The 230,686-nt window shown below is 48.8% G+C and carries 210 protein-coding genes, 2 pseudogenes and 1 riboswitch (2 of these 213 cut by a window edge); of the genes and pseudogenes, 104 read left to right on the top strand and 108 right to left on the bottom strand.

The window, feature by feature from the left end:
- The 3 genes from uspE to D6M16_RS04835 form a co-directional block, all read left to right on the top strand.
- Window positions 1-363, top strand: partial view of a universal stress protein UspE gene (gene uspE, locus D6M16_RS04845; protein WP_120510816.1) — the end only. The gene continues 576 nt to the left of window position 1, outside the view; 363 of the gene's 939 nt are visible here — the last part of the coding sequence; its start codon lies off the left edge, out of view; it ends in the stop codon at window positions 361-363.
- A gap of 287 nt (window positions 364-650) precedes the next feature.
- Complete coding sequence (gene ttcA / locus D6M16_RS04840; protein WP_120510815.1) at window positions 651-1,580, top strand: tRNA 2-thiocytidine(32) synthetase TtcA; 930 nt, start codon at window positions 651-653, stop codon at window positions 1,578-1,580.
- A gap of 482 nt (window positions 1,581-2,062) precedes the next feature.
- Window positions 2,063-3,550 (top strand): carboxypeptidase M32, encoded by a 1,488-nt coding sequence (locus D6M16_RS04835; protein WP_120510814.1) that lies wholly within the window; start codon window positions 2,063-2,065, stop codon window positions 3,548-3,550.
- Window positions 3,551-3,647: 97 nt separating this feature from the next.
- Here D6M16_RS04835 and D6M16_RS04830 read toward each other — a convergent pair whose 3' ends face one another.
- From D6M16_RS04830 to D6M16_RS04810, 5 genes are all read right to left on the bottom strand, one after another.
- Window positions 3,648-4,334: an RES family NAD+ phosphorylase gene (locus D6M16_RS04830; RefSeq protein WP_120510813.1), complete on the bottom strand. Its 687-nt coding sequence runs from the start codon at window positions 4,332-4,334 to the stop codon at window positions 3,648-3,650.
- A gap of 1 nt (window position 4,335) precedes the next feature.
- Window positions 4,336-4,740, bottom strand: a complete 405-nt coding sequence (locus D6M16_RS04825; RefSeq protein WP_120510812.1) for an MbcA/ParS/Xre antitoxin family protein — start codon at window positions 4,738-4,740, stop codon at window positions 4,336-4,338.
- A 152-nt stretch (window positions 4,741-4,892) separates the two neighbouring features.
- The gene (locus D6M16_RS04820) at window positions 4,893-5,558 is read right to left on the bottom strand and encodes a DUF2987 domain-containing protein (RefSeq protein WP_120510811.1); all 666 of its coding nucleotides are present in this window, start codon (window positions 5,556-5,558) and stop codon (window positions 4,893-4,895) included.
- A gap of 6 nt (window positions 5,559-5,564) precedes the next feature.
- The gene (locus D6M16_RS04815) at window positions 5,565-6,332 is read right to left on the bottom strand and encodes a glucosaminidase domain-containing protein (RefSeq protein ID WP_240435524.1); all 768 of its coding nucleotides are present in this window, start codon (window positions 6,330-6,332) and stop codon (window positions 5,565-5,567) included.
- Window positions 6,329-7,135: a hypothetical protein gene (locus D6M16_RS04810; protein ID WP_120510810.1), complete on the bottom strand. Its 807-nt coding sequence runs from the start codon at window positions 7,133-7,135 to the stop codon at window positions 6,329-6,331. The genes D6M16_RS04815 and D6M16_RS04810 overlap by 4 nt, the downstream gene beginning before the upstream one ends.
- A 386-nt stretch (window positions 7,136-7,521) precedes the next feature.
- On the opposite strand from D6M16_RS04810, the gene potA reads away from it, so the two are divergent.
- The 5 genes from potA to D6M16_RS04785 all read left to right on the top strand — a co-directional run bounded on the left by potA (window position 7,522) and on the right by D6M16_RS04785 (window position 12,688).
- A complete protein-coding gene (gene potA, locus D6M16_RS04805; protein ID WP_120511871.1) occupies window positions 7,522-8,640 on the top strand; it encodes a spermidine/putrescine ABC transporter ATP-binding protein PotA in 1,119 nt (372 codons plus the stop codon).
- Window positions 8,624-9,481 carry a spermidine/putrescine ABC transporter permease PotB gene (potB, locus tag D6M16_RS04800; RefSeq protein WP_162940929.1) on the top strand — a complete coding sequence of 286 codons (858 nt, stop codon included), beginning with the start codon at window positions 8,624-8,626 and terminating at the stop codon, window positions 9,479-9,481. The genes potA and potB overlap by 17 nt, the downstream gene beginning before the upstream one ends.
- A gap of 2 nt (window positions 9,482-9,483) precedes the next feature.
- Window positions 9,484-10,254 carry a spermidine/putrescine ABC transporter permease PotC gene (gene potC, locus D6M16_RS04795; RefSeq protein ID WP_027252235.1) on the top strand — a complete coding sequence of 257 codons (771 nt, stop codon included), beginning with the start codon at window positions 9,484-9,486 and terminating at the stop codon, window positions 10,252-10,254.
- A 134-nt stretch (window positions 10,255-10,388) separates the two neighbouring features.
- A complete protein-coding gene (locus D6M16_RS04790) occupies window positions 10,389-11,420 on the top strand; it encodes an extracellular solute-binding protein (RefSeq protein WP_120510809.1) in 1,032 nt (343 codons plus the stop codon).
- Between the two features lie 245 nt (window positions 11,421-11,665).
- Window positions 11,666-12,688, top strand: coding sequence for an extracellular solute-binding protein (locus D6M16_RS04785; protein WP_240435576.1), 1,023 nt, complete (start codon window positions 11,666-11,668; stop codon window positions 12,686-12,688).
- A gap of 71 nt (window positions 12,689-12,759) precedes the next feature.
- On the opposite strand, the gene cobB is transcribed toward D6M16_RS04785, so the two are convergent.
- Window positions 12,760-13,479, bottom strand: coding sequence for a Sir2 family NAD+-dependent deacetylase (gene cobB / locus D6M16_RS04780; RefSeq protein WP_120510807.1), 720 nt, complete (start codon window positions 13,477-13,479; stop codon window positions 12,760-12,762).
- A gap of 382 nt (window positions 13,480-13,861) precedes the next feature.
- Between cobB and D6M16_RS04775 the strand changes: the two genes are divergently transcribed.
- Both D6M16_RS04775 and D6M16_RS04770 read left to right on the top strand, forming a co-directional pair.
- Window positions 13,862-14,398, top strand: a complete 537-nt coding sequence (locus tag D6M16_RS04775; protein WP_120510806.1) for an outer membrane beta-barrel protein — start codon at window positions 13,862-13,864, stop codon at window positions 14,396-14,398.
- A 260-nt stretch (window positions 14,399-14,658) separates the two neighbouring features.
- On the top strand, window positions 14,659-15,858 hold the full coding sequence (locus tag D6M16_RS04770) for a transglycosylase SLT domain-containing protein (RefSeq protein ID WP_120510805.1): 1,200 nt from the start codon (window positions 14,659-14,661) through the stop codon (window positions 15,856-15,858).
- A gap of 3 nt (window positions 15,859-15,861) precedes the next feature.
- Here the strand turns inward: D6M16_RS04770 and D6M16_RS04765 are convergent, their stop codons facing one another.
- Entirely contained in the window at window positions 15,862-16,179 is a 318-nt protein-coding gene (locus D6M16_RS04765) for a hypothetical protein (RefSeq protein ID WP_205576831.1), read from the bottom strand.
- Window positions 16,180-16,835: 656 nt separating this feature from the next.
- Between D6M16_RS04765 and D6M16_RS04760 the strand changes: the two genes are divergently transcribed.
- Both D6M16_RS04760 and rsgA read left to right on the top strand, forming a co-directional pair.
- Window positions 16,836-17,546 (top strand): DUF3581 domain-containing protein, encoded by a 711-nt coding sequence (locus D6M16_RS04760; RefSeq protein ID WP_120510803.1) that lies wholly within the window; start codon window positions 16,836-16,838, stop codon window positions 17,544-17,546.
- Between the two features lie 298 nt (window positions 17,547-17,844).
- Complete coding sequence (gene rsgA / locus D6M16_RS04755) at window positions 17,845-18,903, top strand: ribosome small subunit-dependent GTPase A (protein WP_120510802.1); 1,059 nt, start codon at window positions 17,845-17,847, stop codon at window positions 18,901-18,903.
- Between the two features lie 60 nt (window positions 18,904-18,963).
- Here rsgA and D6M16_RS04750 read toward each other — a convergent pair whose 3' ends face one another.
- The 3 genes from D6M16_RS04750 to D6M16_RS04740 all read right to left on the bottom strand — a co-directional run bounded on the left by D6M16_RS04750 (window position 18,964) and on the right by D6M16_RS04740 (window position 22,120).
- On the bottom strand, window positions 18,964-20,514 hold the full coding sequence (locus D6M16_RS04750) for a BCCT family transporter (RefSeq protein WP_120510801.1): 1,551 nt from the start codon (window positions 20,512-20,514) through the stop codon (window positions 18,964-18,966).
- Window positions 20,515-20,746: 232 nt separating this feature from the next.
- Complete coding sequence (locus D6M16_RS04745) at window positions 20,747-21,667, bottom strand: Gfo/Idh/MocA family protein (protein WP_120510800.1); 921 nt, start codon at window positions 21,665-21,667, stop codon at window positions 20,747-20,749.
- A 96-nt stretch (window positions 21,668-21,763) separates the two neighbouring features.
- Complete coding sequence (locus tag D6M16_RS04740) at window positions 21,764-22,120, bottom strand: helix-turn-helix domain-containing protein (RefSeq protein ID WP_027252244.1); 357 nt, start codon at window positions 22,118-22,120, stop codon at window positions 21,764-21,766.
- Between the two features lie 775 nt (window positions 22,121-22,895).
- On the opposite strand from D6M16_RS04740, the gene D6M16_RS04735 reads away from it, so the two are divergent.
- Window positions 22,896-23,357, top strand: a complete 462-nt coding sequence (locus tag D6M16_RS04735; protein ID WP_120510799.1) for a DUF411 domain-containing protein — start codon at window positions 22,896-22,898, stop codon at window positions 23,355-23,357.
- Window positions 23,358-23,429: 72 nt separating this feature from the next.
- On the opposite strand, the gene D6M16_RS04730 is transcribed toward D6M16_RS04735, so the two are convergent.
- Window positions 23,430-24,404, bottom strand: coding sequence for a hypothetical protein (locus D6M16_RS04730; RefSeq protein ID WP_120510798.1), 975 nt, complete (start codon window positions 24,402-24,404; stop codon window positions 23,430-23,432).
- A gap of 177 nt (window positions 24,405-24,581) precedes the next feature.
- Between D6M16_RS04730 and D6M16_RS04725 the strand changes: the two genes are divergently transcribed.
- Window positions 24,582-25,280 (top strand): DUF2786 domain-containing protein, encoded by a 699-nt coding sequence (locus D6M16_RS04725; RefSeq protein WP_120510797.1) that lies wholly within the window; start codon window positions 24,582-24,584, stop codon window positions 25,278-25,280.
- Between the two features lie 99 nt (window positions 25,281-25,379).
- On the opposite strand, the gene hrpA is transcribed toward D6M16_RS04725, so the two are convergent.
- Complete coding sequence (hrpA, locus tag D6M16_RS04720) at window positions 25,380-29,303, bottom strand: ATP-dependent RNA helicase HrpA (protein WP_120510796.1); 3,924 nt, start codon at window positions 29,301-29,303, stop codon at window positions 25,380-25,382.
- A gap of 198 nt (window positions 29,304-29,501) precedes the next feature.
- On the opposite strand from hrpA, the gene D6M16_RS04715 reads away from it, so the two are divergent.
- The 3 genes from D6M16_RS04715 (at window position 29,502) to D6M16_RS04705 (ending at window position 32,876) form a co-directional block, all read left to right on the top strand.
- Window positions 29,502-29,963 (top strand): tellurite resistance TerB family protein, encoded by a 462-nt coding sequence (locus D6M16_RS04715; RefSeq protein WP_120510795.1) that lies wholly within the window; start codon window positions 29,502-29,504, stop codon window positions 29,961-29,963.
- A gap of 333 nt (window positions 29,964-30,296) precedes the next feature.
- On the top strand, window positions 30,297-31,985 hold the full coding sequence (locus D6M16_RS04710; protein WP_120510794.1) for an NAD-dependent malic enzyme: 1,689 nt from the start codon (window positions 30,297-30,299) through the stop codon (window positions 31,983-31,985).
- Window positions 31,986-32,195: 210 nt separating this feature from the next.
- Entirely contained in the window at window positions 32,196-32,876 is a 681-nt protein-coding gene (locus tag D6M16_RS04705) for a SanA/YdcF family protein (protein WP_420812228.1), read from the top strand.
- A gap of 59 nt (window positions 32,877-32,935) precedes the next feature.
- Here the strand turns inward: D6M16_RS04705 and D6M16_RS04700 are convergent, their stop codons facing one another.
- The 4 genes from D6M16_RS04700 to D6M16_RS22570 all read right to left on the bottom strand — a co-directional run bounded on the left by D6M16_RS04700 (window position 32,936) and on the right by D6M16_RS22570 (window position 37,015).
- Complete coding sequence (locus tag D6M16_RS04700) at window positions 32,936-33,583, bottom strand: glutathione S-transferase family protein (RefSeq protein ID WP_120511870.1); 648 nt, start codon at window positions 33,581-33,583, stop codon at window positions 32,936-32,938.
- A 14-nt stretch (window positions 33,584-33,597) separates the two neighbouring features.
- A complete protein-coding gene (locus D6M16_RS04695; protein ID WP_120510792.1) occupies window positions 33,598-34,800 on the bottom strand; it encodes a YbfB/YjiJ family MFS transporter in 1,203 nt (400 codons plus the stop codon).
- The gene (locus D6M16_RS04690; protein WP_162940928.1) at window positions 34,790-36,658 is read right to left on the bottom strand and encodes an FAD/NAD(P)-binding protein; all 1,869 of its coding nucleotides are present in this window, start codon (window positions 36,656-36,658) and stop codon (window positions 34,790-34,792) included. The genes D6M16_RS04695 and D6M16_RS04690 overlap by 11 nt, the downstream gene beginning before the upstream one ends.
- 231 nt (window positions 36,659-36,889) lie before the next feature.
- A complete protein-coding gene (locus tag D6M16_RS22570) occupies window positions 36,890-37,015 on the bottom strand; it encodes a hypothetical protein (RefSeq protein ID WP_276131385.1) in 126 nt (41 codons plus the stop codon).
- A gap of 445 nt (window positions 37,016-37,460) precedes the next feature.
- On the opposite strand from D6M16_RS22570, the gene D6M16_RS04685 reads away from it, so the two are divergent.
- Complete coding sequence (locus D6M16_RS04685; protein WP_120510790.1) at window positions 37,461-38,831, top strand: SLC13 family permease; 1,371 nt, start codon at window positions 37,461-37,463, stop codon at window positions 38,829-38,831.
- Window positions 38,832-38,927: 96 nt separating this feature from the next.
- Here D6M16_RS04685 and D6M16_RS04680 read toward each other — a convergent pair whose 3' ends face one another.
- Window positions 38,928-39,905, bottom strand: a complete 978-nt coding sequence (locus D6M16_RS04680) for a Gfo/Idh/MocA family protein (RefSeq protein WP_120510789.1) — start codon at window positions 39,903-39,905, stop codon at window positions 38,928-38,930.
- Window positions 39,906-40,154: 249 nt separating this feature from the next.
- On the opposite strand from D6M16_RS04680, the gene D6M16_RS04675 reads away from it, so the two are divergent.
- The gene (locus D6M16_RS04675) at window positions 40,155-41,237 is read left to right on the top strand and encodes a ketoacyl-ACP synthase III (protein ID WP_205576861.1); all 1,083 of its coding nucleotides are present in this window, start codon (window positions 40,155-40,157) and stop codon (window positions 41,235-41,237) included.
- A 71-nt stretch (window positions 41,238-41,308) separates the two neighbouring features.
- Here D6M16_RS04675 and D6M16_RS04670 read toward each other — a convergent pair whose 3' ends face one another.
- The 5 genes from D6M16_RS04670 to D6M16_RS04650 all read right to left on the bottom strand — a co-directional run bounded on the left by D6M16_RS04670 (window position 41,309) and on the right by D6M16_RS04650 (window position 47,177).
- Complete coding sequence (locus D6M16_RS04670; protein WP_120510787.1) at window positions 41,309-42,571, bottom strand: DEAD/DEAH box helicase; 1,263 nt, start codon at window positions 42,569-42,571, stop codon at window positions 41,309-41,311.
- Window positions 42,572-42,676: 105 nt separating this feature from the next.
- On the bottom strand, window positions 42,677-43,591 hold the full coding sequence (nagK, locus tag D6M16_RS04665) for an N-acetylglucosamine kinase (RefSeq protein WP_120510786.1): 915 nt from the start codon (window positions 43,589-43,591) through the stop codon (window positions 42,677-42,679).
- A gap of 142 nt (window positions 43,592-43,733) precedes the next feature.
- Window positions 43,734-44,462: a tRNA-uridine aminocarboxypropyltransferase gene (locus tag D6M16_RS04660; RefSeq protein WP_120510785.1), complete on the bottom strand. Its 729-nt coding sequence runs from the start codon at window positions 44,460-44,462 to the stop codon at window positions 43,734-43,736.
- Window positions 44,463-44,542: 80 nt separating this feature from the next.
- Window positions 44,543-46,591, bottom strand: coding sequence for a methyl-accepting chemotaxis protein (locus D6M16_RS04655; protein WP_120510784.1), 2,049 nt, complete (start codon window positions 46,589-46,591; stop codon window positions 44,543-44,545).
- 232 nt (window positions 46,592-46,823) lie between these two features.
- Window positions 46,824-47,177: a DUF3802 family protein gene (locus D6M16_RS04650; RefSeq protein WP_120510783.1), complete on the bottom strand. Its 354-nt coding sequence runs from the start codon at window positions 47,175-47,177 to the stop codon at window positions 46,824-46,826.
- A gap of 292 nt (window positions 47,178-47,469) precedes the next feature.
- Here D6M16_RS04650 and D6M16_RS04645 point away from each other — a divergent pair, with 292 nt between their 5' ends.
- Window positions 47,470-47,829, top strand: coding sequence for a glutaredoxin family protein (locus tag D6M16_RS04645; RefSeq protein ID WP_120510782.1), 360 nt, complete (start codon window positions 47,470-47,472; stop codon window positions 47,827-47,829).
- 168 nt (window positions 47,830-47,997) lie between these two features.
- Window positions 47,998-49,137, top strand: coding sequence for a ParB/Srx family N-terminal domain-containing protein (locus tag D6M16_RS04640; protein ID WP_120510781.1), 1,140 nt, complete (start codon window positions 47,998-48,000; stop codon window positions 49,135-49,137).
- A 27-nt stretch (window positions 49,138-49,164) separates the two neighbouring features.
- Here the strand turns inward: D6M16_RS04640 and D6M16_RS04635 are convergent, their stop codons facing one another.
- The 7 genes from D6M16_RS04635 to D6M16_RS04605 all read right to left on the bottom strand — a co-directional run bounded on the left by D6M16_RS04635 (window position 49,165) and on the right by D6M16_RS04605 (window position 54,757).
- Entirely contained in the window at window positions 49,165-49,557 is a 393-nt protein-coding gene (locus D6M16_RS04635; RefSeq protein ID WP_120510780.1) for a TonB-dependent receptor, read from the bottom strand.
- A 180-nt stretch (window positions 49,558-49,737) separates the two neighbouring features.
- Window positions 49,738-50,508: a GNAT family N-acetyltransferase gene (locus tag D6M16_RS04630; protein ID WP_120510779.1), complete on the bottom strand. Its 771-nt coding sequence runs from the start codon at window positions 50,506-50,508 to the stop codon at window positions 49,738-49,740.
- A 54-nt stretch (window positions 50,509-50,562) separates the two neighbouring features.
- Window positions 50,563-51,201, bottom strand: coding sequence for an HAD family hydrolase (locus D6M16_RS04625; RefSeq protein ID WP_120510778.1), 639 nt, complete (start codon window positions 51,199-51,201; stop codon window positions 50,563-50,565).
- Window positions 51,202-51,243: 42 nt separating this feature from the next.
- Window positions 51,244-51,624: a SpoIIAA family protein gene (locus D6M16_RS04620; RefSeq protein WP_120510777.1), complete on the bottom strand. Its 381-nt coding sequence runs from the start codon at window positions 51,622-51,624 to the stop codon at window positions 51,244-51,246.
- Between the two features lie 189 nt (window positions 51,625-51,813).
- Entirely contained in the window at window positions 51,814-52,350 is a 537-nt protein-coding gene (locus D6M16_RS04615) for a GNAT family N-acetyltransferase (RefSeq protein WP_120510776.1), read from the bottom strand.
- Window positions 52,351-52,609: 259 nt separating this feature from the next.
- Window positions 52,610-53,059, bottom strand: coding sequence for a YaiI/YqxD family protein (locus D6M16_RS04610; protein WP_120510775.1), 450 nt, complete (start codon window positions 53,057-53,059; stop codon window positions 52,610-52,612).
- 102 nt (window positions 53,060-53,161) lie between these two features.
- The gene (locus D6M16_RS04605; RefSeq protein ID WP_120510774.1) at window positions 53,162-54,757 is read right to left on the bottom strand and encodes an ABC-F family ATPase; all 1,596 of its coding nucleotides are present in this window, start codon (window positions 54,755-54,757) and stop codon (window positions 53,162-53,164) included.
- Between the two features lie 612 nt (window positions 54,758-55,369).
- Here D6M16_RS04605 and D6M16_RS04595 point away from each other — a divergent pair.
- Window positions 55,370-56,809: a glyceraldehyde-3-phosphate dehydrogenase gene (locus D6M16_RS04595; protein ID WP_120510772.1), complete on the top strand. Its 1,440-nt coding sequence runs from the start codon at window positions 55,370-55,372 to the stop codon at window positions 56,807-56,809.
- A 355-nt stretch (window positions 56,810-57,164) separates the two neighbouring features.
- Here the strand turns inward: D6M16_RS04595 and D6M16_RS04590 are convergent, their stop codons facing one another.
- The 4 genes from D6M16_RS04590 to D6M16_RS04575 all read right to left on the bottom strand — a co-directional run bounded on the left by D6M16_RS04590 (window position 57,165) and on the right by D6M16_RS04575 (window position 63,224).
- Window positions 57,165-59,393 (bottom strand): TonB-dependent receptor, encoded by a 2,229-nt coding sequence (locus D6M16_RS04590; protein WP_120510771.1) that lies wholly within the window; start codon window positions 59,391-59,393, stop codon window positions 57,165-57,167.
- A 145-nt stretch (window positions 59,394-59,538) separates the two neighbouring features.
- Window positions 59,539-61,473 carry a Fe(3+)-hydroxamate ABC transporter permease FhuB gene (gene fhuB / locus D6M16_RS04585; RefSeq protein WP_240435574.1) on the bottom strand — a complete coding sequence of 645 codons (1,935 nt, stop codon included), beginning with the start codon at window positions 61,471-61,473 and terminating at the stop codon, window positions 59,539-59,541.
- A 68-nt stretch (window positions 61,474-61,541) separates the two neighbouring features.
- Entirely contained in the window at window positions 61,542-62,435 is an 894-nt protein-coding gene (locus D6M16_RS04580) for an iron-siderophore ABC transporter substrate-binding protein (protein ID WP_120510769.1), read from the bottom strand.
- A gap of 21 nt (window positions 62,436-62,456) precedes the next feature.
- Window positions 62,457-63,224 (bottom strand): ABC transporter ATP-binding protein, encoded by a 768-nt coding sequence (locus D6M16_RS04575; protein ID WP_120510768.1) that lies wholly within the window; start codon window positions 63,222-63,224, stop codon window positions 62,457-62,459.
- A 121-nt stretch (window positions 63,225-63,345) separates the two neighbouring features.
- Between D6M16_RS04575 and D6M16_RS22480 the strand changes: the two are divergent.
- A pseudogene (locus tag D6M16_RS22480) lies at window positions 63,346-63,505 on the top strand (MFS transporter); the annotation flags it as partial.
- A gap of 311 nt (window positions 63,506-63,816) precedes the next feature.
- On the opposite strand, the gene D6M16_RS04565 reads toward D6M16_RS22480, so the two are convergent.
- Window positions 63,817-64,536: a hypothetical protein gene (locus D6M16_RS04565; protein ID WP_120510767.1), complete on the bottom strand. Its 720-nt coding sequence runs from the start codon at window positions 64,534-64,536 to the stop codon at window positions 63,817-63,819.
- Between the two features lie 637 nt (window positions 64,537-65,173).
- Window positions 65,174-67,537 carry a phosphoenolpyruvate synthase gene (gene ppsA / locus D6M16_RS04560; protein WP_120510766.1) on the bottom strand — a complete coding sequence of 788 codons (2,364 nt, stop codon included), beginning with the start codon at window positions 67,535-67,537 and terminating at the stop codon, window positions 65,174-65,176.
- A 220-nt stretch (window positions 67,538-67,757) separates the two neighbouring features.
- Between ppsA (D6M16_RS04560) and ppsR the strand changes: the two genes are divergently transcribed.
- Entirely contained in the window at window positions 67,758-68,591 is an 834-nt protein-coding gene (gene ppsR / locus D6M16_RS04555) for a posphoenolpyruvate synthetase regulatory kinase/phosphorylase PpsR (protein ID WP_120510765.1), read from the top strand.
- A gap of 281 nt (window positions 68,592-68,872) precedes the next feature.
- Window positions 68,873-69,625: a hypothetical protein gene (locus D6M16_RS04550; protein ID WP_120510764.1), complete on the top strand. Its 753-nt coding sequence runs from the start codon at window positions 68,873-68,875 to the stop codon at window positions 69,623-69,625.
- A gap of 278 nt (window positions 69,626-69,903) precedes the next feature.
- On the opposite strand, the gene fruA is transcribed toward D6M16_RS04550, so the two are convergent.
- The 3 genes from fruA to fruB are packed head-to-tail and all read right to left on the bottom strand — an operon-like array spanning window position 69,904 to window position 73,775.
- The gene (gene fruA, locus D6M16_RS04545; RefSeq protein WP_120510763.1) at window positions 69,904-71,637 is read right to left on the bottom strand and encodes a PTS fructose transporter subunit IIBC; all 1,734 of its coding nucleotides are present in this window, start codon (window positions 71,635-71,637) and stop codon (window positions 69,904-69,906) included.
- Window positions 71,638-71,681: 44 nt separating this feature from the next.
- Window positions 71,682-72,644 carry a 1-phosphofructokinase gene (gene pfkB, locus D6M16_RS04540; protein ID WP_120510762.1) on the bottom strand — a complete coding sequence of 321 codons (963 nt, stop codon included), beginning with the start codon at window positions 72,642-72,644 and terminating at the stop codon, window positions 71,682-71,684.
- Window positions 72,645-73,775, bottom strand: coding sequence for a fused PTS fructose transporter subunit IIA/HPr protein (gene fruB / locus D6M16_RS04535; RefSeq protein WP_120510761.1), 1,131 nt, complete (start codon window positions 73,773-73,775; stop codon window positions 72,645-72,647).
- A gap of 302 nt (window positions 73,776-74,077) precedes the next feature.
- On the opposite strand from fruB, the gene cra reads away from it, so the two are divergent.
- Window positions 74,078-75,061: a catabolite repressor/activator gene (cra, locus tag D6M16_RS04530; protein WP_120510760.1), complete on the top strand. Its 984-nt coding sequence runs from the start codon at window positions 74,078-74,080 to the stop codon at window positions 75,059-75,061.
- A 53-nt stretch (window positions 75,062-75,114) separates the two neighbouring features.
- On the opposite strand, the gene D6M16_RS04525 is transcribed toward cra, so the two are convergent.
- Genes D6M16_RS04525 through D6M16_RS04515 form a run of 3 tightly spaced genes read right to left on the bottom strand, consistent with a single transcriptional unit; the run spans window position 75,115 to window position 79,344 of the window.
- Complete coding sequence (locus D6M16_RS04525) at window positions 75,115-76,278, bottom strand: lipocalin-like domain-containing protein (protein WP_162940927.1); 1,164 nt, start codon at window positions 76,276-76,278, stop codon at window positions 75,115-75,117.
- Entirely contained in the window at window positions 76,227-78,692 is a 2,466-nt protein-coding gene (locus tag D6M16_RS04520) for an ABC transporter permease (protein WP_120510758.1), read from the bottom strand. The genes D6M16_RS04525 and D6M16_RS04520 overlap by 52 nt, the downstream gene beginning before the upstream one ends.
- On the bottom strand, window positions 78,673-79,344 hold the full coding sequence (locus D6M16_RS04515) for an ABC transporter ATP-binding protein (RefSeq protein ID WP_120510757.1): 672 nt from the start codon (window positions 79,342-79,344) through the stop codon (window positions 78,673-78,675). The genes D6M16_RS04520 and D6M16_RS04515 overlap by 20 nt, the downstream gene beginning before the upstream one ends.
- A 272-nt stretch (window positions 79,345-79,616) precedes the next feature.
- Here D6M16_RS04515 and acsA point away from each other — a divergent pair, with 272 nt between their 5' ends.
- The 5 genes from acsA to D6M16_RS04490 are packed head-to-tail and all read left to right on the top strand — an operon-like array spanning window position 79,617 to window position 84,853.
- A complete protein-coding gene (acsA, locus tag D6M16_RS04510; RefSeq protein ID WP_120510756.1) occupies window positions 79,617-81,374 on the top strand; it encodes an acetate--CoA ligase in 1,758 nt (585 codons plus the stop codon).
- Window positions 81,371-82,360: a pyruvate dehydrogenase (acetyl-transferring) E1 component subunit alpha gene (gene pdhA / locus D6M16_RS22475; protein WP_120510755.1), complete on the top strand. Its 990-nt coding sequence runs from the start codon at window positions 81,371-81,373 to the stop codon at window positions 82,358-82,360. The genes acsA and pdhA overlap by 4 nt, the downstream gene beginning before the upstream one ends.
- 23 nt (window positions 82,361-82,383) lie before the next feature.
- The gene (locus D6M16_RS22470) at window positions 82,384-83,367 is read left to right on the top strand and encodes an alpha-ketoacid dehydrogenase subunit beta (protein ID WP_120510754.1); all 984 of its coding nucleotides are present in this window, start codon (window positions 82,384-82,386) and stop codon (window positions 83,365-83,367) included.
- Window positions 83,367-84,611: a dihydrolipoamide acetyltransferase family protein gene (locus tag D6M16_RS04495; RefSeq protein WP_205576830.1), complete on the top strand. Its 1,245-nt coding sequence runs from the start codon at window positions 83,367-83,369 to the stop codon at window positions 84,609-84,611. Before D6M16_RS22470 ends, D6M16_RS04495 begins: the two co-directional genes overlap by 1 nt.
- Window positions 84,608-84,853: an acyl carrier protein gene (locus tag D6M16_RS04490; RefSeq protein WP_120510753.1), complete on the top strand. Its 246-nt coding sequence runs from the start codon at window positions 84,608-84,610 to the stop codon at window positions 84,851-84,853. The genes D6M16_RS04495 and D6M16_RS04490 overlap by 4 nt, the downstream gene beginning before the upstream one ends.
- A gap of 24 nt (window positions 84,854-84,877) precedes the next feature.
- Here D6M16_RS04490 and D6M16_RS22385 read toward each other — a convergent pair whose 3' ends face one another.
- Both D6M16_RS22385 and D6M16_RS22380 read right to left on the bottom strand, forming a co-directional pair.
- Window positions 84,878-85,915 (bottom strand): HAD-IC family P-type ATPase, encoded by a 1,038-nt coding sequence (locus D6M16_RS22385; RefSeq protein WP_205576829.1) that lies wholly within the window; start codon window positions 85,913-85,915, stop codon window positions 84,878-84,880.
- Window positions 85,916-87,562, bottom strand: coding sequence for a cation-translocating P-type ATPase (locus tag D6M16_RS22380; protein WP_205576828.1), 1,647 nt, complete (start codon window positions 87,560-87,562; stop codon window positions 85,916-85,918).
- Between the two features lie 319 nt (window positions 87,563-87,881).
- On the opposite strand from D6M16_RS22380, the gene ppsA (D6M16_RS04480) reads away from it, so the two are divergent.
- On the top strand, window positions 87,882-90,314 hold the full coding sequence (gene ppsA / locus D6M16_RS04480; protein ID WP_120510752.1) for a phosphoenolpyruvate synthase: 2,433 nt from the start codon (window positions 87,882-87,884) through the stop codon (window positions 90,312-90,314).
- A gap of 35 nt (window positions 90,315-90,349) precedes the next feature.
- On the opposite strand, the gene D6M16_RS04475 is transcribed toward ppsA (D6M16_RS04480), so the two are convergent.
- The 8 genes from D6M16_RS04475 to rsuA form a co-directional block, all read right to left on the bottom strand.
- Complete coding sequence (locus D6M16_RS04475) at window positions 90,350-91,198, bottom strand: iron-sulfur cluster-binding protein (protein ID WP_120510751.1); 849 nt, start codon at window positions 91,196-91,198, stop codon at window positions 90,350-90,352.
- A complete protein-coding gene (locus D6M16_RS04470; RefSeq protein WP_240435522.1) occupies window positions 91,191-92,069 on the bottom strand; it encodes a 4Fe-4S dicluster domain-containing protein in 879 nt (292 codons plus the stop codon). The genes D6M16_RS04475 and D6M16_RS04470 overlap by 8 nt, the downstream gene beginning before the upstream one ends.
- Before the next feature lie 151 nt (window positions 92,070-92,220).
- Window positions 92,221-94,311: a formate dehydrogenase subunit alpha gene (gene fdhF, locus D6M16_RS04465; RefSeq protein WP_120511868.1), complete on the bottom strand. Its 2,091-nt coding sequence runs from the start codon at window positions 94,309-94,311 to the stop codon at window positions 92,221-92,223.
- A gap of 105 nt (window positions 94,312-94,416) precedes the next feature.
- Window positions 94,417-95,253 carry a formate/nitrite transporter family protein gene (locus D6M16_RS04460; RefSeq protein WP_120510749.1) on the bottom strand — a complete coding sequence of 279 codons (837 nt, stop codon included), beginning with the start codon at window positions 95,251-95,253 and terminating at the stop codon, window positions 94,417-94,419.
- A gap of 252 nt (window positions 95,254-95,505) precedes the next feature.
- Window positions 95,506-96,876, bottom strand: a complete 1,371-nt coding sequence (locus tag D6M16_RS04455) for an MATE family efflux transporter (RefSeq protein ID WP_120510748.1) — start codon at window positions 96,874-96,876, stop codon at window positions 95,506-95,508.
- A 200-nt stretch (window positions 96,877-97,076) separates the two neighbouring features.
- Entirely contained in the window at window positions 97,077-97,733 is a 657-nt protein-coding gene (locus D6M16_RS04450) for a DUF2913 family protein (RefSeq protein ID WP_120510747.1), read from the bottom strand.
- A gap of 38 nt (window positions 97,734-97,771) precedes the next feature.
- A complete protein-coding gene (locus D6M16_RS04445) occupies window positions 97,772-98,962 on the bottom strand; it encodes a Bcr/CflA family multidrug efflux MFS transporter (RefSeq protein WP_120510746.1) in 1,191 nt (396 codons plus the stop codon).
- A gap of 340 nt (window positions 98,963-99,302) precedes the next feature.
- Window positions 99,303-99,992, bottom strand: a complete 690-nt coding sequence (gene rsuA, locus D6M16_RS04440) for a 16S rRNA pseudouridine(516) synthase RsuA (protein ID WP_120510745.1) — start codon at window positions 99,990-99,992, stop codon at window positions 99,303-99,305.
- A 280-nt stretch (window positions 99,993-100,272) separates the two neighbouring features.
- Here rsuA and D6M16_RS04435 point away from each other — a divergent pair, with 280 nt between their 5' ends.
- Both D6M16_RS04435 and radD read left to right on the top strand, forming a co-directional pair.
- Window positions 100,273-100,767 (top strand): GNAT family N-acetyltransferase, encoded by a 495-nt coding sequence (locus D6M16_RS04435; protein ID WP_120510744.1) that lies wholly within the window; start codon window positions 100,273-100,275, stop codon window positions 100,765-100,767.
- Window positions 100,768-100,889: 122 nt separating this feature from the next.
- The gene (gene radD / locus D6M16_RS04430; RefSeq protein ID WP_120510743.1) at window positions 100,890-102,632 is read left to right on the top strand and encodes a DNA repair helicase RadD; all 1,743 of its coding nucleotides are present in this window, start codon (window positions 100,890-100,892) and stop codon (window positions 102,630-102,632) included.
- A 68-nt stretch (window positions 102,633-102,700) separates the two neighbouring features.
- Here the strand turns inward: radD and D6M16_RS04425 are convergent, their stop codons facing one another.
- A complete protein-coding gene (locus D6M16_RS04425) occupies window positions 102,701-104,857 on the bottom strand; it encodes a TonB-dependent hemoglobin/transferrin/lactoferrin family receptor (protein ID WP_120510742.1) in 2,157 nt (718 codons plus the stop codon).
- 345 nt (window positions 104,858-105,202) lie between these two features.
- Here D6M16_RS04425 and rplY point away from each other — a divergent pair, with 345 nt between their 5' ends.
- Window positions 105,203-105,481 (top strand): 50S ribosomal protein L25, encoded by a 279-nt coding sequence (gene rplY, locus D6M16_RS04420; protein WP_027252308.1) that lies wholly within the window; start codon window positions 105,203-105,205, stop codon window positions 105,479-105,481.
- Between the two features lie 81 nt (window positions 105,482-105,562).
- On the opposite strand, the gene D6M16_RS04415 is transcribed toward rplY, so the two are convergent.
- The gene (locus D6M16_RS04415) at window positions 105,563-105,814 is read right to left on the bottom strand and encodes a DUF1289 domain-containing protein (RefSeq protein WP_120510741.1); all 252 of its coding nucleotides are present in this window, start codon (window positions 105,812-105,814) and stop codon (window positions 105,563-105,565) included.
- A gap of 447 nt (window positions 105,815-106,261) precedes the next feature.
- On the opposite strand from D6M16_RS04415, the gene D6M16_RS04410 reads away from it, so the two are divergent.
- From D6M16_RS04410 to D6M16_RS04390, 5 genes are all read left to right on the top strand, one after another.
- Entirely contained in the window at window positions 106,262-107,353 is a 1,092-nt protein-coding gene (locus D6M16_RS04410) for a TRAP transporter substrate-binding protein (RefSeq protein WP_120510740.1), read from the top strand.
- A 75-nt stretch (window positions 107,354-107,428) separates the two neighbouring features.
- Window positions 107,429-107,953, top strand: a complete 525-nt coding sequence (locus D6M16_RS04405) for a TRAP transporter small permease subunit (protein ID WP_120510739.1) — start codon at window positions 107,429-107,431, stop codon at window positions 107,951-107,953.
- Between the two features lie 10 nt (window positions 107,954-107,963).
- Window positions 107,964-109,247, top strand: a complete 1,284-nt coding sequence (locus tag D6M16_RS04400; protein WP_120510738.1) for a TRAP transporter large permease — start codon at window positions 107,964-107,966, stop codon at window positions 109,245-109,247.
- Window positions 109,248-109,386: 139 nt separating this feature from the next.
- Window positions 109,387-110,781: a cache domain-containing protein gene (locus D6M16_RS04395; protein WP_120511867.1), complete on the top strand. Its 1,395-nt coding sequence runs from the start codon at window positions 109,387-109,389 to the stop codon at window positions 110,779-110,781.
- Window positions 110,750-111,391, top strand: a complete 642-nt coding sequence (locus D6M16_RS04390) for a response regulator transcription factor (RefSeq protein WP_120510737.1) — start codon at window positions 110,750-110,752, stop codon at window positions 111,389-111,391. Before D6M16_RS04395 ends, D6M16_RS04390 begins: the two co-directional genes overlap by 32 nt.
- Here the strand turns inward: D6M16_RS04390 and D6M16_RS04385 are convergent.
- Entirely contained in the window at window positions 111,388-113,766 is a 2,379-nt protein-coding gene (locus tag D6M16_RS04385) for a DNA polymerase II (protein ID WP_240435573.1), read from the bottom strand. The two genes, D6M16_RS04390 and D6M16_RS04385, sit on opposite strands and share 4 nt — an antisense overlap.
- Window positions 113,767-113,806: 40 nt before the next feature.
- Complete coding sequence (locus D6M16_RS04380; protein ID WP_120510735.1) at window positions 113,807-114,580, bottom strand: nucleotidyltransferase domain-containing protein; 774 nt, start codon at window positions 114,578-114,580, stop codon at window positions 113,807-113,809.
- Between the two features lie 208 nt (window positions 114,581-114,788).
- Here D6M16_RS04380 and D6M16_RS04375 point away from each other — a divergent pair, with 208 nt between their 5' ends.
- Window positions 114,789-115,115: an HI1450 family dsDNA-mimic protein gene (locus tag D6M16_RS04375; protein WP_120510734.1), complete on the top strand. Its 327-nt coding sequence runs from the start codon at window positions 114,789-114,791 to the stop codon at window positions 115,113-115,115.
- A gap of 58 nt (window positions 115,116-115,173) precedes the next feature.
- Here D6M16_RS04375 and emrD read toward each other — a convergent pair whose 3' ends face one another.
- The 3 genes from emrD to D6M16_RS04360 all read right to left on the bottom strand — a co-directional run bounded on the left by emrD (window position 115,174) and on the right by D6M16_RS04360 (window position 118,568).
- Window positions 115,174-116,382, bottom strand: coding sequence for a multidrug efflux MFS transporter EmrD (emrD, locus tag D6M16_RS04370; RefSeq protein ID WP_120510733.1), 1,209 nt, complete (start codon window positions 116,380-116,382; stop codon window positions 115,174-115,176).
- 357 nt (window positions 116,383-116,739) lie between these two features.
- Window positions 116,740-117,795 carry an ATP-binding protein gene (locus D6M16_RS04365; RefSeq protein ID WP_120510732.1) on the bottom strand — a complete coding sequence of 352 codons (1,056 nt, stop codon included), beginning with the start codon at window positions 117,793-117,795 and terminating at the stop codon, window positions 116,740-116,742.
- A complete protein-coding gene (locus D6M16_RS04360) occupies window positions 117,792-118,568 on the bottom strand; it encodes a response regulator (RefSeq protein WP_052729968.1) in 777 nt (258 codons plus the stop codon). The genes D6M16_RS04365 and D6M16_RS04360 overlap by 4 nt, the downstream gene beginning before the upstream one ends.
- Before the next feature lie 102 nt (window positions 118,569-118,670).
- On the opposite strand from D6M16_RS04360, the gene D6M16_RS04355 reads away from it, so the two are divergent.
- From D6M16_RS04355 to D6M16_RS04340, 4 genes are all read left to right on the top strand, one after another.
- Entirely contained in the window at window positions 118,671-119,849 is a 1,179-nt protein-coding gene (locus tag D6M16_RS04355; protein WP_234204564.1) for an efflux RND transporter periplasmic adaptor subunit, read from the top strand.
- 22 nt (window positions 119,850-119,871) lie between these two features.
- Window positions 119,872-123,006, top strand: a complete 3,135-nt coding sequence (locus D6M16_RS04350; RefSeq protein WP_120510731.1) for an efflux RND transporter permease subunit — start codon at window positions 119,872-119,874, stop codon at window positions 123,004-123,006.
- Between the two features lie 4 nt (window positions 123,007-123,010).
- Complete coding sequence (locus tag D6M16_RS04345; protein ID WP_120510730.1) at window positions 123,011-124,399, top strand: efflux transporter outer membrane subunit; 1,389 nt, start codon at window positions 123,011-123,013, stop codon at window positions 124,397-124,399.
- Window positions 124,400-124,514: 115 nt separating this feature from the next.
- Window positions 124,515-125,057: a GNAT family N-acetyltransferase gene (locus D6M16_RS04340; protein ID WP_120510729.1), complete on the top strand. Its 543-nt coding sequence runs from the start codon at window positions 124,515-124,517 to the stop codon at window positions 125,055-125,057.
- A 173-nt stretch (window positions 125,058-125,230) separates the two neighbouring features.
- Here D6M16_RS04340 and D6M16_RS04335 read toward each other — a convergent pair whose 3' ends face one another.
- From D6M16_RS04335 to D6M16_RS04325, 3 genes are all read right to left on the bottom strand, one after another.
- The gene (locus D6M16_RS04335; RefSeq protein WP_120510728.1) at window positions 125,231-125,830 is read right to left on the bottom strand and encodes a GTP cyclohydrolase II; all 600 of its coding nucleotides are present in this window, start codon (window positions 125,828-125,830) and stop codon (window positions 125,231-125,233) included.
- A 275-nt stretch (window positions 125,831-126,105) separates the two neighbouring features.
- Entirely contained in the window at window positions 126,106-127,401 is a 1,296-nt protein-coding gene (locus D6M16_RS04330) for an alpha/beta fold hydrolase (protein WP_120510727.1), read from the bottom strand.
- Window positions 127,402-127,524: 123 nt separating this feature from the next.
- Window positions 127,525-128,730 carry a patatin-like phospholipase family protein gene (locus D6M16_RS04325; protein ID WP_120510726.1) on the bottom strand — a complete coding sequence of 402 codons (1,206 nt, stop codon included), beginning with the start codon at window positions 128,728-128,730 and terminating at the stop codon, window positions 127,525-127,527.
- Between the two features lie 366 nt (window positions 128,731-129,096).
- Between D6M16_RS04325 and D6M16_RS04320 the strand changes: the two genes are divergently transcribed.
- From D6M16_RS04320 to panP, 5 genes are all read left to right on the top strand, one after another.
- Window positions 129,097-129,723 carry a hypothetical protein gene (locus D6M16_RS04320; protein ID WP_120510725.1) on the top strand — a complete coding sequence of 209 codons (627 nt, stop codon included), beginning with the start codon at window positions 129,097-129,099 and terminating at the stop codon, window positions 129,721-129,723.
- A gap of 386 nt (window positions 129,724-130,109) precedes the next feature.
- Window positions 130,110-131,591: a sodium-dependent transporter gene (locus tag D6M16_RS04315; RefSeq protein ID WP_120510724.1), complete on the top strand. Its 1,482-nt coding sequence runs from the start codon at window positions 130,110-130,112 to the stop codon at window positions 131,589-131,591.
- 2 nt (window positions 131,592-131,593) lie between these two features.
- Entirely contained in the window at window positions 131,594-131,692 is a 99-nt protein-coding gene (locus tag D6M16_RS04310; protein ID WP_120510723.1) for a MetS family NSS transporter small subunit, read from the top strand.
- Between the two features lie 239 nt (window positions 131,693-131,931).
- Window positions 131,932-132,444: a hypothetical protein gene (locus tag D6M16_RS04305; RefSeq protein ID WP_120510722.1), complete on the top strand. Its 513-nt coding sequence runs from the start codon at window positions 131,932-131,934 to the stop codon at window positions 132,442-132,444.
- Between the two features lie 125 nt (window positions 132,445-132,569).
- Window positions 132,570-134,231 (top strand): pyridoxal-dependent aspartate 1-decarboxylase PanP, encoded by a 1,662-nt coding sequence (gene panP, locus D6M16_RS04300; protein WP_120510721.1) that lies wholly within the window; start codon window positions 132,570-132,572, stop codon window positions 134,229-134,231.
- Window positions 134,232-134,303: 72 nt separating this feature from the next.
- On the opposite strand, the gene hutZ is transcribed toward panP, so the two are convergent.
- Both hutZ and hutX read right to left on the bottom strand, forming a co-directional pair.
- Complete coding sequence (hutZ, locus tag D6M16_RS04295; protein WP_120510720.1) at window positions 134,304-134,849, bottom strand: heme utilization protein HutZ; 546 nt, start codon at window positions 134,847-134,849, stop codon at window positions 134,304-134,306.
- On the bottom strand, window positions 134,849-135,331 hold the full coding sequence (hutX, locus tag D6M16_RS04290; RefSeq protein ID WP_162940982.1) for a heme utilization cystosolic carrier protein HutX: 483 nt from the start codon (window positions 135,329-135,331) through the stop codon (window positions 134,849-134,851). Before hutX ends, hutZ begins: the two co-directional genes overlap by 1 nt.
- Before the next feature lie 371 nt (window positions 135,332-135,702).
- Here hutX and D6M16_RS04285 point away from each other — a divergent pair, with 371 nt between their 5' ends.
- From D6M16_RS04285 to D6M16_RS04230, 12 genes are all read left to right on the top strand, one after another.
- On the top strand, window positions 135,703-136,539 hold the full coding sequence (locus tag D6M16_RS04285; RefSeq protein WP_120510718.1) for a heme/hemin ABC transporter substrate-binding protein: 837 nt from the start codon (window positions 135,703-135,705) through the stop codon (window positions 136,537-136,539).
- Window positions 136,540-136,573: 34 nt separating this feature from the next.
- The gene (locus D6M16_RS04280) at window positions 136,574-137,629 is read left to right on the top strand and encodes a FecCD family ABC transporter permease (protein ID WP_120511865.1); all 1,056 of its coding nucleotides are present in this window, start codon (window positions 136,574-136,576) and stop codon (window positions 137,627-137,629) included.
- A complete protein-coding gene (locus D6M16_RS04275; RefSeq protein ID WP_120510717.1) occupies window positions 137,626-138,447 on the top strand; it encodes a heme ABC transporter ATP-binding protein in 822 nt (273 codons plus the stop codon). Before D6M16_RS04280 ends, D6M16_RS04275 begins: the two co-directional genes overlap by 4 nt.
- A gap of 436 nt (window positions 138,448-138,883) precedes the next feature.
- Window positions 138,884-139,888 (top strand): substrate-binding domain-containing protein, encoded by a 1,005-nt coding sequence (locus tag D6M16_RS04270; protein WP_120510716.1) that lies wholly within the window; start codon window positions 138,884-138,886, stop codon window positions 139,886-139,888.
- Window positions 139,889-140,101: 213 nt separating this feature from the next.
- Window positions 140,102-140,201, top strand: a riboswitch (cyclic di-GMP riboswitch).
- 131 nt (window positions 140,202-140,332) lie between these two features.
- Complete coding sequence (locus tag D6M16_RS04265; RefSeq protein WP_120510715.1) at window positions 140,333-140,947, top strand: TfoX/Sxy family DNA transformation protein; 615 nt, start codon at window positions 140,333-140,335, stop codon at window positions 140,945-140,947.
- Between the two features lie 196 nt (window positions 140,948-141,143).
- Window positions 141,144-141,536 carry a hypothetical protein gene (locus tag D6M16_RS04260; protein WP_120510714.1) on the top strand — a complete coding sequence of 131 codons (393 nt, stop codon included), beginning with the start codon at window positions 141,144-141,146 and terminating at the stop codon, window positions 141,534-141,536.
- A gap of 91 nt (window positions 141,537-141,627) precedes the next feature.
- Entirely contained in the window at window positions 141,628-142,227 is a 600-nt protein-coding gene (locus D6M16_RS04255) for a carboxymuconolactone decarboxylase family protein (protein ID WP_120510713.1), read from the top strand.
- Window positions 142,228-142,254: 27 nt separating this feature from the next.
- A complete protein-coding gene (locus D6M16_RS04250) occupies window positions 142,255-144,477 on the top strand; it encodes an FAD-dependent oxidoreductase (protein WP_420812202.1) in 2,223 nt (740 codons plus the stop codon).
- A gap of 41 nt (window positions 144,478-144,518) precedes the next feature.
- Window positions 144,519-145,664 (top strand): ABC transporter substrate-binding protein, encoded by a 1,146-nt coding sequence (locus D6M16_RS04245; protein WP_240435572.1) that lies wholly within the window; start codon window positions 144,519-144,521, stop codon window positions 145,662-145,664.
- Between the two features lie 57 nt (window positions 145,665-145,721).
- Complete coding sequence (locus D6M16_RS04240; protein ID WP_120510710.1) at window positions 145,722-147,416, top strand: ABC transporter permease; 1,695 nt, start codon at window positions 145,722-145,724, stop codon at window positions 147,414-147,416.
- Window positions 147,382-148,038, top strand: a complete 657-nt coding sequence (locus tag D6M16_RS04235; RefSeq protein WP_120510709.1) for an ATP-binding cassette domain-containing protein — start codon at window positions 147,382-147,384, stop codon at window positions 148,036-148,038. The genes D6M16_RS04240 and D6M16_RS04235 overlap by 35 nt, the downstream gene beginning before the upstream one ends.
- Window positions 148,031-148,648 (top strand): CDP-alcohol phosphatidyltransferase family protein, encoded by a 618-nt coding sequence (locus tag D6M16_RS04230; RefSeq protein ID WP_120510708.1) that lies wholly within the window; start codon window positions 148,031-148,033, stop codon window positions 148,646-148,648. The genes D6M16_RS04235 and D6M16_RS04230 overlap by 8 nt, the downstream gene beginning before the upstream one ends.
- A 75-nt stretch (window positions 148,649-148,723) precedes the next feature.
- Here the strand turns inward: D6M16_RS04230 and D6M16_RS04225 are convergent, their stop codons facing one another.
- Both D6M16_RS04225 and punR read right to left on the bottom strand, forming a co-directional pair.
- On the bottom strand, window positions 148,724-149,008 hold the full coding sequence (locus D6M16_RS04225; protein WP_120510707.1) for a hypothetical protein: 285 nt from the start codon (window positions 149,006-149,008) through the stop codon (window positions 148,724-148,726).
- A gap of 170 nt (window positions 149,009-149,178) precedes the next feature.
- A complete protein-coding gene (gene punR, locus D6M16_RS04220) occupies window positions 149,179-150,081 on the bottom strand; it encodes a DNA-binding transcriptional activator PunR (protein ID WP_120510706.1) in 903 nt (300 codons plus the stop codon).
- A gap of 130 nt (window positions 150,082-150,211) precedes the next feature.
- On the opposite strand from punR, the gene punC reads away from it, so the two are divergent.
- From punC to D6M16_RS04195, 5 genes are all read left to right on the top strand, one after another.
- A complete protein-coding gene (gene punC / locus D6M16_RS04215; RefSeq protein ID WP_120510705.1) occupies window positions 150,212-151,426 on the top strand; it encodes a purine nucleoside transporter PunC in 1,215 nt (404 codons plus the stop codon).
- 195 nt (window positions 151,427-151,621) lie between these two features.
- Window positions 151,622-154,087, top strand: coding sequence for a bifunctional diguanylate cyclase/phosphodiesterase (locus D6M16_RS04210; protein WP_120510704.1), 2,466 nt, complete (start codon window positions 151,622-151,624; stop codon window positions 154,085-154,087).
- Window positions 154,088-154,167: 80 nt separating this feature from the next.
- Entirely contained in the window at window positions 154,168-154,512 is a 345-nt protein-coding gene (locus tag D6M16_RS04205; protein WP_027252341.1) for a hypothetical protein, read from the top strand.
- A gap of 256 nt (window positions 154,513-154,768) precedes the next feature.
- On the top strand, window positions 154,769-155,005 hold the full coding sequence (locus D6M16_RS04200; RefSeq protein WP_120511864.1) for an HP1242/YdcH family protein: 237 nt from the start codon (window positions 154,769-154,771) through the stop codon (window positions 155,003-155,005).
- A 236-nt stretch (window positions 155,006-155,241) separates the two neighbouring features.
- Window positions 155,242-156,474, top strand: coding sequence for an L-lactate MFS transporter (locus tag D6M16_RS04195; protein WP_120510703.1), 1,233 nt, complete (start codon window positions 155,242-155,244; stop codon window positions 156,472-156,474).
- 282 nt (window positions 156,475-156,756) lie between these two features.
- Here D6M16_RS04195 and fliJ read toward each other — a convergent pair whose 3' ends face one another.
- Genes fliJ through D6M16_RS04155 form a run of 8 tightly spaced genes read right to left on the bottom strand, consistent with a single transcriptional unit; the run spans window position 156,757 to window position 164,691 of the window.
- Window positions 156,757-157,191, bottom strand: coding sequence for a flagellar export protein FliJ (fliJ, locus tag D6M16_RS04190; RefSeq protein ID WP_120510702.1), 435 nt, complete (start codon window positions 157,189-157,191; stop codon window positions 156,757-156,759).
- Between the two features lie 17 nt (window positions 157,192-157,208).
- On the bottom strand, window positions 157,209-158,546 hold the full coding sequence (gene fliI / locus D6M16_RS04185) for a flagellar protein export ATPase FliI (protein WP_276131384.1): 1,338 nt from the start codon (window positions 158,544-158,546) through the stop codon (window positions 157,209-157,211).
- Entirely contained in the window at window positions 158,539-159,351 is an 813-nt protein-coding gene (fliH, locus tag D6M16_RS04180; protein WP_240435521.1) for a flagellar assembly protein FliH, read from the bottom strand. Before fliH ends, fliI begins: the two co-directional genes overlap by 8 nt.
- A 3-nt stretch (window positions 159,352-159,354) precedes the next feature.
- Complete coding sequence (locus D6M16_RS04175) at window positions 159,355-160,383, bottom strand: flagellar motor switch protein FliG (protein WP_120511861.1); 1,029 nt, start codon at window positions 160,381-160,383, stop codon at window positions 159,355-159,357.
- On the bottom strand, window positions 160,361-162,070 hold the full coding sequence (gene fliF, locus D6M16_RS04170) for a flagellar basal-body MS-ring/collar protein FliF (protein WP_120510701.1): 1,710 nt from the start codon (window positions 162,068-162,070) through the stop codon (window positions 160,361-160,363). Before fliF ends, D6M16_RS04175 begins: the two co-directional genes overlap by 23 nt.
- Before the next feature lie 3 nt (window positions 162,071-162,073).
- The gene (gene fliE / locus D6M16_RS04165) at window positions 162,074-162,424 is read right to left on the bottom strand and encodes a flagellar hook-basal body complex protein FliE (protein WP_120510700.1); all 351 of its coding nucleotides are present in this window, start codon (window positions 162,422-162,424) and stop codon (window positions 162,074-162,076) included.
- An 18-nt stretch (window positions 162,425-162,442) separates the two neighbouring features.
- On the bottom strand, window positions 162,443-163,807 hold the full coding sequence (locus tag D6M16_RS04160; protein WP_120510699.1) for a sigma-54-dependent transcriptional regulator: 1,365 nt from the start codon (window positions 163,805-163,807) through the stop codon (window positions 162,443-162,445).
- On the bottom strand, window positions 163,807-164,691 hold the full coding sequence (locus D6M16_RS04155) for an OmpA family protein (protein WP_162940926.1): 885 nt from the start codon (window positions 164,689-164,691) through the stop codon (window positions 163,807-163,809). Before D6M16_RS04155 ends, D6M16_RS04160 begins: the two co-directional genes overlap by 1 nt.
- A gap of 518 nt (window positions 164,692-165,209) precedes the next feature.
- On the opposite strand from D6M16_RS04155, the gene D6M16_RS04150 reads away from it, so the two are divergent.
- The 23 genes from D6M16_RS04150 to D6M16_RS22460 all read left to right on the top strand — a co-directional run bounded on the left by D6M16_RS04150 (window position 165,210) and on the right by D6M16_RS22460 (window position 186,549).
- Window positions 165,210-166,025 (top strand): FliM/FliN family flagellar motor switch protein, encoded by an 816-nt coding sequence (locus D6M16_RS04150; RefSeq protein ID WP_162940925.1) that lies wholly within the window; start codon window positions 165,210-165,212, stop codon window positions 166,023-166,025.
- 20 nt (window positions 166,026-166,045) lie between these two features.
- Window positions 166,046-166,453: a flagellar motor switch protein FliN gene (gene fliN / locus D6M16_RS04145; protein ID WP_120510697.1), complete on the top strand. Its 408-nt coding sequence runs from the start codon at window positions 166,046-166,048 to the stop codon at window positions 166,451-166,453.
- A 2-nt stretch (window positions 166,454-166,455) separates the two neighbouring features.
- Window positions 166,456-167,232: a flagellar type III secretion system pore protein FliP gene (fliP, locus tag D6M16_RS04140; protein ID WP_120511859.1), complete on the top strand. Its 777-nt coding sequence runs from the start codon at window positions 166,456-166,458 to the stop codon at window positions 167,230-167,232.
- Between the two features lie 9 nt (window positions 167,233-167,241).
- Window positions 167,242-167,511 (top strand): flagellar biosynthesis protein FliQ, encoded by a 270-nt coding sequence (fliQ, locus tag D6M16_RS04135; RefSeq protein WP_027252354.1) that lies wholly within the window; start codon window positions 167,242-167,244, stop codon window positions 167,509-167,511.
- Window positions 167,511-168,290 carry a flagellar biosynthetic protein FliR gene (gene fliR, locus D6M16_RS04130; protein ID WP_120510696.1) on the top strand — a complete coding sequence of 260 codons (780 nt, stop codon included), beginning with the start codon at window positions 167,511-167,513 and terminating at the stop codon, window positions 168,288-168,290. The genes fliQ and fliR overlap by 1 nt, the downstream gene beginning before the upstream one ends.
- On the top strand, window positions 168,287-169,414 hold the full coding sequence (gene flhB / locus D6M16_RS04125; protein WP_027252356.1) for a flagellar biosynthesis protein FlhB: 1,128 nt from the start codon (window positions 168,287-168,289) through the stop codon (window positions 169,412-169,414). The genes fliR and flhB overlap by 4 nt, the downstream gene beginning before the upstream one ends.
- Window positions 169,415-169,435: 21 nt before the next feature.
- Window positions 169,436-171,529, top strand: a complete 2,094-nt coding sequence (gene flhA / locus D6M16_RS04120; protein ID WP_120510695.1) for a flagellar biosynthesis protein FlhA — start codon at window positions 169,436-169,438, stop codon at window positions 171,527-171,529.
- Window positions 171,522-172,328, top strand: coding sequence for a hypothetical protein (locus D6M16_RS04115; protein WP_162940924.1), 807 nt, complete (start codon window positions 171,522-171,524; stop codon window positions 172,326-172,328). Before flhA ends, D6M16_RS04115 begins: the two co-directional genes overlap by 8 nt.
- Before the next feature lie 528 nt (window positions 172,329-172,856).
- The gene (gene lafA / locus D6M16_RS04110; protein WP_120510693.1) at window positions 172,857-173,738 is read left to right on the top strand and encodes a lateral flagellin LafA; all 882 of its coding nucleotides are present in this window, start codon (window positions 172,857-172,859) and stop codon (window positions 173,736-173,738) included.
- Between the two features lie 385 nt (window positions 173,739-174,123).
- Complete coding sequence (locus tag D6M16_RS04105; protein WP_120510692.1) at window positions 174,124-175,080, top strand: transposase; 957 nt, start codon at window positions 174,124-174,126, stop codon at window positions 175,078-175,080.
- Between the two features lie 552 nt (window positions 175,081-175,632).
- On the top strand, window positions 175,633-177,162 hold the full coding sequence (locus D6M16_RS04100; protein WP_120510691.1) for a M28 family metallopeptidase: 1,530 nt from the start codon (window positions 175,633-175,635) through the stop codon (window positions 177,160-177,162).
- A 416-nt stretch (window positions 177,163-177,578) separates the two neighbouring features.
- Window positions 177,579-178,919, top strand: coding sequence for a flagellar filament capping protein FliD (gene fliD, locus D6M16_RS04095; RefSeq protein WP_120510690.1), 1,341 nt, complete (start codon window positions 177,579-177,581; stop codon window positions 178,917-178,919).
- A 12-nt stretch (window positions 178,920-178,931) separates the two neighbouring features.
- Window positions 178,932-179,321, top strand: a complete 390-nt coding sequence (gene fliS, locus D6M16_RS04090; protein ID WP_120510689.1) for a flagellar export chaperone FliS — start codon at window positions 178,932-178,934, stop codon at window positions 179,319-179,321.
- Window positions 179,314-179,619 carry a hypothetical protein gene (locus D6M16_RS04085; protein ID WP_120510688.1) on the top strand — a complete coding sequence of 102 codons (306 nt, stop codon included), beginning with the start codon at window positions 179,314-179,316 and terminating at the stop codon, window positions 179,617-179,619. Before fliS ends, D6M16_RS04085 begins: the two co-directional genes overlap by 8 nt.
- Entirely contained in the window at window positions 179,619-180,716 is a 1,098-nt protein-coding gene (locus D6M16_RS22465; RefSeq protein WP_240435520.1) for a flagellar hook-length control protein FliK, read from the top strand. Before D6M16_RS04085 ends, D6M16_RS22465 begins: the two co-directional genes overlap by 1 nt.
- Window positions 180,717-180,731: 15 nt before the next feature.
- Entirely contained in the window at window positions 180,732-181,205 is a 474-nt protein-coding gene (locus D6M16_RS04075; protein ID WP_120510687.1) for a flagellar basal body-associated FliL family protein, read from the top strand.
- A gap of 7 nt (window positions 181,206-181,212) precedes the next feature.
- Window positions 181,213-181,941 (top strand): FliA/WhiG family RNA polymerase sigma factor, encoded by a 729-nt coding sequence (locus D6M16_RS04070; RefSeq protein WP_120510686.1) that lies wholly within the window; start codon window positions 181,213-181,215, stop codon window positions 181,939-181,941.
- Window positions 181,942-181,956: 15 nt separating this feature from the next.
- Complete coding sequence (gene motA, locus D6M16_RS04065) at window positions 181,957-182,814, top strand: flagellar motor stator protein MotA (RefSeq protein ID WP_027252369.1); 858 nt, start codon at window positions 181,957-181,959, stop codon at window positions 182,812-182,814.
- Entirely contained in the window at window positions 182,814-183,779 is a 966-nt protein-coding gene (locus tag D6M16_RS04060) for a flagellar motor protein MotB (protein ID WP_120510685.1), read from the top strand. The genes motA and D6M16_RS04060 overlap by 1 nt, the downstream gene beginning before the upstream one ends.
- A gap of 61 nt (window positions 183,780-183,840) precedes the next feature.
- Window positions 183,841-184,152, top strand: a complete 312-nt coding sequence (locus tag D6M16_RS04055; protein ID WP_081669253.1) for a hypothetical protein — start codon at window positions 183,841-183,843, stop codon at window positions 184,150-184,152.
- A 133-nt stretch (window positions 184,153-184,285) separates the two neighbouring features.
- Window positions 184,286-185,236, top strand: a complete 951-nt coding sequence (locus D6M16_RS04050; RefSeq protein ID WP_120510684.1) for a peptidoglycan DD-metalloendopeptidase family protein — start codon at window positions 184,286-184,288, stop codon at window positions 185,234-185,236.
- On the top strand, window positions 185,140-185,751 hold the full coding sequence (locus D6M16_RS04045) for a bactofilin family protein (RefSeq protein WP_120510683.1): 612 nt from the start codon (window positions 185,140-185,142) through the stop codon (window positions 185,749-185,751). Before D6M16_RS04050 ends, D6M16_RS04045 begins: the two co-directional genes overlap by 97 nt.
- A gap of 192 nt (window positions 185,752-185,943) precedes the next feature.
- A complete protein-coding gene (locus D6M16_RS22460) occupies window positions 185,944-186,549 on the top strand; it encodes a hypothetical protein (RefSeq protein WP_120510682.1) in 606 nt (201 codons plus the stop codon).
- 73 nt (window positions 186,550-186,622) lie between these two features.
- On the opposite strand, the gene D6M16_RS04035 is transcribed toward D6M16_RS22460, so the two are convergent.
- The 25 genes from D6M16_RS04035 to flgB form a co-directional block, all read right to left on the bottom strand.
- Window positions 186,623-186,952: a DUF4144 family protein gene (locus tag D6M16_RS04035; RefSeq protein ID WP_120510681.1), complete on the bottom strand. Its 330-nt coding sequence runs from the start codon at window positions 186,950-186,952 to the stop codon at window positions 186,623-186,625.
- Between the two features lie 307 nt (window positions 186,953-187,259).
- On the bottom strand, window positions 187,260-188,333 hold the full coding sequence (locus D6M16_RS04030) for a DUF2278 family protein (RefSeq protein ID WP_162940923.1): 1,074 nt from the start codon (window positions 188,331-188,333) through the stop codon (window positions 187,260-187,262).
- Between the two features lie 71 nt (window positions 188,334-188,404).
- A complete protein-coding gene (locus D6M16_RS04025; RefSeq protein WP_120510679.1) occupies window positions 188,405-189,532 on the bottom strand; it encodes an endonuclease/exonuclease/phosphatase family protein in 1,128 nt (375 codons plus the stop codon).
- A gap of 408 nt (window positions 189,533-189,940) precedes the next feature.
- Window positions 189,941-190,303 (bottom strand): VOC family protein, encoded by a 363-nt coding sequence (locus D6M16_RS04020; protein WP_120510678.1) that lies wholly within the window; start codon window positions 190,301-190,303, stop codon window positions 189,941-189,943.
- A 194-nt stretch (window positions 190,304-190,497) separates the two neighbouring features.
- Window positions 190,498-190,902 (bottom strand): DUF1801 domain-containing protein, encoded by a 405-nt coding sequence (locus tag D6M16_RS04015; protein WP_120510677.1) that lies wholly within the window; start codon window positions 190,900-190,902, stop codon window positions 190,498-190,500.
- 101 nt (window positions 190,903-191,003) lie between these two features.
- On the bottom strand, window positions 191,004-191,546 hold the full coding sequence (locus D6M16_RS04010) for an eCIS core domain-containing protein (protein ID WP_120510676.1): 543 nt from the start codon (window positions 191,544-191,546) through the stop codon (window positions 191,004-191,006).
- Between the two features lie 24 nt (window positions 191,547-191,570).
- A complete protein-coding gene (locus D6M16_RS04005) occupies window positions 191,571-191,930 on the bottom strand; it encodes a DUF805 domain-containing protein (protein ID WP_120510675.1) in 360 nt (119 codons plus the stop codon).
- Between the two features lie 131 nt (window positions 191,931-192,061).
- Complete coding sequence (locus tag D6M16_RS04000; protein ID WP_120510674.1) at window positions 192,062-192,541, bottom strand: GNAT family N-acetyltransferase; 480 nt, start codon at window positions 192,539-192,541, stop codon at window positions 192,062-192,064.
- A 139-nt stretch (window positions 192,542-192,680) separates the two neighbouring features.
- Window positions 192,681-193,118: a GNAT family N-acetyltransferase gene (locus D6M16_RS03995; protein WP_120510673.1), complete on the bottom strand. Its 438-nt coding sequence runs from the start codon at window positions 193,116-193,118 to the stop codon at window positions 192,681-192,683.
- A 170-nt stretch (window positions 193,119-193,288) separates the two neighbouring features.
- Window positions 193,289-193,765 (bottom strand): GNAT family N-acetyltransferase, encoded by a 477-nt coding sequence (locus D6M16_RS03990; protein ID WP_120510672.1) that lies wholly within the window; start codon window positions 193,763-193,765, stop codon window positions 193,289-193,291.
- Between the two features lie 352 nt (window positions 193,766-194,117).
- The gene (locus D6M16_RS03985) at window positions 194,118-194,387 is read right to left on the bottom strand and encodes a hypothetical protein (protein ID WP_120510671.1); all 270 of its coding nucleotides are present in this window, start codon (window positions 194,385-194,387) and stop codon (window positions 194,118-194,120) included.
- A 206-nt stretch (window positions 194,388-194,593) separates the two neighbouring features.
- A complete protein-coding gene (locus tag D6M16_RS03980; RefSeq protein WP_476704091.1) occupies window positions 194,594-195,049 on the bottom strand; it encodes a TFIIB-type zinc ribbon-containing protein in 456 nt (151 codons plus the stop codon).
- Between the two features lie 170 nt (window positions 195,050-195,219).
- Window positions 195,220-196,041, bottom strand: a complete 822-nt coding sequence (locus D6M16_RS03975; protein WP_162940922.1) for a CPBP family intramembrane glutamic endopeptidase — start codon at window positions 196,039-196,041, stop codon at window positions 195,220-195,222.
- A gap of 256 nt (window positions 196,042-196,297) precedes the next feature.
- Window positions 196,298-197,332 (bottom strand): flagellin, encoded by a 1,035-nt coding sequence (locus tag D6M16_RS03970; protein ID WP_120510669.1) that lies wholly within the window; start codon window positions 197,330-197,332, stop codon window positions 196,298-196,300.
- Between the two features lie 15 nt (window positions 197,333-197,347).
- Window positions 197,348-198,247 (bottom strand): flagellar hook-associated protein FlgL, encoded by a 900-nt coding sequence (gene flgL / locus D6M16_RS03965; RefSeq protein WP_120510668.1) that lies wholly within the window; start codon window positions 198,245-198,247, stop codon window positions 197,348-197,350.
- 9 nt (window positions 198,248-198,256) lie between these two features.
- A complete protein-coding gene (flgK, locus tag D6M16_RS03960) occupies window positions 198,257-199,630 on the bottom strand; it encodes a flagellar hook-associated protein FlgK (RefSeq protein ID WP_120510667.1) in 1,374 nt (457 codons plus the stop codon).
- The gene (locus D6M16_RS03955; protein WP_120510666.1) at window positions 199,630-200,151 is read right to left on the bottom strand and encodes a rod-binding protein; all 522 of its coding nucleotides are present in this window, start codon (window positions 200,149-200,151) and stop codon (window positions 199,630-199,632) included. The genes flgK and D6M16_RS03955 overlap by 1 nt, the downstream gene beginning before the upstream one ends.
- A gap of 9 nt (window positions 200,152-200,160) precedes the next feature.
- On the bottom strand, window positions 200,161-201,252 hold the full coding sequence (locus tag D6M16_RS03950) for a flagellar basal body P-ring protein FlgI (RefSeq protein WP_046220787.1): 1,092 nt from the start codon (window positions 201,250-201,252) through the stop codon (window positions 200,161-200,163).
- Window positions 201,253-201,281: 29 nt separating this feature from the next.
- The gene (gene flgH, locus D6M16_RS03945; protein WP_120510664.1) at window positions 201,282-201,944 is read right to left on the bottom strand and encodes a flagellar basal body L-ring protein FlgH; all 663 of its coding nucleotides are present in this window, start codon (window positions 201,942-201,944) and stop codon (window positions 201,282-201,284) included.
- 23 nt (window positions 201,945-201,967) lie between these two features.
- Window positions 201,968-202,753 carry a flagellar basal-body rod protein FlgG gene (gene flgG, locus D6M16_RS03940; protein ID WP_120510663.1) on the bottom strand — a complete coding sequence of 262 codons (786 nt, stop codon included), beginning with the start codon at window positions 202,751-202,753 and terminating at the stop codon, window positions 201,968-201,970.
- A gap of 17 nt (window positions 202,754-202,770) precedes the next feature.
- Window positions 202,771-203,502, bottom strand: a complete 732-nt coding sequence (gene flgF, locus D6M16_RS03935) for a flagellar basal-body rod protein FlgF (protein ID WP_046220750.1) — start codon at window positions 203,500-203,502, stop codon at window positions 202,771-202,773.
- A 10-nt stretch (window positions 203,503-203,512) separates the two neighbouring features.
- Window positions 203,513-204,700, bottom strand: coding sequence for a flagellar hook protein FlgE (gene flgE, locus D6M16_RS03930; RefSeq protein WP_120510662.1), 1,188 nt, complete (start codon window positions 204,698-204,700; stop codon window positions 203,513-203,515).
- 26 nt (window positions 204,701-204,726) lie between these two features.
- Window positions 204,727-205,404: a flagellar hook assembly protein FlgD gene (flgD, locus tag D6M16_RS03925; protein ID WP_120510661.1), complete on the bottom strand. Its 678-nt coding sequence runs from the start codon at window positions 205,402-205,404 to the stop codon at window positions 204,727-204,729.
- A complete protein-coding gene (gene flgC, locus D6M16_RS03920) occupies window positions 205,401-205,838 on the bottom strand; it encodes a flagellar basal body rod protein FlgC (protein WP_120510660.1) in 438 nt (145 codons plus the stop codon). The genes flgD and flgC overlap by 4 nt, the downstream gene beginning before the upstream one ends.
- Before the next feature lie 5 nt (window positions 205,839-205,843).
- Window positions 205,844-206,203, bottom strand: coding sequence for a flagellar basal body rod protein FlgB (flgB, locus tag D6M16_RS03915; RefSeq protein WP_027252394.1), 360 nt, complete (start codon window positions 206,201-206,203; stop codon window positions 205,844-205,846).
- 187 nt (window positions 206,204-206,390) lie between these two features.
- On the opposite strand from flgB, the gene flgA reads away from it, so the two are divergent.
- The 7 genes from flgA (at window position 206,391) to D6M16_RS03880 (ending at window position 211,330) form a co-directional block, all read left to right on the top strand.
- Complete coding sequence (flgA, locus tag D6M16_RS03910; RefSeq protein ID WP_162940921.1) at window positions 206,391-207,080, top strand: flagellar basal body P-ring formation chaperone FlgA; 690 nt, start codon at window positions 206,391-206,393, stop codon at window positions 207,078-207,080.
- Between the two features lie 80 nt (window positions 207,081-207,160).
- Window positions 207,161-207,442, top strand: a complete 282-nt coding sequence (flgM, locus tag D6M16_RS03905; protein WP_120510658.1) for a flagellar biosynthesis anti-sigma factor FlgM — start codon at window positions 207,161-207,163, stop codon at window positions 207,440-207,442.
- Window positions 207,443-207,450: 8 nt separating this feature from the next.
- Window positions 207,451-207,882, top strand: a complete 432-nt coding sequence (flgN, locus tag D6M16_RS03900; protein ID WP_162940920.1) for a flagellar export chaperone FlgN — start codon at window positions 207,451-207,453, stop codon at window positions 207,880-207,882.
- Window position 207,883: 1 nt separating this feature from the next.
- Window positions 207,884-208,657: a lytic transglycosylase domain-containing protein gene (locus D6M16_RS03895; protein ID WP_120510656.1), complete on the top strand. Its 774-nt coding sequence runs from the start codon at window positions 207,884-207,886 to the stop codon at window positions 208,655-208,657.
- Window positions 208,658-208,772: 115 nt separating this feature from the next.
- Complete coding sequence (locus D6M16_RS03890) at window positions 208,773-209,969, top strand: transporter substrate-binding domain-containing protein (RefSeq protein WP_240435519.1); 1,197 nt, start codon at window positions 208,773-208,775, stop codon at window positions 209,967-209,969.
- 216 nt (window positions 209,970-210,185) lie between these two features.
- On the top strand, window positions 210,186-210,848 hold the full coding sequence (locus tag D6M16_RS03885) for a Bax inhibitor-1/YccA family protein (protein WP_120510655.1): 663 nt from the start codon (window positions 210,186-210,188) through the stop codon (window positions 210,846-210,848).
- A 152-nt stretch (window positions 210,849-211,000) separates the two neighbouring features.
- The gene (locus D6M16_RS03880) at window positions 211,001-211,330 is read left to right on the top strand and encodes a TusE/DsrC/DsvC family sulfur relay protein (protein WP_120510654.1); all 330 of its coding nucleotides are present in this window, start codon (window positions 211,001-211,003) and stop codon (window positions 211,328-211,330) included.
- A gap of 26 nt (window positions 211,331-211,356) precedes the next feature.
- Here D6M16_RS03880 and yccX read toward each other — a convergent pair whose 3' ends face one another.
- Complete coding sequence (gene yccX / locus D6M16_RS03875) at window positions 211,357-211,629, bottom strand: acylphosphatase (protein WP_120510653.1); 273 nt, start codon at window positions 211,627-211,629, stop codon at window positions 211,357-211,359.
- Between the two features lie 86 nt (window positions 211,630-211,715).
- Between yccX and D6M16_RS03870 the strand changes: the two genes are divergently transcribed.
- Together D6M16_RS03870 and D6M16_RS03865 are read left to right on the top strand one after the other, a co-directional pair.
- Window positions 211,716-213,116 (top strand): methyl-accepting chemotaxis protein, encoded by a 1,401-nt coding sequence (locus tag D6M16_RS03870; RefSeq protein ID WP_120510652.1) that lies wholly within the window; start codon window positions 211,716-211,718, stop codon window positions 213,114-213,116.
- A 314-nt stretch (window positions 213,117-213,430) separates the two neighbouring features.
- Window positions 213,431-214,621 carry a class I SAM-dependent methyltransferase gene (locus tag D6M16_RS03865; RefSeq protein WP_120511857.1) on the top strand — a complete coding sequence of 397 codons (1,191 nt, stop codon included), beginning with the start codon at window positions 213,431-213,433 and terminating at the stop codon, window positions 214,619-214,621.
- Between the two features lie 300 nt (window positions 214,622-214,921).
- Here D6M16_RS03865 and cyoE read toward each other — a convergent pair whose 3' ends face one another.
- From cyoE to D6M16_RS03835, 6 genes are all read right to left on the bottom strand, one after another.
- Window positions 214,922-215,785 (bottom strand): heme o synthase, encoded by an 864-nt coding sequence (gene cyoE / locus D6M16_RS03860; RefSeq protein ID WP_120510651.1) that lies wholly within the window; start codon window positions 215,783-215,785, stop codon window positions 214,922-214,924.
- A gap of 14 nt (window positions 215,786-215,799) precedes the next feature.
- Window positions 215,800-216,111: a cytochrome o ubiquinol oxidase subunit IV gene (gene cyoD / locus D6M16_RS03855; protein WP_120510650.1), complete on the bottom strand. Its 312-nt coding sequence runs from the start codon at window positions 216,109-216,111 to the stop codon at window positions 215,800-215,802.
- Window positions 216,111-216,716, bottom strand: a complete 606-nt coding sequence (cyoC, locus tag D6M16_RS03850; protein WP_240435518.1) for a cytochrome o ubiquinol oxidase subunit III — start codon at window positions 216,714-216,716, stop codon at window positions 216,111-216,113. Before cyoC ends, cyoD begins: the two co-directional genes overlap by 1 nt.
- On the bottom strand, window positions 216,706-218,736 hold the full coding sequence (gene cyoB, locus D6M16_RS03845) for a cytochrome o ubiquinol oxidase subunit I (RefSeq protein ID WP_120510648.1): 2,031 nt from the start codon (window positions 218,734-218,736) through the stop codon (window positions 216,706-216,708). The genes cyoC and cyoB overlap by 11 nt, the downstream gene beginning before the upstream one ends.
- Window positions 218,737-218,744: 8 nt before the next feature.
- On the bottom strand, window positions 218,745-219,644 hold the full coding sequence (gene cyoA, locus D6M16_RS03840) for a ubiquinol oxidase subunit II (RefSeq protein ID WP_120510647.1): 900 nt from the start codon (window positions 219,642-219,644) through the stop codon (window positions 218,745-218,747).
- A gap of 533 nt (window positions 219,645-220,177) precedes the next feature.
- Window positions 220,178-220,936 (bottom strand): sulfite exporter TauE/SafE family protein, encoded by a 759-nt coding sequence (locus D6M16_RS03835; RefSeq protein ID WP_120510646.1) that lies wholly within the window; start codon window positions 220,934-220,936, stop codon window positions 220,178-220,180.
- Window positions 220,937-221,341: 405 nt separating this feature from the next.
- Here D6M16_RS03835 and D6M16_RS03830 point away from each other — a divergent pair.
- Together D6M16_RS03830 and D6M16_RS03825 are read left to right on the top strand one after the other, a co-directional pair.
- A pseudogene (locus tag D6M16_RS03830) lies at window positions 221,342-223,654 on the top strand (chitinase C-terminal domain-containing protein); the annotation flags it as partial.
- A gap of 468 nt (window positions 223,655-224,122) precedes the next feature.
- A complete protein-coding gene (locus tag D6M16_RS03825) occupies window positions 224,123-224,770 on the top strand; it encodes a murein L,D-transpeptidase catalytic domain family protein (protein WP_120510644.1) in 648 nt (215 codons plus the stop codon).
- A 340-nt stretch (window positions 224,771-225,110) separates the two neighbouring features.
- Here the strand turns inward: D6M16_RS03825 and ald are convergent, their stop codons facing one another.
- Both ald and D6M16_RS03815 read right to left on the bottom strand, forming a co-directional pair.
- Window positions 225,111-226,226 (bottom strand): alanine dehydrogenase, encoded by a 1,116-nt coding sequence (gene ald, locus D6M16_RS03820; protein ID WP_046219185.1) that lies wholly within the window; start codon window positions 226,224-226,226, stop codon window positions 225,111-225,113.
- A gap of 445 nt (window positions 226,227-226,671) precedes the next feature.
- Complete coding sequence (locus D6M16_RS03815) at window positions 226,672-226,938, bottom strand: hypothetical protein (protein ID WP_027252412.1); 267 nt, start codon at window positions 226,936-226,938, stop codon at window positions 226,672-226,674.
- 175 nt (window positions 226,939-227,113) lie between these two features.
- Here D6M16_RS03815 and D6M16_RS03810 point away from each other — a divergent pair, with 175 nt between their 5' ends.
- The 3 genes from D6M16_RS03810 to D6M16_RS03800 all read left to right on the top strand — a co-directional run bounded on the left by D6M16_RS03810 (window position 227,114) and on the right by D6M16_RS03800 (window position 230,573).
- Window positions 227,114-228,028, top strand: a complete 915-nt coding sequence (locus D6M16_RS03810) for a LysR substrate-binding domain-containing protein (RefSeq protein WP_120510643.1) — start codon at window positions 227,114-227,116, stop codon at window positions 228,026-228,028.
- Window positions 228,029-228,152: 124 nt separating this feature from the next.
- Window positions 228,153-229,265 (top strand): adenosine deaminase family protein, encoded by a 1,113-nt coding sequence (locus D6M16_RS03805; protein ID WP_120510642.1) that lies wholly within the window; start codon window positions 228,153-228,155, stop codon window positions 229,263-229,265.
- On the top strand, window positions 229,266-230,573 hold the full coding sequence (locus D6M16_RS03800) for an NCS2 family permease (protein ID WP_120510641.1): 1,308 nt from the start codon (window positions 229,266-229,268) through the stop codon (window positions 230,571-230,573). It abuts the gene before it with no gap.
- 88 nt (window positions 230,574-230,661) lie between these two features.
- Here the strand turns inward: D6M16_RS03800 and D6M16_RS03795 are convergent, their stop codons facing one another.
- A protein-coding gene (locus D6M16_RS03795; RefSeq protein ID WP_120510640.1) for a 2OG-Fe(II) oxygenase crosses the window boundary here: on the bottom strand, window positions 230,662-230,686 show its end. It continues 587 nt past the right edge of the window; only the last 25 of its 612 coding nucleotides appear in the window; the start codon falls outside the window, past its right edge; it ends in the stop codon at window positions 230,662-230,664.

Here is a 230,686-nt window from a genome sequence, read left to right as displayed (position 1 = left end):
AACCTGGTAAACGCCTACCCCGCCACCCCGGTTAACATTACGATTGAGTTACCTGAATTTGACCCCGCAACCTATACAGATGCGGTACGTGGACACCATCTGACATCAATGAAGGCACTCAGGCAAAAGCACGGTATTGACGCAGATAGAACCCATGTTGTCGAAGGGTTACCGGAAGACGTCATTCCAAAAGTAGCAGAAGAGTTAGATGCAGAACTCGTCATACTGGGTACTACCGGCCGGACTGGGCTTTCTGCGGTCTTCATCGGTAATACTGCTGAGCACACAATTGACAGCCTTAACTGCGACTTGCTTGCTCTCAAGCCCGACGGCTACATAAGCCCTCTGGATCCTAACCAATAAACTTGCTCTTAAAAGCACGCCTGCAATCGGAAGGCGTGCTTTTCACCGATAACCATCGTTAAAACTGCCATTTACCTGCTTAATTATCAATTAAGATGAAAATCACGCTGGAATCCGACGCTGGAATCCGTATCATACCCGCCATGAAATTTGCCAGTGAGCACAGGTAGCGACCCCTGCTTACGGTAACCTTTATCGATGATATTTGATAACGACTTATATCATCGTGCTCAATGAATTTACCGTCGATTGGCAGAGTGATTCAATCGACGCGAAAGAGAGAAGCAATGACTCAGAATCAAGAGCTTACAAAGGCACAGAAATACAACTTCGATAAGCTGCAAAAGAAACTGCGCCGAAATACGGGCCAGGCGATTGCTGACTTTAATATGATCGAAGATGGTGATCGCATTATGGTTTGCCTGTCTGGCGGTAAAGACAGCTATACCATGTTGGAAATGTTGAGCAGCCTGCAGCGCAGTGCCCCTGTCAGCTTTGAACTGATTGCAGTTAACCTTGATCAGAAGCAGCCCGGCTTCCCTGAACATATCTTGCCTGAATACCTTGAATCGCTTGGTGTTCCGTACAAGATTGTGAATGAAGATACTTATTCAATAGTAAAAGAGAAAGTGCCGGAAGGTAAAACCACCTGCTCGCTCTGCTCCCGTCTGCGTCGGGGTATTTTGTACCGTACGGCAAAAGAGCTCGGCGCGACCAAAATTGCACTGGGTCACCACCGCGATGACATGCTGGAAACACTTTTCCTGAACATGTTCTATGGCGGCAAGATGAAAGGTATGCCACCTAAGCTGGTCTCGGACAATGGCGAGCATGTGGTAATTCGTCCGCTCGCTTATTGCCGTGAAAAAGATATTGAACGTTATACCGAAATGAAAGCGTTCCCGATTATCCCGTGCAATCTTTGTGGCTCGCAGCCAAACCTTCAGCGTCAGGTTATCAAAGACATGCTGCGCGACTGGGATAAGCGCTATCCGGGCCGTATTGAGACAATGTTTACCGCAATGCAAAACGTTGTGCCCTCGCACCTGGCTGACTTTAATCTGTTTGACTTCAAGTCAATCGACAGGGAATCAGGTGCGATTAACGGTGGTGATATCGCTTTCGATAAAGAAGACTTACCTAGCTCACCAGTCTCTTCTGAAAGTGCGGTTGAATTTGATCCGGGCGAGAAATTGGATATCTTGCAAGTTAATTAACTTTGACGCCTATAAAAGCCGCAGACATTGCGGCTTTTTTAATGTACTTATTATTCTGATCGGCAGAAATACCTAGTAGACATATTGCATATCTAATGCGTCATTCAGAACAGGTGCAGGCTAAAACACTGAAAACCATCCTGAATACATCACAACATATAAAGATTTGTTAACAAAAAACCAAAAAAATCGCTAAGAACAGTCTGGTATATGGCAGTTTTATCCGTATCATACTATAGATACCTATACGTTCAGGTACTCGCAGAGAGACACAACGTTATTCCGCTAAGTAATACGTTGCACAACATGATTCTCGCTCTTAGCCAGCTATTCCTACGAATGATTTCTATCGGTTACCGAGCAGTTTCATTTTGAGTACATCTCCACACTCTGACTTTTTACACGAGAGCCTGATACTGAGTGAGGTCCAATTAAGTCTGTAGCTGTCCTGCACGCTACTAAGTCAATATAAAGGATTAAAAATGACTTACTATCAGAAACTGGAACAACACGCTAAAAAGCTTTCCAAGATTTCTCATTTATCCGCTATCTGTAGCTGGGATCAAGCTGCAAAAATGCCAGAAGGCGGAAATGCCGCGCGCTCCGAAGCAATGGCTGAACTGGCTCTTATCCATCATGAACTCGCAACGGCCCCTTCTTTGGCAGAGTGGTTTGCCAAAGCCGAAGCTGAACCTTTGTCTAAAGAACAAAAAATCAGCCTGCATGAGATGAAACGAGTCTGGCAGATGGACAATATCCTGCCGGCTGATCTGGTGGAGAAAAAATCACTCGCCGGTTCAAAGTGCGAGCATGCCTGGCGGACGCAACGCAAAGAAAATAATTGGCATGAGTTTAGTCAGAACCTTGAAGCCGTTGTGAAGCTGGCAAGAGAAGAGGCGCAGATTCGGGCTGAAGCAACGGGGTTAAGCCGTTATGACGCTATGATGGATCTGTATGAACCTGGCATGACCTGCGAGAAAATTGATTCTATATTTGGTCAGGTGAAGACATGGCTGCCGGCATTGATTCAGCAAGTCAGAGCGAAGCAAGCCAGTGATCAGGTGATTAGGCCTAAAGGCCCCTTCCCGATTGCTCAACAGAAAGCATTGAGTCTGGATATCATGAGCAAATTGGGTTTTGATTTCAGACACGGTCGATTAGACGTGAGTACGCACCCGTTTTGTGGCGGCGTGCCAACTGATGTTCGCATTACTACCCGGTATGATGAGGCTGACTTTACCAGTGCACTCATGGGGGTTATCCATGAAACTGGTCATGCCCGTTACGAGCAAGGACTTCCTGAGCAGTGGCATGGTTTACCTGTGGGTCAGGCGCGATCAATGGGTATTCACGAGTCACAAAGCCTGTTTTTTGAAATGCAGCTTTCGCGCAGTAAGCCTTTTATTGAAATCCTCGCACCATTAGCTCGCGAAGCATTTGACCGTAATAACGACAAGGCGCTGAGCACAGATAATTTATCCTTGTTCAGTACCCGGGTAGAACCTGGCTATATCCGAGTCGATGCCGATGAAGTGACCTACCCGGCACACATCATTTTACGCTACGAAATTGAGCGCGATCTGATTGAGGGTAAAATCGAAGTGGCGGATATCCCGGAGTTGTGGGACAAGAAGATGACCGAGTATCTTGGGTTATCGACCAAAGGTAACTTTACTGACGGGTGTATGCAGGATATCCACTGGACAGACGGCAGCTTTGGCTATTTCCCGTCTTACACTCTGGGTGCTATGTATGCGGCTCAGTTCATGGCAGCCATGCGACGTGAAATGAATGTGGAAAACCTCATTCGTGAGCGCAACCTTCAGCCCATCTTCAACTGGCTAGACAGACATATCTGGAAAAAAGCCAGCTTCCTTTCAACAGACAACCTGCTGAAAGAAGCCACAGGCGAAACGCTGAATCCAGATCATTTCAAAGCACACCTTGAAAGTCGCTACCTTGAGGACTAACTCCCAGGAAGACTAACAGGACAAGGTTGTAAACAATTACCACCGCCATAGGCGGTGGTTTAGGATGACAATAAAAAAGGGCCTAACGGCCCTTTTTTTACACCATGCTGATTTCCAGCACAGTATTGATAGCACTGCCATTCCATTTGTAAACATAATGATTAGACTGGCAAACCTTGCTGACCAGGTTTGGTTTATACAACGCAAAGCAATCATGGCCCTGGTGCCGTACTGAGTGATACAAAACGCCGTCTTGTTTCTCTTCCTTCATCGCTATCGCCTCGGCCTGAGAATGCGCGTAATTCGTGGGGTGGTAAAGTGCTGAATCCAGATAGGTCTTCTCTGTGAAATCAACCAAAGCTGCAGAAAACCACGCCTGTATACTTCTCATTTGGATATCCTGCGACGGCTCTTGGGTGTAACCCAGTATCCGCTCCATGTGATAACTCGTTTCCTTGATCGCAGTATTGATATCGCTTGCCGCATAATACGCACCAAAGTCTGCCGTATTAAAACGGCCCCCATCCGGGTTTACATGGGTAAATGCGGCCATCACGTAGCTACAATGAGGGATACCGACCAGCCTCTCCTCAACTGGTACTCGAGCAAACTGCCCGGTTTCTTCAGCCAAACGTGGGTTAGTCAGGGCTTCAACGGCAAAGATTGCTTCCAGCTGATCGGGTTCTGCGACATCTTCATACAGGTTAATTGGCGGATACTTCGAGGGAATTAATCGATAGCAAGACTGCTCTCTGAAGTGCTTGATAGTATATGCATTCTGCATGTCAGGACCGTCCTCCACGCCAAGCGTTCAGACGCATAGCCACTTCGTACAGATCGGCAACCTTACCCTGGCCCATCACCTCCATCGCACTTCGCCCAGCAAAAAACGGGTGTGAATTAGGCTTCTGCACCCACTGATACACACTGTCTTCGTGGGTAAATAAAATACGCAGACATTTATGGATATTCAGTATGTAGCTCATTCGCTCCAGCAAGTCTTTGGACACTTTAGCCGACTCAGGGCTGGCGCGGTATTTGTTTAATGTTGAGCGGCTTGATAAACCAAGCAGAGCCATCTGCTGATTCTGGCTGCAATGCCACCTGTCCAGAATATTGAAAACGACTGGCAGTACTTTATTGCCTGCATGCTCAATTGGCTCATTCGCCGCCACGGTACGGGTGTTCATGATTACCGCCTCAGATTGTTTATTTATGGACTTAGTTTAGCATTAAGTCTATAAATGAACAAAATACAGAGACTGTAGGTATCAAGCGACTTATCAATGTAAAACAGAAACTGGGCCGACCAACGCCGTGGTCAGCCCTAGATAGCGAGAAGTTATTGCGGGGATGATTCCAGCCAGGGCGTAATGCGAATTGCTGGTGATGGCAAGGTCAACACAGTATTTTCAGGGAGTTGCTTGACTTTCACAATCGCTTTCCCCGCTTCGATGGGGATGACGGTATCGTTAGAAACAGTGATCACACCCGTCTCCGTGTGGGCAAAGTGCATCACCACCCCACCGACCTCTGGCATAAACCAGGATGAGAACATTCCACCCAAATCATTGAGTAGTATGTCCATTTGTGGCAGCACATTAAGCAACTCTTCTTTGTTGATAGCTAACCCTAGAGGTTTGCTGACAATCACCTGCATAGACACATCACAGGTGATCCCGTCATCTATCACAAAAGTGACGTCAGGGTTCGCCTGTCTTAAGTTATTGTCGATTGGCACCACCAAAGCATTATCGGCAGGAATAACGAGTTCTTCGTAATGTTCCTCTTTCTGCATCCAGCCCTTACGGACAGTGCATGTTTCGCCCGTTTGCTGATCGATCAAATACAAGGCAATGCTCACATCGGGGTGAGATTCGGCGACATTGTGCTTGAGTTTGCTGAAAAGATTGCTGTAACGCATCTCAATATTCTGTGCGCAAACATTACCGGAAACAGCGAGCAAGCCGGAAGTAAGAAGAAGGGTTTTGAAAAATGAAGTGCTCATCAACGGTTAGCCCTGTTGCCAAAATTGTTTGTTATGACGAATCATACCCTGAATTTCGTCCACGTATTCTTGTCCACGCTCAGAGTATCGGTGCAGCCCTTCGGCAAGCTTTAACCCAGTGACAGGTTGACCAGCTTCACGCTCGTTAGCTCTGATTTCCCGAAGCTCCGCGTAAGCGCGATTCCGGTTAACATTCATAAAGTAAGCATGAACCGACTGACCAGCATCAGAGAAAACGGCGACTTCATGCTTCGCTCCTTCCCCCCTGGCACTGGGAACCAGGCCACAGCCTTGGGTGTAACACCACTGCCCGAAATAATTATGCCCTTCGACAGCAAACCGTGACGTCCCCCATCCTGACTCATTAGCCGCCTGACTCAATACCAGCTCTTCAGGGATCATGTCTACACGAAGCAGCATAGCATCCAGCCAGGAATCTGTGACAGCGTCACCCGTGAGCTCGTAATTGTAAACATCGCCAAGCTGGCGGGCTTCATTTAGGTCATGTTGACTGATAACTTGTCCGACTTTCAGCTGGGTATGAATGGCCAGTAAAAAAGAACGCTCCTGGCTGATTCTGGCATTTTCTTGCTGCACGAACGGCCGTAAGAACTTGAAAAATGATTGCTTCTTATGATTTACGTCTTCCATGACGTTAAAATCTGGCCGGGTTACCTCTTCCAGGGCCTCTGCTGCTTGCTTTTCAGGCTCAGCGCAACCCAGAAAGAACAATGTACATCCGGCAACAGCAAAATGTCTGACATTTTTTATCACGCGTTAAATACCTTGCTTTCTTCTTCTGTTTTATTGCCTTGATCGTTCCCGTCACCGTCTTTACCGACAGTTGTTACCTGCAAGGTAATGCCAAACAAATTACGATAGACAATGGCTTTCACATTAAAGAAGAAAGGAATTGTCCAGATCAGCCCGATTCCTGCGGTAGCAAAAGAGATAAAAAACAAAACCAGCACCGCCAGAAAAATGGCAGATAATGGCAATATTTTACGGAATGTCGCCACGACAGAGTACTGAATCGCTTTTAATGGGCTGACACGCTTTTCACACACCAGTGTGATTGTCATGCTGAAAGCCATGGTTAAAAACAACCCAATTAGTGGGAACAATGCATTACCAATGCCCTGCAACGATGAAGTCAGCAGCATAGTGACAACGGACACCACGGCAAAGGGAAACCCTTTTACCAAATAACGCGGCTTGGTTGGCAGACCCACCGCATGGTTCAGTGCCATCAGACTGACGCCGGCATATAAGGGAGCGCTCAACACATCCGACCAAAAATTAGCCATGAAGCCAGCTTCAACGATATCAGGGGTGATCCCTTCGCCACTGACAATGGCATCAAAGAAAACAGCCGGGTTACCCAGTTGGACTTGCAGTGCAAGCAGCAAGAGGGCAAGCTGAGCTAAGAACAGCCCTGCAATTGCTGGAAAAAAGGTCAGAAAATGCTTTGCTGTAACCTTCCAGGCTTCCTGGAGCACAGCGACAGACTGTAAGTCTGCTTTACCAGACAGCGCCTTTTCAATTGATCCGCCAACCTGAAGACTTTTATTACTCATGCAGATAGTTGATTCACATTAAATTAGAACAATGGGCCCGATTGTACGCTACCGCTTCCGCTAAACAAATCGCGTCATCGTTAAAAAATGCTTCAATGCCTCAAAAAGATGGAAATTTATCATTCAATTTAGGGTTTTGTTCAGATTTCATCTAAGCTCAGTAGTCAATTTGCAATCTGAATTCCGCATTATTAGCTTGGAAAAATTCTCAGATAATGCGATGAACTCCGTTGAAATCATTTGCAAAACTGATGAACGAAAAAGTCGCCGGAACAACATAAAAAATACTTTGAATTATACCTATGGGGGTCTATTATCCGGCTCCTGAAATTGACCAAGAAAATGCAGGCAGATATTTGCATGCACGATGTGGAGACCAGGTAGAGTTGAACACAAACATCACATCCAAAGAACCGGTTATTCAGCTCAAAGGGCTGAGCAAAAGCTTTGACGGTAAACAGATTATCGCTGGGTTAGATCTCAACGTGAATGACGGTGAGTTTTTAACCATTTTAGGCCCCTCCGGCTGTGGTAAAACCACTGTCCTTCGCCTTATCGCTGGTTTTGAAGATGCTGACCAGGGGCAGATTATTATTGCCGGTCAGGACGTGACTGCCGTACATGCAGAGCAGCGGCATGTAAATACTGTATTCCAGAGTTATGCCCTATTCCCTCACATGACGGTATTTGAAAACGTTGCTTTTGGTTTGCGCATGCAAAAAGTGCCGGAGCAAGAGATCAAACCACGTGTGATGGAAGCGTTGCAGATGGTCCAATTGGAGCAGTTCGCTCCCCGTCAGCCACATCAGTTATCCGGTGGTCAGCAACAACGTGTTGCCATCGCGCGAGCCGTGGTGAATAAGCCGAAAGTTCTGCTGTTAGATGAATCGCTTTCTGCGCTGGATTACAAGCTACGTAAGCAGATGCAGCTGGAGCTGAAACAACTGCAGCGTCGTCTGGGCATTACCTTCATCTTCGTCACGCATGATCAGGAAGAAGCACTGTCGATGTCAGATCGCATTATCGTTATGCGAGATGGACGTATTGAACAAGACGGCACGCCGCGTGAAATTTATGAAGAACCAAGCAACCTGTTTGTTGCCCGTTTCATCGGTGAAATTAATGTGTTTGACGCCACTGTGATTGAGCGCATTGACGAAAAACGTATCAAAGCCATTGTGGAAGGCCGTGAGGCAGTGATCCATTGTGATCTTGATGTTCAGCAACATGCTCCGCTTAAAGTGCTGCTTCGCCCTGAAGATATCCGTCTGGAAGAAATCAACGAAAACGAAGAAAGCTGGGGCCTGATGGGCCATGTGCGTGAGCGTACCTATAAAGGGATGACGCTGGATTCAGTTGTTGAGATCGAAACGGGCAAGTCTGTCATGGTGAGCGAATTCTTTAACGAAGATGATCCAGATGTAGACCACTCCCTGGATCAAAAAGTAGCTATCACCTGGGTTGAAAGTTGGGAAGTGGTACTGGCTGATGACGAAGAAGCTTAATCTGCAAAATATCATCATATCGGTGATTGTTGGATGGTTACTGGTTTTTGTATTCATCCCGAACCTGATGATTATCGGCACCAGTTTTCTGACTCGTGATGATGCAAATCTGATTGATTTAACGTTCACGTTGGAAAACTACGCGCGCTTGTTTGACCCCTTGTATGGTCAGGTGATGCTGCATTCGTTCTACATGGCAGGCATGGCAACGATCTTATGTCTGCTGGTGGGTTATCCGTTTGCCTACAGTATTGCGAAAATGCCGGCAAAGTGGCGTCCGTTCATGCTGTTTCTGGTAATCGTACCGTTCTGGACCAATTCACTGATCCGGACTTACGGCCTGAAGATCATGCTGGGAACCCAAGGCGTATTTAACAGCAGCCTGATGGCCATGGGGATTATTGATAAGCCCCTGCGCATTATGTACACAGAGTATGCGGTAATGATTGGCCTGGTTTATATCTTGTTGCCATTCATGGTGCTGCCTTTGTATTCCGCCATCGAAAAGCTGGATAACACTTACATTGAAGCGGCTCGGGACCTGGGCGCGAACAAAGTTCAGACGTTTATTCGTGTTATCGCACCTTTAACCATGCCAGGTGTGATTGCGGGCTGCCTTTTGGTGTTTTTGCCGGCAATGGGTATGTTCTACATCTCCGATCTGCTCGGTGGTGCCAAAAACCTGCTCATTGGTAACGTCATTAAGAGTCAGGTCCTGAACGCCCGTGACTGGCCTTTTGGTGCGGCAACAAGCATCGCGCTGACTATTTCAATGGCAATTCTGCTGTATGCCTATTACCGGGCTGGCAAGCTGCTCAACCGTAAAGTGGAGTTGGACTAACTGTGGGACGTTTTTTCAAAGTCAGTCTGATGTCGGTAGTGTACGCATTCCTGTACATTCCCATCATTATTCTTATTGTGAACTCATTCAATGCCAGTAAATTTGGCATGAAATGGGGCGGCTTTACCACCAAGTGGTATGAGCAACTGGTGAACAATGACAGCCTGATGCAGGCAGCCTGGCACTCGCTGAACATTGCCGTTTACTCTGCAACGGCAGCTGCCATTATTGGCAGCCTGACAGCCGTTGCCCTGTTCCGTTACCAGTTCAAGGGAAAAAGCTTTGTAAACGGTATGCTGTTTGTGGTCATGATGTCACCAGATATCGTGATGGCCATTTCGTTGCTGGCGCTTTTCATTCTTATGGGAGCTAAACTGGGATTCCTTACCCTGCTGTTGTCTCATATCACTTTCTGTCTCCCATTCGTTGTGGTGACAGTGTATAGCCGTTTAAAAGGCTTTGATGTGAAAATGCTGGAAGCTGCCCGTGATTTGGGTGCCAGCGAATGGGTCATACTGAAACAGATCATTCTGCCGTTAGCTAAGCCCGCCGTTTTTGCTGGTTGGTTGCTCAGTTTTACCTTGTCACTGGATGATGTCATTGTAAGTTCTTTCGTGACCGGACCTACGTATGAAATCCTGCCGCTGAAAATTTACTCTATGGTAAAAGTGGGTATTTCACCGGAAGTCAATGCGCTGGCCACTGTGATGCTAATCGTGTCACTGACACTGGTTGTGCTGTCGCAAATCATTGTGCGGGACAAGACGAAATAAGTTGCGTTTAATTTTATCTGCATGATAATCGTACCGAAACACGGCCGGGGTCACTCGGCCGTTTACGCAGGAGACAAAGGTTTGACTCCTGTTATATTAACCATCCCAGCAGGGATTTTGGAGTTATCACATCAATGAAAAAATGGTCCGCGTTTCTGGCCAGCGCCGCATGCGCCGCTACTCTGGTATCTGGTAGTGTCAATGCAGCCGATGAAGAATTAGTCTTTATGAACTGGGGTCCGTACATTTCTACGGAACTACGCGAACAGTTCACTAAAGAAACGGGCATTAAAGTCATTTATTCGACTTATGAGTCGAACGAAACCATGTATGCCAAACTGAAAGCGCATCCTGAAGGATATGATCTGGTTGTTCCTTCAACCTATTTTGTTGCCAAAATGCGCGATGAAGGCATGCTGCAGAAAATCGACAAGTCGAAACTGAGCAACTTCAAAAACCTTGATCAGACCTATCTGAATAAACCGTTCGATCCGAACAACGAATACTCTATCCCTCACGTTTTGGGTATCACTGGTCTTGCCGTGAACACTGAAATGTATGACCCGGCTGATTTCGATAGCTGGGAAGATCTGTGGGACCCGAAATATCGTGGCCAGCTGATGCTGATGGATGACACACGCGAAGTTCACCATATTGCCCTGAAGATTCTGGGTTACTCAGGTAACACCACAGATCCAAAACAAATCGCTGAAGCATACGAAAAGCTGAAAGAGCTGATGCCTAATGTACTGGTTTTCAACTCGGATAATCCTGCGGCACCTTATATGGCTGGCGAAGTCGGCTTAGGCATGCTGTGGAATGGCTCAGCGGCGGCGGCTCAGCGTGAAGGTCTGCCAATTGAGCTGGTTTGGCCAAAAGAAGGCGGTATTTACTGGGTCGATAACCTGTCGATCACCAGCAATGCGAAAAACATTGAAGCGGCTCATAAGATGATCGACTTCCTGTTACGCCCGGATGTTGCCGCGAAAATTTCAGAAGAAACCGGTTATCTGACAGGTGTTGAAGCATCAAATGCAAAATATAAGGACAACCCGACTCTGTTCCCACCTAAAGAGGAATTGGAGCGTGGTGAGTTCCAGAATGCTGTCGGTGACGCCAACATTCTTTATGAAGAAAACTTCCTCAAGCTGAAAGCAGGTCAATAAGCGCTTTCTTTAGGCAACCAAAATGATTTGGTTGCCTTTTTTCTTATCCCCTCTGCTATACTCTCCCACTGATTCTTTAATGAATTCCATACGTTAGTAATGGGTTAATATCTCATTCTGACATGTTTTGTCATCTGAAATGACACACCCTGTCCGCAAGAGAGGTGGGCATTGCTATAGCTACCAGAATGCTATGTAGGGCTTCTGAAGTTAGGAGTAACTCAATGAAAAAATGGTCTTCAATCATGGCCGGCGGTCTGTTTACCATGTCGCTGGCATCACATTCAGCACTGGCTGCAGACGAAGAGCTGTATTTCTACAACTGGTCTGAGTATATCCCAGCCAGTGTGCTGGAAGCGTTTACCAAAGAAACCGGTATCAAAGTCATCTATTCAACTTATGAGTCGAATGAGACGATGTACGCCAAGTTGAAGACCTACGGTTCAGGTTACGATCTGGTCGTGCCTTCTACATATTACGTAGCTAAAATGCGTGACGAGAATATGCTGAAGAAAATCGATAAATCTAAGCTGTCGCATTTTAAAGACCTCGACCCTAACTTTTTGAATAAGCCTTTCGACCCAAGCAATGACTACTCTATTCCATACATTTGGGGCGCTACAGGTATTGGCGTGAATACAGATCTGGTTAATGCCAAAGAGATCACTGGCTGGAGTGACTTCTGGGACAGCAAATGGCAAGGCCAACTGATGATGATGGATGATGCGCGTGAGTTCTTCCACATCGCATTACGTAAGTTGGGTTACTCAGCTAACACTGAAAATCCTGACGAAATTAAAGCCGCTTATGAAGAACTGAAAAAGCTGATGCCTAACGTGCTGGTCTTTAACTCAGACTACCCTGCTAACCCTTACATGGCCGGAGAAACCGCCTTGGGCATGTTATGGAACGGTTCTGCCTACATGGCACGCCAGGAAGGTGCCTCTATTGATATTGTCTGGCCTAAAGAAGGTGCCATTTTCTGGATGGACAGCCTGGCGATCCCAGCCGGTGCGAAAAATGTTGAGGCCGCGCATAAGATGATCGACTTTTTGCTCAAACCAGAAAACGCAGCAATAGTTGCTTTGGAAATTGGTTACCCAACCCCTGTTGCAACAGCCAAAGATAAACTGCCAAAATCATTTGTGGATGACCCGAGCATCTACCCACCACAAGCCGTAATGGATGCTGGTGAGTGGCAAAACAGTGTCGGTGATGCAGTATCACTGTATGAAGAGTATTACCAAAAGCTAAAAGCCGGCCAGTAAATACTTAAATAAGGCGTCCAACAGACGCCTTATTATTACCGACTTCAGCGACACTGAATAACGACATTGTTCTAATCTGCAGGTGTTAACAACTCTTCAACCAGCTCAGGAACAATTTTTGACGCAGGCCCATAGCGCTTTTCGTCAAATTCGCTCTCTACGATACTGGGTTCTAAGTTGAGCTCTAAAGTGTGTGCTCCGTGCATTGCCGCCTCATGTACAAAGCCAGCCGCAGGGTACACTGATCCGGATGTACCGATAGCAATGAAAAGATCGGCTTCAACCAGCGCAGAATAAATCTTATCCATTGATTGTGGCATTTCTCCGAACCAGACAACATTTGGCCTTAGTGGTGCTGGAATCTGGCAACAGTGACAACTGTCATCCAGTGAGATATCACCGCTCCACCCGATGGTCTGACCACTTTGACTGCACTGCGCTTTAAGTAGCTCACCATGCATATGAATAACATTATGGCTACCCGCTTTCTCATGTAAATTGTCTATGTTCTGTGTGATTACTGTCACCGTGCCGTCGAGTTCATTTTCCAACCGCGACAGCGCATAATGTGCAGCATTAGGTTGGACAGTCCCGCTTTCTAACTGTTGGCGACGCTGATTGTAGAAGGATTGCACCAGAACAGGATCTCTTTTGAACCCTTCCGGTGTTGCGACATCCTCAATGCGGTGGTTTTCCCACAGTCCATCCTGGTCACGAAAGGTTTTGATCCCCGACTCGGCTGATATCCCGGCCCCAGTGAGTATCACTATATTTCGATAGGGAAAATGCATCTTTCCTTGCCCTTGTTAACGTTTACCACAGTTATACCATCGACCGGACAGCAATATAACTCTTACTTTGTCAGACAATAGTCGTAAGTGTATCTCGTACGAGTATTGGTTGAAGAGTGATTGATATAAAGTCTGCCATACATAAAGTTATAGTGCATTAAATAATACCATTAATCTTGTAAATAAGAATATGAAGGATGATTCCCTTTGCACGACATGTTGTTTTGTCATCAGGCGAATCTCTGCATTTTAATATCAGAACTATTAATAAAATAGTTTATGTATCTTTGTGAAACATGATGAAAACTTTGAAGTATTTAGGCAACATTCTATAGTCTCGTCTATGCTTCTCCTGTATCACAAAAACAATGGAGTGATAGAAATGAAGCAAAAAGCATTGGCATTATTAGTAACAACACTGTTAGCTAGCCCGGCTGCACTTGCCGTAACTCTGGAACAAGGTACGCAAGAATTCGGCTTACAAGGTAGTATGGATTTTGATTATGTAGATGATTATTTATTCCTTTTGAATACCACCTACGGTTATTTCGTGAAAGATGACTGGGAAATCGGCGGTGTTTTGGATGTGAACATGAGTGACAGCACCAAAACCTTCCAGCTTGGTATGTTTACAGAATACAACTTCACAAATGACAGCAACTGGGTTCCTTACCTTGGCGCTGCTGCTCAGCTCGCTAACCTCTCGGCAGATGAAGACGATGACATTGATTTTGATATAGAAGATGTCACTGCTTTGAATATTAAAATCGCAGGTGGTGTGAAATACTTCATCAATCCGCATGTTGCCATCAGTGCCGAAGTAAACTATAACATCGCAACCGACGACATCAGCGTCACGAAAGATGGTGTTGAAGATAGCTTTACACGGTTCATTTTTGGTACCAGATTCTACTTCTGACAGCTCCTTACCATACAACGCCGCAGCAATGTGGCGTTGTAATTTCCGCACGTTACAACGTTTCCGCGTTATTGTTCGGCTTCAAGCTCACATTCTACAACTCGCCCCATCAATCGAATATTTTCAATTACCACCACACTATTTTTCAGGCACTGTATCAAAAACCAGACACGTTAAACAAATCAGTCTTGCTATACCTTAAAAAAATACAATAAAAATGTGTTGCTGGGTTCGATCAAGCTAAGGTTAGCAGGCCGATTATGAGAAACGCTTACCCGTTGTTAGTTTTATCATTCCAGTTTCTGGCAGGATGCGGATCCACGTCTGTTACCAATGACACGCACGATCAAGTCTTGCAAAAAGCATTACTACTTGCCGCGAGTAAAAGCCAGCGATGCCCCATTCCTGAAGATACCATTGATGGTCGCTATCTGGCGACAGGCTTACCTTCCGGTTATTCGCCTCCTCCCTTAACTGAGCTATCAATGACTAAAGAAGAGAGTCTCTGGCAAATACTCGCAAAAGAAAGCGCTCTGCCGATACCCAACAACCAAAGAGTACGTAACTATAAACAGTGGTATCTGAGCCGTCCATTACACCTCAAGACAGTATCAAAACGTGCTCAGCCCTTTCTTTATTACATATACCAAAATGCCCAATCTCGTGATCTGCCTATCGAGCTTGTTTTATTACCTTTCATAGAAAGTGCATTTGACCCCTATGCCTATTCACAGCAAGGTGCAGCAGGATTGTGGCAAATTACAAAACCAACAGGTAAATCATTCGGATTGCAATTTCAGCCTGGATACGATGGCAGGCTTGATATTATTGCATCGACTCAGGCTGCATTTGATTTGCTGGAGTATCTTTATCATAAGTTTAATGGCAACTGGCTACATGCGATTGCCGCCTATAATTCCGGTGAAAGCAGAGTTCGCAAGGCAATCAAAGCCAACAAAGCGCTGGGTAAACCCACTGATTTCTGGTCGTTAGCATTACCACGGGAAACAGAGCACTATGTCCCTAAACTGCTGGCATTAAGCCAGATAATCAAAGAAGAAAGTCATAGCTCTCTTCCTTTGGTATACATACCCAACAGCCCTGTATTGACATCCGTGACGATAACACAGCAAATGCCCCTTGCTCAGATTGCCAATGATGCAGGCCTGAGCGGAAAAGCACTGTATCAGCTTAACCCGGGGTACTCCTCAGGGTTAACATTAAGGCAGGAACAGAGTCAGCTACTCATACCTAAAAAACAGCTCAATTACTTTTATCAACAGCCAGAAACCTTACACTATGTCAAAAACAAATACAGTGTTCGCTATATTGAACCTGGCGATTCTTTATATCGGATAGCTACATTAAATAACACATCAATCAGTGATATAAGACAAGCTAACCAATTAGTGAATAATAAAATACATGCCGGCCAGCTATTGCTTATTCCTGTTAAATAACATTTACTCCGGCGCTCTGCCATTGACAAATTGCCAGGCTTGCTTAATTTCCCAGTCAGGCTGAGCGGCTAACTTTATCACCTCACCCATATTGATTAACAATTTTACGTCGGTCTGATTATGTGAGAGTGCCAGACCTACAATCACCCCAGCCAGTAAACAAACCGGAGCAATAAGGCTACGAATAGCCATCAGGCTTGCCAATGCCAACACCATCAGAATAGTGGCTAAATACAAATGCCCCGGCCATTGAGTAAAAAATGCAACATAAATAGCTACTACCTGAATGATTGCACCTACAGCTAAGAATACGCTTGTCATTAATTCACCACAAATGAATGTTTTTATCTTGTTTTTTATGAGTATAGCTATGTATTTCGTCACCGAATAACTATCTTAGTATCATTTTCCAATGTGAATTTTTTTCGCTTTATATCTTCATTTTCAGTCTAAGTGTTAAAACACACTATACTGATATTAAAGAAAGAACCTTTAACGTGATAACTAAAGGGTCATAACCGTAGCAAAAGGTAATCTAGAGGGAGTATTTATGCATCATGATGAGATGATCGTACCAAGCAACTGGGGTCTTATCGGTAGAACAGCAACCGTTGCTGGCTTTATATTAGCTGCAGGACTCCTGTTAATGATCCTTTAAGCTCTGATAGTTGCATATCGCACGTAACATAAAATTAGGGTACTCAGCCAGCAATACTGACAGAGTACCCATTAGCATGCAGTTTCCATACCGCTTATAATATCTGGCTCTTCTACACGCACAGATTAGTGTTTCTGCAGAGCTGTTTACAGCTCAAAGGTCTCGGATGATACCCCACTATGTGATTTGTTGCATCACTTTTATATTCGCCTCTGAAGCAATTCAGTGTTCTGCCACATTTTCAGCTGGCTAGACCATTTACTCGATTGATATCAGGTAAACTATCAGGATTACGATGATCTAAGGTAGTTCCAACTCAATGTTTTTAGATTCTTACTTCGCCGAGCATAATGGTGCTTATACATTTACCCGCGAACAAGCCAGCCATTTTGCCAAGAAAGTCGCTGGCGATTTCAACCCAATCCACGATGCCGATAGCAAACGCTTTTGCGTTCCGGGTGATCTCCTCTTTTCTGTCATGCTAGCAAAAACAGGGCTTAGCCAGAAAATGCGTGTGGAATTTGCCGGTATGATCACCGATGGCGTAGCTCTGGCTATCAACACAAAATCATCGAACGACCTGTCACTCGTCGATGAAAAAGGCAAAGAATACCTTCACGTCCTTCGCGAAGGTGAAATCACCCATAATGCCAGTCTTATTGAGACGGTTACCAAAAATTATGTGCAGTTTTCCGGAAAGAACTTCCCGCACATCATGGTGCCTTTAATGGAATCCAAGCAGGTGATGATTAACCCTGCTCGCCCGCTGGTTATCTATGAAAGTATGGAGCTGGAGTTCAGTCGGCTGGACCTTGACGCACCAACCGTTGAACTGACTGATTCCATTCTTGAATCTGACGGTAAGCGTGGCAGTGTAACGCTGGCATTCAGCTTTACAGAACACGGTGAAGTCGTAGGTGAAGGCCGTAAGCGTATGCTGATGAGCGGCCTCAAGCCATATTGCCAGAACGATATTGACGATCTGGTCGCCCGCTTTAACGCCAGAAAAGAAGCTTATCAGGCCGCATAATCCGCTAAATGTGTCTGGAAACCTCAAACCGTTTCTGGACACATTTTACTCCGCCTGCTACATTTCAGGCACTTAACACCTATTTATTACTTTGGAGGATACAAGATGATTGTTTTAACAACTCACTGGGCACAGAAACAGGCAAAGCATCAGTAAGCGAAAGAGATAACAGGACACACTCCCCCGCTTCTGCCCTTCCCTTTTCTATTGCCCGGTTCTGAATAACCGGGGACATATTGCCCCTGAATTTTACCATTTCAGAGAATGACGCCTGCGCCGCGTCAGGGGTAAACGCATCATGACAACAACGATTTCTACGCCAACGTATTCTTTACAAGAACTTGGTTGGAAACCTTATTTTCAACAACAACTGTCTCTCGACGAGTGGGATCAAATGAAACCAGCCCGGGTATGTGCTTTGCACAGAAACCGACTGGACGTTTTCTCACAGCACGGTCACTTGTCTATACCTGTACTGCCTAATATGCCTGAGCTCGCTGTCGGAGATTGGATATTACTGTCTGATAAAGACCATTTTGTCCGTCTGCTGGAGCGTTTTTCTCACTTCTGGCGAAAAGCCGCAGGCAGCAAAATTGAAGAGCAGCTCATTGCCAGCAATGTCGATACCGTTTTTATCACCTGCTCACTGAACCAGGATTTTAATCTCAGTCGTATAGAGCGATATCTGGCGCTTGCGTACCAGTCTGGCGTTGAGCCGGTTATTGTTCTGTCTAAGGCCGACTGTGTTGACGATCCTTCCCTATTCGTCGAACAGGTTCGTCACATCGATAACATGTTATTGGTTGAGTACGTGAATGGATTAGACAGAGACAGTGTCGCCAAACTGGCACCTTGGTGCAGAACCGGTAAAACAGTTGCTTTCCTGGGCTCATCAGGGGCGGGAAAATCCACCCTGGTCAATACCTTGCTTGCCACTGACACACAGCAAACCGCCAGTATCAGAGAAGATGACAGTAAAGGCAGACATACCACGACCGCAAGATCTCTGCACCTCATGCCAGATGGAGGTCTTCTGCTGGACACGCCAGGGATGCGTGAACTCCAGTTGGCCGACTGCAGTGAAGGTCTGGCAACGACTTTCGCGGATATAGAAACTCTGGCAGAGGAATGCCGGTTCGGCGACTGTGCTCATCAGTATGAGCCAGGCTGCGCCGTATTGGCTGCCATTGAATCGGGCGAACTTGAAGAGCGCAGATTGCGTAATTATCTCAAGCTGAACCGCGAAGTGAGCTTCAATACTGCCAGCATTGCAGAGAAACGGGCCAAGTCAAAACAGCTGGGCCGCATGTATCGTACGATACAAAGCACGAACCGGAAGCATAAAAACCGGGAGTAACAAGCAACGAAAACAACAACGCCCTCTAAAATGAGGGCGTTTTATCGGAGTAAAACAGGCTTACTGCTCAGTCATCAGCGAACTTTCATGTGAAGCTGCATCTGTTTCCCGGCGAAGCCTGAAGGCGGCTAGCGGACCAGTGACCAATGTGAAGATCATAAGCACTGAAACAGGTACAGCCGTAATTACAATGAAAGACTGCAGGGCATTCAGTCCCCCGTCACCAGCCAGCAGTAAAACTGCGGCAACAGCACCCATTGCGATCGCCCAGAACAAGCGATGCCCTCTACCCGGTTCATTTTTACCTGAGGTCACCATGGCAATAGCATAAGCCATAGAGTCCCCGGTTGTGACAACAAACGTTGTCGTCAGCACAAGAAATGCCGGGATGAGCCACTCACTGAAAGGCAACTGAGAAAGCGTTGCCAGCAATACGGCGGGCAAGCCCCCTTCGCTGAGTGGTTCTGAAATAACGCCTGGCTGTGTCAGTTCAAAATAAATACCTGAACCACCCAGTACCGTAAACCAGAAATGGGTCACCAGAGGCGCACCGATAGCCACTGTGATAACCAGCTCCCGAATACTGCGACCAACCGTGATCCGTGCTATGAAGATTGCCATCATAGGCGCGAAGCCAATGAACCATCCCCAAAAGAACCATGTCCACCAAGCGTTCCAATCCGGAGAGGCATTTGTCAGGCTCATTGCAGGAAAATGCTGAATATACACAGTCATCGCTTCGGCAAACTTGTCGAAGATGAAACCCGTTGGCCCCAGCAGTAACATCACCGCCAGCAGCAATACGGCAACGATGACATTAAAGCGGCTCAGCCACTGCAGTCCTTTATCCATCCCTGTCGCTGCGGATAAAGAATAAATGGTAACCACTACCGCCAGTAAACCGATCTGAGTCAGTGCCGAGTTATCCAGCCCTGCGACAACATGCAAGCTGTAACCCAACTGTGAGGCTAAAAAGCCTATCGGACCGATTGTGCCTGCGGCGACGGCAAGTATTGAGCTTGCATCAATCACCGACCCCAGCCAGTGATTTTCCAGTCGATCACCCACCAGCGGATACAACAAGGCTCTTGGTCTGAGCTTGATCCCTTTCTGATGATGCGCATACATCAGCACAATTGTTGCCAAGGTGCCCAGCACCGCCCAGGCCAGAAATCCCCAGTGTAAAAAGCTTTGGCTCAGCGCCGGGGCAACCGTTTCAGGCTGTCGCGCCGCCAGGCCATCAAAAGCTGGCGGTGTGGTAACGAAGTGGTAAATAGGTTCAGCTGCCGACCAGAATACACCGCCACCTGCAAGCAGAGTACACATGATCATGGCGGTCCAGCGAAACTGACCGATTTCAGGTCGCTTTGAATTACCGAGCTTTATTTTACCCAGAGGCGAAAGAGCCAGACACAGTGCAAGAATAAAGTTCAGTACCATCAGCCATTGCCAAAAGTAACCAAAGTTAGCGGTTGAAAGCGCAAAAAGGGATTGGATGGAAGAAGATACCCATGACAGGTCTACCAGCGCAGCAATCAGGAACAGACTGAGGAAACCAATGGTTAGAGCTGAAACCATTTTATCAGCACTATTTCGTTCGAAGGTTTGCATAAAATTCTCACCAGTTGTGTGAGGGGACGCACATTACCAGCTTGGAAACAGTAAATCTAACGCAATTGTTCAAATTAACCACAAAAAACAGCCACAGAGGCGCAAGCGGTGAATTATTGAACAGGTGCGTATGCCCGCATTGAATTTCCTTGCATTCTGAAAAAGTTTGAACTCGAATTAATTTTTCATAACCAGACCGTCTGGTCTGGTTATATTCAGGGGATCATTGAGGTTAGGGTTTAACTTTTTGGCAAATGACTTCAGCAAGATAATGGGAATTGAGGTTCCGTGTTACCAGCGAGGCGTCCATTTTCCCGGTCGCCACCACATCCAGCCAGTGAGTAATCATAGCTGTAAACCCTTTGCTATCAAGCATGGGGGTCCAGTCTGGCAGCGCCAGCGCCTGTTCACGACCTTGATTCCATTGCTTACCCGTTGCCAGAGAATCAAAATGACAGGTCAGGTTCTCATAATTGATCGTCACATGTTCCGTCGTTACACCATTGAGCCGGTTCATTGATGCCTGATAAATGGCGTCATCAAGCTGCCACTCAACGTCCAACCGCGCAAGCTTTCCCTGGTGAGACTGAGTCACAATATGCAGGTCATTTTCACTCACCTGCCCGGAAAGGTTCACGCTGTCCAACGCATGGATGAAATCATCAAAGACAAAAGTTCGGGTATCACCAGGCAGGTTCAGTCGGTGTTTTTGCCATTTCAAACCCAGTAGTTTCTTACCCTCAGTGACTGATGCGTCGCTCAGATAAGGCTTTATCAGTGGTAAATATCGGCGATTAAAACCAAGGAACAACGGGCATTGTTTTTCTTCAGCCAGTTCATAAAGCGTCTCACACTGTTCGTAATTATCGGTAAGAGGCTTATCAACGAAAACGGCAATGCCTTGATTCAGAAAAAAATGCGCTATCTCAAAGTGGGAAGCGGTCGCACTGTGGATCATCACACCGTCTACGCCCAGCGCCACCAGCTCGCGATAATCTGTCACGGCTTCCTGAATTCTGTGTGTCCGGACAAGTTGCTTAAGTATGTCTTCATTGCGGGTACAAAATACCAGCTCAAGATCCGGCCATTGAGTAAGCACGGGCAAATACGCTTTACGAGCTATGTCCCCTAAGCCAATAATGCCAATCTTCATCATTTCTCCTTGTTAAAGCCCAAATGGCCGATACAAAAAAGCCCTCGTCTGTGACAAGGGCCTGATTCGTTTATTTGCAAACAACACGTGAACTGATCAGTGAGTTGTCACGCTGTGCTCATATTCAACAACGATTTGGTTGCCACTATATCGCACATTTTTGATATTGCCATCAACTATATACGTATTTGTTAATGTGACTGTATTAGGCAGACTGCTGCCAATCTGCTCCCTCAGGGAAGGAATGGTGAGTACAGGATCAACACCCATATACTGACAGAACTGACTGACAAAACGATGTTCAAGCGGTAAATTACCACGCAGAATGTCAGAGAAAAACAGCTGACTTACTCCAAGCTTCTTGGCCATTTCAATCTGTGTCACCCGCATTTTTGCTTTGTAGCTCATCCATGTTTCATAGAGTACTTTTCTGTCTTCTTCTGTGTATTGCATACCTGTTCCTAGCGCAAAAAAATGTCAACTCAGCGCAATTAAAGCCTAAACCTTGCCAGGAAATGTCAGAAAAACGTTAGGCTTGTTCCAAATGCGAACCTCGCAAACCCGCATGAAATCTGGGCACAAGACAGATCCCTATCTTTCAGCACGTTAGAAAACTCACCATTTCTTGATTTTGGTTATGAATACGATTTGTGCTGAGGTTATAATCAAAGGCATCGACCATTATGGAATGACATTCGCCGACAGCATGCTGATCCAGTTGCTTAACCAGCCACTTTTTTTAACGAGCAGGATAATCACTTTTATCTTGTGCCTGCTGTTGCTGCCGATCAATAACGCCAGTGCAACCTTCTACTCAGGTTCCATGTCAGACCATTGTCCCACCGTTATGACAAAGATGGACTGTTGTCCCGATACCGCTGCTTCACTAGTGATCCAAACAAATCTCATCTTCTGTCAGGACAATATTGAGCACGCCAATTGCTTGCAGCATTGTCAGTCTTCCTGCCATACCACATTAATTCTTCCCGGCGCGTTACCGGTTACGTCTGTAATGATATCAACTCAAAGTGACCATCCCTATTTATCCGGGTACTGGGACGAACCGGTCTCAACGCTGTTGCGGCCTCCTATTCATCTGTAGCGCTAAACCATCTTATACCCTGCTCGGGTTACTGTTTCGATAAGCACTGCTTTTCGATTTGAACTGCTTAATTAAAGATAGCTGAGCCTGCATGCCCAGCATCACAGATGAATAAAAGGTTAAACGATGAAAAAATCACAATATCTCCTGACTGCCTCACTGTTTCTGGCTGCTCTTCCCTCTATAGCTGCCGATACGATTAAAGGAACCAATTACCAGTCTCCGTCCTGCGGGTGTTGCAAGGATTGGGTAAAGCACATGAACAGTAATGGTTTTGAGATTGAAATGAACATGGCAAAGAATCTTCATCCAATCAAACAAGCCAATGGCATACAACCTGAGTATGCGTCTTGCCATACCGCTGTCATTGATGGATATGTCTTTGAAGGCCATGTGCCTGCGCAAGATGTACAACGATTCCTGAAGGAGAAACCCGCCAATCTGAAAGGCCTGGCTGTGGCCGGTATGCCAATGGGATCGCCTGGCATGGACTATAACGATCAGAAAATGCCGTATGACGTTGTCGCCTTTGATGAAGACGGCAATACAGTCATCTGGGCCAGCCATAATCAGGTTCAGAAGCAATAAAAAGCTATGAACGTATAGCTTTACAGATACGGTAAAACATCAGGGCCAGATAGATAATCTGGCCCTTTTTTGTTAGCTCTCTGAACGCTTCTTCAGCAACTTAGCAAACCATTGCCGGTTAGGATCCTGAGTGAGCGCCCAGTGAGTGTCTTCTGCTCTCTTCTCCAGATAAACCTGCAACCCAGTAAAATAGTGGAAAGCCGTCAGTTCAGAGTCCTGGCTGAAATGCGCCAGAAATGCCTCTTCCATTTCTGCCAGCTGCGCCAATGTCGTCACGCCGTGTTGCAAAGCCCATTGCACCGCATAGGGAGACACTTCGGTGCGAAACAATATCTGGGGTTCAATATACTTGATACCCACCTCAATGCCCTGACTGAGCGAGACTGTCTGTTCAGACTCGGCTTCTTCCTGCAGTCTCTCACGCAAACTGGCCAGGCTGACGGCACGCTGAGTTTCCGAGTAACCATGGGTGGTTTTACAAAAGCGGATGGCAAACCCTAGCTGTTGACGTCCAACCAGCTCTAAGGTTTGTTCAAGATATTCCTGTGGGATCGCGTAACTTTTCGCCAACTGCTCAACCGCCTGTGAAATATTCGGGTAAACAATACCGTTATATTCAACCTGAAAAGCACTGCTTAGCTGCCCCACAGGCTGACCATCAATCGCCAGCGGCCAGCCCGGATAATTGACTCTGTCCCGTGCAATTTCAAACATCATCCAGGCGCTGTGTTTAAAGCCTTCAAATGCCTTGCCTTCCAGTTCAGAGTCTTCCAGCTCTTCTCTGGTCCATTGTGCGCCTATCTGTAAATGCTTCTGATAATGCTGGTGCAAGCGCCCTTTCACTCTGTCACGCAGTATATCCAGCCCACTGGCTTTGGTTCGGGAACAAAAGCCATAACATTCTTCGCAGCAGGGTACTTTGACCGGCGGATCATTGTCGTAGTCAGGCTCGGGGCGGAACACATATGATTCATAGTAAGGCTCACCGCAAAACCAGCAGGTATGGCGAAATTCAAATGGCACATCAATAGACTGGACAATCGTCATTACTTAGCTCGGTTTGATTTGCAAAAAGTGCGGCTCATTATGCGGTTCAACCAGAATCAGTACAAGGCAAGCGCTTCATTTCCCGATAATCGCAAAAGAATACCAACAGAGAATTTTGCCTTCCTGATAGCGAACACGCTAAAATACGTGACCGTTTTTTTAATGTGAGTGGTGTGGATGTCTGAACAAAAGCGAAAGGCACTGAAAAAAATAGCCAAATGCCTTGAGTTAGGTAACTCGGCCAACGTCAATGAAGCAGCGCAAGCCATCAAAATGGCCCATCGCCTTATGCTCAAGTACGGCCTGGAGCAAGATGACATTGAATTCATCCAAATGGGCAAAACAAAATCGGCCACCCTGTTACCTTCAGACATCAGTTCACACATTTTGAAAATCATTCGTGGGATCAACCGCCGCTTTGGTGTCGAATGTGTGCTGACCAATTACAAGGGGCTCAAACAGGCTGAGTTTATTGGCGTGGCCGAGCGTGCCATTTTCGCCGCTTTCGCCTTCGATGTCGTGTACCGCGAAATGAACCAGCAAACCGGCCAATTCCGTAATAGCTTTGCCGGCACAGGCGCCAGTACAACTGAAGTCACCCGCCGTGTTTCCTCTTTCCTCGCTGGCTGGATAGAAGGCGCGCTGGAAAAACTGCCGACGCTGAACACCGACGATGATCATGACAAACGCATGAGTAATTTCATCGACCGTGAATTTGAAAATCTGGATCGTGAAACCTTCAAAAAACAATTGCAGGAAGCCATGAAGGCAATGACGGATGATTATGAGAAAGGCATGAAAAAGGGCCGCTCTATCTCGGTTAACCGGCCTGTTGGCGGAACACGTAACGAGCCAACCAAGCTGCTGGAGCAGTGACAGAGCAAACAAACAGTACGCATGACAACAGGCGAGTGATTTACTCGCCTGTTGTTAATTGATAGTGCTTTTTAATTGACGTTTAAATGAACGGCTTCTTTAACAGGAAGCGATGGCATTTCTGACTCGTTTATCAGAGACAGGGTACGGTGTACCTAGTTGCTGAGCGAAATAACTCACACGCAATTCCTCTATCATCCAGCGGATCTCCTTGACCTGTTCAGGTATCGGCTGACCTTTAGGGATTTTATTGAGTAACTCTTTGTAGTCATTGGTGACTGACTCAACTTTCAATATATGCACCCTGTCTTTATTCGGGTCAATCGGCAGTTTTTCCATTCTGCGTTCAATTGCCTTCATGTAACGCAAAATATCCGGCAGACGTCGCCAGCTGCACTCAGTGGCAAACCCTTTAAAGATCAACCCTTCTATCTGCGCTTTGATATCAGACAAGGCAAAGGCCATACTCAAGTCGACTTTCCCTTTCAATTTCTTATTGATATTGAAAGCCGTTGTCAAAATCGCTTCTACTTGTTTGGCGATATCGACAACTGTGTCGCCCAACTCGGCCCGAACGTGCTCTTTCAACGCTTCAAACCCATCAGCATCCCAAACCAGGCCGCCCTTTTCTTCAATCAGTTTATCCACACCACATGCAATGCAGTCATCGATCAAATCCCTAACCCGCCCATACGGGTTAAAGTACAGACCCAGCTTTGATTTGTTCGGCAGATTAGCATGCAGATATTTGATCGGCGACGGCACGTTAAGCAAAATCAGACGACGCTGACCTTGCTGCATAGCTGTGCGCTGCTCTTCTTCGGTTTCAAACAGCTTGATGCCGACCGAGTCTTTGTTATCAATGATGGCCGGATAGGCTTTAACGTCAAACCCGCCACGCTTCTGCTGATAACGTTCAGGTAATGCGCCAAAGCTCCAGGTTTTCAGGCCGTCCTGCTCAATGTCATCATCGGCAACCTTAGACAGGGTCTCCTGAACTTTTTCTTTCAGACTGTCTTTCAGGGCGTACAGATCTTTGTTTTCCCGAAGTTTCCGGTTGCGGTGATCCACAGCGCGGAATGTCATCTTCAGGTGCTCTGGAACTTGATCCAGATTCCAGTCATCGCGCAGTACAGTCACACCTGTCATACGTTTGAGTTCTTTCTCCAGCGCATCCAGCAAAGGCATCGACAAGGCCTGCACCCGGGCCAGGAAAGCATCAGCATAATTAGGCGCTGGCACAAAGTTACGTCGCAACGATTTTGGCAACGACTTAATCAAAGCCACCACCAGCTCATGACGCAGCCCCGGTATCTGCCAGTCAAAACCATCCGGCTCAACCTGATTCAATACAGGTAACGGAAGATGCACCGTAACACCATCTGTGTCTTCACCCGGCTCAAACTGGTAACTCAGTTTGAGTTTTAGGCCTCCCTGATGCCAGAAGTTGGGGTAATCAAGCTCTGTGACATGACTCGCATCGCCCCGTAGCAGCATCTCACGCTCAAAATTGAGCAGATCCTTGTCTTTCCGGAAAGCCTCTTTCCACCAGGTGTCAAAATGTCGCCCGGAAACCACAGTATGTTCAACACGCTGATCGTAGAACTCATACAGGGCATCATCGTCGATCAGAATGTCACGCCGGCGGGATTTATGCTCAAGCTCTTCCACTTCCCGCAATAACTGTCGGTTTTGATGGAAGAACTTGTGTTTTGTGTCCCAATCACCTTCGACCAGTGCCGAGCGAATAAAAATTTCTCGACTGAGCACAGGATCAATCTTGCCGTAATTCACCTTACGCTTAGGTACAATCGGAATGCCGTACAGGGTGACTTTCTCAAAGGCCTGTACAGAAGCCTGCTTTTTCTCCCAGTGCGGTTCACTGTAGCTGCGTTTAATCAAATGCGGTGCCAGCGGTTCGATCCATTCAGGCTGAATCTTAGCGGCAATACGCCCCCACAGCTTGGAGGTTTCCACCAGTTCGGCCACCATGACCCACTTAGGCTGCTTCTTGAAAATACCGGAACCGGGGAAGATGTTAAATCTGGCGTTGCGCGCGCCCTGATAGTCGTTCTTCTCCTGATCTTTCTGACCAATATGCGACAGTAACCCGGCCAGCAACGAGGTATGCACTGCCTGATAATCGGCTGGTTCGTCGTTATGACGCAGCTTCAGCTCGCGCACAACCTGATGCACCTGAAAATAAATATCCTGCCACTCCCGCACGCGCAGATAGTTCAGGTAATCCGCTTTACACTGCTTACGGAATTGGTTAGCCGACAGCGTTTTTTGCTGTTCTTTCACGTACTCCCAGAGGTTCACAAAGGTCTGGAAATCCGATTCTTTGTCATAGAAACGACGGTGTTTCTCATCCGATGCCTGCTGTTTGTCTGTCGGACGCTCCCGTGGGTCCTGAATCGACAAGGCAGAGGCAATGATCATGACCTCCTGCAGCGCACCGTGTTTCGGTGCTTCCAGCACCATACGGGCCAGGCGTGGGTCAATTGGCAATTTCGCCAGCTGACGGCCAATCTCGGTCAGGCGCTTACGCGGGTCGGTCGCTGTGGCATTCATGGCGCCCAGCTCTTCAAGCAGGCGTACACCGTCCTGAATATTACGGCTGTCAGGCGGCTCAACAAACGGGAAAGCCTGGATATCACCAAGGCCAATCGCCGTCATCTGTAAAATAACCGAGGCTAAGTTAGTACGCAGAATTTCCGGATCGGTAAATTCCGGACGCGACAGAAAGTCTTCCTCTGAATACAGACGAATACAAATACCTGCCGCCACCCGGCCACAACGGCCTTTACGCTGATTGGCGCTGGCCTGGGATACAGGCTCTATCGGTAAGCGCTGCACCTTTGTGCGATAGCTGTAGCGGCTGATACGGGCCGTACCCGGGTCAATCACATATTTGATGCCCGGTACTGTCAGTGAAGTTTCAGCCACGTTGGTCGACAGCACGATGCGCCGGCCACTGTGCGACTGAAACACCCGGTTCTGTTCACTGGCTGACAGACGGGCGTACAAAGGTACAATTTCAGTGTGTTTGATATTGCGCTTATTCAGGGCATCAGCCGTATCGCGAATTTCCCGCTCTCCGTTCATGAAGATCAGAATATCGCCCATGCCTTCATCGCACAGTTCATCGACCGCGTCGAAAATGGCCTGGAGCTGATCACGATCGTTATCGTCACTGTCATCCATGATCGGACGGTAACGGACTTCAACCGGATAAGTTCGGCCAGAAACCTCGATAATCGGCGCATTGTTGAAGTGTTTTGAAAAGCGTTCCGGATCGATAGTCGCAGAGGTAATGATCACCTTAAGATCCGGGCGTTTCGGCAACAGGTTCTTCAGGTAGCCCAGAATGAAATCAATGTTCAGGCTTCGCTCGTGGGCTTCATCGATAATGATGGTGTCATACTGATTCAGATATTTATCGTTCTGAATTTCCGCCAGCAAAATCCCGTCAGTCATCAGCTTGACTTGTGTCTTGTCTGAAACCTGATCGTTAAAACGCACTTTGTAACCGACTGTTGAGCCCATCTCGCAGCCCAGCTCTTCAGCGATACGGTTCGCAACAGAACGCGCCGCCAGACGCCGTGGCTGTGTATGACCTATGGTTCCCTTAGTACCCAGCCCCAACTCCAGACAAATTTTAGGGAGCTGAGTGGTTTTACCTGAGCCGGTTTCACCGGCGACAATCACGACCTGATGCTCACTGATTGCCTTGGCAATATCGTCTTTCTTCTGACTGACAGGCAGCTGCTCAGGATAGGTAATCTGAGGACAATTGCTGCGCCGGATGTCGACCGCTTGCATCGAACGTGCGATATCCATGGCGATTTCATCGAATACCGCATGGCGAGCCTGTTCATTCTTAATCTTCGCGGCGCCCTGCACTCTTTTCTGCAGACGGAAACGATCGCGGATCAGGCAATCATTCAGCGCGGCTTTTAATGTTTTTTCATTATTGCGAACTTCGGTCCGCTCAGATGGAGACTTGGTAGACTGAGTCAAGTGATTTCCTGCTTGTATCAGTTAGTTGTTCAGGCTGAATGCAAATCATCAAAAGACCTGAACAAACTCATCATAAAACTGCCGCGATTCTACCACATAGTTTATCTTTCATCAGGCAGGCTAAAACTATCCCTTGCATTTTTTCTGCGAGCACTGCAAAGATAAAAGTATGACTAAGGCTGTTGAAAGGAAATGATTATGTTCCAGCAATTACGCGTACTCTTTCGCCAGGTGATGAATGAAGGCAGTGATGATGGAGCGGCGGTGGATACCCCATCCCTTCACCTGGCGATGGCTTCACTGCTCTGTGAAGTCGCAGACGCCGATCACAGCCGGGACCCCAGCGAGGAAAGTGCAAAAGTCCACTTGTTAGTTAAATTGCTTGACGTGGATGACACGCAAGCCAGAGCCTTGCTGCACGAAGCACAAACTCGCAGCGAGCAATCTGTGTCGGTGTTTGAATTCACCAATAAACTGCGCTCACTGTCTGTAGAAGAGCGTTACCGCTTAATCGAAGCCATGTGGCAGGTCGCTTTGGCTGACGGCATTTTAGATCCGGTGGAAGAAGCCGTTATCCGCCAGGTTGCAGAGCTGATCTATGTTGACCATGCCACTTTCATCAAGGCAAAACTGTCCGCTCAGGCAGGTGCTTCCGAATAATTCCTTCACGGAATGCCTAATACAGAAGACAGATAATGTAAATCGGGTGATTTCGGGGTAAATTTCTGATAATCACCCGAAAAACCAGTTAAATACTCCAATAAAACTCATTAAATCAGTTCACATGAGTCAAAAACAGCCAGGCTCGCCTGATAATGCCTTACTTTATCTCGCATTTTCTTTCAGCAATAAGACATTCAACAAAAGTTGAAAATGTTGATCATTTTAACAAAATTTTTGAACTTTCTCTTTGAATATAACGAGTGATAGGTCTACGATGTGCCCTCAATAAGAAGAAATGCCAAAATTTCAGCCAAAAACAGAGTCTATTGCATGAAAGACGATAAAAGACCCCTATATATCCCCTACGCCGGACCGGCCCTGCTAGAAACTCCTCTACTTAACAAAGGAAGTGCATTTTCTGTCGAAGAGCGAATGTTCTTCAACCTCGAAGGTTTGTTACCAGAAGCGATTGAAACCATTGAAGAACAGGCAGAACGTGCTTATCAGCAGTACCTGAAATTTGACAATGATATGGATAAGCATATCTATCTTCGTAACATTCAGGATACCAACGAGACACTGTTTTACCGACTGGTTGAAAGCCATATCACTGAGATGATGCCAATCATCTACACCCCGACTGTCGGTGCAGCATGTGAGAACTTCTCCAACATTTACCGCCGTGGTCGTGGCTTGTTCATTTCTTATCCGAACCGTGACCGCATTGAAGACATGCTCAACAATGCTTCCCGTCATAATGTCAAAGTCATAGTAGTGACTGACGGTGAGCGCATTCTTGGTCTGGGTGATCAGGGCATCGGCGGCATGGGTATTCCAATTGGTAAGCTGTCACTCTATACCGCGTGTGGTGGTATCAGCCCGGCTTATACCTTGCCGGTTGTACTGGACGTGGGCACCAATAATCCACAGCGCCTGTCAGATCCTATGTACATGGGCTGGCGCCATACCCGTATTACCGGGAAAGAATACGAAGACTTCGTCGATAACTTTATTCAAGCGGTTAAGCAGCGCTGGCCGGATGCATTGATCCAGTTCGAAGACTTTGCACAGAAAAATGCCATGCCTTTGCTGGATCGCTACAAAGATAAAGTGTGCTGTTTCAACGATGATATTCAGGGCACTGCCGCTGTAACAGTGGGTTCCCTTCTGGCGGCCTGTAAAGCGGCTGGCAGCAAACTGTCCCAACAACGTGTTGCTTTCCTTGGTGCAGGCTCTGCCGGATGCGGTATTGCGGAAGCGATTATTGCACAAATGGTCTCTGAAGGTATTTCAGATGCACAGGCACGCAGCCAGGTTTACATGGTAGACCGCTGGGGCCTGCTGCTGGACGATATGCCTAATCTGGTTAACTTCCAGAAAAAACTGGTGCAGACACGTAAGAGCATCAGTGAGTGGGAAACGGACGACAGCAATATTTCCCTGCTGGACGTGATGCGTAATGGCAAACCTAACATATTGATCGGGGTATCCGGTGTGCCGGGTCTGTTCAGTGAAGAAGTGATTCGTGAAATGCACAAACATTGTGAACGTCCGATCATCTTCCCACTATCCAACCCGACCAGCCGTGTTGAAGCCATGCCTGCCGATATCATCCGCTGGACGGACGGCCAGGCCCTGGTTGCCACAGGCTCGCCGTTTGAACCTGTTGTCTATAACGGTAAAACCTACCCGATTGCCCAGTGTAACAACAGTTACATCTTCCCGGGTATTGGCCTGGGCGTGCTGGCTGTTGGTGCCCGCCGCGTAACCGATGAAATGCTGATGGAAAGCAGCCGGGCGCTGGCGGAATGTTCTCCGTTAGCCATTAACGGCCGTGGCGCTTTGCTGCCACCGCTGGAAGATATCCAGAATGTGTCTCGCTACATCGCTCTGGCTGTGGCTAAGAAAGCCGTGGAGCAACGTAAAGCACCGAAAAATACCGAAGAGCGCATTAAAGAGAAAATTGATGCGAACTTCTGGGAACCAGGCTACCGCCGGTATAAGCGGACATCGTTCTAATTATTCGCTTTTTTGATGATAAAACCCGCTACTGGCGGGTTTTTTTATTATTCAGCCTGCCATGCTGATGATTTTCACGACAAGTATGACCTGATTTTTACACAACATTATCAACGGATTAAGGTACACTTAAGGCGTTAAGAAACCGTTTTATTTGCGTTTTGGGCCTCTATGAAGCTACCTACATTTCTGCGGTATACCGTCATGCTGATGATTGTACTGTTCGGATTCTTTCTGATACTCGACAGATGGGTAGCAGCGAGCACGGCTGATCGTATTTATACCCAGATAGATAAAGTCCCTGCCCGTACGGTCGGTCTTGTCTTGGGTACAAGTAAATACATAGCCCATAACCTCAATCCTTATTACAACTACCGTATGGATGCTGCGGTGAAGTTATACCGGGAAAAAAAAGTCCAGATCTTTCTTCTGAGTGGAGATAATGCACACCGTTCATACAATGAACCCTGGACGATGAAACGTGATTTGCTCAAAGCCGAGATCCCTGACGAAGTGATTGTGCTCGATTATGCGGGTTTCCGGACACTGGATTCGGTTATCCGGGCTAAGAATGTATTTGAAGCCAACAGCCTGGTTATTATTACCCAGCAATTCCATTGTGAACGTGCGCTGTTTATTGCCAGCCACAAGAACCTGAATGCTATCTGCCTTGCCGTGCCGGAACCTCGCGGATTAGCCGGATTCAAAATTCGGTTAAGGGAAGTGTTTGCGCGAGTAAAAGCCATACTGGATCTGTATATTTTAAATGAGCAGCCCCGTTTTCCCGGCCCCAAAGAGCCTATCTTTACCAGGCCGCCTCTGCGACCAGTCCAGCCTGAGCAACCTACTTACTCAGCACCATTATCCCCTCTGCTGATCAACACGCTCTGAGTTCAGACACACTGCCCGGCAGTGTGTCTGTTTATGCGTATAACCGTACAGGCAGTTAGCTAAACGACCGCTGACATGAGTGCTTGAAAATCTGGCTTAGTTGCCAATCGTTCCAAACTCACTGTCTGCAGCACTTGTTTGAAAGGAGAATGCTCAAGGAAGTGCATAATATTGTCGCCCGCAGCGTCATGATAAATCTCACTATGACGAAATTGTACGTACTCAAGAGCAACATGAAGATAAAGCGTCGCCAGATTAGGTTGAAGCAACACGTCTTTTCTGGCACCTCCTGCCTCTGCTTCCAGTTTTTGCAATGCTTTAACCAGTCCGGTTTTACCACGTCTGCTAAGTTCATTGTCCCCCTCAACAAAGCGCCCCAGTGCCACGGTTCTGAAAGCTGTCTCCATCATAGTTTTTGCCAATCCCATAACGGAAGTCTCAAGAGCATTTTGACTATCTGCGGCAACAAGAGCATCGGGCTGATACGTTGCAATCAAATACTGGCAGATACATAGGCTTTCGCTGAGCGAGACGCCGTCATTCAGCGCCAGAACGGGAATAATGCAAAAAGGATTGACCTGCTCTAATTCTGCTGGTGATTGCCAGGGATCGACCCACACCAATTGCAAAGCATCACATCGGGACAGCAATGCTGTTGCAGCAACAACCCTCGAAAACGGTGATGTTTCATTCAAATAAAGTTTCATAGTCATCCCCTTGATTAAGATACAGATTGCGAGACAGGTTCGCTTCCTTGTTGAGGCGGCGTGAAAAGAATACATGCAATTGACACGACTAGCGCGCTGGCACTGACGGCAAACAGAATAAAGTACGAGGCAAGATGGGCAGCATAATAAGCCATAATGAAACCCACTACCCCTTGAGAGATAGCAAAGGACAAGGTCATTGCGCTCCAGGCTTTGGTGTGCAGTTCATAGCCCACAGATTCCAGTGTATAGGTCGAGACTAAAGTGACCGTTCCCGGCGTGAAAATTCCCACCAGCAGGGAAGAGAAAAACAGTGCTAATGGATGGCTGCTGATTAAAGGGAGCGAGACACCCAATGCTTTTAAAGAAAATGCGATCAATAGCGATCGCCTGACCCCGGCATGATCGCCAAGAAAACCCGTTAAAACAGGACCGATTGCCGCGCCAATCCCGAACGTTGCCCAATAGAGCCCGCCGCTGACAAATGTCATACCAAGCTCGCGAACGATATAATCCACCCAAAAGAGAGTATGAGGCAGATAGCCGATGGCATTAAAGGTATAAGCCAGCAGGATAAGCAGCACCGTCATCCCCTGAGATCTGGACATATTCCGAAAGGTTGCCGGAGCGGTACGACTACCGGATAACGGCTCTGTTGCCCCCCAGGCATTCCAGGTCAGCACAGTTGTCACCAAAGCCACAACACCCATTCCAACCCAGGCAGAAACCACACTGTGATAGATAAGAAGCGGAATCAGTGTTCCGGATAACATGGCTCCCAGGCCAATACCGGAAAACACTACGCCACTAATACGCGTTTTGACCTTGGCACTGTGCATTCTCACAATGACCGGCGGGGCGAGCACCATTAGCATAGCGCCTGCAACGCCTGCCAGAGTGCGCAGCACGTAAAACCACACCAGTGGCGCATCCTGAAACGCACAACCCAGATAACTGAGACTGCTTACCAGCATGGCGACCCGGATAACCTGACCAACACTAAAGTGCCTGATCAGAAAATTGGCTGCCGGAGCGCCAAAAATGTAGCCGATTAACGTTGCCGCTCCCAGATAAGTGGCGTCTTCAACCCGAAACCAACCTGCTTGGATCAAAGCTGGCATCAGTGCGATATAAGCAAAACGCCCAATGCCATTACCAATCAGTGTTGCTCCAAGGCCTGCGAAACTGTACCGGTTAAATATCGGATTACTCTGCATAGGAAAGTGCTCTTCGATTTTCAGCCATCAACGCAAAGAGCTGGTTAACGGCCTTTCCAGCATCCACAATAGCCGTAGAATTCACGCCAGGTCTTGGAACAATAAATGTGTAAAATTTGTTGCCTTCCGTTGGAATACCAAGCGCCCACATATTGTCGTGAACACTGCCATCCTGACTAATCACTTGCATTGTCTTAGTCACATCAATCCCGCCCGGGTGATACTTGCCGTTGTAATACAAACGCGTAAAACCTTTGGAAAGCAATTGTTTCCACAATGGCGTCCCATCGTCTTTAGGGCTGTGCATCGAAATTTTTGCATGGACTAAAATATCAGCACGTCGTTCATATTCAGGCCATACAGAAGACTGAAGCACGACCTGCTTACCCTCGGTATCCACCACAACATTGGGTGAAGGCCCCAAATCAAGATGTAAAATTCCACATTCTACGAGTGCCAACATCTCCTCCAGGCGCTCCTTGGGCGGGCCAACAGCTATCCGGTTCATAATTGGGATAAACACTGCATCTATCCAACGGTGAGAATCTTCAGTCAATCCTTTGAAATCAATTGTGTCACGAATTAAATCCCTCAAATCACGCAGAACATCGCTGGCAGATTTTATTGGGCTGTTTACATTTCCCCGTTGTGCTTCAAACAAATCATTTTCAATAAAAGTCAGCAGCAATTTCCCGTACGCTTCTTTAGAGGAAAGTACTTTCATTGGAATTGGTGAGATGAGTCTTTGCCACGAAAATCTATCTTCTGGCTTAATTGTTCTGTTTATCAGTTCAACCCGTTTCGGCGGTGGCGAAAAGAAATAACTGTTACAGAATTTTTGTGATTCTATCGCTCCGTATTTATCACGTACGTATGCTTCATAATACGCATATTCCATGTCGTTAATTAAGAGTGGAAGTACGTCTTGTATGAAATCTATAGAGCCTTTAACACGAAGTTTCCTCACTACATCCGCTGTCAAAAACTTTGCCTTGTATTGAGCAGAGGCGCCCTTTTGGTTAGTTGCTCTACCAGACAAAGGTAAGCCTGTTCGTGAATAAGCAATAAGTTGTGGTTCGCGTCCCGATGGGACATAAACCAGTCTGCCATTATCAGAGCGAAAAAATTCCCCTCCTCGGCCTACCGTAAGCTCTGCCACGACATCGCACATTGTCAACCCCATGCCTTTCACGGCAACGGTGTCGCCACATTGAATGTCTGATAGCTTTTCTTTGATCGGATAAGGGTCACAAATTTCTAAACCACTTGGCGCTTCTGCCAACTCTGGCTTAGTGTGCCCAGTCGTTATGAATACATAATCTAATTTATACTGAGTATCATCTTCTGTTTTTACTGACCAGCCACCGTCAGATTTTTCAATATCCACAACCTCGAGTGGAATATAAGAAATATTCAATCGAACTGAAGCAAATTCAAGAATGTAGTTGAATACCCAGTTAAGGTATTGTCCGAACAGTTTTCGGGAATAGTAGCCGTCAGGGCGAATATTATCAGGGATATCTTTAGATGGCCGTTGCTCGCATAACCACTGATAGAACGTTGGTCCTGAGAGAATATTTCCAGCCTCAACGACAGAGTCATCTGCAAACATCGTGATTTGTTCTGCAACAGTATTAACTAACAAGTGATCAGGTTGATCTGTGGTATGGCATCCGGACCCAGGCAAATATGGGTCAAACAGCAACAAGTTAATTTCCGCGTCGATATTATTCATTGCCGAAGCAACAATCCTCTCAACAACACCCAGCCCTCTAGGGCCTACACCAATAACCCCAACATGATTTACAGACAACTCAGTACCCTCAACAAACCAATAAGCAACAACACTTATATCCACATTGTGCATATTTTGTTAATAAGGTGTCAAGTAATTACTCTAACTGGCTAACTTTGAGAAATTAAGTATCAAGAAGACAACTAAGGCCAAGATTGCTGCTGCAAACTATCAACACCGCCATAGGCTGTAGTTTAGAGGGGGCAAAAAAAACAACCCAGCCAAAATGGCTGGGTTGTCATGCTTTTCGCTACAATAAAACAATGCTGTTATCTCAATGATAAAACCGACTTTTTATTCCTTACGCTGCCCCTTGTCAGGCAGTGGATACTGTCCCAGCACCTTCATACGTACACGGCTCAAATGCTGCTGAGCTTCTTCCTGAATCCGTTTTTTAAACGCTTTTTTTGTCGATGTCATTACTGTTAACCTAGCTTCTTTTTTGTTTTATCGCCTGGCGGCTGAATCTGTAGTCAATAGGCTGATTCAAGCACCAGAACCTGACACAAAAAGATACTGAACCGAAACCGCTATCGCAAGACAGATGTAAGCAAATTTTTACCCGTGTAGATTCATGCCTGACTTCCTATACATCACACTCAATAAAAGACAACAGCAGCTTGCTTTGTCAGCAGGGCCATCAGGCATCATGCGCTTTATCGGTAAGCTGAAAGATAATGGGTAGATTCCCACACATTCAAAAATCATGACATCACAAAAGCCATGACAACTCTCTTCACACGTCACATTCGCGTTAACAAGCTATAAAAAAAATGCAACATTTCACGTCGACAGCACATCAGAAGCGAAAACGCCTCGTGCCAGACCTACACCATAATTACAGTCAATCTGAAAGGAACCCTATATGACAGCCTTAGCACTGACACTTAAACAGTGGCTGTTTGACCGGAACAGCCTGATACTGCTTGCAGATATCGCCCTATTTTTCGTCCTGCTAAATACACTACCCGTTGAAAAGGAAGTGGCGACGGGTCTTAGTATTCTTGCTTTCGTCGCCGTACTCTGGCTGACAGAAGCTATCCATGTCAGCATCACTGCGCTGCTCGTCCCCCTGCTGGCCGTCGGTTTTGGTGTCTTTAAAACCAACCAGGCGCTGAGTAACTTTGCCGATCCCATTATTTTCCTGTTTCTGGGTGGTTTTGCACTGGCTGCTGCTCTGCGCAGTCAAGAACTCGACCAGGCTATCGCCGATAAAGTACTGGTGATGGCAAGAGGGAAAATGTCCGTCGCTGTTTTCATGCTTTTTGGGGTAACAGCCGGCCTGTCTATGTGGATCAGCAACACAGCAACGGCAGCCATGATGTTACCGCTGGTTTTGGGTGTACTGGCTAAAGTGGATGCCAAAAATCAGCGCAATACCTATGTCTTTGTCCTCTTGGGTGTCGCTTACTGTGCCAGCATCGGTGGTATTGCCACTGTTATTGGCAGCCCGCCCAATGCCATTGCTGCCGCTGAGGCCGGGCTGAGCTTTACCGACTGGATGGCCTTCGGGTTGCCTATCACACTGGCACTGTTACCTTTAGCCGTTGGCGTACTGTACTTCCTGCTCAAGCCTAACCTGAACCACACTTTTGAGATGAAACACAAACCGGTGGAATGGACCAACGGGAAGAAAATCACCCTTGCCATCTTTGCGTTAACCGTAGTGCTGTGGATTTTCAGTAAACCCATCAATGGCATGCTAGGCGGGCTGAGCAAGTTCGATACGCTGGTTGCACTGTTTGCTATCGCTCTGCTGGGTGCATCACGCGTTGTAGACTGGAAAAAAATAGAAAAAACAACCGACTGGGGCGTATTACTCCTGTTCGGTGGTGGTATCTGTTTGAGCAACGTCCTGAAAGAAACCGGCACCAGTGTTTTCCTGGCTAACAGCCTGAGCGGCTTCCTGGATCAGGCTGGCCTGCTGTTCACTATCCTGGCTGTAGCGGCTTTCGTGGTATTTCTGACCGAATTTGCCAGCAACACCGCCAGTGCGGCCTTGCTTGTGCCTGTTTTCGCCTCAGTGGCAGATGCCATGGGTGTATCGCCCGTCATTCTTTCCGTGTTAATTGGTGTTGCCGCCTCGTGCGCCTTCATGCTCCCGGTTGCCACGCCACCGAATGCGATTGTGTTTGGCTCTGGCCATATCAAACAAAGTGAGATGATGCGCGCCGGCGTTTACCTGAACATTGTTGCGATCGCTTTCCTAACCGTGGTGGCTTATCTGTTCTGGTAAGTGAAATATCGTTCTGATAACCCTGACAACAATAACAACAGCAATGACACACTCTTTTATTTCCGGTGGCCAGTTGGCCACCTTTTTTTCGATGATTCAGGAATCAGCCGGATACCGAATACCGATGATATCTCTGGCAACCGTCATTATGGTGTGTACGATACGGCTACGCGCCAACCCCGAGTGATAATAATCTTTATCCTCGATCAAACGCGCGAACTCAGCCGCTTCATACTGCATGGTATTTTTTGCCTGAAAGCGTGACAGCGTCACATCAGGTTCATCTCTGCGGTGAATCACAATATTGCGGCACTCTGCTATGGTATCAATCACTAATGTCCCCAGTTCCCCTTGCAGCTCGCAAGGGATCTTGCTGTCACTCACCTTAGAGTGAGTAATAACGGCATCGAAATCACCGTAATGCAAAACCAGTGTGCCATGGCCATCCACCCCGGAATCCAGCAACGCACCTTGCGCAGTGAAGCTTTTAGGCTCTCCGAACAAGGCGATGGCCACACTCAAAGGGTAGATACCTATATCCATTAATGACCCATTAGAGAACTCCGGATTAAACGTATTCGGGTTTTCCCCGCTGAGATATTTATCGTACCGGGATGAATACTGACAAAAGCTGAAATGCGCTTTTCGTAAACGTCCAATTTTACTCAGGCTGTTGCGCAACACGGCAAAATTGGGGTTATATGTGGTCTTCAGTGCCTCGAAAAGCACCACATTATTCGCCTGAGCCAGTTCAATCAAACACTCGACTTCCCGAATGTTGGATGCCATTGGTTTCTCTACCATCACATGTTTACCGGCACGGATAAATATTTCCGCCTGAGAGGCATGGAAAGCATTGGGACTGGCAATATACACAGCATCAATATCATCACTGTTTGCCATTTCTTCAAGGTCATCAAAACACTGTTTGATGTAGTGCTTACGTGCAAAGCTTTCAGCACTTTCCATCGTTCTGGAATAGACGGCGACTGGGTTGATTTTTCCTGTTTGCTGGGCTGCCTCTATAAAGCTGTCAGTGATCCAATTTGTGCCGACCGTGGCTACTCTTAACATTTACCCAAGCTCCTATTTATAATTTTGTTAATTTCATTATGCACACCAGGAAGTTCGGGTAAACGCCAAGGGTTTGATGATGAGCACAAATCCCTGCTTCGATAACTTGGAGTCCGTTAGAGCTTGAAGTAAGATAACAGGCTAAATAATTTGATTTTCACCGATGTTCCTGCATTTTCCCGCAGAGAAAGCAACCGAACTCATATTTTCGCAATATTTATTTGCCGAAAAGTATAACCAGAACAGAGAATCGCTATGTACCACGCCGAAATCACTGGTTGGAGCAAGTGCCTGCCGCCAGCTATTCTGACTAACGATGAACTCAGCCAGTTTGTTGAAACCAATGATGAGTGGATCCAATCCCGTACCGGAATTCAGGAACGCCGCATCAGCCATGTTGATACCTCAAAGCTGGCAGAAGTCGCCGGAGCCCGTGCACTGGCTGCCGCCGGGTTAACAGCTAACGATCTGGACTTAATCATCATCGCTTCCTGTTCACCCGACACACTAATGCCGAATATTGCGTCCAAAGTCGCGCTGGAACTGGGTGCTAAACGCGCTGCAGCGTTCGATCTGAACGCGGCTTGTACTGGCTTTATTTACAGCCTGGAAACCGCCACCCGCCTGATTCAGGGCGGTAATTACCGTCATGCACTGGTTATTGGTGCAGAGCGTTTATCCTGGCTGATCGACTGGAGTAAACGCGATACCGCCGTGCTGTTTGGCGATGGTGCAGGCGCTGTGATCATCAGCCGAACCGAAGAAAAACTGGGCCTTCAGGAAGCACAGCTGGGTTGTGATGCAGAAGGCCGTGATGTGCTGGCTATTCCTGACTTCGGAACCTCTATGGATCGCTTCAATCCGGATCCGGGTCACTTTACCTTTAACTTTGTTGGCCGTGAGATTTTCCGTCGTGCCGTACGAGGCATGGGGTCAGCGGCCAGCACTGTTCTGGAACGTGCTCAGTTAAGCAAAGATGAGATTGATGTGGTTATCCCTCATCAGGCTAACAAGCGCATTATTGAAGCCCTGTGTGATCACACAGGTATTCCGCTGGAAAAAGCTTTCGTTAACATTCATCGCTACGGTAATACCTCGGCCGCAACTGTGCCAATTGCGCTCTGTGAAGCGGTTGAAGAAGGGTTCATCAAGCCTGGAAATACCATACTGTCGGCTGCATTTGGCGCCGGTCTGACCTGGGGGGCCTGCCTGATTAAATGGGGACAGCGGGTAACGCCTGTCGCGCAATCAGATGCCGAGTTGCCAGCTTGCGAGAAAACCGCGCGCGAGATTATGCAAAACGCGATTGACCACTGTACCGGCGTGAAGTAAGTACAGCCCGTCAGCCCGAATGAAAAAGCCACTTAATCGCTAAGTGGCTTTTTGGTCTCAATAGGCAAATTCTAACGTCTGGATGATTGGCGCTTACCTCTGCCCTGATGCACTTTGAGCTGTTTTTTCAGACGGCGTTTATCGGCTGAACGGCCTTTAGGCGCATGTTCAGGAGGCGCAATCGCCGGATTAGGTTCATAACCTGCCAGCCATTCTTGTGGCAAACGCGTATCCAGCAGATCTTCAATCGCCTTTAACGCCCATTCTTCGTCCAGACTCATCAGCGACACCGCCAAACCTTCACTGCCGGCACGACCGGTACGCCCGATACGGTGGACATAATCTTCCGCTTTAAAGGGCATATCGAAATTCACCACATACGACAATTGCTCTATGTCCAGTCCTCTGGCTGCCACGTCGGTTGCAATTAAAGCCCGCACTTTGCCTGATTTAAAATCATCTAATGCGCGTTGTCTTGCTCCCTGGCTTTTATCACCATTAATGGAGGCAGCTTTAATGCCATCCAGCTGTAATTCGTTCACCAGCGCATCGGATCCCTGTTTGGTTTTGGTAAACACCAGTACCTGTTTCCAGTTACGTGAACCAATCAGGTAGGCCAGCAATTCAGCTTTACGATGTTTATCAACCGGATAGACAATCTGCTGCACGGTTTCAGCTGTGGTATTGGCAGGCGTCACTTCAATAACAGAGGGATCCTGCATCATTTTATATGCCAGATTTTTTACCGCTTTCGAGAAGGTTGCAGAAAACAGCAAGGTTTGTCGTGGTGCTTTCATTCGCCTTAAAATGCGCTGGATTTCATCCTGAAAGCCCATATCCAGCATGCGATCGGCTTCATCAAGCACCAGATATTCAACTTGGCTGAGATCTATATTACCAACATGCGCGTGATCCAATAAACGCCCCGGTGTAGCGACAACGATATCGGGATGCTCTCTGAGGACTCTGGTCTGCACGTTCATGCTGGTACCACCGTACACAGCCACAGAGCTGAGAGGTAAGACAGAACAAAAGGCATCCATGTTGTCCTGTACCTGTTGTGCAAGCTCTCTGGTCGGCGTCAGAATCAGGGCTCTGACCGGTGCGCCCTTACCCTGTTCCTGACGCTCTGCGGTCTGACTGAGCATCCGATCGAGCAAAGGTAACCCGTAAGCAGCGGTTTTTCCGGTTCCTGTCTGCGCGGCGGCCAACACATCCTTACCTGCCAGCACGGCAGGAATCGCCAGTTGCTGTACCGGCGTCGGTTCTGTAAAACCTTGCGCATTGATTGCTGAGAGAATATCAGCCTGTAGCCCTAATTTGGAAAACGCCATTCCGCTGCCCTGATTACGAAAAAGCAGGGATTCTATCCCCTGTTGCCATGAGTTACCAATAAAAAAGCACCCTTGCGGGTGCCTTCAGCATAATAAGGGGCTGATTCAGACCGTTTCTATATTCAGGAAAGCTGCGCCACGAACACCGCCCGCATCGCCATGTTTGGCCTTGATGATTTTAGGCACGCGTGCGACGGATAGCAGATGCTTAGGCAAACGCTTTGGCAACTCATCATACAAGAGTTCGAAATTGGACAAACCGCCGCCCAGCACGACAACATGTGGATCCAGACCTGTCAGCAAATTACCCAGGCAAATAGCCAGCAGTTCAACAAAACGTTCAACATGCTCAACCGCTTTTGCTTCACCTTGGTTGTAATGTTGAATTATCTCAACCGCCGGGACTTTCTCGCCAAAATAATGCGCATAAAGCTGTTCAAAACCGCGCCCGGACAGATAGTTATCAATACACCCTTTGTTGTCACAGCCACACTGGAACAACGGGGCTTTTTCACCCAGGTGAAACCAGGCATCGATGGGTAAACGTGTATGGCCCAACTCACCGGCTACATGGTTTTTACCGGAAAACACTTTCCCGTTGAACACTAAACCACCACCAAAGCCTGTGCCCAGAATCAACCCCAGCACAGACGGCTCATCACGTAACGCTTCGTCCCACGCTTCAGACAAAGCAAAGCAGTTTGCATCGTTATCTATGCTGACAGAACGGCCAAGACGGCTTTCAAGATCCCGACGCAGGTGGCGGCCTTTTGCAGCAGGTATATTGGATGTCAGTACAGTGCCACTCTCGGCGTCTTCCATACCGGGGATGCCGATACCAATTTTTCCGGCACAGTCAAAACGTTCATCCGCTTTACTGATAATCGCCACCAGCGTATCAATTAACGCCTCATAATCATCACCCGGCGTAGGGACACGTTCCGTGGCCACACGCTCAAGTTGTTCGTTGAACGCACCAAATTCAATTTTAGTGCCTCCTACATCGAAGCCGTAATACATCGTTGTCTCCATTATTTTGCGCTGCAAAAATTATCCATTTATCAGCCTATACAGACTGTGACACAAACCATATTTAACGGGTCATCAATCAGCGCAAGCGCACATTTATATTAAGTAAACCATGCAAAGCTAAAAAACACAGTTACACAGAAGCTTCGGATAGCCCGGCCTGCTTCAGGCGCTCCAAAGCGGAGTCTTCAGGCAACGATCGGTTTAACTTTCCGGCCATATAATTTTCTCTGAATACATCAAACCAGAGATCCAGGATACGGGCGTTTTCCTGCTCACCGAATCCGGCCACAATCCTGGCCGCGACTTCTGCTGTGCCCAATTGATTGTCCTTAGTCGCTTCCCTCACCTGATAACGTGAACGTGATTCGGGCGTAATCGACAGCATAGGAAAATCGTTCAGATACGGGCTTTTACGAAACATTTTTTTTGCTTCCGACCAGCTTCCGTCTAGCAAAATAAACAAAGGCCGTTTGCCAGGCGCGGGCACAACCTCGCTAGCAACTCGCTCTGGCGTACCGTATTCTGCCGGAAAAATCACGTAAGGTTGCCACTGAGGATCGGTCAGCACCGCAAGCATGGCGGGATCAGGCTCAGTGCGGGACCAGATAAATGCAAAGGTATCGGTAAAGAGATCGGCAATCAGCCTGCCGGTATTACTGGGCTTGAGGACTTCATCATCATACATAATCAGCATGAAAGCGGCGTCAGACTCAATCTGTGGTTTATGGCTGCAGATACACAGGTGCGCTCTGAGCATGCAGAACTGACAACGCTCGACTTTTCCACCCCGAGCCAGAAACGGCCGTGTTGAACGGGCAAGACGCATTTCATACAGGTTATGAACAGCGTGGATACGCATAGCTAGACTACCAGGGAAAGAAAAAACGCCAGCATTCTACTGGCGTTGATAACCCGGTGACAAGTCCGTGTCTGTAGTTTCTAAACGGCAGGATCCAGAATTTTATACCGGGTCAGCATCTGGCTTTGCTCCCGCGCAATATCAGACACAGTTCTGGCTTCCTCGACCAGTGTCGATAGTTGCTGATTGTTCAGACTGGCCTGACTGGCGACTTCCTCTACGCTACGACCCACTTCCATGGAGGCATTTTCCTGCTGCTGTGTGGCAGCAGAAATCGTGATTACTTTATCGGTAATTCGCGCAATAGCCCCCTGTATACTCTGAATGGCAGCTTCAACCTCACTGCTCAAGTTAATCGATGCCGTCATTTCGCTTCGGCTTTCCTGCATAGCGGTATTTGCATCCTCTGCCGCCTGATGCAACTCAGCGATAGTCCGGCGGATAGATTCAGTTTGCTGGTTGGTCTCACTAGCCAGTTTTCTGACTTCGTCGGCGACCACAGCAAAACCGCGCCCCTGCTCGCCCGCCCTCGCCGCCTCTATTGCCGCATTAAGCGCAAGGAGGTTGGTGTTGTTGGCAATGGTACTGATAAGCTCCACAACTTCGGTGATTTTACCGACATGTTCATCGAGCGAGATCATACAGGCTTCGTTTCGCGCAAACTGCACATCCAGGGACTGCAAGCGTTCAGTGCTGCGTGCAATTATCTCAGCCCCTTCCTTTGCCAGCGTATTAGCCGCTTCGGCTTCGGCTTCCGACTCAGTGGTGCTTTGCGCGATTTCTTTGATAGAGGCCTCCAGTTCAGTGATGGCAGCCGCAATAGTGCTTAATTGATCACTCTGCTGACTGAGTGCACGGCGAGACTGCGCCGAAGCAGTCTGACTGCGCTCAGCCGCCTGAGTTAAGGTTTGACCGTTATCACTCAGTTGCGCCATGGCGTGACTATTGGTTCGATTCGACTGATTCAGCAAACTGGCCAGTTGAGCAAACTCTTTCGGTGCATTTTCGTCTGCTATGACGGTCAGATCACCCATGCTGTTTGCCTTAATCACATCATCGAGACGCTGCAAGGCAAGGCGTACCGTTTTGCTGACCCAGGCACCGGCTAATAACGCCAACAGCAAACCGGCGACACTCAAAGCAATAAAAATCATTTTGGCATTGTCGCTGGCGGCCAACACACCCTGCTCGCTCTCATGGATCATGCGCTGTGAACCTGTCTCCATGTCGCCCAGTTTGAGCATGATTTTTTCCACCTGCACTTTTGCCTGATCGGCTTTTTCAGTCTGAGCCTGTATCAAACGAAGCGTTTCAAGCTTGAGCATGATCATTCCCTGCTCACTAAACAGGCCTTTCACCATCTCAAACGGTACAGATAAACTTGAGAATTCCGCCAGTTCAGAATTGAGTCGATTCAACTCTTTCCACGCGTATAACATGCCCGATAAATTAGTCCGATTCAGGTCTTTAGCATACGCTTCGGCTTTTTGCAGATCGCTTTCAAACAACAAAGCCACCATGTTGTTTCCCATTTCCTGGGAGTGATTAATGAAGTTGGTAACATGGCCCATAGCTGCTGCATCACCTGCATACAGGCCGATGCTGATCCGGCTCATTTCAGATCGCACAGAGGAAACCGCATAGTTCATGGTGGCTTTGTCAGATTCCAGCCTGGCCTGATTGGTCAGAATTTGCTGCTGTGTTTGCTGAATGGACGAGACAAGCTGATTAAATGTGGTGAGATCGCTTTCAAACGCACTGACATCATTCTCAAGCCAGCTAATACCATGTTCTGTGGCAAGTTGTTGCAGCTCTGCCACAGCATTTTCTACATGCTGCTCATTATTTTTCAGTGTGCTCAGCGCCGTTTCCAGGCTTTCGATTGTCCGGCTGTTGATAACCTCTGTCAGACTCTGTGCGGAAGCCAGTGATCCTTCTACCATTTCCGCATTGAGCGTTGAGACGGGTAAGGCCTGCTGGCTGAGCGAGGCGAATTGAGTAGAAACACGGTTGAGCCCTTGATTACCAAAAAATGATAGTAATCCACCGATAACCACAAGAAGCAGAAAGACTGACTGTATCAGAACCACAACTGACAGCCTTGTCCGTTGAGTGCGTTTTTTTGTCATAGTGAACCTTTGTCAATGCCACAATTTCTGCCCCGGTAAAATCAGCACCAACATATTGCAGGACAATAATTGTGATCTTATTCTCATTAATTTCGCCGTTAACATACGGCTCAAATATGACAAAACAATGTCAAAGGTAAAAAATATGTAACGAAAGCTGACAGTTAGCTAACTGTCAGGAACAAAAAAAAGCAGCCTCAGCTGCTTCTGCGTTGTTCTCCAAACAGTGTGTTCAGGCGTGTGAAGCTTGTTGACTTATCACACTGTCAAACAGGTTTTTGACCAGGCTGATATAATCTTCCAGGAAATTAATTTGCTCAATGCCCGGGTTTTTGTGCCATAAGCCGCCTAGCATTTCCGCCATATCATCCAATACAGCATCGGCTTCCTGCATTAGCTTAAATCGAAACTCGGGTTCAAGATCCGGGTTTTGGCCAAATACCGCCATCAGGTTTGTAGCGATCAGATCCGTGACAACATTTTCTACGGTTTCCTCACTTGCATCAGTACCGCTTACAGCAAACACACTCAGGTGTTCCGTAAAATACTCAATCAGCGCGTGATAACCATCAGATTCAACAACCATATCTTTTGCTTATTCCACCCAACACTGCAGCAAATGATAGAGTGTCGAATTTGTTTTTCAAGCTCTGCGGCAGCAAGTGTGCTCAGGTTAACTATTTTATTTATCAATAAGAAATGGCTAATTTAGCCTATCCCTTACATGCCTTCTGCCAATGCCTGTCTCCGAAACGAAAAATAAGGGGATTTACGGTCTCTGCTGGTATCTCGCTGCGGATGGAACGCTGATGACGTTAGGAGGACTTTTACGTTACAATCCTGTCACTAAAATCTGAACTATAGAGATAGACACTCCCATGAAATTTGTTCGATGGTTCCTTGGCCGGATTATTCTGCTGCTTAATGCCATTTTTACGCCGAAGTCCATGAAACGCTCTGCCCTTGAGCAAAGCGAAATCAATGTGGCTGCTGAAAAGCTGAGACTTTACCAATTTGATGCCTGTCCTTTCTGTGTCAAAGTCCGCCGCAGTGCCAAACGACTGGCACTTCCGCTTAAGACCCTTGATGCGAAAAAACCTGCGTTCGAACAGGAACTGATTAATGGCGGCGGAAAACGTAAAGTACCTTGCCTGAGAATCGAAAAAGAAGATGGACAGGTGGAATGGATGTATGAATCGGCTGACATTATTCAATATCTTGAAAACCGATTTGCCTGATCTTTGTGCATAACGAGAAGCCCGACTCAGATCGGGTTTCTTCATTACGACAGTTTTTTGACAGCCTTCTGATACTTCCCCCTTCCGAATTCAGTATTATTTCTTATACAACGCGACCTTAGCTATTTGCTAAACTCAATTTGCTACCCTTATCAGTGAGGAGCTCTCATGCGATTACATCGTACTGCCTGCTTAGTTTTTGCCTCCATGTTAGGTGCTGCTGTCACAGGTTCTGCGCTCGCAGATCAGGAAGAAAAAGCAGCCACAGAAGTATCCAGTCAGGCTGAAAGCGATGACAGCAAAAAAAACAGCGAGAATAACGCTATTCAAGTGGGTGACGTGCTGACGGTTAAACTGGACGCCCTGTTGCCGACACAAGCCGTTCTTGCTTTTGACAGGGTGTTTGCCAGCCTGGGCCGTTACGAAGCACGCCCGGCCCAGATGTTTGATGATCTTTGCCTGACCAACGGCGGCAAAGGTGTGAAAACATGGGATGACCAGTCTCAGCCAACCGATCTGGACAGCTATACGTGTGAAGAGCCGCTGGGCAGTAACCAGGATGCCTTGCCTACCGTGTTGCTTGCACCAAATGGTAAAACACTTTACCTGCTTTCCGGCCATCACATTCTGACGACATTCTGGGATATGCCTAACGGTGGAACCAGTGTACCTGTGAAAGTGAAAGTCACACAAAGTCTGGCCGGCGATGATATTGATGAAGTCTGGAACGCCATGAAAGAAGCCGGGGAATTCTGGCTGTTTGATACCCGTGGCGAAAAAATCAAACCTTCTGAGCTGCCCGAATACCTGGGTATGAAGCAGTTAAAACATGACAAATATTTGTCACTGGTCTTTTTCCTGCGCAACATCGCTTACAGCGACCCTGATAAAAGTAAAACCGTTAACCCGCTGATCCGGCCAATGTCTGTTCCTTATATGCAATATTACTGGGCCCAGTATCTGCGTAAAAAAATGAAGGTGTCGAATTACGACCTTAACGACCCCGATGAGTACGCTGCAGCACTTAAAGAAGCGGCAAGCCTTATTGTGGCGGCAGCAGATGATGAAAACATTGCCTCATCAGGCAAAACCGCGAAAGAATTGGGCCAGTTTGATGAAGTCAATATCAAAGCACTTGAATCATTACTCTCCCGGTCTACCTCAAGCTGGAGCTACGCATTAGCCTATCGCCAGCGGGAGAAAGAAGAATCCACACCAAAACGCATTCTTGAAGAGCAAAAAGCGAAAAAAGAAAGTGCTAAAAAGGAAGGTACGCCCGCAGTCGACACCGAGAAGACTGAAAACTAAAGGCAGTACTATACATCCAGGGCGAAGCTAACCTCGCCCTGATTCTTTACTTTTAGCCGAAGTCATAAACAATACCGTCATCAGAATCATTCCCACCAGTACAGCTACCGATGCCAACGCCAAAATCGGGTCCAGCACGTCCGGGGCAGCGAGGTTGCCATACAATAAAAATAATCCTATCACCAACACCAAAATACCTGCCTGATGGACATAAAACTGAATCTGAGATAACGCACTTGAACCGTTTGTCAGCCATAGTCGATGGCACAAACCATAGATAAAAGACACTACAAAGGCAGCCAGCATAATGTGAGCATGTGTCACCATTTGGCCATGGTTGTGGGAGGCTGCCATGTAAATACCTAACAACAGCCCGAGGATAGCGTAGATAAAGCTGGTGATGACATATTTCCGATCCATATGACCTCCTAACAAATACAGGTCAGGCTGGATAGCAAGAATGCTCAGATGCTATCCGTTAAGATCAGAATAGATAAAGTCATGAGTGGTAGATGGAAAATTTCCGACTATTTACCTCTGCCGTTTGACTATCGAGTCTAGCAAAGTGGCCAAAACATGATGGCAGGCAGAGTCTGCCTGTCAGCCATTGACATCAAGAAAGTATGGCGTTGTTTCTGCTATAAATTTAAAGCCATGCTTTTCCACAATTGGCCGGCTCATAGCCGATGCATCGATAGTGAGATACTGTATACCGCGTTGTCTGGCATCATTGATCCTCTGGTGCAGTAACGCCGTGTAATAGCCTTTGCTCCGGTATTCAGATAATGTGCTTCCCCCCCAAATGCCGGCAAAGGGACTGTCGGTACTGTATAAAATCCAAGCCGACGAAACGGGAAGATGATTATCATAGATAACATAAACAGCGACATCCTTTGGGGACGCTTGCTTCATCTGGTGTAAAAGCACAGCATGACTAGTATGATCTGTGCCCCATACCTTTTCCTGCACAGACATTGCTTCTCGTATTCCATCAAGATCATAAACTTCCGCTATGTCTGCATTCACAGGCAAAGCACTTTGAATACTGTCCAGTTCCAGCACCATAAAGGACTCAGATTCCTCCCGGGTAAAACCTTGTTCAATAAGATGTTTGCCTATATTAGCGGGTGAGTCAGTAGAATAGGTTTTCCACTCAAAGGATTGCTTCCGTGCTGAAAAGAATTCGATTTCGTTTTTGATCGCCGAACTTACCTGCTTTTCATCCAAATGAAAATACGTAATGTAGCTACCTTGTGGATCGGGTGAAACACACCTCACAACCGGTCCGTTCACGTGCTTTTCATAGCCTGATGCGGCCTGCCCGATACGCTCAAACTGATTGTATAAGGCCATGATTTCCTTTTTATCCATTTAGCTTCCTTGATGTGCTGATCAAATGCAGACGGCTTGTTAATCGTGTGTCGCCTACTGGTGAGTAATGTAGTAAAGCGCCTGATCGTCACTGTGATAGTCATCAATGCTCTGGCAGTGACTGACTTTATTTCCTACGATCACCAGATTAACACCAAGCTCCTGACACGTTCGAACGTCCCACTCGGCATCACCGAAATAGGTCAGCTGTAAATCCGTATCGCCCGCTCTCTTTCGGGCGAGCTCCATAATACGTGCGCGGGAATAATGATCATCTGATGACGCCATACTGACATCGTCAATATTAAAGCCAGCCGATATCAGCTTCATTCTTGCCGTTTCCCGCCAGCCACCCGTTGCCAGAGACACAATAAAACGATCATCGTCCAGCAAACGGTGAAAGAAGGCTTTGGCTCCACTGACCTCTAGTGCAGGGCGATGACTCAAGCGTTCCCTGATGTTCTGAATAAAAACCGCTTTTACCCGCCTTTCAAGGTCAACAAGTTCTTCGTCTGGTGCCTGAATTTCAATAAAAGTGCGAAGTATGCCCCTGTCGGTAGCATGCGGATAATCACTCCAGCGTTGATATAGGTCCAGACCAGTGACTGACTTCACCGCCTTAACAAAACAGCTTTCATCAAACTGGCTGGACTGAATTAATGTATCGTCCACATCAAACATTACATGATACATACGATTGATGTATTCCTTCCGTTAGTATCCGGTTCAAGACTCTCACGAGTCAGTGCCGAAGCCTTCCAGCCATGCCTCGGCTTCATCACGCTGATCGCGGTTAAAGGATTTGATATTCAGGCCAGGAATCAAGAAACCTTCGGCTTCGCTGACTTTTTTGACCCAGTTTGTATCCGATAACACCGCTGCACGGTCAAATTTACGGATAAACCTCATCATTGATGGAAAGCGAGACAATTCAACACCTATCGCCCCCATGGAAGGCAGATGATATTCCACTATATCAAACAGCATTTTGCCATTTTTAATATCTGATGATTTATCGAGCAGTTCATCTAACGCCGACCTCATCTCCTCTGAATCCAGCTTACCACTCATTTCAATGTCGAGCCTGTCATTACCCACTTTTTCAACAGTAAACATATTTCCTCCAACGATGCCATTTGCAACGTATACCTGTAAGTATTGCTCAAAAAGCCCTTACTCGAAGAAACTGTAGCGTTAATCAGTAATAAGCATTATTACTGACTGTTTTCATGACAGATAAAGCAACAACGGAGGTTGTTTTCTGTTTGTTGGCAATAGTCGACACCACAATGCCTGCAAGCCATCTCAAGCACGCCACTGACGCGCTAGCAGGCCATAAATCGCTGAATCTGACATTTTTCCGTCGACAATCCACCTTTCAGGTAAATACCCTTCCAGCGAGAAACCCAGTTTTGTCAATACTTTAGCCGAGCCTGTGTTATCAGGGTCAATTTCTGCTTCTATTCTGTTGAGTTGCATTTCCTCAAAAGCAAACTGAATCAGGGCAGAAGCAACTTCCTGAACAAAACCTCTGCCCCAGTAGGCTTTGGAAATACTAAAACCCAACTCGGCTCTGCGCGAATATTGATCAATATTAAAGAGCATGCACTTGCCTAACAACCGCTGCCCGGGTTGTTCATAAATACCCAATACCAGCTTTTCCGGCTCATCCAATGAAGGTTTTGATGCCTGTATGTAGTCATTCGCCTCTTCAATGGATTGCCATGGGCTTTTATCCCAATATCTCATCACGTCCGGATCAGAGAAAATATCAAACAAAGCCTCGGCATCACTCAGGGTCAGTGGGCGTAGTACGCATCTTTGGGTGGTCAGTTCCAGCACGGCTTATTCCTTATTATTCATAACCAACTCATCAGCACGAATTTTATTCATCAACATGCAGATGAAACAAGTTGTTTAATGAAAATAAGAGCCTGAGCGCAAGCTTTTTATCATGTACCGCCCGACAGAGACATATCAGGCGCAGACAGCAAGCCTTGAAGCCTGGCACAAAGCGCAAAAAATTGAAGTCGTGCCGTGGAAGGAAAGAGAATGGCAGGCCCCAAACCAGCCGAAAAGGGCCTGTATGACATGACCTGGCTTATCGGCGGGCTTTTGCGAGGAAAACATCCAGTTTATTGGCAAATTGCTGTCTGTCAGCCTGACTGATAGGTGCCGGTCCACCGGTTTGGATACCGCTGCTGCGCATGGTTTCCATAAAATCCCGCATTTGCAGGCGCTGTTTAATCGTATCTTTACTGTACATTTCGCCACGTGGATTGAGCGCGTGACCGCCTTTAGTAATGACCTCATCAGCAAGCGGGATATCGGCGGTAATCACCAAATCCCCCGGCTCAAGCTGCTGAACGATATGGTTATCAGCGACATCAAAACCCGCCATCACCTGCACCGCTCGAATATGCGGTGACGGTGGCACACGGATGGCATGGTTTGCAACCAATGTCGTGCAGACACCTACGCGATGAGCGGCACGAAAAATGATTTCTTTGATCACATTCGGGCAAGCATCAGCATCAACCCAGATATTCATGATGGTTTCCTTAACTCTGCTTCAGGGCGCATTGGCCATTCAGCTACCTATTTTGCATAAAAAAAGCCGCCCGGAAAGGCGGCTGTCTTTAAAAGTACGGGATTAGCACTCAATGCCTTGCTTGTGCAGGTACTCGTCATAAGTACCGTGGAAGTCATTAACACCGTCTTTGGTGATTTCAATAATACGGGTAGCCACCGAGGAGACAAACTGACGGTCGTGAGAGACAAACATCAGTGTCCCTCTGTAGTTTTCCAGCGCCAGGTTCAGAGACTCAATGGACTCCATATCCATGTGGTTGGTTGGCTCATCCATTAACAGGATGTTTGGCTTTTGCATGATCAGTTTACCGAACAGCATACGGCCTTGCTCACCACCGGAAATCACACGAACGGATTTCTTGATATCATTTTGCGAGAACAGCATACGGCCCAGAATACCGCGAACAACCTGCTCGTCATCGCCTTCATTCTTCCACTGACTCATCCAGTCCAGCAGGTTCATGTCGGTGTCGAAATCAGCAGAATGATCCTGTGCGTAGAAGCCAATATTGGCATTCTCAGACCACTTAATCATACCGCTCATCGGTGTCATGGCGCCCGCCAGGGTATTGAGGAAGGTTGACTTACCGATACCATTTTCACCAATGATGGCAATACGCTCACCGACTTCTACCATCAGGTTAACGCCATTGATCAGGATATTTTCACCATAACCCTGCTTCAGGCCTTCCACTTCCAGCGCATTACGGAACAGCTCTTTTTCCTGTTCGAAACGGATGAACGGGTTTTGACGGCTGGAGGCTTTCACTTCATCAAGCTGAATTTTATCAATCTGCTTCTGGCGTGAGGTGGCCTGTTTCGCTTTCGAGGCGTTAGCGGAGAAACGGCTGACAAAGGTATTCAGTTCGGCAATTTGCGCTTTCTTCTTCGCATTGTCGGCCAGCAGACGTTCACGGGCCTGAGTCGCCGCTACCATGTACTCATCATAGTTACCCGAGAACAGGCGCAGTTCGCCGTAATCCAGATCCGCCATATGGGTACAGACAGTATTCAGGAAGTGACGGTCGTGCGAAATAATGATCATAGTGCAGTTACGCTGCATCAGAACCTGCTCTAACCAGCGGATAGTATTGATATCCAGGTTGTTCGTTGGTTCGTCCAGCAGCATGATTTCAGGATCGGCAAACAGTACCTGAGCCAGCAGTACCCGTACTTTCAGACCAGGCGCCACTTCGCTCATCAGACCGAAGTGCAGGTGCTCAGGAATACCCAGGCCAAGCAGCAATTCGCCGGCGCGGGCTTCAGCAGAATACCCGTCCATTTCAGCAAAGTCGGTTTCCAGATCGGCGACACGCATACCGTCTTCTTCAGACATTTCCGGCAGCGAGTAGATACGGTCACGTTCCGCTTTGATTTCCCACAACTCTTTGTGACCCATGATCACGGTGTCAACAACAGTGAATGCTTCAAAAGCAAACTGATCCTGACCTAACTTCGCCATACGCTCGTTAGGATCTTTACTGACCACACCAGCAGAAGGCTCCAGTTCCCCACTCAGGATTTTCATGAACGTCGACTTACCGCAGCCGTTAGCACCGATAAGGCCGTAACGGTTTCCTTCGCCGAATTTAACGGAGATGTTTTCAAACAGAGGCTTATCGCCAAACTGCATGGTGATGTTCGCTGTTGTGATCAAAATAGGTTCCTACAACAATAATCAGACATGAAAAAAGCTGCCTGATAGCATTGGCAGCTTTTCATCGGAAATTGGCGGGTATATTAACAGATGACGTGAGTTTTATCACGCTTTGTCTGTACACTGAACAAAAGCGCCCGACAGTACACAGAGACGACAAATGTGGCATTCTGCCTGAGCAGCGCCACTTGCAAAGCGGTTTACTGACTAAAATCTCACCGCTTACTGAGAAAAAACTTACCAGCAAGCTGATTGTCAGCAACTTCTGCAGGGCTTGACACCGTTTTGGCGACTGCTTCCGATTTTTTTTGTAAAAATACCAACTTTATTGAAGTCTTGCTCCCTGAAAGTCATTTTTTCTTGTTTTATTACAATCATCCTAATATTTCCCGAAAAATAAGTTATTTTTCACCTCACACTTATTTCAGCAGATCACTCTGAGCAAACGACCAAGATCACAAGTTACAAAAGATCTAGATCACAAATACAAGTGATTAATTTTACTAGGATAATAACCTGTGCGCCGTTACAATCCCTGCCCATAAAAACCATAACAGCTCACAGGATAAATGCCTGTTTTTCTTCCCAATATGTGAAAGGTCCTAAGTAAAGATGAGTCCGGAAAATTACCTCCTAGACTGGCAAACAAGTCAAACTAATGCTGAATCCATCTCACCAATTCTTGGCCAGCTATATCGACAAAAAGGCGTCGAAGTGCTGTTGTTCGGTCGTCAGGTAGTCAATGCCTCAGTTATCGACCTGATTAAAGCCCACCGTGTTGGTCGCCGTTATACCGGCACTGATATTTCTCCTTCCCTGACCCTGCCATTGGTCGAAAAGCTGAATGACATGGACCTGTCACCTTGCCGTATTGATATCGGTCAGCTGGCACATATGTACTGGAAAGATCACAACGACGAGAGCAATCTGGACGACTTCCTGACAACGGCACTGGCTGACTCGCTGAGCAGCACCCAAACGCTGCAATCACGTGATGTTGTCCTTTATGGCTTCGGACGTATCGGCCGCCTGCTGGCTCGTCTGCTGATAGAGAAAAGTGGCCCGGGCTACCCACTGCGCCTGAAAGCTATTGTGGTTCGCGGTGGCAAGAATGGCGATCTTGAAAAACGCGCCAGCCTGCTGCGTCGTGACTCTGTACACGGCCAGTTTAATGGCAGCATTACTGTTGATGAAGAGCGTAAAGCCATCATAGTTAACGGTAACTACATTCAGGTTATTTATGCAAACAGTCCGGCGGATGTTGATTACACTACCTACGGTATCAATAATGCGCTTGTTGTCGACAACACAGGTATCTGGCGTGATGCTGATGGCCTGAGCCAACACCTGAAGTGCCCGGGTGCAGCGAAAGTTCTGCTGACCGCACCGGGTAAAGGTCAGATCAAGAACATCGTATTCGGTGTGAATGAAACAGACATTCTGAGTGAAGATACTATTATCTCGGCGGCCAGCTGCACCACTAACGCCATCACACCGGTACTGAAAGCCGTTCATGATAAGTACGGTGTATTAAACGGACACATTGAAACCGTTCACTCTTACACTAACGATCAGAACCTGATCGACAACTTCCATTCTGGCGAACGCCGTGGACGCTCAGCATCTCTGAACATGGTACTGACCTCTACTGGTGCGGCGAAAGCGGTTGCCAAAGCACTGCCTGCACTGGCCGGTAAACTGACAGGTAACGCGATTCGTGTCCCTACCCCGAATGTGTCCATGGCAGTGGCTAACCTGAACCTGGATACGGATGTCTCTGCAGAAGAACTGAACACTTATCTGCGTAACATGGCACTGAACTCAGCATTGTCTGGTCAGATCGATTACACCCAGTCGACTGAGATTGTATCCAGCGACATCGTGGGTTCTCGCCATGCCGGTGTTGTGGATGGCGCGGCGACTATCGCGCAAGACAAGCGCTGTGTACTGTATATCTGGTATGACAATGAGTTTGGCTACAGCTGCCAGGTCGTTCACTGTATGGAACAGATGATGGGCGTTCGCTATCAGACCTTCCCTGCTCTGAAATAAACCCTACACAATAATAACTATATTCTCTTGCTGAACATTCGCCGCCTGGTTTAACTCACACAGGCGGCATTTTTATTTCTATAATCCAAGAATCCGAAGAGTCAATAATCATCATTTGGCGAAGCTAACAGCGGCTTGTTTAATCCCCACATCACCTGCCTGTTCCATTTCGCCCGGCGGTTCCATACTCAGTCTTACATTCCCCTTGATCTAATTGCTGATTGTTCAGACACACTGAATGGCCGCTTTCCTGAAGCCAGTATTCACGCACTTCAGTCAGGTCTTAGTAATGGTGATAAAAAACCGCCCGATGTATTGGGCGGTTTAAAGGCAAGATAAATGCGTAGCTAGTGAATCAGAACTTCACTTGGTAATTCACCGTATAAGTCCGACCACGGCCCTTGTAGTCAAAAACTTCTGCTGGGCCATAGCTTGAGTACCAACCCGCAGCACGCTGTCCCCAGACCGTACTGTATTCACGATCCAGCAGATTCTGAATACCGAAGCCTAGGCTACCAACGGGTAACTGATAATTCCCTACTAAATCAAATACTGTGTAACCATTGATTTCATTACCAGCTTCATCATCCAGATTAAACAAAGTCTGACTTTGCAGTTTCAGTGCGTAACTATCTTCGAACCGGGCCAGCCAAGCCCCAGCTTTAGAAGCACTGGCATAGTTGATTGACTGTTTATCCCAGCCACCATCGCTATTTTGTACTTCAGTTTTCACCAGGTGCCCATTCACACCAGCTTGCCAAGCATTACTCAGCCAGTAAGCCGCCTGTCCTTCCCAGCCATAAACACGGGTTTTGTTGTCAGAGATTTCAATATTGAGTGTCTTTTTATTGGCGCTGACTTCCTTATCAGACTGTGAGTAATAAACAGCAGTCTGAATGCTCAAATCACTACCATCATGGCGATAACCAATTTCATAGCTGTTGGTTTTAATTCCAGCCAGTGTTGAATCATCGACATTGATACTGCCCGTCAGGTTGTAATGGCCATTGGCATCTGGGCCATTATAAGTACCCACACCGTAATATTTCGCGGGATCAGACAAGTCAAAACCCTGAGAAAAGTTTGCCCACACCTGATCGTTTTGTGTTAAGTGATAAATGGTACCTAAGTTGAACAGGCCGATATCATAATCCGTTTCACCACCAGGAACTGCGTCAGCAGAAGTGCCATTACCATGGGCGATCGCAACCTGGGTTCCTGAAGCAACAAAATCGTCCACTTTGTTGTTCATATATTGAAAGCGATAGCCACCTTCAACTGTCCAGTTTTCAGTGATTGCAAAGTCCGCCTGAATAAAGCCTGCAATGGATGACACTTCGGTGCCAGGATAACGGCCAATCATCGACGCTTTACGATTCACTAAGCCACCAGAGTTATAACTGGTCTGGCGATCGAACAGCATCTGATTGCTGTCCAGCCTATCGATGTATCCATCAATACCATAAGTCAGGGTCAGATTATCCAATGACTTGATCATTGCAGCACGCAAACTGATCACATCCGTTTCTTGCTCAGATGCTGCTAAATACGTTGAATAGATAAACGGAATAAAGTTCAGTGTTTCATTACGGTATGATGCCTGCACCAGTAATTCGTGGCTCAGAAAGTCAGTGTTACTATAATCCACATTAAGCATCAGACGCTCGGTTGAGCCCTGGCGGTCGGACTCGAACCCCTCTCTGACATCAATCAGGCTTTTGTCACCCGGATTGCCTGTAATGTTTTTATTTACACCAGCCAGATCCTGACCGAAGTAAATGCCATAAGGACTGTCTTGCTCACTGCTGTAGTATTGCGCCAGAAGGTTTACTGTTTGGGTATCGGTTGGCGTAATTGATAGTGTACCCAACACATCAATCACTTCGTTGAACTGAACAGAGCCCTGAGTAATATCCGGTACAACAATATCGCCATTCGCATCGTAAAAGCCCTGCGTTTCACCATAAACAACAGAAGCGCGACCTTTGACCACGTTATTGCCACCGCTAACAGACTGGGCCAGTTTATAGTCAAAGTCATCGCTACTATTAAAACCCGAGGTTGTACTGACGTAGCTCTCAAACTGAAGCTCATCACTCTCTGCTTTTTTAGTGACAATATTAATCACACCACCGGTTGCACCAGCACCATAGATGGCAGTAGCACCAGAAAGAATTTCGATACGATCAATATTAAACGGGTCAATGGAATCCAGCTGACGGCTGATGAGACGAGAAGAGTTCAGAGAGACACCGTCAATCATCACCAGCATCGGACGACCACGCAGATTCTGTCCATAATTAGTTCGGCCCTGACTGCTGACGTCCAGCGATGGAACCGCTGCAGCAAGGATTTCCCCCAGACTTTTACCACCTCGGTATTCTTGCTCAATCTGTGCATTGTCGATGTACCAGACTGTGCCTGGAATATCACTGATCGCTTTCGGTGCGCGGCTGGACACCACCACCATTTTTTCTTCCGTTGTCTGATATTCTTGAGCGAAAGCTACGCTGGATACGAAAGTTGTGGCGGCCACAGCTGCTGCCACTGTCGTCAATTGAAACATCCTTTTTATCACTGCCATTATTACCATTTTTTTTTAAGTTAATTATCAGTATAGATTTTGATAATAATACTCATTTGCCACATTATTTCTATAATCATTCATAAAAAGTTCACTACAATTTGAACTTTTTTATCCACCCTGTTTATCAGTCAAACAGAAATTTTTACTTTCGCATCAGATACAAAAAGTAGCCGCCGCCTATCACAGAGGCGAGCAAGCCGGCTGGGAATTGCCATGGGAACCATAGGTTTCGCCCTATCCAATCGGCAACCATCATCAGGCAGCCGCCCAGTAAACAGGCAACAATCAATTGTCGGTTGGCTGTGTACTGGTTGAGGGTGCGGGCCATATGCGGGGCGAGTAAACCAACAAAACTCAATGGACCAATCACAATAGTGCAAAGCGTCGTCAAGCCTGCAACCAGTAACAGCAAAAACTGCCTGACTCGCCGGCAATCCAGGCCAACACTGGTTGCACTGACTTCCCCCAGGCCGATAAGATCAATCCAACGGCTCAGCGACAAAGTGACTATCAATAGCCCGCCGACACCGATAGCCAGTAGAGTGACATCCTGAGCCGAAACCAAATAAGTTGAGCCGGATAGCCAGGTCAGCAAAGCTCGGACATTATCCTGCCCCGATGACATTGCAATGCGCAGGAAAGCATCCAGACCGGCACTTAATGCAATACCTGTCAGCAAAGTCTGAGTCGGTGCAAACTGATGCTTCTTGCCCATCAGCCAGATCACTGCGGTGACCAGTAACGCCCCCGCCGTACCCAGCATGACTTGTTCATGACGTTCAACCGAAATACCAAGCAATGCACCAATAACCAGTGCCAGAGCGGCTCCGGAACTGATACCCAGCACTTCAGGGCTTGCCATGGGGTTGGTTGTTACACGCTGAATAATCGTGCCTGCCAGTGCCAGCCCCATACCCGCAAGCAGAGCAACGGCTACCCGCGGGAAACGGTATTCCCAGACAGCCCCCGTAAAAGCCACTGTCCAGCCTTGCTGACCCTGGCCCACGGTGATCGCCAGGATCAAACATAAAAATGCCAATACAGACAAGATCAGCACGGTCTTTTTAAAATCACGCTGATGGTAGTGAGCGGCACTTTCATCCCTGGCTCTGAGCTCGGACTGTAAGGTTTTTCGCCTCAGCAGCCAAAGTAAAAACGGTGAGCCTAACAAGGCGGTCATCGCACCCGTTGGCAGCATCTCGCCGCCGACACCCGAGAACGGCTGAATGATGAGATCAGCCAGCAGAAGCATCAGCGAACCCATCACACCACTGAGCAGAATAGTCTGATGCAACTTACGGCAACCCAGTAGGCGGGCAATGGCTGGTGCCACTATGCCGACAAAACCGATCAACCCGACTTCGCTAACCACGCTTGCCGTCATCAAAATGGCCAGGCCAAGACACAAAACTTTGATTTGTTTAACATTTACACCCAGTGACGTGGCGACGCCATCGCCCAGTTGCAAAGACGCCAACGGGCGCTGCAACACCATTAATGCAGCCAGCGGTAAGAGCGTCATAGGCAGCAAAGTCGTCACTGTATCCCACCCGTTTTGATTAAGCGTACCTGCGCCCCAGACAAAGACAGACGACAAAGTCTGCTCATGAAGCAGCAACAGCATGGTATTGACTGAGCCGAAAAACAGGCTGATCACCATGCCCGCCAGCACCATATGAACAGGCGCAAACCCCCGCTTAGCCGACAACAGAAACACCAGAGCCGTAGCGAGACATCCTCCCAGAAACGCTGGAAAAAATGACGGTATTGATAAAGATGCCGGCAATAACAGGATACCCAGTACCATACCCAGTTCGGCACCCGAGGCCACCCCCAGGGTCGTTGGCGATGCAATAGGGTTACGCAACACGAACTGCATAACCGCCCCCGCAACTGCCAGTGAAAAGCCGCATAACACGGCAATCACCAGACGAGGCAAATACGTCAGGTTGACAATAATGTGCTGGTAATTGGTGGGATCGTAATTGAGCAGTGTTTCCCAGAGTAACGGCAACCCTTGCGAATAAGGCACAGTAAGATTGAGCAGATAACCAATCACGGCTATCAGGCCCGACATAATCAACAGCAGCCGGGCTTGTTGACCCGGGCGCTGCCATGAATCTGTCAAAGTAACCTGGGACGGCATTAGTGCTGTGTCAGTTCTTGAGTAATGAAATCGCTGAAGCGCTGCGCTGAGACTAAACCACCAAAGGTCCAGATCGCGGGCAGTTCATATACGGAATCCGAACGGGTAAACGCCATTACCTGCCAGAGTGGTGATTGGGTCAGCAGCTTTCGCTCATCCGCTTTCAACGGGCCGAAAATCATCACATTCGTGTTTTGATGCTCAGCCATTTTTTCGATACCGGCTGTCGTGAATCCCCACATATTGGTTGGCTCTTGCCAATCGTTTTTCAAACCCATCGCCGTAATCGTGTCCTGAGTCAGAGAACCTTCACTGTGAATGCGCAGGGTTTTATCATTGATAAACCGAATGAACATCAAAGGCTTTTGTCCTGCACCAGAAGCAAGGACTTTGTCACCGTTTTGCTTGAGACGAGCCGATACGGTCTCAATAACAGATTGCGCCCTTTGCTCCTTGCCCAGCACTTTCCCTAACTGCTGAGTCACCTTTACGGCATTGGCAAACGGTGTTTTCGAATCGCTGTAAATGGTGTACACCAGCGTAGGCGCAATGGCATTTAACTGCTGATAAACAGGACTCATGTGATTGCTGACCAGGATGACATCCGGCTTCATCTCTGCCAGCAACTCCAGATTAGGCTCTCGTCGTGAGCCGACATCAACCGCTGAATCGGGCAATGCCGGTTCACCTACCCAGCTATGGTAACCGTCTTTATCCGCAACACCTGCAGGTGTCACTCCCAGGCTCAGCACGGTTTCTGTCAACGCCCAGTCCAGTGCCACCACTTTTTCAGGCGGCTCAGCAAAATCTGTTTCGCCTAACTCATGCTTTATCGTCATCGCCTGACTCTGAAAAGTCAGCACGGTAAACAGCAATGCGATACTCTTTCTCACGGTCTTTCCCTGTTTTTATTGCTATGGAATGTAACTGATCGGCTGGCCGGTTTGCGGATGTGAAAACAGCGCCAGTTCCATGCCGTATATCTTCTTGAGAACTTCAGGGGTCATGATCTCTTCCGGTGCCCCTTGTGCGATCACTTTGCCTGAATGCAAAGCGATTAAGTGGTCGCTGAACTTGGCTGCCATATTGACATCGTGCAGTACCATGATGACGGTCAGGTCTAAGCTGAGGTTCAACTCCCTGATTAAATGCAGTAACTCATATTGATGGGCAACATCCAGCGCAGAAGTTGGTTCATCCAGCAAAATACACTTGCTCTGTTGCGCCAGCAACATGGCGACCCAGGCCCGCTGTCTTTCACCGCCAGACAAGGTAGCAACAAAACGATCAGCAAAGTCGCTCAGCCCCACTCTCTCAATCGCTTCATCGACCAACTGATAATCGTTCTGGCTGTAACGACCAAATGCGCCTTTCCAGGGATACCGGCCAAAACACACCAGTTCGCGCACTGTCACACCATCTGTCACAGGCGGATGCTGAGGCAGATAAGCCACATTGAGCGCAAAGGTCTTGCTGTCAAACTGCTGAACAGGCTGATCCTTGAGCAGAACGTGACCGGCTGCAGGCACGTTTTGCCTGCTGAGCAGTTTCATCAGCGTGGATTTGCCACAACCATTATGGCCGAGCAAAGTAGTGACTTTTCCGGGTTCAAAAGCCAGTGACGTTGGATGAAGAATCCGTTTCCCGTCCACATCAAAGGCAGCGTCAATGAGTTGATACATGAATGCGGTAATTGTGTTGCACAACAAAGTGCACGAACTTTATCATAGCGCACTGTTAATGATAATAGTTTTCACAACTATTTAGATGTAGGATACCTGTCACTGATTTCAGTGAGAACAAGAACACTCCGCATTTGGCTTACCCACCTGGTTGATTTGTGATTGCGATTGGCAGCTTTCTGTTCCTGCCTTCAGCACCGTTCTGGGACAGCTAGAGTGACCGCAACGGTCCCAAAATTGTCGTGCTGCAAGCATTGGCAGGCATGGCGCCTGCCTATACGTCCATGACCACCCAAACCAACCCTGAGCAATAAGGCAAAATCGCCGGTTTAACTTCGATGTCACACACCCTGGGTTATGGCCTGGCCTCTCTGCTGGCAACTACTGTGGTGATTTCCTCGTAACCCCCGGCGTGAGTCTGTCTCGGGTTTTCAGTTCTGGTCACCGGGATTGCCTTTACCCGGCGGAAGGAAAAAGCCGTCGTGCGTGTGGTTGAGGAGCGGTGAAATAAAACAGTGAATGACGGTAGTTTTTATTTTCAGAGACACATAAGCCCGCAAATGCGGGCTTATTATCACAATAAAAACTTGAATTAATCGAAGCTGATTGTTACTCGCTCGATGTCGGCGTAATTGGTCTCACCGTCATAATCATCTTTTGAATCTGAGAATACATTAGAAGTTAACTGCAATGGTACTTTACCGCCATCACTTAGAAAATCCCTACTTCTATCAGCAGGTGAATCACCTCGATAATCCACATAGGTATCAAAGTGAGTCGCACTTTTGGCCTTCTCAAACAATTCCAAATATTCATTTAAAACAGGATGTGGTCTACCATCACTATCTAGACCCAGACTGCCATTTACTGATTCATCCGCCAAAATAGGCTCAGGAAATATATTGATATTAATCGTTGATTTGCCATCAGAACTATCAACGTTTACCACTCCTAAACGTTCAACAATGTAGTGATGTTTTGAAGGTGCGTTATTTTCTCTAATAGGGTATCTTATCTCAGCAGTGATGCTTGGATCCCTATCAGCAAAATATACTTGAATGTTAAAATCATTCTCATCAATGCTACCTGAGTTGTCGGTGTCAAAATAAAATGAAACATAAGCATTATGAAAATCTTCTGGTAGCTTATTATACAAATCCACCTGAACATTCAACCCTTCAGGCTTAACCACTTCCTCGACCACATTGTCTTTCACGGCTTCTTCAACCGCTTTTTTATCGTCGTCGTTCCAGTCACAACCAAATAGGCCCAGTGATGCCAACATCACAACGGATAATTTCTTTTTAAACATCTTTCTCTCTCAACATGCAATATGAAATGAAATCAACAGGTTCCCCCTGTTGATGCACATAGGGTTTCACTGAGCGAATTGCATATCAATATAGTGCTTTTACTCTATGCATAAGGATCACACTGCTTAGACAACAAGTGTGATATTGATGGGAGGAGAATAAAGTAACTCATTGAAATAGAAAGAGGAATTGGTGGATAAGTGAGCACAATTTTCCGCCTGTGCCCTGTAACCCCCTCCTAACCTCCCCCTTGAAAAGGGGGAGGAACAAGACCGAGTCTGTTGTGAGTACGGCAATCCCCTCCCCTTGGCAAGGGGAGAATCAGGGTGGGGTTCGTGAAGCGAGCACGGATTTGGCGATTGCGCCAAATAACCCCCTCCTAGCCTCCCCCTTGATAAGGGGAAAGAACCGGACCGAATTCATTGTGAGCTCAGCAATTCCCTCCCCTTGGCAAGGGGAGGGTCAGGGTGGGGTTCGTGAAGCGAGCACGGAATTAGCGTCTGTGCCAAATAACCCCCTCCTAGCCTCCCCCTTAAAAAGGGGGAGGAACTGAAAGCGTTTGCTGTGGGCACAGATGTAAAAAGCCCGCGACTTGCGCGGGCTTTGATACTTTATTTCAGCTTAGCTGACGTGTGCTTATTTCTTACCCAGGTGCAGCCAGGTTTCCACCACGGTGTCCGGGTTCAGGGATACAGAATCGATACCCTGCTCCATCAGCCAGTCGGCAAGATCTTCATGGTCAGATGGGCCCTGACCACAGATACCGACATATTTCCCGGCTTTACGGGCCGCTTTGATCGCCATCGACAGCATGGCTTTCACCGCTTCGTTACGCTCATCAAACATGTGGGCGATTTCACCGGAGTCACGGTCCAGACCCAGCGTCAGCTGTGTCATGTCGTTAGAGCCGATAGAGAAGCCGTCGAAGTACTTCAGGAACTCTTCGGCCAGAATCGCGTTCGATGGCAGCTCACACATCATGATGACTTTCAGGCCATTCTCGCCGCGACGCAGGTCGAATTTCGCCAGCAAGTCAATCACGGAAGCGGCTTCGCTCACGGTACGTACGAACGGGATCATGATTTCGACGTTGCGCAGCCCCATGGTGTTGCGAACACGCTTGATCGCTTCACATTCCAGCGCAAAACAATCCTGGAACTGAGGCGATACGTAGCGAGAGGCGCCACGGAAACCGATCATCGGGTTTTCTTCAACCGGTTCGAAGTTCACACCGCCAACCAGATTGCGGTACTCGTTCGATTTGAAGTCTGACATCCGAACGATGACACGCTTCGGCCAGAAGGCAGCAGCCAGAGTTGAGATCCCTTCGGTCAGTTTCTGAATGTAGAATTCAACCGGGTCGGAGTAACCTGCGATACGACGGTCGATTTCAGCTTTCAGCTCGTCCGACTGCGCATCATAGTTCAGCAGCGCTTTCGGGTGAATGCCGATCATCTTGTTGATGATGAACTCCAGACGCGCCAGACCAACCCCTTCGTTCGGAATACAAGCGAAGTCGAATGCGCGATCCGGGTTGCCCACGTTCATCATGACTTTCAGTGGCAGTTCAGGCAGGTTATCCACTTCAGAGCGGCGGATTTCGAAATCCAGTTCGCCTTCGTAGATAAAGCCCGTTTCGCCTTGTGCACAGGAAACCGTCACAATCTGGCCGTCTTTGAGCAGCTCAGTGGCGTTACCACAACCGACAACAGCCGGAATACCCAGCTCACGGGCAATGATCGCCGCGTGACAGGTACGTCCGCCACGGTTAGTCACGATGGCAGCCGCTTTCTTCATCACAGGTTCCCAGTCCGGGTCTGTCATGTCAGCCACCAGCACATCGCCCGCCTGCACCTGATCCATCTGGTCGAGATGATTGACCACACGGACCACACCCGTACCGATACGCTGACCAATCGCACGACCTTCAACCAGAGATTTACCCTGACCGTTCAGATGGAAACGCTCCATCACGTTGGCATCATCGCGGGAGCGAACAGTTTCCGGACGCGCCTGAACAATCATCAGCTCACCGGTAATACCGTCTTTCGCCCACTCGATGTCCATTGGACGACCGTAGTGTTTTTCGATGATCATGGCTTGCTTCGCCAGCGCCTCGACTTCGTCATCAGTCAGGGAGAAGCTGTTTTGCTCTGTCGCGTTTGTGTCTTGGATAACAACTTGAGTGCCCAGTGCTTTACCTTCACCGTAAATCATTTTCTGCAGCTTAGAGCCCAGTGTACGGCGAACGACGGCAGGATTACCGGCAACCAGAGTCGGTTTATGAACGTAGAATTCGTCTGGGTTAACCGCGCCCTGCACGACCATTTCACCCAGACCGACAGAAGATGTGATGAACACAACCTGATCAAAGCCAGATTCAGTGTCCAGTGTAAACATCACACCGGAAGAAGCTTTATCAGAGCGCACCATGCGCTGAATACCGGCTGACAGTGCAACACCTTTATGGTCAAAGCCCTGATGAACACGGTATGAAATAGCACGATCGTTAAACAGAGAAGCAAATACGTGTTTCACGGCTTCGATGACAGAATCGATACCGCGAACGTTAAGGAAAGTTTCCTGCTGACCTGCGAACGAGGCATCAGGCAGGTCTTCGGCCGTAGCAGAAGAGCGCACAGCGACGGACAGCATCTCGTCACCTTCACCCAGTTCCTTGTAGCACTGACGGATGTCTTGCTCAAGGTCGGCTGGCAGCGGCGCTTCATACACCCATTTACGGATAGTATCGCCAGCCTGCTTCAGCGCATTCACATCATCGACATCCAGCGTATCCAGCAGATCGTAAATACGATCATTCAGGTTATTGGCTTCCAGAAACTGGTTGAATGCATAAGATGTTGTTGCGTAGCCGTTAGGTACTTTCACGCCAGCATTCGCAAGATTGGCGACCATTTCGCCCAGCGATGCGTTCTTACCACCAACTTTATCAACGTCGTTCATTGATAAAGCATCATACCAAACAACATTCTGTTGCACGGGAAGTCTCCTTGTATTGGATCAGCTGTATAGTGTGGGCAAACTCTCAACGGAAACGATTGCTTTAGCATTCAAAAAAAACTTGCTTCAGAATAGTCGCCGTTCAAGACAAACTGCTGGCAAAACCTTGCTCAGCAGAACACTTACCCTGTAGGGTTATAGTTATAAATTGTTTGTTGGCCTCAATCGTTACAGGATCATCTAAAGGACTCAACTTATTATGCGCCGCAAATCTGATTTTCGTGATGTGTTTTACGTTTCTGACGGTACAGCGATTACATCTGAAACACTTGGGCACGCCGTACTTGGTCAATTTAACCTTGAGATTCGCCAAACCACACTGCCTTTTGTTGAGTCGGTTGAACGTGCTCTGCAGGTTAAAGAAAAAATTAATGAAGCCCATCGGGTATCTGGTGTTGAGCCACTGGTTTTTTACTCCATCGTACTGCCGGAAGTAAAAGCCGTTATTAATCAATGTCAGGCCAAATTGTATGATGTACTTGACGCACTGGTTCAGCCGCTCAGTAAAGATTTGAACATGCAGCCCAATGCCATGCTGGGCCGCTCACACAGCATCAGCCGTGATGTGGCCAGCTATCAGGACAGAATCGCAGCCATCGAATACACGCTGGCCCATGACGATGGAATATCCCTGAGTAACCTGGATAAGGCCGATATTATCCTGCTCGGCGTATCAAGATGTGGAAAAACCCCTACCAGCCTGTATCTGGCGATGCAATTTGGCATACGCGCAGTGAACTACCCCTTCATTGCTGACGATATGAACAGCCTTAGGCTTCCCAAGGAAATTGAACCTTATCGCTACAAAACATACGGGTTAACCATAGATACGGAGCGTCTTGTCACCATTCGCAACGAGCGCTACGCCAACAGTCAGTACGCCAGTGAGGGGCAGTGCGAAAGTGAACTGTCGAAAGTCGAAGCTATGTTCCGCCGCGAGGCTATCCCTTATCTCAACACCACTTCCCTGTCTGTTGAAGAGATCTCAACCCGGCTGCTGGATATCAGCGGCCTGAAACGCAGAATGTGTTAATAAAATATTATTGATAATGTTATAAAATTAACTAAGCCATAGTGCCAAACTATGGCTTAGCCGCTTCCCTTCCAGCCTGACTGAATCTGCTCGTTGATTGACAGATCGCATGTTATACCGAGCCGCCAGACAGTCTGTCTCAGCTTTGAGAGTGAAAAAACCTCGCAATTTGAACTAATTAATGAAAACTTTTCTGCGCCCCTCGTATTACTCAAAAAAGCTCCAATCGTTGCAATATGCTTACTGAGAAAGGAATAAATTAATCCAACTAGAGGTGGCAAATGAATAAGCCATTGTGGGGTTTTGCGCTTAATCTGGGAATCATTGTAACGCTGAGTGCCTGTGGTGGTGGCTCAGGCAGTGATTCTGGTGATGCATCCGGTGGCAGCAGCCAGCTGGATCGCCAGGCCAGACTGACCTTCGTCAATACGGCCCGCGAGCAAGTGAATGTTTTTGTGCAAAACGGCTCTGATGCGAGTACCGCCAGCTTGTTCACGACTGACAATATGCAAGGCGGCCCGATCAGCGACAGTACGCACCGTGAATATATGCACCGCTGGGGCGGCAGCTCAGCTCAGCCTGTCACCATCGGTATCTGGGACACCAAATATCAGCTGGAAGAAGAACCGGCGCAAACAAATACCCTGCTCAACAACGGTGAGGATTGGTGGACAATTGTATGGCTGGATGGTGAAACCACCAACAGCTTCAAGGTGACTTCTATCCGACGCGATAACGACGATGACGTACCGGACGATCAGTACGGGTTCAGAGTTTTTACCAATACCGACATCAAAATTGATTACCAGTCTGCGTCAGCAACGGGATCAACCAATGTCACGGCAGGCAAAGTTTCGCCAACTATATTGATGGCAGGTTGTGGTGATAAGTTTGAAATTTCAGCGACCAAAGGTCAGGACGGCGAGGTAATAGCGCCACAACAACTGGATCTCTGTTTACCCAACCTGGAACCGGGAGATACGTATCTGCTGATTACCAGTGATGACACCATTCTGTACGCAGTCGAAGAATAATCGCAGGTAACATGCGAGGAAAGTAATAACAACATCAATGCATCCATGATGACATTGGGCAGCAAACAATAATAATTGGGAAACATGCGCATTCGCCAGTATGGCAGTCTTTACTCGCAAGGAGAGCCTACATAAAACAACGCGGTCAATGTTCTCATTCACTCTGTGCAATGCGCTTTTTGGGGAAAGCAGAGTGTATAACGGGGATAAGCACCCAAAGATTCAGTAGGCAGCGGTGGCAACGCCCCAGACATGTTATATGTCTGGGGCTCTTTTCTTTATGCCGTCACCAGCTCCGCCTGTTCAGCACGTTTCAGAAACGCATATGTGGCCCCCGTCAGAATCGTACCCGCCGCAATCGCAACCAGATACATCAGCACAGGTGTAATGGCGTTAGGAATAAACAACACAAACAGGCCACCATGCGGTGCCATCAGTTTTGCCCCAATCAACATAGACAATGCGCCGGTTAACGCGCCGCCAGCCATGCAGCTTGGAATCACACGCATGGGGTCGCGAGCGGCAAATGGAATCGCTCCTTCGGAGATAAAGCACAGTCCAAGCACAAAAGAGGCTTTGCCTGCTTCCTGCTCTGGCAGTGAAAACTTGCGTTTAGCCAGGAAAGTAGCCAGCCCCATACCCAGTGCCGGTACCATACCGGCTGCCATCACCGCCGCCATCGGACCATAGGTTTGTGATGCCAGCAGGCCGACACCAAAGGTATATGCCGCTTTGTTGACCGGACCACCCAAGTCAAAACACATCATACAGCCCAGCAGAATGCCCAGCAGCACAGCGTTAGCCGAACCCATGTTGTTCAAAAACTCGGTCAACCCGTTCATGGCTGCAGATACCGGACCGCCAACAATGTAGATCATCACCAGTCCGGTGATCAGGCTGGCGAGCAGCGGAATGATAAGAATAGGTTTCAGCGCTTCCATCGATGACGGTAAACGCACGTTTTCAGCAATCAGCTTGGCACTGTATCCCGCCAGAAAACCAGCAACGATCCCTCCCAGAAATCCGGCCCCGGTTGAACTGGCCAGCATGCCGCCAATTAAGCCCGGTGCCAGACCCGGACGGTCCGCGATAGAATACGCGATATAGCCCGCCAGAACAGGAACCATCAGTGCAAAGGCCGAGCTACCCCCAATCTGCATTAATGCGGCGGCTAAGGTGCCCTCTTCTTTGAACGCTTCGATACCAAACACGAACGACAAAGCGATAGCCAGACCACCGGCGACGACCAATGGCAACATGTGCGAGACACCCGTCATCAGATGCTTGTATGGGCCGGTTTTCTCTTCTTTGGCTGACACTGTGGCCGCGCCGGATGCTTTGCCATGAAACACGGAAGCAGAAGCAAAAGCATTATCGATTTCCTGTCGGGTTTTCTTCAAGGCAGCGCCTGTACTGGTTTTATACAGTCGTTTTCCTTCAAAACGGGACAGATCCACTTCGATATCGGCAGCAATGATCACCAAATCAGCCGCTGAAATATCTTCAGCCGTCAGCTGGTTTTTGGCTCCTACCGAGCCACGGGTTTCGACTTTGATGCTGTAACCCTGGCGCTTCGCTTCTTCTTCCAGTGCTTCTGCGGCCATAAAAGTGTGTGCGACCCCTGTCGGGCATGCTGTAATGGCAACAATGTGTTTAGCCGCAGAAGCTGATGCGGTCTCTGCAACGATAGGCTCTGCCTTTGCCAGCACAGTGGCCTGCGAGACTGCTGATTGCAGGAAGGCATTAGGATCAGCCAGACACTCTGCCATGCCGCCTTGATATACTTTTTTACCGACAAAACGGGTCAGATCCACCGGAGTATCTGCAATGACTACCACAGCATCTGCCTGTTCAATGGCAGCCTGTGACAAGGGGGTCACCGGCATAATACTGGACTGGGCTTCAATATCAGCCTGCCAGTTCAGTGCCTTCACCGCTTGTTCCATTAAACCGGCCGCGATGACCGTGTTTGCGATTCCGCTTGGGCAAGCGGTCAGTATTGCTATCTTCATGTCGTCACCTTTGTCATTCAACAATTCACGTTTTGGCCAACAGGCTACTCGTTACTGATCTGAACACTTTCCAACGTTTGATTTAGCAGTGCGTCATCGGGTACACCGACCCCTACCTGGGTCACTGCCAGTGCCGACAACGCCGTCGCAAACGCCAGTGTTTCTTGTTTATTCCATTGATTGAGGTAACCCCAGCATAAGCCAGCCACAAGGGTATCCCCGGCGCCGACGGTGCTGACAACCTCCATAACTGGCGGCTGTGAGTGCAGCCAGCCAGACTCATCCAGCCACATCACGCCTTTCTCGCCCAGCGATACCACAACATTTGCGATATCCTGGCGATAGAGCGCTTCTGCGACGTTTTTCAGCTCTGCCGGTGTTTCCAACGGCTTGCCGCACCAGGCAGACAACTCTTCGTCATTGGGCTTCACCAGCCAGGGCGAAGCAGTCAGGCCGGCTTTTAATGCCTGATTACTGCTGTCAAACAGCACCTTTTTACCCTGTGCTTTTAGTCTTTTAATCCATTGCGCACAGACTTGCGGACTCAGTCCCGCCGGCAGGCTGCCAGCAATCACAAACACCTCATGCTGCTCGGCCAGCTCGAACAGTTTGCTCTCCATGGCGGCCACATCGTTCTGGCTGACTGTCACACCAGGAAAGTTGATGTCGCTGACACGGCCACTGGCTTCGACCAGTTTGACATTAATCCGGCTTGCGCCATGTACACGAACAAAGGCATCTTCAATACCGTACTGGCTGAAGAGTTCACAAAACGGATCCTGATTTTCGGTTCCCAGTAAACCGGTCACTGTGACAGCGGCGCCCAGTTCGGCCAGTACACGGGCGACATTCACCCCTTTTCCTGCCGGGTGCAGAGACCCGCGCTCGACCAGATTGACCGTACCTGCCTCCAGCACGGATAAACTGCCGGTCAGGTCCAGCGCCGGGTTGAGATTCACCGCCACCACTTTAGGCTGTGTGTCATTTCGGGTTGCCTGAGTATTCATCTATTTACCCTCGCCCAGTCCGCCAGCAATCGCATCTCCGATGGCCGACAGGGCTTCAGGGGCATCCGAACCGTCTGCCATAAATTCCAGTTCATGGCCATGCTTGACACCCAGCGCAATCACTTTCATCAGGCTCTTGGCATTGACTGATTTGCCGTCGCCCTGCAGATTTTTCACTTGAATCGCCGATTCGAATTTCTTCGCCACACTCACCAGCATGGCACCGGGACGGGCATGCAGGCCATGTGCATTGCGGATCCGGAACACGGCGGTGTTTGCTGCATCACTCGCCGCCGGCTGAGCGTCTGTAAACACTGCCGGTAATTGGGTCGCGTCGGCTTCAAACAGGGTGTGCAGCTGGTTCTGATAAATCTTTTGCGCCAGCAGGTTCAGCGGCTTTTGACAGGCCGCGTTACAGGCTGCCAGCATCAGCAAGCCTTTGACCGGTTGTTCTTGATGAAGGATTCCTTGTGACGGTGTCACAAAAGATAAGGCAGTACGGCTTACCCCTTTGCTGCTTCTTGCCAGCCACAGTCCCTGCCCAAGATACGACGCGCCCTCGGCTATCACATCAGCAACAAATGCGTTATCGGCTGCCTGCTTATTTTTAATAAGACCAGCCGCCACCGCTGTCAGTTGAAGTAAATCCGTTGCAGGAGAATGCAATGAAATCAGTGACTCATCAAAATCCGCTTCAAGCTGAGTGTCGCCATTCAGCAGTGAGATTACAGCCTCGGCAGTGTTACATTGCCGGATCTGCTCTTCCACACCGTCTGCCGACAGCACTTTAGTCAGTTGCTTCAGTATCCCGAGGTGCTCATCCGATTTCGCTGCAATGCCAATCGCCAGATACGCAATATTGCCGTCACCCCAGTCGACACCTTTCGGATAATGGTGAATTTTCACCCCGGTTTGCTGAACAAGATCGCGGGTATCGGTTGTACCGTGAGGGATAGCAATACCGCTACCGAGAAAGGTCGAGTTTTGCGCCTCCCGGGCCAGCATGCCTTTAACATAACCTTCAGACACCAAGCCTTGCTGGGTCAGTTCACCGGCAAGGGCCGATATGGCAGCGGTTTTATCTCTGGCTGATTGATTCAGCACAATGTCTTGTTGCGTCAGTGACAACATCTGTTTCACTCCCCTGTTTATTCTCACCGGCTCTGGAGGCCGGATATACTGAGTGTTTTGTCTGATATTCGATTCAGCTTTAACTATATCTAAAACCAAAGCTGAAACGATTCAGCATCGAGGTAAATAAAAAGTTTCAGCGTTGTACCAGAGAGTATAGAATATCTGAGAAGACAGTGCTGAAACCTTTCAGCTATGATGCTGGATCGATTCAGCAAGAATTGCAAACAATGGACATTGGATCCGTTTTGAATCTATGATCCACCACACACTTTGCCTGATTTTCGAGTGAATGAGACACGATGAAGTTAGATGAGATAGCCAGACTGGCAGGCGTTTCCCGTACAACGGCCAGCTATGTAATTAACGGCAAAGCCAGCCAGTACCGGATCAGTGAAAAGACCCAGCAAAAAGTCATGGCCGTGGTTGATGAACACAATTTCAAACCCGACCATGCTGCCAGCGCGCTGCGGGCAGGCAGCTCACGTTCACTTGGCCTGATCATCCCGGATCTGGAAAACTCCAGTTACGCAAAATTAGCCAAGCTTCTTGAACGTGATGCACGCAAAGCCGGCTATCAGGTGATTATCAGCTGTTCTGACGATGAGCCAGAGACCGAAATGAAAGTGGCGCAGACGCTGGTAGGACGTCGTATCGATGCCCTGATTGTGGCGAGCAGCCTACCTGCCGACAATGATTTTTACCGTCAGATCCAGCAGGCCGGTGTTCCCGTCATCGCAATTGACCGTGGCCTGGACGATGAATTTTTTGCCTGTGTGATCAGTGAAGATCACGACGGTGCTTATTCGCTGACCGAGCAGCTCATTAAAGACGACACCACGTCGATTGGCCTGATTGGCGCCGTACCCGATCTGGGTATCTCGCAACAACGGGAAATGGGATTCCATGCCGCCATCCGTGATCACCGGCCAGACATAGCAGTCAAAACGCTGTATGGCACTCACTTCAGTCCCGAAGAAGGCCAGCGTTTACTGCAGACCTGGATTGACAGCGATCAGGTGCCAGACAGTATTCTCATTACTTCCTACAGCTTGTTTGAAGGCATGCTGGACTGTTTTCTGTCCCACCCCGAGCTGATGACCACCACCCAACTGGCGACCTTTGGTGATCACAGATTGCTGGATTTTCTGCCCATGCGCATTCATTCTCTGCCACAGCAGTTTGAAGATATTGCTGACAGCGCACTGGAACTGGCGCTCAATGCCACCGCAGGCCGATATCGCGCCGGCGTCGAAGTGATTCCGCGTCAGCTTAAAATTCGCTGAGGGAAAGTGATACATCATCTTTCCTCGGCACTTTTTTCTGTCCGGTTTGCGACTCAATACCCTGTCAACTCCATAAAGCCTTGTCCGTGATGACTGCCGGAAGCGGTAACCGGGCCTTCCCAATACTGGAAAATGAACGGCAGTAATTGATCTTCCCTTTGCGCCTGCACATCGAGATCGATCTGCTGTGCTGGTACTTGTAAATGCCAGCGGATCGGGTATGCCCGGCCGGAAAGCGTGGTTGTTGCTATCGGGGTAAGCGACGCTTGATCTGAAGACAAGGCGATTGAACGGCCATCGGGCCAGCTCAGGCTGCCGAAGACAAAAGGATCATGCTGAGTACTGCGGAGCTGATAGAGCATGAGTGCGCGGCCGTCGTCCAGATGAAGGGAAAACCAGTCCCAGCCGGTTTGATGCTCAGACATCGCCTGGCTACTCCATTCGCGGTCAAACCAGCCCTCGCCTTTCACCGCCACCGGTACACCGTCCAGCGTCACAACCCCGTCCAGTAGCAAAAACGGCATGCTGTAATAGTAAGATGCCAGCCGTGGATCCATAGGATCTTTCTGGCTGTAACCCGCCTCACCCTGTCTGACCAGATTACCGTAGCTGCGGATATTGAGCGTTGCGGCCATGCTGGCATCTGCACTGACATCTGCAAACGTCAGGGTAGCGGGAAATGGTGATGAGTCCAGCCCCTGCCAGCGCCAGTTATCCAGCCAGAGGCGATACGGTTTTCCTTCCACACCGGCCTGACCTATCCCACCGCGGGCAAACCGCTCTGCCTGCCAGCGTTTCTCTGCCGTGGTCACCACAGCATGTGCCATAAACCGCTGTGTATCTTGCCAGCCTGTGGCGTTTTCAGACCCTGCAAACGGCTGAGTGGCAATGCGAAACAAAGTCCATTGCACCGCAATCCATTGGCCTTGCTCGGTTTCCAGATTAGCCGTCAGATACCACCATTCGGTACGAAACCCCGGATGACTCAGATGATCCCGCGGAAACACCAGAGGCTGACCGGGCAAGACCTGTTCAAAACCCGTCTGGCTCTGCTGCGACAGAATATCCGCAGCCCGGTTTTCTGACACAGACGGTTCGCACCCTGTTGTGCCAGACAGAAGACACAGAACAAAGATAATTCGCTTAAACAGCGCATCAGCACCCATCAGAATGCCTCCCTGAGCGACAGCATGGCTGAGCGCTTGACCAGTCGCCACACAGGCCACGCGCCGGCCAGCAGCAGTGCGGTCAGTGCCGTCCCGAGTGTGAGCAGGTACTGAAGCGGGAAAAACTGCACAGGCATGGTCCAGCCGAAAGAATACTTAAGCACTACATCGATCAGCAGTTGTGCCAGCAGTAAGCCAAGGGGTAATGCAATCATTGCCGTCAGTACGCCAATGGCTGCTAACTGCCCTCCTCCGAGTAAGGCCAGTTCTTTACCTGTCATACCCATACAGCGCAATAACGCAAACTGTCTCTGCCGCGATAGCTCACCCGCGATTGTCGCAATGAACAAACCACCGATTGACACCAAGAGTGTGAGCTTACCCAGCGTGGCTGTAACCACAAAAGTGCGATCAAATACCGTCAGTGCCTGTGCCATGATATGCGCGTTATCGCGAACCTGATTAGGTTTCAGACCAAATACTTGCTGCAAGTTGTCCTGAAAAACGGATGTGTGATCATCGTTGTTCAGATGGATGGCAAGACTGACTTTACCCTCCTGCTGAAACAGCCGGTGCCATTGTTCATCCGACACAAAGATCTGGCTGTACGGGTTGCCGTAGTCATAATAAATCCCGGCCATCAGCCAGTTATCACCCAGCCTTAATGGCAAATCAACACGCTGCCCGGGCTGCCATCCTCTTTTCAGCGCCAGAGATTCACTGGCCAGAAAGACTTTCTCGGTGCCGTTGGTTTGTAGTGCCGACCAGTAGCCGTCTATGTGTTGTTTCATGGGCAGCGACTGTTTTTCACCGTCTGAGCGACCAATACTGAGCACCTGCAAGGTGTGCTCCTTAAACTCAGCGGGGACTTCCTGCCGCCAGCGCCACCATACCTCTGTCACTTCAGGCTGTTCAGCGGCCCAGTTTGCTATGCCCGCGGCCTGAGCCGTGGCAGGCTGTACATAGATATCAGCAGCCAGCCTCTGGCCCAGCCAGGTCTGAGTGGCCTGCCGAAAGCTGCCCACCATGGTATCCATGCCTATTGTGGCTGCCAACGCCAGCATAAAGGCCATCGCCGCCACGCCCCGGTAACTCAGGCTGGCGGCGGCATCACTGAAAAACCAGCGTAAGCGTGGCGACCTCAGCCATCTGGCAATGGCTTTAAAAGCCGCCCACAACAGAAATGGCATGATCAAACCCGCCGCCGCTAACAGACAGCCAATCAGCACAAAGCCGGCAAACTGGCTGTGATCGACAAAGTAGACAATGACAGCAGCAATCATAAATACGCCGGACATACCGGCCTGCCAGATAAATTCCCGCCAGCTGCCTCTTACCATAGTCATATGCGCAGTCAGCCTGATTGGCTGAATACGGATCAGCCTCATCAGCGGCCAGCCGCACGCCAGCAAAGTGCCAAGAACAGCGATAACCAGACTCAGCGCGCCCCATTGCCAGTGCCATCCGGTTGTTAGCGCAATATTCGCCTGATAGAGATCACTCAGTGTCACGGCGACAGAAGGCAATAGCTGACGGGCCAGAAACAGCCCCAGCAAGTTACCGCCTGCGACACCAATCAACAGCCAGATGACCACTTCAATACACAAGGCGCTAGCCAACTGTCTGCCCGTCACGCCAGCCTGACAGAGCAAGCCAACCAGAAACTGGCGTTGCGTTAACGACAATGACATGGCCTGATAGAAGATGAACAGCCCGACGACAAAAGCCAGCATACCCATTGCAAACAAATTCAGGTGAAATGCCCGGGTGAGCGGCTCCAACTGCGCACTGTCATTTTCAGTCAGGATCAAACCACCGGGCAGCAAAGTATTGATGTCCTGTAACGCCTGACTGCTCAGAGATCCACACAGTACAGCGGTGAAACCGGAGCGGGGGAATAACTGCCTCACCAACCCCATGTCCGCCAGTAAGCGGGATCCCTGAATCCGGTTATTTCCCACCAGCACCAGGCGTCCGACTGCATCGCCAGAATCCAGCGTCAGTAGTTGCCCTTCTCTCAGTCCTTTTATCGCGGCCAGTTCCCGGTTTATCCATATCGGATACGGTTTTTGTGTCAGGGACAGTGCTCCAGTCACCTGACCGCCAGACTGAGTAAACGGCAGCATAACAAACGGATCGATACCAGCCAGCGTCAGCTCACCGGCTTCGGCCGTCTGAATCCTGTGGGTGTCGAGAGGTACACATTGCTTATATCCCAGCCGTCTCAGCTGAATGTAAAAGCCCTGAGGCACAGTCATTCCTGCCTGATGATGCCGGATGGCATACTGGAACGGGTTATCAAATAACAGTTCCCCAGCCCTGTAACTCGCCTTAGCCTGCTGATTGACCGCCAGCACACCAACGAGCAGAGCAACGCCCATCATTAATCCCAGCAGCAGGAGCACTACCTGCAGAGGGTGGCGCCGGTAATGTCCCCACAAAGCATTAAAGACGGGGCTGCGCATTCAGTACGCCCCCTTTTAGCACTATGCTGCCGTTCATATGTGAGGCAACCTGCTTGCTGTGAGTCACCAGCAGTAAAGAGCAATTCAGTTGCTCACAAAGCCCGCTCAGCAATCGCATCACGGCCTGAGCATTGCGCTCATCCAGACTGCCTGTCGGTTCATCGGCCAGCAGGATATCAGGTTCCATGTATAAGGCCCGTGCAATGGCCGCCCGTTGCTGCTGACCACCTGACATTTCCTCAGGATATCGCTTAAGCAAAGGTTTTAAATCCAGTGCAGAGACAATCGTTCGCCACAACTCAGGCTTTTCCGGTAAGCCTTTTAACTGACGACAAAACTCAATATTGTCTTGCGTTGTTAAAGTAGGAAGCAGATTAAACTGCTGAAAGATAAGACCAATATGATGACGGCGAAAAGCAGTACGCTCACGTTCTGTGACGGCATGAATCGGGGTATCTGCCAGCCAGATTTCCCCTTTGTCAGCCTTATCCAGCCCGGCAATAAGATTGAGCAATGTGCTTTTCCCGGACCCGCTTTCCCCCATCAATGCAACCTGTTCACCCCGCTGCAATGTCAGTTCGGCTCCCTGAAGCACAGAATGAAACTCATTGCCATCCTGATACCCTTTGCAGAGATCAATGAGTCGTAGCATTCCCACCTCCGTGGACACAATGCAGACCTCCATTTAAAAGCTAACCGCCGCTTATCAGCCTGAAATCAATCTATTTTCAGAAGAAAGGATTCAGGAGCTAAGTGTAGTACAAGGCTTGATAAACCGATTGGGTGTTTAAAAGTGCTTACTTGTCTCAAGCGGTCACCATCACCTCACGACGAAACAAACTATCCTTATACAGCAATACAGCAACGCCTGAGTTCAGCTTGAAGTGGCATCAACTCCCCGGACAGGTACAGGGGTAATCAGAAATGGCAAATCCGCTCATTAAGAAATCAGCAAAGGCTGCTGCTGCCAATCTGGCACATTACCGGCACAGCTATAATGAATTCGATAGCTCTTGTTCAGACTTACCTCAACTGACAAGGCTGCCTAACGGCGGTCTGAATATTTGCTTTGAGGCACTGGACCGTCACCTCAATAGCCCTGTCGCAGATAAACTTGCTATGCGCTGGATCAGTAAAAATGATCAGGTAACCGACTACAGTTACCGCGCACTGAGTCAACTCACCAGCCGTTTTGCCAGCATACTTCCAACTTTAGGCTTACCGGTAGGTGCACGTATTTTCAGCCTTCTCGGACGCCAGCCTGAACTTTATATAGCGGCGCTTGGTACGTTAAAAGCCGGTTGTGTTTTTACGCCACTATTTTCTGCTTTCGGTCCTGAACCTCTTCATTCACGAATGGAAATTGGCGAAGCCCAATTACTGCTGACCACCCTCAACCTGTATCGAAAAAAAGTGAAATCATGGCGACATACACTGCCAAGTTTGAAAGCCGTCATTTTAATCGATGGTGAGCCTGATTCCGAACCCGATTGCTACTTGTTGGCAGAGTTAATGCAGCAAGCCAACCCCGACTTTCCTTGCGTCGCCACGCAACCCGAAGACATGGCCCTGCTGCACTTTACCAGCGGGACGACCGGCAAGCCTAAAGGTGTCATCCATGTGCATCAGGCCGTTGAGTACCACCAGTTATCGGCTTACTGGGCGCTTGATCTGACACCCTCAGATATTTACTGGTGCACGGCCGATCCGGGCTGGGTGACCGGCACGTCCTACGGCATCATTGCCCCGTTATGCTTAGGCGTGACAATGATCATCGACGAAGCCGAATTTGACGTAGAGCGCTGGTATCGCCTGCTTCAGCAACAACAGGTAACTGTCTGGTATACAGCGCCAACCGCCATTCGGATGCTGATGAAAGCAGGCACCGACATCCGAAATCAGTACGACCTGTCGTCGCTGCGCTTTATGGCCAGTGTCGGTGAACCGCTTAATCCTGAAGCCGTCATTTGGAGCCAGAATGTCTTTTCTGTCCCTTTTCATGACAACTGGTGGCAGACAGAAACCGGCGGCATCATGATTGCCAACTTCGCCAGTCAGGATATCAAACCCGGGTCTATGGGCCGTCCCCTTCCCGGCATCGAGGCTGCAATCCTGAATCATAATGACAACGGGGCGAGTGAGGTGATTTCTGCGCCAATGCAAGTTGGCGAACTCGCCCTCAGACCCGGCTGGCCATCCATGTTTCGTGGCTACCTGCATCAGGAAGAAAAATACCACCGCTGCTTTGCTAACGGCTGGTATCTTAGCGGCGATCTGGCAATGAAAGATAAAGATGGCTATTTCTGGTTTGTCGGACGCAAAGATGATCTCATCAAGTCTTCCGGACATCTGATCGGCCCGTTTGAAGTTGAAAGCGCCCTGATGGAGCATGAAGCCGTGGCGGAAGTCGGCGTTATAGGTAAACCGGATCCTGTCGCAGGTGAAATCGTCAAAGCTTTCGTAACCCTCAAGCCTGGTTTCACACCCGATGACGCTTTGCAAAAAGCGTTACTGGGTTTTGCCCGCCAGCGTTTGGGGGCTGCCGTGGCGCCTAAGGACATTGTTTTTCGCCGCAACCTGCCTAAAACCCGCAGCGGAAAAATCATGCGCCGACTGCTGAAAGCCCGTGAGCTCGGGCTACCCGAAGGTGATATATCAACTCTGGAGAGCGACGAACAATGATCAGCAAACTCCATATCGACCGTGCTCACTTGCTGCAACAGCTCAAACAAATGCTTAGGATCCGCCGTTTTGAAGAAAAATGTGCCGAACTCTATGCACTGGAGAAGATTCGTGGCTTTCTGCACCTCTATATCGGTGAAGAAGCCGTGGCCGTTGGTGTCATGAGCGTGCTGAGTGCCGATGATCAGGTCGTTGCAACCTACAGGGAACACGGCCATGCACTGGCTCGCGGGGTAAGCATGGGCAGTATCCTGGCTGAAATGTACGGCCGGACCACAGGCTGCAGTCGCGGACGTGGCGGGTCAATGCATCTGTTCGACCGGGCAACACATTTTTATGGCGGAAATGCCATTGTCGGCGGCGGACTGCCTCTGGCAACAGGATTAGCGTTAGCCAACAAAAAAATGCAGCGTCTGGCACTGACGGCCTGCTTTTTTGGCGAAGGCGCCGTCGCTGAAGGTGAATTTCATGAGAGCCTCAATCTTGCGGCTCTGTGGCAGTTACCTGTGTTATTTATCTGTGAGAACAACAACTACGCGATGGGTACCGCACTGGCTCTGTCTGAGTCAGAAACCAATATCGCCAAAAAGGCCGATAGTTACGGTATTGCCGCCGCACAAGTGGACGGCATGAATGTGGTCGATGTGGAGGCTGCCACCCTTGAAGCCACTGAGTTCATTCACAAACATCAAAAACCTTACCTGCTCGAATGTAAAACCTACCGTTTTCGCGGTCACTCCAGCTTCGATAGTCAGCTCTACCGTGAAAAAGAAGAAATTGCCCTGTGGGAAGAAAAAGGACCAGTCAGGCAACTGGTGCAATGGATGAGAAACAACAGCCATTTACTGGACAGTGAATTGGATGAAATGGAAAAAGACGTTGAAAAGGAAATTCAGGCTGCTGTTCGCTTTGCTGAAGCCGGGGAGTGGGAACCGGTTGAAGATTTGTATCGGGATGTTTATAGCCCCCGGCAAACAAACAGTTAAATCGACTTGCGGGAATCAAAAAAATGGCATCAGAAACAATGAGCTACCGGGAAGCGTTACGTGCCGGTCTGGAAGAAGCACTGATTCAGGATCCCCGTGTCTTCCTGATGGGTGAAGATGTCGGGCGGTATGGTGGCTGCTACGCCGTCAGTAAAGGACTGCTCGCCCAGTTTGGTGCTGAACGCATTATCGACACGCCACTGTGCGAATCCGGCTTTGTCGGCGTAGGCATTGGCGCGGCGCTTGGTGGAATGCGCCCGATTGTCGAGATCATGACAGTCAACTTCAGCCTGCTGGCAATGGACCAAATTGTCAATACGGCTGCTACCCTGCGACACATGTCAGGCGGTCAGTTCAATGTTCCCCTGGTGATCCGTATGGCCTGCGGAGCTGGCAGGCAACTGGCCGCCCAGCACTCGCACAGCTGGGAAAATTTTTATGCCCATATACCCGGTCTCAAAGTCCTGAGTCCGGCCACCCACAGTGATGCCAGATACATGCTGGGACAGGCGCTGGCCGATCCGGATCCTGTCCTGATTTTCGAGCATGTCATGCTGCTCAATGAACCCGGTACTGTCCCTGACAACCCTGATGCTCCAAAGGAAAACGCACTGATCCGCCGCATCGGGACGCAGATCAGCCTGATCACCTATGGTGGCAATTTGCATAAAGCCCTCACTGCTGCAGAGCAATTAGAACAGGACGGCATTTCTGCGGAGGTGGTCGATCTGCGCTGCCTGCGTCCACTGGATAAACCCACATTGCTTGAGAGCGTCAGCAAAACTCACCGCGCCGTCATCATTGATGAGGGCTGGCAAACCGGCAGTCTGGCCGGTGAAATCAGCGCCATCATCATGGAAGAAGGATTCTGGCATCTGGATGCTCCGGTCAAACGGGTCTGCAGTGCAGAAGTGCCTATTCCCTATCCCCGGCATCTGGAGCAGGCTGCCCTGCCTCAGGTTGAACAAATTGTCGCGACGGCCAAAGCCGTCATGGAAGGACGCTGATGGCTCATCAAACCTTTGACATTGTGATGCCTTCTCTGGGTGCCGACATGCGTGACGGCATGCTTACTGAATGGCTGGTTGCAGAAGGCGATCATGTCAACAAAGGTGACTCTATCGCCGTGATTGAAACCAATAAAGGCGCTATTGAGATGGAAAGCTACCACACCGGCACCATCAGCCGGCTTTTGGTACAGCCTATGTCCACACTGCCTGTCGGGGCCATTCTGGGCAACATGGTTATCGACATTGAATCAGACACAGATCGCATGGCACAGCCAGCTGAACAACCATCGCCCCAGATACAAGATAAACGTCAGGCAGCTCCCGCCCCTGCACCAGCTCAAACCAAAGCGACCTCCGCACGCTCCGAGGCGAGCGTTCCCAAAGCCTCGCCTGTTGTCCGGGCAATCGCGCGACAGCAACAATTGAATCTGCAAGGCATCGCAGGATCGGGACCGTCCGGTGCAATTTTATTGCGGGATTTGAACACGACGCATCAGACTCAGCAAAGCAGTGACGCAGAACCGCCAGCGAGATCATCGACAACCGTGACGACTGGCACTGGTACCAACCAAGGTCATCAAGACACCATGCGAGCAGCGATTGCCGCGGCGATGGAAAAATCCAAACGGGAAATCCCTCACTACTATCTGAGCCATGAAGTTGATCTCAGCGCGGCACAGCAATGGCTGAGCGATCAAAATGCTGGAAGGGACCCAGAAGAGCGCCTGCTGTTACCGGCACTTCTCATCAGGGCCGTCGCCACACTCTTGCCTCGATTTCCGACACTGAACGGGTACTACCGGAACGGAGGATTTGAGCAGACACAGGCCGTCCACATCGGTACTGTGATCAGCCTGCGCGAAGGTGGGCTGAAGGTGCCTGCCATTCACAACGCTGACCAGCTGTCGCTCAATGACACCATGCTGGCGCTCAGGGATATCAGCCTTCGCAGCCGGAGCGGCCGGCTTCGCAGCTCGGAGCTGACAGATGCCACAATCACTATTACCAGTATCGGCGAGCGTGGATGTGATGGTGTGTTTGGTGTCATTTACCCACCGCAAGTCGCCATACTGGGTTTTGGCAGCTTGCGTCAATCAGCCCAGGTGAAAAACAATCAGATCGAAATCTGCGATACTCTGACAGTCACGCTCAGCGCTGACCACAGGGTCAGCGACGGCATAGTGGGTGCCAGATTTCTTCACGCGTTGTCTCAGCAATTACAACAACCGGAGCAATTATGAACAAAGACGGCATCAGGGCCCTGATCATGGAAGCCATACAGAGTGTCGCTCCGGAAGTCACGGAAGCGGACATTGATCCGAATGAGGATCTGCGCGAAGCCTGCGATCTCGACTCAATGGATTTTCTTAACCTGCTGGGTGCTCTGAAGCATAACTGCGGTGTGAACATCCCGGAAGCTGATTATCCGCGCGTCAGAACGTTCACAGGCATGGTTGACTATCTCAATGATCACTTAGCTTAGATACTGCCCGACAGACAGGCTTTTTCATTGCACCTGATGCCCGGTGCGAATGTCGGCCAAGTGCAGACGGATCTGTTTCTCAATTTCGAGAATCGCAAAGAATACACATCCGACGACCATAATGATCACTCCCTCCCAGAACGGAATAGCCACTGTGCCGAAAAGAATCTGTAACGGTGCCAGGTACGTGATAGCAAATTGTGACACTGTCACACAAACAACAGTCAGCCAGACAACCCTGGTGCCGGCGATCAGATCCCATTTCAACGATGTTCCATAAATATTCCTGATAAAAAACAAGTGGAATATTTCCATGACAACTAATGTATTGAGTGCCATTGTGCGCGCGAGTTCTAAAGAATACGCCTGCTCAACAGCGTAAGAATACATACCGAACACGCCCCCAAGCAGCAGGACAGAAACAAAAACGATACGCCATGCCAATTCTCCGTTCAGCAATGGTTCATTACGCGGACGCGGTGGCCTGCTCATGGTATTGGCTTCCGTTGGCTCGAAAGCCAGGGCAATCCCCAGGGTGATCGCAGTGATCAGGTTCACCCATAGAATCTGGATGGGCGTGATCGGCATTGTCATCCCAAAGAGCAACGCCACCATGATAGTCAAAGCCTCTCCGGCATTAGTCGGCAGGGTCCAACTGATGACCTTTTTGATATTGTCGTAAACCGTTCGCCCTTCACGAACCGCAGCGACAATTGACGCAAAATTATCATCAACCAGCACGAGTTCGGCTGCTTCTTTCGCCGCTTCACTGCCTTTGAGCCCCATGGCTATCCCTGCATCGGCACGCTTGAGTGCCGGGGCATCATTAACGCCGTCACCTGTCATCGCAATGGTCATCCCATGAGATTGCAGTGCCATCACAAGCCGCAATTTATCCTCCGGGCTGGTGCGGGCAAATATATCCGTATCTATCACAGCCGCCGCCAGCGCATAATCATCCATGGCATTCAGGTCGGCCCCCGTCAACACCTTGTCGGGATTTTGCAAATGAAGTTTTTTCGCGATCGCGGCGGCTGTACCCTTGTGATCACCGGTAATCATTTATACCCGGATACCGGCAGTGTGGCATTCCGCAATCGCGTCAATGGCTTCAGGACGCGGCGGATCGATAAGACCAACAACGCCAATCAATGTCAGGCCCTGCTCAACATCGGTAAATTCAAGAACAGTATGATCCGGCGGTACTGATTTGACAGCAAAGGCAAGTACGCGCTGTCCTTGAGCAGCAATGTCCTCAGCTTGCTGATGCCAGTAACTGGCGTTAAAGGCTTCGCTTTTTCCAGCCACTGTGCGCTGCTGAGCACACATCAAAAAGATTTGCTCCGGGGCACCCTTTACCGCAATAAACGCATGGTTTTCATGGTCATGATTGAGTGTAGCCATGAAGCGGTGCTTTGCATCAAAGGGAATGACATCGGTCCGCATCCAGTCACTGAGTTCCTCCTGAATATCAATGCCCATTTTACCGGTCAGGGCGAGCAAAGCTCCCTCCATCGGGTCGCCAACGACAACCCATGACCCGTTGTGATGGTGTAAAGAAGCGTCATTACACAATACGGCGACATGACCAAGTTCATTCAGGATGGCATGTTCATTCGCACTGACTGCCACTGCATTTAACCAGATTTCACCTTTCGGCTCGTACCCCATCCCTCCCAGTGAAAAAACATGAGCTTCGGTCACGACAGAAGCAACCATCATCTCGTTACAAGTCAGTGTGCCCGTCTTATCCGTACAAATTACCGATACCGCCCCCAGCGTTTCAATGGCCGGCAAACGCCTGACAATGACATTACGGCGTGCCATTGTCTGCACACCAACGGCCAGCGTGATGGTCAGCACCGCTGGCAGTCCCTCTGGGATGGCAGCGACTGAAAGCCCCACAACAGCCATCAGCATTTCTGAGAAGGAAAAATTGCCAACAAAATACCCGTAGACCAGAACCACAGCGGCAATTAACAAAATCAGGGCGGTTAACCATCGCGCAAACACATTCATCTGTGTGATCAATGGTGTTGTTAATGTTTCAATGGTTGAAAGCATGCCACTGATACGGCCAATTTCCGTGTCCGCCCCGGTAGCAACCACAACTCCCCACCCCAGCCCGCTGGTCACAAGCGTACCGCTGTATGCCATACATACTCTGTCTCCGAGAGCAGAATTCATTGCAACCGCGCGTGTGTCTTTCTTAACGGGAACAGACTCGCCAGTCAGTATTGCTTCCTGAATCTGAAGGCTGTTCACCTGCAAAAGCCTAAGATCGGCGGGCACCTTATCACCCGCTTCAAGCAGCACTATGTCTCCGGGCACGAGCTTTTCGCCTTCTACCGTATGACGCATCCCTTCTCGCAATACCGATGCTTTCAATGCCAGCATATGACGAATGGCATCCATCGCCTGTTCCGCTTTCCCCTCCTGAATGAAACCAATGACCGCATTCACAATGACGACAGCGAGGATCACAAACGTATCTGCCACATGCCCGAGCATAGCTGTCATGGCAGCAGAACCAAGAAGCACGTAGATAAGAATGTTGTGGAACTGCTTTAGAAAACGATACAGGGGGTGTGGCTTAGGAGGCTCTGGCAAACGGTTTGGGCCATAAACGGACAGACGTTTTGCCGCTTCTTCGGAAGAGAGGCCATTTTTATGCGAACTCATGGCATCAATGGCCTCTGCTGATGCCATTTCGTGCCATTCCCTTTTTGTTTGGCTTGCTGCTAGACGTTGCATTATTTGATGACCCCTCCTTCCTTTGACAATTTACCCAGCAATGACGTCAGCAGGTAACAACTGATGACCGACTCCTGATAACCGTAAAAAACAGATGGATAATATCTTAATCCCTACCCATTAATGGCAGGCTCTGATGAGGAGTCAAGATTGACGGTAATAAACCGATTGTTCCACCGTAACTTGGCTCACTTTTTGGGTGTGAACTCCTAAAATAAAATGAGTCTGGCTCTGAATTCATCAGAAGCATCAGCGTAACCAAAAGGAGAGCAGTATGACTTCCGACCACCAGAGCACTGCCAATCCGATCATTTACTGGTACCACCAGTTACGCGTTACCGACATTCCTTTCGTTGGCGGTAAAAATGCTAGTCTGGGTGAAATGATTAGCCAATTGAAAGAAGCCGGCATAAAAGTGCCGATAGGTTTTGCCACCAGCGCCCAGCTCTTTCGCGACTTTCTGAGTCAGAATCAGCTTGACGAACCCATAGCCCGGTTACTGGCAGATATGGATTCAGGCGCCATATCCCTGGCAGACACAGGTGCAAAAATCAGAGCATTAATCGCCCAAGGCACTTTCACCGGCAAACAAGAAGAGGCTATTTCTCATGCTTATCAGCAACTTTGTGATCAACTGAAGACTGCCAATGTCAGCGTTGCGGTCAGAAGCTCAGCCACGGCTGAAGATCTGCCTGATGCCAGCTTTGCAGGTCAGCAAGAGAGTTATCTCAATGTTCGCGGTTGTGATCAGGTACTGCAAGCCTGCCTGCAATGCTTTGCCTCACTCTATACTGACCGGGCGATAGTCTACCGCCAGGAAAAAGGCTTTGCTCATCAGCAGGTCGCCTTGTCTGTTGGTGTTCAGCAAATGGTGGAGTCTAAAGCGGCCGGGGTGATGTTCAGTTTAGATACTGAAAACGGGTTTCCCGATGTCGTGATTATCAATGGTGCGTGGGGGCTCGGTGAAATGATCGTTAAGGGTAGCGTGACACCTGATCGTTACATGGTTTATAAGCCGCTTCTGGAGAAGTCGGGCAAGCGACCTATCATCGAAATAGAACGCGGTAATAAACAGCAGAAAATGGTTTATGCATCCAGAAATCACACAGATAACCCCCACGATGGACAGACTGTCGTTCTTCCGACAACCGAGGAAGAACGCTGCGCATTGGTTCTGTCTGATGATGAAATTTTACAACTGGCTCGCTGGGCAGTGATTGTAGAACGCCATTACGGTTGTGCTATGGATATGGAATGGGCGAAAGACAGTCAGGGGCTCTATCTGGTCCAGGCCCGCCCCGAAACCGTGGAATCACAAAAGCAACACGCTGTTCTGGTGAACTACAGTCTGAAAGAAAAATCGACCCTGTTGCTGGAAGGCGCCAGCGTTGGCAGCGCGATCGCTACGGGCCAGGTTTGTCTGATCAGCGATCCGCACCAGACCGATCAATTTCCGCAAGGTGCCATTCTGGTCACCGAAAGGACCGATCCAGACTGGGTGCCCTTGATGCGAAAAGCCGCAGGGATCATCACAGATACCGGCGGCCCAACCAGCCATGCTGCTATTGTCAGCCGAGAACTGAAAGTCCCCGCCATTGTGGGTACGGAACATGCGACACAGCGTCTGACGGACGGACAAGCGATCACATTAAGTTGCGCAGGTGGAACTGTCGGGCAAGTGTTCGAAGGCATATTAAGCTATGACACCCAGCAGGTGAATCTGGATGACATTCCACGTACAAAAACGGCAGTAATGATTAACGCCGCCATGCCAGATGGCGTCTTTCGCTGGTGGCAGTTACCGGTCGCTGGGATCGGTCTGACCAGGATCGAATTTATGATTTCAAGCCAGATCAGAGTCCATCCTATGGCACTGCTCCATCCCGAAAAAGTGACAGACCCAGATGTTCGCCAGACGATCAACCAATTGACGCAAGGTTATGCTTATCCACCGGATTACTTTATCCATCATCTGGCGATGGGTGTGGGGAAAATTGCAGCCTCGCAATACCCGAAACCGGTCATTGTGCGAATGTCAGACTTTAAATCCAATGAATATCGGGGCCTGCTGGGAGGTGACTTTTTCGAACTCCACGAAGAAAATCCAATGTTGGGCCTGCGCGGGGCTTCACGCTATTACCACCCGCTTTATCGTGAAGCTTTTAAACTGGAATGCCAGGCCATTGTAAAAGCTCGCCAGGACATGGGCTTTGATAACATCATAGTGATGATCCCATTCTGCCGCACAATCGGCGAAGCCGATAAAGTGCTGGATGTTATGGCTGAAACTGGACTGAAACGTGGTGAAAACGGTCTGCAAGTCTATGTAATGTGTGAAATTCCCTCGAACGTTATTCTGGCAGACAAGTTTGCACTCCGCTTTGACGGTTTCTCAATCGGCAGTAACGACCTCACCCAGTTAGTCTTGGGTATAGACCGTGATTCGGCCGAACTGAAACCACTATTTGATGCAAGAGACGAGGCAGTGAAAGAGATGATTGCCCAAGTGATCACTGTCGCGCACCAGTATGGCTGTAAGGTTGGGATCTGTGGCCAGGCGCCGTCAGATTACCCGGAGTTTGCCGAGTTTTTGGTCAATTGCGGCATTGATTCGATTTCCCTGAACCCCGACTCCTTCGCCAAAGGGTGCCAGCAAATCGCACTTGCAGAACTCAAATACCAAATGAATACTGCCGGTCACGAATAACCAGCAACAGGTCCGGACAATAGTGTGTACGCGATTTAAGAACTCTCTGAGATGTACTGTTTCAAGACATCCCAGCGAAAAGTAGGGCCATCAGAACACACATACTTGTCCTTCAGGTAACAGTGCCCGCAGGTTCTGACCCCGCAGTGCATGCGACGCTCTATCGACAGATAAATGGCCTGTTCAGACACACCGCTGGCAACCAGATGCTTTGCCACCGCAAACATCATTGCTTGCGGACCGGCCAGCAGCACCACGTCCGGACCTTCATCAAACTGGCTGAGCACCGTGGCAAGGATATCGACCGGTGTACCGCCTGATTCATTTTCACCCTGTTCGATGTCACCATCTTCAATCATGTTGAAAACTGGGATGACCTGCTGCCAAGACCTGCGCTCCGGCGTCAGCATCTTCGCCTGACGGCTGCGAGCCCCATACACTACCATCAGTTGGGTGTAACTTTGTTGTTCAACGAGCTGATTCACCACCCCGACTAAAGGTGCCAGGCCGCAGCCCCCACCCACAACCAGTACCCTTTTATGACACACTTTCTCCATGGGCCAGCCTTTACCGTAAGGCCCTTTAGCTCCGAGGATCTGCCCTACTTCAAGCTCAAACAATGCTGAAGTAACACTGCCCATCCTTCGGACCAGCGCCCGAAAAGTCCCATGTTGATCAGGAAGTTGTGTAAAAGTAAACGGTGCTTCTCCGACAGAAGGCAGACAGAGCATGAAAAACTGTCCTGTTTTCGCCCTCATCCAGTCTTGCTGCACTTTCGTGGTTTGAGTTGCCGTGTCCAACAAACGAAATGTGAAATGGCGGGCGTGCTCACCATCATCATAAAAGTCGATCAGACGAACAGCTGTTGGCGTGAGACTATGCATCTTTCACTATCCTTTTCATGACCGAATGCACCCCTATAACACCCGGGCAAGTCTGCTCACACCGCCCACAACCGATGCAGCCATACCGACCAAATTCAGGCAAATAATCATCACTGAATTTGTGGTACCAAAAACGCTTCACTCTTTCGCCGGCCTGCTCTGCGGGATTATGGAAACTGGCCTCACGCTGAAACCCTTCGTATAAACAAGAATCCCAGAAGCGTACCTGGCGGGCCTGAGTCGACAGCTTATCAGAGTCGTCTTGCGACACAGCCTGATTTTGTGTGCCATAACAAGAGCAGGTCGGACACAAGGTGGTGCAACCGGAACAAGCAATGCACTGTATTGCGACCTGTTGCCAGAACTCATCGGACACTTGGCCACGATTGAGTTTTTCAATGCCTTCCGGAATATAAGAGTGATCGTCGAACTGCTGTTCACAGTGAGTAAGGTTGTCCCAGCGTAAATTTTTATCCCGACTTGTTGCAGGTGTCAGCACCAGCCCCTGCAAGGCGGCATTACCAGAATCTGTCACCACAATCAATAACCAGCAATCATCTTCCAGCGGATGCAAAATCAGATCGGCCGTGCTATCTCTGACTCCCGGTCCGGCATCGACCAGATTGCAAAATCCATTCTGACAAGGTAGAACACAATCCACGCCAACCAACAAGGCTTGTTGCCGCCGAGCCTGATAATAAGGATCCTGTTCGAAAAATATGTCCTGATAGTGAATTGCCATCAGATCGCAACTCTGAACCCCGAACAATACAAAAGGTTCCGGTTTATAAATGGTCTCACGAAAAAACTGGCCATCGAAGACATATAAGGTCTCCTGTTCGGCAAAGAAAAAGCTTTTGGCTGAACTCAACGGTCTCTGCTGACTCAGTGGGGGAAATGGGGCTTGAACTTCAGACTGCCAATAGGATTCCCCCCCCTTATCAACGACCTGATACAGCTGACGGGTCTGGGATAGGTGCGCTTGCAGATCCTGAAGTGAGTGAAGTAAATACTGCCGCATCTTACATCCCCTCCAATAATTGCTCTATATCTTTAGGCGCTTGCCCCGGGGGTAATGGCACTACAGATACGGCACATGCTTTCAGCTCAGGCATTTTCGTGATTGGATCCTGCGCGGTATTGGTCAGTTGATTCGACGGTGCTTCTTTGAAATGGTATGGCATAGCCACCAGGCCCGGAGGAACGTCATCGGTGATCATAGCGCGAGTCTCGACATAGCCCCGACGAGAACGAATCCCCACTGGCGAGAAACGCTGAATATTCAGCGTCCTGGCATCTTCCGGGTTGATGAAAAGCAGTCCCACTGGTGTTTCCCGTTCCAGCAAGGGAGATTTCCGGGTCATCGAACCACAACCGTAATGACAAGAGAGCCGGTTTGTTGTCAGGATGAATGGATATTGTTCGTCGGCCATTTCATCAATATCAATCTGGTGTACCGGGATCAGTCGTGCCTTACCAATAGGAAAAGTCGTTTGATGTAATATAGCCGTTCCTTGCGGTGCATCCTGATTGCAGGGCCACTGTAAACCATGAGCCAGCTCAATTCCTGAATAGCTCATTCCCTGATAAGACGGCGTCAGCGAGGTCATCTCATCGAACACAGCCTCACTGTTTGTCCAGCTGAGCGCATGGCTGCCTAATTTCTCAGCCAATGCCTTTAACCATTGCCAGTCGCCCATCGCTGAACCCGGTGGCTGCACAGCCTGAGCAATATGCTGTACCCGCCGCTCGCAGTTAGTAAAAGAACCGTCTTTTTCCGCAAAGGATGCCGCTGGCAAAATGTAATCTGCCAGCTTGGCTGTCTCCGTCATCGTCAATTCAGCAACCACCAGCAAGTCCATTTTCTTCATGGCCACGCGGACATGATTCTGATCAGGATCAGTCACTACCGGATCTTCGCCGAATAAAATTAAACCACGAAAGTCACCGGCCAGTGCCGCTTTAGTCATTCCCAGCGAAGTCAGCCCTAGCCGGGTAGCGACCGGCTCTCCCCAGGCTTGTGCAAACTTGTCTTGCGCAGAGGTATCCTCAACGGCCTGATAGCCAGGATATACATTCGGCAGGCAGCCCATATCGCATGCGCCCTGCACATTATTCTGCCCGCGTAACGGATTGATACCGGTACCGGGACGACCAATCTGACCACAAACCAAAGCCAGATTAGACAGTACAATGACATTCGACGTCCCGCTGACAAACTGGGTAATTCCCATGCCGTACAGAATCATGGCGTTTTTGGCCTGACCATAGAGTTCCGCGACTGCCCGGATTTTGGCTGCGCTGATGCCTGTACTCAGTTCAGCCAGCTCAGGCGTGATTGTCTCTACACTGCGTGCAAGGGCTTCAAAACCTTCACAGCGCTGACTGATAAAAGACGCGTCATACAGCTTTTGTTTGATAAGAACGTGCAACATCGCATTGATGAGCGCGATGTTACTGCCCGGTTTGAGTTGAAGGTGCAGATCCGCCATTTTAGCCAGCCGGGTCACTCGGGGATCAATGACCACCAATTTCGCCCCTCTTAGCCGGGCTTCAATCACCTGCCCGCCCAAAACACTGTGATTTTCCGTCGGATCCGCACCGATCACGACAATCAGCTCGGTTTCGAAAATATCTTTGGTGCTATTAGTCATCGCACCGGAGCCTAAGGTTTGTTTTAACCCGGCAACCGTGGGGCTGTGGCAAATACGGGCACAATGATCAATGTTGTTGGTCTTCAGGACGACTCGGGCAAATTTTTGAGCGGCATAGTTATCTTCATTGGTTGCGCGTGCGCTGCTGATAACCCCCACAGCATCAGGGCCGGACTCAGCCTGAATATCCCTTATTGCCTCACTGATTTCATTCAATGCCTGATCCCAACTGATGGGATAGAAACGATCATGTATCCGCTTCAGCGGCTCAATAATCCGGTTTTCAGGTCGAATCGCATAGGCCGTGCTCCAGCCTTTTTCACACAGCTTTCCGCGGCTCACTGGATGACTTTGCTGAGGTTCAACCCCAGTCAGGTTGCCCTGTTCATCCATTTTCAGATTGATCCCGCAACCGACACCACAAAAAGGACAGACTGTTTTCACTCTTGAAGAAGCCATTACCATCAACAATCAATCAACGGGTTCTGGCATTGAGTATAGCAATCCAGCACGAAGCGGATTAACGCCGGTACACTATTCTCCCTTTTCTCTCTTAAACACTCGTTACTCTTTATTCTGAGCAGATACCGGCTTTCTCAGGTAAATCACATAATACACCAGGCCAACTAAGACACTTCCGCCCACCAGATTCCCCAGAATGACAGGGATCAGGTTATAGATAAGACCCAACCAGCCCACCGAGCCAGACACGTCAGCCGTTTCGGAAAAGGCCTGAATTAACATGGCTAATGGAATGAAAAACATATTCGCAATACTATGCTCAAAGCCCGCCGCGACGAATGCGGATATCGGAAAAACAATTGCGACCGCTTTATCAAAAACGCTTCGCCCGGCCATTGCCATCCAGATCGCCATACAAACCAGAATGTTACACAACACACCTCGGAAAAATGCGCTCCAGAACGGTAAGCTGCATTTTACTTCAGCAATCTGCAGATAACGCTCCGCAATTAGCCCGTGATTCAATTCTGTATGCCCCGATGCATACACCAAAACAGCCAGGCCCGCTGCCCCGATAAAGTTTGAACCGCATACCACCAGCCAGTTCGTCAGCAACTCAGCCGTCGAAATCTTTTTGTCTGCCCAGGCCATCGCCAGTAAGTTATTACCGGTAAACAGCTCAGCACCTGCGACCACCACCAGCAACAGCCCCAGTGAGAATGCGATGCCCCCCAACATCTGACTGGTGCCAAAACCCAGACTCGCGTCAGACTTGATCACCACGAAGTACAAGGCTCCCAAGCCAATAAAGGCCCCCGCAAGTATACCCAGCATAACCATAGACAACAGTGGCAGGCGGGCTTTAATCACGCCTATACTGTCCACTTTTTCAGCGATTTGCTTCGGTGAAAAGGCATCAAACCCAAAAAGATCAGCCATGGTTCACTCCGGTCAAAGACATAAGATCAAAGATGCTAAACGGAAGTCGTATCTGTCATGGATAATTCTAGTACAGTGATCCGGCCGGACTCTGTCTGCTTATTCTGTCTTTAATGCCATTTTTCAATACTTAACAATCAGTTGAAGAAGACCTTTCCATTTGGCACGCCTTCTCACAATTAAGTTAAAAGGCACGGCTGCGCCTTTCCACACTCTGCTCCGTGCGATATTCAGCGACAAAGCAGGCTGTTATTAGCCGGCCACCAGATTATTCATCCAGGCTTTTGAGCGGATACGTATGCTGGAACCAATAATTTTCACCACTTCTTCTAATACCAGCATGGCGTATACCCATTCCAGCGGCAGTTTCAGCACAAAGGCACAAAATGCGGTCAGTGGGATCCCTATCATCCATTGCGCTGCAATATCCTGATAAAAGCAGAAACGAATATCACCGCCAGCCCGTAACACCCCCACTATCATGGTCATCGGCAGGCTTTTCACTATCATGCCGACGCAGAAAATCATGAAGAAATGCTCGGTCAGATCCCGGGTTTCCGGCGTCATGGCAGCAAACAAATCCAGCACAGGATCGCGAATCAGGAACATGAGCCCTGCCGTGACCACAGCAAAGCCAAAATTGATCACAGTGACGGCCCAGGCCTGCCGGTAAGCCTGCGCCATATTACTGCCGCCCAATTGATTGCCAATCAGCACTGCTGACGCATTGGATATACCAATCAGCAACGCCAGCGCCAGTGACTCAATAGGCGTCATTACAGATAAGGCCACCAAACCATCGACACCAGCCTGCCCGATAATGACGTGATACATGAAAATCCCGCCAGACCAGGCAAGGTGGTTAAAGGTGGTTGGCAACGACAGTTTCAGAAAGCGATTTATCATCTGAGCATTAAGCACTTCAGGAAACAGCGACCAGCGCAGCGCAATCGGGTGATCCTTAAGGTGCAGATAACTGAATAACAAGGCGATTTCGACCAGACCGCTGATGGCCGTTGCCCAAGCAGCACCGGCAATGCCATAAGCCGGCATCCCCAGATTACCGAAAATCAGTACCCAGTTAAGAAACAGATTAAGCGTAATACCCACAGCACTGAACAGCGTGCTGATTCCAGGCTGATGCATCGCCCGCAAACCGACAGAGACACTGCTGCCCCACGACACAGCATACAAACTCACAGCCGTAATTTGCAGGTACTCGGCGCCCCGGGCAATCACCTCAGGGTTATTTGTCGCCAACCCGATCACCTGCTCAGGAAGCACGAGAAAGACTAATGCAGCCAGAGTGGCAACCAGGGTTGTCATCGTCAGCGTCAGCGCAACGCTCTGTTTCATCCCGTGCTGATTGCCTGCCCCCCAATACTGGGCTGCCAGTAATGCCCCGCCTGTCGTCACCCCGAACAGCATAATGGTGACCACAAACAGTGCCCGGCCAGCAATACCAATTGCCGCCACATCCAGCTCATTTAACTGACCCAGCATCAGAATATCGACCAGACTACGGCTGGAAAACAGCATAACCTGTAAAGCGATCGGAAAAGCAATCGCCAGCAGGCGACGCACAAACACTCCGTCAAATAAGGGGGAAGCAGATGACGACATACATATTCCTGAGAAATAAGGAGAGCATAAGAAAAGCGACAGGCCAGATTTTATACTGCCCCTTTCAAATCACAAGTTGTAATCCCAAGAGAGAAACGGCCAGATCCGCACGGTGCTTCATTCAAACCCACAGATTACAAACCACGATCAGAATAATAAATATAAAAAAATGCAGCGACTTCGCTGCATTTTGATATCTCTTAATCTGCTGTTCGCGTGGGGAGTTCGGGAAGGTAGTCTCCTGCATTATCAGGATAAAGAAGATATTCCCCGTGATATTTCACCAGCGATTTATAGTCAGTGACTTTGTACAGTAATAATCCTTGCTGGTAGGCCGAATCAATACATTGCTGGGTATTTCCGCGAACATAAACAGATAATGGCTTAGCCAGTACCCCAGCCTCATCAAACGCTTCTTTTAGCTGCTTCGTACACACCACCAACGACGCCTGACCATCGGTATGGTGCGTCACTTTACGGTTCACTTCGTATTCTGTCGCTACCACCCAATCGAGCTGCTGCAGCGTATGGTACAAGGCCTCCAGCTGCTCAGCTTTTACCGGACTGGTAGTGCCTTCGTCGCTCAGCACACCCGACAACGCCCATGCAAGATGTTGAAATTTAAGCTTAAGTTGTGCCTGCTTGCCCATACTTCGAGCCATCTGCTGCCAGGCAAGCAGGGTTTTTGCCACACAATGATCATAGCGTTGCTGTTTAATGACTTTGGTGATCCAAGCACTCATGAAGTGCGTTTCGCTCACCGGATTATTGGGGGTTTTGCCTGATGCAACAGAAGACTGCAACTCAGCCAGACCTTCATTCACCAGTTTGTTCAGCTCTTGATAAAACACAGCCATAATATTTACTTTCAGATACTCTTATTCAATCACAGGTATCAGGCGTCTTTCGCCAGTCCCCAATAAAACAAGCAGGCTAACACTGCACAAGCGGCCATCGTGCCTGCCAGCGGCCAGGCTGTAGTATCCGGCATTGCCGCCACAATGCCGCCCACCACAGTACCTGTGCCAAAACGCATTGTACCAGCCAAAGACGAAGCCGTACCCGCCATGTGCGGATACTTGGCTAACAAACAAGCCATTGAATTACTGGCGACGGTAGAAATCGCACCCACAAGCAACATAACAGGAACAACGACACCCCACAGACCCAGTTCGAACACTTGTCCTGCGATCAGTCCTGCCCCGGCAATCAGTTGAATGATCAGGCCCAAACGCAGCATAAAATGCGAGCCCATTTTGCGTACCAGCTTGCCATTTAAAGTGGTCATCACAATCAGGCAGATCACGTTCAGGCCAAACAGCAAACCAAAGTTTTCCGTGCTGACATGGTACAGATCAATGTACACAAAAGAGCCGACGGTCAGGAAAACGAACATGCCCGCGAACGAAAAGCCGCTGCTCACCACCAGGCCAAGTGCAGGGGCTGATGTCAGCATACGCGCATAGTTTCTGAGTGTGGAACCCAAATGAAACGGCAGTCTTTTTTCGGCCGGCAGGGTTTCAGGGATCATTTTCAGCACGGCCAGAATGACAATCACTGAAAACAGTGCCAGGAACCAGAAAATGGAACGCCAGCCGAACCAGACCGACAAATATCCCCCCATCATTGGGGCGGCTAGAGGAGCAATTGTCATCACCAGGGTGACAAAAGACATGGTGCGGGCGAACTCTTCCCTTTCAAACATATCGCGCACCAGCGCTTGAATGATGACAGCGGCAGAGGCCCCGGCAAAGCCTTGTGCGGCACGGATCCAGGTCAGTTCATTAATGTTATGGCTCATTGCACTGACCACTGCCGCCAGTGCAAACAACATCACACCGATTATCAGTACCGGACGCCGGCCATAGCTATCTGAAAGCGGCCCATGAATAAGCTGTCCAACGGCAAAGCCTGCGGTATACGCTGTCAGGGTCACCTGCACCAGACTGGGGCTCACGCCCAGATCTTTGGCGATAGTTGGCATTGCAGGCAGATACATATCAATCGCCAGCGGGGTGAGTGCGGCGATTGCCCCCAGAATGAGGATCAGCGAAAAGCTCAGGCCAGGACTGTCAGATTTATTCATAAACCACTTATTAGCATATTGAAAAGGAAAGGGAGAGATTGTACGACAATTTCCACTACTTAAATCTTTCCCGACAGGAAATGATAAGTTTCTTTTTATGGCGTACTAGCGAAAAATTGTGATGTGCGTTATCACAAAGTTCAAGTATTGACCAAGAAATCGCGACTATGTTGCCTGACAGCGAAGTTTCGCTGTTTTTTCTCTATCGGCCGGAACAGAACGAAAACAGGTACTAAAAAGGCGCCGATACCCCTACAGGGCCGACGCCTTCTCGCTATGCCACTACGTTGTTAAACCACTAAGTCGCTATAATACTCAAAGTCGCTCAGTCACTGACAGATTAGAAGCTGGCGATTTCTTCCTTCGTAAGAGGACGATACTCGCCAGGTTCCAGATCGTCATCCAGCACCACAGCGCCGACCTGCTCACGATGTAACGCCACCACTTTATTGCCAATCGCGGCAAACATGCGCTTCACCTGATGGTATTTCCCTTCAGAGATAGTGATCAGTGCCGCGCACTCCTCAAGAATCTCCAGTTTTGCTGGCCGGGTCAGCTCTTTCTCACCGCGCAGTTGTACGCCTTCGGCAAACTCGCTGATTGCTGAGGCCGGAATAGGATCAGCCGTTTCCACATAGTAGACTTTCTCGCAGACGTGGCGCGGCGACGTGATACGGTGTGACCACTGGCCGTCATCCGTCAGCAGCACCAGGCCTGTGGTGTCGGCATCCAGTCTGCCCGCTACATGCAGTTTTTCCGGGCTGACTTCATCTAACAATACAAAAACGGTCGGATTAAAATCATCAACATGTGAACACACATAGCCCTGAGGCTTGTTCAGCATAAAATATTTCGGACCCGTCATGTGCAGCGAGTTACCATCAAACTCAACCTCACAGGCATCGGTGATTTTCAGTGCACCGTTTTTGACGATCTCACCATTCACTTCTACTCTTTTTTCTTTGAGTATTTTACCGGCTTCCTTACGGGTAATTCCCAGGGCGGTACATAAAAATTTATCAAGCCGCATTGCAGGCTCCGAGTGTTGCAAAAGCGCCATTATAAAAACCTGGCCTGCGTGTTGCACGTGAAATCTCAAACCTGAGCCAGCTGAAGCAATATCACTAATTGCAACCCCTGATCACAAATTTTTACATTGCATTGCCTGAACTGCCACTAAGCTCAAAAAGTAGAACATTTCTCCATTTTCACGGTCTTCACTTATAGACAGAGGGCATGAGTTATCCGTATAAACACCTTGAAGAACTCATCACTGTGCCATCAAAACACCGAACAACTAAGGTTGACTTATGAACATCTCACTTGTAGCGCCTAGCCTGTCTTCTGTGGACATGCTGCTTACACTAGTTGGGGAACTCTTTGAATATGAAGTCCTGCCACAAAAGCGCGAGCAAACCACACAGGCAGTCCACCAGATGTTGAACAATCCTGAATTGGGTCAGGTTTGGTTTATTGAAGTTGAACATGAAGGCAATACCATGATTGCCGGTCATATTATCCTGAGTTACAGCTTCAGCCTTGAACACGGCGGGCGGATCGCCCTGATTGATCAGTTCTACCTGAAATCCGAATGGCGTCAGCAAGGCATTGGTACTGAACTTATGCCGCAGATTGAACACCACTGTGCAGAAGCAGGTGTACATGCACTGACTCTTGAAGTGAACATAGGTAACAAAGGCGCCCGCAGCTTCTATGAGAAGCACGATTTCATTCCGCGCCGCCAGTTCTGCATGATGACCAAAACGATCAAACCGTCAAAGCTGCCACTGAATATGGCTTCCTGAATCTGACATGAAAACGGGGCTCTGCACTACGAGCCCTGGTTACACTCTTCACACCAAGACTTGTCTCCCGCAGTTTAAAGCCGTTACACTCCTCTTCGCTGTTCATCAATCAAGTCAAATCCATGTATACCCTGCGTCCCTATCAGCAAGACTGTGTGAAAGCCACAGTGCACTATTTCCGTAAACACAGCACACCGGCGGTGCTGGCGCTGCCGACAGGTGCCGGGAAAAGCCTGGTGATTGCCGAACTGGCCCGGATTGCCCGGGGCCGAGTACTGGTGCTGACGCACGTGAAAGAGCTGGTCGAGCAAAATCATGCCAAGTATGAAAGCTACGGCTTAAAGGCATCGATTTTTTCTGCCGGATTAGGGCGAAAAGAAACCGATCAGCAGGTAGTGTTTGCCTCGGTGCAATCTATGGTGAACAGTCTGGATCAGTTTGATGCAGAATTTTCTTTGTTGGTCATCGATGAATGCCACCGCGTGCCGGACGATGAAAACAGTGCTTACCAGCGTGTGATCCAGCACCTTCAGGCCATAAATGCCGGCATCAAGATTCTGGGACTGACCGCCACACCCTACCGGCTGGGTATGGGCTGGATCTACAAATATCACACCCGCGGTCAGGTGCGTACCGAGCAGGATCGCTTCTTTCGTGACTGCATTTTTGAACTGCCGATCCGCTATCTGCTGGATGAAGGCTTCCTGACCGAACCCAAAATCATGGATATGGCGGTAATTGGGTACGATTTTTCCAGCCTCAAACCTGCCAATCATGGTCATTACCGTGAAGCGGATCTGGACGCTGTAATTGCCAAATCGGCGCGCGCCACACCCATGATCATTGAGCAGGTCATTGATTACGCCAAAGACCGCAAAGGAGTAATGATCTTCGCCTCCACGGTTAATCACGCCAAAGAAATCATGGGTTATCTGACCAATGAATCTGCCGCGCTTGTGGTCGGTGATACCCCACTTGAAGAGCGGGATCGCATCATTACCGAGTTCAAGAATCAGCAGATCAAATTTCTGGTGAACGTCTCTGTACTCACCACAGGCTTTGATGCCCCCCATGTGGATCTGATTGCTATCCTGCGCCCGACCGAATCTATCAGCCTGTACCAGCAAATTGTTGGTCGTGGTTTGCGGCTGGCCGAAGGTAAAAAAGACTGCCTGGTACTCGAATATGCCGGGAACTGTTATGACCTTTATCAGCCGGAAGTCGGCGATCCCAAACCGGACAGTAGCAGTGAAGTCATCATGGTGCCCTGCCCGGCTTGCGGCTTTAAAAACAGTTTCTGGGGCAAGCTCGACCCGGCCGGATTTCTCATAGAACATTATGGCCGCCGTTGTCAGGGTTATTTTGAAGATGATGACACCGGTGAACGGGAGGAATGTGGCTACCGCTTCCGGGCCAAATACTGTGAGGAATGCGGTGCAGATAACGATATTGCTGCCCGGCGCTGTCATCAGTGCGATGCCGTGATGGTCGATCCGGACAAAAAACTGCGGGATGCGCTCAAGCTCAAAGACGCCATGATCATGAAATGTACCGACATGCAGCTGGAGCCAGGTAAAAACCAGTACGGCAAACCTCAGTTGAAAGTGACCTATTTCAGTGAAGAGGACGGCCAGCTCAGTGAAACCTGGCAACTGACGAACAAAACCCAGAAATCAGAATTCCTGAAGAAATTCATCAATCCGCATCTGGTCGACCGCCATCGCCCCTTTACCGAGACAGCGCCCACCAAGGTGGTCAGCAACGAACACAGGCTTCGCCCACCGGAAATCATTATTGCCCGCAAAAGCGGACGCTTCTGGGCAATCCGGGATAAGCTGTTCGACCTGGATCAGTACAAGCAGTAACCTTGCGATAGATGCGAAGAAGCCGCACTATCGTGCGGCTCCTGTCTGGCAATATCTTCTACAAAAAATCAGAATGCGTAGTCCAGATTCACACCCCAATTACGACCAGACTGTGTATGGCGGTCTAAGCCTTCTTCAGTCGACTTATAGCCTTCAACATCCTGATAACGCCAGTATTTTTTATCGAATGCGTTAAACAGACCTGCACGCACCATCAGATTTTCAGTCGGCGTATAATACGCAATCAGATCAACCACAGTGTAGCTTGGTGCATCAACATTGGTGTCACTCGACCAGTCTGAGCCAGATTTCGATGCAACATAAACCGCGTTGATTTCACTGCCCCAGTCACCACTTGGCGCGTCATAGCCAAGCCCCACAACTGATGTAAATGGCGAAACAGAGTCTAAGGCCTCACCCGTCTTCTTGTCTTCGTCTTCCTGATAAGCCAGAGAGACTTTTGCGTAAGTACCGCTTGGCGCGTTCAGTGCTTCGTCCAGCCAGAGTTCAGACGCGAATTCCGCACCATAAATCTTGGCTGCATCTAAGTTTTCATTGCTGATAATTTGAATACCGCTGACCACCTCAGTTTGGGAAGCAATGAAATCTTTATAGTCGGTGTAAAAAGCCGCGATACTCATTGAACCGATGCGCCCCTGTGATCTTGCACCGATTTCGTAAGCAAGGCTTTTTTCTGGTTTCAGATTCGGGTTAGCAACAATTTTGTAGCCATGTGCCCTGTTATCTTTATCTTCATACATTTCACCAAGGGTTGGTGAACGGAAGCCCTGACTGATCTGAGCGTAAGTATTGAAACTTTCCGTCCAGTGATATACCGCCCCCAGACGCCCCGTCACTGCATCACTATCATGTTCAGGCAGACCTGAAGAATTGGCAGGTTCAGCCTGATAGTTGTCGTAACGGAGACCACCGGTCACGACCAGTTGATCCTGCATTAAATACAGTTGATCCTGCAAGAAAATACCGTATTTCACGGATTTTGCATTGGGCACTTCTACCGGGCCAGGTTTCACGGTCCCGGAATCCAGGAAGTAGTCTCTATAATCCAGCTCGAACTCATTTTGTACAACACTCAAGCCATAAGTCAGCTCATGACGAGTATCGGAGAATGCAACAGCTTTATTAAACTGCGTATCAAACTGAATGCTGGAGTCTTCACCGCTACGGTAGCGATTCCGATGACCATATCTATCCGTATGATCGTAGTTATCATGTTTACTCTCACTACGCTGCCAGTTCAACGCCCAGTTTACGGCATCCGCAACGGCAAGATTCGCCTGCCATTCGTGGGTCAACCCCAATCGGATCCGATCATCTTCATCATGACCACGCACATTGGTGTAAACAAAACCCGGCATGAAACCACCGCCAGCATCGTAATTTTCCTGACTCAGGATCTGGGCATCTGTATCACGTGTATAATATTCCGCAACCAAGCCGACCCGGTTGGTGTCGTTCACCTGAACATACACTTTGCCAAGCACGTTATGTGATGCAAAAGTCAGCGGGTTCGCCTGCCCACGACTGTTGCCTTCAATATCAGCCCCATCGCCATGCGCTTCTGTTTCATGGCCATCCCGATAGGTATAAATCAGCAAACTTTCCACAGCACCAGTACGATTCGCCGCTTCAACGGTTGCCTTGTATTGATCACTGTCGCTCGCATAACCAGTTTTGACAGCCAGATGATTGTTTTCTCCAGTCTGTAATACATCTTCAGGATTTTTCGTTCTCAGCAAGACTGTCCCCCCCATGGCATCACTTCCGTAAAGACTTGAGCCAGGGCCTTTACTGACTTCAATCGCTGTAAGCGTGTCAATTTCAATGCCGTTAGAGAATTTTCGCATCTGGTCGGCCCCCGGATTATAGCCCGCCGGTTGCTCCACATTATCAACCATCACTTTCACGCGATTTCCGGAAACACCGCGCACAGTGAAATCAGAAATACCAAAACGGCCATTGCCATTTACCTGAACACCGGGCTCGTATTTCAGGGCATCTTGCAGATCATTTGCCAGATTCTTTTCCATATCTTCAGCCGTGATCTTTGATACTGAGCCCGGAATGTCTTTAATACTTTGTTCAGTTCGTGTGGCTGTCACCACAATTTCATCTGTATACGCTTTTTTTTCCTGAGCTTGCAATGAAGGAGAAAGGGCCAGCAATACAGAGCTGGCAATCAATGAAAGTTGCTTGTGATTCATAATCCCTGCTATCAATTTTTTATCAGTTAGGTTCGTTATTGGCAGCGATTATACAAAAGCAAATGATAATTACTATCAATCTCAATGTTATTTAGATCACAATTAAGTAAATTTATTCGAACTAAATCCAATTTATGAAACGTGTTGTGTGTTTTTTATTGCAAGTAGAATTGAGCTATGCAGGGGTAGATCTGACGATTTTCTCGATGTTTAAGGGGCTTGTCAGGATTTTTTCTTGTCAGTTTCACGAGGGAGTGTTAGTATCCGCGCTCAATTTGACGGTACTCAGTAAGGTCGCATTACTGAAATACCTTCTTTTTATTCACTCACTTAAGAGTAGTTATCATGAAATTTGAAGCACAAGTACGTTCAGACCTGGGTAAAGGTGCGAGCCGCCGCCTGCGTCACACTAACAAATTCCCAGCGATCATCTACGGTGGCACTGAAGCGCCAGTTGCAATCGAACTGAAGCACGATGACGTGATCAACCAGATGGATAAAGAAGGCTTCTACGATGCCATCACTCTGGTAATTGACGGTAAAGAAGTGAACGTTAAGCCACAAGACATTCAGCGTCACCCATTCAAGCCAAAAGTTCAGCACATGGACTTCATCCGCATCTAATTGCGTTTGGTGTGAAAACGCTGAAGAAGAAAGCGCCTGAGGGCGCTTTTTTTGTGTCTGACAATCTTACAAGCTATAAGGCTAGAACAGATTTTGCTGCGGATTGTCTGGCACTTTCGCGGCCTGCATTTCCAGTTCTCGCTTACGCTTGAGTAAACGCAGATAACGTTGCCGGCATAATTTGATCACATGCCGCTTCTGATCGTTACTCATTATCTGCCAGTGAAATCTCTCTTCACGGTTCCTCAGACAGCCTTTGCAATACCCTCTGTTATTCACCTGGCAGACACCAATACACGGGCTGGGAATGGTAAAAAGTTCTAACTGCTCCATATCCCCTCCTCTGTTATCTGCGTGTTATACGATGAAATGCTTGTCACGACCACAAAATGCTTAAATTACATACAATCTGATAGTAACGACTTTATGCTGATAACGCCAGTCAGCCATCAGTTCGCCCGGGTAAAGTGATGGGGCCTCTCATCAGTGAGCCACTTCACACCCATTACAAATAATCAACATAATTACCAGTGGTTTTCCTGCGTAGTTACCGTAAAAGCCAAAACAAATGATTCTTCATTTATCCTTTATTAATCATAAATTTAAAACAAACCACATAGATAACTTACGTATTAATACTTAATACCTTAGTCGCTATTTTTCACGATCTTATTTGATATCCACTCCGTGTTATTGCGCTTGTTCAGGCCTATAGTTTGTTCAATGCTTTGATTGCATAGGGATTATCCCGCTATCACAATAACAATGAGGACGTGAAACATGAGTCTGGTAAAACGCACTGTACGCAATGCTCTGGTGGCAGCCAGCGCGGTTGCGGTTTTACTTTCCAGTACCGCCGCTTATTCCGCAGAAAAAGTCTATCGACTGAAACTGGCTGAAACCTGGGGCGCAAACTTTCCTATTTTTGGCGACACCACCAAAGCCATGGCTGAAATGGCAGAAAAAATGTCTAACGGCCGTTTGCAGATCCGCATCGATTCTGCCAATAAACACAAAGCGCCGCTGGGTGTGTTTGATATGGTAAAAGCCGGCCAGTATGACATTGGCCACTCGGCGTCTTATTACTGGAAAGGCAAGGTACCAAATACCCTTTATTTCTCCACTATGCCCTTCGGTATGATCGCAGCTGAACAATATGCCTGGTTCTATCACGGTGGCGGCATGGCGCTGATGGAAAAAGTCTATGGCCCGCATAACCTGCTGTCATTCCCCGGTGGTAACACGGGCGTGCAGATGGGTGGCTGGTTTCAGAAAGAAATCAAAACGGTTGATGATCTCAAAGGTCTGAAAATCCGTATTCCGGGCTTTGCCGGTGAAGTACTGGCTAAGTTAGGTGCCAGTCCGACTAATATTGCACCGGGCGAGCTCTACACAGCACTTGAGCGTCGTACCATTGATGCGCTGGAATGGGTGGGCCCGGGTCTGGACCTGAGAATGGGTTTTCACAAAATCGCGCCTTACTACTATACCGGCTGGCATGAGCCCGCGACTGAACTGCAGTTTCTGGTCAACAAGCAATCCTGGGAGCGCCTGCCGGCGGATCTGCAGGAAATTCTGCGCGTTGCCATGCGCCTCTCTGCCTATGACATGTATATCTTAAATACCCACGCCAGTGCCGAGAACTGGTCAACCATGAAGGAAGAATATCCGAACATCAAAGTGATGAACTTCCCGGATGATGTCATGACAGCCATTCGTCAAGCCAACGATGAATTGCTTGAAGAGCAGGCCAAGAATGATCCGCTGGCAAAAGAAATCCTGGATTCACAAGCGGCCTATCTGGAAAAAGCCCGTGAATGGACGCTGATTGCTGATAAAGCCTATCTCGACAGTCAGGCTGAGCAGAAGTAACACTAAAATCATGCACCGGTCTGTCCGGTGCATGTCCTTTATCAGTCTGGAATGTTGCCTCGCAACGGAGTCATTATGCGAAGCTTATTAGCCTTCGAAAAAATCATCAACCGCTTTTCAGATTTGCTCGGCTGGATAGCCAGCACTCTATTTATCATACTGATGTTCAATGTTTTTTATGACGTTGTTATGCGGTATGTCTTTAACCATGTTTCTATTGCCATGCAGGAGATGGAGTGGCACTTGTTCTCAGCCGTTTTCCTGCTTGGTGTTCCCTACGCACTCAAGGCCGGTGGCCATGTGCGGGTAGATGTTTTCTACGAACGTTTCACTATTAAAACCCGCGCCATTATCGACCTGCTGGGAACTATCGTTTTTCTTCTGCCTTTTTGCCTCTTGGTTTACTGGTATGGCATTGACTATGTGAAAGAGTCTTATTCACTGGGAGAATCCAGCGGCGACCCGGGTGGTTTACCTTATCGCTGGCTGATTAAAAGTCTGATCCCTCTTTCTTTCCTTTTTATGGCCATTTCGGGGATCGGAATGCTGCTGCATAACATTAACCGGCTGGTAAACCCAAGCCTGTTCCACGAAAAATAAGGAATATTCCGTGGTTGGTATCATCATGTTTATCGTTGCCCTGTTCGCCCTGTTACTCGGGTTTCCAGTGGCATTTACCTTTGGTGGCATCGCACTGCTGTTCGGCGTTTGGGCAGAAGGGCCGGAAATTTTTGCATTCATGCCGTTTCGTATCATGAGCATTATGCAAAACACTGTGCTTATGGCCGTACCGCTTTTCGTCTTTATGGGGTTAGTACTGCAAAAAACCCGTCTGGCAGAACAATTGCTGGAGTCTATGGGTAAACTTTTCGGGAGTGTTCGCGGTGGTCTGGCAATCTCGACAGTATTAGTGGGCTCACTTCTGGCTGCATCAACCGGTGTGGTCGGGGCCTCTGTTGTCGCAATGGGCCTGATATCCCTGCCTGTTATGATGAAATACCAGTACAGCAAAGGTCTGGCTACAGGCACCATTTGTGCTTCAGGTACGCTGGGGCAGATCATCCCGCCATCCATCGTATTGATTTTATTAGGTGACGTACTGGGTATTCCGGTTGGCGATCTGTTTCAGGCCGCTATCTGGCCCGGTCTCGCACTGGTACTGGCTTATATCGTTTATATCGTCATTTTCAGCTGGTTGAACCCGGAAGCCACCCAGCCGATGGAACGGGATCCCGACCAGTCGCGCCGGCAAGAAGTTATCACGGCACTGAAAGCCGTGTTACCGCCTCTGGCGCTGATTATCGTGGTGTTAGGCTCGATTTTTGCCGGTATCGCCACCCCTACCGAGTCAGCTGCTCTCGGTGGCATGGGAGCTGTCCTGCTGTCGGTCGTTTACCGGCAATTCTCATGGCGCATGCTGTATGACAGTGCATTCGAAACCGTCAAAGTAACCGCTATGGTATTTGGGATCCTGCTGGGAGCGACGGCTTTCTCTATGGCATTCACCTACACAGGCGGTGACTATCTGGTCGAAGAGTGGATGCTGGCACTGCCCGGTGAAGAGTGGAGCTTCCTGATCCTGACCATGCTCATCATTCTTATCCTGGGATTCTTCATCGATTTCGTTGAAATCTGCTTTATCGTGGTACCGATCCTTGCACCGATCGCGGATGCTATGGGGATCAATATGCTTTGGTTTGCCATTCTGATTGCCATGAATCTGCAAACCTCCTTCCTGACTCCGCCCTTTGGTTTCAGCCTGTTTTACCTCAAAGGAGTGGCGCCTGACGGTATTAGCACCCGCGATATTTATAAAGGTGTTCTCCCCTTCATTACCATTCAGGTTCTGATCCTGGCCTCTGTATTAGTATTCCCTGGCTTCTACGGGCTGTAGTCTGGTAATGAAACCCCGCAAACCGAGAGCTGGGCGGCACTTTTCCTATAAAGTGCCGCTATTTTGCTTTGATATCGCCAACAAATTGTTAACATTCAAGGCAACCATGCAATCGATCGAAAGCCCTACGTTTGCAACTATGCCCCTGAAAGTGAAGCTGATTTTACTGACACTGCTGCCATTACTGCTGATCAGCGCTGCGATCAGCTGGATCGCGATCCATCAGGCAACATCACTCGGGCAAAAAGAAATTGCCACCTTCCGTGCCAGCCTGATCGCTTCTAAAGAGCAGGCGCTGAAAGATACAGTCGATCTTGCCCTCGACAGTATCAATCACATCTATCAAAACGCCGCTGCCAATGATGAAAAAGCCAAAGAGGAAGTAAAACGTATTCTGAACGACCTGAGATACGGCAATGACGGCTATTTTTTTGTTTACCACGAAGATGGCACCAACCTGGCCCACCCTGTTTTGCCCGAACTGGTCGGGAAAAATCTGTTTGATTTACAGGACAATAATGGGGATTACCTTATTCAGGCGCTGATAAAAACGGCAAAATCCGGCGGGGGTTTCCATCAGTACCTCTGGCATAAACCCTCCAGTAATTTAATCGTGACAAAGCTCAGCTATGCGGCATGGCTGCCGAAATGGCGCTGGATGATAGGCACCGGCCTGTACATTGAAGATGTCGCCCGCCAAATGGCCAAGGTCGAACAGGGGGTACAGGCAAACATACGAACGACCTTCATTTCTGTCATTGTTCTGGTCGCCATCACTACACTGCTTATTCTCGCCACCACGCTGGCGATCAATCTTCATGAGCACAGGTTAGCAGACAGCCGTTTAAAAGAACTGGCGCATAAAACTGTTATGTTTCAGGAAGAAGAGAAAAAGCATGTCGCCAGAGAACTCCATGACGGGGTGAACCAATTACTGGTTTCCTGCAAATGCCATCTTGAATTGCTTCAGGACAAAATGGCCAAATCAGACATCGAACAGGCGATACGCCACCGGGGCCTGAGTGAATCCTCATTATTACAAGCCATTGCAGAACTGAGGCGTATCTCGCACAGCCTGCGTCCCAGTTCCCTGGATGACATCGGACTGATTGCGGCGCTGGATAACCTGCTCAGTGATTTTTCCGCTTCCACCGGCATACGTGTAAATCGTGCTCTGACCCTTGGCGACGTCAGCCTGTCTACAGATATGATGACGACGCTATACCGGGTGGCTCAGGAGTCACTGGTGAACATCAGCAAGCATGCTCAGTCTGATACTATCGATACCGAACTTTCAGTGATACAGGAAAACCTGCAGTTTATTATTCGCGATCATGGCACGGGCTTTAACGTGCAACACGCCATGAATGGCAAAGGAATCGGCCTTCGCAACATGCGCGAACGGCTGGAATTTCTTGGTGGTGAGCTGGATATCAGCAGTGAACCGGGTCAAGGAACGGAAATCCTGGTCAACCTGCCTCTTAAACAAGGACTGGACATTTATGGCAAAAATTCAAGTACTGTTAGTGGATGACCATCAGGTCGTCATGGAAGGTTTCAAAGCCCGGCTCGACAATGAAGCCAATATCGAAGTGATTGCAACAGCAAATAATGGTGCTGAAGCGCTGAAAAAAGCCGAACAGTTCCAACCCGATGTGGTACTGATGGATATCAGTATGCCGGAAATGAATGGCATTGAAGCCACACGCCATTTCAGTCACCACTTTCCTGAGATCAAAGTGCTGATCCTGACCATGCATGACAATCGCGAATACATTCTTCAGGTCATGCAGGCTGGTGCAAGCGGCTACATTCTCAAAGAGGTTTCCGCGCAGGAAATGGTACAGGCCATAGAAGCCGTTCATCAGGGTGGACGGTATTTTTGCCGACTGGTCGCCGATACCTTATTCGCCGCCCCTATTGGGCCGGTTGAGCCAGCCGAAGTAGTACTGGCGACATTAAGCCGGCGGGAAGAAACCGTACTGCGTCAGGTGGCGCTGGGTAAAAGCAGTAAAAGAATTGCGATGGAACTGGGGATCAGCACCCGAACGGTGGAAACCCATCGCCAGAATATCAAGCATAAACTTAACATGAACTCCACGGCTGAGCTCACCGCTTATGCCGTGAAAGAAAACCTGATTTAGAACAGCCCCAGTTGCGGTGCAATAATATCGTCAAAATGCCGGCCGATAAACGGCAGGATACCATCTGCAATCGGCTTTAACTGTTTATCGATATAGTGGTCGTAATCGATCTGGCTTTGCCTGGCTTCTACCGGTTCCGGGCCATGGGTGGTGATAACATACTCAATCCAACCGCCTGTCTGATACTGCAAGGGACGCCCCAACTGCTGATTGACTTCGTCGGCCCGCCGGGCGGCACGGACATGAGGCGGCACATTTTTCTGATACTCAGACAGGTGACGGCGTAACCTTTTGCGGTAGACCAGTTTGTCGTCAAATGCGCCCTGCCCGGTCATTTCCACGTAAGAACGCACATACTCTTCCACGTCTTCGTTATGAAACACTTTACGATAGAGGGTCTGCTGAAACTCCTGCGCCAGAGGAGTCCAGTCGGTGCGGACCGTTTCCAGCCCTTTAAACACCATCTCTTCAACACCGTTTCGAATCACCAGCCCGGCATAACGCTTTTTACTGCCGGTTTCCTGGCCCCGAATCGTCGGCATCAGAAATTTGTGATAATGGGTTTCGTATTCCAGCTCAAGGGCGGAAGCGAGGTTGTACTGCGCTTGCAGATGCCGGGCCCACCACGCATTGATATCAACGACCAGGCGGGCACCGATGGCATCCGCATCCTCACCACTGTGGGCCTTTTTCAGCGACACAAACGTCGAGTCCGTGTCGCCGTATATCACCTCATAACCCTGCTCTTCAATGCGCTCACGGGTCAGCTTCATGATTTCATGACCTCGCATGGTGATCGAAGAAGCCAGACGATGATCAAAAAAACGGCAGCCTGAAGAACCCAGTACGCCATAGAAGGAGTTCATGATGATTTTTATCGCCTGCGAAAACGCTTTTTCTCCGTCTCTTTTCGCCTGATCGCGTGCAGCCCACAACGCTTCGATCATTTCTGGCAAAAAATGCTTTTGCCGGTGAAAACGGCCACCCCGAAAGCCAGCAATGGCCTGATGCTCAGATTTACCTTCCTCCAGAAGTAAGCCTTCAACCAGCCCCATGGGATCAATGCAGAATGTGCGGATAATCGACGGGTACAGCGATTTAAAGTCCAGCACCAAAACCGAGTCATACAAACCCGGTTTCGAGTCCATCACATAGCCACCGGGGCTGGCGATCCAGTTTTCGCTTTCAAGGTTGGGGGCTACATAGCCGGCGCGATGCAACTGAGGTAAATAAAGGTTGGTGAATGCAGCAACCGATCCGCCGACTCTGTCCAGCTCTACGCCCGTGAGCCGGCTACGTTCCAGCGCAAAATCTAACAAGTGTGTTTTTTCGAAGATCCGGGTAACCAGTTTGCAGTCCTGCAGGTTATAACGTGCCAGTGACACTTTATCTTCGCGGAACATCTGATTAATTTCAGCCATTCGATCGTACACATTGTGAATGGCTTTGCCCTCGCCGAGCAGCTCTTGCGCAACAGATTCCAGCGACCAGGATCGAAAGTTGTAGGTGGCGGTTTTCAGCGTATCAATACCGTCCATCACCACCCGGCCGGGAATAGTAATGAAACCGGCATTTGGGTTCTGACTGGACTGGCGCCAGTGCGGGGTCTGCCTGCCACGGCCAAGCCGCAGAGGCAATTTGTGCCATTCTGCACGCCGCAGTAACAAGCGCCAGTCAAAATCCACCACGTTCCAGCCGATAATGACATCAGGATCATAGCGAATAAACCACGCCTGCATAGCAACCAGCAGGGCTTTTTCATCGCAGACCCATTCAATCCATGCCAGTTGCTCTTGCTCAGAGTTGAGAGGCTCACCGACCATGATCACCCGGCTGTCAGCCTCGCTGTGCAGACCGACAGAATACAAAATGCCCTTCTCTGAACATTCAATATCCAGTGAGACAACAGACAGTGAAGGCAGATAATCCGCTGATTTGGTTTTCACCTGACGATATTCGGTATATCCGTCTCTGATAAAAGCATTCCCTGCAAAGGCAATTCCACCGCGGATGAAACGCTCCATCAGATAGCGATCGGCAAGACGGATGTCATCTTCAAACACTTTAATGCCTTCTGCTAACAGTAATGCGCCGATCCGAAGGCTGGCGCTGATGGTCGCGTTATAGCAGGCCGACATGGGCTGATGCTGGAAGTCTTTCATGTCCAGCGTGCGCCAGTTTACCGACAGGCCGTGTTGGGTAAGTACAGTCTCTGCTCTTGCTTGCTCGCTGGCCGGAATAAAACATACGGGCTTTTCGCCCTCGATAACCAACTGGCAGGGACCTTGATCCGTTTTTACCCAGATAACAATCTGGGTCTGCCCTTGCCTGTCGCGGCTTTGCCGGGTGAGCACGAAGCCTTCAGCTTGCTGCAATGAAGAATGTGTGTTCTGCCCTGATGGGACGGGGGGATGCTTAGCCGATTTTGCGTTCAATTTTATTCCACTCATCAACCAGCCACTGACCAAAGCCCTGCAGCAAAAACAAGGATGCCTTCTTAGGCACTTGTGTCCGGCTCATCAGAATGTATGCCCGCTCGATATCGACAGCTTTATCAGGATAATTTTTCAAAAACAGCGCTGTAGCCTCTCTCACTGACAGAGCCAGCACTTTTTCCCGGTGAAACACGAGCGTGTATGCCGTCCACAGCATTTTCTTACCTATATATTCACAGTAGTCAAGGTAATGCTCGGGTACCCGTGTTTTCAGTATTTTCTCCCGATATTCAATGAGAATAGGCTCAAAAGGGCCATTTAATGATTTCGCCGCGTCCCAACTGGGTTCAAATGCACCAAAGCGGCCTGATAAATCATCGCCCCTGAGGCACACGCAGCAATGCCTGAGCCAGAAGCCCCACTGAAAAATACCGTCCAGCGACAAGACATCACGCGTCGTGGCCATCCTGATATCCAGCCGTTTCACTGCCCTGTGGCGCCTGGCTATATGGGTGCTCAGGCTGTGTAACCGGCTTTTTTCCAGATCGTTCAGAGGCCGCTCAAACACCAGAGTCAGGTTAAGATCAGACTGCCCGGGCACAGCGTCACGACGTGCAACACTACCTGCAAGGTAGACACTGTGAAGTGTTTCTTTGAACAGGACACCAAGGTGTTGCAAAGTCTCATTAATACAGGGTTGAAACACCGGTTGAAAAGGCCGGTCGTTATCAATGACGGGAAGAAATGTTGGCAATATCTGTTTCCTGGGGCACCGCACTGTCTGTCTGCATCATAACATGAAAGTGACAGCCTTAAAGTTGGCGGCAGACTTAAACGCTGCAATCTCAACCAACTAAGGCCTGCCCTCGTCAGATACAGCACAATCGTCTGTATCATAGCCATCGACAGGTGGCCTTGGTATACTCCCGGTTCTATTCAATAAAACTGATATTGACCCAAACATGGATAACTTAGACCTGATTTCATACGACGACGTTATTGAAGCTGCCTACGATATTTTTCTGGAAATGGCACAAGACAGTCTGGAACCCGCCGATGTCTTGTTGTTCACGGCTCAATTTGATGACCGTGGTGCAGCTGAGGTTGTTGAGACCGGAGAAGACTGGCCAGGCCATGTTGGCTTCGCTGTTGATGGCGAAGAATATGCAGAAGTGCGGATCGGGCTGGTGAACGAAGCTAACGATGAATTAGATGACATCTTTGCCCGCATGCTGATAAGCCGTAACCCGGACAATAAATTCTGCCACATCTTATGGAAGCGCGACTAATCAGGTGATTAAGCCAGATACAACAAAAAACGGTGCTGATTTCAGCACCGTTTTTTTATCATACCAACACAGGCGTTTCTTCCTGCTGACAACGTCTGACCCAGAGCAGGCTGGCGATCGCCATCAGCACCATACACGTCATTATTGCGCCCAGGCTAAACTGATCTTTTGCACTCAGCATCGATGCCACCAGCGTCGCAACACCCGCACCTAAGTTCTGCAAACCGCCCAGCACCGCCCCCGCTGTACCGGCATGGAAAGGAAAAGGTTCTACCGCAGCTGTGGTGCTGACCGGAAAAACAATCCCGGCGCCAATGAAATACAGAAATGCGCCGCCAATCAGTGAGCTGACAGTAACTAGCCCTGCCATTCCGGGCAGTAAAATGGTTATTGCGCCGAAGCCAAGTGCTGCCAGCCCGACATAGAGCACCCGCTGTTGCCCCATGTGCCTGAGCAACAAAGTCGACATCCATGAGCCCAGCAGATATCCCGGTAACGGCAGCACAAATAACCAGCTCACTGTCGTCGGATCAAGTTTGAGTACATTGCCCAACAATACACCCGCGGCAGCTTCAAATACGGCAAGCCCTGAAAAGGTTGCCACTAAGCACATGACATAGCCCTGAAATTTGCGATTACTCAGCACATATTTATAGCTGACTGTCACACGCTCTACCCTACGCTTCTCATTAGGCAGGGTTTCAGTGAAGCGGGAGAAAATAATTAAAGTTACAGCAGCACCCAAAACCAGTAAAAAGACATAACTTGCCGACCAGCCAAGTGCCTCCGACAGGTATCCACCCAGAACCGGCGCAATCAGTGGCGAGAAAATAATGCCCATACTGACCAGACTGTTTACTTTGTGCAGCTCTGTACCTTCGTAACAGTCCCGGGTAATCGTTCGGCACATTGCACCACCACATCCGGTTCCCATGCCCTGAATAAAACTGGCAAGCAGAAAGACTTCGAATGAAGGAGCAAAAAGTGCCAGTATTGTACCGAGAATGAAAATACTCATACCGGCCAGCATCACAGGCTTACGTCCAATCCGATCCGATAACGGACCGTAGACGAACTGCGACAGACCGTATGGAATGAGATACGCGGCCATCACAGCCTGCAAGAGAGCGGGCTTAACACTGAATGCCGCTGCCATTTGTGGGATCGCTGGCACGTACATAGTTTGGGTCATTTGCCCAACGGCGGCCAGAATAATAATCAGGAACAAAATTTTTGCCACACTGGCAGAATAAGATTGCCTTTGCACAACCTCACTCCTTACAACAATACAAAGAAAAAGATAAGTTCAAGTCATCATAAATCTATGCGGAAAATGAACCTTGAGAAATGGCTGCAGAATCGACCATTTACATCAAGTAAGGTTATGACGAGCTTTCGAGCGGGATAGTAATAGCAGGCAAGGCGAACAACAAGTAAATCCTAACCTGAGCAGCACGATACTTTGTTATGATTCGGATTATAAAAACTAATCTTTCTGTTGCGGCTTTACGGACAAAAAAAAGCGAGCATTTCAGCTCGCTTTTCCATTGATTTAAAGACTTGAACGATCCCTGAATCGTACGATGGACCCACTCACTGTGAGTAGGGATTTTTCTATGTTGGCTCAAGAGTTAGTTGGCCAACCAAGTTCAATGATAGTCCCGCCTTTTTTGCTTATGCGGCAGCTAACACTTCCTTTATGCGCGGTTGCAATAGCAGCAACGACAGCCAAGCCTAATCCACTGCCGCTTTGGGGATTATCCTTAGCACTGCGAAATGCTGTGAAAATATGCGGAATTAACTCCAGTGAAATCCCCGGGCCGGAATCTTCCACACTCAAATAGCAAAAACCATCTTTCAGTTGAGTGGTGATTGTTATTGCTCCTGGAAGAGCATATTTACTCGCATTCTCCAGTATAGCTAACAAGGCTTGCCTTATTCGGGTGGGGTCGCAAAAGACGGGTTGTGTTGTTAAATTCAGTTCTACATATTGGTTTGCTTCATGAAGCATATTGACCGATAAATCAGTGAGTAATTTTATTTCTTTAGCTAAGTTAGTTTCTTTTATATTTATTCGTAACTCATCACTATTCATTAAACTAATAACACGGAGATCTTCAATTAAACGAGATAACCCTTCAATTTGTACTAATAGTTTAGTGAACTGGGTTTTATCTGGCGTAAATACACCTTCTGCTAACCCCTGTAATCGGCCCCGCAAAATTGTCACTGGGGTTCTGAGTTCATGAGCGATAGCGGCATTCCAAAAGGCGTGATCTTCAGTCATTCGTTGAAGTTTCTCAGCTAACAGATTGAAATCATCCACTAATAAAGCGGCTTCTCCTAATGACCGGTCACCAACGTTAGCGCGAAAATGTAGGTCGCCTTCAGCGATTTTTCGCATCCCTTCAGCAACTGCACTGAGAGGTTCCAAGATACGTTGGGATAACTTAATAGCGAGACTGAAGGCGAGCAGAATGACAATAATGCATGTCAAAGCAATCCAAATCCATTCTGGCCAGGAGGGAGTAATATAGTTATCACTTGGTATATAATTGGGCCAGTATTTATCCCAAAGATAATAAAAAAAGAACGAGCCAAAAGTTGTAATTAATGCAGAGCCTATGCCTATCTTCATCATGGATAATGTAATCTGACGGCTCAAACCACTTAATTTCATTGGTCTCCCCTGAAACGATAACCAACGCCACGCACACCAGCAGGAATACCATGAATACCAAAGACTTCAAGTTTTTTGCGGATTTTGCTTATGTGGCTGTCAATCGTTCGTTCCAGCGTGTCCCCTTCTGGTAAACAGGAGTTTAATAGCTCTACTCTGCTAAACACTCGCTTAGGTGAACGAATGAAATGCGTCAACAGCTTAAATTCAGTTAAAGTTAGCACTAGGGCATGACGTTCTCCCTCCACATTGACAACAATTTCGTGACTTTCTAAATCAACTTCAAACGGCTCTGTCCGCAGCATATTTTTTCTGTCAGTTTGATTAATTCCTAAAGTACGCCTAAGAACGGCCTGAACTCGCGCTACAACTTCTGCCGGGTTAAATGGCTTAACAACATAATCATCAGCCCCGATTCTAAGCGCCATCAGTTTATCTAAATCTTGGTCCATTGCGGTAAGCATGATGACAGGCGTGTTGCTTTTCTGACGAAGTTCCGACAACACTTTCCATCCATCCATTTTTGGCATTTGGATATCAAGCAGAATAAGGTCAGGCTTCATGGATGAATGAAGTTCAAGTGCCTTTCGTCCATCTGAAGCGTGAATCGTACGCATATTACTGCGAGTTAGGTACGCGGATAGTATATCGACAATTTCAAATTCATCCTCAACGATCAGAATCACAGCCTGATGGTAAGACCCAGCCTCTGTATCTTGATCGGAATCCGCAGCAAATTTCTGCCCTTCAATGTACAAATTGTTCATCTCCATCGAATCTCCACATTCACTCAGCAGGACCTCAACACTCAGGTATTAGACTCAGCATTTATCTACAGCGGATAGCCCGCTTGAATGAGTTCAGAGGATACCTCAGTGAAAAAGAGAAATATATGTGTATCTAGCAGCTTACATATATTGGTGCTTTTCCTTTTAGTTGGCTGTAATCAATCCAATAAAGACGAAACTGAAGCCGGACAACAAGAGTATTTACCTTTAGTTTCAACGATAACGACGCAGCCACAACATTTAGATGTTTATGAAGAATTACCCGGAAGAGTGATGGCTGTGCGCGTTGCGGAGATTCGTCCACAAGTGGTTGGAATCGTACAACATCGCTTGTTCAAACAAGGTGCCGAAGTGAAAGCAGGTCAGTCGCTATTCCAGATTGATCCAGCGCCATTTGAAGCGGAAGTTGACACTGCCAAAGCTAACTTACTGAGAGCGCAGGTGACTTATAAACGTTCTCTGGACAAAGAACTACGCTTAAAACCTTTGGTGGAAGCCGATGCTATTAGTCGTCAAGAGTATGACGATGTTGTCTTACAGCGTGATCAAGCTGCTGCAGAAGTAGCTGTGGCTAAAGCTACGTTGACTCGACGTCTGCTTGATTTGAAATTCGCCAATGTAAAAGCGCCGATATCTGGACTGATTGAGCAAACCTTAGTTACTGAGGGCGCGTTAGTCAGTAGTACAGACGCAACACCGATGACGCGTATCCAACAGATTGATCAAGTTTTTGTTGATATTCGTCGACCTGCGTCTTCATTAGAAGCTATTCGTGAGGCTTTAGCAGCGAATTCTGATGGCGAACCCAGTATTGCTGGAACAAAAATTGAAATTTTACGCAGCAACGGACTTCCTTATTCTGTCAAAGGTGAAATCCTGTTTTCTGGAATCAATATTGATGTAGGCACAGGCGATGTATTGCTACGTGTACTCGTGGATAACTCTCAACGCTTGTTATTACCGGGTATGTTCGTAAAAGCAAGGGTACTTCATTCGAGTTACAACAACGCGTTAATTGTTCCGCAACAGGCGGTTATGCATCTTGCTGGCGCTCCTCATCTTTGGAGTATTGATCAGGATGGGCATGCACATTTAAAACCTGTAAAGCTCGGAGAATTGATCGATGGTCAGTACCACATTAAAGCGGGTGTTAAAAAAGGTGAAAATATCGTAGTAGAGGGTAAAGAAAGACTTGAGGACGGTATTCTCGTAGACCAACGCAAATGGGAAGAATCTGAGATTCTTTTAACATCCGCGACAAACTGATTAAGGTTAGAGTGTCTTTTTTATGTCTCAGTTTTTTATTCATCGCCCCGTATTTGCTTGGGTTATTGCTCTTTTCATTATTTTGTTTGGATGCATTTCGATTCCGAAGTTGCCTATTTCCCGTTATCCCTCTGTTGCGCCTCCGACGGTCAGTATTATGGCGACGTATCCGGGAGCCAGCCCGAAGGAAATGAACGACGGTGTTCTTAGTCTTATCGAGGGAGAGCTGTCGAACGTTAAGAACTTGATGTATTTCGAGTCGTCTGCTGACAACTCCGGTTCTGCATCGATTACGGCAACATTTAAACCCGGAACAGATTCAGATCTGGCACAAGTTGATGTACAAAACCAACTAAAAGCAGTCGAGTCACGTTTACCGCAGGTAGTGCGTCAAAGTGGCTTGTCAGTAGAATCTGCAACATCAAATTTTCTGATGATTGTTGGATTAAAATCTGATGATAACCGCTTTGACGAAATAGCATTAAACGACTATTTGGCTCGCAATATCGTAGACGAACTGCGCCGTATTGAGGGTGTCGGTCGTGTACAGTCATTCGGTGCAGAGAAGGCAATGAGAATCTGGATTGACCCGAGTAAGCTCAATTCATTGGGTTTAACGATGAATGATGTCAGCCAGTCCATTATTCAGCAAAATACGCAGATAGCGCCCGGAAGTATTGGTGCTGCGCCGACCGTATTAGGGCAACGAGTAACCGTTCCATTAACCGTGCAAGGCCAGTTAACCAGTGTTGAAGAATTTTCAAATATTATTCTTCGTGCAAATAACAACGGTTCGAAAGTCGTCCTAAGCGACGTTGCACGTGTAGAAATCGGATCTCAATCTTATGGTTATTTGAATCGTGAAAATGGTAAAACAGCGACGGCTGCGGCTATTCAGCTCACACCGGGAGCGAATGCGGTTAAAACTGCGGATGCGGTACAAAAGCGTTTGGCGGAGTTGAGTCAGAGTCTACCTGCTGGGATGACCTATTCAATTCCATTTAATACAGCACCTTTCGTTAAAGTTTCAATCAATAAGGTTGTCCATACCTTAATTGAAGCTATGGTGCTGGTATTTTTTGTTATGTTTCTGTTTTTACAGAATATTCGTTACACCCTGATCCCAGCCATTGTTGCACCGATAGCCTTATTGGGGACGTTCACCGTCATGCTGTTAACCGGTTTTTCGATCAACGTGTTAACGATGTTCGGTATGGTTCTGGCGATAGGTATTATCGTCGATGATGCGATTGTCGTTGTCGAAAACGTGGAACGCTTGATGTCGGAAAAAGGCTTATCTCCGAAAGAAGCGACATCAAAGGCGATGAAAGAGATTACTGGCGCCATTATAGGTATCACACTTGTGCTAACGGCGGTTTTCATCCCGATGGCATTTGCCAGTGATTCGGTCGGCGCCATTTATAAGCAGTTTACATTATCGATGGCGGTATCAATTCTGTTCTCAGCATTTTTGGCGCTAACCCTAACGCCGGCGCTTTGTGCCACGTTGCTAAAACCGGTTAATGCTAATCACCACGAGCAAACAAGATTCGCTAAATGGTTTAATCGTGGCTTTAACCGAATGAACAATCGGTATGAATCTCAGGTCAACGTGTTAGTGAATCGCAAAGGACGAATGATGCTTGTCTTTGTGTTTCTGTGCGCGATTTTGGTTCTTGTGTATAGACAGTTGCCGTCATCGTTTTTACCAGAAGAAGACCAAGGCTATTTTATTACCAATATTCAGCTTCCGGCAGACGCAACTACAGTGCGTACATTGGATGTTGTGAAAAAATTTGAACAGCATGCGTTAAGCCGTCCTGCAATTGAGTCAACAATGACGGTTATTGGCTTTGGATTTTCCGGTTCAGGTACTAACACCGCGCAGAGTTTTACCACGTTGAAAGATTGGGAAACACGCAACGATACCTCAACACTGGATGAGTTAAAACTTGCTGAAGAGGCAATGGCAGACGTGACAGAGGGAACCGTTATGCACATGCTGCCTCCTTCAATCGATGAGTTAGGAACGAGTTCTGATATTACGTTCTTCTTGCAAGATCGTGGAAATCAGGGATACGAGGCATTGAAAGCCACTGAGACCAAGATGTTAGAGTTGGCGAAAAATAGCAAATCACTTAGCGATGCCTATTCTGATGGGCTTCCTGCGGGTACGAGTATTCATCTTGATATTGATCGCCAGAAAGCTGAGGCGTTAGGTGTTTCATTCACGAGTATTAGTGAGACGCTATCAACTGCGATTGGATCGTTATACATCAACGACTTTCCGAATGAAGGCAGAATGCAGCAAGTCATCATGCAAGCAGATGCTTCATCAAGGATGCAGATTGAGGACGTACTTAAGCTTTATGTGAGAAACATTAATGGTGGAATGGTTCCGTTATCAGAAATCGTGACACCTATTTGGTCTGAGTCGGCACCGCAATTTATTCGCTTCCAGGGTTATCCAGCGGTTCGAATTTCTGGTAGCGCAGCTTCTGGAGTTTCTAGCGGCGAGGCGATGGCTGAAATAGAGAAAATGGCTAAGCAACTTCCGTCAGGCTTTACCATTGCATGGACAGGACAGGCATTGCAAGAGCTTCACTCAGCGAAACAAGCACCTATGCTAATGGCGCTATCGATGTTTGTTGTCTTCTTAGTGTTGGCCGCACTCTATGAGAGTTGGGCTATTCCCTTATCGGTCATGTTAGTTGTGCCCTTGGGATTGTTAGGTGCGGTACTCGCTATTGTAGTACGTGACATGCCAAACGACGTTTTCTTCAAAGTCGGGATGATCACCGTTATTGGTCTTTCGGCGAAAAACGCGATTCTGATTGTTGAGTTTGCCAAACAGTTGAGAGAGCAAGGCAACGGATTGGTTCAGTCAGCCGTTCAAGCTGCGAAGTTGCGACTAAGACCTATCTTGATGACCTCTCTGGCATTTGGTCTTGGTGTTATGCCACTGATGCTAGCAGAAGGCGCTAGTGCAGAAACTCAACGTGCAATAGGAACAGGTGTGTTCGGTGGAATGGTCAGCGCTACATTACTTGCCATTTACTTTGTACCTGCTTTCTTCGTGTTCGTGATGAGTATTCAAGAGCGTTTAAAGTCTTGGCAACAGACAAATAAGAAGTCACCTATGCAGCTTGAAGGTTAATACTATGCATTATATTGTTTTTGTTATGGTTTTATTTCTTTCAGCTTGTTCACTGACTCCTGAAATGACAAAGCCAGCCGCGCCAGTTCCGGAAGTATTTACTATAGATGGAAAAGCTGTACCTCCATCATCAAAGCCAACCGCGGAAATGGCTTGGCGTGAAATGTTCATCGATAAGCGCTTACAGGCGCTGATTGAGCTAGCGTTGGCCAACAACAGGGATCTGCGTATCGCGACACTGAATGTTGAATCGGTGAAAGCTCAATATGGAATAGAACGCGCTGCAAGATTGCCGAGTGTGGGCGCTTCTCTTGATACCACGAGACAACGCTCAGTGACCGGTGGCGATCCCAAGATATCTCAAATAGAAAAGCAGAGTAATTTAACTGTTGGAATTAGTGCATTCGAAATTGATTTGTTTGGTCGTGCACGTTCAATGTCAGATGCTGCCTTTGCCCGTTATCTAGCGAGTGATTACGGGCGTCAAGCGGCACAAATTTCTTTGATTAGTTCAATTTGTGAAGCCTATTTTTCTGAACAACTCGCGTATGAGCAACTTAAATTGGCGGAAGATACGTTGGCGGATTGGAAAAAATCGCTAGAGTTAACAATTCAACTACGAATGGCGAGTCAAAACAGTGCGCTTGATGTCGCCCAAGCTGAGGGGCAAGTTGCAAGTGCAGAAGCGATTCAGATTGCGAATAAGCGAGCTTTAGAGCAGGCAAGGCACTCACTGCGTCAATTAGTGGGCTCAGACATACCGACTGATCTTCCAGAGCCAAATTTACTCTCTGATCAATCGGTGAAAACGTCTTTACCGGCAGGATTACCGTCAGACTTGTTGCTGCATCGACCTGATATCCTGCAAGCGGAGCAGAATTTGATTGCCGCTAACGAGGATATTGGTGCGGCTCGAGCTGCGTATTTTCCTCGCATATCACTGACAACCTCGATCGGTTATGTAAGCCAAGATGTCAGGAATTTAGTAGGCTCTGGGTATGAGACTTGGTCAATCGCACCGCAAGTTACATTGCCTATATTTCAAGGCGGGAGACTCAATGCAGAGTTAGAACTGGCTAAAGTTCGTAAATCGACTTCAATTGCAGAATATGAAAAAGCAATTCACATTGCGTTTAAAGAAGTCGCAGACGGATTAGTCGGCAGTGAAACGTATAAGTTACAAACTACAGCGCAAGAAAGAGTCGTATCTGCAGCCGAGCGAAGAACTAAGTTATCTGATCTTCGTTACAAGGCGGGTATGGAGCGACGTTTAGAACTGTTGGATTCGCAGCGACAACTTTATCTAGCTAAACAAACGTTACTGGAACTCAAACAACAAGAACTAAATAACGCAGTATTTCTATATAAAGCGTTAGGTGGTGGACTGATATAACATTGTCACTGATTCGATGCTTTCATGTGACAGTCAGTTTTCGTGGATTAGTTCGAAATAAAAAGAATTTAAAAAAGAACATAACAAAGCTATTTTCAAAAGGTTAATTTAGGTTATGAATGAGAAATGTGTACGTTTAGTACCAGTAGGATTAGAAGAACTATCGGCTTTTAAAACCAAGTTGCAGCAGACTTTTACCGATGCATTGGTCGAGCAATTTGGCCCATCGCACAGTGAGCCGATCCCATCAGATGAAGATATATCTGGTTCTTTTAACGCCAAGGGAGCCGTTATCAATCATATAGTATACGGAGAGGAGAAAGTGGGTGGTGTTGTGCTGAATATTAATACAGAAACCCAATACAACAGTCTCGATCTGTTTTTTATTTACCCCGGAAGTCATAACAATGGTCTAGGACTGGCAGCATGGAAAGCCATTGAAGCTGCGTACCCGAAAACTAAGGTCTGGACAACAGTCACGCCTTATTTTGAAAAGAGAAATATTAATTTCTATGTAAATAAGTGTGGTTTTTTTATTGTTGAATTCTTTAACAAATACCATAAAGAAAATGATGCTCAGACTGGTAATGTCGATATCGATGACGCAAGACTAAGTGAAGCTGATTTTTTCAAATTTCAGAAGATAATGAAGTTATAGAATATTTACTTGTCAAAATTAAAGTTTTTGATATTTACAAGCTCGAGAGGACCGAACGTCTCCACGTTCAGTCCTCTTCGTTCCTGCCAAATACCCGTTTAGATATAACTTTTAATGCTTATCCGAACGGCATTAAGCGTTTCAGCTCACTTTTTCATTGGTATATGCCGGTTTCAGTCAAAATGAAAACGGTGTTTACCACGGCTGGCTTTGGCACGAAGGTAATTTTCATTACCCTCTTTCAAGTGTGCTTTTGTTCCCACAACTTCTTCGATTGAAATGCCTAAAGCTTCCAGGTCCTGAATTTTTTTCGGATTATTGGTGATCAATCTGATGCTTTCAACACCTAGTGCTTTGAGCATTTGTGCCGCTTCGGAAAAATCCCGAAGATCATCACCAAATCCCAAATGGTTATTTGCCTCATAAGTATTCATACCCTGGCTCTGCAGCAGGTAGGCATCGATTTTGTTATACAAACCAATCCCACGGCCTTCCTGGCGCAGATACAAGATAATGCCACCGTCTTCGGCCATGCGTTCTATGGTTTCATCTAACTGCTCACCACAGTCACAACGTGACGAATGGAACACATCCCCGGTAAGGCATTCAGAATGCATTCTGACCAAAGGGGGGATCTGTTGTTTATCGGCATCACGGAAAATAAGCGCAACATGCTCTTTTCCTGAAGCTAGGCCATCAAAAGAGAGAATATCGGCAGGGATATGGCTTTTCGTACCGACTTTAAAGGGGACTCTGGCCCTTACATTTACCATCTTGTTTTATTACCTCTCATACAACCACAGTCTGACGACAATTGATTGCTATGTTATCTACCGACACAGTTCATTAGACCGCTGACTTCAATGCGCTGTTGGTATGCATGTGGTACTGATGATATCTAAAATTATGACACTAAAACAGTCATCACCGTTGACTTATACTTCAGTGCCACCCACAAGAGGTGTTATAACATAACAATTAAGACTTGAGCAATATTGACTGTTGTCAGAGATAAAGGGCTCTGTATTTTTCAGAGCCCCCTGTTGTTCTACCCCTGAAGCTGATCGTGAATCTCCTGATTGAAGCGAAGTAAAGTATCGAGGATACGCTCACCATCAGCCCGCAGGCCGTTATGCTCGAACTCATTCGTCATCCAGGCTTTACTGTTTGAGATACCGGCCAGGGTGTCACGGCTGTAATCAAATTCCACGTACATGTCTTCGACATAAACCGCTGCGGCCAGCGGAACCCGGTTAGCGGCCAGTTGTCTGGCATCATATAACGCCGGCCAGTCCGCTTTTTCTGCCAGAATAGCGGCCGCTTCGCGCAATGGTTTCAGAGTATCGAGCTGTTCAAACATCCACGGATAAACCATTTCACCGGTAAAACAAAAATCTTTGCCGGTCTGATAATGACATTGTGGGTATTCATCGCGCACCCGATGCGCAGACCAGCGGGATGCCTGGTGCTGGCAATAAATCGACTCATGCAGAATCGCATAAATCGGATTGGTCTGGTATGACTGCTCCGCCAGCATGGCATTATGGAAACTATAGCTGAGTTCCGGCTGCCCATTCACCTCGACAAAGGCACTCTCCAACTGATAATAAAGTGCCAGATCCCCGCCACTTCTGCCAAGATTGATACCAATCAACTGAAACTGCTCAACGGTAAATCGCTGTCCGTTCGGCAGAAAAACATCATGGGCCAGTAAATGATCCGCAATGCGATTACACAGCGACTGAGCGGCAGGAAAACGCTTAAAGAAAGCGGCATTTTTATCCAGTACCCGGCGATAGGTTGCCCGGTACACCTCATCAGCATGGCCAGCGATTGGCGGAATTCCCCCCGTCACACAGGCGCTGGTCAGACTGTTCGGGTAAAACGAAAGATAATGCAGAGCGCAAAACCCACCAAAGCTTTGCCCCAGAATTGACCATTGTTTAATCCCCAGAGCTTCCCGTATGGCTTCCGCGTCGCGCACAATATTATCTGCCCGAAAATGGCACAGGTAATCGGCTTGCTGTTGCGCCGTTAATCCAGTCAGAGTCTGCGCATGAATAGGTTCACTCTGCCCTGTGCCGCGCTGATCAAGAAGCAGAACTCTGTAATCTTTCAGCGCTCGTTTCAGCCAGCCACTTTCAGCCTCCGGCCTGGGAGATGGGAATCCCGGCCCGCCCTGCAGGTACACTAACCAGGGTAACTGGCTGTTTTCCTGACCTCTTGCCACCACTTCGCGGGCAAAAACACGAATTTTTTGGCCTTCGTGGTCATGATAATTCAAAGGCAGTTGAAAAAAGTGTGGCTGACAGAACATGTCACCAATATAAAAACCTGATTGCATCATTTTCTCCATGTATCAACGGCGCTTTCTCCGTCTTTACCTGATCTCTTTCATCCCAAAAAGGCCACTGTAACCGCCTGCGGCCATATTGTGACCTCGTTTGTTACGATACTGAATATCAGGTTATTGTCTGACCGTCGTTTTGTTGTTCAGCATATCAGCAAAATACGCCAAAAATTCACGGCCGATTTCCTTGCCTTGCACGTAATCCAGGTTCAAATCCTGCTGGCTGCTCAACAAAGCCTTACTGTGCAGGGCTTTTTGCGGCGCAATCTGAATCACTTTCAGTTCCTCAGGAGGATGAATAAGAAAATCATTAACATCTTTGTAGGTTTGATAATACCGATTGAGCATTTCAAACACTTCAGAGCGTTTACCGGTTAAGGACAGAAAACGCTCAACATTCAAACCACTGAGCCATTTACGGTAGCCATTCACCGCTTTTTTCTCTTCTTCCAGTTCTTTATTCATTTCATCGGCCGCGATCATGCCTTGTTTTTCTTTATCCAGCCACAAACGCTTCCAACTATCGAAACGGTCGGTCAGTTCATGGCTCACCGCCTTCACTCTGTCCAGAGATTCATTCAGGCTGAATCGCTCAATATACTCCGGCAAGGCAACTTCGATGCGTTCTCTCCAGTCATCCAGCATCCCCGGTGTCTGCTGTGCCATCTGCAAAGGTTCAGTTCGTACCACTATGACCAGCTCAGCCCCTCGCTTCCAGGCTTCTTTCACAGGCACAGCCGCACTTACGCCACCATCAACCCATTCAAGTTCATTAAGACTAACAGGCAGATTATAAAGCAGTGGAATGGCACAGGACGCGCGCAGTACATCTCGCCAGTTCTCTTCGTACATAGGCAGGTAGATATCCTGCAAAGTATCTTTACGTGTGGCACAGGCAAGAGCCTGCCGATACGTCAGTACTCGACGGGCAGTCGATACATCTAACGGTGTCTTACCATTGAGGCCAATTTGCTCAAAGGCCCAGTCCAGATTCATCGGCTTTTGCTGACTTAGATAATGGTAAAGATTAAAGAACTCTTGTTGGGTTGTCAGGTTGACGATGAAGTCATGACCAAACTTGTGTTGGCGGCTAATAAAAGAAGAAAGATTCAGCGCGCCGGCAGATGTGCCGATATAGAGTTCGAACGGATCAAACCCGGCTTCCAGAAAGGCATCAAAAACACCAGCCGTGAAAATGCCACGCTGCCCGCCCCCTTGAACCACCAGTGCAATTTTGTGCTTTTTCGATTCCGACAATTTTGCAGAAAATGTGTCGACAAGACTGACATCAAGATCCCCGAGACTAAAAGGCAAGTGATTCATACACCTAACTCACTCTGTTAAAAAACAAAAAACCTTCCCCCAATTTCATTGTAAAGCGAATGCTCAGCAACAGGAGAAAAATATTAACAGGGTGATATATAACGATTAATGCGTTATTGCCGTCAACCCAAATCCGAAAAGGACTATCATAATGATAAAGGCAATGGTTACCGCCACTTTAAATTCAGGGGTTAAATGATTCATATACGCTCCATATTTACTATCACTGTGAGTGCAGGCTACCAGCACCATCCACTGGTATTAACACTAGCAGATTGTAGTGCTGAGCGTTGATCTTGACCATACAAGCAGCATGGTTTTAGGGCAACTATCACAAATATTCGATACTGGCGCAAGGAAGAACAAATGGCTTTAAATTACAATTACTTATTCATAGCGTGTCTTGCTTCTGCTCTGGCAATCACACCTGAAACGCAAGCGAGTTCACAAAAACCAATCTATATAACGCCGTATTGGGGCTACGCCTTTCCAGATAGCATTGAATCGGAAGGAGGGATAACAATATCCCCGGATAACGCAGGTCTTTTCGGTGTCACCATTGAAGGTAATTACGGAAAACAATCATTATTCAATGGCCGGATTGGATTTACTGCACAGCACATGAAAATGCAGACTAAAGGCTTTGATGACGACGGCAGTGCAACGTTTTTTCATTTTCAAAGCAGCAGCCATTATCGTATTGCCCCTATGCTTACCAGCTTTATAGGCTTAAGCCTGGGCGGGACACTCATGGATGCCAGTTGGTCAAAACAGAACATTTTATTGTCAGGCGGCGCCTTTTTTGGTTCTGACTTCTTCATCAATAACAACACCAGAATTCGGTTAGAAGCCAGATGGTTAGCCAGCCGTGTTGACGGCAGCACAACGGCTGACTGTCTGGAAGCAACCGGCACACAAGCCTGTGACGTGGATATCGACAGTGACTGGTTGAGCGTGTATCAAACCAATCTTGGTGTCAGCTTTGTGTTCTGAAAGAAAATAGTAAACTACCCACTTAGTACAATTAGTCTTCATAATGTTGCAAAAGTCTAATTTTTGACTATTTATTAGTCATCAAAGCTAAAAAATTAAAATAAAACAATTCACTCAATAATCACTACATTGCGGTGCAATCATCCAAACATTTCATTAACAACTTGTTATTTCCACAATACGGAGGAGTAAGTCAATAGTAATGCCTGTTTATAACCAATAGTTCAAAAGTTACTGTCTATTGCGCTGGTCAGTGTCAGTGGTTAATCTCGTTTTAACTGCGTGGGGTTTCAAACCAAATTCCACGATACAGGAAGTAAATACTTAGAATAAAAAACTTAATAGATACTGTTTCATAGAGAAAAACAGTACACAAGGAGATACTTATGAAACGCGAACAATGGGGAACCCGTGCCGGATTTATCCTGGCAGCTGTGGGTTCTGCTATAGGATTAGGGAATATCTGGCGTTTCCCCTATATGGCTTACGAAAACGGCGGCGGCGCATTTTTTATTCCATACCTTTTCGCCATGTTAACGGCCGGCATTCCATTTATGATTATGGAATTCAGCCTGGGACACAAACTACGGGGAGCCGCACCAAGAGCCTTTTCCAAGCTGGGCGTGAGACTGGAATGGCTGGGCTGGTTCCAGGTGTTCATTGCATCTGTCATCGCAGTCTATTACGTTGCCGTTATCGGTTGGGCTATCTCGTATCTGGGCTTCGCATTCACTCAAAGCTGGGGAAGTGATACCAACGCTTTCTTCTTTAGTGAGTACCTGAAACTCGGTGATAACTCACCAAGTAACTTGGGTGGACTGCAACTGCATATCGCTATTCCAATGGTTATTGCCTGGGGTATCACATTCGCCGCTATTTTCACCGGTGTTAAAGGTGGTATCGAGCGTGCCAATAAAATCATGATGCCTTTGCTGTTCCTGATGGTGCTGGCACTGATTGCCCGTGTTATTTTCCTGGATGGCGCACTGGACGGTCTGAATTACCTGTTCCAGCCTGATTTCAGCAAAATCCTGGATGCAAAAGTATGGTCTGCTGCCTATGGACAAATCTTCTTCACCCTGAGTGTTGGTTTTGCCATCATGATTGCCTACTCAAGCTACCTGCCTGAGAAGTCCGACATTAATAACAATGCCTTTATGACGGTATTGATCAACTGCGGTTTCTCTATGGTTGCGGGTATTCTGATTTTCTCTGTGCTTGGCTATATGGCTCAGGAACAGGCAAAACCGCTCACTGAAGTCGTTTCTGCGGGTGTGGGTCTGGCTTTCGTTACCATCCCTGCGGCAATTAACCTGCTACCGGCTCCCTATATTCTCGGTCCGGTATTCTTCCTGGCCCTGGTTGTTGCTGGTTTGAGCTCTCACATTTCTATTATTGAAGCCGTGACTTCAGCAGTAATCGATAAGCTAAAATGGTCGCGTAAAAAAGCAGCTTCTGTGGTTTGTGGTGTTGGCTTTGTCGTCTCGATGGCATTTGCAACCAATGGTGGCCTGCTGTTGCTGGATCTGGTTGATTACTTCATCAACAACGTTGCCCTGCTGGCAAGCTGCCTGATTGAATTGCTGGTTATTGGCTGGCTGCTGAAAGTCTCTGACATTCGCAGCTATGTGAACAGCATTTCAGAGTTCACTATCGGTAAATGGTTTGAAATTTGTATCCGCTTTATCAGCCCAATCATGCTGGCAATCATCCTGGGTACTAATCTGACCAATACCTTTAATGACGGTTACGGTGGTTACGAAATGTCTGATTTGTTAATACTGGGTTGGGGCCTGGTAGCAGCAATGTTCGTGGTTGCTGTGATTATCAATGTTGCATCTAAACCACTAGATAAGAAAGAGGTATAAGTATGACTGCTGGTGCTATCATCATGATGCTATTCGGCCTGGGTATTACCTGGGGAGGCGCAGCTTACTGCATCTCTGTAGCAATGAAAAACAAAGGGTAACCCTTTGCTGACAAGAGGCCTTCGGGCCTCTTGTTGTATTCTCTCCTGACATATTACAGTCCATTCACACCCAAAAATGCGCCTTAATTCATATTCGTCGCACGATGTGAACGAATGATGCCAAGATCTCTTTCCTTTCAGACGCTTCTACCGCTACAATTTGCAAAAATACTCCAGAAGCTTGAACACCATAATGACATGGCGTGAATCGCTTCTATCAAACAGTTCAAGGAAAGACCATGAAGTTTCCAGCTCTTGTTCTCTCGTTCGCCCTGCTACCTACCGCAGCTTTCGCTTCCACACAAACTTGCGAAAGCAATAAATATCATCAGTACATTGATGCTTCTCTTGAGTGGTACCAAAACCTGGTCCAGCTGACTGTGCAAAAAGATCCCGATTTGCAGGAAGTCGGCGACTGGTTCATGGAAGGAAGAACCCACCATTTTGAATTGAAGCGCGAAGCTGTCGATTGGTACCTGGCGAACGACAAAAGCCACTTAGACCTGTCACAATCCGTTGAGTCCTGGCTAAAACTCACTCAGCAAGACATTAAAGCGCTGTCCACCCAGCAAGGTAATCTCGGTGATTACGCGAAAAAAGTCTTTGAGGATCGCCAAAGCTCGCCACACCCCAAAAATTATGAACTGCGCAGTGCCTTTGCCGACCTGTTAACGCATCCGGACGAAATCGATAAGCCACTTAAAGAATACAACCGACAAATGAGCGCTATTGCTGCCACTCAGTGCGAATAACGCTCAACCGCCTGGCACCGGACGGCACGCGTTCGGTGCATTCTGATAAATATTTCAAGACAATTACCCTCATTTCCAGTAAATTAGCCGGATTTGCCGACGTTAACTAAAAGTAACAACTCATTATGGCAGTGGAAAACAGACAAGCTGAAGCATCTCTTGATACCCTGCACCGTATCTTTACCGTGCCGGAAGCCCCCGACTCCACGCTTGGTCGGATTGAGAAAGAGATCTCCGAAAACCTCAACGCCTTTTTACAGACTCACATTGCCGCCCAGGAAAAGCCACTGACTGAAATTGAAAAAGATTTCTCTTGTGCTTCTGTGCCAGAGCAACCCAGTTTTGTTTCTGAACATACCCATTTTCTACTGGAAAAATTGGTTGCTCAGTCTGTTCACACATCCGCACCCACTTTCATTGGTCATATGACATCGGCTCTGCCCTACTTCTTGATGCCGCTGTCAAAGATAATGATTGGTCTTAACCAGAACCTGGTGAAAATTGAAACCTCTAAGGCCTTTACACCATTAGAGCGGCAGGTACTGGGGATTCTCCATAATCTGATCTACGGTGAAAGAGAAGCGTTTTATCAACGCTGGATGCACAGTGCTGAACATTCTTTAGGGGCATTCTGTTCCGGCGGGACAATAGCAAACATCACCGCACTGTGGGTCGCCCGTAACAACCTGCTAAAACCAGACGGCGATTTTAAAGGCGTGGCGCAGGAAGGTCTTTTTCGGGCAATGAAACATTACGGCTATGATGATCTGGCTGTACTGGTGTCTGAACGCGGGCATTATTCGCTGAAAAAAGCCGCCGATGTGCTCGGTATTGGCAGAGACTGCCTGATTGCGATCAAAACCGATGAAAATAATAAGATCTGTACCAACGATCTTCAGACCACTATCGAAAGTCTCAAAGCCAGAAATATCAAACCTTTCGCAATTGTTGGCGTTGCCGGAACCACAGAAACAGGCAACATAGATCCGCTCGATGAATTAGCCGATATCGCTCTTGCACACAATTGCCATTTCCATGTTGATGCGGCCTGGGGCGGCGCGACGTTGATGTCCAATAAGTACCGTCCGTTACTGAAAGGCATCGAACGAGCCGACTCAGTCACCATTGATGCCCATAAGCAGCTGTATATTCCTATGGGTGCGGGTATGGTGATTTTTAAAAACCCCGCCTCTATGGCGGCGATTGAACATCATGCAGAGTACATACTCCGTAAAGGCTCCAAAGACCTTGGCAGCCATACGCTTGAAGGATCGAGAAATGGTATGGCAATGCTGGTTTTTGCCAGCCTGAACATTATCAGCCGCCAGGGATATGAATTACTGATTAATAACAGTATCGAAAAAGCCCAGTACTTTGCAGAACTGATCAAATCCGATCCCGAGTTTGAACTGATATCAGCACCAGAGTTGTGTCTGCTGACTTATCGTTACGTGCCTGAAGACACACAAAAGGCGTTGGCGATTGCTAACGATGAAGACAAACAGGCCATTCACGAAGCCCTGAACGATCTGACTCAGTACATTCAGAAACGTCAGCGTGAATCGGGCAAATCCTTTGTATCACGGACACGATTGATGCCCGAACAATGGGATCGCCGCATTACCACTGTCTTTCGCGTGGTGCTGGCTAACCCGCTGACCACCCCCGACATTCTGAGTGACGTGCTCAAAGAGCAGAAGCAGCTGGCATTAACCAGCCAGCAAAGCTTACCAAAGATTAACGCGATAACGGCCCGTATTCTTTCTCAGGCCAAGATCAGTAATTAAATACGCACCATACCTAAAAAACGGACAGTAAACTGTCCGTTTTTAGATGATTCGTTTTTGTATAAACAGTTATCAGGCTGATTTCACATCACCGCTATCATCAATACGTTTATGCCCTTCCGTCAAGTGGACAAAATCGATCAGATCATCACCGGTCACTTGAAATGCCTGGCCAAAGCCTTTAACAAACAGGCCATGAGTCGGCTCAAGACGGAATAATTTGAAATCTTCCAGGCCACTTAGCCCGTCAACTATTTCTCCGAAACGTGCCTTTAACGCTGCAACCCCCAACTGCCAGCGCTCAGTGTCACGCTCAACCAGTACCACATTGGCTTCAAAGGTTAAACGGGTACGCGCATAAATCGTCTTAGAGGTGGCTTCATCTTCAATCATCATCAGTGAAACCTGCGGATTTTCCAGCAGATTTCGGGCATGTCGGGCAATTTTAGAAATGAGCACATAATATCCGTCATCCAACAAAGCAAATGGCGCATAACTCACATTTGGCTTTCCATCTGAGTCTACTGTTGCCAATTGCAGTGTCTGACAAGCATCCCTGAACGCCTGAATTTGTGGCTCCAGACGGTTTTGCAGACGTTCTTGTTTCACTTCGCTCATTACACTTTTTCTCCAACAAAAGCCTGTTTCAACGCATTAAATTTCTCAACTTGCGAAGGGATAAGCTGTCGTTTTTCATCCCTGCCAAGATAAATTTTGAAAATACATTCACCATTGTCAGCCAGAAAACCAATAAAATAACTGGCATTTCCTTGCACAGGTTTACTGACTAAAACCACATCCGACACGCGATCAAGCTTAAGGTGACCATGCATTTCACCCGCTTTCCCCATCAGATTGTAGTATCCACGCGCTTCTTTGCCTTTCGGAAATGGCGCCTTTACTTCAAAGATTGAACCCATAGAGTGAACAATGGTTGTCATCATTCCCCACTCCGGCAGCGCCTCTAAAATAGCCTGAGCATGCTCCCCTGCAATATGGGTTACAAGTTCATCCGGTAAAGCCAGGATGATTTCACCCTCAGTCACACCCAGCTTTTCCGCTATCAGCACTGCGTGCAAGTTAGGGTTTTCTTTCAGCATCGCACCAACTTCTGTTTTCAACGCTGCCAAACTGAATTTCTCAAACACTCACACTCTCCTTCATCATGCTGCTTTCAAAGTCATCCCTCATCGGCATGCGGAAGCACAGCAACACAAAAAATAATGATAATTAATTGTATTTGTAAAAATGATAAGGTGCTCTATTTCCTTTTGCAAATGATAATTGATATTGTTTAAAGTTCATGGATAATGACGCGACTAATAATAATTATCACTTGCGATAGCAATATCATTTATGTGGCGTTAATTTTTCATCTATCTTTTACTTGAGATATTTTGCCATACCCACATAACAAATTGATATTGTTACGATTTATCAAGACCGTCTACAATCACATTGAGGAAATTTCATGAATCGCGCCGTACTGTCTGTTGCTCTTTTCTTCGCTGCCACATCTGCATGGGCAGAAGAACGAATAATCAGTGCAGGTTCCGGCATTACCGAACTCCTAGTAGCAATGGGTGCAGAGAGTCAACTAGTTGGTGTCGATATCACCAGTAAAGCTTACGTCGGTAATGACATCCCAACCCTTGGCTATCACAGACAGCTTCCGGCAGAAAGTATCATTGCTTTGACACCGGATCGTGTTGTAGGTTCTGAGGAAATGGGGCCTGAAACTACGCTCTCGCTGCTCCGCCAGGCTGGAATCTCAGTCGACATACTCAACTCGGGCGATACCATTGATGATCTGCTAAAGCGTGTCGAGCAAGTGGGCCAACTCGCAGGAAAAACAGCGCAGGCAACACAGCTAAACAGCCAAATTCAACAGCAAGTGAAACGGATTGAATCACGCCTGGCTAGCAGCCAACCCCCAAAACGAATTCTCTTTTTAACCATTCATGCCGGACGAGCACCTATGGTCGGAGGGCGCCACACCACGGCTGATACAGTTATCAGACTCGCAGGCGGCATGAATCCGGCAGCTACAGCCATTGAATCTTATAAACCCTTATCTGCGGAAGCCATGGTAGATATGCAGCCTGATGTCATCCTGTTAAGCACGCATGCCAGCCAGGCGATAGGCGGACTCAAAGGCCTGATAAAAAGCTTACCCTTACTGGCAGCGACACCAGCCGGTCAGAACAATGCGTTATATACCATAGACGGTACTGCCCTGATTGGCGGTTTGAACCTGAAAAGTCTCGAAGAAGCCGAACGTTTGAATCAGGTACTGTATGGCCAGTAAAACCCTATCCCGCCCAACCATGCCTAATTCAAGCATGCAACGCATCCGCCTGTTGTCATTACTGCGATTACCAACCTCAGTTATACTGCCTGCGACATGCCTGCTACTGGCCTTTGCGGCAAGCTGTTCCATCATTGTCGGACCTATGGCTATCTCGTTCGCCGACATCTGGCTGGTTATTCTGCCAGGGCAACAGAAGGTGGCTCCCCATATTGCGTTGATCATTGAGCAAGTCCGTCTGCCACGTACACTGCTGTGTATTGCCATAGGCGCAGTGCTGGCACTTTGTGGTGCAGTCATGCAGGGATTGTTCCGTAACCCGTTGGCTGACCCCGGGATTATAGGCGTAGCTGGCGGAGCTAGTTTAGGCGCAGCCTTAGCCATAGTGTTGTTCGGATCGCTGGCGGCAACATTCCCTCTGCTGCTGACGCTTGGCACTGTACCGGTTTTTGCCTTTGTGGGTGGCGCCATCACAACCTGGATTGTGTATTTTCTCGGCACAGATAAAACCGGCACCTCTGTCACTGTGATGCTGCTTGCAGGCGTGGCGATTGGCGCCTTATCCGGTGCAGCACTCGGGCTGTTAAACTTCTATGCCGATGATCAGGCACTGCGTGATCTCTCACTATGGACTATGGGATCTTTAGCGGGTGCGACCTGGCCAGGTATTGCCTTGTCTGCTGTTACCCTTGCTACCCTGCTCTGCCTGTTCACACGCCAGGCAGATGCATTAAATGCCCTTTTACTGGGTGAATCTGAGGCTCAGCATTTAGGTGTTAATGTACAAGCTCTGAAACGTTTACTGGTTCTGTTGTGTGCCGCTGGTGTTGGCGTGGCCGTCTCGCTATCCGGTGTGATTGGCTTTATTGGATTGATTGTGCCGCACCTTGGCCGCATGTTAACTGGACCTAACCATAAAACACTGCTGCCCCTTTCCGCACTCCTGGGCGCACTGATCCTGTTGATTGCCGACATGCTAGCCCGCGTTGTCGCCGCGCCCGCCGAACTGCCTGTGGGTATCATCACTGCCCTTCTGGGCGCGCCATTTTTTATCGTCCTGCTTTCAAAACAGCGAGGTCGTCTGCAATGATCCACCACATAGTTCGTCAGCCCAAAAAGCAAACTGGCATAAGCCGCCCTGTAGCAATATCGGCGGAACAACTGTCGCTGACGCTGGGCGGTAAAGTGTTGCTCGACAACCTGAATATCAGTTTTCGCAGTGGTGAGCTCACCGCTTTACTCGGGCCCAATGGCGCCGGTAAGAGTACTTTGCTCAAAGTGTTATCGGGGGAAATGCATGCCAAAGGCAATGTCTACATTTTTGGTGAGCCTCGTAAAAGCTGGAATACCAACCGACTGGCTCATCATATGGGCGTTCTTCCCCAGCACAGCACGCTGTCTTTTGGCTTTACTGCTCAGGAAGTCGCGCAATTGGGCACTATGCCCTTAAAGCTTAGCCTTAAAGACAGCCAGCAAATCACACGGCAGAAAATGGCCGAGGTAGGTATCAGTCATCTCAGTCAACGGCTCTATCCTTCGCTTTCCGGTGGGGAGAAGCAACGTGTCCACTTTGCAAGGGTACTGACGCAACTCAGTACAGCCAGTGATCAATGTATATTAATGCTGGATGAGCCCACCTCTGCTTTAGATCTTGCCCATCAGCATACCTGCTTAAGTCTGGCGAAGAAGATGGCAGACGATGGCGCTGCAGTCATTCTGGTTATTCACGACCTGAATCTCGCCGCCGAGTATGCCGATCGATTGATCTTACTCAACCACGGTAAAATTCAGGCAGATGGCGATGCGTGGCACACATTAACGACTGAACATATCCAATGCGTGTATGGTGCCCCTGTCATCATAGAAACACACCCGCGCGGGCATTTTCCTGTCGTCTTGTCGGCATAACACCAAAAACTGTTAAGGCACATCGGACTGTGCCTTCTGCCGACATTAGGTCACTAAGATTGCGTACAATTGTTGCATCCTATTATTGACCTCTATCAAGAATCATTCCACCCAACAAGAGAAACGTTGCACTGTGCGTGAGTCTCAGTAAAATGTGATCGCAAGCGATTAACCGATGAAACGAAGCGTAATGACGGTCAAACCTTTATCCGGTTACGCATCCTTGGGCGATAGCCTTTCGGATTCTCTTTTACAGTGCGTTGTGGGTATCTTTTCAAGTCATTGTCAGATGACACAACAACGATAGAACATGATTAACGACCGGGCCTGAGTCATTCATTTCTCGCCGCTTTCTTATGCAAAAGCGGCTTTTTAGCGTCTGGCCAACATTAAGACTCAAAGAGGCCCAACGGGCCTGATGACTAGAAGAACAACTATGGCAACCATTAAAGATGTTGCACGTATGGCTGGTGTCTCAACAACCACAGTTTCACACGTGATCAACAAGACCCGCTTTGTAGCGGAGGCAACACAGAAGAAAGTACTGAGTGCAGTTGAGGAGCTGAATTATGCGCCAAGTGCTGTCGCACGCAGCCTGAAATGCAATACAACCAGTACAATCGGTATGCTGGTAACGAAATCGACTAACCCATTCTTTGCTGAGTTGGTGCATGGTGTCGAGGAATACTGCTACAAGGCAGGATACACTCTGATCCTTTGTAACACTGAAGGTAATCTCGATAAGCAAAAAGATTATCTGCGCATGCTGTCTGAAAAACGCGTCGATGGACTACTGGTCATGTGTTCTGATCTGGATGACCAGTTGCTGGAGCAATTGGAGAGACAACCTGATCTTCCTATGGTGATCATGGACTGGGGTCCGGCCCGCCCTAAAACGGACAATATACAGGATAACGCTGAGCTGGGCGGTTACCTGGCAACCCGTCATTTTATTGACAATGGGCACACTAAAATCGGCTGCTTGTCTGGCCAGAAAGATAAATCCACCTGCCGTGAGCGGCTGAAAGGTTTTAATAAAGCGATGCGCGAAGCGGGTCTGGCTGTCAATGACGACTGGATTCTTGAAGGTGATTTCGAATGTGAATCTGCAGTTGTTGCTGCCAATAAATTTATTGCCATGAAAGAGCGCCCAACAGCCATTTTTTGTTTCAATGACATTATGGCAATGGCGTTAATCAGCACGTTTGAACAAGCCGGTGTGAAAGTACCCGAAGATGTATCTATTATCGGTTATGACAACATAGATCTGGCCCCATACTTTTCTCCGCCTCTAACCACCATCCACCAGCCGAAACGGCGTTTGGGCAAAACGGCGGTAGGAATCCTGATGGAAAGAGTAAAAAGCAAAAACCATGATTTCCAGACATTTGAAATAAACCCGGAATTAGTTGTCCGCCATTCCGTAAAACGAATTACGTAAAAAATAAACGATTTTCCTCCATGTTCCACAGCATATAGCCGATATAAATTTGACTATCGGCTATTTGCATATGGAATATTACTACGCCATGGGGGAATTAATGAGACAATGCATCGCATTCTGTAAAATTTATACGATTTTTATTGCGATTAGCCTCACAATTTTTTTGTGCGATCCATATCAAATTAGTCTTATTGATATATGATTAAACAGTCACGAACAAGGCAAACCATTTGAAAGAATGGGACGCAAAGCTTCCGGCCTAAAAGTAATTACTTGATTAGTTTTTGCTCATGGTAGCGGGGTTGCCGATGGATGAAGTGAAGATTATAGGATGTTTTTGTCATTCATATGACAAAGCGCTCATAATCTTGTGCATAATTGAATCCTCGCTCCTTTGTTAAGTGACTTCTTTTGTTGAAAATAATTGCCGAGAAAAGAAGCATGGACAAACCATTACTGAAAGATTCAATTCGTTTATTTGAGAAATTTGGTCAAATAAAATCTCGCTCTATGTTTGGCGGGTTTGGCATTTTCGCAGGTGAAACGATGTTCGCTCTAGTTGTTAACAACAAGCTGCATCTTCGCGCTAATGCGAGAAATGAAGAAGCCTTCAAACAAGCAGACCTCAAACCGTACGTCTATCAGAAGCGCGGTTTTCCTGTCGTTACGAAACACTATGCCATTCCAGATAGTTGGTGGGAAACTCCTGACGTCATCCTGGAACATGCAGAACGTTCTCTCAATGCTGCTCAGGCGGATAAAGAGAAGAAACTGCAGGCTAGCCCTAATCGCATCAAAGATCTGCCCAACCTGCGTCTGGCCAATGAGCGTATGCTTAAAAAAGCTGGCATCAGTTCTGTTGATCAGCTCTTCGAAGTCGGTGCTATTGGTGCTTTCCAAGCGTTACAGGAATCTCATCACGAGTCATTGAGTCTGGATCTGCTCTGGGCATTGGAAGGTGCAGTCAGTGGTAAACACTGGTCTGTTATTACCCCACAACGCCGAAATGAGCTATTGTCAAAATTGGAAACATCGGCTTTAAGTGCTCATCATTAAGGTTTCCCTATGAGTGTTTCATTACCTGTAATGAACACTCACGGTTTATAACCTGCTTTCCAGCCCTGACACTCCGTCAGGGCTGTGTAAAATGAAGACTCAACTCACAAACACAAGTTACAAGACTATCAGTTAACTTCCTTTCAGCTCAGCCACCTTTAGAATGTATGTTTTGCCACCACCCAAGGGAGGTTTCATGCGTTCGTCATCGCCGTTTCCGGGTCAGACTGACAACATCTTCAGAGACAAATTCTGTAAATGGCCAAAGCTGATGCGTTACCTGGTTTTCATCAGTTTGTTACCTCCGGCCTTTTTTGTCGCACTTGTGCACGCTGACGCAGTTAACGTTGACGAGGTGCTGATCCCCAGCATTATTGCTTCTGCACTCAATATTTTGCTGTTTTTCTGGGGCATCATATTGAAAGTCAAAGCACGTAAACACTGGTACCGAAATTACCATATCGGCAAAACCATGTTGATTGCACTTTTACCTGTAATAGCAAGCAGTTACATATTGCTGGAACAGCATGAAACTAAAACAGCAGCAAACCACTTTGCCCCTCGCAGTGTTCAACTTTCAGTCAATTAACAACAACAACACACAAATTTGACTGTTTTCTGAAATTTGTCCGGGTATCCGCGGTCGGTATTTTTATATCGATTTCTCCGGAGACCTTCAGGTGCGCATCACCCAAAAACAGCATTACTCGATCTGGATCCGCCCACTGCTCTGGCTGCAGACACAGCACTTTGGCAAACCTCTAAACCCGGCTTTGCTTTGGGGACGCCGCCCCTTGCTCTTTTATCTGGTTGCCTGTTTTTTTGGCTATCTCGACAGAAAACGATCCCCTATACCCGATGTGATACGCTCTTTGGTTTGCGTACGAGTTTCACAGTTAAATGACTGCGCATTCTGCATTGATGCCAACGGTATGCGACTGGCGCAGCGTTGCCAGTCTGTAGAAAAAATACAATCTCTGTCTGACTGGCAGCAAAGCCCGCTGTTTGATAAACAGGAAAAAGCCGTTCTTGCCTATACAGAAGCCATGACAGTGACAGGCATGAAAGTCACGTCACCTATGATCGATACCCTCAAACAATGGTATGACGACGATGCCATCGTTGAATTAACTGCATTAATTAGCTTTCAAAACCTTTCTGCGAAATTTAATACTGCGTTAGATGTTCCTTCTCAGGCGTTTTGCACTATTCCTTTAACAAAGGATCAGATACACACTGAGAAAAGTGACCATCAGTCGGACAGCAATTCAAACCAATAACAACGCAGATAATCCATTATGAATAATATGAGAAAGCCCTTATTGCTGGTATTCATCGTCGGCGCCATCGTTGCCTGGTTCGCTTTCGATCTCGGCGATTATTTCACCCTGGAACAGGCTAAGGCCTACCAGCACTCATTACAGGCAACCATTACTGCAAATCCCCTGCTCTCCAGCGGGCTTTTCTTCCTCATTTATGTGGTCATGACGGCTTTATCCTTCCCGGGTGCTGCCATCATGACACTGCTTGGCGCTGCATTGTTCGGTTTCTGGTGGAGCCTGCTTATCGTCTCCTTTGCCAGCTCCATCGGGGCGACTCTGGCATTTCTGGCCAGTCGGTTTTTATTACGGGACTGGGTGCAACACAAATTTGGCTTGCGTCTGGCCGCAATTAATCGAGGCATAGAAAAAGACGGGGTCTTTTACCTCTTTACGCTGCGTTTAATTCCCGTCGTTCCCTTTTTTCTGGTCAACCTGCTGATGGGTCTGACACCTATGCGCCCGCGTCAGTTTTACTGGGTAAGCCAGTTAGGTATGCTGCCGGGAACCGCTGTCTACCTGAATGCAGGGACACAACTGGGTGAGATTCAGTCGCTTTCCGGACTGATTGCTTTCCCTGTACTGGTGTCCTTGGTTCTGCTGGGCATTTTCCCTTTTATCGCCAAAGCCGTCATGGCATTTGTCCAACAACGGCGAGTCTATCAAGGCTGGCAAAAGCCTGAGCATTTTGATCAGAACATGGTCGTGATCGGCGCCGGTGCCGGTGGACTGGTCAGCGCCTATATAGCCGCAGCCGTAAAAGCCAAAGTCACTCTGATAGAAAAACACCGGATGGGCGGTGACTGCCTGAATACAGGCTGTGTGCCATCTAAGGCGCTGATCCGGGCCGCGCATACTCTGCATACTCTTACCCGTGCACCGGAATTCGGGATTCACACCCAGCCAGCACAGGTTGATTTTCCCGCTGTCATGCAACGTATTCACCGTGTTATCAAAGGGATCGAACCGCACGATTCCGTCGAACGCTACACTGAGCTTGGGGTGAACTGCATTCAGGGCGAAGCGCGTATCCTTTCGCCCTGGGAAGTGGAAGTGAACGGCACACGCATCACCACACGTAACATAGTCATAGCGACCGGTGCCCGACCAGTTGTCCCGCCTATCGAGGGTATTGAAAAAGTGCGTTATCTGACCTCAGACACCTTGTGGTCGATCACCGAGCAACCCAAAAAGCTGCTTGTCCTGGGTGGCGGCCCGATTGGCTGTGAGCTGGCACAGAGTTTTCAGCGCCTGGGCAGCCAGGTTACTCAGGTGGAAATGACAAATCAGCTCTTGGTCCGGGAAGATACTGATGTGGCGAAACAGGTGCAGGACAGCCTGACGGAAGACGGCGTAAAGATTAAGCTGCAACACAAGGCGGTAAAATTTGACGTCGTAGCGACTGATACCGGCGAACCCCGCCAGTATGTCATCCTTGAGGATAATCACGGACAACAGCATCAGGTTGAATTTGATGCGGTCATCCTGGCGCTAGGCCGTGCGGCTAATGTCACAGGTTTTGGCCTGGAAGAGCTCGGTATCACGCTCAACGAACGTAAAACCCTGGACGTTAACGATTACCTGCAAACCCGCTATCCCAATATTTTCGCCGTCGGCGATGTTGCCGGTCCGTTCCAGTTAACGCATGCTGCTGCCCATCAGGCTTGGTATGCAGCTGTAAACAGTCTTTTCGGGCAGTTTAAATCATTCAAAGCAGATTACAGAATCATGCCTGCTGTAACTTACACTGCCCCCGAAGTCGCTCGGGTGGGTATAAATGAGAAAGAAGCACGTGCTCAGGGCATAGACGCAGAAGTCACTCAGTATGCATTGAATGATTTAGATCGCGCAATTGCCGACGGTGAAGACTATGGTTTTATTAAGGTGTTGACGCCAAAAGGGAAAGATACCATCCTCGGTGCCACCATCGTAGGTCATCAGGCCGGTGAACTTCTCGCGGAGTTTACCCTGGCCATGAAACACGGGCTTGGCTTGAACAAAATTCTGGGTACAGTTCACCCCTACCCCACTATGAGCGAAGCCAATAAGTACACCGCGGGCGTATGGAAAAATGCCAATAAACCGGAACGGATTTTGGCGTTACTGGAGAAATTTCATCGCTGGCGCCGGGGTGGTAATAACGGCCATCAACAGAAATCACAGAGCGAGCATCTGAAGGCGCATCTGCAGGAAAGTAAGGATCAGCAATGAAAATGATATGGATAGCACTTGGGCTGGCAGTCGCCGCTGCTATGCCAGCCCTGGCAAATGAAGCGACTGAGCGCTCGCCCATCGGAGAAATGAGCTGGCAAGCCATCGAACAGCAGGCCCGCGGACAAACTGTTTTCTTCAATGCATGGGGAGGCAGCCAGCCCATCAACAGCTATCTGAGATGGGTTGCCCGTGAGGTGAAGAGCCGTTATGACATTACGCTCAATCATGTCAAAGTAGCCGACATCGCTGAAACCTCTCAACGACTGTTAGCGGAAAAAGCGGCTGGCAAGCAAACCGGTGGCAGCGTAGATATGGTTTGGATCAATGGCGAAAACTTTCGCACCATGAAAGCCAATAATTTATTGGATGGCCCGTTTGTCGCCCAGCTACCCAACTGGGAACTGGTCGATAAACAACTGCCTGTTTATGAGGATTTTACCGAAAGCACAGAAGGTCTCGAAGCCCCATGGGGAGTAGGACAACTGGTCTTTATCCATGACAGCCAGACCTTAAGCAACCCACCCACGAGTTTTGCTGAACTATTAAGCTTGGCCGTCGCCTTCCCGGGCAAAGTAACCTACCCACAGCCGCCTGCATTCCATGGCACCAGTTTTCTCAAAGCAGCACTGATTGAGCTGACCAACGCTGCCCCGGCACTCTATGAACCCATTGATCCGACCACAGATGAAAAGAAATTAGCACGCATCACAGCGCCGCTCTGGAAGTACCTCGATCAGCTCCATGCCGTTGCCTGGCAGCAGGGAAACCGCTTTCCGGCCAGTTCAACGGAAATGATGCAATTGCTGGACGACAGGCAGCTTCTGGTCGCCATCACTTTTAATCCGAATGAGGCCAAAGCCGCAATCGAGCGAGGCGATCTGCCTGAGTCAGCCAAGGCCTTTGCCTTTGAACATGGCGCTCTCTCTAACATTCATTTCCTGGCTATCCCCTGGAATGCCAGTGCGAAAGCAGGCGCACGGGTTGTCATTAACTTTCTCATGAGTCCTGAGGCCCAACGCCGTAAAGCGAACATTCAGATCTGGGGCGATCCTGCTGTGCTGACACCTGAGGCTATGGGAGCCGGCGAATCACAAGGTTTTGAACTGTATCGTGCCATCCCTGAGCCGCATCCCAGCTGGCAAACGGCACTGGAGGCCGCCTGGCAGCAAAGATATGGACACTGAGCGTTTCCTGAGCCCCTGTAAACTTACACCTGACACCTTCTAGGCGAACGTTGCAATATGTTGTATCTGATGTTTATTGCCACGCTGTTTATCTGCTGTTTGCCGCTGTTACCAGGGCTGCTGGGCATTTTTCTGCCAGCCCTGTCCTGGTTGCCCTTTGCTGGCCTGGTTCATCCCGGGCCACAGGCTTTCTATCAGGCATTGGCCTGGCCCGGTTTATCTGCTTCTGTTCTGCTGACACTTTCCACAGGCGTCGTCAGTACTTTATTGGCATTAGGTTTAACTTTCCTGATCCTGCAGAAGTATTGGGGATCCTCCCGCTGGCAGAAGATTGAATCCTGGCTCTCTCCGATGCTGGCTATTCCGCATGTGGCCTTCGCCATTGGCTTTGCTTTCACCTTTTCATCCACGGGGATCATCACCCGTTTAATATCCGCATTCGGCGGCGAGCCCGGTCAGTTTTCTCTGTTGCAAGACGCTTATGGCATAGGGCTCACCCTGGCTTTGGCGATCAAAGAAACCCCGTTTCTGTTATTAATGAGTATCTCTGTTCTGCAGCAACTGAATGTCGGCCGCTTGCTGGCTGCTGGCAATGGGCTGGGATATAACAAAACATCAACATGGCTCACCGTTATACTGCCACAATGGCTCCCCAGGATGAGACTGCCAATCTACGCCGTTCTGGCTTATGGCATTTCAGTGGTAGACATGGCCATGATTCTGGGCCCGACCCGCCCTCCCACTTTCGGTGTACTGGTCTGGCAATGGTTCAATGAACCAGATATCGCTTTGATGCCCAGAGCCGCCGTCGGCGCATTAATACTGCTCGTGGTGGGTCTTTGTCTGATCGCTGTGTTCCGAGCGCTCGAGTGGCTGATTCTGCGTGGCTTTCAAGGCTGGCAATATGCCGGACATCGCGAACAGCGATTGCCCGGACGTGGCTTTCACTTACCGCTGATCGCGGTGCCGCTGCTGGTTTTTCCTGTGCTCATTCTCTGGTCAGTGGCGCTGCGCTGGCGCTTTCCCGACCTGTTACCGAGCAGATTCAGTGTGCAATTCTGGCAACAGGAAACCGCCGTGTTTACCGATTTGGCTTCCACCAGCCTGATGCTGGCCGGTATCAGTACAACGATTGCGCTTTGTCTGGCCATTGGCTGTCTGGAATACAGGGACAAAACAGGAACCGGCATTCCGGGCTGGCTGATAGCCATGCCAATGGTGCTGCCGCAGGTTTCTTTGCTGTTCGGTATTCAGGTTACCACTTATATGATACCCGGCCAATATCACCTGTTATGGGTGATCTGGAGCCATGTGATATTTGTGTTTCCCTACCTGTACCTTGCATTGGATGGCCCATGGCGCAGCTTTGATCGCCGGTATACGCAAACAGCCAGCAGCCTTGGCTTATCGGAGTTCCAGGCTTGGTGGCGGGTCAAACGCCCTATGCTGATGCCGGCCATTTGCCTGGCACTGGCCGTGGGCTGCAGTGTCAGTCTGGCGCAGTACCTGCCAACACTCAGTCTTGGTGCAGGCCGGGTCAGTACCCTGACCACAGAAGCCGTTGCACTTGCCAGCGGGCAGGACAGAAGAGTCAGCGCGATTTACGGACTGCTGCAGGGACTGGTGCCCTTCATGCTTTTCGCGCTTGCCACCTTAGCAAGCCGTTACTATCAATCAAGAATGACATCCGGAAAATACACAAGGAATGCAAAAGCCAATGTGCTTGTCAGTCAAAAACCTCACTATAAATAATGGACATCAGCGGCTGCTCAATTCGCTCACGCTGTCGGTTGAACAGGGACAAGTACTGACGGTTATGGGCCCCAGCGGTTGCGGGAAATCGACCCTCTTAGGTGTGATTGCCGGCCATATTCCGCCCGACTGCTTCTATCAGGGCGAGATCAACCTCAATAACAAAGTGATCAATGATCTGACGCCGGATAAGCGGCGCATTGGCCTGCTGTTTCAGGATGATCTGTTGTTCCCCCACCTGAACGTGTGGCAGAACCTGGCATTCGGTTTACCGTCCAGTGTGAAAAAACCAGAACGAAAAACCCGTGCTTATGACACCTTAGCTGCGTTAGGCCTGACAGAGTTGGCCTCTCATTGTACGAGCCAGATTTCTGGCGGACAGCGAGCCAGGATCAGTCTGATGCGTTGCCTGCTGGCAGAGCCGGACGCCATACTGCTGGACGAGCCTTTCAGTAAGCTGGATAAAGATTTGCGCATCCAGTTCCGCGACCTGGTATTTAAGGAAATCAAGCAACTTAATATCCCTGCGTTGATGGTTACCCACGATCAGGATGACGTGCCGCCCGATGGTCGGGTATTGCACTGGCCCGCCTCGCTGGAGGAGGAACAGCCCCATGCTTGATCGCTACGCCATCAAACTCATCAAAGCGCCGGTTAACGGTGTCGGCTTACTGCTGGCGAAAACCCCTTTGACCGCCAATCAAATTACTGTCACCGGGTTTGGTATTGGTTTGCTGACATTGCCTGCGCTCATCTTCCAGCAATATTGGCTGGCACTGTGTTTTATCATCATCAACCGCATTTTTGACGGTTTGGATGGCGCACTGGCCCGGCGCAGAGGTATCACAGACTGTGGCGGTTTTCTGGATATCACGCTGGATTTTCTGTTTTATTCCCTGGTGCCCTTTGGTTTCATTCTGGCGGATCCTGCGCAAAATGCGGTTGCCGGTGCATTTTTGATCTTCGCGTTTGTCGGCACAGGTTCCAGCTTTCTGGCTTTTGCCATCATGGCAGGCAAACGTAATATTGATAATCCGGATTATCAATATAAATCATTGTTTTATCTGGGAGGACTGACAGAGGGAACAGAAACTATCGCGTGTTTTGTGCTCTTCTGCCTGTTGCCTGAGCACTTTGCGATCATCGCATGGATTTTCGGATCACTGTGCTGGGTGACCACTGCAACCCGGATCTGGGCTGGCTATCAAACCCTGAAAACACCGGCCGGATAGCACTGGCAGAGAAACGTATCAGCAGCAAAAAACGGCAACGCTGATCTCCGCAACTGCCGTTTTTTCACCACTCTTCTAGCTAAAGTTCGGAATTCTCTGATTATGCTTTTCCTGCCGGCTGTGAAATTTATTGATTTCAATATCGATAGCGTCATAGCTGCTGTTCATCAACTCGCCCAGACAGGCCGGTGAATCAGGATTCTGGCTTTGCAGAAAGGCCGCCAGCAGCTTAACGTCATCCGGTCTGGGCCGGTAGCTCAGGTTTGGAAAGGCCTGATAGATGTAATCAATCGCGATTGCCAGCATACCTTCATTCTTTTCTGTCGTTCTCTTCATCATCAACACAGTGTTTTTATTCATATTTCTATGACGTAATGGATTTGACGAAGGGCATCCTAAGCGGTCTGAATGAAAGAATTATGACTCAGCGCAGTCTATAAGAAGATTTTTATCCTTTTGCGTTTTTTTTATACACCCCCCGAGAAGTTCGCTCACCTATAACCCAGTACGAGCCTTACTATTTATCTGCGCTATCGCATCCACTCGCGGTGCAGTTGTTCGCTGTCACCCAGGTACTCGAGCAGCCAGGTCAGTGCCGGGTTAAGACTGGCTTTGTTCCATGCCAGGCAACAGGGGCTGACCGGCGGTGCATGCGGCAGCGTGCGGGTCACCAGTTTGCCTCGTTTCAGCCTGGGTGCAGCCATATGTTCAGGCACGACGCCTATCCCCAGCCCGGCTTCAAGACACTGAAACGCGCTGGACCAGTCCGGCACCATGATGCGGCGCTGATTGTTCATTAACCAGGTTGTGCGCTTGGGCAGTGTCCGTGAAGTGTCTTCCAGGCAGATCGCCGGGTACTTTGCCAATTCTGACTCCTGCAAAGGCATCGGACTTTCCGTCAGCGGGTGATCCGGGGCCATCACAAACACCCAGTGCAGATTTCCCATATCGGTGTAATCGAAATCCCCGCTGACCGGAATGGCCGCCGTCGCCCCAATCACCAAATCTGCCCGGCCGTCTGCCAGGGCGTCCCACACACCGTTATAGACCTCCATCGTCAAATGCAGTTCGACATCCGGAAACGCCTGGTAGAAATCCCGCACCATAGTACTGACTCGGCTTTGTCTGACAACGGTGTCCAGAGCCACCGAGACATTTTCAGCCCAGCCATTGGCGACACGTTGTGTCTGCAACTTAATGTGCTCCATTTGCTTGAGCAACTGTCTGGCTTCTTCAACAAAATATTGGCCTGCCGGTGTCAGGCTGACCTGCCGATGATGACGCTCAAATAAGGTCACAGACAATTTATCTTCGATTATCCTGACCGTATAGCTGATTGCGCTGGGCACTTTGTGCAACTCTTCTGCGGCAGAAGAAAAGCTGCCCCGCCTCGCAACAACATCAATTACCTGCAAATCGTTGAAAGAAAACATATATCCTACTATTAAATTGCGCGATCTCTTGAATCAAATTTTTTGAAAGCAACATTGAAATTTTAGCGTTTCACAGCACAAATCACCACGATTACAATCTGATCACTGAAAAATTTCTGGTTAAAATAAAATGACGACAAAACCAACTACCGTTACGCTTGCCTGGTTTGCACTACTTAGCATGCTCGGCTTTCTGGCCACCGATATGTATCTGCCTGCATTCACCGCCATGCAGACCGACCTGAATACCTCTTCCAGCCTGATTGGCATGACACTCGGTCTTTTCCTGTTAGGCATGGCCATAGGTCAGCTTATCTATGGTCCTCTTTCTGACCGCTTGGGCAGAAAAAAAGTCTTACTGGGCGCGATGTTGTTGTTTAGCCTCGCCACCCTGGGCTGCGCAATGGCGCCAAATGTGGAAACGCTGCTGGCGTTCCGTTTTCTTCAGGCACTTGGCGCCTGTAGTGCCACCGTGCTCTGGCAGGCCATTGTTATTGACAGATATGAAGGTAAGCTTGCCGAAAAAGTGTTCGCAACTATCATGCCTTTGGTTGCCCTTTCACCGGCACTTGCGCCTTTAGTGGGTGCAGCCATTCAGTCGCATTTTGGCTGGCGTGCCATTTTCCTGAGTCTGATTGCTTTAGGGGCGGTTTTGGCACTGATGACAGCCATGCAGCCAGAAAGTGCCCAAGGTGAAAAAAAGCAGGGTAAAGTCCTGTCAGAACTGGCAATTAACTATACAAGTCTGCTCAAGTCAAAAAAATTCATGGGTAATATGCTCATTTTCGCAGCCTGTTCTGCTGCTTTTTTCGCCTACCTGACCGGGTCGCCCTTTATCATGTCCGCTATGGGTTACTCGAGCGAAGATATTGGCCTGAGTTATGTGCCGCAGACTATTGCCTTTTTGATTGGCGGCTACGGCTGCCGGGCATTATTAAACCGCATGGAAGGTAAAAAGCTCTTGCCTTGGCTGCTGAAACTCTTCATCGGCAGTGCGCTGGTCATACTGTTGATCACTGTTCAGCATACGCCAGACAACATCTGGCCTATCTTGGTGCCTTTCTGTTTTATTGCCGTGGCTAACGGTGCGATTTACCCCATTGTGATCAGTAAAGCCCTGGAAGATTTCAAGCACTGCAGCGCAACCGCGGCCGGGCTGATGAATTTCCTGCAAACCTTAGGATGCTTTGCTGCCAGCTCACTGGTTGCGGCTTTTGCCGATAAAGGATTGAGTATTGTTGCCTTTAGCATTGCCGGAACCTGTATTTTTGTTCTGATCGGCTTCTCTTTTGTTGTCAGCAGCCAGCGCGAGCAACTGACTGAAGCACAATCCACGTCGAACTGATCGATTCCGTTCTGTTTCAGCTCTTCTATTACAGGCAGCCTTTATAGCTGCCTGTATTTCTCAATATGAAAAATATTGTCTATTGTTCATCGATAAGCAAAAAATTCCTAATACGCATGAATTTTGTGTTATGCGTGCCCAGAAAACCGTCACTATACTGTTCTCTTAGGGGCTCTGCTTTATCATGGATGATATATGAAGAGAAATGTGGTTCGTTTAAAAGTGATACTGTTGATTTCGCTGCTTTTTATTTTTTTGCTGTGTCTTTTTTTTCTCAATCCGAGTCCGCTGTCCGGTCAGGAAAGATCCGATCCCTCTGCTAGTCAGGCCTCATCATTTTTCGATAATCACACTTTCTTGTCTGGCGGATATCAAGCGCTGGCAGAAGTATGGGAAAAATCAGAGACTTTACACTCAGCACTTCACTACTTCAGCGTAAATCAGTTCATCTTTAACAACCTGTATTCACAGGAAAAACTTGAAAAGTTCACACTATTTTCCCTAATCTCTTTCGGCTTTCTTCTCGGCTGTCTGGTACTGGCCTGGCACCTGCATAAAATGCTTCGCCATGAAAAACGCCTCAAAGCCGAGTTGCATGACATGGTCAAAAAGTTCAGCCATGTACTGAAATATGCTCCGGATGGCATGATTCTGCTTAAACAGGACAACACTGTACTCAATATCAATCAGTCCGCTTGCCAGATTTTGAATATCTCTGAACAACAGGCTTCGCATCAGGAGATCACCACACTGGTCAGCGACCCTGTGGCCAGCAATAAACTGACCGAATTGCTCAGTCAGGTACACAGCAAGATGCGTCAGGGCGATAATCTGCCCGTCAGTCAACAAATCACCATTAACACGACGCCTGTACAGCACCTTGAAATCATTGCAAGTGAAACCGCTTACAATGAGGGTAACGAGATTTTATTGAATATCAGGGATGTCACTGCATGGGTTGAACGTGAAGAAAAACTGAAAAGCCTGTCCCGTGCCCTGGAGCAAAGTGACGACTCCATCATTATCACCAACGACAAAGGGATTATCGAATATGTCAACCACAGCTTTGAAAAGTATAATGAGCTCGATGCCAACGAACTGATCGGCAGCGATGCCGCACACCTGATTCTTACTGCCCTGCAAAATCCGGCAGAGCTGACAAAATTGCAGCAACAGCTGGCCAAAGGCCAGACGGTCAACCGCATTATCTCGCACCGTAAAAAAGATAACAGCCTGGTGTATATGGAAAAACGCATTTCCCCTATCCGCAATAACCTGGGAAAAATCAGCCATTACATCACAACAGGGAAAGATATTACCGACAGAGTGCTGTTTGAAAGCAAACTCAAACAATTAGCGCATTTTGACATACTCACTCAGCTACCAAACCGATTGATGCTGCAGCAGCAAATCGATCATCTGCTTCAGCAATCGCCCTGCCCGGTCATTGGCCTGCTGACCCTAAATCTCGAGCGCTTTAAGCAAATCAACGATTCTCTGGGCCATGACACCGGCGATCAGGTGCTGTTAGCCGTGAGTGAGCGTCTGCAGGCTATTCTGCGCGGAAATGACATGCTGGCAAGATTGGGCAGCGATGAATTTGCCATCCTGGTGGTGTCTGATCAACGGCTACCGGCTCTGGAACAATTGGCCGAGCGTATCCTTCGCCATCTCAGCGAGCCGATGACACTGGGCAGTAAAGAAGTGGTAGTTGGTGCAAGTATTGGCATCACCTACAGTAACAGCAGCCATTCGACCAGTGAGACCCTGCTCAGACAAGCAGACATTGCGCTGTATAAAGCCAAAGACAACAAACAGCAGCAACAGTATCGGGTTTATAACCGACAGATGGGGGCCAACAGTATCAAACGCCTGGAGATGGAAGCTCAACTTCGGCAAAGCTGCGGCACTGAACGCTATCAGTATTACTATCAGGGTCGGTTTGACTCACGAACCCGTGAGTTGTGCGGAGTGGAAGCCCTGATGCGCTGGATCGATGATGAAAATCATATCCAGTCACCCACTGAGTTCATCCCTATCCTGGAAACCACAGGTTTGATTATCGAGGTCGGTGAGCATTTAATTCAACAGGCTTGCAAACAATTACGCCAGTGGCAGTTACAAGGCCACTGGCTGCATTTTGCCCTGAATATTTCAGCCCGGCAGCTGCTGAATTCCGATATTGTCAGTACCGTCAGCAAAGCGATACAGAGCAGCCAGTGTGACCCCAGCTTTTTAGAACTGGAAATAACAGAGAGTGTCGTCATGTCAGACGTTAAACTGGCATTAAATAAGTTACGCCAACTCAATGCACTGGGAGTCAGGATTGCCATTGATGATTTCGGTACCGGCTATTCCTCCCTGGCCTACCTCAGCCGATTTCCGATCCAGATACTCAAAGTCGATCGCGAATTTGTCCGTGATTTACCCCTCAATAAAGAATCTGTCACTATCACTAACGCTATTGTTGAATTGGCCCATAATCTTAATATCAGCGTGGTGGCGGAAGGGGTGGAAACTAAAGGACAGGCAGATTTTCTGGCAAGCATAGGCGTAGAAGAATTTCAGGGGTTTCTGTACTGTAAGCCATTGCCGCTATCCGATTTTGAAACCCGATTTTTACAGCCCATTCAGAATATAAGAGAACATTCTACCTACTGAGTCAGACTACCTGGGATTGTATCCTTTCACTTCTGCCAAGAGACAATTACAATACGCTCAGTATGGGCGAGGACAGAAACATGGATTTTAGCGATTATCTCGAAACAGTGCTTAAGCAACGTCAGCAACAGGCCAATAAACCGGTCCAAAATAAGCAGCAACCTGTCTGGCTGCAACAGCGCATGGAAGACAAGACCAGCCAGAGTACGGCGCGTGACGCAATAGCCAAAGCTCAGGAAGATGCTTCGGTGCGTGCAGAACAGGAAACCAAAGCCCCTCATGTCAGAATTAATGGCCGCTACATGTCACAGGAAGAAGCACAGGCTAAAGCAAAATTGCAAACTCAGGCTGCGCCAGCAAATGCCGACAGAATCGCCTATATTGAGTCACTCAAAAAAACGTTACGTGCCAAAAAGTATCAGTAATCGCCCCGCTGCCCAGCTGTTTCACGCCAACTTGTGACAACGTCACTCTGTGTTTTGTGCCTTTCATCTGATTTTCGGCCTCAGTAGGGTTGAAAATAACCTCATTCGACTATGCTTAAACAAGCAGATATTTTTAACTGCAAGGGATGCGCTTACCAGCAGTAATCTCTGACTAATAAGCAAATAGTTGAGCATTTACAAGAACAATGACGAAAAAGCAGGGCTTTCATTCACTAAGATTTATGGAGTGACAGACATGTTAGGTGAAAATCACGCACTCTTCATAGAGTTCCCCGAAATGCAGGACAAAATCACAGAGTTGAAGACCTGCGACGAAAACTTTAAGGCCATGTCAGACAGATATCACCAGCTCGACCATAGAATACGGGGATTGGAATGCAGCAACATTCCCACCGAAGATCACCACTTCACCCAACTGAAAATGGAGCGTTTGCAGCTTAAAGACAAAATTTACAACATACTCATGAACTGATGTTGTCAGGTTTTCACTGACTCCACCCTCTGAAACTCAGGGGGTGGAGAACCTTCGCCGCTAAACACTATCATCACCTGCCTCAGACCACCCATTTGTAACAAAACATTGCTGCCCGGTATTTTCTTAACATTTATTGATAGAATCCGCGCCCTCAACAACAAATACATCTTTTTTTGATTGCTACCAAAAAAAGTTTAGTAAAGCAGTTGCCGTTCCGGCATTTAGAGAGACCTATGAAAACATTTGATCGCGCCAAGCAAATCCTGCTGGCAGGGTTCTGTATTAACTTGTGTATGGGCATTCTGTATGCCTGGAGTGTGTTTAAAAAAGCCTTAGTGGTGGATCTTGGCTGGTCTAACGCCGATGCGTCTCTGCCCTATACCGTTGCTATCATTACCTTTTCTCTCTCCTTGTTACTGGCCGGTATTCTTCAGGATAAAATCGGTCCGCGTAAGGTCTTGCTGCTTGGCACGACCATGGTTGGCCTGGGGATGATAGTATCCAGCTTTGCCACCACACCACTGCTGCTGGTACTGACTTTCGGGGTATTGACGGGTTGCGGTATCGGTTTCGGCTATGCCTGTCTAAGCCCTTCAGCGATGAAATGGTTCCATCCATCAAAGAAAGGCATGGTAAACGGCCTGATTGCGGCCGGTTTTGGCCTGGCTGCCGTGTATCTGGCACCGCTGACCTCTTCCCTGATTGCCGATTACGGTATTAACCAGAGCTTCCTGATCCTTGGTGTGGCTGTACTGCTGGTTGCTGTCCCTCTGGCATGTACTATCAACAACCCGCCGGAAGGCTACCAGCCTGAGGCGCCGTCTGCTGTCGCGGCCTCAGCCAGCCCGGCACCGGCTGTTAACATGACCTGGCGTAGCATGGTGAAAACACCCCAGTTTTACTCCTTGTGGGTGATGTACGCTTTTGCCTCCGCTGCTGGCTTGATGATTATCGGCAATATTACCTCTATTGCAGCGGCTCAGGCCGACCTGTCTGATGCGGCGTTTCTGGTGGTGATTCTGGCTGTATTCAACTCGGGTGGCCGTATCGCTGCCGGTATGTTGTCAGATAAAATCGGCGGCGTGAAAACCCTGATGATTGCCTTTATCATGCAAGCCATCAACATGGTGATGTTCGCCACTTTCGACAACGAGTTCAGCCTGATGATCGGCGCTGCCGTTGCCGGGGTTGGCTACGGTACCCTACTTGCCGTTTTCCCATCGATCACAGCCGATTTTTACGGCCTGAAGAATTACGGTGCTAACTATGGTGTTCTTTACACTGCCTGGGGCGTCAGTGGCTTCATTGGCCCTGTGGTAGCCGCCGTGGCAGTCGATATGACTGGCACCTATACGCTGGCCTATTCTGTGTGTTCTGGCATGCTGGCAGTCGCTGTAGTGCTGTCATTCATCACCAAGCCTGTCACTGGGCAAGTGGCTAAGCAGAAACTGGCTACAGCCGCTTAATTGTTCGCCTGACTCTTATATGAAAGCACAGCCTGAAGGCTGTGCTTTTTCATTTGCAGAACAAGACAGATAAAAAAAACCCGGTTCCAAAGGGACCGGGTAAACAAATAGTGGTGAAAATGTTCCTGATGGGAACAGGATATGCGCTATTAGCGTACCGCTATGGAAGACTGTGCGATTGGCTTAACAACATTCTTCACGGGTACTCAGGTAGCAAATTAATAGGGCGTCCAATTTTTCACAAGGATTAAACATTTATCCCTGTTATTAATAATTAAATCACTAAATTTTTTTGAGCTTACATCTGGCATTGATCAAATCTTCAATGAACTTCTGCTCTTTTTTTGCCTGCTCATAACGCTGCCTGGCTTGCCAGCGTTCCATCACGGTTTCCAATCCTTTCACCTTGACCTGACTTTGCTCCAGCGCTTTTTTAGTGCGCTGGCTTTCCGCATGCATCAATGCCATTTCATGCTGCTGATGGGAAATCAGGCGGCTGAGCATAGTATTGACCTGAGTGGTGTTCTGCAGCGCCAGTGCGTTCAATCCGGCGCTTCCTTCTGGCTGACAACCCGATTTCAGCCCTGCCAGCGCCTGCAATTGCTGAGCAAAAAAGCCGACCTGATCCTGCTGACGCGCAAAATGCTGTCCGTGACGATCACGCTGCTGCTCAGCTATCTGCTGAAGCTGACTCACGGCTTTCAGTCTGCCCTTCATCAAACCGTCTCCTAACCTTACTGCGTTTGCGTAAACAGCTCAGCGAGCCGAACCAGAGACTGTTGGTAATCAGTCACTTCATCAACCTGCTGAACCAGAAAATCTTTGAGCTGCGGAAACACCTGAACTGACAGGTCCAGTTCGGCGTCCTGTCCGGGCTGATACCCGCCTAAAGGCAAGAGCTCTTTCACTTGCAGATAGTTGGCATTGAGCTGCCTGAAACGGTTAGCCACTGTGACATGAGAATTTTCTGTACAGCTGCTCATACAACGGCTGATAGAGGCATTAATATCTATTGCCGGATAATGCCCCTGCTCTGCCAGCGTCCGGGATAACACCACATGGCCATCGAGAATGGCACGGGCAGAGTCCACCACAGGATCCTGCTGATCGTCGCCATCCGCCAGTACGGTGTAGATTGCCGTCAGGCTACCGTCCGGGTGCTCGCCGTTACCGGCACGTTCAAGCAATTGAGGCAACTGGCTGAACACTGAAGGCGGATAACCCCGAGATGCAGGCGGCTCGCCCAGCGATAACGCAATTTCACGCTGCGCCATGGCGTAGCGAGTTAAAGAGTCCATCAACAGCAGGACATCTTTGCCTTTATCGCGATAATACTCCGCCACACGGTGGCACAGTTTCGTGGCACGCAGACGCATAAGCGGAGATTCATCTGCCGGTGCTGCTATCACCACAGCCCGCTTCATTCCTTCTGCGCCAAGATTGCGCTCAATAAACTCCCGGACTTCCCGGCCACGCTCACCGATCAGACCTACCACTACAATATCGGCCTTGGTATTTTTGGTGATCATGCCCATCAGGACACTTTTACCCACACCACTGCCTGCCATTAAACCGATACGCTGGCCTTTACCCAGCGTCAGCAGCCCATTGATAGCACGTATGCCCACATCCAGCGGCGTATCAACCAGGCGGCGCTTTAACGGATTGATTGGAGACGGGTTCAGCGACACTTTCTCTCCGCCTTTGAGCGGACCCAGATCGTCAAATGGCTCGCCAAGACCGTTAACGACCCTGCCAAGCCAGTGATCACCGAGCGCGACTGTACTGTCGCCGTCCAGCGGGACAACTCTCGCTCCGGCGTAAAGCCCGCCTAATTGCCTCACGGGCATCAAATACGCTACATCGCGGTCAAAACCCACGACCTGGGCTTCAATGGCTTCACCATCATCGGTTTCAACCAGACAGCGCTGTTCCAGTCTGAACTTACAGCCAACGGCCTGAAGCATCAGGCCGTTCACTTTCACCAATCGCCCGGTGACCCGGGCAATCGGAATCGATGACATAGAGGCGAGAGCATCATTCAAACGCTCATGAAATGCGCCGTCACTCACTGAGACTCTCCGCCGTTACTGCTGTTACTGAATGGCTGGTTTCAGCCGCTGACGGCTGCACTGCCGGATTCTCCAGCAAATGCTCACGCAGCGTTTCCATACAGGCTTCCAGTCTGGCATCACTGCTGGCATCGGCTTCAGCATGATCCGTTACCAACTGAACACCGCCAACAGGCATTTCTTTATTTGCAACCAGCTTCCAGCTCGGGTGCAGGGTCGGACTGAGATTGGTTATACGCTCCAGATCCTGCGGGTTAAGGTTGATCACCACCTTATCGCTGTTACCCGGCATACTGTCCAAAGTTTCTTCCACCAGCGCCAGAATTTGTTGCGGCATCAGTGTGAGTTCGGCACGAATCACCTGCTGGGCAACTTTCTGTACCAGAGAACAAATCTGCTCGCGCTGGGCATGTTCCCGCTCATCCTGCCATTGCTGAATATGCGCTTGCAGTGCCTGTATCGGCGCTATCGCAGATTCATATTTTTCGCGCCCCTGGCTTTCACCTTTGCTATAACCCTGCTGAAAGCCGTCTTGCTGGCCTAAGGTAAAGCCTTGCTGGCGACCCTGCTCAACACCCTGACGCAGGCCTTCTTCATGGCCCCGTTGCAAGCCCTGCTGAAAACCTTCTTCCAGCTGTTTCTGCAACGCAGCCTGGTGTTCCTTGGTATTGAACTCCGTTTGGGCGACATAATTGTCTGCATCCTGTGCAGCATCATCGTGTTGTACAACAGGCTTTACCATGGGCGGAAAGCGGTGTGAGCGGTATTCACCAGGATTCAGCTGCATCACTTTTACTGAACGCATCACTTACTCCACTGTTTGTTCCTGATACAGGCTCAGTTCGATCTCACCGGCATCGGCCAGTTCTCGAACCACTTGCATAATGTCCTGTCTCGCCCTTTCAACCCGGGATAATGGCATCGCACCACGCATGGCCATTTCATCATCCAGCGAGTTGGCCATACGCTGTGGCATGGACTGTTTGATAGCCATTTGCAGCTTGAGCTCTGCCCCTTTCAGCGCAGTCGCCCACAGGTCGAGAGGAATTTCCTGGATCAGACGATCCATCGTTGCCTCACGCTGGCGGGAAAGGATAACGAAGTCGAACATATTTTCTTCGATTTCGCTGACCACTTTTTCGTCATGCAGTTTCAGCATTTCCATCAACTGGGCACGATCACCCTCAAAGCGGTTAATAATGTCAGCAGCCTGTTTGGCACCCAGTACCGATGCGCCCTGACCGCCCGAGACCTGCTGAATACAACGATCAATCAGCAGATGCAGATCTTTGGCGATCTCATGATCGATTTCACTCAGGCGGGCTACGCGGTAAATCAGTTCATCATGCTGCTCTGACGGCAGTTTCGCCAACACCTGAGACGAGGTTTCCGGCGGCAGATAAGCCAGGAAAATCGCCTGCATTTGCGGGTGTTCCTGACTGATGAATTTTGCGATGACGTCAGTATCCACCCACTGCAGACGCTGCATGTTATTTCGCAGCTCGTCACCATAAATACTGTTCAGTACGCCTTTGGCAAGATCATTGCCCAGGGCTTTCGACAGAGTGTTCGACAGATAATCTTTAGACGCGCCGCGAATACCACTGTGGTCACGGAAGTCATCGAAAAACCGCTGAATAACCACCTTGGCATTTTCACTTTTGATGCCAGTGAGTTTTGCCATGGATCGGGTGACGCGTTGTACTTCATCGCGGGAGAAATAACGCAGAACCTGAGCGGCTGCATCCTCTCCCATGCCCAGCAAAACCAGCGCTGTTTTATCCACGCTGCTTAATGTTTGCATGTCTGCCGGATTAGTTGTCTCGGTTGTGCTCATTTCCATTTACCCATTGTTTGAGGACTTCAGCAACGCGCTGCGGTTCTTCGCTGGCAATTAATGTCAGATGTTTCAGTTGGATGTGCAGAGGTGAACCGGAAGGCGGCAACATCATCTCAGCATCTGCATCCAGTCCGTTGGTGGTATTGCTCAGGCCTCTGTCGGACAGACGTCGGTTGAGTTCATTCTCCTGCGCCTGCTCATCGAGCTCTTTGCTCAGAATATTGTCTGGCAAAGTGGCAATGTCCATTTCCTGCCTTGCTTTGTCCACACCGGTGAGGTGGCGAATCAAAGGACGCAGCACAAAGAAGATCATTGCCAGTCCCAGCAAACCACCGATGATGTAACGCAACGGCTGCTGCAATGCCGTATCCTGCCACCATGGCATTGGGGTAACAGGTTCAATATTGACCGGGGTAAAGTTAAAGCTCATCAGACTCAGGCTGTCGCCACGCTCAGCATTCAGACCGACCGCTTCTGAGATCATCTGGCTGATTTCGGCTTTCTGCGCTTCATCCCAGGCGGCGCCATCCGGTGCGACCGCGTTGTTAAGCAGGACAGACACATTCAGTTTCTTGATTTGTCCTTGCTGATACTGGGTATGCCTTACGCTGCTGCCTAAAGCATACTGACGATTCACTTCATGGCGTTCGCTGGTGTTTTTCGGTGCTTCAGCATCGCCTTCTTCTTCCACTGTTGGTGGCTGATTGCTCAGTGAACCCGGTACGCCTAAGGCAATTTTATCGGTTGAGTTGTTTTCAATGCTGTGTTCGGAACGGACAACCGGATTGTCATCCACCATTTCACGGGTTTCTTCAATGCGACTGAAATCCAGATCGGCGGCTACCTGCACGCGGAAGTTGCTTGGACCGAGAACCGGCGTCAGCATGTCAGAAGCACGCTGAATAACCTGCTTCTCCAGATTCTTCTGATACTCCAGATATTTGGTATTCATCCGGCCGGACGTTTCCGATCCGATATCGGCACTCAGTAAACGACCAAACTGGTCCACTACTGAGACGTGTTCAGCCGCCATGCCGGTGACACTACCCGACACCAGATTCACTATGGCTTCCACTTGTTCAGGTTTGAGATCTTCACCCGGCTTAAGCTCCACCATAACAGAGGCTGTGGTCTTCTCTGTGTTCTGACGTACAAACAGAGTCTGACGTGGAATCGCCAGATGCACACGGGCGTTATTGACGGCATTAAGTGAAATGATGGTACGGGCCAGCTCGCCTTCAAGACCATGTCGGTAACGTGCGGTTTCCATAAACTGGCTGGTACCCAAAGCAGAATCGGTCTGAAGTGTTTCCAGACCGGTCGGCAGTTTGGCTTTCACGCCTTTGGCAGCCAGTAACATACGGACCTCAGCGACTCTGCCATCTTCGACCAGTACCTGACCGTTTGTTTCCTGCAAACGGTATGGAATACCTTCTGCTTCGAGTACAGAAATAATCTCGCTGGTATCAAAACGCTCCTGCTGACTGTAGAGCGGGCGATAGCTTTGTGTTGATGTCCAGAGTGCAACCACTATGATAGCTGCCACTACAGCTGCCAGTGCTGCAGACAATACAAGATTACGCTGGCTGCTGTGCCAGGCGCGTTTAGCCCTATCCAGCAGAGAATGATCAGAACGGTTGGCAGCTGTCAGTTCCGCTGCCGCTGCTTGAGTAATCATGGTCATAATTTACACCGGCATCTTCATTACATCTTCAAACGCACCGACCACTTTGTTTCTTACCTGCATCAAGGCAGAAAAAGACAAACTGGCCTTCTGACTGGCAATCATGGCACCAACCAGATCATCACTTTTTCCGGTTTCAACCGCTGTCATTTTCGCACTCGCAGCGGCCTGATGGCCGTTCACCAGGTCAAGCACTTGCGTCATAGCAGAAGAAAAAGCAAGTGGTTTTACCTGTTGGTCTAAGGGATTGGCTTTCACAGTGATGTTCTGTTCAGCCTGAGCTTGCATGAGCTGCATTTTATCCAGCATTAATTGCTGGGCGGTGGTCGTCTGCGTCAAATTCGTCGCAAGCATACTTGTGTCTCCTGATCGTTAGGCTGCTGAGCCAATTTGTGAAATATCAATGCCTTGCTCACGCATTGCCGCCAATTTGTAACGTAAAGCCCTTGTCGTCACACCCAGAGCTTTTGCTGTGAGTGTTCTGTTACCCTCGTGCTGTTTAAGCACGTCCAGCACATATTGGTATTCAGCCTGTTTCTTGGCACCAATATGGCCCTGTTCTGTTCCTGCGCTGCCGACCGCTGCCGGCATATATTCAGGTTTAATCGCCTGAATTTTGCTGCTGTCTACCGGCAGCATGAGATCCTGGGATGTCACGAAATCACCGTGGCGCATTACCAGTGCACGCTGGATAACGTTTTCCAGCTCGCGGATATTGCCCGGCCAGTGGTACTGCATCATCATCTGCTGTGCATCCCGGGATAGCTGACATGCACTGCCTTGCTGATACTTAGCGATGAAATAATCGGCCAGCGGAAGAATATCCTCAGGACGCTCGCGAAGCGGTGGCCAGTGCAGAGGTAACACATCCAGACGGTAATAAAGGTCCTCCCGGAATACCCCTTCCTGTACGGCGACACGAAGATCTTTATTGGTGGCAGCTATCACCCGGATATCAAGCTTGATGGTTTTATGGCTGCCCACACGCTCCACTTCGCGCTCTTGCAGCACACGCAATAATTTGGCTTGCAGCGCCGGCGACATTTCGGCAATTTCATCCAGCAAAATGGTGCCGCCGTTCGCTTCTTCGAACTTGCCGCTCTGGCTGCCGGTTGCTCCGGTAAAAGCCCCTTTCACATGGCCAAATAAGACAGCTTCAAGCATGGATTCCGGAATAGCAGCACAGTTCACCGCAACAAACGGCATCTTGCTGCGCGGCGACTGCTGGTGAACATACCGAGCCAGCACTTCTTTTCCTGTCCCTGATTCGCCGGTGATCAATACACTGGCATGGGTGCAGGCCGCGCGGTGGGCCAGTTGCAGAATCTGCTTGCTGCGCCAGGATTCAGCCACTATGTCAGACATAGGCTTTTGCAGTGCTTCTACACGGGCAATCAGGCTTAACAGCTGGCTGGGTTCGAACGGCTTTAATAAATAATCCGTCGCACCGGCTTTCATCGCTTCCGCCGCCAGCAAACCTTCGTGCTGATCCACTATCGCAATGGCAATCCGGCGCTGTTGAGTGTCAGCAACTGTCTGGCTGTATCTCACCCATTCAGTCAGTGACATATCCGGCAGTGAAGAGCTGACCAGAGTGATCGCCGCCTGGCGTGACTGCAAACCGGCTTTGCCGGATGTCAGGTAATCCACCTGATAGCCCGCCTGCTCCAGCACCTGAATGACTTGCTGAGCCTGCTGCCTGTCCGGTTCAATGAACTGAATTGTCTTCGTAATCATTACTGAACCCTGCTTTCATCATTGTTGCCGGCACGCATAACACGCACTGTTACCCGACGATTTAACGCTTGCCCTTTCACCGTTTCATTATTGGCAATCGGATAGCGGGAACCATGTGCCCTGATTTGAATCAGGCCGTCTTTCACACCGGCTTCCCGGAGAAAACTGGCCACATCATCGGCACGCACTTTGGATACCTGAACATTGCCCAGCCTTGAACCGACATTATCTGTATGGCCGTCGATCAGCACCTTGCTGACAGACGTATCCAGACGAATGTATTCAGCCAGATTCAACAGTGTTTCTTTTTGCTTTGTGCTCACCGTGCGTTGTCCCAAATCAAACTGAAATACCAGATCACGAGCCTGTTTGTATGACATGGCCGGCAGGCGGGAACGACAGAGAGTAAAATCAGCCAGTGCCGGCGCCATATTGACACTCGATAGCAACAGATCGACCGGGGTATTGTTGTTCTGATAAATCATCGCTACCCGCGCCCACTGGCCTGCTGTCATACCGTCCAGCAACGCATCGACCGCTTGTGTAAATCTCACCTCGGACGGGCTGACCTGCTTGCCCGGACTCAACGATGTCTGCTTGGGCGTCACCACCCAAGGGCCATCCTGCAGATAAAGGCCTGCAGACTGAAACTTAACCACAGGTCGCATCGGCTTTACTTTCAGCGTCAGATTTTCCCCGGCATCCGCGATAAAGCTCACCTGACCGAAATTATCCACCTGCTGATTTAATGAGCAGTGAAATTTGTCGCCTTGGTATTTCCACTCGACAAGATCCATCGGAGTTGAAACAAGCTTTGCTTCAACCGAACCTGCCGCAAGAGCAATAAATAAGAATGTGTATTTCTTGAGAAATGAAATTAACATTTTTACCCTTCTCAGATTTTGGAAAAAAACCAAAATTCATTTTTTAATCGTAATATCCAACTTAGCCACAAAATATTAAACAGCCAAATTGGTTTGTTGTTTCTATATATTTGTTTCTTGCTCAAAATCACTTTAATAAAATAAAGGTGATCTTGATTCAATTTATATTTGACGCCACCCTGACACTAATTTGACACCGTACCGACATTCTAACAGTCAGAATGATTTTTTTGATATGGCTTCAAAAACAGCAACTTGTGGCAAGCAAAACCTAACAAAACACTGGGTATTTCAAAGGCGGGCATAAAAGTCTCATCAATTCATATATAAGAAAACCCTATAAATGAAGATATAATCAACATGTGGACTAACATCACAAATTCAAAATCAATAACTAAAACACAGGAAATAGCTCAGGCTAGACTTAGCGAAACTAATAGTGGTTTTACCAAAATAGAAGTAAATTTAATTCGCAACAGTTAATTAAGTTGCATATGAGTTCTGACGGATATGCCAATATGAAAAAAATTGAGTTAAACAGTGCTCAACATTTCCCCACACTGAACGTTGAACATTTAGGGCGTCCAATCCATGTCATCCGGGAAGAGTTACAGAAAATCTTTTCGCAGGCAGATTCGTCAATCACCCAGGATTTACAACGCTGGGTAAAAGACAAAAATCTGACCATTAAGCTTGCTGACATTCAACTGTCCAACCGGGATGCGACGGACCAAAGCCACAATGCTTCTGTCATTCGGCATGAAGCCGGTGGGCTGATTGAAGCGCAGCTGGATACCCAGTTGCTGCTGGCGCTGTCGGATAAATTTTACAACGCCGATATCGATCGCAGCGATGCCGGTTACGCAAACTCATCGCTGACAGCCAGTGACCTGCGTCTTCAACAGCGATTGCTGCAGCGTATTTGTTCACTGGTTGCCGATGAGCAGACGTGGCAACTGACCGATGATGGTATGGCTTACGGTGTGGGCTTACTCGCCACTTTCACTGTGAGCTACCGCAAAAAAGTGGCTGAGTTCCGCCTGTACTTTGATGAAAACATGCTTCAGGTGCTGATGGATGATATGGCGTTCCAGACCAATCATCACCTGAGCGATGATTTCAGGCTCGCTCTGGAGAATACGCCGGTTCAGCTTCACGCCACGCTTTGCCAGAAAAAAATGCCACTGGATGATGTGCTCAAGCTGCGCCCTGACGATGTACTGAACATTGATCTCCTCACCAATGTGCCGGTGCGTATCGGACAGGAACATTTATTTAACGGATGCGTGGCCGACAAAGACGGCCAGCTCGTCCTGATTCTTAAAGATAAATAACACTATTACAGGATTGAAACATGACTGATTTGAATGAGATGACAGACGTAAACGCATTCAGCGAAGACGATCTGAACTTTGATGATCTGAATTTGGACCAGCTGGATGACGATATTGAACCTGCACAGGATTCAGCTACTTCGCCCTTTATTCCCTATGACGAGGTGCCTTCACGCGATATCAATTTCTTCAAAAAAATCCCCGTCACTGTCACGCTGGAGGTTTCCAGTACCGAAGTGTCGCTGGGTGAACTGATGAAAGCCGGTGAAGGCAGCGTGATTGAGCTGGATAAGCTCAACGGCGAACCCCTGGATGTCAAAGTCAATGGATCGCTGATGGGCCATGCCGAGGTTGTTGTGGTTAATGATAAATATGGTCTGCGCCTGATCGACATCGTGGATTCGCCGCTCAACTCCGTGGAATCCTGATGATGCTCCGCAATACCTGTCACCGAATAGCCCGCACCGGCGGGCTATGTATCACTGGTTTTCTCGTATTTCTTCTGTCTTCACACCCGGTATTTGCGGCCGAAAGTGGCGGCCTGACATTGATGACAGTGTCTGATGGTGCCGCCAATCAGGAATACAGCGTAAAACTGCAGGTGCTGCTCTTAATGACGGCGCTGAGCTTTTTGCCCGCCTTCCTGCTGATGGCCACCAGCTTTACCCGGATTATCATCGTGCTGGCCATTTTGCGTCAGGCGCTCGGCCTGCAGCAGAGTCCGCCTAACCGGATTCTGGTCGGCATAGCGCTGGCTTTAACTTTGCTCATCATGCGCCCTGTGTGGACGGACATCTATGAACACGCCTTCAAGCCGTATGACGCAGGCCAGATAACCTTAATGGACGCCTTTGCTGTTGCGGAAAAGCCCGTCAAAGATTTCATGCTCAAACAAACCCAGCAAAGTTCGCTTGAACAAATGCTGCACATTGCCAACGAGCCGATCGATCAGAACGCTGAAGATATGTCGTTTGCCGTCGTCTTACCCGCTTTCGTGATCAGTGAACTGAAAACAGCATTCCAGATTGGTTTCATGTTGTTTATTCCTTTCCTGATTATCGACCTGGTGGTTGCCAGTGTCTTGATGGCGATGGGTATGATGATGCTGTCGCCACTCATCATTTCTTTGCCGTTCAAGCTGGTTATATTCGTGCTGGCCGATGGCTGGGCAATGACGGTTGGCACACTCGCAGCCAGTTTCGGGTAGGAGAACATCATGACACCGGAACTCGCTGTTACCCTGTTTTCAGATGCTGTGTGGATGATCATCACCATTGTGACGGTTCTGGTCATTCCGGGGCTGCTTGTCGGGCTGCTTATTGCCGTGTTTCAGGCCGCAACGCAAATAAATGAACAGACCCTGAGCTTTCTGCCGCGTTTATTGGTGACCCTGCTGATGGTCATTTTTGCCGGCCACTGGATGATCCGAAAACTCGTCGACCTGTTCACCTATCTGTTCCATAACATTCCGGGAATGATTGGCTGATGGATCTGACCTTTGCGCAAATCACAGCCTGGCTGGGGCAAGTCTGGTGGCCCTTTTTCCGCCTCGGGGCAGCGTTGGTCGCCATGCCTTTTTTTGGCGACGGTGCCATTCCGATTTGGATACGACTGCTTTTTGCCTTGTCGATCAGTATTTTGATTGCGCCGCTGATGCCGGCAATGCCAGCTGTTGATCCCCTTTCCCTCAAAGCACTGGTGCTCGCCTTCGAGCAAGCTATCTGGGGGGTATTCTTCGGATTTATCATTCACCTGTTATTCAACACCATGACTATGCTCGGGCAGATTGTCTCGATGCAGATGGGCCTGAGCATGGCCATCATGAATGACCCGGTGAATGGCATGTCTGTCGCCCTGCTCGGCCGCCTGTTCCTGATGTTCAGCACCTTGCTTTTTCTGGCACTGGACGGCCATCTGATCGTTATTGATATTCTGGTACAGAGCTTTCATGTCTGGCCAGTCGGCGCTGGTATCAGTGAAGCGACGCTGCACCAGATTCTGACCATGGTCGGCTGGATGTTTGCCTCTGCACTGGCACTGGCCTTGCCCGCCATCGTTTCCATGCTACTCGCCAACATCAGCTTCGGTGTCATGAACCGGGCCGCGCCCAGCCTGAACGTGTACGCATTAGGTTTTCCCATGACCATGCTTCTGGGCTTGTTCAGTATTCTCATTGCTATCAGCGGTGTACCCAGCCGCTATACCCAGTTCGTGCATACCACCTTGCAGGAACTGACCTATTATGTCGCAGGAAACGGCCTATGAGTGACCAGAGTACGCAGGACAAAACAGAAAAAGCCACGCCCCAGAAAATCCGTAAAGCCAGAGAGCAGGGGCAGATCCCACGCGCTAAAGACCTCACCGCCGCGGTGATTTTTATCGTTGTGGTGTATTTCTTCTCGGTCCAGCTTGAGGCCATCTGGGATGCACTCAGCGGTGTGTTCCGGTTCAACATGCAACTGACCCGAGAAGACTTACAGTCGCCCTGGCAAGGCATAGAACATATGGGGCAAAGCCTGGCTATTTTGATAGAACTGCTGCTGCCACTGTTTGCGGTCATACTGTTAGCGGCCATCGCAGGAAGTCTGATGCTGGGTGGCTGGCTGTTCTACCCTGCTGGTGTGCTGCCAAAATTGTCGAAGATCAGCCCGATTGCCGGCATCAAACGTATGTTCTCGATACGCTCACTGGTTGAACTGCTCAAATCAACCCTCAAAGTGACCGTTATCTTCTTATTGTTATACACCTACCTGGATTCTCATCTGGCTGAGCTGATGGCGATGCAGAACCTGCCTTTGCGTCAGGGTGTTGTCGCTGTCATGAGTATCCTTTTCCATGGTGTACTGCTGATGGGTGTCGCGCTTATCATTTTTGGCTTGCTTGATGTGCCCTACCAACGTTGGGAGCACTTGAAACAACTGAAAATGACCAAGCAGGAAACCAAGGAAGAATACAAAAACAACGAAGGCCGCCCGGAAGTGAAACAGCGTATTCGCCAGATTCAGCAACAGTTCGCGCGGCGTAAAGTGGAAAAAACCGTGCCTCAGGCGGATGTGGTGATTACCAACCCAACCCATTATGCGGTCGCCATCAAATACGATCCGACTATGTACGACGCCCCTTTTGTGGTTGCCAAAGGGGTGGATGAAATGGCCCTGCATATTCAGCGTATCGCCCGCGAAAACAATGTGGAAATACTCAATTCCCCGCCACTTACGCGTGCTATTTACCATACCACTCAGTTGGAACAGGCCGTGCCTAACCAGCTGTATATCGCCGTGGCGCACATTCTGACTTATGTCATGCAGCTGAAAGCTTTCCGTACCGGGAAAGGCGGCAAACCACAGGCATTACCGACTTTTGCGATTCCACGCCACTTACAGTATTAAGGCAGGAGAGAGATCAAACCCATGTTAAACAGGCTACCTAAATTTAACCATTTAAAGCGCAGCTACATCAGCATTCCTGCTGCGCTGCTCATGATACTGGCCATGGTCATGCTGCCCCTGCCTCCTATGCTGCTGGACGCCATGTTCACCTTCAACATAGTGCTGGCTATCATGGTGCTGCTGGTCAGTACCACGGCAAAACGACCACTGGATTTTTCTATCTTCCCGACCATCTTGCTGGTCGCTACACTGCTGCGTCTGACGCTGAACGTAGCGTCAACGCGGGTAGTGTTGCTTGAAGGTCACAACGGCGGCGATGCGGCCGGTAAAGTGATTCAGGCATTTGGTGAAGTGGTGATCGGCGGTAACTATGTCGTCGGTCTGGTGGTCTTTGTCATTCTGATGATCATCAACTTCGTGGTTATTACCAAAGGTGGCGAGCGTATTTCAGAAGTCGCTGCCCGATTTACCCTCGACGCCCTGCCGGGTAAACAAATGGCCATCGATGCAGATTTAAACGCCGGACTGATCGATCAGGAACGCGCCAAACTGCGCCGGAAAGAAGTCGCCAATGAAGCGGATTTCTACGGCTCGATGGACGGTGCGTCAAAATTCGTCCGTGGCGATGCCATCGCCGGCCTGCTGATTCTGTTCATCAATATTATTGGTGGTGTCAGTATCGGCGTGTTCGAATACGATATGACGGGCGCAGATGCGTTCAAGACCTTTGCCTTGCTGACTATCGGTGACGGTCTGGTTGCACAGATCCCGTCCCTGCTGCTGGCCACCTCTGCGGCGATTATCGTCACACGCATCAATGACAGCGATGATGACATGGCTGAGTCGATGCGTAATCAGCTGCTCGCTTCCCCAACCACTTTGTTTACTGCCGCCACTATTATGGCGATTGTCGGCAGTGTACCGGGTATGCCGCACCTGGCATTTTACGCATTCGCTGCCGTACTGGCCTATTCGGGCTGGCGGCAGCTCAAATCACCTGCCCATGATGATCAACTGGAACAGGTTGAACAACTTGGCTATGCCATGCGCCGTGAAAGCGAGCAGGTACTGGCCTGGGATGATATTCCGCATGTTCAGAGCCTGTCGCTGCACCTGGGTTTTCGTCTGGTTCATCTGGTCAATAAAGATCAGGGTGCCCCGCTGTCGCAGCGGATCCGTGGCATTCGTAAAACCCTGTCTGAGCAAGTGGGCTATCTGTTGCCCGAAGTCAGTATTCAGGACAACCTCAGCCTGCGTCCCAATCAGTACACCATTGCCGTTCAGGGCGAAATCGTCGAACAGGGTGAAATTGAACCCGATCGCCTGATGGCCATTGCGGTAGGTGAAACCTACGGTGACATTGACGGCATACTGGGTACTGACCCGGCCTATCAGTTACCGGCCGTCTGGATTGAGCCAGGCGACAAAGCCAAGGCACTGAATATGGGTTATCAGGTCATTGATGATGCCACTGTCATCGCTACCCATCTGAGTAAGGTGATGAAGAACAACCTGGCCGATTTGTTCACCCACGACGATGTCGATAACATGCTCCACCGCTTGTCGCTGCAGGCTCCGAAGCTGGCTGAGGCGCTGGGCAATGTCATGACACCGGCACAGCAACTCAAAGTATTCCGTTACTTGCTGCAGGATCAGGTGCCGGTCAAAGACATCCGCACCATAGCCAACACCATGCTCGACAGTGCAGAAAATACCAAAGATCCTATCTTGCTGGCCGCCGATGTGCGCTGTAGTTTACGCCGCACTCTAGTCAACCTGATCAACGGTGACCGTAAAGATCTGAACGTGTACACCTTATCTGATGATCTGGAGCAAATTTTGCTGAAATCACTGCAACAGGCACAATCAAACGGCCAGGTTATGCTGGACAGCTTCCCGGTTGAACCCAATATTCTGCAGCAGTTCCAGCAAAACCTGCCACTGGTCAAGCAGCAGCTTAAACAGCAAAACCTGCCCCCGGTTCTGTTGGTGATGCCACAACTTCGGCCACTTCTGTCACGTTATGCGCGTACATTTGCACAAGGTCTGGCTGTGTTGTCATATAATGAAATTCCAGAACACAAGCAAATCAATGTGGTAGGAAACCTTGGCTAAGTTGTTTACCGATGCCGCGTTAAGCGAGCATGCACGCGGGCTGCTGATTCAGGCAGCCCGGACTCCGGATGATCGCATTCTGCTTGAGGCCATGCAACATAATGATATACGTCATGTCTGCCAGCCGATAAGACATACGGAAACCAATGAGGTCACTTTCCAGCACCTCACTTTACGGTTTGGCAGCAATAACGAGCAGAGTGTCTACCGTTTCGATCTGTCCGAAGAGATGCGTTATGCGCTGGATTTGTTCGGGCTGCTGCTGGCTGTCAGGCACATTAAATTTCAGCAGGAAACCATCCATGCCAGCCTGATTAATCCGCTTGTCGTACCCCTGCAGGTGGAAACCTTACTTAAATGGGAACCGGGCCAGCATTTTTTGTCTTCCCTGTTTGAACACCATAGAAAGGCGATGCAGGACGTCGTGCCCTGTATTCAGCTTTTCCAATCCGGTTTGGATTCAGAGCAATTGGGCCAATTGCTAGGCTGGTTACACGATGTCTGTCCGGCTTACTGGGTTGATATCAGGCTGCCAACCGCCTATCTCCCTTTGCTGGAGAGGCATTCACCTGCTGCTATCAAAATAGCCCAATTCAATGAAGACACGACGTTCAAGCAAGGCTTGCTGCCCGTCATCCGCTTTCTAAAGCAATGCCATGTCGAGTTTGTCGCCGGACGTGTGGCCACTCAATACGATCTGGTCCGCTTCCGTCGTCTTGGTGCGGGTTATTACTTTGGGTACATCAGCGATATACCCACTTCCTTCTCCGCGCCACGAAAGTTGAAACTCGTTAAATAGCCCCTCAACACTTTTATGTACAAAGCTAATATTTACAACGCCAGCACTTCAGCTGGCGTTTTGCTTTCTGTCGGTGCCCGCCAAATATTGAATCTCGATCACAACTATTTATTACGCTTTACCTACCACTTTTCTGCTTTTTCTTCATCGCTCACTCATTCAGAGTTAGACCATTTATTCTAATCTGAACATTAGCTGATTATTTCATTGCCATGTTTAATAAAATTAAAACAGCAGACAACGGGTTTTACCGACTAAAAAGGTTAAATTCTCAATTTTTTCAAAATTTATTTTAGCATTCCATATAACAATCAAATTGTTGATATAAAAGGAAAATTAACCAAAAAAACCAGGCAAAAAACCGCTAAACATCCAGACATCACCATTTTTTTTCACTTTTCTGATTAATGTTCTCAGAGCCTCTTCCGCCTCATATTAGCGAGTAGGAATAACGGCCACAAAGAACAACAAACTGATTTGTGTGCCGATATAAACCAATATAAAGAAGCAATACTTAGGAGAATTTTCATGGCTCTATCAATGCACACCAACTACGCATCTCTGGTTACGCAAAACACCCTGAACGGCACAGGCAACATGCTGAACACGGCCATGGAGCGTCTGGCGACTGGCTACCGTATCAACTCTGCTGCTGATGATGCTGCTGGTCTGCAAATCGCAAGCCGCCTGGAATCTCAAACTCGCGGCATGTCTGTTGCAATGCGCAACTCTCAGGACGGCATCTCTATGATGCAAACTGTTGAAGGTGCACTGGACGAAGCAAGTAACATCCTGTACCGCATGAACGACCTGGCTACTCAGGCAGCGAACGGTACTAACTCAGTAAACGACCAGGAAGCTCTGTACGCAGAATTCACTGAACTGACCAGCGAGCTGGGCAGCGTAATGGCAAACACTAAGTACGCTGGTGAAACTGTGTTTGACCCTGCGGGTGTGAAAGGCGGCGGTATCGTTCTGCAAATCGGTGGTTCTTCTGCTGAAACGCTGGACTTCGCAACTTCTATCGATGCTAAAGTAGGCGCAGCAGTAACTATGCTGCAAGCAGGTGGTACTATTGCTTCTCTGGGTACCTTCGGTGACACAGGCGCAACTGTAGCTGCTAACCAAACTGCTGCACAAACTGCAATGGATACTATCCAGACTTCTCTGGACACCATCGGTGGCGCACGTGCTGCTCTGGGTGCGAACATCAACCGCCTGGAACACACCATCACTAACCTGGGTAACATGGTTGAGAACACATCTGCTGCGAAAGGCCGTATCATGGATGCTGATTTCGCTGTTGAAACCTCTAACATGACTAAGAACCAGATGCTGATGCAAGCCGGTACTTCTGTACTGTCTCAAACTAACCAGCTGTCTGGCATGGCAATGTCTCTGCTGCGCTAATCAACAGATTAGTCTCAGATACCTAGTCAAAGTCACTCCAATGTTCAAAGCCCCGATATTCGGGGCTTTTTTTGTTTTGTGTCCTGCCCTGAATAATGCCGGCCCTTCCCTCTCCTGGAAGGACAGACATATTAAGCACCTTCCATTTTTACAGGGACAGACGCGTTATTCTTTAGGAGGACAGACACATTACCAAACAGCAGCCTAAAACCAGTTCATCAATCATTAGCCCAGAAATCTCCTGTCAGGACAGGCACATCAAGAAAAATATAAGGTCATCAATTTCATGATTTTCATACACAGCCCCAAAATCTGAACTTACCGTCTTCATCTTCGTTCAAAAACAGGTACTGTAAATCCATCCAGTACAACTCAATCATTACCAATGACAACAGCACGAAGCCAGCTAATCAGTGTAGAAGCAACGCCCTATTACCATTGTGTTTCACGTTGTGTTCGGCGATCATTTCTGTGCGGGTATGACGAACTGACCCAAACCAGCTACGAACACAGGCGGGCTTGGGTCGAAAAGCGGTTAAAGCGAATTGCCAACGTATTCTGTGTTGATGTTTGCGCCTACGCCATCATGAGCAATCATTACCATGTTGTCTTGCATATCAACAAAGATCAGGCCTATCGCTTATCGAATCACGAAGTCATTGAGCGATGGCTCGCCTTACATCGACCTCCAGTCCTGATTCAACGATTCTTAAAGAACGAAGGCTTATCCGAGGCCGAACAAAATGCCTGCTTAACCATCATCCAGACCTGGCGGGAAAGACTCTGCTCTATCAGTTGGTTCATGCGTTTGCTGAATCAATTCATAGCGAGTGAGGCTAATCGTGAAGATAACTGCACTGGCCACTTTTGGGAAGGGCGCTTCAAAAGCCAGGCATTGCTGGATGAAAAAGCCTTAGCAGCAGCTATGGCCTACGTAGATCTGAACCCGATTCGAGCCGGTATCGCCACCACACCAGAAACCTCTAATTTCACATCGGTGAAAGCACGTATAGAATCTCTGCAAAAAGATCAGATAACGGCCCCCTCTCTTTTTGCCTTCGCTGGTAATCCGAGAAAAGCTATGCCGGAAGGACTGCCATTTCGTCTGGCAGATTATCTCGAACTGGTTGACTGGACAGGGCGCCAAATCAGAGGGGATAGGTCCGGGCATATTCAATCATCCCAACGTTCTATTCTTGATCGGCTGGGTATCAAGGCTGATTCGTGGCTGGATGTTTGTACCAGAATAGAAAAATGTACCCTCATCGGATCTGCCGCTGCAATTCAAACAGCACTTCCCCAATTTAACAGGCAACGACGAACCGCCTTACAAATTCCATAATCTATGCACGCCACTCCGTATTCTCTTCATACAACACACTGAACGTAATGCGTACGATCTCGCTCTCCTGAAAATCATGTCAGCAACAGAAGAACCACTGTAATTATCAAAAAATACAGTAACTCAGCACCTTAAAGCCACTTTGGGGAGCTATTGGGTAGCATCAAGATCAAATCAGGCCTGTGACCAGAAGGGACGATCAAAAAGGACTGTCCTTCTACTACTGCTAGCTGAGGTGCCTGTCCCTTTAACTCGACTGAGGTGACTGTCCCTCTAACTAGCGTTGCATAGCTCGCAAAATTGAAATCTAATATCAATCCATCTCAACAATATATTTCTCCATATCTACCCCAAATTTCTGCGCATAACGTCAATTAAAGACAGTTACTAAGCAGTTTATCATGAAGACTCCTTTCCCCGACGGCGCTAAATACGTTATTGATAATTTTATGACAACCCTGCGTTACACCTTGATGCAAAAGGATAATTTCGCTTTCTATTCAAACTAGCCTACGTTTTGTTGGTTTAATAAAAATCTCCAGGGAGGAGAATATGAAAAACACAACAACGTTCTTGGCTTTACTCATTTCAGCTGTCTGTAGTCAGGCTTATGCCGAAGACAAAGTCTGGATATCCATCGGGTCGGATGCCAGCCAGACGGTGAAATCTGTCATGCAACACAAAGCACAAGCTTTATTACCCGAGTCATTGGCCAGCAACGGGCCAGTGTGGGTAGGACAAGTGGATTACAGCCAGTTAGCTGAGTTATCGCACCACATGCACGAGGACCATCAGCGTTGCGGCGGTTACATGGTCCACTCCTCGGCAGAAAGTGCCATTGCTGCCAGCAACATGCCACAGTCACTCGCTGTTTTTCCTATCCCTGATATCAGCCAGCAAGACACAGTCAACGCCTGGTTACCTCAGGTAAGTTCGCAAGCCATTACCGGCACAATCAGTTCACTGACCAGCTTCATCAACCGTTTTTATACCACCACTTCCGGCGCGCAGGCATCGGACTGGCTGGCCAGTGAGTGGCGTTCGCTGAGCGCGTCACTGCCTAATGCCAGCGTCAGGCAGGTTTCGCACTTTGGCTACAATCAGAAATCAGTCGTCTTTACGATAACGGGATCAGAAAAACCGGATGAATGGATCGTACTGGGTGGTCACCTGGATTCCACCATCGGCTCTCACACTAATGAGCAGAGTATTGCACCCGGCGCCGATGACGATGCATCCGGTATTGCCAGCGTGACGGAGATCATTCGCGTGCTGTCGGAAAACAATTTCCAGCCGAAACGCAGCATTGCCTTTATGGCCTATGCCGCAGAAGAAGTGGGCTTACGTGGTTCTCAGGATCTGGCCAACCAATATAAAGCAGAAGGTAAAAAGGTTATCTCTGCGCTGCAGCTGGACATGACCAACTATAAAGGCTCAGTTGAAGATATCGTCTTCATTACTGATTACACAGACAGCAATCTGACTACCTTCCTGAGCCAACTGCTCGATGAATACCTGCCAGGCCTGACCTACGGGTTCGACACCTGCGGCTACGCCTGCTCAGATCACGCGTCATGGCATAAAGCCGGTTTTTCTGCTGCCATGCCCTTTGAAGCGAAATTCAACGACTACAACCCAATGATCCACACACCAAACGACACACTGCAGAACTCAGATCCTACAGGTTCACATGCGGTGAAATTTACCAAGCTGGGTCTCGCCTACGCCATTGAAATGGCCAATGCCACAGGCGGAACGCCACCCCCTCCTACAGATAACGTGCTTAAGGACGGCGTACCGGTTAACGGCCTGTCCGGCGCAACAGGCAGCCAGGTGCGCTACAGCTTCGAGCTGCCGGCACAGAAAACACTGCAAATCAGTACATCCGGTGGATCGGGGGATGTTGACCTGTATGTGTCATTCGGCTCGGAGGCCAGCAAACAAAACTGGGATTGCCGCCCATACCGCAACGGGAATAACGAAGTCTGTACCTTTGCCGGAGCAACACCGGGCACTTACTCCATCATGCTGGACGGCTATCGCCAATTCTCTGGTGTGACACTGGAGGCATCGACCCAGTAGCGTACGCTGGGTCACCTGCAACAGAGGGGATGTTTCCCCTCTGTTATTTTAACCATATCAAATTAACGCACTCCCCCGTGTTACCGGTTCTTGATTATTAACTGTCTCCCTGCCCCTGATTTCCCGCTGAGCTTCTTAATGACCCCAACCGATTCGCCGCCCTACTTCATAGGGATTGTTGCATAGGTCACAAGGTGATCCTGCAAAGCGAATTAGCTTTACCTGTCTATTTCCTACTGAAACTGATGAGTTTCCGTCTGGAAGCAATCACTGTCAGACGGAAGATAAAGCGGAAACCTGATCGGAAATCTTGCTTCCGCTTTGTGTGGGAAAACCATGGCAATCCTAATAATTTCAAACAATTAACACAATGGCACACTAATTGCTTTAGTAGTCGTATATATAGGAGTATTTCCATGAGTTCCATCGATCCGATCAGTATGGCAACGCAGCTGGCCACCTATGAGGTTCAGCCGTTTCAGCAACGTTTTCAGACGCAGGCTGATAAGTACCAAAGCCAGATTTCTGCCTACGGCAAGATTGAAACGGCCTTGCGGACCTTCCGCAGCGCAGTAGAAGACATGAACGGCCTGAATGACAGCGTAGTAAAAAACGGTGCCACTTTCTCGCAGGAAGGCAACCTCAGTGCCAGTGTCAATGCCAGTGCACTGGCTGGAGAGTATCAGGTCTTTGTCGAACAAATCGCGACATCTCATCAGATGGGTGTTGATCTGGGCGCAGGTACCACAGCCGATAGCGCAATTCCGGCGACAGGCAGCATGGTCATCTCTATGGATGGCAATACCATGACGCTTGATCTGGCGACCGTAGACTCAGATAACGACGGCACGACTACCCTTCAGGAACTGGCTGCCGCCATCAATAATGATGAAAACAACCCGGGTGTGAACGCTTCACTGGTGCGTGCAAACGGTGAAACACACTTCATGCTGTCCGGCAAGGAAACCGGTGTCGCCAATACAGTGTCCGTGAGCGTGACAGGTACAGGTGATGCCAACTTCGAAAACGCCTTTGCCAACAGCACGGATATCAGCACACCGAAAGATGCGGTGATCTGGCTGGGTGCTGAAGGAACCGGCCTGAAACTGACCAACAGCTCCAACACCTTTGAAGGTGTGATTGACGGCGTAGATCTCACCGTTTCTAAAGCGCAAACCAGTGGTGACCAGCCCATCGGTATCACTGTTGGATCGGATAAAGAAGCCACCAAAGAGCAACTGAACAAAATGGTGGATGCATATAACGCGCTGATGTCTGAAATCGACAAATACACCAAAGTCGGTTCAAAGGATGAAAAACGTGGTGCACTGGCTGGTGATGGAACGATCCGTTCTCTGGAAAACCAGATCAGCAGTATTTTCCGCCAGTCTTACAACGGCCAGAGCCTGTATTCAGTGGGTGTTAGTATTGACCGCAATGGCAAGCTGGCAATCGACAATGAAAAGTTCGAAGCCGCCCAGGCGACAGATCCGGCCGCACTGAACGAGATGTTCAACGGCACCGATCAGCTGTTCGACTCGCTGGAAGCAACGGTAAAACCTTACCTGTCGTTCTCCGATGGCCTGTTTACGAACCGCAAAGACAGCCTTCAGCAAAACATCAGCCGTATTGACGACAAAATGTCCAATCTGGAGCGTAAGTACCAGATGTCTTACGACCGTTATCTCGCACAGTTCACTCAGATGAACCAGCTGATGACACAAATGCAGCAAACAAGCGGATTATTCGCGATTTAAAGGAGTTAACTCATGCTAATGCAAAACTCGGGCTTTGATTCGTATCAAAGCGTCGATCTGGATGCCCAGGCCGCATCAGCAAATCCTCACCAACTGGTGATCATGCTGATTGACGGCCTGCTGGATGAAGTCGTCCGGGTCAAAGGTCACATCGAATCCAACCGTCTGGAAGCCAAAGGGAAAGGCATCAGTAAATGCATGAACATCCTGATTGGTCTCGACAGTGCGCTGGATGTTGAAGCAGGTGGCGAACTGGCTGCCAATCTTCACGACCTTTACGAGTTTTGCATCAGCGAGCTCTTTAAGGCCAGCTCCCAGAACAAAGTCGAACACCTGGCGACAGTGGAACGCGTCATGACTAATGTTCGTGAGGGATGGGAAGGTTTTGGTCAGCATGCCTAACATCACAGTGAGCCAGCTAGTGACTCTCAGGCAGCATCTTGACCGCACCGTGACTGAAAGCGACTGGGATCGCCTTCAGCAACTTGATCAGACGTTACAAAAAGTACTGCTGAATCTGAAAGGCACTCAGCTGACTGAAGATTATCTTCAAGCGCTTGCCCATCTGAAAAGCAGTCATCAGACAGCTCTTGCTGCAGTCAATGCAGCGAAAGAAAAGTTACAGCAAGACATGAATGCCGTCGGTGAAGGAAAAGAAGGACTTCTGGCATATCAAATGGCCATGAATATGGAGCTTTAATGAACACTATCGTCTCACATACCAAACTGGCTAACAGTGACAGCGAGTCGGCGGACAGGGTTTCCGGCAACGTCAAACCGTCAAATGATGGCACTGCCTCCAACTTCAGTGACACGCTGCAATCCAATGCTGCCACTGACAAACAGGAAGCAGCCATTACTGAGACCTCATACGCGGCCGACGCTGCTGAACTGTCAGCACAACAACCGGACAGCAATCCGGCACTGTCTCCGGCAGCAGCTGCAGACATCATTGCCAATCTGCTGGCGCAGGCCGAAAAGCAGTTGGGAGCAAACTCCGCGACCAATACCGGAGCGGTTGTCAGTGTTGCAGAAAACGCCATGTCAGCGACCGGTAATACCGGCATACGAGAAGCGCGCTTTATGCCATCCGGCGCAACTGCCACCCCCGCCGCAACGGCAGACAGCCAGACTGCCAGCGCACAGTCAGCAGACAGCGCTCGCTTTACTGCCCTGCTGCAGCAGCGCGGACAGTCAACGGTTCAGCAGGATCCCGCGTTTTCCGGATCGTTTGAAAACCGAACTGCCGGTGCAGCACCTTCTCTGCAAACTCTGATCGCAGGACTGTCTGCAGACGGTGCGGCGAATTCCGCTAATGTGCAATCCGCTTCATCCCAACAGGCCTCTAACGCTGCGGCTCCTGTGGAATGGGCCAGCGTCAAATTGCCCCAGGGCCAGCAAAGTAAATGGGGAGAGCAGATGATCCAGGTACTGCAGGACAGAGTGCAGTTGCAGGCCAGTCAGAATTTGCAGGAAGCACGAATTCGACTGGATCCGCCTGACCTGGGCAAACTGGATTTAACCGTTCGTATGGATGGCGATCGCCTCAGTGTTCAAATCCATGCCAGCCAGTCGGCCGTGCGTGATGCGCTGGTTCAGGTATCAGAGCGGCTGAGAGCCGAGCTACAGGAACAAAATTTTGTTCATGTTGATGTCAATGTCGGCGATGGCCGTCAGGGTCAGCAGCAAGAGCATTCAGAAGAAGACTCACAACCCGTTATTTTTGCCAACAATCAGGCTGATGACAGCCAGATAACAACAACAGATTCAGGCCATTGGTTATCAACCAGAGCCTGATGAGGAGCCATTTACATGACCCAGCGTAATCTCGTCTTGATCATTATCATCATGCTGATCACCAGCGTACTGGTTGCAGCGGCCAGTGTTGGCGGTACCCTTTGGTACGTCAAAAGTCATCAGGGCGAAGGCGGTGCCAGTTTCAGTCTCCCCTTTAGCCAACCACAGAATGTCGACCCTATTTTCCATCCGCTGGAAAAATTGGTTCTGTCGGTGAAAGGCGAGCGTCAAACGCACTTCATCATGATGGAACTGGCGCTGGAAACGCGTAATGCCGAAGCGATTGAAGGTATCGACAACTATATGCCGGTTGTGCGCAATGCCCTGCTCAAACTCTTCAGCAATAAAACCTATGAGCAACTGCAGAACCAGCGGACGATTGAAGAACTTCAGGATGAAGTCAAAGGTACCTTACTGAATGCTTTCAGTCAGACACGTTATGCCCGCGCCATCGACAATGTATTGCTGACCAAATATGTGATTCAGTGAGGCGCCTATGCTAGATATCAACCCGACTGAAGAGTACGAGAAAAAACACGACACCGGGCGTAACAACCCGGCAGTGAACGAAGACAAGCTGATCCGTGATCACCTGATCTTAGTTAAACGTGTTGTCAATCAGCTACGCAGTCATGTCAGCACCCACTGCAGTCTGGAAGATATGCAGCAAATAGGTCTGATGGGACTGCTGGAAGCAGGCCGTCGCTACGGTAACGTGGAAGACCCGAATTTTCCGTCTTTTGCCGTATGCCGGATCCGCGGTTCCATTCTCGATGAACTGCGCCGTCTTGACTGGCGCTCGCGCCAGACACGTCAACAGGCGCACGAACTGAATGACGTTACCCGCGACTTAATGAAAAAACTCGGCCGCCAGCCTTCGGAGGCCGAGATCATTGCAGCGTTAGGCACAGACCAGGCCGATTATCTGCAGCGCCTCAATGCCTCTATGGCCAGCGAAATGCAAAGCCTGGATCAACTGCTTGAAAGCGGCTCTGATTTTTCGATGAACCATGACGGCGGTGAATCGGTACGTCATGAACATATTCGTCGTACGTTATCTGCGGCGCTTGGCAAGCTCAAGCCGCGTGAACAGCTTCTGCTGACCCTGTTCTATCAACATGATATGAACCTGCACGAAATTGCACTGGTGCTGAACCTGACACCGCCTCGTGTATGCCAGCTTCATAAGCAGGCACTGAAACAACTGAATCAATATCTTTGCTGATAGGAGCAAATTGACATGCAAAAATTTACCGGCGCAATCGTCATTCTGTTGTGTGTTTTCGGCGGTTACCTATGGGCCGGCGGTACCTTGATGGCCATCTGGCAGCCTGCTGAAATTCTTATTATTACCGGCGCCGCTCTGGGCTCTATCATCATAGGCAACCCACCACATGTTATTCGTGAAATGCGTATTCAGTTTCGCCAGATAATGAAACCCCGCAAGAACGAGCAAGAATACTACATGCAGTTAATGGGCCTGATGCAGCTCTTGCTGGAAACCATACGTAACGGCGGCTTCAAGTCACTGGACAGCCATATTGAAGATTCTCAGAACAGTGAGATTTTCGAGCGTTACCCGCTGGTCAAAGACGACAGCCATCTGGTGGCTTTCATTACCGATAACCTGCGTCTGATGGCTATGGGTCAGATGTCACCCCATGAGCTGGAAGCGCTGCTGGAGCAGGAAATCATGGCCATTGAAGACGATCTTCTGCTGCCTTCACGTTCGCTGCACCGCACTGCGGAGGCGCTGCCCGGCTTCGGTATTCTGGCAGCTGTGATGGGCATCATTATCACCATGCAGTTCATCGACGGTTCTATTGCACAAATTGGCTACAAAGTCGCCGCAGCACTGGTCGGGACATTCCTCGGTATCTTCGGTTGTTACTGTGTGCTGGATCCGGCCAGTAATGCCATGTCGCAACGTGTTAAGCGTGATATGACCGCCTTTGAATGCGTTCGGGCCACACTGGTCGCTTATGTCGCCAAAAAGCCTACCCTGCTGGCCATAGATGCTGGCCGTAAACACATTCAGCTCGATGTTAAGCCAAGCTTCAATGACATGGAAAAATGGCTGTCTGAGCAGGAGGCATAATGCAACGGCACGATCAGATCATCATCAAACGAGCACGCCGCAATTCGCATGAAGCCGGTCATGGCGGGGCATGGAAAGTCGCATTTGCCGACTTTATGATTGCCCTGATGGCGCTGTTTCTTGTGCTGTGGATCCTGGCCATTGTCGACAAGACAGAACGCCAAGCGATCGTGGCTTATCTCAACAGCTCCAGTTTGTTCGACCAGGCTTCAGGTAATCCGTTTAATACCTCGACCAGCCTGTCTCCTATCGATCTGGGCGGTGAAGCAGCCGATCTGAGCTCACATGATGCAGCTGTGACTGTCACCTCCTTCTACGACGGAAATGGCGATGGTTCACAAACTGATGCGCTGGTTCAGGGTACGTATGAAACTCAGGAACAACTCAAAGTACTGGCGCAAGTGGTTGAAGAGCTGGCAAAGCAGGTTTCAGCAGAAGGGAATGTGCATGTCGATGTAACACCGCAAGGGCTGCGCATCGTCTTGCAGGACGACTTCCGCCAGAACATGTTTCACCGGGGAAGCAGTGAGCTGACGCCTTTCTTTGAGGATTTACTGCTGGCACTGGCCCCCATTTTCCAGAAGATTCAGAATCCGCTGATTATCAGTGGTCACACGGATGCGGTTCGCTACAGTGGCACATTCAGCGAAAGATCAAACTGGGAGCTGTCGGCCTCACGTGCCAATGCAGCACGCCAGACGCTGATTGTCGGTGGGGCGCCTGAAAATCATGTCTTACAGGTTGCAGGCATGGCCGATCGTGCACCGCTGAATCCTGAAGAACCGAAAGCCAGTGAAAACCGACGTATTGAGCTGTTTGTCCTGACATCATTGGCTGCCCGAATGGTGGAAACACTGTTCAAAGGGCCACCGGCTAACGATGACGGTCCGGTATTACAGCAGGCCCGTGAGAAAGCGGAATTCAATCAGCCTGTTATCCGTCAGGATTACATTGAGGCGTCTTAATTGAGTAAACGGCAAAGGGATTATCCCTTTGCCACCTGGAGAACTTTAGCGAAGTTAACCCATGAAAAGAGCTGCATCATCTTCCGCAATTGTCCCAAGTGAACGTCGACCGGACAGTCTGCAAAAGTTATTTCTCTGGCTCATAGTGCTGGATTATTTTCTGCTCAGCCATTTTTTGCTGAGGATGCACAGCATGACACTGAATACAGGGACGACAATCAGTTTACTGCTTTTAGGCTACAACGGACTGCTCTCCTATCTGTGTTTTAAACGCGCCCGCCGTAGCGGTGATTTCTACATTATTTACCCTACGCTTGCCGCGATATTGCTGGCTTTTATTCTATTTTTGTATTTTTTCTTTCTCATCGCTTAACGGGACAGGCAGCAGGACATTACAGGAACTTATGCCACAGAGCACAGTTTTGCATCATCCTTTCCTGGCTAGAGTTAATCCTGCATGCAGCTTGTCGCCTTATGCGTAAGAGAAAGCGAATGAGCTTAGCGTAATGAAAGATCAACTCACTATCTCGATATCAACGATTAACGGGTCTTACCATTTTCAACTGGGTAAGTATTTACGGCGAAACCTGATAGCGACCCTGCTGTTGTTCATCGTCGCCGTCGTGGTCATGGCATTTTCGATTCAGTATTTATGGAATGCCGTTGATCAGACACAACAGGAAAAATCGCAGTTAAACCAGCATGCCAATGAGCTGAAAGATGAAATTCTTAATCTGGAAAGTGATCGGCAGTCGCTGGAGCAAAACCTGGCCGACAGGCGCTATGAACTGGAACAGATTTCTGGTCGTGTCAATGAGCTGGAGAACGTGCTGGGTATTGAAAGTGAAGGCGAACAGCCTTTGGATACCCGACTGGATACTGCAGCCCTGAACTCGGCGGTACGAGTCGCCATGCTGAAAGTGATACCAAACGGTAGTCCAATGGAATACCGGCGTATTTCTTCCTCATACGGCTCCCGTAACCATCCTGTTTACGGTAACAAGCGTCGTCATCTGGGTATTGATCTCAGCGGACACACGGGCACACCCGTTCACTCTCCTGCCGATGGCGTCGTAGAGCTGGTACGGCCCAGTAAAAAAGGTTACGGCAATTTGCTGAAAATTGACCACGGCTATGGATTCATGACTCTGTATGCGCACCTGAAAGCATTCAAAGTCAAAACCGGGGATTTCGTCAGAAAAGGCGATCTAATTGCATTATCAGGCAACAGTGGTACCTCAACTGGCCCCCATCTCCATTATGAGGTTCGTTTTCTGGGTCGGGCTTTGAACCCCAAGTATTTCATCAACTGGGGGCCCGATAACTTTGACTATCTGTTTAACCATGAGAGGAGCATCCAATGGGACTCTTTAGTAAAAGTGCTGGAAGCACAGGCAAGCACTCAACTGCAACTATCATTGCACAAGGCTGTTCCTTCAAAGGCGATATCGAACTGAGCGGTAATATCCAGGTTGATGGCTACATTGAAGGACGTATCCGTACCGAGCAGACACTATCGATCAGTGCAACAGGCCGTGTGTCTGGCGAGATTTTTGCCAATAAAGTGGTCATCAACGGTCTGCACGAAGGGGCTTGTCATGCCGACAGCATTGAGATCCTGGAAAAAGGCAAAGCCAAAGGCGTGATCTACACCAACGATATTTGCATTGAGCGAGGCGGCTGCTTCCATGGCCAGACTTACCCGGCTGATAAAGAAAAAGTGGTCACTATCAATAAAGAGGAAACGGTTAAAGCTGCCGAGGCTTCTAAAGAGCTCAGCAAGAAAGAGAACGATAAAGAGGCCGCACCACTGACACCGCCGACACAGCTCAAATCAGCAGATACCTCAGGTACCGCTGATAAAAGCGCCGCGACTACAGCAGCGGTTAAACCCGCAGCTCATTCAGCCTCAACATCCGCAGTGACTGCACCTGTCACGGATAACAGAAAACAAGTCAACGCCCGAAAATAAACACTCTAACCGGAATCCAGGATTCCGGTTTTTTCTGCCCTGTTTTCCCTTCGCACTCTTATGCTGCCCACCTGCCGATTAAAACTGTTATCTGCTTCCCAATTTCATCTCTCATTTCCATCAGCCCAGAAAAGCCGCCTTTAAAGTACAAACAATCGGTATACATTCAGTTGAATACAGAAGGATCATGAAATGAAAACAAGGCTTACCCTGACCGCAACCTTTATTGCCAGTTTTGCACTTTCAGGCTGCATATCAACGCCGGGCAGCGGCGCGCAACCGGATACAGCCAATCCTGCCACAGCCACGCAGGACATTCTTAATGCCAGCGCTTGTATTGGTTCAACCGAGCCGCCTGCGGCATGGGCCAGTAAGCTCAATCTTGTGGAAGATCCTCAGTTGCTGGCCAGCTCTCTTGGTCAGCCCACAAAAGGCAAATTGTGTCAGGGCAAGGTGTATGAAGTAAAACAAGGGGAATCGCTGACTGTCTTTCGGGCCTGGAACAGTACCAACCCCAACAGCCAGTTTGGTGCCTGGTGGGCAGCAAACCAGCCAAACGGAAAAGTGGCGCAGTATCGAGAAGGCTACGAAATTTGCTATCAATGGTCGCCGCTGGACAAAATGACCCGTTGCGAGCTGAAGCCAGGCAGCAAACTGGTGATAGGCAATGGGCAGAGTGCGCAGTGTTCAGAATGGCTGACATATCCAGTGTCGGCTGAGCAGCAACTCTACCTTGAAAATACAGAAACGCTGGTCGGCAATTGCCAGACCTACGATGCCGTGTTTGGCTGGGAATAATATCAGCAACCGTTAGAGCGGATAGCTGACCTCTTATTACGCGCTGTCTGATTGCCTTTTTATCGCGTCTTTTTTATAAGGTACTCGATAAAGCATTGATTGCCTCTGCGACAGAGCCAAAAGCCACCTTGGCCGCACAACATGCGCCCAGACAAGACTGATGCGCTTTGATGAGTTCAACAACATCATCAAGGCGCATTGTCTTTTGCGACATTTCTAAACAGGTCTCGCCCGGACGCAGGCTCACAGGGCGGAACACCTGCCCGGTTGAATCAATCAGCACATCACCTGGCTGAAAACCAAAGCAATGCAAATCAGCATCCGACTCCCAGCTATGGCGATCCGCTACCACACTCAGTTCCTGATCACCCTCATATTTCAACACCGCAGGCCATACAACCATGAATTTTTCACCTTACTGATTCAATCCGGTCATATTGCCTGCTTTCTGTTGAGACAGGCAAGTTCTGCGTTACTCTCTGTGTAATGGCAAGTGTCACACCCCAATGAACGGCGCCTAGCCTGATTGCGACACCAGATGGATAATATTCGAAGGACTGGCAACCCAAAAGGCGGCAAATCCTTCCGGTAAAGGTTCAATCTCATCACATCGGGTCACCTTGTGGTTCGCAAGGTGCTCTGCGGCACAAAGACAACTGGCATTACTTGTCAGCTTTCTCTGAATTCATCCATTCACGCAAAAATGATAATTAGACTCTAAAGAGCGTCACCTCGCCTGATTTTTTGGCTTTTTCTCTGGTATAACTCACGCCATCAACTTTCAGCCCATTTTGGTCAAGCAAAGAGATTAAACCTCCCCTGTTCGATAAGGGTACACTCCCGAGAGTGACAGTACGAATTTCGCCCGGAGCCAACCAAATATCTTTTGAAAGTGTGTGTGCTTCATCATTTTGGTTCAACAATTTCCAACCGCCAAGCGAAATACCTGACTTGCTCCGGTTCATAAGATAAACGAGTTCTGGCTTGCCGACGTACTCTGGTTGCCCCTCTGGGCCTTCAGGATTCACAAGCGCACCGACTATAGCGACACGGCGATCATCCATAATAATGTCGATATCATCAGCTCTTGGTGGCAGGATGTCGCCATCACCTGGCTCTGGGCGGGTATGACCAAGAATCTCTGCCACGACCTGGGAATTCGGCAAGGCATGGCCAGACGTTTCGTCAGTATGGATTGCCTGCGAACCAAAGGCCAAAAACAATGCGATGTGTCGGCCCGTATCAGCATCTTCGATTATCACCCCTCCGTCTTGCCAAACACCGTTATATTGAGCAAAGCGGCCTGCACTTCCTTGGTTCATATGGACATCGTGAATCCCCTTCATATCGCTATAGGGTTCGCCAAATAGGTAAATTTTCGATTTCTTAAAAGAAGCCGTCTGTAGAATCGGCATAATCAGGTCCAGAAGGTCATTACCCACACCCGGAATATCATGGGGCAGCAGAATGCCGTCTTCAAAGTTGAGAAGGTTTCCCCGAATATAGTCGAGCGCCCCACCCCCCGGTTTTTTGTCCAGTTCATGCCACCCCATCCCAAGCTCAGAAATCTCAGTCAAAATAGGGTGCTGGAAATTATCAAATCGATAATAAGCTAGCTCTGATAAAGAGCCCTTCGACTTCACATTGATCGACGCACGGTATTCCTCACCGCGACCATCTTCATAAAAAAGATGGATATGTGGTGAGTCAGGGTCGTCTTGCGCTGTTTCAGCAGTAACTCGGACAGCATTTGCACACCAAACGCCATATGGATGTATCGGCATGTTCATTTCTCCTAGTTGTAGTTACTCATATAGTCAGGCAGAGATGTATAAGATGATCGAAAATTACTGGATTAGGTCAGATCAAGATCGACCCAGATACCATGGTGATCTGAGGCTGCATAATGCGGCTTTGTCAGTTCTTCGTACATGTGCCAACGCCCAGACGCTGTATAGACACCCTTGCGGAAAATACCACCACGCTGCACTTTGGCCCACAACGCAGGAGAAAGCAGAATATAGTCAATTTTCTTGCTGTCAGCGCCCGATCCTAACGTGCCAATTCCGCGGTCACCAGTTGAAGCAAAAAACTCGAATTCTGTAAATGCAGGATGTTCTGTCACTTCCCTCAGCGAGGTATTAAGCAGTGGTCGAAGCTCATCGCTATCGGGTGTGTCGTTCAGATCACCCAGAACGATCACGTTCTCTATCCCATCAGCCAACAAGCGTTCATAATACCGTGCTGTAAATTGGGCTTGCGCTTCTCGTTTATCTCTTGATGCCTTATTGTTCCCGCCATATTTTGACTTGAAATGGTTTGGCAGCACTGCGATTCTTTCACCGCCAGGTGTTTCAAGAATGTATTCTGGGCAATCCCTTGAGAAAACTTTCTTGCCATTGTGTTCCTCATCCACATGGCTGCGCATTGAAGGAATAGAGAATCCGTCATTGGCCATAATACCGACATCAATACCGCGTCGGTCATTGCCGTCGATAACCATCATGTGTTTGTAGCGATGACCTGAAAGTGGCGCATAGATGAGATCGTGGAAGTCGATCAGCACAGGCCGACTTTCGATCTCGACCAAAGCAAGAACATCGGCACTCATGTCACGAATCATACGTGCTGTCATCGCGATGGCTTTCTCATCTACAGGCGCTGTCTTCAATTCAAGCCAACCGACCCAGTCCTCTCGGCCATTCGCTTCGATTCTGACTGAGCCTTTTCTAGGACGCACAACGATCTTGCCGCGTATTTTTCGGAGCCAAACAAAGGGTCCCTCATCTTTATTCAAGATACCGAGCTTACCCATCAGTTCCAACATTTTGGTTTTATCGGTGGAACTATATAACTTTTTCTCAAATAACTTATTTAATGCGGCATGTGCATCGAGAATGTCTTTGTGAGTATTGGGAGCTTCGTCATTAAAGGCTTTAACACGATCAAATAGGTTTTCGACGTTGAATGCTGCAACACGCATGTACGGCACCTCAAATGAATAACCTCAGATGTTATGTCAGATATAGTGGAAACATTGATGCACAGTAAAGCTAAAGCTGATGAGTCCAGTAGTACTACCACGTTAACTCTAGTTTTTATGCTAGTTCCTTATTCGAGGAAAACTCTAAATCGTAGATTGAATTGTGATTTCAGTGGGAAAATTTTCGAGTCTGGACCCAAATACGTCAGAAATAGGGACGAAGACAGCATCTTCAATTATTTTGTAAATCACCCTGAGTAACGTAATAGCAAGTTTCACCTCGCATTTAGGGGTCCCATTAATTATTCACAAGGTATTGAGTCGGCACCATACACCAACCATTCGCGCTCGACTCAATAGAAGTTCAACTCTATCTGGGCTTTGTTAACTAAATCATCGTGAACGGCCTTAGTCCGATTGCGACACCAGATGGATAATATTCGAAGGGCTGGCAACCCAAAAAGCGGCAAATCCTTCCGGTAAAGGTTCAATCTCATCACAGCGGGTCACCTTGTGGTTCGCAAGGTGCTCTGCGGCGGCGGCAATATCATTTGTCACAATTTCGAGCCAGATTTCAGCCTGGCTTATTCCCGGGACGTTATCAAGCCACAGCGTTTTATCGCCAAACTGAAAACGGGGCGTATCCGTGTCTCTCTCACGGGCCAGTTCCGGAATGGCGATGACATCACGATAAAAATGCAGCGTTTGATCGTACTCATGGGAAGGTATCTTCATGGCGATATTGTTGCCGGGTGTAAACACAGCTTTCATGTTGAATTCTCCTCATTACCAGTCGGCACAAGTTACCAGGCAGTTCAAAAGTGATGACGGCAAAACACGCATATGGGGAATCACTCAGGTTTGTTCTGATAAACGGACCAAACGTAAGCATGCACTAGCATAGTCAGCAAACAGGGCCGCTGTAACTGCATCACGAAACTCAGTGATGCGGATCACTGTTTCAGTTACACACCTAACAGCGGTAAATGGCGCAGCCGTTTATAGTTGAACGCCAGTTCGACGCAATGAGAGACAATTGCTGCCGGCAGAGGATCAGCAACATTCAAGACGATAGCCCTGTTGCCCTGCAAGGACAAAGCGTGTCCGTATACTTCACGGAAAGTATCCACTAACCTGGTATTGCAGTTGAAATAGAGAAAGTAATGGTCAGGATCCTTCTCCGACCAATTCATCCTGACCGGGCTGCCGCCTTTCACCTGATAACTGGGCTCGCCCCATTTTAGAGCTTCTTCAACCTTCCCCAGAGCATGGGTTTCAGCAACACCTAACACCAAACTGAGCAGGTTGAGCATCAAAGGTTTGATGTGAGCCGGATAACTGTCGAATTTGGCTTTTACTGAATCATCCATGTCTTTTCCTGATGGTGAAATTGAATACCAATCGCACCCAGATATTTATTTCAGCCTGGTTTAACCTGCCAACAAAACCAGAGCCATCACAGGTTCCGTGCTCACAGATACTGGCTGGCTTCACGGTAGGCTTCAAGTTCCATAGGCGCGTCACGGTAGCCGTAAATGAATAATTGCAGTAAGTACTGTTTTGTCTGTTCCCGAACGCCCATCTGCTCTGCCTGACGGACATGGATGAGCTCGTGTGCCAGCAGTTCCTGATTGCCTTTCTCTGAGTGTTTTATCCAGATACCGTAGCCATAGGTATAGGCACCCGTTAATGGGGAACTGTAGCCATACTTTTTGGCTAACGCAGCCAGCTCAGGATCATTAGGGAAAGGAAGTTTGTCCGCATAATAAACACGCACTTTTTCCGGTGATGTCAGGCCAATCCGGGCAGCCATCATCAACTGATTCGCGTTTAACGGTACGCCCTTTTCCAATGCTTCTGCTTCATTGTCACGTACATACTGTTCTGCGGCTGGCAGTAACCTTTCAACCTGCTGCAGTACTTGCTGCGGCGGGTTTGCATAGGTGTCATCACGATCTGTACAGCCTGAAACAGTCAGAATGGCAGCAATGAAAACGATGACTTTCTGATACACGTCACACTCCTTGTTTTACACGTATTAAATTAATGCAGGTACGGCTTTCGGGTCTGAGCCATAGTCATTCTCACCCGAAGTCCCTTCTTCCATCATGACACTGAGACCAATGATTGCGCCAATCAAAGGAACCAAAGCAACCAGCATCCACCAACCACTACGGTTGGTATCATGCAATCGGCGTACAGTAACCATGAGCGAAGGGATGACAGTCAGGCTGTTATACACAGCGAAAAGTGCATAATCATCGTGAATGGCCTCACCAATGAAAAGAAACAGATAACTTAACAGCGCATTAATCAGGCAGAACATCCAATATTCCCGACGACGCGCCCTGCCATCTGAATCCGCATATTTTTTGATCACACTGAAATAATCTCTCATACCTGCCAACCCTTATTTTATCAATATCGTTATCAATGGAGTGCCGTGAAAACGCTTGAATGACAGGCAAATCGTTCATGCCATAGCAGTCAAACCGCTTTCATGCACAGCTAAGGGCGACGGGGTGCAGGTTAAATTAATGCTTTATTCCGATTATTCAGATATTTCTGCCAATGTTGCTGACCTTTCAAAACTACCCTGTAATCTTCATACTGACATGAGCGATACAGTTTTTTAGCAGCAACATTATCATCAGCCACTTCCAGGGTAATTTTCAGATAGTGATTATCGCGACAATACTGCTCTATCGCATGAAGTTGCGCCTTACCTACCCCTTTACCTCTACAGCAATTCGCAACCATAAAGTCATGAATGTTCATGACCCGCTGCATTCGATATGTAGAAAAAGATTCAAAGCAAACCGCAAAACCCGCAGCCTTGTGGTCAATGAAGCTCATAAAGCCATGAAAATAGGGTAACGCAAACAGCTGTTCTATGACTGCAGGATCAAACGCCATAGAAAAGCCGGATAGATACTCTCTGAATAAAGATTCAAATTGACCTTGATATTCACTATTCCCTGCTTCGATATGTGTGACTGAAATATCCATATTCATTACCGATGAAAATTCATAACGTGACTGTCCTGTTAACTCAGTCCTGTTAACTCAATACTAAATTCCATTTTAAGGAAAAGTATCGCGTGAGATAAACAAGACTAAACATTAGCTATTATCGTCATAGTTCCCACTAAAATTGTAACTCCATCAAGTGCTCGACACCGGACTCATCAACAACATTAAAACCTAATCTCAGATACAGATGTTTAGCAGGATTTGTTTTAATCACACTTAAGCCTACGCTAGCCCCTGTTCTTCGGGCTTGTTCAATTAAACCTTGAATAAGTCTGCTTCCAATCTGTAAACCTTGGTAACTCGGTTCTATTTGAATTTGAATTATGTACCAGTAGTTAAGCGCTTCATCGAATTTGGCCTTGAACAAACCAATGGGAGTACCTTCAAGTTCAACGATTTGAGCATGGTCAAATTCAAATAGAATCCGCTTTACATACTCTTCACGACTTATGGGCATTCCGACTGCTAAGAGATGTTGCCTCATCGTTTTGTCTCTCAACGATATTAAGAACTCGAGATCTTCATCAACTGCACGTCGAAGAGAAGTATCCATATTTTCTCCTATAAGCCTCACATTTTGTTATCCGACATCCGTTCGCCTTAGCCACAACGCTGTACGGTTACACTCAGAATTCACACTGACATGCTACCGCCCCTAACAGCCAAGTAAACTCATAACGTGACTGTCCTGTTAATTTTCAAACGCTCACTTATCCATCTCTGTTATACGCAATTTTTCAGGGGCTTTTCCATTGGAATACAATCCAAACTCACGCCTCTTGGAGAATGATATGTGGAAAGCGCCTCACCAATAAAACCACAAGAGCGATAAAAAGGCGCTGCATTCAAAGTCGATTCTAACTTCAGCAATGACAGACCATGTTGTTTGCCTAACTTTTCTAAAAATGCCAGCATTTGCTTTGCCGCACCTCTACCGAAATAATCTGGATCGACAAACATCGCATCAACCATACCCGTAGCAGCAGTAAGCTTACCGCAACCAATCACTCGATCATCAATTTCTGAAACATAAAATGTTTCGATAATGTCTCGAATTAATGAGTCCGTTATTCCGCTTTGAGTCCACAGTGCTAACTGCTCTAAGGAATAGTACGCTGAACATTGTTCAAGAATCGCACGACTTCTGAGATCGAAAATTGCCTGAACATCTGACTTAATCGCCTTTCGGATTGTGATCATAAATTTGCTTCCTAAGTTGTACGCATAACATTCCCTATACCATCGCGACGTCCAACTCTGTACTGCTGTACAGTTTCCGACAGACATCACCAATCATGCTATCACCCCTGACAATCAAGTCACGAAGCGGGTTAAGTGTTTTGATGGTAGGCATTATTTCAGGCAGGCATCATATTTTTATATGAGTAAAGTTTCACCAAATGAAATGTGTTTACATGTATATCTGTGGCTTGGCACAGGTTTTTAGTAGATGTAACAGGCAGGCAGACGGCAAACAGAGACACCTTCTCTTACATAGAGAAACGGCCTGCAGTGCAGGCCGTGATCCAGTATTTATAACGTGACTGTCCTGTTAATTTTCATCAACAAACTCAACTTTGCCTTGAATTACACCCATCAAGATCAATACGCCACGAATGACAGCAATCACCATAACCAATGACATCATCCCACTGCATGCTGCCAGAGTATAAGTGAGCACACGTTCATCTGAGAAATCCTTTGCGCTGGCTTCTAAAAAATGGTTGTAGGAAAGGTGGCCCATAATAAAGCTGAGCAAAAATGGTATCAGAAGGCTGAGTTTAAACTTTTCCCGGGTGATTTTTTTGACTTCGTCTGACATTGTGTTTCCTTGCCGATCTTAAAATAAAGTTAAGGTGTCATTTGCCGCACATCTGCAACAAAAAGTCGCTTTTATTACAGCTGTTTTCTTTTCCAAATTTTCCTGACCAAACAGTTATAATTGCAGCCTCACTCATGACTTTCATTTCGAAAATAACCAGCGGAAAGGAACATCCCGCTGAGATCAGAAATGAAACTAATCTGTATTTATTTTTCCGCAGAATAAGGATCGTCTGCAAGAAGGTAAGCTCTCAGGTCAGCTTTTTGTGGGTGCTGTTGCAGCCACTCGCGGAAGGCTTTTACTTTAGCGTAATTCTCATCACCGAACTTATCTTTGTAGATATCACTGAAATTTTGTTTGGTGCTTTGTTCACGGATCTGCTGTTGCCATTGCTTGGTCACCACTGCGTTCAGGGTGCCTGCCAAGCCTTCAGCTTTCAGCAGTTCCCATTCACAGCGGTCTAACCACAAACCACCAACAGCTGCGCTGTAATCTACCCGGTGATCGTTTTGCGCTGAAATCCGGAATTTGTTCATAATTGTGCCGGTCACAGGGCACAACAAGGCTTTTTTAGTATCAGAAACTTCTTGCTCGAAGCTAATCTCATCTGAGAACTGATAGTCAGGATTTCTGTCTTTCCAGGCGACGAAATCTTCAATCAAAATCCAGTTCCCTTCACAGGCTGAACACGTATGCGCTCTGAACTGTCCTTCAATAAAGCTGGGATTTAAAATTCCTTGTTTACAACTCGTACACTTCATTCGATTACCTTCTTGGTGCGGTCAAATTACAACAATTGTAAAAGGATAATTAAGACAGTCTATATGCTGTGTTATAGGCGACAAATCACAGGCTTTATTAACAACTGCCGAAGCAGATATATTCCACCGCATGTCAACATCACCCCAATACTCACATACACCGCAATGTCTTGGGTGGAAAAGTCAGCAGAGACGCCGGTACTGCTTTGGCTATCGTCAAAGCTATGCCAAGCCCATACGGCTAACGAGTTGTACACGACATGAGTAAAGATACTTGGCCAGAGTGAGCGACTCTTTACAAAAACCCAACCCATAAATGTTCCAAGAATATAGGCAACTGGAATTTGATATAGGTTTAAGTGATAAACAGCAAAGAGCATCGATGACAGCATGATTGCGATACCGTCAGAATAACGTTGCAAAAACCCCCTCAGGATAATACCTCTGAAGATGACCTCTTCTACCAGGGGAGCAACAATACACACAGCGAAAATTGAAGCGATGCCGTCATTCATTATTTTTCTGGTGAATTCTGTCTCTTGTTCACCAGAAACAAGAGATGAAACAATCCAGTCAGAAAGCAAGGGAATCCAAAGTATGGCTCCCGCAGCAACAAAAACAATCGGCGCCGACAGCAAGGCCATCGTTGCTTTTACTGAATTTCGGCTGTCATGAAACAATTGCTGCCAGGACAGGCGGTTCAGCGAGACAATGCCGGAGATGATAAGAGCACCAGATATCAGCGTGTTCACCGCGAGAAAGAGCGCGGCTTCATTGTTGATATCCATTCCTATTTCAATCATCACCAGAGATAGAAACGTTTCTACCGATAACAGGCTCACAGATATAAACAGTGCGCCCCAAAAACTGGTCAGATAATGCTTTTGATTCATTCTGATTGTCCTCGCCATCCTGAAACTCTTTTCGCTCAAATCAGCTCACGATGTTCATTACCCGGTCTTTATCAGGACTGAACACCTTGAGATCGCTTTGATAAATGCATCTCAGAGCACATGAACCTCATCAGGTATGAACGGCATAAATCATCACAGCATTAAACGAAAAACGGCCTGCACAGCAGACCGTTTTTGACCGGAAGCTTTGTTTCCTCTTCCGGTTTTTAGCAAAGCATCTGTTTCAACAAAGCAACTACTTCAACAAAGCAACCACAGTATGTCGGTGGACGTTAGCCTGGGCTGATACCACCTGGAAGGCGGCGGCGAAGGATTGGCTGTTCTGCAACGATTGCAGCTTGGTATCAATACTCTCGGCAGACTGACCGGCCATTACCTTGCCAACTTTCGAGTCCAGATCGGCCTGGAAATGTCTTAGCTGATCCAGCCCTTTCTGAACCTGTTGTAACCCCTGATTCACATGACGCATGGTATGGCGGATTTGCTCACCATCTGCCAGTTTCAGTGCAATATTCTCAATGCCCTGTGGCTCGGGTTGCACTTTAATGCGATTGGGCTGACCAGCCGGATAGCGATGGCCCTGCCCGCTGATGGTGACATGCTGACCTATGTTCTGAAAATCCGACTGGGAGGTTGAAAAGATCACATCGCCGTTTTCAGTAGCCGCCGCACGCAAACCCAACGGAATAACCGCTTTGTCGATTTGTTGGGTTAACTGGCGATCGGTTTGCGAGGCATCGAAAGTCAGCAACGCAGTACCGCGATCCTGTACGGTCAGGTGCAGTTGCTCACTTTGCTGACGCTGGCGTACCAGGTTCAGTCCGTTGACGGTAAAGCTTTGCTTAGGATCGCCTTTCGGCTGAAACTGAAGCTGGCTGTCCAGCACACGCTCGCCCTCAAACTGACCGGCATTCAGCGTGTGTTGGATATGGCTATGATGACGCTGAAGCTGGTCAACACGGCCTTGGGTAATCGCGGTAGAACTGCCCAGCATCTGAGTGAGGATTTTTTTCATCCCTTGCAGATCACGTCCCACACTAACCAGACTCTGATACGCTATCTGCCCCCGGGTCACCTGCTGTTGACCCTGCGAGAATAGCTCGCTGGTTGCCGTGTATCCGCCTTTTACAACAGCCGGGCGTTGTGTCTGGACTGTGTCCTGAACAGCGGAAACAGAGCCACCGGCGGGTGCCGGTGGTGAAATTGTTGCCTTGTCATTTTTCAGCAGTGAAATCGACTGTTGCCGAATCTCTGCAGTAGAGTTCACCATAGTGTTCTCTCTTCCTTATAAGCGATCAAACAATGACAGATCGTTAATCTTGGTAAAGCTGGCCTGTGTGGCCTGAAGTGCCGAGAGATAATTGCTCAAACGGACAGACGCTTCCGCGTAATCCAGGTTCTTCAGGTCCCCTTCCACCTTATCAACGAACAGTTTGTTATCTGTGTGCCCGTCTGCCATCAGATCCAGGTTATTGTGACGACCACCCATGTCAGTCATGGCACCTAACACGTTGCCAAATGTGCTATCTATGGCGGCCAGAGTATCATTGACTTCTGTTCTGAAATTGGCCGTCGGGGCCTGAAACTCGGCAATCAGATCATCAATTTTCTGAAAGACAGTGGCACCACCACCCAAATCCAGCAATTCCAGCGCCGTTACGTTCGATTCCATCGTGACGCCTTTGGCAACCGTCACCAGGCGCTTATCGGCGTTGCCGTTCAGGGTATAACCTGCGCCGGTATCCGTCAGTGCCGGGGTGTCTGTCTGGGTGCCGGAAAAGAGATAGATGCCTTCTTCGTCCTGCGCATTGAACACAGCCTGTAAGCCTTCTTTCAGGCTTTCCATTTCTGTGATAATGCCCTGACGATCTTCATCTGTCATGGTGCCGTTTGAACCCCATAGCACAAGATCACGTAAACTCTTTAAACTTTCGCTTGCCGTATCTAAATAGGCTTCCTGACTTGACAGCGTGGTTTTTACGTTGGCGATATTGGTCTGATACTGGGTCAATGCGCTGCCTTCGCGCCCGAGATTCAACAGTTTGATAGAATCAATCGGGTCGTCCGACAGTTTGGTCAGACGATCACCGGTTGACATCTGTTGCATCACTTCGCCCAAACCCACATTGTTTTTGCTCAGGCTGCTCAGCATCATCTGGCTGAATTGAGTGTCACTGATACGCATAATTATTCCTTAAAACAGAGCCAGTACAGTATCGAACAGGTTATTCGCCGTGCTGATCACCTTCATGTTTGCCTGATACGCATTGGCAAATATCATCAGATTGGCCGCTTCCTCATCGCTGTTCACTGAACTCAGGTTTTCTTTGACAGAGATCGCCTGTGCATTCAGATTCTCCGCCGCTTTCGCATCTGAGGTAACCTGACGTGCTTTGATTGCCGTCTCCCCTACCATGGCAGTAAAGGTATCGCTGATGGCGATATTGCCGTACCCGGTAATCGCAAAAGTCTGGTTGCTCAGAGCGACTAAGTCAGTCAGTACGTCACTGTTACCCGGAGTACCGTCTGAAGACAGCGCCAGCTCTTCTGGATTCAATCCTGTAATATTCAGGCTCGAAGACGGGCTGGCAGGGTCATAGGTAAACAATGGCTGGCCGGCATTGCCGTTCAGATCCTGCCCGGTGGCCAGGGTATTATTAAAGGCATCGGCGAACGCGACAGCCATTTCGTCCAGTGTCTGACGAAAAGGCAGCAAAGTGTCGACCTGATAATCCGTTATCGCGCCAAGCTCACCGCCAATATCGCCATTAATAGGAAAACGCTGGCCGGCAAAATCGATTTCCATGTCGGCCAGATAGGGATCAGACGGATCAGGAATGGCTTTGATCTGCGAAGCCTGATCACCCAGCACCAGCGGCTGACCGGATGCCAGAGTCACCTGCAAACTGCCATCCGGCTGCTTGTTGGTTTTGATGGACATCATCTCAGACAACTGTCCAATCAGAGCGTCACGTTCATCAAGCAACTGAGACGGGTTGCCGTTGGTTGAACTCATTTCAACAATGCGCTTGTTCACATCAGCAATATTGACCAGCAGGCTGTTACTCAGCTCTACCGCCGCCGTGCGCTGCTCACTCAGATCTTTATGCTGAGAATAATAGGACTCAGACAAGGTATTGAAACGGCGCGTCAGGGCGTCTGCTTCACTGATGATTTGCTGACGCAGCGGCGTAGACTCGGGTTTTACCGACGCATCATTCAGGGCGGCGTACAAGTTGTCCAGACCTTTGGCGATGTTAAAGCTGTCTGCCCCCATCACGTTTTCAAGCTGAGACATATTGCTGAGATAACGGGAAGAATACGACGCCTGGCTTTGGGTCGCCCAGGTTTGTCTCACCACAAACTCATCAGATATACGGCGAATGCTGGTGACTTCTACCCCGTTACCGGCACTTGTGCCCAGTGCGGAGCTGGGACCGATCGCAGCAAACTGCGCCTGCTGACGGCTGTAACCCGGGGTATTCACGTTCGCGACGTTTTGCGCGGTGACATCAAGGCCAGCACGGTTTGCATTCAAACCGGTTAATGCAATATTGATAATGCTCATTAAGATCCGTGCTCCATTTTCGCATCAATCCTGGTAATTAGCGGCTGCTGAAATGCCATATTGTTAATGGCAGTTACTCGTTGAGTAGCCGGAAGCTGTTCCTTATCAAGGGCGACCTGCCCACTGGCGGTGTTAAATTTGCCTGTCTCGGGTGCCAGTGCCGGGCTGTTGGCCGCCAGATTTTCACGGTTCAGTGTCGAATCGCTGCTGTCATGCGGGCTCAGTTGCTTCACCAGCATGTCGGCAATACCGGCACTTTGTCGCTTTGCCATGTCCATCGCCAGCTGGCCGTCATAGAAGTCGCGAAAGACACCCTGCTCTTTGCTTGAAAACGGGTTGTCTTCCGCCGCCAGTACATCGCTGCTGCTGCGCATCTGGCGCAGCACCATCTGCAGAAACATGGCTTCAAACTGACCCGCCACTTCATGCAGGGCCTGTTTTTTATCAGCCTGAAATTTCAGGTTATTCACTGCACTGTTATCGTGATACAGCATGGCGTTAGCCTGACCATCAATTTTCATTGCCACTCCTTAAATAACCACCAGCTCAGCATTCAGCGCACCCGCTTCATGCAGGGCCTGCAGAATTGACATCAGATCATCCGGCGTCGCACCCAGGCTGTTCACCGCATCGACAATCGTGCTCAGTTCAGTCCCTTCCGGCCAGATATACATAGGAGCTTCGTCCTGGTTGATATCGACCAGCGAGTTATTCACCACTTTGGTTTCACCGTCGGCGAAGGCATTTGGCTGACTGACGGACTGCATTTCACGAATGGTGACTGTCAGGCTGCCATGGCTGACAGCAGCAGCGCTGACCGTCACGTTTTTGCCAACGACCACTGTACCGGTACGTGAGTTGAACACGACTCTGGCCGGACGACGGCCTTCTTCAACAACCAGCTCTTCCAGCATCGACATAAAGGTCACGCGCTGTTGGGTATCCATTGGCGCCAGTACTTCGACTTTGGCCTTGTTGATAGCCGTTGCCACACCAGAGCCAAAGGTGTTGTTGACGGCACGGGCAATGTTCTTGGCGGTGGTAAAGCTAGGGGTACGCAGATTCAGCGTGATATTAGGCTTTTGGTTGAAATCTGTCGGGATTTCACGCTCCAGTGTGGCACCGTTGGGAATACGGCCTGTCGTTGGAGTGTTAATCGTCACTTTCGAGCCGCTCAGGCCTTCGGCACTGGCACCACCGACTATCACGTTACCCTGCGCCACGGCGTAGACTTCACCGTCGACACCACGCAACGGGGTCAGCAGCAAAGTACCGCCTCGCAGGCTTTTGGCATCCCCCAGGGATGACACAACAATGTTCACTGTCTGGCCTTTCCCTGCCATAGGATCAATAAAGGCGGTTACACTGACCGACGCCACGTTTTTCAGCTTAGGATCCGTTCCTTCACTGATCTGCACACCAAACTGACGCAACATATTGGTGACAGACTGGCTGGTAAATTTCACCTGGTTACGGTCACCCGTGCCATCAAGACCAACGACCAGACCATAGCCCACCAGCTGGTTACCACGGATGCCTTGCACATCCACTAAATCCATAATAGGCATAGCAATGGAGGCGTTGGCAGAGACAGAGTGAGCTCCCCAAAGCGCCACTGCCATAAACAGCAATAGGGTTTTGAACGATTTCATCAGAACGGCATCCATGGGCTAGTAAAGAATTGAGTCAGCCAGCCGGCTGAGTTGCTGTCAGCCAGTGCTCCGCGGCCGGAATACGTGATGCGGGCATCACCGATACGCTGCGAAGACACCTGATTGAGGCGGTTAATGTCATCCACGCGCACAATCCCTGACAGGCGGATAAATTCATCACCCTGATTGAGACGCAGCCATTTTTCCCCACGAATACGCAGTACGCCATTAGGTAGCACCGCGTTCACAGTCACGGTAATCGCCCCTTTCAGTTTGTTGCCCTGCGAGCTTTGCGATGAACCGTCAAAGCCGCGGCTGGCATCCACACTTGCCGATAAGTTATCTGCGGTGTAATTGCCAAATATCGGCGCACTGATGCCAACTTCAGAGTCTTTGGAAAACTGGGTATTGGCTTTTTTGCTCGACTGGGTTTCTTCATCCAGCACTATGGTGAGAATGTCACCTACCCGGTAAGCACGACGATCCTGAAACAAGGTCATCATGTAGTTATTGCGATAAAGACTGCCGTCAGACGCTTCCGGCAGAGAGTAATCCAGTACCGGTGGCGCGAAGGCTTCATCATCGGGTTCTGGTGCGGAGAATTCAGGGCGCATGGTGCACCCTGTCATTAACACCATGAGAAATGGAATCAGCCACTTCATAGGATTTCCTTTCGGTGTAAGCATTAAACTGACTGCGCGACAAACTTCAGCATGTCATCCGCAGCTGAGACGACTTTGGCGTTCATTTCGTACGCACGCTGCGTGGTGATCATATCGACCATTTCTTCCACCACCTGCACGTTAGAGCCTTCCAGTGCGCCCTGTTTGATGCTGCCCGCACCGTCTAGGCCCGGCACCAGTTCATCCGGCTGACCGCTGGCTTCTGTCTCGCGGTACAGGTTGCCGCCCAGCGCTTCCAGACCGGCCGGGTTAGCAAACTGCGCCAGGGTAATCTGACCCAGTTCCTGCGGCTGCGGATCACCGGCAACCTGTGCAGAGACTGTGCCGTCAACACCGATGCTAATGCGGGTAGCCGTATCCGGAATCTCAATTTGAGGGATCAGAGGCAAACCCTGAGTATTAACAATCAGGCCTTCCGAGTTGACATGAAACTGGCCGTTGCGGCTGTACATGACTTCACCGTCAGAGTTTTCAATCTGGAAAAAACCGCCACCCATGATGGCCATATCCAATTCCTGACTGGTGTTCTGCGAATTGCCCTGGGTAAACACTTTTTGTGTGCCGACGACGCGCACACCGCTACCCAACTGCACACCTGTCGGCAGTTCGTTAACCTGATCGACCGGCGCACCAGGCTGACGCTGAATGGTGTAGAAGAGGTCTTCAAAAACAACGCGGTCGCGCTTAAAACCTACTGTGTTAACGTTTGCCAGGTTGTTCGAGATGGCGGTCATCTTAGTGTCTTGCGCCGCCATGCCCGTTTTGCTGACCCATAATGCAGAATGCATGTGATCTCTCCTTCTTATTAGCCGTTACGCAACAGGCGGTTACCAGCCTGAGCGAGTTTTTCTGCGGTCTTCATCATCCGCACCTGCATTTCGAAATTACGCGTCAGCGACATCACGCTGACCAGTTCTTCAATCGCGGAAACGTTACTGCCTTCCAGGTGCTCAGGTGCCAGACGCACTGTGGCATCCGCGGCGAAATCATTACCGTTGCGAGCCTGAAACAAGCCATCATTCATTTTCTGAACATCGGCAATATTCGGATTGACCAGTTTTAACTGACCGACTTCCAGCTCTGCGCCACCACCCGGCGGAATCACAGTCACCATGCCGGTTTCACTGATTTCAATGCTCTGGTTAGGCGGAATAACGATTGGCTCGCCTTCTGCCATCACAGGAAAACCGTTGACTGTCAGATTGCCCTGCTGGTCAATTTTCAGGTTACCGGCCCGGGTGTATGACTCGCCGCCATCCGGACTCTGTACTGTCAGAAAACCTTCGCCATTGATGGCGATATCCAGTTTGCGGCCGGTTTTCACCATGTCACCGGCATCAAAACGGGTCGAGGCCGAGTTCGTCACCACCATAGTGCTGCCGTCAAAACCGCGCCCCTGAACGGCGTAACTTCTGGCTCTTTCCATGTCGGCACGAAAACCTGTGGTATCGGCATTCGACAGGTTGTTTGAGCGCACCTGCTGTGCGCTCAGTACCCGACTTGCTCCACTGGTTGCTGTGTATAACAAGCTATCCATCAACTAACCCTTAAATCGCGTTGAACAGCGCTTGAGTCAGCTGCTCTGTGGTCGAGATGGTTTTGGCGTTCGCCTGATAGTTACGCTGTGCTGTCATCAGGTTGACCAGTTCGCTGGTCAGGTCCACGTTAGAGCCTTCCAGTGCTCCCGGCGTCAGGCTGCCCAGAATACCGCTGCCAGGCTGACCGGTAATCGGTGCACCAGAGCCAAAGCTTTGCTGCCAGCCAGTGTTGCTGACTTTGACCAGGGCTTGTGGGTTAGCAAAATCGGCCAGCATGACCTGACCCTGAAGCAGAGACTGACCGTTGGTGTAAGTGGCGTATACCATGCCGTTGTCTTCCACACGCACGCCTGTCAGCTCACCTGATGAATAACCGTTAGGGTTGTTGGTGCTGGTGCCGAAATCGGCGCCGAACTGGGTGGTACCCAGCAGGTCGATATCCACACTCATAGGGTCAGCACCGGCAGGGTTAAAGGCAACATTGAAAGGGGCCGCAGGGGTTGCCAGCGTACCGTCGGTATTAAACGTGGCCGCTTGCGTGGTCGCTGGCGCAGCACCGTCAACAGACACATGAATATCCCAGGCATTGGCACCGGTTTTCACGAAATACTGGGTCATGGTGTGCGGATTACCCAGCGAGTCATACACCTTGGTCGTGTAAGAAGAGTTATACGTATCGTGATCAGCCATGTCGAATGGCGCAACCGCAGGTGTGTTCACGCGTGAGTCGAAGTTCGCCACAAAATCCACACGATCGGTGGCTTGTGCAGCCAGTGACGCGGTTTTAATTTGCAGATCGCCCACAGCGCCCGATTGCAGGTTGTTATTCGCGTCAACGGTATAACCTTGCAGCTTCATGCCAGTGTTACTGACGATGTAATTGTCTTTATCAGTGTTAAACACGCCAGAGCGGGTATAAACCACCTGGCCGCTGGTGTCTTTGGTGACGAAAAAGCCATTACCGCCAATAGCCAGATCCAATGAACGACCTGTGCCGCTCACAGAACCGTTTTTATCAAAATTCTGAGAGATGGCAGCCACTTCAACACCACCGGCCTGAATACCGTTGTAAACAGAAGAGAACTCAGTACGTGACTCTTTAAAGCCTGTGGTTGACACGTTTGCAATGTTGTTACTGATGGTATTCAGCTGTGTATTGGTGGCTCCCAGGCCACTCAGCGCGATATCAAAACTCATAATATCCTCGTTAATTTGTATGAAAATCAGCTGCCGAACTGGCTAATCTGGTAGAAAGGAACGCTGCCGACACCGGCAACATTGACCAGGGCTGAGCCCCCGTTACTTGGAACACGTACTTGTTCAACCTGACCGGCCAGCAGCACCTTAGGCTCGGTCTGGCCGGACTGAACTTCCACCGACACTGTGTAGTTTCCTTCAGGCAGCTCCAGCGCTTCCGGGTCAATGGTGAAATCCACATCGCCTGCGCCGTGTGCGCCCAGCGGTACTTTGGTCACACGGCCATAGTCATCTTCCAGCAGCAGGTTCACCTGATTAGACGCGTGCGCCAGTTCAATCTTGCCGCTCTGGGTACCTTCACCCAGGGTCATTTCATTAGTGCTGACATACACTGTCTGTCCCACTAAACCCGCCGTTGCCAGTACCTGCATGTTGTCCATCAAGACCATGCTGTTCTGCATCATCTTGGACATATTCTCGGTGCTCTGAACCTGAGAGAACTGCGCCAGCTGACCGACATATTCGGTGCCGTCCAGCGGGTTGAGCGGATCCTGATTCTGGATCTGAGCCACCATTAGGGTCAGGAACTCGTTCTGCAGCGCATCCGCACTGTTATCACTGGCACGGTTTGCCTGAACACCGGTATTGCCGCTTGTGGTTGTCGGGCTATCCCCGGATAAAGCGGTATATTGTGCTAAGCTCATCGGTTACCCTCCCCCAGACGCAGCAGGCCCTGCTGCATACTTTTCACATTGGCCAGCACTTCAACATTGGTCTCGTAACTGCGGGTGGCGGACATCATGTCTGCCATTTCGGCTACAACGTCGATGCCCGGATAGAAGACATAGCCTTCTTCGTTCGCCAGCGGGTTATTCGGTTCGAAACGCTTATCCACTTTGCCATCATGCTGAACCACGTCGACAATGCGCACTTCCGCATTCGGGTACACATCTTTGTCGGCAGATAATTGTGTCTGGCTGTACACAGTGGCAAACACAGGTTTCAGCGCTTTGTAAGCATCATTAGGATTGCTGGCTACTGCATCGGCATTGGCCAGGTTACTGGCTACCGTATTCAGACGGACGGTTTGCGCCGTCATTGCAGAACCAGCGATTGAGTAGATGTCCGTAAAAGCCATAGTAATTAACGACCCTCAATTGCTTTGGCCAGTCCGCTGAACTTCATGTTCATAAACGTCAGACTGGTTTGAAAATCCATGTTGTTCTGGGCAAACTTGGCTTGTTCCACGCCCAGTTCAACAGTGTTACCGGTTTTGCTGTTCTGGTACGGCACCCGGTATTTCGCGCTCACATCCAATTGCGGTGGGGGTGTATCCACCCGTGAGCTTGTGTTTTTCATCACGCTTTCAAACGCCAGGTCTCTGGCGAGATATCCAGGGGTATCGACATTTGCTAAGTTGCTTGCCAATACTTTGCTGCGCTGTACCCTGAAATTAAGCGCATCAGGATGGACACCCAGCGCATTTTCAAAACTGATCGCCATTGTTTTTCCTTTAAATCGGTCACGCTTGCACCATGACTACTAACAAGAAACATGCCAATATTTTATGTATTATTTTTCAATAAGTTACAAAGAGAAAGGGAAGCGGAACTTCCGCCCTTTCACACATAAGCGGAAATCAGGAAACAGGCAATCCGGCCACCTGCTCGCGCTGTGGGCAGCAGTATTAATGCTCCCTTCTGCCACTCTGGCCGACAGCGGCAACAAGCAGGATGAGTCCGAACTGGTGGCCTGGACTCAGACTCAGATAGAGCAGGAAATCGCCAGTTATGCGTCCAGACAACAATGGCCGGACTATCACACTGAGATCAGTATCAGTGTGCCGGCTTCGGTTGATCACCTCCCGGCCTGTGATACTGCGCTGTATATCAGCGCCGCCGATCAGCAGAGCCTGCCGGTGGGCTATCTGCGCCGTCAGATTGAATGCCAGTCCGGCCCCCAGCCATGGAAACTGAATATTACGGCGCAGGTCAGTATCCGGTTGCCGGTGATCGTCTCGACAACACACATCCGGCGGGATACCAAGCTGTCGGCGACTATGCTCACATCCCAAACCTTGACACTGAGCCGCAATGAAGCGTTTGCGACCCGCCCCGAACAGCTCATTGGTCAGCGAACCTTAAGGCGTATTCGCAGTGGCCAGATCATCAACCCATTGCAGCTCCAGCCGCTGTGGCTGGTCGAGGAAGGCGATGCTGTCGTCATAGTGGCCAGTAAAAATGGCCTGGAAGCCAGTATGAAAGGAGAAGCCTTACAAAATGGTGTTAAAGGTGAGCAGGTTTCTGTCCGCAATATCAGTTCAGGAAAGGTCATTCAGGCTTTAGTGGTCGAGCGTGGAAAAGTTGAAACTATTTTTTAATTTCCGCCCGGAAGCGGTCGCACTTCCTCTTTAGCAGATACTTAAATTCAAGCGGTAGAAAAAGCGAGCAGGATACATTCATGAAAATTGACAAAGTAATTAATTCTCAAGTGGCGTCGTCAACTCAGCGTCCGTCCAGCCCGGCACAAGTGGAAACCGCAGGTAAGTCAAAAGGCCTGGAGCCAGTGATCAGCGCCAGCAACCAGATCATTTCACAGGCGCAGGAAAAACTGGCCGACTTACCGGACATCGATATGGATAAAGTGAATGCGGTGAAGCAGGCACTGGCAAAAGGCGATCTCAAACTGGACATTGATACCCTGTCCAGCGCGATTCTGGAATTTCACACCGGACACGAATGAGGCCAGACATGAGCAAGCAGCAGATAGTGAAAGCACTGATTCAGGGGATCCGCCACGATCTTCAGGCTTACCAGCAACTCGGCCAACTGTTATTAAGGCAGCAAGCCAGTTATCTGCAATTTAACGGCACAACATTAACCGAACTGGTAAAAAAGCAGGAACACTTGCTTGCTCAGCTTCAGCACAGTGCCTCGCAACGCAGGCAGTTATTACAACAGCTCGGACTGTCTGCCGATAAACAAGGTATGACAATACTGATGAAAAAACTGCCGTCACCACTGAATGCTCAGGTTCGCCAAAGCTGGCAGCAACTGGAGAATCATATTCAGTCCTGCCAGAAAACCAATCAGGTAAACGGCAATCTGTCCGCCTCGTACGGTGAATTGCTGATGCAGATTAAGGGCGAACCTGCCTATGGTACGGCATTGATGCAGAGCTGATATGACGATTGCCCGCAAAACCGGCTCCTGCTTGTGGGTTGGTTTCTGTTGTTGGTTCACACTGATTATCCTGCCGGGTTTCGCATTAGCCAGCCCGGCATCGTCGTCTTTTTCTCTCAGTGCCGATGCCTTGCAGGCACAGGTCGAGAAGTTATTGCCCCACCGCCAGCTGATTGAGCAACACCTGCTGCGCAATAAAGAAACACTGCTTGATATTGAACAGGCTCTGCGTGACAAACAACTCCCTGCCAACCTGGCGTTACTGCCCATGATAGAATCCACCTTCAGAGTGGATGCCGTCTCATCAGCCAATGCAGCCGGTCTGTGGCAGCTGATCCCGGCCACTGCCGAACGATTCGGATTACAGGTACAAGCCGATAACGACGAACGCTTTGATATCAAAAAAAGCACTCAGGCCGCCGTCGCTTACCTGTCATTTCTGTACAACAAGTTCGATCAGGACCTTGCGCTGACACTGGCCGCTTACAATGCCGGCGAAGGCAGAGTCGGCCGAGCCATGAAAAAAGCCAACAGCCGCCAGTTCACTGCACTGACGTTACCGAAGGAAACCCGCGACTATGTGCACAAATTTCATGCACTGCTTTCAGTTGTGGATCTGGACGCAATGACCCGGCAGGTAAGCTCAAAAGATCCTCTTCTCCGGCTGACCGCCAGCCGCCCTGCCACCGATATGGAAACCCGGATACTGACTGATCTGTTTGCTAAACGAGAGGTGATTAACATGTCACCAGTCAAGCCACTGATACCTTTATAAATATTGATACTCGCACATCCGTCAACGATTCCTATACTGAAGATTGATATTTCTATTAATGAGCATTACCTGTCGGTTCTCACCAACAGGCCATGAAGAAGCAGAAGGACACGTTATGACGGACACGATTCAGGCTTGTCTGCTGGGGACCCTATGCCTGCTGATGATCTCAGGGTGCGATCGCAACAATGCACAAGACAAAGCGCTAATAAAAGCGCTGGAAAATAAAGTCGAGATGCTTGAACAGCAGATGGAAGAGCAGCCGGTTCAAAATGCCCTGAGTCAGGATTCGCAACGTGTTGAAGAGCTTGAACAAGAAGTCAATACGCTCAGGAACCGGCTGAGCAAACAAATTAGCTTTTCCCCGACCTTACAGCGTATAACAGAAAAAGGTTACCTCGAATGCGGAGTCAGTACCGGGCTCCCCGGCTTTTCCATGCCCAATCAGCAAGGCGAATGGTTTGGCCTGGATGTGGAGTTCTGTCAGGCAGTCGCTGCTGCAACCTTGGGTGATAAAAGCAAAGTAAAATTTATCCCTCTCAATGCCAGGGAGCGCTTTACGGCGCTGCAGAAAGGTGACATAGACATACTCTCGCGCAATACCACCTGGACCTTACAGCGCGACACAGCGCTCGAACTGCATTTTGCCGGCATCCTGTATTTCGATGGCCAGGGCTTCATGGTGAAAAAATCCCTCAATGCCAATCGAGCGGAAGATTTGGCTGGTGCAACCATTTGCGTTCAGTCCGGGACCACCACCGAACTGAACCTTGAAGACTACTTCAAACTCAATAACCTGATATACACGCTAGTGCCGTTTGATACCGCTCAGGAAACTATTATGGGTTTTGAAGAGGGCCGATGCGATGTACTGACTGCGGATCAATCCGGACTTTACGGTTTAAGGCTGAATCTCAAAAATGCCGAAGACGCGATTATTTTACCGGACATCATTTCCAAAGAGCCGCTGGGGCCTGTGGTCCGCCAGGGAGACGATCAGTGGTACAACATAGTGAAATGGACGCTCAATGCCATGATCAATGCCGAGGAGTTGGGGATCAACTCGCAAAATATCGACGAGATGAAAAGCAGTAATATTCCTGAAGTACGCCGGTTTCTTGGCTTAGACGGCCCACAGGGAAAAAGCCTGGGCCTGAAACCAGACTGGGCTTATCAAATTATCAAGCAAGTGGGTAATTACGGCGAAAGCTTTGATCGTACAGTCGGTATCCAGTCTCCGCTTCATATTCAGCGGGCACAAAACAGTCTCTGGACGCAGGGAGGTTTGCATTATGCACCTCCGATACGCTAGTCTTGCCTGAACCAGACGGGTCAAACCGTCAGATTTACACACTGTTACATCTTTGATCATAGGTATTGGCACTGTCTCCAGTATATTTAAGCCAATAGTTACAACGATTTTTTCAATTTCGGTTCAAAGTTTCAATTAGTTACTATTGAAACTTGCCGGCGTTGCCGCCATATATGGCATAGTAGATTTTAACACTAACCCTAAGGGGAAGCATTTATGAACGATCGTATTGTCCGTAGTAATGGCTACGAAGGCGTACTGTCAACTAACAAGGTTCTGCGTAACACTTATTTCCTGCTATCCCTGACCTTACTGTGGTCAGCCGTGGTAGCCGGTGTTTCTATGGCAATGAACCTGCCGCATCCTGGAATCATCATCACCCTGGTTGGCTTTTACGGTTTACTGTTCCTGACAGAAAAGAACCGTGACAGCGGTCTGGGCCTGGTCTTTACCTTCCTGCTCACTGGTTTCATGGGTTATACCCTTGGCCCAATCCTGAACATGTACATTGGCGCAGGTATGGGACACGTGATCATGCCGGCACTGGGCGGTACTGCACTGACCTTCATGGCGTGTTCAGCTTATGCACTGACCACTAAGCGCGATCTGTCATTCCTGAGCGGCATGCTGCTGGCTGGCTTTATTGCTATCGTGGTTGCTGTGATTGCAAACATCTTCCTGCAAATGCCAATGCTGTCTCTAGTGATCAGCGGAATGTTTGTGCTTTTCTCTTCTGCGGCAATCCTGCTGACTACTCAGTCGATTGTTCGCGGCGGTGAGACAAACTATATCTCTGCAACCGTGACGCTGTATGTGTCTATTTACAACCTGTTCCTGAGCCTGCTGCAAATTCTGGGCATCATGGGCAGCGACGATTGATCTCGTCAATCACTTACAATGCTCAAAGCGCCCTCCGGGGCGCTTTTTGTTTTTCTGTGGTACGGACATGACCAACAGCCAACAGTGCAGAACACTTGCGAAGGACGAGCGATATCACTATCCTTGCCGGGTTAATAACTGCGAGACCGACCATGCTTGAATTTGACGGAAATGTCATCGACACCGACGCCCAGGGATATTTGAAAAATGTCTGCGACTGGACACCCGCAATGGTGCCCCTTCTGGCGCAAGATGAAGGCGTTGAGCTTACTGATGCCCACTGGGAAGTGATCACTTTTGTTCGTGAATTCTATCTGGAATTTAATACCTCACCGGCTATCCGCATGCTGGTGAAGGCAATGGCAAAAAAATACGGTGAAGAAAAAGGCAGTTCCAAGTATCTGTTCAAACTCTTTCCCAAAGGGCCGGCTAAACAAGCCACCAAACTGGCTGGTTTACCTAAACCGGCAAAATGCTTGTGATCCTATAGCCGGGGCAGCGGCTTCGGCTAAATAATTTCAAATCCGTCAATCGCACGCCATTCAAGATCATCCCGGCTTAAACTGTCCACCCGGGATGTGCGGGGACCGCTGGCCAGCCAGTCTACCAATTGTTCGACTTTTTCGGCTTTACCACACGCCAATACTTCGACGCTACCGTCGGGTAAATTTTTCGCGTAACCGCTCACACCGATTTTCAACCCTTCATGCGCTGTATGAAAACGAAACCCCACCCCCTGAACATGGCCAGTAACCCTGACCAAGACGCAAATTTGTGACATATATCACCTCAAGATTAGTCCTATTTAAAAGATAAAATATTAGTATTCACTTACGCCACACCACTCCTCTTATTCAGGATGATAAAATGAAAGAAGTTGCATTTCGATGGATTGATAAATACCTCATTCACCTCAGGCTGCAGGAAAAATTCTACCTCCTGTTCTTGTTGCCGCTTATCGGAATGATCACTGTAAGTGCAATTTTAGCTGATGCTGGGGAAAAGCAGTATCAATCACTTATCGCACAAAAATTACAGACTTCGGCACACTTACTGGCAGAACTGAAAGTGTCGCAGGCTGATGCCGCTCAATTATTGAGTGGTACCCATCTCACAGTTGGACGTGGGAGCGATGCGGTATCTGTGGCGGGAATGAATTACAGCTTGGTGTCTACTGAATCATCTAACCTGTTTGACTACCTCACAGGGTTTCAGATTGGATTGGGTGTCTTGGTGGTATTACTGGCCTGCGCCATGGTGTATTACATTATGACCTTTATTGGTGGTGCAATGTTCACCACTCACAAAGCCCTGTCGACGCTGGCTGATGGCGACCTGACACAACGCCTGAACTTTTTTGAAGTCCGGGATGAATTCAGCACCATTGCCATCACTATCGACAAAGTCGCCGAGCGCGAACAGCAACTGGTGCTAGCCACTCAGGAAGCAACCGCACTCATGCAGCAAATCAGCAGCGAGCTTCGTCAACGCTCAATGCAAACTGAACATCTCTCAGCCGACCAGCAAGCACATCTGGACTCGCTGGCGAGTGCCACAGAAGAGATGGCCTCCTCAATCCGCGAAGTGGCCGCCCATGCCCACGACACCTCAACGCAGACTCGTGAAGCCCAGGATGTGACTGAGCAGGGCCGCATCCAGGTCAGTAATACGAAGCACGCCATTAATCAGCTGACTCGCGAAATTCACCAGGCTGCAGAAGCGGTCAATGCACTCGACAGCAATGCCGCAAAAATTGATGCTGTGGTCACTACAATCAATGCCATTTCAGAGCAAACTAACCTGCTGGCTTTGAACGCCGCCATTGAAGCAGCCCGCGCTGGCGAGCAGGGACGCGGTTTTGCCGTGGTCGCGGACGAAGTACGTACGCTGGCGGGCCGGACACAAACGGCGACGGTCGAGATTCAGCAGATGATTGAGTCGCTGCAAAAAAACAGCCAGACCCTGATGGCCGTGATGCAGAGCACAGTCACCAACGCTGGTGAGAGTGAAGCCCTGATGGGCTCGGTTGATCAGCAAATCACCCAGATATCGGAGCGCAATCAGCATATCTCAGATCGCAGCACAGAAATTGCGGCTGCCGCTGAGCAGCAAGGTTCGGTCGCGGACGGGATTGCCAGCAGCGTCGAGCAAGTGCGGGAGCAATCGCGCCAGGTCAAGCAGGTCATTGCTCACACAGCCAGTGATATTGAGCGCCTGAATCAACAGGCACAACAACTGGAAATTCTGATGAATGGCGTGAAAGCCTGATACCTGGCTGTCTGAAATTGCTTCTTCGTTCCTCCCCTAGGGGGAGAGAAATAAAGGCCTTTTAGTTCCTCCCCCTTTTCAAGGGGGAGGCTAGGAGGGGGTTATCTGGCTACCCCGACGATTTCAACACTAACCGCAATCGCTGTATCAACCCCACCCTAACCTCCCCTTCATAAGGGGAGGGAAATTTCTTCTTTGCTTACCCTTTTGCCCGGGGGAACTTCAGTATCACTGAAATGCCCGGACTTCCGGTTGATTTTCCTCACACTGAACAAGATAATACTCCTCCATTCTTTACAGCTTCTGGTCCTAACATGACAGCTTCTATCTATTTGGTGAAAGGTCGCGATAAATCACTGCGCCGCCGCCATCCCTGGGTTTTTTCACGTGGTATTCAACGTGTCGAAGGAAAACCGGAACTGGGCGACACCGTTGATGTATTTGATCACAAAGGTGAATGGCTCGCCCGTGGTGCCTATTCTCCTCAGTCTCAGATCCGTGTCCGTGTCTGGTCCTTTGAGCAAAACGATACCATTGATACCGCGTTCTTTATCAAACGTCTGAACGCCGCTCAGGGGTTGCGGGACATTCTGGCTGAGCGTGACGGACTGACAGGTTACCGTTTGATCGCTGCTGAGTCTGACGGGCTGCCGGGCATTACTATCGACCGTTACCAGGATTTCCTGGTATGTCAGCTGCTCAGTGCTGGCGCAGAAGCACAGAAAGACAATTTGATTGAAGCACTCAAAACCTGCTACCCGGAATGCAGCATCTACGAGCGCTCTGATGTCTCTGTACGTAAAAAAGAAGGCCTGAAGCCTCGCACCGGTGTTTTGCATGGCGAGACTCCGCCACCGGTTGTCACTATCGAAGAAAACGGCATCAAGATTCACGTTGATATCGTTGGCGGCCACAAAACCGGCTTCTATCTGGATCAGCGTGACAGCCGCCAGGCTGCCATCAAGTATGTCAAAGGCAAACGGGTTCTGAACTGTTTCTGCTATACCGGTGGTTTCGGTTTGTATGCGCTCAAAGGCGGTGCCGACAAAGTCATCAACGTTGACGTTTCTCAGCCTGCGCTGGATACGGCACGTCAAAATGCTGAAATCAACGGTCTGCCAGTCGATAACGCAGAATTCGTCAATGCCGATGTGTTTAAACTGCTGCGCGAGTACCGGGAGCGTGGAGAGTTGTTTGATGTGGTGATCATGGACCCGCCAAAGTTTGCTGAATCCAAAGCACAACTGGTTGGCGCCTGCCGGGGTTACAAAGACATTAATATGCTGGCGATGCAGATCCTGAAACCAGGCGGCACACTGCTGACCTATTCCTGTTCTGGTCTGATGGACAGCAACCTGTTCCAGAAAATTGTCGCCGATGCAGCACTGGATGCGAAACGTGAAGTACAGTTTATTGAGCGTTTCAGCCAGGCGGCTGATCACCCACTCGACTCTGCGTATCCGGAAGGTTTCTACCTGAAAGGTTTTGCCTGCTACGTGAAGTAACAGTTTTCGTCATCAATCAATACCCAAACGACTTGGATTCGCAGCTAGGCGGCAAGCAAAAAAATCCCCAATCACATAGGTAAACTATGTGATTGGACCGGGCTGGCGTTCCAGTCAATACACGCAACCAACACAGCTGCGACTTCAAGCAAAGTGGGTATTCGGCAAAAAAAAAGGTTTTTCTCTGACTCGATGGAGATAGTATCGAGGCAGGAAAAACCCAAACCGAAACAAAAGTAGCTAATTAAGTTGTTAGCCAAGAGAGTGTTGAATCGGTAAATTGTGATTAACCGCCTGCCGTCATATTAACGGAATCAATTCCAGGCCCAGCACGCAGCTGATTCCGGTTACCACAAACAGTGATGTCTTAAATACGGATTTTGACCACTGTACATAGGTGTCCTCGCTCAGAGGACGGAAAGTGACGATGCACCACCACAGGCACACCCCTGACGTCACTAGCAAATATTCATAACCGCTGAAACCCAAGCCAAACATCGCCAACGCCACAACAGTAAACGCAGCCACATACGCCATCATATGACGGCGGGCTTTGTGAATACCTTCAACCACAGGTAACACAGGTATCCCGGCATTTTTGTAATCCTGCATGCGGAACATGGCAATCGCGTAAGAATGCGGCATTTGCCACAGGCAGAACATCGCAAACAGCAGCATAGCTTCCAGGCTGATGTAGTTAGTCACCGCCAGATAGCCCACCAAAGGCGGAACAGCACCTGACACACTTCCCACCAAGGTGCCGTACACCGAAGTACGCTTGTACCACATGGTGTAAAAAAAGACGTAAAAAACAAAACCAAGCAGCACAACCACCGCTGAAAGCGGGTTGGCCTTCTGATACAGCACAGCTGTACCTGACAGCAGCAGCAACACCGCGTACACAAAGGCAGCGTCTGCATTGATTGCCCCTTTTGCCAGTAAGCGGCTTTGGGTTCGGGACATCATCTGGTCGATATCCCGGTCAAAAATGTTGTTGATCACGCAACCGGAAGCGATCACAAGAGCAACACCCAGCAATGTGTAGATAAGGAGGGGCCCGTTCAGCCCCTCCGTCTTAGCGGCCAGAAAATATCCGGCCAGCACAGAGATGAGGTTACCGATGATGATCCCAGGTTTGGTAATGGAAATGTATCCTTTGATCATTATCGTCATCCGAATTACAACAGCATGTTTTCGTGCAGATTCACCATGATCCAGACTGAACCAGCAATCAGAATCAGGACGATAACCGCCGTAAACACAAAGGACATTGAGTTCCACATGCCTTTCTCAGAGCGATCCAGGTGCAGGAAATACACCAGATGCACCACCAGCTGAACCACAGCACACGCCACCAGAATCATAACGGTGGTCGTCGTTGGCAGACTTTTGGTCGCCGCAAAGTAGAAAGGAATAATAGTCAGGATTAATGACGCAATGAATCCTTTAATGTAATCACCGTAACCGGTTTGATGCGGTTGATTTGCCATTACAATACTCCCAACAGGTACACGATGGTAAACACACAGATCCACACGATATCCAGGAAGTGCCAGAACAGGCTCAGACACTGGAAACGGGTTTCCATCATCTCGTTCAGGCCTTTGGTATTGAGCTGAATCATGCACACCACCATCCAGATCAGACCGGCAGTGACGTGCAGGCCGTGAGTGGCCACCAAAGTAAAGAAAGAGGACAGGAACGCGCTGCGATCCGGGCCGAAGCCTTCTGCGATCAGGTGGTGGAACTCATACACTTCCATCGCCACGAAGCCAAAGCCCAGCAGGAAGGTCACGTACATCCAACGCTTCAGACCACCAATATCTTTGCGTTTCATCGCAATCATACCGAAGCCAAAAGTGATACTACTAAACAGCAGCATCATAGTTTCGGTAAACACAAACGGCAGTTCGAAGATATCTTTTCCACTCGGGCCGCCTGCCGTATTGGTAAACAATACGGCGTAAGTAGCAAACAGCGTCGCGAACAGAATGCAGTCGCTCATCAGGTAAATCCAGAAGCCCAACAGCTTGGTTTCACCTATGTCGTGATGGTGTTCGTCGTGCTCGTGATGATCGATAGCATTAGTTTGCATATTCGACCTCCATCTCATCTTCGTCGTCGTTATGGGTGGCAGGTTTGGTCGTTGCGCCTGCAACACGGGCTTTATGCGCTTCTTCGATCGCTTTCACTTCTTCAACCGTCACGTAGTAATCCACGTCTTCGTTAAAGCTGTGCTTGATCCAAGTGCCGATCATGCCAACCACACCGATAGCAACCAGCCACCAGATGTACCAGATCAGGCCAAAGCCAAACACCAGGGCATACGCAGAAATAATCACACCGGCGCCGGTATTTTTCGGCATGTGAATGGGCTGATAATCGCTCGACTGGTTGGTTTCATCACGTTCCTTCTGATACCAGTGCGCATCCAGTTCATTACCTTCAGGCAAATGGGCAAAGTTATAGAACGGCGGTGGCGATGAGGTCGCCCACTCCAGCGTACGACCATCCCAAGGATCGCCGGTCACATCACGCAATGCCTCACGGTTACGGAAGGTCACGTACAGCTGCATAATCTGACACAGGATACCGCACAGGATCAGCACTGCACCGAAGGCGGCAATCGCCAGCATCGGGAAGTACTGGGGTTCAATGTGCTGGCTCAGACGACGAGTCATACCCATGAAGCCCAGGATATAGAGCGGCATGAAGGCTACGAAGAAACCGGTAATCCAGAACCAGAAGGCACGTTTACCCCATTTTTCATCCAGCATGTAGCCCGTTGCTTTCGGGAACCAGTACGCAAAGCCGGCAAAGCAGCCAAATACTACACCGCCGATAATCACGTTATGGAAGTGTGCAATCAGGAACAGGCTGTTGTGCAGGACAAAGTTCGCCGCCGGCACCGCCAGCAGCACCCCTGTCATGCCACCAATGGTGAAGGTGATCATAAAGCCGACAGTCCACAGCATAGGTGTGGTGAACTTGATGCGGCCACGGTACATAGTGAACAGCCAGTTGAAGATCTTCACACCGGTTGGTATGGAGATAACCATAGTGGCGATACCAAAGAAGGCGTTCACGTTTGCGCCGGCACCCATAGTGAAGAAATGGTGCAGCCATACCACGAAGGCCAGGATGGTGATCACAACCGTCGCCCACACCAGAGAGGTGTAGCCAAACAGTTTCTTACGCGAGAAAGTGGCAACCACTTCTGAGAACACTCCGAATACCGGCAGCACCAGAATGTACACTTCAGGGTGACCCCAGGCCCAAATCAGGTTGACGTACATCATCATGTCGCCACCCATATCATTGGTGAAGAAGTGTGTCCCCAGATAACGGTCCAGCGTCAGCAGTGCAATTGTCACTGTCAGAATCGGGAACGAAATGATGATCAGTACGTTGGCACACAGTGAAGCCCAGGTGAAAACAGGCATTTTCATCAGCGGCATAGACGGTGTACGCAGGCGCATGATCGTCGTAAAGAAGTTAACGCCCGATAACGTGGTGCCGATACCGGATATCTGCAGTGCCCATATCCAGTAGTCTACCCCTACCCCGGGACTGTATTCCTTGCCCGACAGCGGCGGATAAGCCAGCCAGCCGGTTTGTGCGAATTCACCGACAAACAAAGACAGGTTGATCAGTACCACACCGACCACGAACAACCAGAAGCTCAGGGAGTTCAGGAACGGGAAAGCAACGTCACGTGCACCGATCTGCAACGGAATAACGATGTTCATCAAACCAATGATGAAAGGCATCGCCATGAAGAAAATCATGATTACGCCGTGCGCAGAGAAAATCTGATCGTAGTGATGTGGTGGCAGATAGCCGGTTTCACCCGCCGCAGACAGCACTTGCTGACTACGCATCATGATCGCATCGGCAAAACCGCGCATCATCATGACAAAAGCGACGATGATATACATCACACCGATTTTTTTGTGATCGACAGTAGTGAACCACTCTGTCCAGAGGTAACGCCATTTACCCAGGTAGGTAATACCGCCTACCAGAGCAGCGCCGCCCAGCATTATGATCGCCATTGTTACCATGAGAATTGGCTCATGGAACGGTATAGCGTCCAGTGTTAATCGTCCAAACATAATATGTCCTAGAATGTTTGCTCAGTGGAATTTGATGGCGTGATTGTGCACATCAACGAGCCTTCGAATTGATTCAGTATGGTTGTGAGCATGGTTGAAGGCACATTGGAGTAATAACTCACCGGTGCATTCTCACTTGGCTCAGCAATGGTCTCGAAGTCCTTCAGCGTGACCAGCTTGTCGCTTGATGCCTGAGCTTTCTTTACCCACTCATCAAAACTTGACTGATCTGGCATCGCCAGTGCTTTGAACTTCATGCCAGAGAAACCGTGGCCGCTGTAGCTCGCTGAAATACCATCGTAAACACCCGCTTCATCAGCAATCAGATGCACCTTGGTCAGCATACCTGCCATGGCGTAAATCTGGCTGCCCAACTGTGGAATGAAGAAGGAGTTCATCACGCTGTTGGACGTCACACGAAACTCAACCGGCACATCTTTGGGGAATGCCACTTCATTGATCGTTGCAATGTGCTGATCCGGATAAATAAACAGCCATTTCCAATCCAGCGAAACCACTTCAATCGTCATTGGTTCGACTGAACTTTCAATTGGCTTTCTTGGATCCAGCGCATGAGTAGACTGCCAGGTAATTGTGCCCAAAATGGCGATGATAATAATTGGCACAGTCCAGACAATCAGTTCGATTTTGGTTGAATGAGCCCACTCTGGCGTATACTTTTCACCCGTATTTGATTCACGATATTTAAATGAAAAATAGAACGTCATCAGAATAACGGGAATAACGACAACCAACATCAGTAGTACCGATGTGATTATCAAATCTTTTTCTGCAGCACCAATTTGTCCTTTAGGATCAAGCAGCGCAAATTGACATCCCGAAAGGAAGAGGCTTATAAAAAATACAAACCCACCCGACAAGATGTTCTTATATCTTGAGGTTTTCATGTTCTCTCTCAGCTTTTTGGGCAAAAGTCGTCACCAACAGCCAGTAGCACTTTTTAATGACTACATGAGTTATTATTTTGATCTAAATCATTTTATTTTACGTAAAATCAAGTTGTTATATGTCTCTGTTAACAATTGCGAATCACTTTTATGCTCCTAAAAGCGCTAACTGATTCACCAAACAGTTCACACATACTCACTTGATTTCACTTACAGTTACACCTCCTCACATTTTGTTACAACTGAAATATTTTGCCACTTTCGCTCTTAAGTTAACACTCACTAAAAATGAAACTTTAGATCTAGCATTTGGAATCATGCTTAAATTGTAACCATAAAGACAAAAAGCCCGTCATTAACCATATTATTTATATGGCTAATGACGGGCTTTCATTATGAATAGCAAATATATTTCGTTAGCAGTTCGAACAATGACAGAAGAGCAATACAAGCTTTATTCAGGCAAAATAATCCTTCGCCAATGTTAATTATATTAACAAAATTAAAGCAATGATTTGATTATGTTCTACGGCTTAGTTCAACATCGCAGCAATACAACCGCACAATGTCATTATAAACAAAAACCATTTCAATGTTTTTGCGGTCGCTTTTATGGCAAATTTCACCGCCAGATGAGTGCCAACAATCGTCCCGGCTGCCAGTATGAGACCCGGCATCCAGAGCACCAGCCCTTCGTAAATAAAGAGGCCAAGGGCAACCACAGTAAACATCAGAGTGCATAGCATTTTTAATGCATTCGCCCGTACCAGGTCATAGCGCAATGTGCCTGCCAGTGCAGCCAGCAACACAAACCCTACTCCGGCCTGAACAAAACCGCCATAAAATCCGGCTAACCCTAATCCCCACCAGGAACTGGGTGTATCTGCCACTTTTCTCGCCAGGGTGCCGGGCTCAGGTGCCACCACGGCAGGCTTGACTAAAATGATGAATGCCATCAGCAGCATGGTGCCCAGCAACAAAGGCTTAATCCACTCAGAAGGCGCGTAAGCTGCTGCCACAGCCCCAGCCAAACCGCCAATTATAGTCGGTACCATAATCGGGCCGGTATCACTGAGCTCCAATTTTCCATGGCGTTTGAATCCAAAAACCGCAGTAATTGCCTGCAAAACCACGCCGAGACGGTTGGTAGCATTGGCCACTTCTGCTGGCATGCCCATTACCATCAAGGCCGGCAAGGTTAAATTTGAGCCACCTCCAGCCAGGGTATTGATGATGCCGGCAAGAAACCCTGTACCTATGAGCAATGCCGCGTGGAATAAAGTGATATCCATTTCTGATCCTGAAAGTAATTCCAAAGCACCACTTTATACTCTATAGGCTGCACAAGTGTACAGGTGACAGAGCACTAATCTATTGATTAAATGATTTATTTCATCAAGGCAATTAAGCCACCCATTTGATTGCCATCGCAAAATAATTAAGGAAATGTTACAGATTATCACTTTATTTATGTGATATTAGATCAAATTTTTAACAAAAAATCTCGGCGTTCCGGTGAAAACCCTATAGTAATTTTACGGCTAAATATAAGTCAGTTACTTATTTTGTTGTTTGATTTTTTCACTAAGGAACCATTAATGCTAAAGCTAAATATGAAGCGCAAGCACGCTAAGCACGGCTTTGCTCTCGCAACTCTCAGCGCAGCCTGTTTGCTGAGTTTCCAGGCTCAGGCTGCCGCTAACTGCCGCCCTGACGGGTTATATCAAACACCGGGTGTGACTGTGCCCTACTGTACTGTGTATGATCAGGATGGCCGCGAAAAAATGGGGGCAGACCACCCGCGTCGCGTTATCGGCTACTTCACCAGCTGGCGCAGTGGTAACGACCCGCAAAGCAGCTATCTGGTCAATGATATCCCCTGGGACAGCCTGACTCATATTAACTATGCCTTCGTCAGTATCGGCTCTGACGGCAAAGTCAACATCGGCGATGTCAATAACCCGGACAACCCGGCGGTCGGTAAAGAGTGGCCTGGGGTTGAGATAGACCCGGCACTCGGCTTTAAAGGCCACTTCGGTGCACTGGCAACAGCCAAAGCCCAACATGGTGTTAAAACACTGATCTCCATCGGGGGATGGGCGGAAACCGGGGGCCACTTTGATGACAACGGCAACCGTGTCGCTGACGGCGGCTTCTATACCATGACAACCAACGCAGACGGCAGTATCAATCATCAAGGCATTCAGACGTTTGCTGACTCTGCCGTGGCTATGATGCGCCAATACAAATTTGACGGCCTGGACATCGACTACGAATACCCCACCAGTATGCAAGGAGCCGGTAATCCGGATGACTTCGCTTACTCCGATGCTATGCGCCCACATTTAATGAAGTCTTATCACGAGCTGATGAAAGTGCTGCGTGAAAAACTCGATCAGGCCAGTGCGCAAGACGGCCACCACTATATGCTGACCATTGCGGCACCGTCATCCGGCTATCTGCTGCGCGGTATGGAAACCATGTCGGTCACCAAATACCTCGACTATGTCAACATCATGAGTTACGACCTGCACGGCGCCTGGAACGACTATGTGGGTCACAACGCCTCTCTGTTCGATAGCGGCCTGGATGCGGAGCTGGAAGCCGGTAACGTATACGGCACAGCGCAGTACAAAAAAACCGGTTACCTGAACACTGACTGGGCTTACCATTATTTCCGCGGCTCAATGCCAGCGGGCCGCATCAACATTGGTGTGCCTTATTACACCCGTGGCTGGCAAGGCGTGACAGGCGGAACGAATGGACTTTGGGGTAAGGCGGCACTGCCTAACCAGAGCGACTGCCCAACCGGTACAGGCGCTGGTACCAGCAATTGCGGTTACGGTGCCATCGGTATCGATAATATGTGGCACGACAAAGACGCCAACGGTAATGAAATGGGCGCAGGCTCTAACCCGATGTGGCATGCCATGAACCTGGCAAACGGTGTTTACGGCAGCTATACCGCAGCCTATGGCTTAGATCCGGTTAACGATCCGCAGGATGTGCTGACCGGCACCTATACCCGCCATTACGACAGCGTCTCTGTCGCCCCATGGCTGTGGAATGCAGACAAAAAAGTCTTCCTGTCGACTGAAGATAAGGAATCAATCAACACCAAGGCAGACTACGTTATCGAGCAGGGAATCGGCGGTATCATGTTCTGGGAACTGGCCGGTGACTACAGCTGTTACAATCTGGATGCCAACGGTAACCGCACTACTGTGGACCCTACCGAAAATGCCTGTAAGACAGGCAACGGTGAATACCACATGGGCGACACTATGACCAAGGCTATCCATAACAAGTTTGCCACTGCGACTCCTTATGGCAACACGCTTGCCGAGGGTGCGATACCAACAGAAGCGGTTAATATTGAAGTCTCTGTCACCGGATTCAAAGTGGGCGATCAGAACTACCCGCTCAATCCGACCATGACATTGACCAATAAAACAGGTCAGGTCCTGCCTGGCGGTACTGAGTTCCAGTTCGACATCCCGACATCAACCCCGGATAACATGTCGGATCAATCCGGTGCTAACCTGCAGGTCATCTCTTCTGGCCATACCCGAGGCGACAACATTGGCGGCCTGGACGGCAACTTCCACCGTGTCGCGTTCACTCTGCCAAGCTGGAAACAGTTAGGTAACAATGAAAGCTTTGAGCTGACCCTGAATTACTTCCTGCCCATTTCCGGCCCGGCGAACTACAGCGTACGCGTCAACAATACTGACTATGCACTGGCATTCGAACAACCAGACTTGCCGATTGCAGATTTGAGTAATGGCGGCGGTGACAATGGTGGTGGCGATGGCAATAACGGCGAGTGTGTGACCACAGGTGTGAATACCTACCCTAACTGGCCACAAACTGACTGGGCAGGTAATCCAAGCCATGCGGCCGGCGGCGACCAGATTATCTACAATGGCGTGGTTTACCAGGCTAAATGGTGGACAAACTCGGTACCGGGCAGCGACGGCAGCTGGGATACCGTCTGTACTATTCAGTAACAAATCAATGAGTCATTCCTAAGTTGTTAACCAAAGCGGGCAATCTAGCCCGCTTTTTTATGCAGCAACATTGTTCATTTTTTGACCCAAGATATTATTTTCTATCATAAAAATGCGATATCAAGCTCAAAATCAGAACAAACAGACAAATGAGTGATTATTTGATGTTTCTGCTATCTCCCTATTATTTTTCTTTTCTAAAACAAAATATTAATCATGTCTGAACTGACAGTTTACTAAAAATGTAAAAAAAGCTGACAAGTTGAAGCTAATTTTAGATTAAACAATGTTCATATTCTAATGCGCTGTTTTATATTGATAAATATATAATCACAGAAAATTTAAACACTTTCATGATGGAATAATTTTAACTTAACCCTTTCAATACAAGGGCTAAAAAAATTCAAATCCTATGGTAGAGTCCTATCGTCACTGGCACCAACTAATTAAAAGAGTGTAAACAAGGAAATGAAACAAGCCATCTACCTATTCATTTTGCTGTTTTGTTATTTACCACAGTATGCATCAGCAAGCACAATTAAGGGACCACTTTCACAACAAACTCAGAATCCTGAAATCATTATTAAATATGTTTATGAACAGGCGGGTTTGCAAGGAAAGCTAGACTTCGAAGTATTTAAAAATGGTTATAATGCTTATTACGATACCAAGGAACGAAAAAAACAGTTACTGACTATTATTGACTACAGTAAGCCGTCTACTGAGAAGCGTTTTTTTGTTATCGATCTGAAACACAATAAACTGCTCTACCACACTTACGTCACACATGGGGTCAACAGTGGTGGTGTGGTTGCAAAACACTTTTCGAATATCATCGATTCACGCCAAACTTCATTAGGGACTTTTCTGACCGATACTACCTACTTCGGGGGTAATGGGTATTCACTGCGCCTTGATGGCCTGACAAAAGGCCTTAATGACAATGCACGTCGCCGTTATATCGTTGTTCACGGTGCTCCCTATGCCACTGAAGATTTCATTCGTCGCCACGGTTATTTAGGCCGCAGCTGGGGATGCCCTGCTCTTCCGGCAAAGCTTTCCAAGAAAATCATCGACACCATTAAAGGTGGCAGCGTTATATACGCTCGCGCATAATCCAACCTGATTGATTAATTTTATTTCTCGCCCTTATGTTCTCATAAGGGCTTTTTGTTTTGTCAGAGTATTATCAATTTAAATCCTGACACTCAGAGTTGTTAGGAGGATCGCATTTCACCTGACTGATTGCTTTGAAATGACAAATTACCCAGACATAAAAGACAGGCTTAATATACTTCTCTTTATCTATTAGTTATCAATTCGCTTAATACGTCGATAAATCACCAACAGATATTGATCAGACTTCAGTGATCTTACTTGCGCTCATTTTTATCAGGCATAAAAAAATCCCTGCCGGAGCAGGGATTTAAAAACTATCATCCAACGTTTAGTCTAATCAAGCCAGCGCTTTAGCAGCCTCAACGAATGGCAGATCCAAGGCTGTTGATACTTCGTGACAAGTAATTTGACCACGGTAAACGTTCAGCCCGTTCAGCAGGTGTTTGTCTTCCTGCAGCGCCGCTTTATAACCTTTGTTTGCCAGTTTCAGGATATATGGCAATGTCACGTTATTGAGTGCAAAGGTAGAAGTACGGGCAACTGCGCCAGGCATGTTGGCAACACAGTAGTGAACAACATCATCAACAATGAAAGTTGGCTCGCTGTGGGTCGTCGCATGAGAAGTTTCAACACAACCGCCCTGGTCAATGGCCACATCCACAATGGCTGAGCCAGGTTTCATCTTCTTAACCATTTCTGCTGTTACCAGCTTAGGCGCTGCGGCACCTGCCACCAGCACACCACCGATGACCAGATCAGCTTCCAGTACATGCTTTTCAATCGCGTCTTTGGTTGAATACACGCACTGTACCTTGCCATCGAACTGCGCATCCAGTTTACGCAACACATCAATGCTACGATCCAGAACGACAACGTTCGCACGCAGGCCGACAGCCATCTGAGCAGCGTTCGCACCAACGACACCACCACCGATAATCACGACTTTCGCAGGTTCAACACCCGGAACACCAGCCAGCAGCATACCGCTGCCGCCGCGAGATTTTTCCAGCGCAAAAGCACCGGCCTGAATTGACATACGTCCAGCGACTTCGGACATAGGTGCCAGAAGAGGCAAGCGGCCAAAATCATCAGTAACGGTTTCGTACGCAATACATACCGCTTTACTGTCAACCAGATCTTTTGTCTGTTCTGGATCCGGTGCCAGGTGCAGGTAAGTAAACAGAATCTGACCTTCGCGCAGCATGGCACGCTCTACTGCCTGAGGTTCTTTAACCTTCACAATCATTTCAGCTTCTGCAAACACATCAGCGGCGGTCGGCAGAATTTTTGCACCGGCGTCAATGTAGTCCTGATCGCTGAAACCAATACCTGCGCCAGCTTGCGTTTCAACATACACAGTGTGGCCATGGGCAACCGCTTCGTTGACAGAAGCAGGCACCATGCCTACGCGGTATTCATGAACTTTAATTTCCTTTGGTACACCAATAATCATTGTTAGTTTCCTTGCGGCTTGTCAGAGGTTGTGAAAACAATAATGGAATACATTTGAAATGTGTCACCGTTTTTTAACCTAAAAGCAACAAATGAAACCAGCCATAACAGATTTGACAGCACATCACTCTGTTTATGACAGCCATCACACTACAAAAGGTCAAGAAAACACCAATAGTTAGCCCTTGGAACTAGTTTCAAGTCCATTTCGCAGTCTTTAAGTCTGAATATATACTCCAATTAAGCATTTTTGACCTTACTGATAATCTTCATTACTTAAATAAATGCAGAGATGCTATCAGTTTCGTTTCAGCCATATAAAATGCTGGTTTTTACCCATCAGCTTCGCTAATGAGGGGGATTTATCACTATAGATAAGGATTTCAGCGGGTATAAATAAGAACGCCACCCTAGGTGGCGTGGAAAATCCGACGGGAAGAGCACGATCAGTCTTCAATCTCCCAGTCCATGTCGGGTAAGGCATCGAGATTGTCTGAGTAGCGCTTCAGGTTAAATTCACCGTCATTTTTCACCACATCAAACACTTCAATTGACAATGCACAGGCAATCATCTCGATGGCTTCTTCCCTTGGCGTCCCTGTCATCACGAGCCGCATCAGCGTTTCTTTTACTTTAATCGGATTGCCTTCAGCCAGTTGATTTTCAACTGTTTCCACCAGCATTTCACCTGTCATGATCTCATCATCTTGCATACTGCCTGCCCTTCTCAATGCTTCATCAGTAAAATTTCTCCCAATCTTACCGTAGCCAGACAAGTAACACTAATACGCTGCTGCAGTGCGTTATTCTGGCCGTCGGGCCAGTGGGTGCCATTTCCTGTGATAATATCCGGTCCACTATGTGTGGTTTGCAGTGAAGTGATTGTCGATGAATCTTGATACTAAATGGTTAGAAGACTTTATCGTGCTTTGTGAAGTCCGAAACTTTTCCCGTGCGGCCAAAGCCCGGCACATTACTCAGCCCGCGTTCGGACGCCATATTAAATCTCTGGAAGAGGCCGTGGGTGTGCAACTGATTGATAGAAGCACAACACCGATCAGCCTGACGCAGGCAGGTAAGCAATTTCATTCACTGGCTCGTAATCTGCTGATGCAGCTTGACCATGGTCTGTCTCAGTTAAGCAGTCAGCCGCGACCCGTTTTTACACCGCTTCGTGTTGCGACGCCGCATTCTCTGGCATCGCCCACTTTGATGAATCTGATGGACTTCGCCAGTCAGGAACTGAGTCTCGAATACAGTGTTGACGTGCTCAGGCTGGATTACGCCATTGAATCTTTGACCGAAGGGCGCAGCGATTTCCTGTTTGCCTTTGATGCCCTGGCCTTGCATCAACCGCCATTTCAGAATATTGCCATTGGAGAGGGGCATTTCTATCTGGTCTCCGCGACTGATCATCATGGCGCCCCGCTCTTTAAACCCGGGCCGGACAACCTTACTCCCTTATTACGCTATTCCCCCGAAAGTTACACTGCCCGGCTAATCGAAAACGCACTCGGGCAACCGGCTAATTTTCCCTGCCATCCGGTGTTTGAGTCATCAATGTGTCAGTTGCATAAAGACATGGCGCTCCGGGGTAAAGGCGTGGCATGGTTGCCCGATTGCCTGATCGAAGAAGAATTAAAAGAGCGGCGATTGATTAAACTCAGCCCTGATGTCTGGCGTATTCCCTACAAAATCCGGCTGTACCGCAATCAGGCGCGGCTACCTGACATTGCCGAAGCGTTCTGGCAATACCTGCAACAACAGGCCGAAGCTGGCTGGCAGCTCTTGCCGGCCGGCTAACCCACAATGCTGTTTCAGACATTGATGCAGATTCAGCATCAACATACCGAAAACAGCATTTCACAATGTTCGCCCTTCTCTCCAAACTGCTTCTCAACTGATGTAGCAGATTGAGTATGGATACGTGACTACCCTGACTTTACCTGAATTTATTCGCCGCCTGCCCAAAGCAGATATTCATTATCACTTGCTGGGCGGGGTAAGACTGAGCACCATGCTGGACCTTGCCCGCAAGTACCAGGTTGATCTTCCGGAAGCCGAGGCCAAAAGCTACTACCGCGCTTATCAGACGCCTGGCGGCCCGCGCAAAGGCGGGATTGCCGCTCTGACATTCCTTTATCAATTGATGCAGGAAACGGTCGATTATGAAAGAGTGTTGTTTGAAGTCGCAGAAGATGCCCACCACAGTGGTGTGAAATACATTGAAACCTTCTGGAACCCTTCCGATGTGGCTTTGCCCTACGCAGAGGTCAATGATGCGCTGGTGCGCACCATAGATCATTGCCAGCAGGTGTTTGATATCACCATACGTCTGATCCCCTCCATCAACCGTGAAAATTCGCCTGAAGCCGCTGTTGCTATGGTGGAAGCCATGATTGCCCACCCGCACCCTTATGTGCTGGGCATAGGGATCGATTACAAAGAGCATCAGGCGCCGGTTGAACATTTCTGGAAAGCATACCGGCTGGCGGCGAGACATGGCTACCGGCTGACAGCGCATTGTTCTGAATTTGGCCTGCACTGGCGCAATGTCGAAACCGGCATTGAGCTCATCGGTGTTGATCGGATTGATCATGGCTACAGCATCATAGACAACCCAACCCTGATGGCGAAGTATGCGGCGCTGGGCATCCCTTTTACCGTGGTGCCGTCCAACACTTATTTTCTGCAGCAATGGCCCGATCATCAGGAATGGCGGGTAAAACACCCGATACGCGCGATGGCAGAAGCAGGTCTGAACATTATTCCCTGCACCGACGACTGGCACATGCACGATACCAATACCAGCAAGTGTTATCAGGTGATGGTTGAGGATTTCGGCTTTGATGTGTACAGCCTGAAAACCATGATGCTGAACAGCCTCTACGCAAGCTGGCTGCCCACAGCCCAGATTGCACTCTGGGCGAAAGAATGGAGCCGCTGCTTTGATGAATTGTTTGCACAGCTGGACTATCAGCCGGCATTAAGTACCAAAGAATTAATTCTGTATCGACGTGAACATAACGGAAAGAAGTAAATGGAACGCATAAAGGACTTTTTCAAACTGCAAGAAAATGGCACAGATATCAGAACGGAGTTTATCGCCGGATTTACCACCTTCGCCACTATGGCCTATGTGGTGGCCGTAGTACCCGGTATGTTGAGCAAAGGGGGCATTCCCTTTGCCTCTGCCATGACAGTGACCGTGATCATGACAATACTCACTACCCTGGCGATGGCACTTTATACCAACCGACCGTTTATTCTGGCGCCGGGCCTGGGCAGCGTGGCGATATTCTCATTTACCCTTCTGGGCGGCGGTGTCCCGCTGCCGGTTGCCTCCGGCATCGTTTTTATCAGCGGTGTGTTGTTTATGCTGGTGTCCTTTTTAGGGATCAGAAATTTCATCGTTCGCATCATACCACCGAGTATCAAAGTCTCAGTCGGCGTCGGCATTGGGCTGTTTATCGCGCTGCTTGGTCTCAAGCAGGCAGGCATAGTGGTTGCCAATGCCAAGAAAAATGTGCTGATTTTTGGCGATCTGGCATCAACCGACGCCCTGCTGGCCTTTTTCGGGTTTTTCCTGGTGCTGTTTTTCGTGGCCCGCAAAACCCGTGGTGGCATTATTCTGGCAGTGCTGATCACCACTTTGGTGGGCATTCCACTCGGTGTCACCCAGTTACCTACCCATATGTTTGCCATGCCGGGCGGTGTGGATGATCTGCTGTTTCAGCTTGATATCGTCGGTGCCCTGTCACCGCAGTATCTGCCTTTCCTGCTGGCCTTTTTTATCCCGGATTTCTTCTCGACCCTGGGTACCTTGCTGGGAGTTGGTGCGCAGGCGGGCTATCTGGATAAAGACGGTAACCTGCCGGGCATTGAGAAAAACTTCCACGTAGACTCTTGTGCGACTACCTTTGGTTCGCTGTTCTCGTGCCCGGTACTGACCACATATCTGGAAAGCTCTGCGGGTGTAGAGGCAGGCGGCCGTACCGGTTTAACCGCGGTATTCACGGCAGCCTTGTTTGTTCTGACCCTGTTTATTTCACCGCTGGTGACTCTGATTCCGACAGCAGCGACCGCACCAGTGCTGATTTATATTGGTTTCGCCATGATGTCTTCGATGCGAAAAGTAAACTACGATGACATCACACAGTATCTCCCGGCTTTTGTCTGTGTCGCCATGACTATCTTTAGCTTTAATTCTGGTAACGGTATTGCAGCAGCCATGGTCGTTTATGCCTTTCTCAAACTGGCAACCCAACGCTATAAAGAAGATCACTGGTCTGTGTATCTCATTGCCATCTCAATGATTTATTACTTTTACGTCGTAGCAGGCCACTGATCAATTCGGGCCAGTCGATTGACTGGCCCGATATTAAGACGGCTGACCCGATACCTTGATCTCTGCATAACGCATGATCGTTCAACGATTAAACCGCGATATCCAGACTTCCC

Origin of the sequence: Photobacterium salinisoli, from assembly GCF_003614885.1 — a bacterium.
In the GTDB taxonomy this organism is placed as follows: Bacteria; Pseudomonadota; Gammaproteobacteria; order Enterobacterales; family Vibrionaceae; genus Photobacterium; species Photobacterium salinisoli.
Note: the sequence above shows the minus strand (reverse complement) of the source record. Positions and strands in the feature narration are given on the sequence as shown.

What these genes read in the sequence shown, in the direction of transcription:
- flgF (WP_046220750.1), bottom strand. Translation starts at nt 203,502, where the DNA reads ATGGATAGCTTGTTATACACAGCAACCAGTGGAGCAAGTCGGGTACTG.
- fruB (WP_120510761.1), bottom strand. Translation starts at nt 73,775, where the DNA reads ATGTTGTCACTGACGCAACAAGACATTGTGCTGAATCAATCAGCCAGA.
- flgL (WP_120510668.1), bottom strand. Translation starts at nt 198,247, where the DNA reads ATGCGTATCAGTGACACTCAATTCAGCCAGATGATGCTGAGCAGCCTG.
- D6M16_RS22470 (WP_120510754.1), top strand. Translation starts at nt 82,384, where the DNA reads ATGGCATCAGAAACAATGAGCTACCGGGAAGCGTTACGTGCCGGTCTG.
- D6M16_RS04475 (WP_120510751.1), bottom strand. Translation starts at nt 91,198, where the DNA reads ATGCATAGTCTCACGCCAACAGCTGTTCGTCTGATCGACTTTTATGAT.
- D6M16_RS04740 (WP_027252244.1), bottom strand. Translation starts at nt 22,120, where the DNA reads ATGCAATACACAGAAGAAGACAGAAAAGTACTCTATGAAACATGGATG.
- fliQ (WP_027252354.1), top strand. Translation starts at nt 167,242, where the DNA reads ATGACACCGGAACTCGCTGTTACCCTGTTTTCAGATGCTGTGTGGATG.
- fruA (WP_120510763.1), bottom strand. Translation starts at nt 71,637, where the DNA reads ATGAAGATAGCAATACTGACCGCTTGCCCAAGCGGAATCGCAAACACG.
- radD (WP_120510743.1), top strand. Translation starts at nt 100,890, where the DNA reads ATGTATACCCTGCGTCCCTATCAGCAAGACTGTGTGAAAGCCACAGTG.
- D6M16_RS04075 (WP_120510687.1), top strand. Translation starts at nt 180,732, where the DNA reads ATGACCCAGCGTAATCTCGTCTTGATCATTATCATCATGCTGATCACC.
- D6M16_RS04680 (WP_120510789.1), bottom strand. Translation starts at nt 39,905, where the DNA reads ATGTTAAGAGTAGCCACGGTCGGCACAAATTGGATCACTGACAGCTTT.
- D6M16_RS03865 (WP_120511857.1), top strand. Translation starts at nt 213,431, where the DNA reads ATGACAGCTTCTATCTATTTGGTGAAAGGTCGCGATAAATCACTGCGC.
- D6M16_RS04285 (WP_120510718.1), top strand. Translation starts at nt 135,703, where the DNA reads ATGAATCGCGCCGTACTGTCTGTTGCTCTTTTCTTCGCTGCCACATCT.
- D6M16_RS04825 (WP_120510812.1), bottom strand. Translation starts at nt 4,740, where the DNA reads ATGAACACCCGTACCGTGGCGGCGAATGAGCCAATTGAGCATGCAGGC.
- D6M16_RS04310 (WP_120510723.1), top strand. Translation starts at nt 131,594, where the DNA reads ATGACTGCTGGTGCTATCATCATGATGCTATTCGGCCTGGGTATTACC.
- D6M16_RS04455 (WP_120510748.1), bottom strand. Translation starts at nt 96,876, where the DNA reads ATGTCGTCATCTGCTTCCCCCTTATTTGACGGAGTGTTTGTGCGTCGC.
- D6M16_RS04705 (WP_420812228.1), top strand. Translation starts at nt 32,196, where the DNA reads ATGATTGTACTGTTCGGATTCTTTCTGATACTCGACAGATGGGTAGCA.
- D6M16_RS03970 (WP_120510669.1), bottom strand. Translation starts at nt 197,332, where the DNA reads ATGGTGAACTCTACTGCAGAGATTCGGCAACAGTCGATTTCACTGCTG.
- D6M16_RS04365 (WP_120510732.1), bottom strand. Translation starts at nt 117,795, where the DNA reads ATGAAATTAAGTGGTTTGAGCCGTCAGATTACATTATCCATGATGAAG.
- D6M16_RS04445 (WP_120510746.1), bottom strand. Translation starts at nt 98,962, where the DNA reads ATGAATAAATCTGACAGTCCTGGCCTGAGCTTTTCGCTGATCCTCATT.
- D6M16_RS04770 (WP_120510805.1), top strand. Translation starts at nt 14,659, where the DNA reads ATGAGAAACGCTTACCCGTTGTTAGTTTTATCATTCCAGTTTCTGGCA.
- D6M16_RS04835 (WP_120510814.1), top strand. Translation starts at nt 2,063, where the DNA reads ATGACTTACTATCAGAAACTGGAACAACACGCTAAAAAGCTTTCCAAG.
- D6M16_RS04730 (WP_120510798.1), bottom strand. Translation starts at nt 24,404, where the DNA reads ATGACGATTGTCCAGTCTATTGATGTGCCATTTGAATTTCGCCATACC.
- D6M16_RS04390 (WP_120510737.1), top strand. Translation starts at nt 110,750, where the DNA reads ATGGCAAAAATTCAAGTACTGTTAGTGGATGACCATCAGGTCGTCATG.
- panP (WP_120510721.1), top strand. Translation starts at nt 132,570, where the DNA reads ATGGCAGTGGAAAACAGACAAGCTGAAGCATCTCTTGATACCCTGCAC.
- D6M16_RS03885 (WP_120510655.1), top strand. Translation starts at nt 210,186, where the DNA reads ATGAACGATCGTATTGTCCGTAGTAATGGCTACGAAGGCGTACTGTCA.
- D6M16_RS04575 (WP_120510768.1), bottom strand. Translation starts at nt 63,224, where the DNA reads ATGTATCAACTCATTGACGCTGCCTTTGATGTGGACGGGAAACGGATT.
- flgC (WP_120510660.1), bottom strand. Translation starts at nt 205,838, where the DNA reads ATGGCTTTTACGGACATCTACTCAATCGCTGGTTCTGCAATGACGGCG.
- ald (WP_046219185.1), bottom strand. Translation starts at nt 226,226, where the DNA reads ATGATTATTGGTGTACCAAAGGAAATTAAAGTTCATGAATACCGCGTA.
- cyoC (WP_240435518.1), bottom strand. Translation starts at nt 216,716, where the DNA reads ATGCAAACTAATGCTATCGATCATCACGAGCACGACGAACACCATCAC.
- D6M16_RS04495 (WP_205576830.1), top strand. Translation starts at nt 83,367, where the DNA reads ATGGCTCATCAAACCTTTGACATTGTGATGCCTTCTCTGGGTGCCGAC.
- D6M16_RS04620 (WP_120510777.1), bottom strand. Translation starts at nt 51,624, where the DNA reads ATGTTTACTGTTGAAAAAGTGGGTAATGACAGGCTCGACATTGAAATG.
- D6M16_RS04005 (WP_120510675.1), bottom strand. Translation starts at nt 191,930, where the DNA reads ATGAGAGATTATTTCAGTGTGATCAAAAAATATGCGGATTCAGATGGC.
- D6M16_RS03975 (WP_162940922.1), bottom strand. Translation starts at nt 196,041, where the DNA reads ATGAATCAAAAGCATTATCTGACCAGTTTTTGGGGCGCACTGTTTATA.
- fliH (WP_240435521.1), bottom strand. Translation starts at nt 159,351, where the DNA reads ATGCGTTCAGTAAAAGTGATGCAGCTGAATCCTGGTGAATACCGCTCA.
- D6M16_RS04595 (WP_120510772.1), top strand. Translation starts at nt 55,370, where the DNA reads ATGAGTCCGGAAAATTACCTCCTAGACTGGCAAACAAGTCAAACTAAT.
- D6M16_RS22570 (WP_276131385.1), bottom strand. Translation starts at nt 37,015, where the DNA reads ATGACATCGACAAAAAAAGCGTTTAAAAAACGGATTCAGGAAGAAGCT.
- fliF (WP_120510701.1), bottom strand. Translation starts at nt 162,070, where the DNA reads ATGACCATGATTACTCAAGCAGCGGCAGCGGAACTGACAGCTGCCAAC.
- fliP (WP_120511859.1), top strand. Translation starts at nt 166,456, where the DNA reads ATGCTCCGCAATACCTGTCACCGAATAGCCCGCACCGGCGGGCTATGT.
- D6M16_RS04360 (WP_052729968.1), bottom strand. Translation starts at nt 118,568, where the DNA reads ATGGAGATGAACAATTTGTACATTGAAGGGCAGAAATTTGCTGCGGAT.
- D6M16_RS04765 (WP_205576831.1), bottom strand. Translation starts at nt 16,179, where the DNA reads ATGACAAGCGTATTCTTAGCTGTAGGTGCAATCATTCAGGTAGTAGCT.
- flgG (WP_120510663.1), bottom strand. Translation starts at nt 202,753, where the DNA reads ATGCATTCTGCATTATGGGTCAGCAAAACGGGCATGGCGGCGCAAGAC.
- D6M16_RS22380 (WP_205576828.1), bottom strand. Translation starts at nt 87,562, where the DNA reads ATGGCATCAGCAGAGGCCATTGATGCCATGAGTTCGCATAAAAATGGC.
- rsuA (WP_120510745.1), bottom strand. Translation starts at nt 99,992, where the DNA reads ATGCGGCTTGATAAATTTTTATGTACCGCCCTGGGAATTACCCGTAAG.
- pdhA (WP_120510755.1), top strand. Translation starts at nt 81,371, where the DNA reads ATGATCAGCAAACTCCATATCGACCGTGCTCACTTGCTGCAACAGCTC.
- D6M16_RS04450 (WP_120510747.1), bottom strand. Translation starts at nt 97,733, where the DNA reads ATGGCTGTGTTTTATCAAGAGCTGAACAAACTGGTGAATGAAGGTCTG.
- D6M16_RS03835 (WP_120510646.1), bottom strand. Translation starts at nt 220,936, where the DNA reads ATGGATATCACTTTATTCCACGCGGCATTGCTCATAGGTACAGGGTTT.
- D6M16_RS04240 (WP_120510710.1), top strand. Translation starts at nt 145,722, where the DNA reads ATGTTGTATCTGATGTTTATTGCCACGCTGTTTATCTGCTGTTTGCCG.
- D6M16_RS04490 (WP_120510753.1), top strand. Translation starts at nt 84,608, where the DNA reads ATGAACAAAGACGGCATCAGGGCCCTGATCATGGAAGCCATACAGAGT.
- fliS (WP_120510689.1), top strand. Translation starts at nt 178,932, where the DNA reads ATGCTAATGCAAAACTCGGGCTTTGATTCGTATCAAAGCGTCGATCTG.
- D6M16_RS03890 (WP_240435519.1), top strand. Translation starts at nt 208,773, where the DNA reads ATGACGGACACGATTCAGGCTTGTCTGCTGGGGACCCTATGCCTGCTG.
- cobB (WP_120510807.1), bottom strand. Translation starts at nt 13,479, where the DNA reads ATGCATTTTCCCTATCGAAATATAGTGATACTCACTGGGGCCGGGATA.
- D6M16_RS04055 (WP_081669253.1), top strand. Translation starts at nt 183,841, where the DNA reads ATGAAAAGAGCTGCATCATCTTCCGCAATTGTCCCAAGTGAACGTCGA.
- D6M16_RS22460 (WP_120510682.1), top strand. Translation starts at nt 185,944, where the DNA reads ATGAAAACAAGGCTTACCCTGACCGCAACCTTTATTGCCAGTTTTGCA.
- D6M16_RS04150 (WP_162940925.1), top strand. Translation starts at nt 165,210, where the DNA reads ATGAAAAAAATTGAGTTAAACAGTGCTCAACATTTCCCCACACTGAAC.
- D6M16_RS04790 (WP_120510809.1), top strand. Translation starts at nt 10,389, where the DNA reads ATGAAAAAATGGTCCGCGTTTCTGGCCAGCGCCGCATGCGCCGCTACT.
- D6M16_RS04270 (WP_120510716.1), top strand. Translation starts at nt 138,884, where the DNA reads ATGGCAACCATTAAAGATGTTGCACGTATGGCTGGTGTCTCAACAACC.
- D6M16_RS22385 (WP_205576829.1), bottom strand. Translation starts at nt 85,915, where the DNA reads ATGATTACCGGTGATCACAAGGGTACAGCCGCCGCGATCGCGAAAAAA.
- D6M16_RS04405 (WP_120510739.1), top strand. Translation starts at nt 107,429, where the DNA reads ATGCGAAGCTTATTAGCCTTCGAAAAAATCATCAACCGCTTTTCAGAT.
- D6M16_RS04280 (WP_120511865.1), top strand. Translation starts at nt 136,574, where the DNA reads ATGCAACGCATCCGCCTGTTGTCATTACTGCGATTACCAACCTCAGTT.
- punR (WP_120510706.1), bottom strand. Translation starts at nt 150,081, where the DNA reads ATGTTTTCTTTCAACGATTTGCAGGTAATTGATGTTGTTGCGAGGCGG.
- D6M16_RS03990 (WP_120510672.1), bottom strand. Translation starts at nt 193,765, where the DNA reads ATGATCACAATCCGAAAGGCGATTAAGTCAGATGTTCAGGCAATTTTC.
- D6M16_RS04660 (WP_120510785.1), bottom strand. Translation starts at nt 44,462, where the DNA reads ATGCGTATCCACGCTGTTCATAACCTGTATGAAATGCGTCTTGCCCGT.
- D6M16_RS04775 (WP_120510806.1), top strand. Translation starts at nt 13,862, where the DNA reads ATGAAGCAAAAAGCATTGGCATTATTAGTAACAACACTGTTAGCTAGC.
- D6M16_RS04155 (WP_162940926.1), bottom strand. Translation starts at nt 164,691, where the DNA reads ATGTTAATTTCATTTCTCAAGAAATACACATTCTTATTTATTGCTCTT.
- flhB (WP_027252356.1), top strand. Translation starts at nt 168,287, where the DNA reads ATGAGTGACCAGAGTACGCAGGACAAAACAGAAAAAGCCACGCCCCAG.
- fliR (WP_120510696.1), top strand. Translation starts at nt 167,511, where the DNA reads ATGGATCTGACCTTTGCGCAAATCACAGCCTGGCTGGGGCAAGTCTGG.
- D6M16_RS04395 (WP_120511867.1), top strand. Translation starts at nt 109,387, where the DNA reads ATGCCCCTGAAAGTGAAGCTGATTTTACTGACACTGCTGCCATTACTG.
- rplY (WP_027252308.1), top strand. Translation starts at nt 105,203, where the DNA reads ATGAAATTTGAAGCACAAGTACGTTCAGACCTGGGTAAAGGTGCGAGC.
- D6M16_RS04350 (WP_120510731.1), top strand. Translation starts at nt 119,872, where the DNA reads ATGTCTCAGTTTTTTATTCATCGCCCCGTATTTGCTTGGGTTATTGCT.
- D6M16_RS04610 (WP_120510775.1), bottom strand. Translation starts at nt 53,059, where the DNA reads ATGAATATCTGGGTTGATGCTGATGCTTGCCCGAATGTGATCAAAGAA.
- yccX (WP_120510653.1), bottom strand. Translation starts at nt 211,629, where the DNA reads ATGTCACAAATTTGCGTCTTGGTCAGGGTTACTGGCCATGTTCAGGGG.
- cyoE (WP_120510651.1), bottom strand. Translation starts at nt 215,785, where the DNA reads ATGATCAAAGGATACATTTCCATTACCAAACCTGGGATCATCATCGGT.
- D6M16_RS03870 (WP_120510652.1), top strand. Translation starts at nt 211,716, where the DNA reads ATGAAAGAAGTTGCATTTCGATGGATTGATAAATACCTCATTCACCTC.
- D6M16_RS04335 (WP_120510728.1), bottom strand. Translation starts at nt 125,830, where the DNA reads ATGGTAAATGTAAGGGCCAGAGTCCCCTTTAAAGTCGGTACGAAAAGC.
- nagK (WP_120510786.1), bottom strand. Translation starts at nt 43,591, where the DNA reads ATGTATTACGGCTTCGATGTAGGAGGCACTAAAATTGAATTTGGTGCG.
- ttcA (WP_120510815.1), top strand. Translation starts at nt 651, where the DNA reads ATGACTCAGAATCAAGAGCTTACAAAGGCACAGAAATACAACTTCGAT.
- D6M16_RS04160 (WP_120510699.1), bottom strand. Translation starts at nt 163,807, where the DNA reads ATGATTACGAAGACAATTCAGTTCATTGAACCGGACAGGCAGCAGGCT.
- D6M16_RS04000 (WP_120510674.1), bottom strand. Translation starts at nt 192,541, where the DNA reads ATGGATATTTCAGTCACACATATCGAAGCAGGGAATAGTGAATATCAA.
- fhuB (WP_240435574.1), bottom strand. Translation starts at nt 61,473, where the DNA reads ATGTCGGGCCTGATAGCCGTGATTGGTTATCTGCTCAATCTTACTGTG.
- fliE (WP_120510700.1), bottom strand. Translation starts at nt 162,424, where the DNA reads ATGCTTGCGACGAATTTGACGCAGACGACCACCGCCCAGCAATTAATG.
- D6M16_RS04650 (WP_120510783.1), bottom strand. Translation starts at nt 47,177, where the DNA reads ATGGTTGTTGAATCTGATGGTTATCACGCGCTGATTGAGTATTTTACG.
- D6M16_RS04105 (WP_120510692.1), top strand. Translation starts at nt 174,124, where the DNA reads ATGACAACAGCACGAAGCCAGCTAATCAGTGTAGAAGCAACGCCCTAT.
- D6M16_RS04710 (WP_120510794.1), top strand. Translation starts at nt 30,297, where the DNA reads ATGAAAGACGATAAAAGACCCCTATATATCCCCTACGCCGGACCGGCC.
- D6M16_RS04640 (WP_120510781.1), top strand. Translation starts at nt 47,998, where the DNA reads ATGCGATTACATCGTACTGCCTGCTTAGTTTTTGCCTCCATGTTAGGT.
- D6M16_RS04275 (WP_120510717.1), top strand. Translation starts at nt 137,626, where the DNA reads ATGATCCACCACATAGTTCGTCAGCCCAAAAAGCAAACTGGCATAAGC.
- D6M16_RS04085 (WP_120510688.1), top strand. Translation starts at nt 179,314, where the DNA reads ATGCCTAACATCACAGTGAGCCAGCTAGTGACTCTCAGGCAGCATCTT.
- D6M16_RS04435 (WP_120510744.1), top strand. Translation starts at nt 100,273, where the DNA reads ATGAACATCTCACTTGTAGCGCCTAGCCTGTCTTCTGTGGACATGCTG.
- D6M16_RS04375 (WP_120510734.1), top strand. Translation starts at nt 114,789, where the DNA reads ATGGATAACTTAGACCTGATTTCATACGACGACGTTATTGAAGCTGCC.
- D6M16_RS04020 (WP_120510678.1), bottom strand. Translation starts at nt 190,303, where the DNA reads ATGAAAGCTGTGTTTACACCCGGCAACAATATCGCCATGAAGATACCT.
- D6M16_RS04025 (WP_120510679.1), bottom strand. Translation starts at nt 189,532, where the DNA reads ATGCGTGTTGCAGCATTCAACGTCGAAAACCTATTTGATCGTGTTAAA.
- D6M16_RS04015 (WP_120510677.1), bottom strand. Translation starts at nt 190,902, where the DNA reads ATGGATGATTCAGTAAAAGCCAAATTCGACAGTTATCCGGCTCACATC.
- D6M16_RS03800 (WP_120510641.1), top strand. Translation starts at nt 229,266, where the DNA reads ATGGAACGCATAAAGGACTTTTTCAAACTGCAAGAAAATGGCACAGAT.
- motA (WP_027252369.1), top strand. Translation starts at nt 181,957, where the DNA reads ATGCAAAAATTTACCGGCGCAATCGTCATTCTGTTGTGTGTTTTCGGC.
- cyoA (WP_120510647.1), bottom strand. Translation starts at nt 219,644, where the DNA reads ATGAAAACCTCAAGATATAAGAACATCTTGTCGGGTGGGTTTGTATTT.
- fliD (WP_120510690.1), top strand. Translation starts at nt 177,579, where the DNA reads ATGAGTTCCATCGATCCGATCAGTATGGCAACGCAGCTGGCCACCTAT.
- D6M16_RS04810 (WP_120510810.1), bottom strand. Translation starts at nt 7,135, where the DNA reads ATGAGTAATAAAAGTCTTCAGGTTGGCGGATCAATTGAAAAGGCGCTG.
- D6M16_RS03950 (WP_046220787.1), bottom strand. Translation starts at nt 201,252, where the DNA reads ATGGCAGTGGCGCTTTGGGGAGCTCACTCTGTCTCTGCCAACGCCTCC.
- D6M16_RS04070 (WP_120510686.1), top strand. Translation starts at nt 181,213, where the DNA reads ATGCTAGATATCAACCCGACTGAAGAGTACGAGAAAAAACACGACACC.
- D6M16_RS04345 (WP_120510730.1), top strand. Translation starts at nt 123,011, where the DNA reads ATGCATTATATTGTTTTTGTTATGGTTTTATTTCTTTCAGCTTGTTCA.
- D6M16_RS03815 (WP_027252412.1), bottom strand. Translation starts at nt 226,938, where the DNA reads ATGCAAGATGATGAGATCATGACAGGTGAAATGCTGGTGGAAACAGTT.
- D6M16_RS04785 (WP_240435576.1), top strand. Translation starts at nt 11,666, where the DNA reads ATGGCCGGCGGTCTGTTTACCATGTCGCTGGCATCACATTCAGCACTG.
- D6M16_RS04745 (WP_120510800.1), bottom strand. Translation starts at nt 21,667, where the DNA reads ATGAAGATTGGCATTATTGGCTTAGGGGACATAGCTCGTAAAGCGTAT.
- lafA (WP_120510693.1), top strand. Translation starts at nt 172,857, where the DNA reads ATGGCTCTATCAATGCACACCAACTACGCATCTCTGGTTACGCAAAAC.
- flgN (WP_162940920.1), top strand. Translation starts at nt 207,451, where the DNA reads ATGAGCAAGCAGCAGATAGTGAAAGCACTGATTCAGGGGATCCGCCAC.
- D6M16_RS04655 (WP_120510784.1), bottom strand. Translation starts at nt 46,591, where the DNA reads ATGACAAAAAAACGCACTCAACGGACAAGGCTGTCAGTTGTGGTTCTG.
- D6M16_RS04315 (WP_120510724.1), top strand. Translation starts at nt 130,110, where the DNA reads ATGAAACGCGAACAATGGGGAACCCGTGCCGGATTTATCCTGGCAGCT.
- D6M16_RS04210 (WP_120510704.1), top strand. Translation starts at nt 151,622, where the DNA reads ATGAAGAGAAATGTGGTTCGTTTAAAAGTGATACTGTTGATTTCGCTG.
- D6M16_RS04340 (WP_120510729.1), top strand. Translation starts at nt 124,515, where the DNA reads ATGAATGAGAAATGTGTACGTTTAGTACCAGTAGGATTAGAAGAACTA.
- D6M16_RS03985 (WP_120510671.1), bottom strand. Translation starts at nt 194,387, where the DNA reads ATGTCAGACGAAGTCAAAAAAATCACCCGGGAAAAGTTTAAACTCAGC.
- D6M16_RS04760 (WP_120510803.1), top strand. Translation starts at nt 16,836, where the DNA reads ATGTTTTTAGATTCTTACTTCGCCGAGCATAATGGTGCTTATACATTT.
- potB (WP_162940929.1), top strand. Translation starts at nt 8,624, where the DNA reads ATGACGAAGAAGCTTAATCTGCAAAATATCATCATATCGGTGATTGTT.
- flgH (WP_120510664.1), bottom strand. Translation starts at nt 201,944, where the DNA reads ATGAAGTGGCTGATTCCATTTCTCATGGTGTTAATGACAGGGTGCACC.
- D6M16_RS04695 (WP_120510792.1), bottom strand. Translation starts at nt 34,800, where the DNA reads ATGCAGAGTAATCCGATATTTAACCGGTACAGTTTCGCAGGCCTTGGA.
- D6M16_RS04700 (WP_120511870.1), bottom strand. Translation starts at nt 33,583, where the DNA reads ATGAAACTTTATTTGAATGAAACATCACCGTTTTCGAGGGTTGTTGCT.
- D6M16_RS04195 (WP_120510703.1), top strand. Translation starts at nt 155,242, where the DNA reads ATGAAAACATTTGATCGCGCCAAGCAAATCCTGCTGGCAGGGTTCTGT.
- D6M16_RS04230 (WP_120510708.1), top strand. Translation starts at nt 148,031, where the DNA reads ATGCTTGATCGCTACGCCATCAAACTCATCAAAGCGCCGGTTAACGGT.
- D6M16_RS04630 (WP_120510779.1), bottom strand. Translation starts at nt 50,508, where the DNA reads ATGGATAAAAAGGAAATCATGGCCTTATACAATCAGTTTGAGCGTATC.
- D6M16_RS04565 (WP_120510767.1), bottom strand. Translation starts at nt 64,536, where the DNA reads ATGTTTAAAAAGAAATTATCCGTTGTGATGTTGGCATCACTGGGCCTA.
- flgM (WP_120510658.1), top strand. Translation starts at nt 207,161, where the DNA reads ATGAAAATTGACAAAGTAATTAATTCTCAAGTGGCGTCGTCAACTCAG.
- D6M16_RS22465 (WP_240435520.1), top strand. Translation starts at nt 179,619, where the DNA reads ATGAACACTATCGTCTCACATACCAAACTGGCTAACAGTGACAGCGAG.
- D6M16_RS04265 (WP_120510715.1), top strand. Translation starts at nt 140,333, where the DNA reads ATGGACAAACCATTACTGAAAGATTCAATTCGTTTATTTGAGAAATTT.
- D6M16_RS04515 (WP_120510757.1), bottom strand. Translation starts at nt 79,344, where the DNA reads ATGCTACGACTCATTGATCTCTGCAAAGGGTATCAGGATGGCAATGAG.
- hutX (WP_162940982.1), bottom strand. Translation starts at nt 135,331, where the DNA reads ATGCTGAAAGAAAACCCTAACTTGCACGCAGTGCTGATAGCGGAAAAG.
- ppsA (WP_120510752.1), top strand. Translation starts at nt 87,882, where the DNA reads ATGACTTCCGACCACCAGAGCACTGCCAATCCGATCATTTACTGGTAC.
- D6M16_RS03880 (WP_120510654.1), top strand. Translation starts at nt 211,001, where the DNA reads ATGCTTGAATTTGACGGAAATGTCATCGACACCGACGCCCAGGGATAT.
- D6M16_RS04205 (WP_027252341.1), top strand. Translation starts at nt 154,168, where the DNA reads ATGGATTTTAGCGATTATCTCGAAACAGTGCTTAAGCAACGTCAGCAA.
- D6M16_RS04030 (WP_162940923.1), bottom strand. Translation starts at nt 188,333, where the DNA reads ATGCCGATACATCCATATGGCGTTTGGTGTGCAAATGCTGTCCGAGTT.
- D6M16_RS03825 (WP_120510644.1), top strand. Translation starts at nt 224,123, where the DNA reads ATGAAACAAGCCATCTACCTATTCATTTTGCTGTTTTGTTATTTACCA.
- flgA (WP_162940921.1), top strand. Translation starts at nt 206,391, where the DNA reads ATGCTCCCTTCTGCCACTCTGGCCGACAGCGGCAACAAGCAGGATGAG.
- D6M16_RS04325 (WP_120510726.1), bottom strand. Translation starts at nt 128,730, where the DNA reads ATGAATCACTTGCCTTTTAGTCTCGGGGATCTTGATGTCAGTCTTGTC.
- D6M16_RS04260 (WP_120510714.1), top strand. Translation starts at nt 141,144, where the DNA reads ATGCGTTCGTCATCGCCGTTTCCGGGTCAGACTGACAACATCTTCAGA.
- D6M16_RS03955 (WP_120510666.1), bottom strand. Translation starts at nt 200,151, where the DNA reads ATGAAAATTGATGGTCAGGCTAACGCCATGCTGTATCACGATAACAGT.
- D6M16_RS03995 (WP_120510673.1), bottom strand. Translation starts at nt 193,118, where the DNA reads ATGGATACTTCTCTTCGACGTGCAGTTGATGAAGATCTCGAGTTCTTA.
- D6M16_RS04830 (WP_120510813.1), bottom strand. Translation starts at nt 4,334, where the DNA reads ATGCAGAATGCATATACTATCAAGCACTTCAGAGAGCAGTCTTGCTAT.
- D6M16_RS04050 (WP_120510684.1), top strand. Translation starts at nt 184,286, where the DNA reads ATGAAAGATCAACTCACTATCTCGATATCAACGATTAACGGGTCTTAC.
- D6M16_RS04635 (WP_120510780.1), bottom strand. Translation starts at nt 49,557, where the DNA reads ATGGATCGGAAATATGTCATCACCAGCTTTATCTACGCTATCCTCGGG.
- cyoD (WP_120510650.1), bottom strand. Translation starts at nt 216,111, where the DNA reads ATGGCAAATCAACCGCATCAAACCGGTTACGGTGATTACATTAAAGGA.
- D6M16_RS04425 (WP_120510742.1), bottom strand. Translation starts at nt 104,857, where the DNA reads ATGAATCACAAGCAACTTTCATTGATTGCCAGCTCTGTATTGCTGGCC.
- cyoB (WP_120510648.1), bottom strand. Translation starts at nt 218,736, where the DNA reads ATGTTTGGACGATTAACACTGGACGCTATACCGTTCCATGAGCCAATT.
- D6M16_RS04305 (WP_120510722.1), top strand. Translation starts at nt 131,932, where the DNA reads ATGAAGTTTCCAGCTCTTGTTCTCTCGTTCGCCCTGCTACCTACCGCA.
- D6M16_RS04200 (WP_120511864.1), top strand. Translation starts at nt 154,769, where the DNA reads ATGTTAGGTGAAAATCACGCACTCTTCATAGAGTTCCCCGAAATGCAG.
- pfkB (WP_120510762.1), bottom strand. Translation starts at nt 72,644, where the DNA reads ATGAATACTCAGGCAACCCGAAATGACACACAGCCTAAAGTGGTGGCG.
- D6M16_RS04520 (WP_120510758.1), bottom strand. Translation starts at nt 78,692, where the DNA reads ATGCGCAGCCCCGTCTTTAATGCTTTGTGGGGACATTACCGGCGCCAC.
- D6M16_RS04670 (WP_120510787.1), bottom strand. Translation starts at nt 42,571, where the DNA reads ATGGCGTTTTCCAAATTAGGGCTACAGGCTGATATTCTCTCAGCAATC.
- D6M16_RS04415 (WP_120510741.1), bottom strand. Translation starts at nt 105,814, where the DNA reads ATGGAGCAGTTAGAACTTTTTACCATTCCCAGCCCGTGTATTGGTGTC.
- flgB (WP_027252394.1), bottom strand. Translation starts at nt 206,203, where the DNA reads ATGGCGATCAGTTTTGAAAATGCGCTGGGTGTCCATCCTGATGCGCTT.
- punC (WP_120510705.1), top strand. Translation starts at nt 150,212, where the DNA reads ATGACGACAAAACCAACTACCGTTACGCTTGCCTGGTTTGCACTACTT.
- D6M16_RS04320 (WP_120510725.1), top strand. Translation starts at nt 129,097, where the DNA reads ATGGCTTTAAATTACAATTACTTATTCATAGCGTGTCTTGCTTCTGCT.
- fliJ (WP_120510702.1), bottom strand. Translation starts at nt 157,191, where the DNA reads ATGAAGGGCAGACTGAAAGCCGTGAGTCAGCTTCAGCAGATAGCTGAG.
- D6M16_RS04725 (WP_120510797.1), top strand. Translation starts at nt 24,582, where the DNA reads ATGTCTGAACAAAAGCGAAAGGCACTGAAAAAAATAGCCAAATGCCTT.
- D6M16_RS04625 (WP_120510778.1), bottom strand. Translation starts at nt 51,201, where the DNA reads ATGTATCATGTAATGTTTGATGTGGACGATACATTAATTCAGTCCAGC.
- D6M16_RS03810 (WP_120510643.1), top strand. Translation starts at nt 227,114, where the DNA reads ATGAATCTTGATACTAAATGGTTAGAAGACTTTATCGTGCTTTGTGAA.
- D6M16_RS04645 (WP_120510782.1), top strand. Translation starts at nt 47,470, where the DNA reads ATGAAATTTGTTCGATGGTTCCTTGGCCGGATTATTCTGCTGCTTAAT.
- D6M16_RS03895 (WP_120510656.1), top strand. Translation starts at nt 207,884, where the DNA reads ATGACGATTGCCCGCAAAACCGGCTCCTGCTTGTGGGTTGGTTTCTGT.
- rsgA (WP_120510802.1), top strand. Translation starts at nt 17,845, where the DNA reads ATGACAACAACGATTTCTACGCCAACGTATTCTTTACAAGAACTTGGT.
- D6M16_RS04685 (WP_120510790.1), top strand. Translation starts at nt 37,461, where the DNA reads ATGACAGCCTTAGCACTGACACTTAAACAGTGGCTGTTTGACCGGAAC.
- D6M16_RS04175 (WP_120511861.1), bottom strand. Translation starts at nt 160,383, where the DNA reads ATGAGCACAACCGAGACAACTAATCCGGCAGACATGCAAACATTAAGC.
- flgD (WP_120510661.1), bottom strand. Translation starts at nt 205,404, where the DNA reads ATGAGCTTAGCACAATATACCGCTTTATCCGGGGATAGCCCGACAACC.
- fliN (WP_120510697.1), top strand. Translation starts at nt 166,046, where the DNA reads ATGACTGATTTGAATGAGATGACAGACGTAAACGCATTCAGCGAAGAC.
- D6M16_RS04750 (WP_120510801.1), bottom strand. Translation starts at nt 20,514, where the DNA reads ATGCAAACCTTCGAACGAAATAGTGCTGATAAAATGGTTTCAGCTCTA.
- fdhF (WP_120511868.1), bottom strand. Translation starts at nt 94,311, where the DNA reads ATGGCTTCTTCAAGAGTGAAAACAGTCTGTCCTTTTTGTGGTGTCGGT.
- D6M16_RS04410 (WP_120510740.1), top strand. Translation starts at nt 106,262, where the DNA reads ATGAGTCTGGTAAAACGCACTGTACGCAATGCTCTGGTGGCAGCCAGC.
- D6M16_RS04045 (WP_120510683.1), top strand. Translation starts at nt 185,140, where the DNA reads ATGGGACTCTTTAGTAAAAGTGCTGGAAGCACAGGCAAGCACTCAACT.
- D6M16_RS04035 (WP_120510681.1), bottom strand. Translation starts at nt 186,952, where the DNA reads ATGGTTGTATGGCCTGCGGTGTTGAAATATGAGGGTGATCAGGAACTG.
- D6M16_RS04820 (WP_120510811.1), bottom strand. Translation starts at nt 5,558, where the DNA reads ATGAGCACTTCATTTTTCAAAACCCTTCTTCTTACTTCCGGCTTGCTC.
- D6M16_RS04235 (WP_120510709.1), top strand. Translation starts at nt 147,382, where the DNA reads ATGTGCTTGTCAGTCAAAAACCTCACTATAAATAATGGACATCAGCGG.
- acsA (WP_120510756.1), top strand. Translation starts at nt 79,617, where the DNA reads ATGGCAAATCCGCTCATTAAGAAATCAGCAAAGGCTGCTGCTGCCAAT.
- D6M16_RS04460 (WP_120510749.1), bottom strand. Translation starts at nt 95,253, where the DNA reads ATGGCTGATCTTTTTGGGTTTGATGCCTTTTCACCGAAGCAAATCGCT.
- D6M16_RS04100 (WP_120510691.1), top strand. Translation starts at nt 175,633, where the DNA reads ATGAAAAACACAACAACGTTCTTGGCTTTACTCATTTCAGCTGTCTGT.
- D6M16_RS04250 (WP_420812202.1), top strand. Translation starts at nt 142,255, where the DNA reads ATGAGAAAGCCCTTATTGCTGGTATTCATCGTCGGCGCCATCGTTGCC.
- ppsR (WP_120510765.1), top strand. Translation starts at nt 67,758, where the DNA reads ATGCGCCGCAAATCTGATTTTCGTGATGTGTTTTACGTTTCTGACGGT.
- cra (WP_120510760.1), top strand. Translation starts at nt 74,078, where the DNA reads ATGAAGTTAGATGAGATAGCCAGACTGGCAGGCGTTTCCCGTACAACG.
- D6M16_RS04225 (WP_120510707.1), bottom strand. Translation starts at nt 149,008, where the DNA reads ATGAATAAAAACACTGTGTTGATGATGAAGAGAACGACAGAAAAGAAT.
- D6M16_RS04245 (WP_240435572.1), top strand. Translation starts at nt 144,519, where the DNA reads ATGCCAGCCCTGGCAAATGAAGCGACTGAGCGCTCGCCCATCGGAGAA.
- D6M16_RS04735 (WP_120510799.1), top strand. Translation starts at nt 22,896, where the DNA reads ATGAAAAAATCACAATATCTCCTGACTGCCTCACTGTTTCTGGCTGCT.
- D6M16_RS04330 (WP_120510727.1), bottom strand. Translation starts at nt 127,401, where the DNA reads ATGCAATCAGGTTTTTATATTGGTGACATGTTCTGTCAGCCACACTTT.
- D6M16_RS04060 (WP_120510685.1), top strand. Translation starts at nt 182,814, where the DNA reads ATGCAACGGCACGATCAGATCATCATCAAACGAGCACGCCGCAATTCG.
- flgE (WP_120510662.1), bottom strand. Translation starts at nt 204,700, where the DNA reads ATGAGTTTTGATATCGCGCTGAGTGGCCTGGGAGCCACCAATACACAG.
- hutZ (WP_120510720.1), bottom strand. Translation starts at nt 134,849, where the DNA reads ATGAGCGAAGTGAAACAAGAACGTCTGCAAAACCGTCTGGAGCCACAA.
- flgK (WP_120510667.1), bottom strand. Translation starts at nt 199,630, where the DNA reads ATGAGCATTATCAATATTGCATTAACCGGTTTGAATGCAAACCGTGCT.
- flhA (WP_120510695.1), top strand. Translation starts at nt 169,436, where the DNA reads ATGTTAAACAGGCTACCTAAATTTAACCATTTAAAGCGCAGCTACATC.
- D6M16_RS04715 (WP_120510795.1), top strand. Translation starts at nt 29,502, where the DNA reads ATGTTCCAGCAATTACGCGTACTCTTTCGCCAGGTGATGAATGAAGGC.
- D6M16_RS04550 (WP_120510764.1), top strand. Translation starts at nt 68,873, where the DNA reads ATGAATAAGCCATTGTGGGGTTTTGCGCTTAATCTGGGAATCATTGTA.
- D6M16_RS04590 (WP_120510771.1), bottom strand. Translation starts at nt 59,393, where the DNA reads ATGGCAGTGATAAAAAGGATGTTTCAATTGACGACAGTGGCAGCAGCT.